Genomic DNA, 225,533 nt, shown 5'->3' on the forward strand with positions numbered 1-225,533 from the left:
CAGCCGCCCTTGCCGATGATCGTGTCGGCGGTTTGCTGCACCTGCTCGATCGGGATGGCGAAGCCGATACCGATCGATCCATTTCCGTCGATGGTGGCGATCGCGGTGTTCACCCCGACCACCTCCCCGCGGGCGTTCACCAACGGCCCGCCCGAGTTGCCGGGATTGATCGACGCGTCGGTCTGCACCGCGCTGTGCCGGTTGTTGCCCAACCGCACCTGACGGTCCAACGCGCTGACGATTCCCGCGGTCACCGTCCCGGACAGACCCAGTGGCGAGCCCACCGCGAGCACCGGCTCACCGACCCGCGTGGCACCCGGCTTGGCCAGCGGTAACGGGGCGAGCCCGGCCGACGCCGGCACCTTCAGCACCGCCAGGTCGCTACGCGGTTCCCGGCCGACCACCTCGGCGGCGTACCGGCGACCGTCGGGCAGCTCCACCGTCACCGGTCCGCCGCCCCCCTTGGCCAGGATGTGGTCGTTGGTGATGAGGTGCTGCTCGTCGTCGACGGCAAAGCCCGAACCGGTCGCCGACGAGCCGTTCGCGCCGCCGGCGAGCACCGACACCACGCCGGGTACGGTCCGCTCGGCGGCGGTGACCAACTCCGCCGGCACCGGGGCTGCGGACGCCGCCGCCTCGCCGGGAGCGCCGTCCCGCCCGGCCACCACGCCACCGGCCACCGCGCCCGAGACGGCGGAGAGCGCCACCACCGCCAGCGCGGCGAGCAGTCGGCCCGGTCGACGCCCGCCGGGATCCCGCCCGTTGCCGGACGGGTCCCAGAACCCGCGGCCGTCCGGGTCGAGTTCCGGCGAGATGAACCAGGGACCGCGCGGTTCGCCCAGTCCGGTCTGCACTGCCATGCGTACTCCTCACGGTCGAAGTCCGTTGCGCGCGGGGGTCAGGGAAGCCGGGAGAACCAGCGCATCGAGCCGGCGGCGGCACCCATCGCGAAGACCAGTCCGAGGCCGATGAACCGGGCCGAGACGTCCTGCCGTTCGGTGCGGTAGCCGACCGAACTGCCGATGTCGTCGTAGACGGCACGCAGTTCGTCGGTGGTGCTGGCCTCGTGGAACATCCCGCCGGTCTCGTCGGCGACCGCCTTGAGGGTCTGCCCGTCGACCGGCACCTGGATCGGCCGCCCGCCGCGGTCCACGAACCCGGACGGGGTGCCGAACGAGATGGCGTGCACCGGCACCTCCGCCGCCACCGCGTCCGCCGCCGCCTCCATCGGGTCCATCCCGGAGGTGTTCGCCCCGTCGGAGAGCAGGATGATCCGCGCCGGCGGGGTCTCCGTGGCAGCCTGGCTGTCCAGGCCCTTGACCGCACCGAGCGAGGTGTTGATGGCCTCGCCGATCGCGGTGCCCTGCACCCCGGTCACCCCCTCGGCGAGCCGACCGATCCCCTCCTCGAGGGCCTCCCGGTCGGTGCCGGGCGGCACCAGCACGGCCGCGCTGCCGGCGAACGCGACCAGACCGACGTTGAACTCCTCGGGCAGGCCGTCGACGAAGCGCCGCGCCGCCTGCTTCGCCGCGGTCAGCCGGTCCGGGTCGACGTCGGTGGCGAGCATGGAGGTGGACACGTCCACCGCCACCATCACCGTGGCGCGTTCCCGGGGCACCTGGACCTCGGCGGTCGGCCGGGCGAAGCCGACCACGAGCAGCGCCAACATGGCCAGGAACAGCCCGGCGGGGACGTGTCGGCGCCACGCCGGCCGCTCCGGAGCCACCCGATCCAGCAGTCGCAGGTTGGTGAAGCGGACCGCGTACCGGCTGCGTCGGCGCTGCATCAGCAGGTACGCGACGACCAGGGCGAGCACGCCGAGCAGCAGCCAGAGTCGCAGCGGCGACTGCCAGATCACGCGACACCTCCCCGGACGACTCCCGCCGGCGCGGCGGCCAACCGGCGCTGGGCGTGCACGTGCCGGACGATGTCCGCACTCCAGTCCCGATCGGTGCGCAGCGCCAGGTGGGTGGCTCCGCTGCGCCGCAGCGCCTGCTGGACCTGGTCACGCTGGGCGGCGGCGGCCGCGGCGTACCGCTCGCGCAGCCGACGGTCCGATGTGCACACCTCGCGCCGGCGGCCGGTCTCCGGGTCGACCAGCGTGATCAGGCCGACGTCCGGCAGCTCCAGCTCACGCGGGTCGGTCACCTCGATGCCCAGCACCTGGTGCCGGACGCTGAGCCGGCGCAGGGTCCGCTCCCAGGGCGGTGGCTCGTCGGGATCGTCGGGCAGGCCGTCGAGGAAGTCGGAGACCACCACGACCAGACCGCGCCGGTTGGCGACCCGGTGCAGGGCGTCGAGCCCGTCCGCCAGCTCCGGCGGCCCGACTGGCACCGACACCCCGACCGACGGACCGGGCCCCTCGGCGGAACCGGTGCCACGGGGCGCGGCCAGCAGCGCGCGGAGCAGGCCGAGCAGGTGGGTACGCCCACTGCGGGCCGGGAAGCGCCGGACCCCGTCGGCGCGCAGCACCTGAGCGCCGAGCCGGTTGCCGACGCCGGCGGTCAGGAAGCCGATCGCGGCGACCGCGGCCACGGCCAGCTCCCGCTTGTCCAGCTCAGCGGTGCCGAACTCCATGCTGGCGCTGGCGTCGACCAGCAGCCAGGTGGTCAGTTCCCGGTCGGCGTCGACCTGCCGGACGTGCGGCACGGCGGTCCGGGCGGTCACCGCCCAGTCCATCCGGCGGACCTCGTCCTCGCCCGGCCGGTACTCGCGACTGCCGGCCGGTTCGCTGCCCGGCCCGGGTAGCAGGCCGCGGTACTGGCCGTGCAGCAGGCCGTTCAGCCGGCGGGTGACGGTCAGCTCCAGGCGGCGCAGCCGCTGGTCCGGAGCCAGCTCGGCGAGGCCGGGATCGGCCGGCGCGGCGACGACGCGCCTCATGCCGCCGCCAGATCGGGGGCCTGCTGCGGGTGGCTGTCGGCCAGTCGGGGCGGTGGCACCGCCTCCACCAGCCGGCGGACCACGCCCTCAGCCGAGACACCGTCGGCCACCGCGTCGAAGGAGAGCACCAGCCGGTGCGCGAGGACGTCCACCGCCAGCTCGCGGACGTCCTCAGGCAGCACGTACTCCCGTCCGCGCAGCAGCGCCCGGGCCCGGGCGGCCGCGACCAGGCCGAGGGTGGCCCGCGGGCTGGCCCCGTACGCCAACAGTGGCGCGATCTCCGGTAGCCCGAACCGGCCCGGGTCGCGGGTGGCGAGGATGAGCCGGACCACGTACTCGGCCAACGCGTGGTGGACGAAGACCCGCTCGGCGTGGGCCTGGAGGTTCTGCAGCCGTTGCGCGTCGAGCACCTGGCGCGGGCTCGGCCGGTCGGTGCTCATCCGGTAGAGGATCGCCAGTTCGTCGGCGTCGCTCGGGTAGTCCACCACCACCTTCATCAGGAACCGGTCGCGCTGCGCCTCCGGGAGCTGGTAGACCCCCTCGGACTCGATCGGGTTCTGGGTGGCCAGCACCAGGAACGGCGCCGGCACCGGCCAGCTGCGCCCACCGATGGAGACCTGCCGCTCCGCCATCGCCTCCAGCAGCGCCGACTGGACCTTGGCGGGGGCCCGGTTGATCTCGTCAGCCAGCACGAGGTTGGCCATGATCGGGCCCAGTTCGATGTCGAAGGTCTCCTTGGAGGCCCGGTAGATCCGGGTGCCGACGATGTCGGAGGGAACCAGGTCCGGGGTGAACTGGATCCGCGAGAAGGTTCCGCCGACCACGGTGGCGAGGGTCTGCGCGGCCAGCGTCTTGGCCACGCCGGGGACCCCCTCAAGGAGGCAGTGTCCGTTGGCGACCAGGGCGGTGAGCAGCCGTTCGACGAGCCGATCCTGCCCGACGATCACGCGTTTGACCTCGAAGAGGGTCTGTTCCAGCTCGACGCCGGTCGGCTCGGGATCGACCGAGCTGGGCATGCTGGCCAGGGTGTCCGAGATGTCCGTCACGGTGCTTGCTTCCCGGGCGGCAGCCCGGCAAACGTCGGATTATCAGCGCCGAAGTGCCCGATGACACCCCGGCTGGGGATGAACTGTCCGGTCGGGTGACAACGACCCCGGTACGGCACGAGCCACGCGGACGGCGGCAGACCGGGTGCAGGGCGAAGCCGCCGGGCGGGCCGGCGGCTTCGTCGGGACAACCCGGGGTGCCGGCCCTTGTTCCACCGGGCCGGCACCCGGACCGTCAGGGAGTGTGGACGACCAGGTGGAAGCCCAGGTCCGCGGCGACCCCAGCCGAGTTGCGGGTCTGCACGAAGACCCCGTTCGGCGTGCTGAGCCGGCGCGCCACCGAGATCTCGCCGGCGGCAGGGATGCAGCAGGCGTCAGCGCGGCCGATGGTCGCCACGAAGATGCCCGCTGTGACGACGTGACCGAACTGGACCTCGTACTGGCCGACGCCGTACTTGATGACTGTGCCGACGCCGCGTGCCTTGGTGCCGTTGGCGTTGACGACCACGATGCTCGTGCTGGCGGCGAGTGTGGTTGCCGCACCGGACTTCAGGGCGGCCTTCGCCTTGCGTGCGGACTCCGCCGTCACCGGCGGCTGGGCGTTCGTGCCGCGCGCCGCAGGCTGGACGGTCTCCGCCGGCGCCTTCGCCGTCGGCTGGGCGACGGCGATCCCGCCGCCGGCCAGGCTCAACCCCAGGACAGCGAACGTGACCGCCGCCGCCTTACGTCGGAAAGATGTGCTCATGACAGGTCCCCCTTGTGTGACCGTGCGAATTCGGCCGACCCGCGGGGCGGGACGGATGACTGCCTGTAATAGTTGGACGACGCCCGATGAAACCGGAGGAAGCAATCTCACGCGCACCTGGTGAGGTCGATTTCTCAACGATCTACGTCCGGCTTGAGCTGGGATTACTACTCAGAGTGGCGTCGTTTAGGCCAGATGGAACGTAGCATCAGAAAAAGCCGAACGTCAATAGTTGATCTCGCATTATCGAGCTGTCGGCCAGCCGTCAGATAATTGTGAAATGTGAGAGCACCACCATTCATGAAAATGGCTCCGCGAGTTCCCGCTAGGCTCACCGTCATGATCGTCGACGCCCCGCCCGCACCGGCTCGACGCCGCGCTGACCGGATCGGCGCGGTGCTCTGCTGGCTGGCGGTCGCACCGACGGGCGCCTGGGCCGCCGCCCGGCTGGCCGGCCTGGACCGGGGACCGCTGGTGCAGGCGCTCGCCTTCACCCCGTACGTCGCGGGCTGGAGCGTGCTGGCGCTGACCCTCGCCCTCGCCCTACGGCGCTGGTGGCCGGCGGCGGTCGCGGCACTGGCCGCGGCGGCGCTCCTCGGCGTGGTCGCACCCCGGGCCCTGGCCTCGCCGCAACCCGCGACAGGCGGTCCCACAGTGCGGCTACTCACCGCCAATCTGCTCGCCGGCTCCGCCGACGCGCGGACGCTGGTCGAGCTGGTCCGGCGGCACCGGGTGGACGTGCTCACCGTGCAGGAGTTCACCCCGGACGCGCAGGCCGCCCTGGAGCGGCTCGGCCTCGACCGGCTGCTGCCCCACCGGCAACTCAACGCGCAGATCGGCACGCCCGGCTCCGGGCTCTACTCGCGCTGGCCGATCACCGACGCCGGCGTCCGGCACAACCGCGGCGGCTGGGGCTTCAGCCAGGCGTACGGCACGCTGGCCGTCCCCGGCGCGCCCCCGGTCCGCGTCGAGTCGGCCCACCCCTCGGCGCCGTACGCGCTGGACCAGGTCGGCGCCTGGCGCGCCGACCTGACCGCCCAGCCACCGGCCACTCCGGACGGTGGCCTGCGGATCCTCGCGGGGGACTTCAACGCCACCCTCGACCACGGACCGCTACGGGCCCTGCTGCGCACCGGCTACGTCGACGCCGCCGACGCCACCGGAGCGGGGCTGACCGGCACCTGGGGCCCGTACGACGGCGACCTGATCCCGCCGGTCACCATCGACCACGTGCTGGTCGACCGCCGGATAGCCGCCCAGACCGTGACCGTGCAGGACCTACCCGGCACCGACCATCGTCCCGTGCTGGCCACCCTCCGCCTCCCCGCCGCCTGACCCCGCCACCAGGCGCCCCACCGCGCCTCAGCGGCCGTTCGGCGTCCCGTGTGCGCCGGCTGGCGTGTTAGTAGGGGGCCCTTCCTCTACCGCAGGCGTTAACAAGGTGCCCTTCCTTACCCCGAGGCCGTAGGTGAGGGCGTCGACGAGGGCGTGCCAACTGGCCTCGACGACGTTGGGGTGCACGCCCACGGTGGTCCAGTCCCGGCCGCCGCCGTCGGCGGTCTCCAGCAGCACCCGGGTAACGGCGCCGGTGCCGTGGCTGCCCTCCAGGATGCGCACCTTGTAGTCGGCCAGCTCGAAGTCGCGCAGCTGCGGGTAGTGCCGGGCCAGCCCCACCCGCAGCGCCTCGTCCAACGCGTTGACCGGACCGTTGCCCTCGGCGGTGGCGATCACCCGCTCGCCGCGTACCCGGATCTTGACGGTCGCCTCGGAGACCACCGCGCCGTCCTCGCGGTGCTCGACCAGCACCCGGTACGACTCCAGAGTGAACGGCCGGGCCGGGCCGCCCTCCGGCAGCTCCGAACGGACCAGCAGTTCGAAGGAGGCGTCCGCGGCCTCGAAGGACCAGCCGCCGGCCTCCAGCTCCTTGACCCGGTTGGTGACCCGGGTCAGCGCCTCCGGCTGGCCGGCCAGGTCCAGGCCGAGCTCACGACTCTTGAGCTCGACGCTGGCCCGGCCGGCCATCTCGGTTACCAGGATCCGCATGTCGTTGCCCACCACCGACGGGTCCACGTGGTTGTAGAGCAACGGGTCGACCTTGATCGCACTCGCGTGCAGCCCCGCCTTGTGAGCGAAGGCGGCGGCCCCGACGTAGGCCTGGTGGGTGTCGGGGGCGATGTTGGCGATCTCGGCGATGGCGTGCGAGACCCGCACCATCTGCGCCAGGCAGCCCTCCGGTAGGACGGGCATGCCGAGCTTGAGTTGAAGGTTCGCGACGATCGCGAAAAGGTCCGCGTTGCCGGGGCGTTCGCCGTACCCGTTGGCGGTTCCCTGGACGTGGCGGACCCCCGCCTCGACTGCGGCGATGGTGTTGGCCACCGCGCAGGCGGTGTCGTTCTGGGCGTGCATGCCGAGCAGTCCCGCGTCGATCCCGAGCCGGTCGGTCAGGTCGGCGATCACGGCGGTCACCTGGGACGGCAGCATGCCGCCGTTGGTGTCGCAGAGCACCATCCGCTCCGCGCCGGCGGCCAGCGCGGCCTGCACCACGGCAGCGCCGTACGCCGGGTCGTGCCGGTACCCGTCGAAGAAGTGCTCGCCGTCGACGAAGACGCGCCGGCCCTCGGCGACGAGGTGGCTGACGGTGTCGTGGATCATCGCCAGGTTCTCCGCGCCGGTGGTGCGCAGCGCCCGCTCGACGTGCCGGGTGTCGGCCTTGGCGACCAGCGCCACCGCCGGGGTCTGCGCGTCCAGCAGGCCGCGTACCTGAGGGTCGTCGGCGACCGCCACACCGGCCTTGCGGGTGGCGCCGAACGCGACAAGCACAGCGTGCCGCAGATCCAGCTCCGTGCGTGCCCGGCGGAAGAACTCGGTGTCCTTGGGCACCGCGCCCGGCCAACCGCCCTCGATGAAGCCGACGCCGAACTCGTCGAGCAGCCGGGCCACCGCCAGCTTGTCGACCACCGAGTAGGTGAGCCCCTCGCGCTGGGCACCGTCGCGCAACGTCGTGTCGTAGACCTGGAACGTCATCAGGATCCTTTCTCGGAGCAACAAAAAGACCCCCCGCGGATGCGGGAGGTCTGCGCGCTCGGCGGAGGGAGGGCCGGCGCGCTAGGTCGCAATAATCAGGGCGGTGCTGGTCACGATCGCTACTCTGCCACCGCTCCCCTGGTTTTGGGAGGAACAATCCACATGGCGGGACGGTCACACACGGTTGCCACTATCCGGGCCCTCCTCCAGCCTCGGACACAACCCACCGCTCGTGATCGGCTTCACAAGTCACCTGCCCGCCCACCGGCGAAAACTCGCCTACGGAAGTATCTGGAACCAATCCAGTTACCGGCCCCTGTGCCGCTCCCGAGGAGGACCCTTGCTCACTGTCGGTGATCGCTTCCCCGAGTACGAACTCACCGCCTGCGTGTCCCTCGACGCCGACAAGGCGTTCGAGACGCTCAACCACAAGTCCCACGAGGGCAAGTGGCGCGTGGTCTTCTTCTGGCCGAAGGACTTCACCTTCATCTGCCCGACGGAGATCGCCGAGTTCGGCCGGCTCAACGGCGAGTTCGCCGACCGGGACGCGCAGGTCCTGGGGGCGTCGGTGGACAACGAGTACGTCCACTACGCGTGGCGCAAGGACCACCCGGACCTTCGGGAGCTGCCCTTCCCGATGCTCAGCGACATCAAGCGCGAACTGGCCGCCGCCTGCGGCGTGCTCGGCGAGGACGGCGTGGCCCAGCGCGCGACGTTCATCATCGACCCGAACAACGAGATCCAGTTCGCCATGGTCACCGCCGGCTCGGTCGGCCGCAACGTCTCGGAGGTGCTGCGGGTGCTCGACGCACTGCAGACCGACGAGCTGTGCCCGTGCAACTGGAACAAGGGCGGCGAGACCCTCGACGCCAGCGCGCTCCTCGCCGGCGCCGGAGCCTGACCATGGGTCTGGACGCGATCAAGGCGGCCCTGCCCGAGTACGCCAAGGACATCAAGCTGAACCTGGGCTCCACCGTCGGCACCTCCACGCTGACCCCGGTCCAGGCCTGGGGCACCGCGTTGGCCTGCGCGGTGGCCGCCCGCAACCCGATGGTGCTGCGCGAGATCGCCGCCGAGGCGCCCGGTCACCTCACGCCGGAGGGCGTCGAGGCGGCCAAGGGCGCGGCGGCCATCATGGCGATGAACAACATCTACTACCGGGCCAAGCACCTCATCGGCGACGAGCAGTACGCCTCGATGCCGGCCCGGCTGCGGATGCAGATCATCGCCCGGCCGGGCGTGGACAAGGGCGACTTCGAGCTCTGGTGCCTCGCCGTCTCGGCGATCACCGGCTGCGGGGTGTGCCTCGAGTCGCACGAGAAGACGCTGCGCGGCAGCGGCTTCACCCGCGAGCAGGTCCACGAGGCGCTGCGGATCTCCGCAGTCGTGCACGCCGCTGCGGTCACCCTGGACGCCGAGGCCGCGCTGGCCTGAGCAGGTACGCCCCGACGGGCCGACGCCGCACCGCGGTGTCGGCCCGTCGCTGTTTCCGGCCCCCGGCGACCGGGTAGCTCCTGCGGGGACGCACTCACCTACGCCGTGAGCATCGGCGACAGTCAGGAGTGAACGGCATGGAAAGGATCGACCCGCACGCGACCCACGCCGAGCCGGAGCCGCAGCGCGGAGGCGACCAGGGCACAGTGCCCGGCGGCGCCCCGGCTGGCGCCTTCGACCCCTGGCGCTACCGCGACCAGGCCGGGGTGGCCGACGCCGACCTGGTCGGCTACATGGTCGACGCCACCGACGGCGGAATCGGCAAGATCGACAGCGCCAGTCACGAGGTGGACGGCAGCTACCTGGTGGTGGACACCGGCCCCTGGATCTTCGGCAAGAAGGTGATGCTGCCGGCCGGCACGGTCAACCAGGTCGACCACGACAAGCGCGTCGTCTCGGTGGACCGGACCCGCGACCAGATCAAGGCCGCCCCCGAGTACGACGAGACCAGCCACAGCGACCCGAACTACCGCAACCAGCTGGGTGGCTACTACGACGAGACGTACGGCGCGCTCCCGCCCGGCACCGCGCGATAAACCGCTCGGACCCGACGGCCGGTGGGGCGTTGTCCCGCCGGCCGTTACCGTGTCAGCGTGGACGCCATCGAGGACAACCGACACATCTCGCTGCCCGCGACCTTCAACTTCCGCGACGTCGGTGGCTACCCCGGCCACGACAACCGCACCGTGCGCCGGGGACGGCTCTACCGCTCGGACTCACTGCACCGCCTCACCGAGAGCGACCGGGACACGTTCACCGCGATCGGCATCCGCACGGTCATCGACCTGCGCCGCCCGCAGGAGGTGGAACGGGACGGCCGGGTGCCGTCGTACCAGGGGCTGACCTACCGGAACATCCACCCGGAGCACGTGGAGTGGGGCGAGCAGCCGTACCGCGAGGGCGACAGCCTGGCGCGCTACCTCGCGGACCGGTACGCCGCCCTGGCCCAGACCGGCACCGCCGGGTTGGCCGAGGCGATCGGGCTGATCGCCGACTCGGCCAACGCCCCGGTGGTGGTGCACTGCGTGGCCGGTAAGGACCGCACCGGCATCGTGTGCGCGCTGACCCTCGCCGTGCTGGGTGTCGACGACACGGACATCGTCGCGGACTACGCCCTCACCAACGAGGCGTCCGCCCGGTTCGGCGCCTGGCTGGCCGAGACCACCCCGGGCGGGCTGGACCATGTGCCGGCGCCGTTCCTGGCCTCGCCCGCCGAGGCGATGGAGCTGTTCCTCGCCGAGCTGCGCGAGGGGTACGGCTCGGTGGAGAGCTACCTGCGTCACGCCGGAGTCACCGACGAGCAGCTGGACGCCCTCCGCCACCACCTACTCGACTAGCCCCCTGCCACCCCGCCCCGTCCCCCGCCCGCCCCGCCCGCCCGCCCCTGACCTCGTCGATCTAGGGCAGATCGCTGTCAGTGGATCTCCATCCACGACGATCTGCCCTAGATCGACGGCGGGGGGGCGCGCGGGGAGCGCGGGGGGGTTAGAGGACTCGGCGTACCCAGTTCTGGGGGTCGGTGGCCTTGCCTCGTTGGATGTCGACGAGCTGCTGGCGCAGGGCCATGGTGACGCGGCCCGGCTCGCCGCCGCCGATCAGGAACTCGCCGTCGGGGAAGCGGACTCCGCCGATCGGGGTGATCACCGCGGCGGTGCCGCAGGCGAAGACCTCGCGGAGCCGTCCGCTGGCCGCGTCGGCCTGCCAGTCGGCGAAGGTGACCGGCCGCTCCTCGACCCCGTGCCCGGCTGCGCCGGCCAGCGTGAGGACCGCGTCGCGGGTGATGCCCGGCAGGATCGTGCCGGTCAGTGGCGGGGTGACCACCGTGTCGTCGTCGTAGACGAAGAAGACGTTCATGCCGCCCAGCTCGTCGACGAAGCGGCGCTCCACCGCGTCCAGGAAGACCACCTGGTCGCAGCCGGCCTCGATGGCCTCGGCCTGGGCCGCCAGTGACGCGGCGTAGTTTCCGCCGCACTTGGCGGCGCCGGTGCCGCCGGGCGCGGCCCGGGTGTAGTCCGGCGAGACCCAGACGGTGACCGGCTTGACCCCGCCGCTGAAGTACGCCCCGACCGGCGAGGCGATGACCATGTAGAGGTACTCGTTGGCCGGACGGACACCGAGGAAGACCTCGCTGGCGAACATGAACGGCCGCAGGTAGAGGCTGCCGTCCTCGCCGGTGGGGATCCACTCCCGGTCGATCTCGATGAGCTTGTGCAGCGAGTCGACGAACACCTCCGGCGGCAGCACAGGCATCGCCATCCGCTGGGCGGAGGTGGCGAAGCGGGCCGCGTTGGCGTCCGGCCGGAACATCGTCACGCCACCGTCGGCGGTCCGGTACGCCTTCAGCCCCTCGAAGATCTCCTGCGCGTAGTGCAGCACCGCGCTGGCCGGGTCCATCGGGATCGGCCCGCGCGCCTCCACCCGGGCGTCGTACCAGCCCTTGCCGTCGGCGTAGCGGACGGTGACCATGTGGTCGGTGAAGACCCGTCCGAACCCGGGATTGGCCAGCAGGGCGGCCCGGTCGGTGGCGGATACCGGCGCGGGATTCGGACGGATCTCGAAGTCGAGCTTGTCACCACCGCTCATCGCGCTGACCTCCCTGCGGGACAACGGCATGCGGGATCGCACACCGACATGGTTGTGCCAGAAACTTACCCCGAACGGTCGTTCAGCGGGTAGCGCCGCTCGGGGCATGGACGACCCCGGATGTTTGCTCGCCGGCGCGCGGCCGTGGGTGGGTCAGGCTACGGCGTGGGCGGCGAGCCGGTCGCCGACCTCGGCGGTACGCAGCGCCACGCCCGGGATCCGGCCGGCCAGCTCGGCGGCGACCGCCGCGTTGACCCGGGCCGCGGCCTCGGCGTGCCCGAGCTGCTCCAGCAGCAGCGCGGCCGAGAGCACAGCGGCGACCGGGTCGGCGACGCCCTGCCCGGCGATGTCCGGTGCCGAGCCGTGCACCGGCTCGAACATCGAGGGGTACGCCCCCTCGGGGTTGATGCAGCCGCTGGCGGCCAGCCCGATCCCACCGGTGACCGCGGCGGCGATGTCGGTGAGGATGTCGCCGAACAGGTTGTCGGTGACCACCACGTCGTAGCGCTGCGGCTGGGTGACCAGGAACATCGCGGCCGCGTCGACGTGCTGGTACTCGGTCGCGACGTCCGGATGCTCGGCGGCGACCGCGTCGAAGGCGCGCGCCCAGAGCGACCCGGCGTGGGTGAGAACGTTGGTCTTGTGCACCAGGGTGACCTTGCGCCGCTCCCGGCGGCCGGCCCGGACGAACGCGTCGCGGATGACCCGCTCCACGCCGTGCCGGGTGTTCAGGCTCTCCTCGGTGGCGACCTCGGCGGGCGTGTCGCGATGCAGCGAGCCGCCGGCTCCCGCGTAGAGCCCCTCGGTGCCCTCACGCACCACCACGAGGTCGACTTCGCCCGGCTTCACGTTGCCCAGCGGGCCTGCGACCCCGGGCCAGAGCCGGGACGGGCGCAGGTTGACGTACTGGTCGAAGGCGAACCGGAGTTTGAGCAGCAGCCCCCGCTCCAGCACTCCGGGCGGGACCGTCGGGTCGCCGACCGCGCCGAGCAGGATCGCGTCGTGGCCGGCCAGCTCGGTCAGCACCGAGTCGGGCAGCACCTCTCCGGTACGGTGCCAGCGGGCCGCACCGAGGTCGTACTCGGTGGCCTGCACGCCGGGCAGCACGGCGTCGAGGACCTTGCGGGCCTGCGCGACCACCTCGGGCCCGATGCCGTCCCCGGCCACCACCGCGATCCGCGCCACGCCCGCACTCCTTCGTTCGACTGCACCGTCGCCGCAACGGTACGTCTCTGTCCCGCCTCCCGGTACGCGGCTTCCAAGATGTGGGAAACCGCGATACACAGCACCCTCTCAGGCGGGACTCATGTGGCGGTCATCTCCGCTGCCTACCGTGGGAGTCAGCGGGTCACGGGGGCCTGCGAACCGGGGTCGTCGACGACGCGATCCCAACTGCGAGGGGGCAGATGCCATGCGCATCGACGAGCAGCCGCGGACCCGCTGGCCGGACCTGTCGGCGTTCCGGAACCGCCGGCCGGACCTCCGGCTCGGCAGCCGGCGGCAGCGAATCGATCCGGCGGCCGCCAGCCAGGGCCGGATCGCCGTGCAGCACACCGTGCGCACTCCGACGGCCGAGTACACGCTGCTGCTCAACGCCCCGGAATGGCTCGGCCGCCGGGGCGTCGGCGAGGCACTGCGGGACAGCGTCGCGGAGCTACGCGCCATTGATCTCACCTACGGTCCGAACCGGCCGGAGAGCCTGGTCTCGAGGCTGCGCCGGGGCGAGATCAGCCCCGACTCGTACCCCCCGCTGGCCGACCTGGTGGACCGCTGCACGGCGATGCGCGCCGCCACCGACGGGTGGTTCGACGCCTGGTCGGTGCCGGGCGGCTTCGACCCGGGCGGCCTGCTCGGCGGCTGGGCGGTGGAGCGCGCGGCCGCACGCCTGCGCGCCGCGGGCATCCACGACTACGCCGTGCTCACCGGCGCCGACCTCGTGGTCCGCGGCCGCGCGCCGCACGGCGGGCCGTGGCGGGTGGCGGTGCACCACCCGACCGCGCCGGAACGCGCGCCGCTGGTGCTGGAGATGACCGCCGGCGCCGTCGGCACGTCCGGGGTGACCGGACGACAGGGGCACGTGGTGGACCCGCACACCGGCGAGCCGGCCAACCACCTCGTCGCCGCCACGGTCGTCGGCCCCGACCTGACGGTGGCCGACGCCTACGCCACAGCGCTCTACGCCGCCGGCCAAACCGGGTTGGCCTGGTTCCGCGGCGGCTCGGACTATCGCGCGCTCTTCGCCCACCGGCGCTGAGCGCGATCGGCCCCCACAGCCTCGGCAACGGCCGTGGGGGCCGGTCAGCGACGAGTGCGCGTGGCTCGCACAATCGAGGGGTGCGGACCGGTCGGGGCCGGACGTCGACCGCGCCACCCGAAGACGGGCCGACGCCGCGAACTCGGCCAGTGACCGCAGTCGGTACGCTAGCGAATCGACGCAACTCGACGCAAGAGTCTCCACAGCGGACCGTCGCGGCCGGGGCTTGGCAGATCAGTGATTGGCCTGCGGCGAGGCAGTTTCGACATGGTGAACGACTGATGGCACGCTGTCCGCCGTGAGTTTCGATCTGAGCGTGTGGGCCCTGGAGGACGGGGCGACGCCCGAGGACGTGCGGGCCGCGGTCGAGGGTTGCCGGCAGGGGCGGCACGTGGACCGTTACCCGGACCCTCGAGTGGTGGCCTTCTACCGGGCGATCACCGCCTCGTACCCGGACCGGCACCCCGGCCCGGACAGCCCGTGGGCGGTGGCGCCACTGCACGCCGCCCACGACCATGTCGAGCTGAACCTGCATCCGACCTGCGCGGACCAGGTGCTGCTGGACATCGAGCGGCTGGCCGGCGAGCACGGGCTGATGCTGTTCGACCCGCAGGACGGCTCGGTCTACCCGCCCCCGGCCCGGCTGCCCGGCTGATCCGGCCCGGGCGGCAGGCAACCCGACCCCCGGGTACGACAAGGGGCCCAGCGGATCGCCGGGCCCCCCGTGGTGCTGCCGTGACTACTCGTCGCGCAGGTCCGCCGCGCTGGCCGCCGTCGCGCCGATCGAGTCGGCCGCCGAGGTGAGCAGGTCCGCGCCGAGCGCCTGGTCGACGGTGAGCGTCATCAGCGTCTCGCCACCCGCCTCGCGCCGGGCCACCTGCATCGCGGCGATGTTGATGCCCGACTCGCCGAGCAGGGTGCCGACGGTGCCGACGACGCCGGGCCGGTCGGCGTAGCGCAGGAAGAGCAGGATGCCCTCCGCGCCGATCTCCACGTCGAAGCCGTCCACCTCGGTCAGCTTCAGGACGTCGCGAGCGCCGGAGTGGGTGACCGTGCCGGAGACGCTGACCGTCCGGCCGTCCGGTAGCGCGCCACGCACAGTTACCAGGGTGGGCTGCTCGGCGGTCTCGGCCAGGCTGGCCAGGGTGACCTCGACGCCGCGCTCGGCTGCCAGGTGCGGGGCGTTGACGTAGGTGACCTGCTCCTCGACGACGGAGCTGAACAGGCCCTTGGTGGCGGCGAGCTTGAGCACCGACACGTCGTGGCTGACGATCTCGCCGCGGACCTCGACCGTGACGCTGGCGGCGACACCGCCGGCGACCGCGGTGAAGGCACGGCCGAGCTTCTCGGCCAGCGGGAGCAGCGGCCGCACGTCCTCGGCGACCACGCCACCGGCCTGCACGTTGACCGCGTCCGGGACGAACTCGCCCTGCAACGCCAGCTTCACGCTCCGGGCCACCGCCAGGCCGGCCTTGTCCTGCGCCTCGTGCGTGGAGGCACCCAGGTGCGGGGTGGCCACCACGTTGTCGAAGGCGAACAGGGGCGAGGAGGTGCAGGGCTCCTTGCTGTAGACGTCGACGCCGGCACCGGCGACCCGGCCCTCGGCGATGGCGTTCGCGAGCGCCTGCTCGTCGACCAGACCGCCGCGGGCGGCGTTGACGATGCGCACGCCCGGCTTGACGATCGCCAGTTCCTTCTCGCCGATCAGGCCCACCGTCTCGGGGGTCTTCGGGAGGTGGATGGAGATGAAGTCGCTCTCCCGCAGCAGCTCCTCCAGGCCCACCAGGCGTACGCCGAGCTGCGCCGCCCGGGCCGGCTGGATGTACGGGTCGTACGCGATCAGCCGGGTGCCGAACGCGGCGATGCGCTGCGCGAAGAGCACCCCGATGCGGCCGAGCCCGACCACGCCGACGGTCTTGCCCTGCACCTCGACGCCTGTGTACTTCGACCGCTTCCACTCCCCCGCCTTGAGCGCTGCGCTCGCGCTCGCGGTGTTGCGGGCCACGGCGAGGAGCAGAGCGACGGCCTGCTCCGCGGCGGAGACGATGTTCGAGGTGGGCGCGTTGACGACCATGACGCCCCGCGCGGTCGCGGCCGGCACCTCGACGTTGTCCAGCCCGACGCCCGCCCGGGCGACCACCTTGAGTCGCGGTGCGGCGGCGATCGCCTCGGCGTCGATCTGGGTCGCGCTGCGCACGATGACGGCGTCGGCCTCGGAGAGCGCCGAGAGCAGGGCCGGACGGTCGGTGCCGTCGACGTGACGGACGTCGAAGTCGTGGGCGAGCACCTCGATGGCGGCGGGGGCGAGTTCTTCGGCGATCAGTACGACAGGATTCATCGGTCCTCGTAGAGGTCGTGTTTACGATCGGCGCGGGCGGCAAGGCGCCGCACTGCGCCCTGCGCTGATCCGTACCGTGGCCGTCAGGTGCGGGCTGCGCACCTACCCGCGATCGTAGGGGCCCCGCTGGTCGGCATGTTCCGGTCTTCGGGGTGAGGGCCCTCACACGCCGGGTCGGACGCCGGACATCGCCCGTTCACCCGACCGTCACTGTTGCTCCGGCCCGCCTCCACACGTCGTCCGACGCTGGCCGAGGCGTTGGTCACCCGGTCTCAGCAGGTGAGCGGCCGGGCTGCACGACCCGGCCGTGGACGTGGACGTGGGCGTCCAACATCGGGTGACGAAACGCGCGAGGACCGCCCGGCCGTGTCTGGACGGCCGGACGGTCCCCGCGGCGACGTCAGGCGGTCTCGGTGATCGGGCGGTCGACCCAGCTCATCATGCCGCGCAGCTTCCGGCCGGTCTCCTCGATCGGGTGCGCCGCACCCTCGGCCTGCCACTTGGTGAAGTTGGGCCGGCCCGCCTCGTCCTCGGCGACCCACTCGCGGGCGAACTCGCCGGACTGGATCTCCCCGAGGATCTTGCGCATCTCGTCCTTGACGCGGGAGTCGATGACCCGCGGGCCACGGGAGAGGTCGCCGTACTCGGCGGTGTCGGAGATGCTGTACCGCATCTTCGCGATGCCGCCCTCGTACATGAGGTCGACGATCAGCTTCAGCTCGTGCAGGCACTCGAAGTAGGCCACCTCGGGGGCGTAGCCCGCCTCGGTGAGCACCTCGAACCCGGTCTGCACCAGCGCCGCCGCGCCGCCGCAGAGCACCGCCTGCTCGCCGAAGAGGTCCGTCTCGGTCTCCTCGGTGAAGGTGGTCCGGATCGCGCCGGCGCGGGTGCCGCCGATCCCCTTGGCGTACGCGAGGGCGAGCGCGAGCGCGTTGCCGCTGGCGTCCTGCTCGACGGCGACCAGGCAGGGCACGCCCTTGCCGTCGGCGTACTGGCGGCGGACCAGGTGGCCGGGGCCCTTCGGGGCGACCATCGCCACGTCGACCTCGGCCGGCGGCTTGATCAGTCCGTACCGGATGTTGAAGCCGTGGCCGAAGAAGATCGCCTTGCCCGGGGCGAGGTTCGGGGCGATCGACTCGGTGTACAGGGCACGCTGGGCGGTGTCCGGCGCGAGCACCATGATCACGTCGGCCTCGGCAGCGGCCTGCGCCGGCGTGAGGACCCGCAGGCCCTGCTCCTCGGCCTTGGGACGGCTCTTCGAGCCCTCCGGCAGACCGATCACCACGTCGACGCCGGAGTCGCGCAGCGACAGCGCGTGGGCGTGGCCCTGGCTGCCGTAGCCGATCACCGCGACCTTCTTGGCCTGGATCAGGCCGAGGTCGGCATCGTCGTCGTAGTACACCTCAACGCTCATGAGAGTTCCCTTTCGTACGACGGCCGGGGCGGCCCGTCGTGGTCTGTGCGGATGGGTCAGGCGGCCCGCAGCGCGGGACCGGCGGTGATCGAACGCGAGCCGCGCCCGATCGCCACCAGCCCGGACTGGACCATTTCCTTTATGCCGAAAGGCTCGAGGTCGCGCAGCAGCGCGTCGAGCTTGTCCGGGGTGCCGGTGGCCTCGATGGTCAGCGTGTCCGGTGCGACGTCGACCACCCGGGCGCGGAACAGGTTGACCGTCTCCAGCACCTGGGTCCGCGCGGACCGGTCGGCGCGGACCTTCACCAGCAGCAACTCCCGGGCGACCGAGACCTGCGGGTCCAGCTCGACGATCTTGAGCACGTTCACCAGCTTGTTGAGCTGCTTGGTGACCTGTTCCAGCGGGGACGACTCCGCGTTGACCACGATGGTGATCCGGGAGACGTCCGGGTTCTCGGTCTCACCGACGGCGAGGCTGTCGATGTTGAATCCGCGCCGGGAGAACAGGCCGGAGACCCGGGCGAGCACGCCCGGCTTGTTCTCCACGAGCACGGACAGGGTGTGCATGGTCATGCCGCGACCTCGCTCCGCTCGGTCGTGCCCTGACCATGCGCAAGGCTGAGCTTGCTGATTCGTTCGCTGTGCTCACTCATGTCAGATGTCATCCTCGTCGAAGGCCGGGCGGACGCCCCGGGCGAACATGATCTCGTCGTTGCTGGTGCCGGCGGCGACCATCGGCCAGACCATGGCGTCCTTGCCGACCACGAAGTCGATCACCACGGGGGCGTCGTTGATCTCCATGGCGGCGGCGATGGTCTTGTCCACGTCATCGGCGTTCTCGCAGCGCAGCCCGACGCAGCCCAACGCCTCGGCGAGCTTCAGGAAGTCGGGGATGCGGTGCTTGTGGGTGCCGAGGTCGGTGTTGGAGTAGCGCTCGTTGTAGAACAGCGTCTGCCACTGCCGGACCATGCCGAGGTTGCCGTTGTTGATCACGGCGATCTTGACCGGGATGCCCTCCAGCGCGCAGGTGGCCAGCTCCTGGTTGGTCATCTGGAAGCAGCCGTCGCCGTCCACCGCCCAGACCACCGTGTCCGGCTTGCCGACCTTGGCGCCCATCGCCGCCGGCACGGCGTAGCCCATCGTCCCGAGCCCGCCGGAATTCAACCAGGTGTGCGGCTTCTCGTAGGAGATGAACTGCGAGGCCCACATCTGGTGCTGGCCCACCCCGGCCACGTAGATCGCGTCCGGGCCGACGATCTCGCCCAGCCGCTTGATCACGTACTGCGGGGAGAGCGTGCCGTCGGCCGGCTCGTCGTAGCCCAGCGGGTAACGGTTGCGCAGATCGTCGAGCTGGGTCCACCAGTCGCCCAGGTCGCTGTCGTGCCCGGCCGCCCGCTCGACGGTCACCGCCGCGATCAGCTCGTCGATGACGTGCCGGGCGTCGCCGACGATAGGCACGTCCGCGTGCCGGTTCTTGCCGATCTCCGCGGGGTCGATGTCGGCGTGCACAACCGTCGCGTCCGGGGCGAACGAGTCCAGCTTGCCGGTGACCCGGTCGTCGAACCGCGCACCCAGCGCGACGATCAGATCCGCCTTCTGCAGGCCGTAGACCGCGGCGACGGTGCCGTGCATGCCGGGCATCCCCAGGTGCTGCGGGTGCGAGTCGGGGAACGCGCCGAGCGCCATCAGCGTGGTGACCACCGGGATGCCGGTCAGCTCCGCCAGCCGGCGCAGCCCGTCGGTGGCACCGGCCTTGAGCACCCCACCACCCACGTAGAGCACCGGTCGGCGGGCGCCGGCCATCAACCGGGCCGCCTCCCGGATCTGCTTGCCGTGCGGGTGCAGGGTCGGCCGGTAGCCGGGCAGCCCGAGGGTGGGCGGCCAGGCGAAGGTCGTCGGCGCCTGGAGCACGTCCTTGGGGATGTCGACCAGCACCGGGCCGGGCCGGCCCGTGCTGGCCAGGTGGAACGCCTCGGCCAGCACCTGCGGGATCTCCTCGGGGTTCTGCACGAGGAAGTTGTGCTTGGTGATCGGCAGGGTGATGCCCTGGATGTCCGCCTCCTGGAAGGCGTCGGTGCCGATCGACGGGCGGGCCACCTGGCCGGTGATCGCCACCATCGCCACCGAGTCCATGTAGGCGTCGGCGATCGGGGTGACCAGGTTGGTCGCGCCCGGGCCGGAGGTGGCGATACAGACACCCACCTTGCCGGTGGCCTGCGCGTAGCCGGTCGCGGCATGACCGGCGCCCTGCTCGTGGCGGACCAGGATGTGCCGGACGGTGGAGTCGTAGAGCGGGTCGTACGCCGGCAGGATCGCACCGCCCGGGATGCCGAAGACGACGTCGACGCCGAGCGCCTCCAGGGACCGCACGAGCGAGCCGGCGCCGGAGACCTGCGCCGGAGCGGGTGTCCGTACCGCCGGGACGGCCGGGGTGGCCGCGGTGCGCGCGGCGGTGGAGTCGACGTCGCCGGCCGGCTCGGCGCCCGCGCGGGCGCGCCGGGCGGTGTGGGCGAGGGTCTCTGGCGTGGGTCTCGTCATGGCGGTTCTGGCCTTCGGCTGGAATGGCTGGGGCTTGTCAAGCGAAGCGACGCGGGCGGGGCCCGCCCCGACAGGTTCCGATGGCAATAAAAACGGCCCTCGTGCAGATGCACGGGGCCAGCGCACTCTCGATGAGGGAGAGTGCGCTCAGGTAAGTACTCGCGACCGGTACGACGACATGTGGCTAAGCCTGACGCATCTCACGCGATGAGTCAACTGATCCCACATGTTGGTTAACGGAGCGCGGCGAGTCGGGCGGCGACGCGCCCTCGGCAACCGGAATGACCTGCCCGGACCCCCCGGAGACCCGGCGTGGCGTGGGCACCGGGGTGGGCCGCGCACCCGGCGAGGTGGCCGCCTCCAGCATCGCCTCCAGGTGCTCGGCGGGCACGCCCCAGCCGAAGAGCGCGCCCTGACCGAACCGGCAGCCGGCGGCCACCACCGCGGCCAACTCGGTGGGGCTGGTCACCCCCTCGGCGATCACCTCCAGCCCCAGCTGGTGACCCAGTCGCATGACGATGTCGACCATCGGCGCGAACGCCGGACCGTCCGCGCCGACCGGGCGGACCGGCTCGTGCTCGGCGACCAGACTGTGGTCGATCTTCAGGATGTCGATCGGCAGCCGGCGCAGCTGCCCCAGCGAGGAGTAGCCGGCGCCGAAGTCGTCCAGCGCGATCCGGACACCGGTCAGCCGCAACGCGGTCAGCCGCCGGATCAGCTCGTCCAGGTCGGTGGCGACCGCGTGCTCGGTGACCTCCAGCACCAGCCGCTGCGGCGGCACGTGGTGGGCGCGCAGCGCCTCGGCGACCTGGACCACGTACTCCGGGGCGTGCAGCTCACGCCGAGAGACGTTCACCGAGACCCAGACGTCGTGCCCGTCGGCCAGCCAGCGGGAGAGCTGGTAGCAGGCCTGGTGCAGCACCCAGGCGCCGAGGGTGGCGATCATGCCGCACTCCTCGGCCAGCGGGATGAACTCGTCCGGGCGGACGTTACCCAGCTGGGGATGGTGCCAGCGGAGCAGCGCCTCGGCGCCGACCGGCCGCACCGACGGCAGCGAGGCCACCGGCTGGAAGGCCAGCCGCAGCTCGTCGCGCTCGATGGCGCCGCGCAACTCGTGCTCCAGCGTGGTGCGCCGACGCAGCAGCTGGTCGTACGTGGCGTCGTAGCGCTCGATCCGGTTCTTGCCGCGCTGCTTGGCGTAGCGCAGCGCCAGGTCGGCATGGCGCAGCAGCAACTCCACGTCCGGCTCGCCGGCCCACCCGGCCACCCCGATGCTCACCGAGAGGAAGACGGGCCCTTCGGGCTGGTCGTACGGCCTGTTGAGCACCCCGAGCAGCCGCTCGGCGACCCGATCGGCGTCGGCCGGCCGGCCCCCCATGAGCACTGCGAACTCGTCACCGCCGAGCCGGGCCGCCACGTCGCCGGGGCGCAGGTTGCCGCGCAGCCGCCGGCCCACCTCGGCCAGCACGGCGTCGCCCACGTCGTGGCCGCGCATGTCGTTGACGTTCTTGAAGCCGTCCAGGTCCAGACCGAGCAGCACGCACGGGGTGCCCGCCGCCGCGCTGTCGTGCAGCGCACGCAGCAGCCCGCGCCGGTTGGCCAGCGCGGTCAGCGGGTCGGTGTGCGCCAGCTCGCGGAAGTGCGCCTCCCGCTCGGCCAGCCGGCCGGCGTAGTTGCGGACGTCATTGAGGGTGAGGTACTGCCGGGCCACCAGGGCGAAGCCCTCCACGCTGCCGGCGACGATGCCCGCCGCGGTGAACCGGCCGTCCTGCAGGAGGTGGTACATCGCCGAGGCGGCCATCGCCAGCATCGGGGCGATCGCGTACTCGCCGTCGCGACCGATCAGGTCCAGGTCGACCTGACCCGGCCGGTCGGCGCGAAGCACCGCGAGCGCGACGGTCAGCAGACCGGCGGCGAGCACCGCCGCGCCGGTCAGGGCCATGCTCGGCCCGGCCTGGCAGAGCCCGGCGGCGAGACCCAACCCGCCGCAGGCCACCGCGCTGATGCCCGCGCCGAGTGCGGCGAGCCGGCGACGCGGGGCGGCAGCCCGGAAGACGACGATCACGCAGAGCCCGGCGCCGAGCGCGGCGCTCACCGTGGCCAGCAGGATCGCCGGGCAGGCCATCGGGGTGGCGGCGCCGAGCAGCCGGGTGGGCTCGGAGAAGAGCACCCAGCCGACGAACCACAGCGCCGCGGCCATGATCAACCCGTCCAGGGCGAGCCGGGCGGTCCCCGCCGCGGTGGCCGCCAGCCCGGGCAGCCGGAGCAGGCCGGCGGCGAAGGCCAGCGCGCTCACCGCCGTGCCGATCGCCACCACAGTGGCCCAGCCGGTGCGCTGTCCCTGCTCGTGCGCCCAGTGCTCGCCGGTGACGAGCACTGTCGCCACCCCGGCCAGGAGGCTGAGCAGGGCGGTGCCGGCGGCAACCGCGAGCAGCACGTGCGCCGGGCGGCGGGGCCCGGTGCGCCGCCGGGCGATCACGGTCAGCAGTGCGGCGGCGGCAATGGCGACGAGCCCGCTCAGCGCCGCCACCGCGACCATGCCCGGGGGGAAGTGCACGCACTCAAGAGTGCCGGATGCGCGCTCGTCGTGGGGACCGGGTGTGCATCTGTTGGGACACGGCGCCCGCTCCGGACGGCCGGAGCCCCGGCGGTGTCATGCTGGTACGCATGCCTGAGCTGCGGTCGAGGACCTCCACACACGGTCGGACGATGGCCGGCGCCCGGGCCCTCTGGCGGGCCACCGGGATGACCGACGACGATTTCGGCAAGCCGATCGTCGCCATCGCCAACAGTTTCACCCAGTTCGTGCCGGGGCACGTACACCTCAAGGACATGGGCGGCCTCGTCGCCGACGCGGTGGCCGAGGCCGGCGGAGTGGGGCGGGAGTTCAACACCATCGCGGTCGACGACGGCATCGCGATGGGCCACGGCGGCATGCTCTACTCGCTGCCCAGCCGCGAGTTGATCGCCGACGCGGTGGAGTACATGGTCAACGCGCACTGCGCGGACGCCCTGGTCTGCATCTCGAACTGCGACAAGATCACCCCCGGCATGCTGCTGGCCGCGCTGCGCCTCAACATCCCGACCGTCTTCGTCTCCGGTGGCCCGATGGAGGCCGGCAAGACGATGGCGATCGAGGGCGTCGTGCACAGCAAGATCGACCTGATCGACGCGATGATCGCCTCCTCGAACGAGGCCGTCACCGACGACCAGCTCGGCGAGATCGAGCGTTCCGCCTGCCCCACCTGCGGCTCCTGCTCCGGCATGTTCACCGCCAACTCGATGAACTGCCTCACCGAGGCGATCGGGCTTGCACTGCCCGGCAACGGCTCGACGCTCGCCACCCACGCCGCGCGCCGGTCGCTCTTCGTCGAGGCCGGCCGCACCGTCGTGGAGATCGCCAAGCGCTGGTACGACGGCGACGACGACTCGGTCCTGCCCCGCACCGTCGCCTCCAAGGCCGCTTTCGAGAACGCGGTCGCGCTGGACGTGGCGATGGGCGGATCCACCAACACTGTGCTGCACCTGCTCGCCGCCGCCCGCGAGGCCGAGATGGACTTCGGTGTCGCCGACATCGACGCGATCTCCCGGCGGGTGCCCTGCCTGGCCAAGGTCGCGCCGAACTCGCCGATGTACCACATGGAGGACGTGCACCGGGCCGGCGGCATCCCGGCGATCCTCGGCGAACTGGACCGGGCCGGGCAGCTCAACCGGGACGTGCACGCAGTGCACTCGCCCTCGCTCGCGCAGTGGCTGACCGACTGGGACGTACGCGGCGGCTCGCCGACGCCGACGGCGGTCGAGCTGTTCCACGCCGCGCCGGGCGGGGTACGCACCACCGAGCCGTTCTCCACCACCAACCGCTGGTCGTCGCTGGACACCGACGCGGCCGGCGGCTGCATCCGGGACCGCGAGCACGCGTACTCCGCCGACGGCGGGCTGGCCATCCTGCACGGCAACCTGGCACCCGAGGGCAGTGTGGTGAAGACCGCCGGCGTGCCGGACGACTGCCTGACCTTCCGCGGCCCGGCGAAGGTCTACGAGTCCCAGGACGACGCGGTGACCGCGATCCTGGCCAAGCAGGTGGTCGCCGGGGACGTGGTGGTGATCCGGTACGAGGGGCCCAAGGGCGGCCCCGGCATGCAGGAGATGCTCTACCCCACCTCGTTCCTCAAGGGCCGCGGGCTGGGCCGGTCCTGCGCGCTGCTCACCGACGGCCGCTTCTCCGGCGGCACCTCCGGGCTCTCCATCGGGCACGTCTCCCCCGAGGCTGCCTCCGGCGGGCTGATCGCGCTCGTCCGCGAGGGCGACGAGATCGTCATCGACATCCCGGGCCGGTCCATCGAGCTGAACGTGCCGTCCGACGAGCTGGAGGCGCGACGGGTGGCCGAGGAGAAGCGCGACAAGCCGTACACCCCGACCGACCGGCAGCGGCCGGTGTCGGCGGCGCTGCGGGCGTACGCCTCGATGGCCACCTCGGCCAGCGACGGCGCCTACCGCCGCGTCCCGGAGTAGGCACTCGTGTGATCAACACGGGATCGGCGATATCGGGGTATCCCGTCGACCCGGACACCGCGATATCAGCGATCCCGTGTTGATCACGTCATCCGGTCTGGCAGCGGCCAGCCTCAATAGGCCAACAGGGCGATGAGCAGCGAGGACACTGCGGCGATCAGGAGCACGCCGCCGGTGCCGAGCCCGACCACCGCGCTCACCGCCACGGCGCGGGCCCGGGCCACCGGGACGGCCGCGAGCGCCACCACTGTGACGAGCGCGGCGACCAGATGAATCAACGGGTAGTCGATCAGCGCCGCGACCGGGAAGAGGTGCACGCCCACGACGAGGGCGATCCAGGGGGCGGTCAGCTCACGACGCCGCAGCAGGGCGAGCAGCCCGGCACCGACCGCGGCGGCGGCGAACTCGATGCCGACGACGAGGCCGAAGGTGGGGCTGGTGTCGGCGTCGAACGCCGTACCGTCCGACCAGTGACGCCAGGCGAGCAGCGCGCCGGCCGCCGCCGTGAGCAGCGCGAGAACCGAACCGACGATGAGCACCGGCCGCCACCGCTTCGGGGGCGCCTCCTGCGCCCAGCCGAACCAGCTGGTGGCGAAGAAGCCGAAGACGAACGCCGTCGCCGCCGCGTCTCGGACATGTTCGGTGATCATTGTGCTCCCCGGGGTACCGCTTGGCTCGATGTCTTCGCCTGTTCCGTCAGCCGCTCTCCGACGCAGCGGACCCGTCGCGGTAGATCTTGTCGTAGCGGGGCAAGTCGCACTACCCGCACCGACCCCGGCCGCGCACTTCTCAACCCGTCACATCCGGCCAGTCCGGTCGGCTGCCGGAGAGAGTGCGGCCCCCCTGGCGTGGCGGATCGCGGCCGGGGTGTCGGGGAAGACCAGCCCCTCGCGGCGTAGGTCATCAGCCACTCCGAGGGTGGCGAGTACCTGGTCGTGGGCGGGGGTGATGCCGGAGAGCAGGACGGTGATCCCGCGTCCGCGGAGCCGTCGGATGGCGTCGCCGAGGACGTGCGCGCCGGTGGCGTCCATGGTGGTCACCCGGGACATCCGCAGGATGACGACACGGACGTCGGCGACCTCGGACAGTTCGAGCAGGAAGGTGTGGGCCGCGGCGAAGAAGAGCGGCCCGTCCAGCCGGTACGCGACGATGTGTTCGGTGAGCAGCGCGTACTCCTCGGCGCTGTGTTCCCCGGGGTCGAGGGGCACCTGTTCCAGCCGGGCGCTGCGGGCCACCGCGCGCAGGGCGAGCACCACGGCGACGGCGACGCCGACCGCGACGGCGGTGATGAGATCCCAGATCACGGTGACGGCGAAGGTGAGCACCAGCACGACCGCGTCGCCCCGGGTGGCCCGCGCCAACGCCCACAGCGAGCCGGCCTCCACCATGCGGACCGTGGTGGCCAGCAGCACCCCGGCCAGGGCGGCGAGCGGGATCCGGCCGACCAACGGCGCGGCGGCCAGCACGATCGCCGCGAGGGCGACGGCGTGGGTGAGGGCCGCCAGCTTCGAGGCCGCCCCGGCGCGGACGTTGACCGCCGTACGGGCGATGGCGGCGGTCGCCGGGATACCGCCGAAGAGCGGGGCCGCGAGGTTGGCCAGCCCCTGACCGAACAGCTCCCGGTCCGGGTCGTGCCGTTCGCCGACGGTCATGCCATCGGCGACCGTGGCGGACAGCAGGCTCTCCAGGGCGGCGAGCGCGGCGACGGCGAGGGCGCTGGGCAGCAGCACGCCCAGCGCGCCGAGGTCGAGGAAGCCGAGCGAGGGGGTGGGCAGGCCCTGCGGCAGCGCGCCGATGCGGATCAGGTCGACCGGGACGACCTCGGCGAGGACCGTGGCGGCCGCCACGCCGAGCAGCGAGAACGGCAGGCCGGGTCGCCACCGGGCGCCCAGCAGCATCAGCGCCGCGACGGCGAGGGCCACAGCGAGCGCGGCCGGCCGCGGGTGTACGACGAAACGGGCGACCGCGTCGGCGGCGACGGCCCAGACCTTCTCCCCGTGCGCGTCGGTGACGCCGAGCGCGGCGGGCACCTGTTGCAGGGCGATGACCACGGCGATGCCGGCGGTGAAGCCCTCCAGCACCGGGGTGGGCAGGTAGCGGACGTACCGGCCCAGGCGGGCCACGGCGAGCGCGATCAGCACCAGGCCGGCCATCGCCCCGACCATGAGCACGCCGGTGGCTCCGAACTGCTGCACCACCGGCACCAGCACCACTGTCATCGCCCCGGTCGGCCCGGAGACCTGGAGGTTGGAGCCGCCGAAGACGGCGGCCACCGCGCCGGCGATCACGGCGGTGATCAGCCCGGCCTGGGCGCCCAGGCCGGAGGTGACGCCGAATGCCAGGGCCAGTGGCAGCGCCACCACCGCCACGGTGAGCCCGGCCAGCAGGTCCCGGCGCGGTGAGCGGTGGACGGCCGCCCAGTCGGCCCGGCCGGGCAGCAGCCCGAGGAGCCGTTCGCGGGCGAGGGGAATGGCGCCGCTCACCTGTCCCCACCGGTGGCGCGCAGCTCGTCGAGGAGGCCGTCCCGGTCGGTGAGGACCGCGCCGAGGATCCGCCGCCCGGCGGCCAGCAGGTCGGCCACGTCCGGGGTGCTGAGCGCGTACATGACGAGGGGACCGTCGCGGTGTGAGGTGACCATCCCGGCGCGGCGCAGCACGGCGAGCTGCTGGGAGAGGTTGGAGGCCTCGACCTCGATCACGGCGAGAAGGTCACGGACCGGCTTGGGGCCGTCCTGGAGCAGTTCGAGGACCCGGATGCGCACCGGGTGCCCGAGGGTGCGGAAGAGTTCCGCCTTCGCCTGGTACAGCGGGACCGACATGAGCACCCTCCCGATCGATACAAAGACTTTAGCAGTTGAAGAAGTCTTCAATCGTTGAGGGCGCTCCACCCAGGTTGTTAAGAAGGGGCCCCTCCTCTACCGGAGGCGTTAAGAAGGGGCCCCTCCTTTCAGATGTCGTTGACGCAGCGCAGCACCGGGCGGGTGGTCAGCGCCCGGTCGTCCAGGGGAGCGTCGGCGCGCACCGTGAGGGTGACCGACTCGCCGGGCAGCAGTGTGACGAGTGCCCGGTCCACGGACGCCGACGGGTCCAGCCGGTCCGGGAAGAGGGTCAGGTCACGCAGCACCGTGCGGGCCGTGACCCGGACCCGCTGCCCGCCGTCGACCGGCTCCACCGTCGCGTCCCAGGCCGCGGCCGGCCAGTCGACGTCCCGGTCCTCGGCGAAGAACCACAGCGCCCGTTCGGCGCTCTCCCCCGCCTCGGCGACCAGCAGCTCCCGCCGGCTCTCCTCCGGATCGGCCAGCTCCGCCGGCAACGCCAGCGTCACCGCCGAGTACGCGGGCACGTCCAGCTCCATCGTGGTCTTCGCCCGGGGCTCTCCCGCGAGGGTCAGCCGGGTCACCGAGGCCGACGCCCGCCAGGGCGTGCCGCCGTCGTTCACCGCGACGAGCGCCAGCCCCCCGTCGCGGGGCTGGACGGTGAGCAGCCGGTCGGCGTACGCGTGGCGTAGCGCGTACCACAGGGGTTTGCGCCGGCCGTCGCCGTCGACGGCCGACCAGGAGGTGACCGGCCAGCAGTCGTTGAGCTGCCAGACGATGGTGCCGGCGCAGACGTCCCGGTGCGAGCGGAAGTGCTCCACCCCGAGCTGGATCGCCCGGGCCTGGTTGAGCTGCGTCAGGTAGTGCCAGTCGTCGAAGTCCGCCGGAACGGGCAGGTGCGCGTCCAGGCCCCGCTGGAGCTTCGCGTCCCCGTCGGCGGCCTTCTGGTGGTGCGCCATGCCCGGTGAGTCGTGGGCGAGGGGTTCGTCGCTCAGCGCCCGGCGCACTGTGGCGTACGCCGGCGGGCCCTGGTAGCCGAACTCGGCGACGAAGCGCGGCACGTACTCCCGGTACTTGCGGTAGTCGTCGGTGTTCCACACGTCCCAGATGTGTGTGGTGCCGTGCGCCGGGTCGTTGGGGTGGATCTCCTCGGTGCCCGACCAGGGGCTGCCCGGCCAGTACGGGCGGGTCGGGTCCAGCTCACCGACGATGCGGGGCAGCACGTCCAGGTAGTAGCCACGCCCCCAGGTACGCCCGCCCAGGGCCTCCTGCCAGTCCCAGTCGTGCCAGCCCCAGATGTTCTCGTTGTTGCCGGTCCAGAGCACCAGCGACGGGTGGGGTGCCAGCCGGGTGACCTGTTCGGCGGCCTCGGCGGCCACCTCGCTGCCGAACGGCTCCTCCTCCGGGTACGCGGCGCACGCGAACAGGAAGTCCTGCTGGACCAGCAGTCCCCGCTCGTCGGCGAGGTCGTAGAAGTCCGCCGACTCGTACCGGCCACCGCCCCAGACCCGCAGCAGGTTGATGTTGGCCGCGGCCGCCTGGTCGAAGCGGCCGGCCAGCCGTTCCCGGGTGACCCGGGTGGGGAACGCGTCGTCCGGGATCCAGTTGACCCCCCGCACGAAGACCGGGACGTCGTTGACCGACAGCGCGAACGAGGTGCCGTGCTCGTCGGGGGTGGTGTCCAGCCGGACCGACCGGAAGCCGATCCGCCGGGACCAGCTGTCCAGGGCGTCGCCGTCCGGCGCGTGCAGGGTGACCTCCAGCAGGTGGCGGGCCTGCTCGCCGTACCCCCGGGGCCACCACAGCGCGGGCTCGCGGACGGCGAGCGTCAGCACGGCCGTGCGCTGCCCGGCCGGGACGACCACCTCGGCGCGGGCACCGGCGACGGCGGCCCGGACGGTCAGCGGGACGTCCGCGACCCGTTCCACCTCCACGTGCAGCTCGACCCGCCCGTCCCGGCCGGCCAGGGTGACCAGCGGACGGACGGTGGCCAACCGGGCGGTGGACCAGGCGTGCAGCCCGATCTCCTGCCAGATGCCGGCGGTGACCAGCGTCGGCCCCCAGTCCCAGCCGAAGTTGCAGGCCATCTTGCGGATGAAGTGGAACGGCTCCGGGTAGGCGTTGGGCCGGTCGCCGAGCCGCTCCTGCTGCGCCTCGGCGTAGCGGTAGGCGGAACCGAACTCGACCACCAGGTCGTTGTCGCCGTCCCGCAGCAGCGAGCGGACGTCGAACCGGTAGCCACGGTGCATGTTCTCGGTACGGCCCACCTCGACGCCGTTGACGCTGAGGGTGGCGACGGTGTCCAGGCCGGCGCAGACCAGGTCGACCCGGTCGTGGTCGCCCGCTGGGCGGCGAAAACTCGTCCGGTAGCTCCAGTCGGTGCGTCCGATCCAGGCCAGTGCCACCTCGTTGTCGTCGAGGTAGGGGTCGGGGATCAGGCCGGCGTCGAGCAGGTCGGTGTGCACGCAGCCGGGCACGGTGGCCGGCACGGACCGGTCGGCGATCTCCGCCGGGACCTGCGCTCCGGGCGCCGCCCGCAGGGTCCAGCCGTCGTGGAGTGCCTGTCGGCTCAAGATTTCACCGCACCTTCCATGATTCCGCGGACGATCTGGCGTCCACCGATGAACAGCATGATCAGCAGGGGGATGGTAGCCACGAACGCGCCGGCGAGCACCCGTCGGTAGATGACGTAGTTGCCGCTGGCCAGGTCGGAGATGGCGACCATCGAGGTCGGGTAGTCGGTGCCGCCGAGGGTGATCAGCGGCCACTGGAAGTCGTTCCAGGTGGACACGAAGGTGAGCAGGCCGAGCACCGCGAGGGCCGGCCGGATCGCCGGGAGGACGATGTTCCAGTAGACCCGCATCGTCGTGGCGCCGTCCATCCGGGCCGACTCGACCAGTTCGTCGGGGACCGTGTTGAGGATGAACTGCCGCATGTAGAAGACGCCGAACGCGGTGACGAGGCCGGGCACGATGACCGCCAGCAGTGTGCCGTTCCAGCCCAGCTTGCCCATCACGATGTAGAGCGCGACGACGCCGAGCTGGTTCGGCACGGTCAGGGTGAGCACCACGAACAGCATCAGCCACCTGCTGCCGGCGAAGCGCAGCTTGGCGAAGGCGAACCCGGCCAGCGAGCAGAAGAACAGCATCGCGGCGGTCACCACTGTCGAGACGATGACGCTGTTGATCAGCGAGGCGGCGAAGTACACGTCCTGGAGGGAGAAGACCTCGTCCAGGTTGACCAGGAACCGGTCGCCGGGGATCACCGCGGGCGGGATCTGGGCCAGTGCCTCGTCGTTGCTGGTGGCGATGACGAACATCCAGTACAGCGGAAACGCCGCGAACAGCATGGTGGTGGCCAGCAAGAGGTACGTCCCGATGCCGGCCGGGGTGTCCTGTGGCGCGCGACCCATCAGGGCGGCCCGCCTGCGGCGGCTCGTGCTGACCGCCGGCGGTGGCGGTGCGGTGTCGATGGCGCTCACCTGGATCGCCCTCCGGAGAGTCGGTTGGTCAGCAGGGTGTTGATCCCGGCCACGACCAGGATGATCAGGAAGAGGGCCCAGCTCATCGCGGCCGCGTAGCCGAGGTTGAGGTCCTTCCAGCCGACCTTGTAGATCAGCTGGGCGATGGTCTGCCACTCGCCGTTGGGTCCACCGGTGGCGGCCTGGGAGTTGAGGTCGAACAGCATCGGCTCGATGAAGAGCTGGAACCCGCCGATGGTGGAGAGGATGACGGTGAAGACGATCACCGGCTGGATCATCGGCACGGTGATCCGCCAGAGCTGCCGCCACGGACCGGCCCCGTCGACCGCGGCGGCCTCGTAGACATCGCGCGGGATGGACTGCATGGCCGCCAGGTAGAGCAGTGCGTTGTAGCCGATCCACTTCCAGTTGACCATCGTGGCGATGGCGATCCAGGCGTGCAGCTTGTCGGCCCGCCAGTTGATCGGTTCGTCGCCGCCGATGCCGAAGAGGCCGAGCACCCAGTTGGCCATCCCGAAGTCGCGGGAGAAGAAGACGCTGAACACCATCGTCGAGGCGACGATGGGGGTGACGTACGGCAGCAGCACGCCCACGCGCCACCAGGTCTGTGCCCGCAGCCGGCGGTTCAGCAGCGAGGCGACGATCAGCGCGAGCAGCAGCTGCGGCACCGAGGAGAGCAGGAAGATGCCGAAGGTGTTGTAGAGGGCGTTCCAGAAATCCTCGTCGCCGAAGAGCTGACGGAAGTTGGCCAGGCCGGCCCAGCCGGTCAGCGTCGGGTCGTCCAGTCGATAGTTGCGCAGCGCGACGACGCCGTTGAAGACGAGCGGGAACAGCCCGAAGACCAGGAAGATCAGGAAGAAGGGCGCGATCAGCACGTACGGCATGTAGCGCATGTCGAAGCGGTACAGCCGGTCCCGCCAGCTGGGTCGACGGTGGTCCGGGTCGGTGCCGTGCCGCCCGGCGGCGGCACGGCGGCCCGACGACGCGGGCGCGGCGCGGGTGGTGGACATCGGGACACTCCAGGGCCGAAGAGACGGGGTACGCGCGCGGGCGGCGCGGGGGCGGTGTGGTGACCGGCGCGCCCCCGCGCCGACGGCTCAGGACTTGCTGGCCTTCTCGGCTTCCTTGATCGCCTCGGCCCAGGCGGCCTCCGGCTTGAGGGTCTTGTTCTGCACGCGGGTCAGCACGTTCTCCACCGCCACCCGGGTCGGCCCGTTCTTCTTGCCCAGGTACTGCGGCGTGAGGCCCTGCGCCATCTTCGGGAAGATCTGCCCGACCGGCGCGTTGCTGAAGAACGGGTTCGTGAAGTCGGCGATGGCCGGGTCGCTGTAGAGGGCCGGCTGCGAGGGCAGGTTGCCCACCTTCTTGAAGATCTCGATCTGCTGCTCCGGCTGCACCAGCCACTCCAGCAGCTTGTACGCCTCGTCGACGTGCTTGCTCTGCTTGGGGATGGTCAGGAACGAGCCGCCCCAGTTGCCACCGCCACCGGGAACCGCGGCGATGTCCCACTTGCCCTCGGTGCCGGGGGCGGTGTCCTTGATGTGCCCGAGCATCCACGCCGGGCAGGCGAGCACGGCGAAGGAGCCGCTGGTGAAGCCCTTGTCCCAGTCGGCCTGGAAGCTGGCCAGGTTGGCCGAGAGCCCGGCCTGGATCGCCTTGATGGTGTAGTCGAAGGCGATCTTCGGACCCTGCTCCATCTGGAGCTGGTCCTGCTCGTTGTAGAAGCCGACCGGCTGCTGGCCGAGGATCGGGTTGAACAGGTTGCTGCCGGCGTCGATGAACTTCTTGTTGGTCTTGCCGGTGTACTGCTGGCCGACCTCGATGAACTTGTCCCAGGTGGGCCAGAGGGCGGAGACCTGGTCGCGTTCGGTGGGCAGCCCGGCGGCCTTGAACAGGTCGGTGCGGTAGCACATGGCCAGGCCGCCGGTGTCGGTGCCGAGGCCGATCTGGGTCTTGCCGTCGGCGGAGAGCGACTGCTTCCACTTCCAGGGCAGGTACTTGCTCTCGTACGAGCCGGCGCCCTTGTCCAGCAGGTTGACGAACTTGTCCGACTGGCTGCGGAACTGGACCATGAAGCCCTCGTCGATCGCTGCGATGTCCGCCGCGCCGGAGCCGGCGACCAGCTTCTTCTGCAGGTCCTCGTGCTGGGCGTTGTACTCGCCGGAGTTCAGCTGGATCTTGACGTTCGGGTTGGCCGCCTCGTACTTCGTCTTCAGGTCCTGGAGGCCGAAGTCGCCCCAGAAGTTGATTTTCAGGGTGACCTGACCGTCCGCCGCGTCGGAATCCTGCCCGCTCTTGCCGCTGCACGCGGCGACCAGGGCGAGGCCGGCCGTGCCCGCGGCGACGGCGCGGGCCCATCGGGTCCAGGACCGTTTCATGGCATCCTCCGAGCAACTGGGAACGCTCCCGGCATCGAGAGACGTTGACTGAACCGGATAAGTGAGGCCACCGTACGGGCCGGTTCCAGGGGTGTCAACGGCTTGTTACGACATGCGCGCTCGGCGCTCGAAATGGCCCGTGGGAGCGCGAACACGCGTGGTAGAGCGCTTTCCGCCGCAGCTCCGCGCGTCGGCCCCGCCCCGACATCGAGTGAGCGTCGGTACGCTGAACCGTGCAAGCACCGCCGCATTCAGTGGCGGATTGAACGTGGACGGTGGTCATCGGCCGCCGGCACCGGCTGCGCTAGGTTGATGCCGCCGACACGCCCCGCGCCACGCTGGCCGGGCCGAGCGTGTGGCGGCAGGCCAGAAGACCCGGCCCCTGGGGGCGGAGAGCAAAGGAGCACGCCGGTGAAGCGGCCGACCATCGCCGACGTCGCCCGACGCGCCGGGGTGTCCAAGGGCGCCGTGTCGTACGCGCTCAACGGGCAGCCCGGCGTCTCCGAGGCCACCCGGCAGCGCATCCTGGCCATTGCCGCCGAGATCGGGTTCAGCCCGAGCAGCGCAGCTCGGGCGCTCTCCGGCGCCACCGCCGAGGCGGTCGGCCTGGCCCTGTGCCGGCCGGCCCGGATACTGGGCATCGAGCCCTTCTTCATGGAGCTGATCAGCGGCGTCGAGGCCGAGCTCTCCGCCCGCTCGTACGCGCTGACCCTGCAGGTGGTGGCCGACCAGGACGCCGAGATCGCGGTCTACCGGCGCTGGTGGGGCGAACGTCGGGTGGACGGAGTGCTCGTCTGCGACCTGCGCACCGACGACCGCCGGATCCCCGCGCTCGAACAGCTCCAGCTACCCGCTGTGGTGATCGGCGGGCCGGGCGGCACCGGCGACCTGGCCAGCGTCTGGTCCGACGACGCGGCCGCACTGACCGAGGCGGTGGAGTACCTGGTCGCGCTCGGGCACCGGCGCATCGCCCGGGTCGGCGGCCTGCCCGACCTGCGGCACACCGAGATCCGCACCGAGGCCTTCGCCGCGGTGTGCCAGCGGCTCGGCCTGGTCGACGCGGTCACCGTCTGGTCCGACTACACCGGCGAGGAGGGCGGCCGGGCCACCCGCCGCCTGCTCAGCTCCGCACATCGGCCCACCGCGGTCATCTACGACAACGACGTGATGGCCATCGCCGGGCTCTCCGTGGCCCAGGAGATGGGGCTCACCGTGCCGGGCGATCTGTCCATCGTGGCCTGGGACGACTCCCCACTCTGCCGGCTGGTGCACCCGTCACTGACCGCGTTGGGCCGCGACATCCCGGCGTACGGCGCGCACGCCGCCCGGCAGCTTCTCGCCGTCATCGCCGGAGACCCCGCCACCCGGGTCCAGGACGAGACCCCGCACCTCACCCCGCGCGGCAGCACCGCGCCGCCCCGCGACAGGTGAACCGGTTCACCCACGGGAGTCGTCAGCGGGAAGCCGAGGGAAACTCCTCGAAGTACGCCTCGACCCGCTCGGCGGTCGCCGGGCGAGCCAGCGCGAAGCCCTGCCCGTACCGACAGCCGGCCCGGTGCGCCCCCTCGACCTGGTTCGGTGACTCCAGCTCCTCGGCGACGATCTCGACCCCCAGCCGCTCGCCGACATTGACCACCACGTCGATCAGCGGCGGCTGCCCGTCCGGTCGGGCGCCCACCAGCTCCGGGCCCACCTTCAGCAGGTCGATCGGCAGCCGGCGCAGCTGGGCCAGCGAGGCGTGTTCGGCCCGGAAGTCGTCCAGCGCGGTGCGGACGCCCAGCGACCGCAGGCCGGCCAGCCGGGCCACCACGGTCGTCAGGTCGGCGGCGACCCTCGGCTCGGCCACCTCCACCACCAGCCGCTCCGGCGACACCCCGTACGCGGCCAGTACGGCCGCGGCACGCTGCACGAAGTCCGGTGTGGTCAACTCCCGGGTGGTGACGTTGACGGCCATCCACAGCTCGCGGGTGCCCGCCGACCAGTCGGCCAACTGGCGGCAGGCCCGGTCCAGCACCCACCACTCCAGCTCGCCGACCAGGTCCAGGTCCTCGGCGACCGGCAGCAGCTCGGCCGGGAGCACAGTGCCGAGCACCGGGCTGCGCCAGCGCAGCAGCGCCTCGGCGCCCACGGGCTGCCGGCTGGCCAGGTCGAGCACCGGCTGGTAGACCAGATCCAACTCGCCGCGCGCCACCGCGCCCGGCAGCTCACGTTCCAGGTCGAGCCGGCGGACGAGCTGCTCCTCGAGGAACGCGTCGTACCACTCGACCCGGTCCCGGCCCAGCTGCACGGCCCGCCGCCGGGCCAGCTCGGCCTGGCGGAGCACGTCCGCCGGCCCGGCACCGCTCACCTCGGCCAGCCCGATGCTCGCCTGCACCCGCAGCACCGCCCCGGCCAGCCGGTAGGGCGGGGCGAGCGCGGTCAGCAGCCGGGTGCCCAACGCGTACGCCAGCACCGGGCCGGCGGCGGTGACCACCGCGAAGCCGGCACCCGTGCACCCGGTGACCAGGTCCCCGGGGGCGACGACCGCGCGGGCCCGGCGGACCGCCTCGGCCAGCATGTTCTCCCTGGCCGCCGGGCCGATCCCGTCCGCGCCGTGCAGGTCGACCAACAGCAGCGCGCCGGCCGGCGCGGGCACGTCGCCGATCGAGGCGAGGGCGTCCAGCAGCGCCGCGCGGTCGCCCGGACCGTCGCCGGCCGACACGGACCGAGGGCCGAGCGCCGACCACGACACCTCGCCGTCGGGCGGCCAGGTCGAGCCGACGCCGTTCGAGCTGGTTGGCCCGTCGTCGGGCGTACCGGTGTGACCCTCCGGCGACCCGAGCCAGCCTGGCTGCATCGCGCGGCGGTGCCGGACGGCGCGGCCGGCACGCCGACGGTGTGCGGCACGGCGGTCGGGGGTGGCCGCGTCACCGGAGCGCAGCAGCTCGCGCAGCACCAGTGGTGGCACCGCGGCCACGGCCAGCAGCACGCTCATCCGATCCGGTGAACGGCCCGCGCCCAGCTGCAGACCCGAAGCCAGCAGCAGCAACGCCGCCGGGAGGACCGACCGGGGCCAGGCGGTGGTGTGCTCACCCTCCGCCGGTTCCACACCGCCCGCATCCATCGCGTCGCCCGCACCGAGCGCGGTGAGCAGCATTCCGAGCACCAGCGGCGGTACGGCCAACAGGGCCGCCCGACCGGCCGGCGCGGGGGGCGGCAGGGTCGCCACCAGTGCCAGGCCGGTCAGGGTGAGCAGAACTCCACCCCGGCAGATTGCGGCGCCTGAGCGCCGCTGCGGGCCGGTGAACGCATTGAGCGCTGCCATGCCCAGCCCGCCCAGCCCCAGGGCCGCGACGAGCCGGCCGGGCACCGGCAGGATGTCGTGGGGCAGCAGCAGCCAGGCGGCGAGGGCCAGCCCCACCGCCGGGCCGGTGGCCTCGATCAGGTGACGCAGCCGGACCCGGGCCGGTGGCCGCGCCCGGCCGGGAAGCCGGCGCAGTCCGGCCGTGGACAGGACCGCAGTGACCAGCAACCCGGTCAGCGTGGCGGTCCGGTGCCCGGTGTCGACCAGCGGCAGCACGGCGGCGGTGAGGCCGGCCGCCACCACCGCCGCATCGAGCAGTACGCCCGCCGAACGCCGGGCCGCGCGCCGCCACTGTTCGGCGGTCGACGGGTCGACGGGCGGCACGTCGGTGGGCGACAGCTCGGCGGGACGGCGGGTCGCCAGCCGGGAGAGCCGCACCCCGGCGAGCGTGGCGCCAGCGCCGCCGGCCAGCGCGCTCACCACCGAGGTCGGGACCAGGTCGGCGGCGCCGGCGAGGACGAGCAGCGCCACCGCCGCGGACACGGCGGCCTCCGGTGCCGCCCGGCGAGGGACGAGGAGGCGGAACGGGTACGCGAGGAGCACGGCGGTCGCCTTCGTGAGGGGGCACGGGGGCGGTGCGGCGGTGTAGGCATCGGACGTTGCGGGTCCGGTGCCCAACAATCGAGAACGAACGGCGGCCAGATCGGTTACGCGCCGGTCACCCGGAGGAGGCAGTGACCCGTGTCACTGTACGGCCTGCGGGTCGGCCGGGCCCCGCCCGCCGCGAGCCGGACCGGCCGGTGGTGGGATCATCAGAGGGTGAGTACGCCCGACACCGTCCGCTTCCGGTACAACCAAGCCATCCTGGTGGCCTCGGTCATCGCCTTCATCGGCGCCCTGCCGCTGGCCAACGCCCGGACGTACCTGCTGCCGGTGCTGCTCGTCCCGCTCGCCGTCGCGGTGTGGGCCTGGCGGGCCGGCACCGACGCCGACGCCCGGGAGCTGCGCCTGCGGGCGCTGGCCGGGCAGCGCCGGATCGGCTGGGACCGGGTCGTCGAGCTGGCCACCGACCCGCGCGGGCGGGCGGTCGCCCGGCTCGACGACGGCCAGCAGGTCGTCCTGCCGGCGGTACGCGGCACGGACCTGCCCCGGCTGGTCGCCGCCACCGGCCAGCCACTGCCCGACGCGGCCGGCTGAGACCTCCCCGTCAGTAGCCGTCGACCACCGTGTTGATCAGCGGCTGCCCGGCGGCGAACCTGCGCACCTGATCGCCGACCAGCCGGTAGGCCCGCGGCAGCAACCCCCGCACCGACCCGGCCACGTGCGGGGTGAGCAGCACGTTCGGCATCGTCCAGAGCGGAGAGTCGGCGGGCAGCGGCTCCGGGTCGGTGACGTCGAGCGCCGCCGAGATCCGGCCGGTGCCCAGCTCGGCGACGAGCGCCTCGGTGCGGGCCACCGGCCCCCGGGCAGCGTTGACCAGCAGCGCCCCGTCCGGCATCGCCGCGAGGAACTCCTTGTCGATCAGGCCGCGGGTCTGGTCGGTGAGCGGCACCAGCACCACCACCACGTCGGCCTCGGGCAGCAGCCCGGGCAGCTCGTCGACGCCGTGCACCCCCTGCCCCGGCCGGGCGGTCCGCGCGACCAGGGTGAAGCTGACCTGGAACGGGGCGAGCCGGTCCCGTACCGCGGTGCCGATCGACCCGGCCCCGACGATGAGCACCCGCTTGCCGGTCAGCTCGTCGGTCGGGGCGGCCTCGTGGAACGCCCACCGCCGGTCCGCCTGCGCCCGGACGAACGCCGGGAACGCCCGCAGCTGGGCCAGGATCGCGGTGACCACCCACTCGGCGGTGGACGGATCGTGCACGCCCCGGGCGTCGCACAGCGTGACGCCGGGCGGCATCCGGCCCGCCCAGGCGTCCGCCCCGGCGGAGAGCAACTGCACCGCCGCCAGGTCGGGCAGCTCGTGCAGCAGGGCTGTCGCGTCCGAACCGGCCAGGAACGGCGGCACCCAGAACCGCACGTCGGCCACCGCCGAAGGCAGCCGGTCAGCGTGCTCGACGACCTCCACCGTCACGTCCGGGGGCAGCTCGCCGATGAGGTTCAGGCCGGCCTGGTGCGGGATCCATACCTTCACGTCCGCCGACGATAGCCGCCCCCGCGGCGGCGGGTGCGGGCACGGCGGCAAACGGGGATCCGGGGGCCGGCGCCGGAGGCGAGCGAGCCTCGGCACAACGATGTTAGGCCCGGGCGCCCGCGAGGTATAACGAAGGCTCGGAGCCCAGTTCGGCCTCCACCCCCGGCAGAAAGTTCCACGATGACCGACGGCTCCTCCGCCCGCCCCCGGCGCGTGATCGCCCCACCCGTGGCGCTCCGCGACCCGGCACGGCTGCGGGCGCTCGCCGACACCGGGCTGAGCGCCGCCCCGGACGAGGCGTTCGAGCGGTTCGCCCGGCTGGTCAGTGACCTGCTGGACGTTCCGGTCGCGCTGGTCTCCCTGGTCTCCGCCGACCGGCAGTTCTTTCCGGGTGCGGTCGGGCTGCCGGAGCCCTGGGCGGAGCTTCGGCACACCCCACTGAGCCACTCGTTCTGCCAGCACGTGGTGGACATCGAGGTGCCCATGGTGCTGCCGGACGCCCGCCTCTACCCCCGGGTGCGGGACAACCCGGCCGTCGAGGACCTCGGCGTGGTCGCGTACGCGGGGATGCCGCTGACCGACCTCTCCGGCCGGGTGCTCGGCGCGCTCTGCGCCATCGACAGCAAACCGCGCGCCTGGACCGCCGGGCAGCTGCGGACGCTGGCCGACCTGGCCGCCGCCTGCTCGTCGGAGCTGCGGCTGCGGATCGCGCTGGACGGCGCGCAGGAGGACCGCCGGCGGGTCGTGCAGGCGCACGAGCGGCTGGAACTGCTCGCCGGGGTGAGCGAGACGCTGGCCGGCACGCTGGACGTGGGCACCGCGCTGCGCCGGCTCGCCGCGACCATGGTGCCGCTGCTCGCCGACTGGTGCCTGCTCACCCTGGTCGGGCCGGCCGGCCTGCCGCGCGAGGTGGTCGCGGTGCACCGCGATCCGGCCCGGACGACGGACGTCGACCGCTTCGCTACGCTGCTGCGCACCGGGCTGAGCCCGGAGTCGATCATCCGGGCGGTGCTGCGGACCGGCCAGCCCCGACTCGGTGGCGTGGCCTCGCTGGCCGACGTGACGCGGGGGACCACGAACCCGGAGATGGCGTCGATCGCCGACCGTCTGGGCATCGCCTCCTACCTGACAGTGCCGGTGCGGGCCGCCGGCGGCACCGTGCTGGGCGCGATCACCCTCGTCAACGACTCCCGACGCCAGCAGTTCGACGACCGCGACCTGCTCACCGCTGTGGACATCGGCCGCCGGGCCGGGCAGGCGATCGGCAACAGCTCGATGTACGGGGAGCAGCGGCACGTCGCCGAGGTCCTGCAGCACAGCATGCTGCCGCGGCTGCCGGTCGTATCCGAGCTGGAGCTGGCGGCGCGCTACCAGCCGGCGGCCGACCGGGTGGAGGTGGGCGGCGACTGGTACGACGCCTTCGTCCAGCCCGACGGGGATCTGATCGTCGCGATCGGGGACGTCGCCGGGCACGACATCGAGGCGGCGGCGACGATGGGTCAGCTGCGCAACCTGGTGCGCGGCAACGCGTTCGGCCGGCCGGACACGGTCGGTGAACTGATGACCCATCTGGACGGCACCATGCGCGGGCTGCGGCTGCCGATCCCGGCCACCGCGACGCTGGTCCGGATCTGCCCCGAGCGCTCCGGCGCCCGGGAGTTGACGTGGTGCAACGCCGGGCACCCGCCGGCCCTGCTCGTCCGCGCCGGCGGGGCGGTGGAGATCCTCGAAGCGCCGCCGGAGCCGTTGCTCGGCCTGGCGCGCCCGTCGCGGCGAACCAGCCGGTCGACCAGCCTGGCCGCCGGCGACACCCTGCTGCTCTACACCGACGGGCTGATCGAACGGCGGGACCGACCCATCGACGACGGGCTGGCCGAGCTGGTGGCCCGGCTGGCCGGCACCGACACGCTGCCCCTCGACGACCTGTGCGACCTGCTGCTCACCTCGATCCGACACCGTGAGGACGACACCGCGCTGCTGGCCGTACGGGCACGCTGAGCGGCCCAATGGGGCTGGCGGCACCGCCGATCGGATCCCGTCGGGCCCGGCCGGGCCGGCCGGCGGGCTACCCTGGGCCGGGTGAGCGCCCGTCCCCCGTACTTCCGCGCCCGCCGCCTCCGGGCGGCCCTCGCGGCGTCCTGCGCGGCACTGCTCCTCACCGCCGGTTGCAGTTTCGGCGAGCCGGAGCCGGACCCGGCCGGTGAGCCGCCCAACCTGCCGACCCCGTCGGCGTCGGCCAGCCCCGGCGGCGCCGGCCAGCAGGCGGTGGCGACCGTGCTCGCCAAGGGCCTGCGGGTGCCCTGGGCCATCGCCTTCCTGCCGGACGGCGGGGCGCTGGTCACCGAGCGGGACACCGGCCGGATCCTCCAGGTCGGCCCCGAGTCCGGGCCGGACGGGCTGCGGGTCCGCGTCGTGCAGACCATCACCGACGTCGCGGCGGCCGGCGAGGGCGGCCTCCTCGGCATCGCCGTCTCCCCCGGCTACGACCGGGACCGGACGGTCTTCGTCTACTACACCGCCGAGCAGGACAACCGGGTCGTCCGGTTGCAACTCGGCGGGCAGCCCACCCCGATCGTCACCGGCATTCCCAAAGCCAATGTGCACAACGGCGGCGGGCTCGGCTTCGGCCCCGACGGGCAGCTCTACGTCAGCACGGGCGACGCCGGGCAGCGCCCGAATTCGCAGGACGTGAAGAGCCTCGGCGGCAAGATCCTGCGGATCACCCCGAACGGCAAGCCGGCGGCGGGCAATCCGTACCCCGGCTCCCCGGTCTGGTCGCTCGGGCACCGCAACGTGCAGGGCTTCGCCTGGGACGCGGCCAAACGGATGTACGCCGTCGAGTTCGGCCAGAACACCTGGGACGAGATCAACCAGATCACCAAGGGTGGCAACTACGGCTGGCCGCAGGTCGAGGGGCGGGCCGGCGACAAGCGGTACACGGACCCGATCACCCAGTGGGCGACCTCGGACGCGTCCTGCTCCGGCCTGGCCGCCACCGATCGGCTGCTGGTCACCGGTTGCCTGCGCGGCAAGCGGCTCTGGGTGATGGAGCTGACCGACACCGGCGCACTGCTCGGGCAGCCCAGCGAGCTGCTCACCAACCGGTACGGCCGGCTGCGAGCGGTTGCCGCCGCGCCCGACGGTTCACTCTGGGTGAGCACCTCGAACCACGACGGGCGGGGCGACCCGGCGGCCGACGACGACCGTCTCCTGCGGGTGGTCTTCGCCGGCGGCGACGGCGGTCGCAGCTGATTCGCGTCACCATCCGGTCAGGTTTGCCAAGATCCTCCGACGGGCAGGTCAGACTCTCAGCATGGACGGGCAGCACGACGAGCAGCATGACGGCACCGGGGACCGGGACGAGCCGGTGACCGACGCTGCGCCGCGGCGGTCGGTGGGTCGGCCGGCCGGCCGGCCCGGTCCCGTACGCCGCACCGGGGTCATCCTCGCCGTGCTCGCCGTGGCCCTGGCCGGAGCGGTGCTCGGGGTGCTCGCCGGCGGCCGGGTGGACACCGACATCGGGCCGTTCCGGGCCAACCTCACCCTCACCCCCGCCAGCACCGGCGGCACCACCGTCGACGTGCCGCCGCTCGGCGCGCTGCTGCTCGACAGCCACGACGGGCCGACGCACCTCACAGTGCGACTGGGCGCACTGGACCAGGGGCGCACCGAGGCGCTCATCGACGACCCGGCGAGCATCAGCCGGGCCAGCCAGAGCGCCGTCGAGGACGTCCGGTCCGGGGTGATGCGGCTCGGCCTGCGGACCCTCGCCTCGGCGGTGCTGGTCACCCTGATCCTGGCCGGGCTGGCCTTCCGCGACGTACGACGCACCGCCTGGGCGGGCGGGTTGGCGCTGCTGGTCACCGCCGGCAGCCTCGGCACAGCGGCGGCCACCCTGCGCCCGCAGGCGATCGAGGAGCCGCGCTACGAGGGGCTGCTGGTCAACGCGCCGGCGATCGTCGGTGACGCCCGCCGGATCGCCAACGACTACACCAAGTACGCCGAGCAGCTGCAACGCATCGTCGGCAACGTCAGCCAGCTCTACACCACTGTGTCGGCGCTGCCGGTGTACGAGCCGGCCCCCGGCACCACCCGGGTGCTGCACATCTCGGACCTGCACCTCAACCCGACCGCCTGGCAGCTGATCCGGACGGTGGTGGAGCAGTTCGGCATCGACGTGGTGATCGACACCGGGGACATCACCGACTGGGGCAGCGAGCCGGAGGCGTCCTTCGTCGGCTCGATCGGCCTGCTGAAGAAGCCGTACGTCTTCATCCGCGGCAACCACGACTCCGGCCGCACAGGTGCCGCGGTGGCCCGCCAACCGAACGCGATAGTGCTGAACAACACGACGACCACTGTCGCCGGACTGACCATCGCCGGCATCGGCGACCCGCGCTTCACTCCGGACAAGAACACGTCCCCGGCCGGCAGCGGGCTCACCCAGAAGGTGGCCGACCAGGTGATCGGAGCCGGCGAGCAGTTGGCCACCACTGTGCGCCGCTCACCGCGGCCGGTGAACATCGCGCTGGTGCACGATCCGGCATCGGCCGGGCCGCTCGCCGGCACCTGCCCGCTGGTGCTGGCCGGGCACGCCCACGCCCGCCAGATCTCCAAGCTGCCCCAGGCCCCCGGCCAGCAGCCCACCACGCTGATGGTGGAGGGCTCCACCGGTGGCGCAGGGCTGCGCGGCCTGGAGGGTGAGAAGCCGACCCCGCTGTCGATGAGCGTGCTCTACTTCGACCAGCAGAAGATGCTCCAGGCGTACGACGACATCACCGTCGGCGGCACCGGGCAGGCCCAGGTCAACCTGGAACGGCACGTGGTGGAGGGCCCGACCGCAGGGCCGTCCCCCTCGGTCACCCCGACCCCGACCCGCTGAGCGCGGGCCGGGGCCGCAACGTCGGTAACTCGGGGTCAGCGCAGGGCGATGGCTGCCAGGGCGGCGTTGACGATGCTGCCGGGCAGCAGGTCGTGCAACTCGTACAGCTCGGTCACGCTGCCGGACTGGCCGAACTCGTCCACCCCGAGCGGCACCGCCGGCGCGGCGAGCGCCGAGCCGAGCCAGGCCATCGCGTGCGACGCGGCGTCGTGCACGGTCACCACCGGCACCCGGTCGGCGAACGCGGACCGCAGCGCACCCGGAACGCTCGGCACCGTCGCCGTCCGCACGCCCTGGCGCAGCGTGCGCTGCCAGGCGCGGTAGAGCCGATCCAGCGAGGTCACGTCCACCACGTGTGCGGCGACGCCCTCCTCGGCCAGCTCCGCGGCGGCGGCCAGCACCTCGGGCAGCACAGCGCCGGAGGCGGCCAGCTGCACCACCGGGGCGTCGGCCAGGTGCGGGTACGCCTGGTGGGCGTCGACCAGCCGGTACGCCCCGGCGACCACCTGCCGGCGCAGCACCGCGTCGCCGAGCCGGGCCCGGGCCGCCTCGAACGGTGCCTGCTCCAGCGGCCGGGTGCTCAGCCGGAAGTAGTACGCCCCGTCCTCGGCCGGCGCGGCGGTCGCGGCCGGGGCCGACCCGCCGGCGATCTGCCCGAGCGCGTCGCAGAGCAGCCAGTCCAGGCTTGTCGCGTACGCCGGCTCGACGAAGGTCACCCCGGGCAGCTCCAGCCCGACAGAGGCGGTGATGGTGGACTGGTGGGCGCCGCCCTCCGGGGCCAGGGTGATGCCCGACGGGGTACCGGCGACCACGAACCGGGAGCCGGAGTAGGTGCCGTACAGGAACGCGTCCAGGCCGCGCAGCACGAACGGGTCGTAGACCGTGCCCACCGGCAGCAGCGGCTGCCCGGACAGGTCCCACGAGAGGCCGAGCTGGCCGAGCAGCAGGAACAGGTTCATCTCCGAGATGCCCAGCTCGATGTGCTGCCCGGCGGGGCTCTCGGTCCAGCGCAGCATCCGGTCCTCGGTCCAGGAACGCTGCTCGGTGGGGGCGAACACCCCGGTCTTGTTGATGAACCCGGCGAGATTGGTGGAGGTCGCCACGTCCGGTGCCGTCGTCACCAGGTAGCGGCCGACCTCCCGGTTCCGGGCCAGGTCCACCAGCACCCGGCCGAAGACCTCCTGTGTGGAGATCGGCTTGGCCGCGCGTACTCCCGTGCTCTCCGGAACGGTGACCCCCAGGGCCCGCTCGCGGGGCGCGCGGGACAGCGCCTCCCGGCGGGCGCCGGCCCGGATGCCGGCGGGTGACGCCGGGTCGAGGCGGTCCCACTCGGTGTCCCGGGTCAACCCCTGCGCGGCGCGCAACGTGTCGACCTGCTCGGTGCTGAGCAGCGCCGAGTGGTTGCGCGGATTGCCGGCGATGGGCAACCCCCACCCCTTGACCGTGTACGCGAAGACGACGCTGGGCCGGTCGGTGACCGCGTCACACTGGGCGTACGCGTCGAGCATCGCCTCCAGGTCGTGCCCGCCGAGGTCGGTGACGAGCGGGCCCAGCTCCTCGTCCTCGATGCCCTGGACGAAAGCGCCCACCTCGGCCGGCGCGCCGTCCAGGAACTGCTTGCGCAGCTCCGGGCCGGCCAGCCCGAACAACGACTGGTACTGCTCGTTGGGCATCGCGTCGATCCAGTCGCGCAGCGACTCGCCGCCCGGCCGGGCGTACGCCTCGGCGAGCCGACGGCCGTACTTGACCTCCACGACGTGCCAGCCGGCCGCCTCGAACTGCCCGCGCCACTGGTTGATCCGGATGCCGGGCACCACCCGGTCCAGCGACTGGCGGTTGAAGTCCACCAGCCACATGACGTTGCCCAGGCCGGTGGTGGCCGGGTCGGCGACCGCCTCCCAGATGTTGCCCTCGTCCAGCTCCGCGTCGCCGATCAGCGCGACGAACCGGGAGTGCGGGCGGGCGCCGAAGTGCGCGTCGACGTAGCGCCGGGTGGCGGCGGCGAAGAGCGGCGCCGCCGCGCCGAGGCCGACCGAGCCGGTGGAGAAGTCCACCTCGTCGGGGTCCTTGGTGCGCGACGGGTACGACTGGAGGCCGCCACGGGCCCGCAGCCGCGGCAGGTACGAGCGGTCCAGGTTGCCGAGGAGGTACTGGATGGCGTGGAACACCGGGGAGGCGTGCGGCTTCACCGCCACCCGGTCCTCGGCGTCCAGGTGCGCGAACCAGAGCGCGGTCATCGCGGTGACCAGTGAGGCGCTGGACGCCTGGTGCCCGCCGACCTTCACCCCGTCGCCGGTGGCCCGGTCGTGGTTGGCCGCGTCCACGATCCGGGTGGCCAGCCAGAGCACCCGCCGCTGGATCTCGTCGAGGACATCGAGGTCGTGCTGGTTCACTGTGACTCCATCCGGGCGTCGCCGTTGACGCCCTCGCGAGGGGTGCGGGGTCGCGCCGCGCGAGGCGGCAGCATTGTTAGGAAGGGCCCCTTCTTATGCACCAGGCGATAAGAAGGGGCCCTTCCTTACGGCTCAGCCCTGGACGCCGAGGCGCTCCAGGACCAGCTCGCGGACGGTCTTCGCGTCGGCCTGGCCGCGGGTGGTCTTCATGACCGCGCCGACCAGCGCGCCGGCCGCGGCGACCTTGCCGCTGCGGATCTTGTCGGCGATGCCGGGGTTGGCGGCGATCGCCTCGTCCACGGCGGCGGTGAGCGCGCCGGTGTCCGACACGACCTCCAGGCCCCGGTTGGTCATGATCTCGGTGGGCGAACCCTCGCCGTCGACCACGCCCTCCAGCACCGCGCGGGCCATCTTGTCGTTGAGCTTCCCGGCGTCGACCAGGCCCTGCAACTCGGCGACCTGGGCCGGGGTGGCGCCGATGTCGGCCAGCTCCAGGCCGCTCTCGTTGGCCCGGCGGGACAGCTCACCGAGCCACCACTTACGGGCGGCGGCCGGCGTGGTGCCGGCGGCGACGGTCGCCTCGATCAGCTCGACCGCGCCGGCGTTCAGCACCGACTGCATGTCCAGGTCGGACAGCCCCCACTGCTCCTGGAGCCGACGCCGGTGCACCCGGGGCAGCTCCGGCAGGGCGGCCTTCAGCTCGGCGACCCAGGCCGGGTCCGGGGCGATCGGCACCAGGTCCGGCTCCGGGAAGTACCGGTAGTCGGTCGCGGTCTCCTTGGAACGCCCCGGGGTGGTGTCGCCGGTGTCCTCGTGGAAGTGCCGGGTCTCCTGGGTGATCCGGCCGCCGGCGTCCAGCACCGAGGCCTGCCGCAGCATCTCCGAGCGGACCGCCCGCTCCACCGAGCGCAGCGAGTTGACGTTCTTTGTCTCGGTGCGGGTGCCCCACTCCTGCCCGGGCAGGTTGAGCGAGGTGTTCACGTCACAGCGCAGCGAACCCTCCTCCATCCGCACGTCCGAGACGCCGAGGGTGCGGATCACGTCCCGCAGTTCGGTGACGTACGCCTTGGCCACCTCGGGGGCGAGCGCGCCGGTGCCCGGAATGGGCTTGGTGACGATCTCCACCAGCGGAATGCCGGCCCGGTTGTAGTCGACCAGCGACTCGGTCGCGCCGTGGATGCGGCCGGTGGCACCGCCGACGTGCAGCGTCTTGCCGGTGTCCTCCTCCAGGTGCACCCGCTCGATCTCGATGCGCACCGTCTCGCCGTTGACCTCGACGTCCAGGTAGCCGTCGACGCAGATCGGCTCGTCGTACTGGCTGATCTGGAAGTTCTTCGGCATGTCCGGGTAGAAGTAGTTCTTCCGGGCGAACCGGCACCACTCGGCGATGGAGCAGTTCAGCGCCAGGCCGATCCGGATGATCGCCTCGATGGCCGCCTTGTTGGCCACCGGCAGCGAGCCCGGCAGGCCCAGGCAGACCGGGCAGACCCGGGTGTTCGGCTCGCCACCGAAGTCGGTGGGGCAGCCGCAGAACATCTTGGTGTTCGTGCCCAGCTCGACGTGGGTCTCCAGGCCGATCACCGGTTCGTAGCGCGCGACGACCTCGTCGTACGCGGGCAGCGTCGTCGTCATCTGGGCTCCTGCCTCACAGTGCCGGTGGGGTGAACGTGCCGACCGCGGACTCCAGCGCGGCGGCGACCCGGTACATCCGGTCGTCGGCCATCGTCGGTGCCATCACCTGCAGGCCGACGGGCAGCCCCTCGGAGAGACCGCAGGGCACCGAGATGCCCGGCCCGCCGTACAGGTTGGTCGGAATGGTGAACAGGTCGGCCAGGTACATCTGGTACGGGTCGGCGGTGCGCGCGCCCATCGGGAACGCCACGGACGGGGTGGTCGGCGAGATCAGCGCGTCGACCTGCGCGAACGCGGCGGTGAAGTCCCGCGTGATCAGCGTCCGGACCTTCTGCGCCTGCCCGTAGTAGGCGTCGTAGTAACCCGACGACAGGGCGTACGTGCCGATCATGATGCGGCGCTTGACCTCGGGGCCGAAGCCGGCCTCCCGGGTCAGCGACATGACCTCCTCCAGCGACCGGTTGCCGTCGTCGCCGACCCGCAGGCCGAACCGGACACCGTCGAACCGGGCCAGGTTGGAGGAGCACTCGCTCGGCGCGATCAGGTAGTACGCCGGCAGCGCGTAGGCGAACGTCGGGCAGGACACCTCGACGATCTCCGCACCGAGCTTGGCCAGCGCGTCCACCGCCTCGCGGAACGCGGCCATCACGCCCGGCTCGGCGCCCTCGCCGACGAACTCGCTGACGATGCCGAGCCGCACGCCGGTCAGGTCACCTGTCGCGCCGAGCCTCGCCGCCGCCACCACGTCCGGCACCGGCTGCGGGATGGAGGTGGAGTCGCGCGGGTCGTGCCCGCCGATCACCTGGTGCAGCAGGGCCGCGTCGAGCACCGTACGGGCGCACGGGCCGGGCGTGTCCAGCGACGAGGAGAAGGCGACCAGCCCGTAGCGGGAGGTGCCGCCGTAGGTGGGCTTCACGCCCACTGTGCCGGTGACCGCGCCGGGCTGGCGGATCGAGCCGCCGGTGTCCGAGCCGATCGCCAGCGGCGCCTCGTACGCGGCCAGCGCGGCGGCGCTGCCGCCACCCGAGCCGCCCGGGATCCGGCCCAGGTCCCACGGGTTGTGCGTCGGGCCGTACGCCGAGTATTCGGTGGAGGAGCCCATGGCGAACTCGTCCATGTTCGTCTTGCCGAGCATCACAGTGCCGGCCGCACGCAGCCGCTGCACGATCGTCGCGTCGTACGGCGGGCGCCAGCCCTCCAGGATCTTCGACCCCACAGTGGTCGGCACGCCGCGGGTGGCGAGCACGTCCTTCACCGCGACCGGCACGCCGGCCAGCGGGCCCAGCTCCTCACCGGCGGCCCGGCGCTCGTCCACCGCGCGGGCGGCGGCCAGCGCGCCGTCGGTGTCCACGTGCAGGAAGGCGTGCACCCGGTCGTCGACGGCGGCGATCCGGTCCAGGTGCGCCTGCGTCACCTCGACGGCGGAGGTCTCGCCACCGGCGACCAGGGCGGCGATTTCCGTCGCGGTCATTCTGGTCAGATCGCTCATGAGGCCACATCCTCGGTCAGGATCCGCGGTACGCGGAACCGCTGGTCCTCGACGTCGGGTGCGCCCGACAGCACCTCCTGCGGCGTCAGACACGGCGTGACCACGTCCTCGCGGAAGATGTTGGTCAGCGGCACCGAGTGCGAGGTCGGCGGGATGTCCGCCGCGGCGACCTCGCCGACCTGGGCGACCGCCTGGAGGATCACGTCGAGCTGGCCGGCGAACATGTCCAGCTCCTCCTCGGTGACGGCGAGCCGCGACAGGCGCGCCAGGTGCGCGACCTCCTCGCGGGAGATGGCGGCCATCCGTGCCCCCTTCTGATGTCCTGCTGGTCGGGCGGTGTGCCGATCGCGCGACGGGTGGAGCGTGACGCGCGGTGACCGGAGCGAGTCTATTGTTCCGCTCCGGTGCCGCGTCCACGACTCCCCCTCCGCCGGCCTCTCGGGCCGGGCCGTCTGCGGGTCAGCGGGTGGGGCGACGGCCGGCGTCCGGCTCCGGGCCGCCGCTCGGGCGGACCGGCCGGTACCGGGCCAGCCAGGTGGCCAGCTCCTCGGCGGGCATCGGTCGGGCGTAGAACCAGCCCTGCGCGGCGTCGCAGCCGGCGGCGTGCAGCATCCGCCAGGTCCGCTCGTCCTCCACGCCCTCGGCGACCACCCGCAGCCCGAGCGCGCCGGCCAGCTCGATCATCGACCGGACGATCGCCGCGTCGTCGGCGTCGTCGGCCATCCCGAGCACGAACGAGCGGTCCACCTTCACCTCGGACAGCGGCAGCCGGCGCAGGTGCTGCAACGAGGAATACCCGGTGCCGAAGTCGTCCAGGGCGATGGCCACCCCGATCCCGTGCAGCCGGGAGATGGTGGCCAGCACCCGGCGCGGGTCGGCCATCAGGGCACCCTCGGTGATCTCCAGTTGCAGCCGCTCGGCCGGCACGCCGTAGCGGGTCAGCCGGTCGGCGATCTGGTCGGCGATCTCGCCGGTGTGCAGGTCCCGCACGCTCACGTTCAGCGCGGCCCGCAGCCCGATGCCGGCCGCCGACCACTTGGCGAGCTGCTCCACCACGTCGTCGACCACCCGCCGGGTGAGCAGCCGCATCACAGCGCTCTGCTCGGCGACCCGGATCAGTTCCTCCGGGTCGACCATGCCCCGCCGCGGGTGCCGCCAGCGCAGCAGCGCCTCGACGCCGACCACCTCGCCGGTCGCGATGGCGATCTGCGGCTGGTAGTACATGGTGATCTCGCCGGCGTCGTCGGCCGGCTCATCGCCGGAGTGCGCCCACCCGGTCGGCCCGAGCGGCTCATCCGGGGTGCCCGGCCCGACGTCGCGTCGCGGACCGGCACCGCCGGCCAGCGCGGACACCGCGCCTGAGTTGGGCGATCGCCGCCCGTGCCCGCCGGCGCGCCGGTCCCGGCCGGGACCCGGGCGGGCGCCGGTGACCGTCGCCCGGGTGTTCCGGCCACGGATCGGGTCGGCGCCGGTGGCGATCCGGTTGATCAGCTCGTCGGCGTGCACCAGCTCGGTGCCCGGCCGCCGGCGGCGACCCCACCACCGGCCGCCGGCCGGCGGTGCCCCGGCTACCACCGGCGACGCGCCCGCGTGCGGCGCCGACTCGGCGGGGTGCAGGTCACCGCTGGGCAGCGCCGCACCGTCCCCGCCGCGCACCTCCGCCACCGCACCGAGGGGTACGTCGGCAGCCCGCTCGGCGCCGTCCGGCTCGGTCAGCTGCGCGTCCCGGCCGGCCCCGTCGACCGTCCCCGTCGGGTGGGCGTGCCCCGCCGGCTCGGCGTCCAGCGCGTCGTCGACCGACGGGCCGGACTCCAGGACCCGGCGCAGGTCGGCGAGGAGGCCGAGCCGCTCGGCGGAGTTGTGATCGGATTCCGGGGCGTAGACGGCGACTGTGTCGTTGCGGTGCTTGGCGTCGTACATCGCCACGTCGGCGTGGCGCATCAGGGTGGCGAAGTCCTCCCCGTGCTCCGGGAACAGGGCGATCCCGATCGATCCGCCCACGTCCAGCGGCAGCCCGTCCAGCGGCACCGGCTCGGCCAGCGCCCGGACCACCCGGTCGGCCAGGTCGCGCGCCTGGCTCGCGTCGGTCAGCCCGGTCATCACGATGGCGAACTCGTCCCCGCCGAGCCGGGCGATCATCTGCGGACGGGGCTCCACGTCGGTGAGTCGGGCGCTGACCTCGACGAGCAGCCGGTCGCCCACGGCGTGCCCGAGAGCGTCGTTGACGTTCTTGAAGCGGTCCAGGTCGATCAGCAGCAGGGCCAGGTGCCCGTCGGGTTCGCCCCGGGCGGTCCGCTCGGCGTGCACGTGCACCTGCTCCGCCACCTCGGTCAGCAGCGCCTTGCGGTTGGGTAGCCCGGTGAGCGGGTCCGCGGCGGCGAGGTGCTGCTGCTCGACGGTCAGCCGGGCCATCCGGTACACGGCGAACAGCGGCACCAGCACCAGCGGGATCAGCGCCGCGCTGACCCGCGCGGCGGCCACCAGCACCGGGGCGAGCAGCAGCAGCGAGCCCGTGGAGAGCAGTTCGAAACCGAGGCCCTGCCGGACGGTGGGCCACCACCGGTCGCCGAAGCGCAGCCGTACCGCCCAGCTGACCAACCCGTAGTTGACCACGAACCAGGCCACCGTGGCACCGCCCACGGCGGCCACGTCCGGCCAGTGCAACCGACCGCCGGAGAAGACGATGCCCGGCCCGAGCCGGAGGATCCCGTACGCGGCGGCGAGAGCGCAGGCGTACTGGCCGACGTTGAACGCCGTCCGCCACGCGGCGTGCCGCATCCGCCAGCCCGACACGACCACGCCCGCCGCCTGCACGGCCACCGCCGGGCCGAGCCCCCAGCCGAGCAGGATCGCGAAGGTGAAGCAGGTGGAGGGGAAGACCGCGGAGGACTGCCGGCGCCCCGGCGGCACGAACGGGCGGGCGTCGCAGACCAGCGCGAGCGCGGCCATCGTCCAGAACGCCACAGGCAACCGGGACAGCTCGGCCGGGAGTGTCGCGAGTGGACCGGCGGCGGTCAACGCGGCGACCACCAGGATGCTGACGATGAAGGCGGTGAACGGCGCCACCCGTCCGGGCGGGACGGAGTTGCGCGGGTCGGCGACCTCCATCAGACCTCCCGACCGACGGCTGGCGTGCCGTGTGCACGCCGTGACCCAATGAAACGCCCTCAGCCCCGGGTTTCCCGGTATGACAGTCACGAATCGGTCGTAGTCGTAATTAAGTTGGTATGCGCGGCCAGTGGCCGCCGCAGCCGCTCAGCTCTCCGGCCGGGCCACGTCCCGCGCCGCGTCCGGACCCGCGTCCAGCAGCACCCGGAACCCGTCCTCATCGAGCACAGGCACCTTGAGGCTGGCCGCCTTGTCGGCCTTGGACCCCGGGTTGTCCCCCACCACCACGAAGCTGGTCTTCTTGGAAACCGAGCCGCTGACCTTGCCGCCCCGGCTCTGCACGGCCTCGGCGGCCTGGTCCCGGGAGAAGCCGGCGAGCGTGCCGGTCACCACCACGGTCAGCCCCTCCAACGGGCGCGGCCCCTCGTCGACCGCCTCCTCGGCCATCCGTACGCCCGCCTCGGCCCACTTGCGGACCACCTCGCGGTGCCAGTCCACGGCGAACCACTCCCGGATGCTGGCCGCGATCGTCGGACCGACCCCGTCGACCGAGGAGAGCTCGTCCTCGCTGGCCGCGTCGATGGCCTCCATGGAGCGGAAGTGCCGGGCGAGCGCCTGGGCCGCGGTCGGGCCGACGTGCCGGATGGAGAGCGCCACAAGCACCCGCCACAGGTCGCGCTCCCGGGCCACCGCCAGATTGTCCAGCAGTTTGACCGCGTTGCTGCCCAGGCTGCCGTCCTTGTTGACGAAGAACGGGGACCGGGACAGCTGCTCGGCGTCGAGCTGGAAGAGGTCCCCCTCGTCGGTGATGATCTCCGCGTCCAGCAGTGCCGCCGCGCCCTTGTAGCCGAGCGCCTCGATGTCGAACGCGCCGCGGCCGGCGAGGTGGAACACCCGTTCGCGGAGCTGGGCGGGGCAGCTGCGGGTGTTGGGGCAGCGAATGTCGATGTCGCCCTCCTTGGCCGGCGCGAGCGGAGTGCCGCAGGCCGGGCAGGTGGTCGGCATGACGAACGGCCGTGCGTCGGCGGGGCGCAGGTCGACGACCGGGCCGAGCACCTCGGGAATCACGTCGCCGGCCTTGCGCAGCACGACCGTGTCGCCGATCAACACGCCCTTGCGCTCCACCTCGCGGGCGTTGTGCAGGGTGGCGAGCGCGACTGTGGAGCCGGCCACCCGCACCGGTTCGAGAACGGCGAACGGGGTGACCCGCCCGGTGCGCCCGACGTTGACGTCGATGTCGAGCAGCTTGGTGGTGACCTCTTCCGGCGGGTACTTGAAGGCGATCGCCCAGCGCGGGGCGCGGCTGGTCGACCCGAGCCGACCCTGGATGGCCACCGGATCGACCTTGACCACCACTCCGTCGATCTCGTGCTCGACGTCGTGCCGGTGCTCGGCGTAGTGGGCGATGTACTCGGCCACGCCGGCCAGATCCGGCACCACCCGCCACCGGTCACTGGTCGGCAGGCCCCACGACTTCAGCGCCGCGTACGACGCGGACTGCGCGGTGGGTTGGAAACCACGGCGGGCGCCGATGCCGTGCACCACCAGGCGCAACGGCCGCGACGCGGTGACCCGCGGATCCTTCTGGCGCAGGCTGCCGGCGGCGGCGTTGCGGGGATTGGCGAAGGGCGCCTTGCCCTGCTCCACCAGACCCGCGTTTAGGTCGGCGAACGCGGCGATCGGGAAGTAGATCTCGCCCCGGACCTCCAGCAGCCCGGGAATCTCCGGGAACTCGGCGGACGGGGTGAGCTGGCCGGGCACGCCACGGATGCTGCGCACGTTGGCGGTGACGTCCTCGCCGGTGCGGCCGTCACCGCGGGTGGCCGCCCGAACCAGGCGGCCGGCCTCGTAGGTCAGGTTGATCGCCAGCCCGTCGACCTTCAGCTCACAGAGGTAGGGCACCGGGCCGCCGGCGTCCCGCTCGACACGCTCCGCCCAGGCGGCCAGCTCCTCGTCGGCGAAGGCGTTGTCCAGCGAGAGCATCCGCTCGGCGTGGGTGACCGGGGTGAAGTCGGTGGAGAACGTGCCACCGACCCGTTGGGTCGGTGAATCCGGTGTGCGCAGCGCCGGGAACTCAGCCTCCAGCGCCTCCAGCTCGCGCAGCTGCCGGTCGAACTCGGCGTCGGCGATGATCGGCGCGTCCAGCACGTAGTAGCGGTACTGATGCTCGGTCAGCTCGCGGCTGAGCGTGGCGTGCCGATCCCGCGCCTGCGGCGTCGGCTCGACGCCGGCCGCCGCCTCCTGCGCCGGGCTGACCTGCTGACCGATCTGCTCCTCGGACACACCGCCACCTTCGGACACGCCTGCGACCTCCCTGATCACGCTACCCCGGCACGTTATCGGCCCGGTGGGACAAACAGTCGCCCACCCACGCACCGCGTTCTCGCGATCGCGGTCGGCGGTGCGTGGGTGGCGGGCACGGTGGTGATCAGCGTGCGAGGATCGCCGGACGACGGGGGCCGGTGTGGGCCGCCGGACGACGGCGGAGGTAGCGATGCCCGAGGCCCTGCTCTGGGCGGTGGCGATCCTGCTGGCGGTGGCGGCCGGCTGGGCGTGGAACGGCTGGCGGCACCGGGTGGCGGACCGGCGCTCGGGCAGCCGGCCGGGCCGGGGCCCCGCGACCGGCGGACGTCGCCCCGCGCCGCCGCGACCCCGCTCCGCCGACCGGCCGGCCACCAGGCCCCGATCCCGCGGCGCCGACCGGAGGGCGGGCACGCCGGCGCCGGGCGAGATCTGGTGGGCAGACGTGCCGTACGCCGACGGCAGCGGGTCGAAGGTGCGGCCGTGTCTGGTGCTGCGCGCCGACTCCCGGGGCGCCGACGTACTGAAGATCACCAGCCAGGACAAGAGCGACCGGGACGACCACGTGCGCATCCCCACGCGGGACTGGGATCCCGGCGCCGAGCACGACAGCTACCTGAGCCTGACCGAGCCGTCCCGGATCACCTCGGCCGCCTTCGCCGACCGCGCCGGCACCTGCGACGCCGATCTGTGGCGGTCGGTCCGCAGCCTGCATCATCTGCCCACCCGCTGACCGGGTTCGGAGACGGGGACCAGGATCAGTCCCAGGCCGCGCCGAGCGTGGCGAGCTGGTCGGCGTACTCGATCCGGTCGGCCCACCCCGGTGGCCACGCGGTCATCCCCGCGGCCGCGCCCACGAAGGCGCCGGCCAGGGCGGCGATCGAGTCGGAGTCCCCGGCGGTGGTCGCACCCCGGGCCAGCGCCGCGACCGGGTCGTCGGCGTGCCGTACGGCGCAGAGCACAGCGGTGGCCAGCGCCTCCTCGGCGACCCAACCCTCCCCGGTGGCCCGGCACGGGTCGCCGCCGTCATCCGGCTGGCCCAGGGCATCCGTCAGCCGGGCCAGCACCGCCAGGCACTCGTCCCAGCCCCGGGCGATGAAGTCCTCCGCGGTGCCGACCCCGGCGCGTTGCCAGAGGTCACCCAGCCACTGCTCCCGGTACACGCGGCGCTGGCTCCGCGCCCGCTCGGTGAGAATCGCGGGAAGCTCCGCGAGCTTGGCGCCCCCGCGCAGGGCGAAGACCGCGTACGCGGTGAGCTCGCTGGCCGCCAGCCCGGTCGGATGGCCATGGGTCAGCCCCGCCTGCAACTGCGCCAACCCGGCCAACGTGTCCAGATCCACGTCGAGCAACCCGACCGGCGTGACCCGCATGTTGGCCCCGCACCCCTTGGACCCGGCCACCGTCGCCTCCTGCCAGCGGAGCCCGCGACCCAGCTCGGCGCAGGCGCGCAGGCAGGTCATGCCGGGGGCGCGATTGTTGTCCGGGCTGACCGCCCAGGCCAGGAAGCGCCGCCGGAGCAGCGGCTCCACCCCCTGTGCGGTGAGCGACGGGGCCTCGTGCAGCGCCCAGCCCACCGCCAGCGCCATCTGGGTGTCGTCGGTGACCAGCGCCGGCTCGCCGGTCAGCTCACGCGGACCGGCCGGCCCGTACCGGTGCTCGATCTCGGCGACGGTCAGGAATTCGGTCGGCTTGCCTATCGCGTCACCATAGGCAAGGCCGAAGAGCGAGCCAGAGGCGCGCAGAGGGTCGTGGGCCACGGCGGCCATGATGCCCGGCCGCCGCAACCCGCACCACTGTCAGTCCCAGCAGAGGCAGAACGGATGGCCGACCGGGTCGGCGTAGACCCGGAAGCCCTCGCCCTCGCCAGGAAGCCGGCGGGCGCCGAGTGCGAGCGCCCCCTTCTCGGCGGCCTCGATGTCGTCCACCGTCACGTCGAGGTGGAACTGCTGTGGGCGCTCCGGATCCGGCCAGGCCGGCGGACGCAGGTTGAGCGCCCGCTGGAACGCCAGGCGCGGCTGGTGCCCGGGCGGACCGCCCAGCACCACCCACTCGTCGTCATCGGAGTCACCCTCGGCCAGGGGAACACCGAGCAGCTCCGCGTAGAACGCCGCCAGCGCCCGCGGATCCGGGCAGTCGATCACCACTGAACGTAGCTGTCCAATCATGTCCGTCATCCTGCCCAGCGGGTACGACAGGAAACCTCAATCCTCGGCGAGCCGCCGGCCGGCGTCCCGACACGCGGCCAGCACCACCCGGGCGTACTCCGGGCTGGCTCCGGCCAGACCACAGGCGGGGGTGACCACCACCTGCTGGGCCAGCTGCCGGCGGGGGAACCCCAGCCGGTCCCAGAGCTGGCGCACCCGGTCGGCCACCTGCGCGGACGTCGGTGCCTGGCCGGTCGACGGCGCTCGGGTCGGCACGGCCCCGGCCAGCAACCCGAGGCCGGCGTCGATCGCCTCGCCCAGCGGGTCCAGTTCGGTGAGCAGGCCCAGGTCGAGGGCCACCCCGGCGGCGCCCGTCGAACGGATCAACTCCAGTGGCACGTCCGGGGCGCAGCAGTGCACCACGGTCGGCACACCGACCCCCTCGACGACGGTGCGCAGCAGCGCCGCCGCGTCCGCCGACTCCACCGCCCGGTACGCGCCCAGCCCGCTCTCGGTGGGCACCCGCCCGGCCAGCACGGTCGGCAGCGACGGCTCGTCCAGCTGGAGCAGCACCGAGGCGCGGGGCAGTCGCCGGGCGACCGCCGCGACATGCGCGCGCAACCCCTCGGTGAGGGAGCCGGTCAGGTCACGGACCGCGCCGGGGTCGCGCAGCAGCCGGCCGCCGATCGGCAGCTCCAGGGAGGCGGCCAGAGTGAGCGGGCCGCCGGCCTGCACCTTGATCGGCCCGGCGTACTCCTCGGCCTGCTCGGCGAGCTGGTCCAGGTCGCGTTCCATCAGGTCGCGGGCCCGGCGCAGGTCGCGACCCGGACGCGGGGCGACCCGCCAGCGCCCGGTGTACAGCTCGACAGGCAACTCGACCAGCAGCCCCGCGGTGCGACCGATCAGGTCGGCTCCGGGGCCGCGGGCCGGCAGCTCCGGAAGGTGGGGCAGCGCGGGAAGCTCACCGAGGACCACCCGCTGGGCCTCGGCGATGTCGGTGCCGGGCAGCGAACCGATGCCGGTCGCGGCGCCGGCCGGCCAGGGCCACACCTGATCTGTCACGGCGGAAGGGTATCCGGTACGCCGGCCTCCCGGGCCGCGACGGCCAGGGAGATGGTGTGCCGGGTCAGCCGGTGATGGTGGCGGAGCCGAGGACCACGTCGCCGGCCGGGTCCGGCCGGTACGCCACCACGGCCTGGCCGGCGGCGACGCCGCGTACCGGCCGGCGCAGCTCGGCGTGCAGCGTGGCGCCGTCGAGGGCGACGGTGGCCGGCACCACGTCGCCGTGCGCGCGCAGCTGCACCTCGCACTCGACCGGCGCGTCCGGGCGCGGGCCACCCGTCCAGACCGGTCGTTCGGCACGCACCTCGGACACCTCCAGCGCCTCGGCCGGGCCGACCGTCACCGTGTTGGTCTTGGGCGTGATGGAGAGCACGTAGCGCGGCCGGCCGTCCGGGGCGGGCCGGTCCAGGTGCAGCCCGCGACGCTGACCCACCGTGTACGCGTACGCGCCGGTGTGGCTGCCGACCACCGCGCCGGTGCTCGCGTCCACCACGTCGCCGGGCGCCTCGCCGAGCCGGCCGGCCAGGAAGCCACGGGTGTCGCCGTCGGCGATGAAGCAGATGTCGTGCGAGTCCGGCTTGTCGGCCACCGCCAGGCCACGCTCGGCGGCCTCGGCGCGGACCTGCGCCTTCGTCGAGTCGCCCAGCGGGAAGATCGACCGGTCCAACTGCTCGCGGGTGAGCACCGCCAGCACGTACGACTGGTCCTTGGCCACGTCGACACTGCGGCGCAGCAACCCGTCGGAGCCGAGTCGGGCGTGGTGGCCGGTGACCACCGCGTCGAAGCCAAGGGCCACCGCACGGTCCAGCACCGCGGCAAACTTGATCTTCTCGTTGCAGCGCAGGCAGGGATTCGGCGTACGGCCGGCCGCGTACTCGGCCACGAAGTCGTCCACCACGTCCTCGTGGAACCGGTCGGCCATGTCCCAGACGTAGAACGGGATGCCGATCACGTCGGCGGCCCGCCGGGCGTCCCGAGAGTCCTCCAGCGTGCAGCAGCCTCGCGCCCCGGTCCGGTAGGTCTGCGGATTGCGGGCCAACGCCAGGTGCACCCCGGTCACGTCGTGCCCGGCCGTCACCGCCCGCGCCGCCGCCACGGCCGAGTCAACCCCGCCCGACATCGCCGCCAACACCCTCACCAGCCGACTCCCTTCCCCCTCACCACCCTATCCACCCCGCCCCAGACCCCCCGAACGCCGCACCCCGACCGCCCGCCCCCCGCCCCGCCGCCCCCGCCGCCCCCGCGCGCCGACCCCACCCCGTCGATCTAGGGCGAATCGTCGTGATTAGAGATCACTCCACGACGACTTGCCCTAGATCGACGGGGCGAGGGCGCGGGGGGCGGGGGGCGGGGGGCGGGGGGCGGGGGGCGGCTAGCGGGGGGTGCGGAGGGCGGCGGCTCGGCGGGCTCGGTCGACGGCCCCTGGGAGGGCTGCGATGAGAGCGTCGATCTCGTCCTGGGTGCTGGTGTGGCCGAGAGTGAAGCGCAGCGAGGAGCGGGCCCGGTCGTCGTCGGCGCCCATCGCCAGCAGTACGTGTGAGGGCTGGGCCACCCCGGCCGAGCAGGCCGAACCCGTCGAGCAGGCGATGCCCTGGGCGTCGAGCAGGAGCAGCAGGGCGTCGCCCTCGCAGCCCGGGAAGGAGAAGTGCGCATTGCCGGGCAGCCGGTCGACCGGGTCGCCGTTGTAGACCACCTCGGGCACCGCCCGGCGGACCCGCTCGATCAGGTCGTCGCGGAGCGCGGCCACCCGGGCCGCGTACTCCTGTTGGCCCTTCACCGCCGCCTCGACAGCTACCGCGAAGGCGACGATGCCGGCGGTGTCCAGGGTGCCGGAACGAACGTCGCGTTCCTGCCCGCCGCCGTGCAGCAGCGGCGTGGCCGCCACGTCCCGGGCGAGCAGCAGCGCGCCCACCCCGGTCGGGCCACCCAGCTTGTGTCCGGTGACGGTCAGCGCGGCGACCCCGCTCGCGGCGAAGTCGACCGGCACCTGCCCGACCGCCTGGATGGCGTCGGTGTGGAACGGCACGCCGTGCTCGGCGGCGACGGCGGCCAGTTCGGCCACCGGCTGGACGGTGCCGACTTCGTTGTTCGCCCACATGGCGGTGACCACGGCCACCCGGTCGGCGTGCGCGGTCAACTCGGCGCGCAGGTCGTTCGGGTCGAGCCGGCCGGCGGCGTCCACCGGCAGCCAGCCGACCTCGGCCCCCTCGTGCTGGGCCAGCCAGTCCACCGCGTCCAGCACCGCGTGGTGCTCGACGGCGCTGGAGATCACCCGCCGGCGGTCGGAGCCGGCTCCGCGCCGGGCCCAGAAGATGCCCTTGACCGCGAGGTTGTCGCTCTCCGTGCCGCCACCGGTGAAGATCACTTCGGACGGCCGGGCACCCAGCACGGCGGCGACGCGCTCGCGCGACTCCTCGACCCGGCGGCGGGCACGGCGACCCGCCGCGTGCAGGGAGGACGCGTTGCCGACCTCGCGGGCGGTGGCGACGTACGCCTCCAGTGCCTCGTCGAGCATCGGAGTCGTCGCCGCGTGATCCAGGTAAGCCATCACCGTTCAGCCTACGGCCGACCGGGCGGGGACCGGATGCGGGAGGGGACCCCTCCCTGGGCGTGGCGCCGCCGGGGCGGGAAGGGGGCAACCTCCCCACCCCGACTGCCGGGGTCCGCACGTCGAACGGCCCGGGGGAGCCGTCCGGTCAGGCCGGCACCGCGGTGACGACGATGTTGTCGCGGTACCTGCGCGCCGCGGCGTCGAACGGCCCTCCGCAGGTGATCAGGGTCAGCCGTGGCTTGCCGTCCCGGGCGAAGTACCGGTCCAGCGGGATCCTGGTCTTGGCGTACTCCTCCCGGGCGACGACCCGGTACCGGCGGGCCTTGCCGTCGCTGCCGGTCGCGGTCATGGTGTCCCCCTGGCCCAGCTCGCGCAGCCGGAAGAACGCTCCCCTGCCCTGCCTGGCGCTGTCCACGTGGCCGGCGATGACCACCGAACCGGCGTTCGCCTCCAGGCCGGGGCCGTACCGGTACCAGCCGATCCGGTCGACGCTCGGCGGTACCTCGAACTCGTTGGTCCGCTCGTTGATGCCGACCGCGTCGACTGTGGCGGTGACGCCGATCTCCGGGATCACCAGTCGGACCGGCGGGACGGTCTCCGCGCCGGCCGGCAATCCCCCGGCGGTGACCGGGACCGACGGGGCGGCCGCCGGCGGCACCGGGGTGACGCTGGCCAGCGCGCTCGCCTCCTCGGCGCCCACGTCCCCGCCGGGCTGCGAGCGGCACGCCACGAGGGTCGCGACGGTGAGCGCGGCAACGCCGGCGGCCAGGGCCGCCAGTGCTCCGCGGTTGCGCACCGTCACCTGCGGCCGGTCCGCGCGGTGGCCATCCGCACCCCGCCACCGAGCAGCAGGAGTACGCCGGCGCCGGTGAGCGCGTACCACCAGGTGTCCACGCCCGTGCCGGCCTGACCGCCGTCGCCGCTCGGCACTGCGCCCGGGGCGGAGTGCAGTCCGGTGATGGTCTGGGCGACCACGTCGAGGTTCTTGGCCTCGGCCGAGCCGATCGCGTAGACGATCGTCGCGGTGCCCTCCTTGAGGTTGAGGTCCGCCGGGCCGATGGCCACGGTGTCGGTGCCGGCCAGCACCACGTCCGCCTGCACGCTGCCCGCGTCGACGTCGCCCTTGGCCTCGTTCGGGTTGGTCAGGCCCTCGAAGACCGGGGTGCCACCGGCACGCACGTCCACCTCCGGGGCGGCGGCGGTGTGCCGCACGATCAGCCGGGCCTTGCCGGCGCCGACCTTGGAGACGTCGTTCACGAACGGGGTGATCTTCGGCTGGCCGGCGGCGTCGAGGTGTGCCGCGATGCTGATGTTCGCTCCGCCCGGCACCGAGGCGTCGTCGACCTTGAGGATCGCCTTGTCGATCGCCTCACCGGGCTTGGTCAGCGCGATGTCGTACTCGCCCTCCTCCAGGTTCAGCGGGCCGGCCACGTCGCCGGGCTTGAAGTTGTCGAGGGTCTTCTTGCCGTTGACGTAGACGTCGACCGGGGTGTCCGGGATGCCGTGTACGACGGAGACCTTCGACGTGGCGGCGTACGCGGGGGTGGCGGTGAACGCGCCGACGCCGGCGAAGGGACCGGATGCGGGCCACGGCCCGCGAGACCCGGGTGGTCGAGACGGTCCGCCAGCTGCCCGAGCCGGCGCAGAGCGGTCCCGATCCGGACCGGGTGGTCGATCGGCTGGTGGTCGCCGACGAGCTGGCTCGCCTCCCGGACGACCAACGACGCATGCTGGAGCTGGCCTTCTACGACGACCTGACCCACCAGCAGATAGCCACGGTGACCGGCGTGCCGCTGGGCACCGTGAAGAGTCACATCCGGCGCGGCATGGCGAGCTTGAAACGCAGATGGGAGGTGGACGGTGCAGCACCTGGACCACGACCGGCTGGTCTTTCTGGCGCTCGGTGAGAGCGAGGCGGACAACGGGGAGAGCACCCACCTCGACACCTGCGTGCACTGCCGGGTCGAGATGGAGAGCCTCCAGCAGGTGGCCGGGCTCGGCGCGGAGACGCAGGGGTTGGCTGATCTCCCCGACCCGCCGGAGCACGTCTGGCAGGGCATCACTGCGGAGATCAGGGCCGCGGAGGGCCTGCCGTCGCTGGCCGAGACGCGTAGGCAGCAGGCGGCCGAGCCGGTCAGCGGTACGGCGGACGAGCCAGCAGGGCCCGGTGCCGCCGGTCAGAGGGCCCGCTCCCGGTCCCGCCGCCGCGCTCGCTGGTCGGGCTGGGCGGCCACCGCCGTCACCGCGGTCGCGGCCGCGGCGGTCGGCGTGGTGGGCACGGTCTCGGTGCTGCGCCAGGACGACCCGGAGCCCGCTCCGACGCAGGCGGTGGTGGCCAGCGCGCCGCTCGCGGCCTTCGGCTCGACACCGAAGTCGGCCCAGGGTGACGCGCGGGTGCTCCAGAGCGGCCAACTACATCTGCGCGTGGCGAATCTCCCGCGCGTGTCGGGGTACTACGAGGTCTGGCTCATCAACCCGACGAACATGGAGATGTTCTCGATCGGCACCCTCGGTGGGGACTCGGACGCTCTGCTGCCCCTGCCCCCGAATGTCGACCTGAAGAGCTACACGGTGGTCGACGTCTCCGCGGAGCAGTACGACAACAACACCCGCCACTCCGGTGACAGCCTGCTGAGGGGCACCCTGACGGGCTGATCGGCGGGCCGGCTCAGCTCCCCGGCCCGCCGATCAGCTCCCTTTGCACCCGTACGAAAAGAGTGGCCGCCCGACGGTGGGCGGCCACTCTTTCGTCGTTCCGAGGGTGCCGCGGACGGCACCGGCGGTCGGTTACCTGCGCTTGCGGATCTCCTCGGCGGCCTGCGGAACGACCTTGAACAGGTCCCCCACCACGCCGAAGTCGGCCAGCTCGAAGATCGGCGCCTCGCCGTCCTTGTTGACCGCGACGATGGTCTTCGAGGTCTGCATGCCGGCGCGGTGCTGGATGGCACCGGAGATGCCGAGCGCGACGTACAGCTGCGGGGAGACCGTCTTGCCGGTCTGGCCCACCTGGAACTGGTGCGGGTAGAAGCCGGAGTCGACAGCGGCGCGGGACGCGCCGACGGCGCCGCCGAGCAGGTCGGCCAGCTCCTCGACCAGCTTGAAGTTGTCGGCGTTGCCGACGCCGCGACCGCCGGAGACGACCACGCCGGCCTCGGTCAGCTCGGGGCGGGAGCCCTTCTGCTCGGCGACCCGGTCGACGACCTTCGCCAGCTTGTCGGTGTCGGTGACCGACACGGTGAGCTGCTCGATCGCCGGGGTGGCCGCCGCCGGGGTCGGGTTGACCGAGTTGGGGCGGACGGTGACCAGCGGCAGGCCCCTGGTGACCTTGGACTTGACGATGGTGGAGCCGGCGAAGGCGACCTGCGTGGCGGTGCCGTCGGCGTCCAGGCCGACGACGTCGGTCAGGATGCCGTTGTCCAGCTTGACGGCGAGCCGGGCGGCGATCTCCTTGCCCTCCTGCGCCGAGGCCAGCAGCACGGCGGCCGGCTGCACCCGCTTGACCAACTCGGCCAGCACGGTGGCCTTGGGGGCCACCAGGTAGCCGTCGATCTCGTCACCCTCGGCGGCGTAGATCTTCTCCGCGCCGTACTCGCCCAGCTTGGCGCTCAGCGCCTGCGCCGCGCCAGCACCGCCCAGCACCACCGCGCTCGGGGTGCCCAGCTCGCGGGCGAGGGTGAGCATCTCCAGGGTGACCTTCTTGACGCCGAATTCCTTGGTGGCTTCGACGACGACGAGAACCTCAGACATGTCCAGACCCCGCTCTCACACGAACTTCTCGGTAGCGAGGAACTCGACCAGCTTCACGCCGCCCTCGCCCTCGTCGGTGATCTTGGCGCCGCCGGAACGCGGCGGGCGCTTGGTGTGCTCGACCACGGCGCTGGTGGCGCCGTCGAAGCCCACCTCGGTCGGCGCGACACCGAGGTCGGCCAGGGAGAACGTCTGCACCGGCTTCTTCTTGGCGGCCATGATGCCCTTGAAGGAGGGGTAGCGCGGCTCGTTGATGGTGTCCCAGACGGAGACCACAGCCGGCGTGGCGGCGGTGATGACCTCGTAGCCCTCCTCGGTCTGCCGCTCGACGGTCAGCGTGGCGCCGTCGACGGTGAGCTTGCGCGCACCGGTGAGCGCCGCGACGCCGAGCCGCTCGGCGATCATGTGCGGCATGACCTGGACCCGGCCGTCGGTGGACTCGGCGCCGCAGATCACCAGGTCGGCGTTGAGCTGACCGAGCGCGGCGGCGAGCACCTTCGAGGTGGCCACCGCGCAGGAACCGTGCAGGGCGTCGTCCACCACGTGCACGGCCTTGTCCGGGCCCATGGAGAGCGCCTTGCGGATCGACTCGGTCGCCCGGTCCGGACCCATGGTCAGGATGGTGACCTCACCACCGTGCGCCTCCTTGATCTTCAGCGCCTCCTCGATGGCGTACTCGTCCATCTCATTGATCACGTTGTTCGCCGAACCGCGGTCGACGGTGTTGTCGTCATTGCGCAGGTTGCGGTCCGCGCCCGAATCAGGCACCTGCTTGACGAGTACGACGATATTCATCGCGCTTCGACGACCCTCCTGTGTGGTGTTGCGATTCGCTCGCCCGGTCTCGGGCGCAGCCTCGCGCGTCGGTCGACGCCCGGTCAACCGCGAGCTGCTGTGCGGTTGCCCACGGCGCAATGTTACCTGCCAGTAGGTTGCGGCTCCCGCGGCACTCAGAGTGACACAGCTCACCGGCGCCGGCAGCGGCGCAGCCGGTCAGGCCAGCGCACCCCGGATCCGGTCGATGACCGCCGCCTCCTCCTGCGCCACCCCGTCGTGCGCCCGCGCCACCCGGTGCGCCGCGGTCAACACCACCGCGCGGTACGCGTCCACGTCCGCCGGTGACTTCTCCCGCAGGATCCGCATCGCCCGGTCGAGAGCCGGCAGCACCACCGACTCGATCTCCAACTGGGAGTCCCGCGGCATCCGGGGCAGCGGACCGGTGGTCAACGCCTCCTTGACCACCCCGCTGGCGTCGGCCAGCGCGCCGGAGGCGGCGACGCTCTCCCGGATCACACCCAGCATGCCCGGCTCGGCGTTGGAGACCAGGAAGACGGCCCCGAAGGCGCCCGTCTTGAGGGTCAGTCGCTCCTCGTCCGTCAACCGTTGCTCCATGATCACGGAGTGTAGACGTACGGGGTGGTGGTGGTGACCGGGACGAGGCCGAGCCGCTGCAGGATCGGTCGGCTGTCCTCGGATGCGTCGACCTGCAGCAGCGTCCGGCCCCGCTGGTCGGCCAGCCGCGCCCGGTAGGTGACCAGCGCCCGGTAGATGCCCTTGCGACGCCACTGCGGCAGGGTGGACCCACCCCAGAGGGTGCCGAAGCCGGTGTTCGCCGGGAATCGCACCCAGCCGGCGCTCACCACCGTCTCGTCCGCCTCGGCCACCACCACCGTGATCGAGTGCGGGTCGGCGTCGATCTCCTTGGCCAGCCCCCAGACGAGGTGCGAGCGGTCCTCCTGCCAGACCTCCTCCTCCATGGCGGCGATCCGCTCCAGGTCGGACCGGGAGGTCACCTCCCGCAGGCGTACCCCCTCGGGGGCGACCGGCAGCGCGGCCGCCAGGGGCGCGACCGGCCCGATCACGACGGTCTCCCGCTCCTGCGCCACGAAGCCGGCGGCGCGCAGGCGGTCCGCCAGATCCGCCGGCTCGTCGTGCCCGTTGAGCTTCCACTCCACCGACTCGCCGCGCTGGCGGAACAGCTCCACCTGCCGGGCGATCAGCTCGTCCAGCGCGTCGCCGGTCAACCCGCCCAGGTCGCGGTAGGTGAGGAATCCACCGGCGTCGAGCCCGAAGATCCGGACCAGGGGCCCGTCGCGCTCCACCGTCACCCCGGCCGGAACCGGGTCCGGGATCTCCGGGCGGAGCTGGTTGTCGTAGGCGGCGCGCAGTGTCATCACATCAAGATCGGTCACCGGGTCAGGTTAAGCGGCGGGACAAGCGGATAATCCCCAGTGTGTGGGAAGCGATCAGGCGGTGGTTCGACCCGGCGGACCTACGCTCGGTCGGCGAGCCGCCCGACTACCGCTTCTCCCTGGCCAACGAGCGCACCTTCCTGGCCTGGCTGCGCACCGGCCTGGCGCTGGTCGGCGGCGGGCTGGCCGCCGCGCAGTTCCTGCCGCCGCTGCCGCTGACCCACCTGCGGGAGATCATCTCTGTCGCGCTGCTGCTGCTCGGCGGCACCGTCGCCGTTCGCGCGGTGGACCACTGGGCGCGAACCGAACGGGCCATCCGGCTCGGTCAGGAGCTGCCCGCCTCCCGTTTCCCCGCCGTCCTCGCCCTCGCCGTCGGTGCCGGCGCGGTGCTGCTGGTGGTCGCCGTGCTCGCCAGGACGATCGGCGACGGGTGAGCGCCGGACGCGACCCGGGGCTCCAACCGGAGCGGACCCGGCTGGCCTGGCGGCGCACCATGCTGACGCTGACGGTGGTGACCGCGCTCGCCGTCCGCCTGGGCTCGACCGGCGACCCGACCGATGCGTTGATCGCCGCCGTCGCCGCGCTGCTCTGGGGGGCCGTGCTCGTGCTCTGCTGGCCCTGGGGCGGCAGCGGGCCGGCTCGCACCGGCGGCCCGCGACTGCGCCTGGCCGCGCTGGCCACCGTCGGGCTCGCGCTGCTCGGCGCGCTGCTGGTGGTTCACGGACTGTGGTGACGGGTCCGGGTGCGCCATGATAGGCGTATGGCCCGGCTGTACGTACTCCTCTTCCTGGTGCAGATCGTCCTCGCGGTCTGCGCGCTGATCAGTTGTCTCTCCGCCGAGGAGGGCCAGATCCGTGCCCTGCCCCGGATCGCCTGGGTGCTGATCATCCTGTTCTTCCCGCTGGTCGGCTCCATCGCCTGGTTCGTCGCGGGCCGGGAGCCCGGCTCCGGCACCCGCAAGCCCTGGCCGGCCGGCACCGCCTCCACCGAGCAGCCACGCCGCCGCCCGGTCGCGCCCGACGACGATCCGGAGTTCCTCCGCTCCGTGCAGGATCGCGCCCAGCAGCAGGATCAGGAGCTGTTCCGCCGCTGGGAGGAAGACCTGCGCCGGCGCGAGGACGACCTGCGCCGCCGGGACGGCGAACCGCCGCGCGAGGGTGACCGGCCGGAGGTGTGAGCGGTTACGCGGCCGTGCCGGTGTCGGCGCCGCCGCGGGTCACACCCGACGCTTGAGCCCCCGCACCGCCAGCGGCGCGAAGATCACCGCGATGCCGGCGCCCCACAGCAGCGTCTGCAGCACCGGGCCGGCGACCGGGCCGCCGACCAGGAGCCCGCGCAGCGCGTCGGCCACCACGGTCACCGGGTTGACCTCCACCCAGTTCTGCAGCCAGCCCGGCATCCGGTCGGTGGGCACGAAGATGTTGCTGGTGAAGGTCAGCGGAAAGATCACCATGAAGCCGAAGATCTGCACCTTGTCCGGCTCGCTCACCAGCACCCCGACCAGCACCGAGATCCAGGACGCGGCCAGCGTGAACGCCAGCAGCAGCGCGAACGCCCCGACCACCCCGAGCAGCCCGTTGCCGACCCGGAACCCCAGGATCGCCCCGACGCCGAGCAGCAGCGCGATCGACCAGGCCTGCTTGACGGTGTCGGCGAGGATCCGCCCGGCCAGCGGCGCCCACCGGGCGATGGGCAGCGCCCGGAGCCGGTCGAAGACGCCCTTGGTGAGGTCGTTGTTGAGCCCGAACCCGGTCGTCATGGTGGCGAAGAGCGCGTTCTGCACCATGATGCCGGGCAGCATGAAGGTCAGGTACTCGCCGGAGGACCCGGCGATGGCGGTGCCGAAGACGTAGGTGAACAGCAGCACGAACATCACCGGCTGGATGCTCAGGTCGAGCAGCTCCATCGGGTTGTGCTTGATCTGCACCAGGCTGCGCCAGGCCAGCGTGAAGGTGTGCCGCAGCCCGGCGGCGGGACTGAGCCGGCGCGCCGGCGTCAGCGCAGGGGCGAGAGTTGTGGCGGTCACGCCGGGGTCCTTTCCAGATCGGTGCCGGCCGGGGCGTCCTCGGCCCGGTGGCCGGTGAGGGAGAGGAAGACCTCGTCCAGGCTGGCGCCGCGCAGCGCCAGCTCGGCGACCGCGATCTCGGCCGCGTCGAGGCGGCTCACCACCGCGGGCAGCACACCGGGATCGTTCACCGCGACGGTGACCGCGTTCTGGGCCACCTCCGGAGTCACGCCGGACACCTCGCCGGCGATGGCCGTCACGATCCCCAGGTCGGAGAGGTCGGCCGGTCGTACCGTGAGGGTCTGACCGCCGGTCTTGGCCTTCAGCTCCTCCGGCGTGCCCTGCGCGATCACGCGGCCGTGGTCGACGACCGCGATCTCCCCGGCGAGTTGGTCGGCCTCCTCCAGGTACTGGGTGGTGAGCAGCACCGTCACGCCGTCGGAGACCAGGGCACGGACGATGTCCCACAGGTCGTTGCGGCTGCGCGGGTCCAGGCCGGTGGTCGGTTCGTCGAGGAAGAGCACCTGCGGCCGGCCGACCAGGCTGGCGGCCAGATCCAGCCGGCGGCGCATACCGCCGGAGAAGGTCTTGGCGGCCCGGTCGGCGGCGTCGCTGAGCTGGAAGTCGGCGAGCAGTTGGCGGGCCCGCCGCTTCGCGTCGGCCCGGCTCAGCCCGAGCAGCCGGCCGATCAGCAGCAGGTTCTCCGCGCCGGTCAGGGTCTCGTCGACCGAGGCGTACTGGCCGGTCAGACCGATCAGTTGGCGCACCTGATGGGCGTCGCGGACGACGTCGAAGCCGCCGACCGTGGCGTGCCCCTCGTCGGCACGCAGCAGGGTGGCGAGCACCCGTACCGCGGTGGTCTTGCCGGCGCCGTTCGGCCCGAGCAGGCCGAAGACGGTGCCGGTCGGGACCGCCAGATCAACCCCGGCGAGGGCGGTGGTGGTGCCGAAACGCCGCACCAGGCCCTCGGCGCGGATCGCGTGGTCCATCGCAACTCCTGTCGTCTTCGGTGGTGACACCACCATGGGCGACAGGTCTGACATCCCGCCGATCCCCGGCTGACGTTACGACGACCGGCCCCGACATTCCGCTGATTTAGCTGCGGGAAGACGCCGCGCCGCCGCCCGCTCGGGGCGACGGCGCGGCGGCGGATGCGACTCAGGCCAGGTTCGACGACCGCGGGTACGCGTCGGTCGGGTCGGTGAGCACGTTGACCAGGTACGGCACTCCGGCGTCGAACGCCCGCTGCAGGGCCGGCCCCAGGTCGGCGGCCTTGGCGACCGTCTCCCCCGCGCCGCCGAGCGCGCTGACCACCGTGTCGTAGCGCAGCTCCGGCTGGAGGTCGGCGGCGACGTCGTAGCCGTACATGGCCCGCATCGGGTGCTTCTCCAGACCCCAGATGCCGTTGTTGCCGACGACGATCACCACCGGCAGCTTCTGGCGGACCAGCGACTCGACGTCCATCAGCGAGAAGCCGGCAGCACCGTCGCCCATCAGCACGCAGATCTGCCGGTCCGGGTGGCTGACCCGGGCACCCATCGCGTAGCCCATGCCGGTGCCCAGGCAGCCGTACGGGCCCGGGTCCAGCCAGGTGCCGGGCTGGGCCGGCTCCAGGTACCGCCCGGCGTACGAGACGAAGTCGCCGCCGTCGCCGATGGTGATCGCGTCGCGGGCCAGCACCCGGCGCAGCTCGCCGTAGACCCGCGCCGGCCGGATCGGGTCGGTCTCGGCGGCCATCTCGGCCGCGTCGCGGGCCCGGGCCGCGTCCTCGGCGGTGCGCAGGTCGGCGATCCAGCCGCTGTGGTCGGCCCGGTCACCCGCGTGGTCGGCCAGCGCGGAGAGGATCAGGCGCAGGTCGCCGGCGGGTGCGGCGGCCGGCTGCACGTGCCCGGCGCGCTGGCTGGGTGCGTCGACGATGTGCACCACCTTGGCGTCACCGAAGTCGCCGAAGCTGAGCCGGAAGTCCAGCGGGGTGCCGACCACCACGACCACGTCGGCGCCGGAGAGCGCCGCCCGGCGGGCCTTGGCGAAGGCGAGCGGGTGCTCCGGCGGGAGCGAGCCACGGCCCATCCCGTTTGTGAAGACCGGCACCTGCAACGCCTCGGCCGCCTCCCGCAGTGCGGCGACCGCGTCGCCGGCGTACACGTCCGAGCCGGCGATGATGACCGGCCGCTGCGCGCCGGCGATCAGCGTGGCGGCCCGGCTCACCTCAACCGGGTCCGGCTCGACCGGGTCGACGCCGGTCGGGGCGGGCAGGTCGGCCTCGGCGACCGAGAAGACCGTCTCCAGCGGGAAGTCGAGGAAGGCCGGGCCGCGGTGCGGCGTGAGCGCCGCGGTGAGCGCCGCACCCACCGCACGCGGGATGTCGTCGGTGCTGAACACCGTCTCGGCATGCTTGGTGACCGGGGCGACCAGCGGCAGGTGGTCCATCTCCTGCAGGCTGCCCGAGCCCCAGCGGAACGCGGGCGCCCGGCCCCCGAGCACCAGCACCGGGGAGGCGTTGAAGAAGGCGCTGGTCATGCCCGAGATGCCGTTGGTGACGCCGGGACCGGCGGTGAGCACGGCGAGGCCGGGACGACGCTGAAGCTTGGCCACCGCCTCGGCGGCGAAGACGGCGGACTGCTCGTGCCGGACGTCGTAGATCGGGAAGCCGGTCTTGTGCGCGGCGTCGTAGAGCGGGAAGACGTGCCCGCCCGAGAGGGTGAACATCTCGCGTACCCCGTGCGCCCGCAGCGCCGCGAGCGCCAACTCCCCGCCGTGGCCTTCGACCCGCTCCGTCATGCCGCTCCCCTTCGTCGCTTCCGACCGGAGGCCCACGCTACTGGCCGGTAGGCAGAATGTGAACCGTTCTCGGCTCACCGTCGGGCCGGCGGCGCGGACCGCCGGCCCCGGCCGGTCAGCGGCCCGTGAAGCCCGGCTTACGCTTCTCGACGAACGCCGCCATGCCCTCGCGCCGGTCGTCGGTGGCGAACAGCGCCGCGAAGAGCTGACTCTCCCAGGCCAGGCCCGAGTTCAGGTCCATGTCCAGGCCGCCGTCGACCGCCAGCTTCGCGGCGCGCAGCGCCTGCACCGGCCCGGTCAGGTACGGCTTCACCAGCGCGACCGCCGCCTCGTACACCTCGGCGGCCGGGACAACCCGATCGGCCAGGCCGATCCGCAACGCCTCCTGCGCGTCCACCATCCGCCCGGACATGATCAGATCCTTGGCGCGGGCCGGGCCGACCAGACGAGCCAGCCGCTGGGTGCCGCCGGCACCGGGGATGATGCCCAGCTTGATCTCCGGCTGGCCGAGCTTGGCGTCCTCGGCCACCACCCTCCAGTCGCAGGCCAACGCCAGTTCGCAGCCACCGCCGAGGGCGTAACCGGTGATCGCGGCGACCACCGGCTTGGGGATCCGGGCGATCGCGCCGAGCGCGCTGGACAGGTTCGCGGCCCGCTCGGCCATGTCCACGTAGGACATCTCCGCCATCTGCTTGATGTCCGCGCCCGCGGCGAAGACCTTCTCCCCGCCGTACACGATGACGGCGCGGACCTCCGGATCGGCGGTCGCCGCCGTCGCGGCGGCGCGCAACTCCTCCTGCACCTGGGTGTTGAGCGCGTTCATCGGCGGCCGCTCCAGCCGGATGGTGCCGATGCCGTCCTTGGTCTCCAGCCGAACGAACTCGCTCACGCTGCCCTCACTTCCTCGTCGAAGTCGCGTGCCAACCTTACGACCCGGCTCGTTTGGGTAAGTAGTCTGGTGTCAGCCCCGCGGGCGGGAGTCCAGCCATGATCACCTATTACGACGACAGGTCGGTGCAGGTCACCTCCACCGCCGTTCGAGTGGACGGCCGCAGCTACGCGCTGGCCGACATCACCATGATCTGGCACCGCCGGGGCAGCCGCTCCTGGCGGGTGCTCGTCGGGCGGGGTGCGCTCGGCGCCGCGCTGGCCGGTCCGCTGGTCGCGGCCGTGTTCGGCATCGCCGTGGCCGTCTGGCTGCACCGCTCGACCACCGTGACGATCGCGATCGTCGGCGCGTCGGTGCTGGTGGGGCTGGCCGTCGGCCCGATCGCCGACTTCCTCTTCGAACATCTGGACCGCTCGTACGCCCGGGGCAGCCGGCAACTGGAGATCTGGGCGCGTTGGCGCGGCCAGCCGGTACGGCTGCTGCGCACCGGCGACGCACTGCGCTTCGGTCAGATCTACCGGGCGGTGCAACGCGCGGTCGAACGCAGCCACCCGGCCCGCCCCGGCACCCGCCGATAACGGCCGACTCAGAACTGGATCGGCTCGTCCGGCAGCAGGTGAAGCCCGCGCAGCAGGCCGTACACGTCCTGCTCGCCCCAGAATTCGACGATCCGGCTCTGCGCAAGCCGGTACATCTTGCAGGCACTCTGCACGGCGGTGACCCCGGTCGCGTCCCGCCGGTAGGTCTGCGCCACCGAGACGACGACCCGGTCGTCGGCCGCGAAGAGCTCGACGATCTGCTGATCGAGCACGGTCAACCCGGGCGAGAGCACGGCCTGTTCCACGAAGTTCCGGCCCCGCACCGCCGTGCCTGATCCGTAGATCCGGACGTCCTGCGCGACCACGGCCCGCAGCTCGACGAGGTCCCTGGTGACAAACGTGCGCAGGTAGCGGCGGATCACCTCGGTGTTGCGTTCCTGTTCGGACATGTCTCGGCAAGCTACCCGGCCCACCGTGTACGCACCGACCGCCGACTGTCGCTCGCGCGCGGGCGGCACTCCGCCAGCTCGCAGATCTTGGACACTTACCGATCGGCGCGGACGGTAACTGTCCAAGATCCGCGCGAAACCGCACGACGGGTACGGGTTGCCCGCCGGTGGTTAGGCTTGGTGATGGTCCTCTATTACCGGGACGACGCGGTGCAGGTGACCTCCGAGTCGATCCGGGCGGGCGGTCACATGGTCGCCCTCGCCGACGTGACGTACGTCTGGCACGCCCGCGGCCCGAAGACGCTAGCGGTGCGCGGCCGGGTGTTCGGTCGTGGTGTCCTGGTCCTGCTGCTCTCCCTGCCCCCGCTGGTCGCGCTGGTCTGCGTGCTCTCGCTGGCCTACACGGCGCAGGACCGGGGCAACTGGAAGATGGCGCTGATCGTCCTCGCCGCCTGCGCGGTGGGGGCGCTGGCGTTGACCCCGTTCCTCGAGATCCCCCTCGGTTGGCTGGACCGTTCCTACGAGCGCGGCAACCACGTGCACGAGCTGTGGGTGCAGCACCACGGCCGCGAGCAGCTACTGCTGCGCACCCCGGACGCGCTGCGGTTCGGGCAGATCTACCGGGCCGTGCAGCGCGCCGTCGAACAGCAGGGGGACCATCGGTGACGAGCGCGGCGGCCGAGCGCCGTCGGGCGGTTGTGGTGCGGGCGGCGCACACTTGATCCCATGGCGCTTCCTCTCCCCACACCCGCCGCGGTGGTCGGCCTGACCCGCTCCGCTCTCGACCAGGCGCTCGGCTCGGCCGCCTCGTTCGCCGCCGTGCCCGTCCGCGCGTTCGCGGTGCTGGACGGGGTGGAGGCGCTGCTGGCCCGGATCAACCGCGTCGTCGATCGGATCGAGACGACGCTGGACCGGACCGACCGGGTGCTCACCGACGCCGAGACGGCGGTCCGTGAGGTGGCCGTGATCAGCGCCGCCGCGACCACCGCCATCGACACCGCCACCGAGGTGGCGGCGGCCGCGGCAGTGGTGGTCCGGGAGGCCGATCAGGTCTCCCGCCTGGCCGGCACGGTGGTCGCCGAGGCCGAGACGGTCGCCGGTCGGGCGGCGGCCACCGTGGGCACCGCGGCCGAGGCTGCGGCCACCGCGGCCGAGCTGCTGGCGGCGTACGAGCCGGCACTGCGGCGGGCCGCGCCGATGGCGGGGCGGTTCGTCGGGGAGCTGAGCCACGAGGAGGTCACCGCGGCGATCCGCCTGATCGACGAGCTGCCGAAGCTCAAGCAGCACCTGACGGCGGACATCCTGCCGATCCTGGCCACCCTGGACCGGGTCGGGCCGGACCTGCACGACCTGCTCGACGTCACCCGCGACCTCAAGCTCGCCGTCGCCGGCATCCCGGGCCTGGGCATGCTGCGCCGGCGGGGCGAGAAGCTCAGCGACGATCTGGTCGGCTGAGCCACCGGGCGGGCGTCAACAGTCGCAGGTGATCGTGCCGCGCGGCGCGGTCAGGTCGTCGACCGGACGCCGGGTCGGCCCGGCTTCGGTGACCACCGGCAGGCCCTCCCGCACCCAGTACTCGAACCCGCCGAGCATCTCCTTGACCGGGTACCCGAGCCGGGCGAACTCCAGCGCGGCACGGGTCGCGCCGTTGCAGCCCGGCCCCCAGCAGTAGGTGACCACCGCCGAGCCGGTCGGGATCAGCCCGGTCGCCCGGGTGGCGATCTCGGCGGTGGGCAGGTGCACCGCTGCGGGAAGGTGCCCCTGCGCCCAGGCGGCCGCTCCCCGGGAGTCGACCACCACAAGCCTGGGAGTACCGGCGGACAGGTCGGCGTGCACGTCGCTGACATCGGTCTCGACGCTGAGCCGGGCGAGGAAGTGGGCGGCGGCGGCAGCCGGATCGGGGGCCGGGACGGCGAAGGCGAAGGTCATGCACCGATCCTTCGCCGGCACCTCGGCCCGCGACGAGTGGCGGGAACGACGTCCTGCGCTAACATCCCGCCATGCCGAGCCTCGCCGTGTCGTCCAGGGTGGCGGTCGAGCCGATTCCGGTGCCCACACCCCGGCGACCGTCCGCCGGTCACCGGGTCGCCGTGCTCGCGTACCGCGGGATGTCGGTGTTCGAGACCGGCATCGTCACCGAGGTGTTCGGGCTGCCCCGGCCGGAGTTCGACGTCGACTGGTACGACCTGGTGGTCTGCGCGGAACGGCCCGGCCCGGTGCCGGTGGTCGGCGGGGCGAGCCTGCACACCCCGTACGGGCTGGCGGAGCTGGCGGCGGCGGCAACCGTGATCGTGCCCGGCGTGCCGGACGTGACCGCCGATCCGTCTCCCGAGCTGGTGACCGCGCTGCGCCGGGCGCACCGCCGTGGCGCCCGGATAATGTCGATCTGCTCGGGTGCGTTCGCGCTGGCCGGCGCCGGGCTGCTGGACGGCCGGCGGGCCACCACCCACTGGCGGTACGCCGAGCTGCTGGCGCAGCGGTACCCGCGGGTCGTGGTGGACCCGGACGTGCTCTACCTCGACGACGGCGACCTGCTCACCAGCGCCGGCAGCGCCGCCGGGCTCGACCTGTGCGTGCACGTGGTCCGGCGGGACCACGGCGCGGCGATCGCCAACGCGGTCGCCCGCCGGCTGGTGATCCCGCCGCACCGCGACGGTGGGCAGGCGCAGTTCGTCGAGACGCCGGTGCCGAGCGGCGCGGGCGACGACCGGATCGCCGGCAGCATCGACTGGGCGCTCGCGCATCTCGCCGATCCGCTGACCGTGGCGCGGCTCGCCGGGCAGGCGCACATGTCGCCCCGCACCTACCTGCGGCACTTCGCGCGAGCCACCGGGACCAGCCCGATCCGCTGGCTGATCGATCAGCGGGTCCGGGCCAGTCTGGCGCTGCTGGAGGAGACGGACGTCCCGGTCGAACAGATCGCCGGGGCGGTGGGCTTCGACACCCCGGTCACCTACCGCCACCACTTCGGCCGGGTCATGCGGACCTCGCCGTCGGCGTACCGCCGGGCCTTCCGTACCGGGGCGGCGCCCGGCCGGCCGGCGTAGGGCGGGTGGGCTCAGCCCGGGGCGTACAGCTCGTCGATCTCGGCGCGGCGGGGCAGCGCCACCGAGGCGCCGAGCCGGCGGACGCAGGCCGCGCCCGCCGCCGACGCCCAGCGCACCGCGTCGACCAGGTCGCGTCCCTCGCCCCAGCCGACGGCCAGCGCGGCGGTGAACGCGTCGCCGGCCGCGGTGGAGTCGACCACGTCGACCCGGACGGCGGGCACGTGCACCTCGGTGCCCTCGCGGTCGACGTACCAGGCGCCCTCACCACCGAGGGTGAGCACGGCCCGGGGCACCAGGTCGAGCAGCGCCCGTGGCTCGTCCCGACCCCGGCCGGTGAACGCCTGCGCCTCACCCTCGTTGACGACGAGCAGGTCCACCGCGGCGAGCAGCTCCGGTGGCAGGTCCCGGGCCGGGGCGGCGTTCAGGATGACCCGGGTGCCGGCGGCGCGGGCGGCCACCGCGGCGGACGCCACTGTCTGCACCGGGATCTCCAGCTGGGCGACCAGGACGTCGGCGCCGCGTACCGTGGCCAGCTCCTCCTCGGTGAGGCCGGTCAGCGCGTCGTTCGCGCCGGGGGTCACCACTATGGCGTTCTCCCCCTGCGCGTTGACCATCACCAGCGCCACCCCGGAGGCGCCGTAGACCACCCGCAGTTGGCCGGTGTCCACGCCTGCGGCGGTGATGCGGGCCCGGAGGGTGACGCCGAACGCGTCGGAACCGATCGCGCCGAGGAAGGCGCTGGAGGCGCCGGCCCTGGCCGCGGCGACGGCCTGGTTGGCGCCCTTGCCGCCGGGCACCATCACGAAGTCGGTGCCGAGCATCGTCTCGCCCGGCCGGGGCAGCGCGGGCGCCATCGCGACCAGGTCCATGTTGGCGCTGCCCACCACGACCACCCGGGTCTGCGGCACTGTCACCTCCCGCCCTGCCGGGCGCTCAGGCTGCGCGGGCGGTGTAGCGGTCGCCTGACCGCTCGACCACCAGCGGCAGGCCGAAGGTCTTGGAGAGGTTGTCGCCGGTCAGCGTCTCGGCGAGCAGGCCCTGCGCGACCACCCCGCCCTCCCGCAGCAGCAGCGCGTGGGTGAACCCCGGCGGGATCTCCTCCACGTGGTGGGTCACCAGCACCAGGGCCGGGGCGTCCGGGTCGTACGCCAGCTCGGCCAGGCGGGCCACGAGGTCCTCGCGCCCGCCGAGGTCGAGCCCGGCGGCGGGCTCGTCGAGCAGCAGCAGCTCCGGGTCGGTCATCAGCGCGCGGGCGATCTGCACCCGCTTGCGCTCACCCTCGGAGAGGGTGCCGTAGCGGCGCTCGGCGAGGCCGCCGATGCCGAGCTGGCTCAGCAGTGCCCGCGCCCGCGCCTCGTCGCCGCGGTCGTAGCTCTCCCGCCAGCGGCCGACCACCGACCAGGCGGCGGTCACCACCACGTCGCTGACCCGCTCGTCGGCGGGCAGGCGCTCGGCGAGCGCGGCGGTGGAGAGCCCGATCCGGGTACGCAGCTCGTTGACGTCGGTGCGGCCGATCCGTTCGCCCAGCACGTGGGCGACACCTGTGGTGGGGTGCAGTCGGCCGGCGGCGAGGTTGAGCAGTGTGGTCTTGCCGGCCCCGTTGGGACCGAGCACCACCCAGCGCTCGTCCAGCTCGACGCGCCACGTCAGATCCTGCAGCAGGGCGGTGCCGGACCGGCGTACGCCGACGCCGTCGAGGCTGACCACCAGATCCGGGTCCACGGGTGCGGCGGCGGGCGCGGCGCTGGCAGCGCCGGGGATCAGGTCACCAGTCACCGGACCATCCAACCACGCACCGCCGCGGTGCCCCCCATGGCCGACGCCCCGGTCATAGGGTGAGGGGCCGTGTCGTTGATCACCACACCCGGAGGACGGTCCATGCCCCGTCGAGGTACGGAGCCGCGCAGATGAGCGCGGTCATCGAGATCGAGGGTCTGCGCAAGACCTTCCACAGCCTGCGGAACGGCCGGAGGGTCGCGGTCGACGGGTTCGACCTGCTGGTCGAGGCGGGGCAGATCCACGGGTTCCTGGGCCCCAACGGTTCCGGCAAGACCACCACCCTGCGTGCCCTGCTCGGGTTGGTCCGGGCCGACAGCGGGCGGATGAGTGTGCTCGGTGAGCCGTCGCCGCAGCTGCTGACCCGGGTGGCCGGTCGGGTCGGCGCCATCGTGGAGAGCCCGCAGTTCTTCGGCAACTTCACCGGGTACCGGACGCTGCGTCTGCTGGCCCGGGCCGGCGGGGTGCCGATCGCGCGGGTGGATGAGGTACTGGAGACGGTGGGGCTGCGCGACCGGGGCGACGAGCGGGTGAAGGGCTACTCGCTGGGCATGAAGCAGCGACTCGCGGTGGCGTCCGCGCTGTTGAAGGATCCGCAGCTGCTCATCCTCGACGAGCCGGCGAACGGGCTGGACCCGGCCGGCATCCGGGAGATGCGGGACCTGACGCGGGCGCTGGCGGCGGCCGGGGTGACCGTGCTGGTGTCCAGTCACATCCTGGGTGAGATCCAGCTGATCTGCGACCACGTCACGATCATTTCCCGGGGCCGGCGGGTGGCGACCGGCCGGGTGGACGAGGTACTGGCCGGCTACGACCGGCACGAGTTCCTGGTCCGGGTGGCCGAGCCGGAGCGCGCCGTGGAGCTGCTGCACGAGGCCGAGCTGACGGCGAGCGTGGACGGTGCGGCGCTGGTGGTGGGCGGCGTGACCGACCCGACGGTGATCAGCCGGGTGCTCGGTGAACAGGGGCTGTGGGTGGGCGAGCTGACCCCGCTGCGGCCGGATCTGGAGAGCGTCTTCCTGGAGCTGACCGGCGCCGGTGGGCATCCGTCGGTGCCTCGGCAGGTCGACGACTCGGGGCTGCCGCCGGGTGGTGCGGGCGATGCTGTGATCGATCTCGACGTACGGGGAGTGGACGCGTGAACCTGGTCCGTGCCGAGTTGGAGCGGCTGTCCGCGCGCCGCTTCGTGCAGCTCATGGTCGTCCTGCTGGTGCTGGCGTTCGGCGTCACAGCGGCGACCACCCTGGCCGGCTCGCACAAGCCGAGCGCGGAGGAGCTCAGCTCCGCGCGGAACCAGGCGGCCGAGGCGCGGCGGAGCATGGAGAACGAGCACCAGCAGTGCCTGGCCCGACAGAACGGCGCGCTCCCGTCGAGCGACGACGGGCGGTACTACCCCTCCGACTGCTCGGAGATCGACCCGACGCTGCGGGATCGGCTGCCGATCGCCGCCGACTTCCTTCCCGGGGTGTTCAGCTTCGCCCAGCAGGCACGTCCGCTGCTCTACTTCCTCATCGCGTTCCTGGTGTTGTTCGGGTTCCTGGTCGGCGCCTCCTACATCGGCGCGGACCTGAACTCGGGTGGCGTGGTGAATCTGCTGCTCTGGCGACCGCGCCGGATGACGGTGCTCGGCGCGAAGCTGGGCAGCCTGCTGGGCGGGGTGCTGGTGGTGTCCCTGGTGGCCTCGGTGGTCTATCTGGCGACGTTCTGGGTGATCGGGCAGTCCGCCGGGCTGGCCGGTCGCCTCAGCGACGAATTCTGGCGCTCCCTCGGGGCGGTGCACGGCCGCGGCATGGTGCTGGTGTTGCTGGCCAGCGCGCTGGGCTTCGCCATCGCCACGCTGGGTCGGCACACGTCGGCGGCGCTCGGCGCGGTGGCCGCGTACGCGGTGGTCTGGGAGCTGGGAGCCCGGCTGGTGCTGGAGATCGTCGACGCCAGGCGCCCGGACCAGCTGATGCTCTCCAGCTACATCGGGGCGTGGCTCAGCGGTGAGGCGCAGTTCTACGACAGCCAGTCGTGCAACGGCAGCAGAACGGGCGGGTTCTGCGATGGGTTCTACTCGCTGACCTGGGGGCCGTCGCTGGTGGTGCTGCTGGTGCTCACCGGCGGGCTGACCGCGGCGGCGTTCGCCGTTTTCCGTCGCCGCGACCTGATCTGAGTCGCGCCCCGGGCCGTCCGCGCTGGTCGGGCGGCCCGGCGCGTCGGGGCGGCCACGGCAAGAGCTTGCAGCATGCCGGTCAGCGGTGAAATATTTCTTCACATGACCGCCCCTGCGGGCTCAGCCGACGGTGGAGCCGAACACCTCGTCGCGTACGGCGTCCAGCGCGGTGCGCAGCGCGCCGCGCAGGATCGGCTCCTCGGTCAGCCCCGTGGGCACCACCCGGGGCCGCACCAGGGTGATCGCCGCGACCTCGTGCTGCACCCGGTCGGCGAGCGCGGCGCCGCCGGCCTGGCCGACCTCCCCGGCGAGCACCACCAGCGGCGGGTCGAGCACCACGCAGGTGCTGGCCACGCCGAGCGCGAGCCGGCGGGCCAACTCGTCGAGCATCGGGCCGCCAGCGTCGCCGTCGGCGACCGCCGCGCGGACCGCCTCGGCGGCGTCGGCAGCCTGGTAGCCGTGTTCGCGGGCCACCGCGCGCACCGAGTCCCCGCCGATCAACTGCTGGAAGGCCGGCTTGGCGCGACGGGAGACGTCACGCGGGATGGGCGCCCCGGGCACCGGCAGGTAGCCGATCTCACCGGCCGCGCCGCTGCTGCCATGGTGCAGCCGCCCACCCAGCATGATCGCCAGGCCGACGCCGGCGCCCACCCAGACCAGCACGAAATCGGCAAGCCCCTGCGCGGCGCCGGACTGCGCCTCGGCCACCGCGGCCAGGTTGACGTCGTTCTCGAAGACCACCGGGGTGTGCAGGTCGTCGCGCAGCGCGGCGAGCAGGCCGCTGTGCCAGCGCGGCAGGTTGAAGGCGAAGGTGATGTCGCCGGTGTGCGGGTCGACCAGACCGGGGGTGCCGAGCACGATCCGCCGTACGCTGCTCAGCTGCGCCTGGGCGCTGCTCGCGGCCTGCACCACGGCGTTGTGCACCACACCCACCGGGTCGTCGGTGTCCCGGGTGGACTGTTCCACCCGCCCGATCACGGCGCCGGTGATGTCGGCGCAGGCCGCCACCACCCGGTCCGGCCCGACGTCGACACCCACCACGTGGGCGCTGCCCGGGCGTACCGCGTAGAGCTGGGCGTTCGGTCCGCGCCCGCCGGCCTGCTCGCCGACCCGGGCGACCAGGCCACGCTCCTCCAGCCGCTCGACCAACTGGGAGGCGGTGACCTTGGACAGCCCGGTCAGCTCGCCGATCCGGGCCCGGGTCAGCGGCCCCCGTTCGAGAAGCAGTTCCAGCGCGGCACGGTCGTTGAGCGCCCGCAACAGGCGGGGGGTGCCGGGCAGCCGGGTCGCACTCATGCCACGTCCTCTAGTTTTAGTAAACTTTGCTAACTGTAAACCTACCTGCGAACGGGTAGCCGTAGCGTATCGGCCACCCGGAGGCGGAGCGCTCGGCCGACCCGGCAGGGCGATGACCACCGCCGGTACGACGTTCGTACCCGTGGGCACCGAAGGGGGAGATCACGTGGGGCTCGATCCAGGACTGCGCCGGCTCGCGCTCGGCACGCTGCTCGCCGCGTACCCGGGACCGGTCCCCCCGGACTGGGCCGTCGACCTGGTGGCCGACGGACTGGCCGGGCACACCCTGTTCGGCACCAACGTGCACGACCCGTCCCAGGTCGCGGCGAGCACCGCCGCACTGCGCGCCGGCCGGGCGGACGTGCTGATCGCCATCGACGAGGAGGGTGGCGACGTGACCCGCCTGGCCCACGCCACCGGCAGCCCGTACCCCGGCAACGCCGCCCTCGGCGCGATCGGCGACGTGGCGCTCACCCGGCGGGTCTACCAGGCGATCGGCGCCGAGCTGGCCGACCTCGGCATCACCGTCAACCTCGCCCCGACGGTGGACGTGAACACCGCCGACGACAACCCGGTGATCGGCACGCGGTCGTTCGGCGCGGACCCGGTGCGGGTCGCCGCCCACTCGGCCGCCGCCGTGGCCGGCCTGCAGGCCGCCGGCGTCGCCGCCTGCGCCAAACATTTCCCCGGCCACGGCGCCACCGTCACCGACTCCCACCACGAGCTGCCCACCGTGGACGTTCCGTTGGCACTGCTGCGCCAGCGGGACCTGCCGCCGTTCGCCGCGGTCGTCGCCGCCGGGGCACGCGCGGTGATGACCGCGCACATCCGGGTGCCGGCGCTGACCGGCGCCGGTCCGGCCACCTTCAGCCGGGCCGTCCTCGTCGACCTGCTGCGCACCGAGTACGGCTTCACCGGCGCCGTCATCACCGACGCGCTGGAGATGAAGGGCGCGGCGGTGGCGGCCGGCGGCGTGGGCCCGGCCGCGGTGCGGGCCCTGGCGGCCGGCGCCGACCTGCTCTGCATCGGCGCGAAGGTCGACGCCGAACTGGTCGAGCGGGTGGCCGCCGAGATCATCGACGCGCTCACCGACGGCCGGCTGGCGACCGCCCGCGTCGAGGAGGCCGCCGGCCGCGCCGCGGCGCTCGCCGCGTGGACCCGGACCGCCGGCGAGACGCCGGCCACACCGGAAGCCGACCTGGGGTACGCGGCGGCGCGCCGGGCGGTCCAGGTGGAGGGGATCCTCACCGGCCTGGGCCGGCCACTGGTGGTGCAGCTGCACACCGAGTCCACAATCGCCGAGGGGCGGGTGCCGTGGGGCCTCGGCCCACACCTGGACGGTGTGCAGGAGATCCGGGTGATCGCCGCCGAGACCGACAAGGCGACGCTGCGCGAGCTGGCCGGCGACCGGCCGATCGTGCTGGTCGGGCGGCACCTGCACCGGCTGCCCGGCGGCCCGGAGCTGATCGCCGGCCTGGCCGCGGAGCATCCGGTGACCGTGGTGGAGATGGGCTGGCCCGCGCAGTGGCGCCCGGCGGGCGTACGCGCCTTCGTCACCACGTACGGCGCGAGCCACGCCAACGGTCGAGCGGCGGCGGAAGCACTCGGTCTGGCGAGCTGAGGCAGACGTACCTGCACTCTGCGTGACCACGCCTCACCGATCACTCGGTGAGCTCCGATCCAGGTCAAGTCCGCTATTCGACACTCCGAACCGACAGCTCGCACCTTGCACCGAGCTTGCTCGATACGTAGCGTGATCGGCACGTACCGGCCCGTTCACCGCGCGGCCGGTCACCCGTCACCGGGACCTGGGGGAAGGTTGCGGACCGTGGATCCGGCCCGGGGTCCACGGTCCGCGCCCTGCGCCGGCAGCCTCAGCGCGGATAGACCCCGAACGCACGCCAGCCGCGGTCCGGGAAGCCGGCTGCCTCCGCGACCCGGGCCGAGGCGTGGTTGTCCCGCTCGTGCAGGTAGGTGGGCACCGCACCCTCGTCGAGCACCCGCCGGGCCGCCTGCGCCACCAGCCGGCGGGCGAGACCGCGACCACGCGCGGCGGGCACGGTGCCGACGGCCAGCTCGTGCCCGTACGCGTCGTGCCGCTTTATCCCGGCCCCGGCCAGGTAGTTGCCGTCCGGGTCGCGGACCACCAGCACCGGCCGGTCGAACAGCCGCAGCCAGGGCGGCAGCCCGGGGGCCCTCGACTCGGTCCACTCCCCCACGTCCGGCAGCGGCGCGGGAGCCATGGTCCACCGGAAGGGGCCGTCGTGCACGCACCAGTCGGGCAGCCCGACGGTCTCCGGCAGTGCCGGAAGCAGCCGGTCCGGCCTATCGCGGACCAGAGCGCGGACCGCCGCCAGCCGGTCCGGCGGCACGGAGAGCACAGTGCTCTGCCCGGTGTCCACGGCGAGCGCCGGACGCAGCCGGCCGTCCCAGGCCGGTTCCGCCCGCCGGTGCGAGCCGATCACGTGCAGCCCCGGCGGGGCCGGCCACAGGCCGAGCCAGATGGCCAGGTGCAGCTGGAGCCGCCGCTCGAGCATGTGCACCTCCCCGTCAGCCGGCCCGTCGTGGATCACCGTACGCCGGGCGGCCCCGGCGGGCGGACGATCCCTACGACGCCGCCGGAGCGTTGGGGTGATGTCCGCCGTGGTGGTGCTGGTGCACCGCCGCGTGCCCTCTCCCGCGGACGATCAGGGCCCGGTTGACCGGCACCGTGACCACGAAGGCCACCGCCAACGCGCCGGCCAGGCTGCCCCAGAACAGCGGGTCGGTGAGGCCGGCCCGCATGGCGCCCGGCACGGCCAGCATGACGCCGTTGTCCACCAACTCCATCACGGCGATGCTGACGGTGTCGGCGACCAGGGCCACCCGGATCGCCCGCGCCAGCGGCAGGCCGGAACGGAGCACCGGGCGAACCGTCAACGCGTAGCCGAAGACGAACGCCAGCGCGACGGCGAGGGCGATGGTGGCCAGGTCGGACCAGCCGAGCGCGGTGCCGATGACCATGCCGAGCACCTCACCGATGGCGCAGCCGGTGAGGCAGTGCAGGGTCGCGGCGATGGCCAGTCGTGTGGGATTCGTGTTCTCCATGCCCGCAACATATACCCCTAGGGGGTATCAGGTCCAGCGACGCGGATCACTTCACCGCCACCCGGAACCAGGCCCACCGATCGACCGTCATAGGTATTTCCATACATGGACACCTTTGTTTGGGACGGTAAGGTCATGCCGATTCAGCCGAACGACCGCTACCAGCAGGACCCCGAGCGACTCTGGCGGGCAGCGGAGGCCGCCGGACGCTTCCCGGCCCAGCCGCGGTACCGCGGGACCCGCACGACGGGTGCCGCGCGCGCCCTGCCGTGGGCGGAGCTGAACAAGTTGCCGGCCGGCAGCTCCAGCCGGCGAGGCCTCAACACCCGCTGACCCGGCCCGCCCCGGTTGCGACACACCCGGGCCGTCCAGCGCTGGCATTCGCACACCTGTCGGGTAATTTCTTCTGGTCCGGCACCCCGGCCAACGACAGGAGAAGCTCCGCGCATGGGCAAGAAGACGATCCACGTCTCCGACTTCACCGGTACGGTCCTGCAGGACGACGACGAGGTGGTCCGCGTCGTCGTCCTGGAGCACCCGGACCTGGTCGCCGGGCCCGTGCAACTGGACGCCACCCCGGCCGAGGTGGAGAACATCGACGACGCCGCGTTGGACGTGGCGGTGGTCGAGATCCACGACCGGCACGGCGGCGGCGAGCCGCGTCGGGTGGTGCTGACCGCCAGCGAGTTCGACGCGATGGCGACCGACGTGCCGATGGCGCAGCTGCTGAGGACGGCCGAGCGGGTCCGCCCGCCGAAGGCCCGCAGGAGCGCCGAGAAGATCGACTACGGCACGCTGGAGCACGCCGGCAAGCCGCACCGGGGACGGGTCACCGAGGAGGAGGCCCGGCTGGTGCGCGAGCAGCTCGACGAGGTCAACAAGCGCCTCGCCGACGCGGGCGTGCGCCAGATCGACCCGGCCGATCCGGAGCACGCCCTGCGTTACGGCTTCCCGACGCCCTGATCGCGGGAGGTCACTTCTGCGCGACGGCCGCGGCGAGGGCGGTGGTCAGGTCGGCCTCGACGGTCGCCTTCTCCAGGCCGAGGTCGGTCAGCACGCCCGCGCCGTCCTCCTGCTCGAGCAGGGCGAGCAGGATGTGCTCGGTGCCGATGTAGTTGTGCCCGAGCCGCAGCGCCTCCCGGAAGGTCAGCTCCAGAGCCTTCTTGCCGCGCGCGTCGTACGGGATGAGGTCCGGGACCTGGTCGGCCGGCGGCGGAAGGGCGGCACCCACCGCCTCGCGCACCGCCTCCGGGGAGGCGCCGCGACCAGCCAGCACCTTGGCCGCCAGCCCGTCCGGCTCGGCCAGCAGGCCCAGCACCAGGTGCTCGGGGCCGATTTCGGCGTGGCCGCTGGCGCGGGCCTCCTCCTGCGAGGCCATCACCACGTTGCGGGCCCGGGGAGTGAACCGGCCGAAGCCGGCGTTCGGGTCGAGCGCCGCCGCGTCGGTCGAGGCCTTCGGCACGAAGCGCTTCTGCGCGGCCTGCTTGCTGACCCCCATGCTGCGGCCGATGTCCGTCCACGAGGCGCCCGAGCGCCGGGCCTGGTCGACGAAGTGACCGATCAGGTGGTCGGCCACGTCACCCAGGTGGTCGGCGGCGATCACCGCGTCGGTGAGCTGGTCGAGCGCGTCGGTGTGCGCCTTCTTGATCGCCTGGATCAGGTCGTCGAGGCGAACGGGATTGGTCATCTGAAGAGGATCCGTCATGCGTCAACCATAAGTTGACGCTCTCGTGCCGTCAACCGTAAGTTGACGATCAGTGGCCCTCGATCACCTGATGCTCAGCGGTCGTCGAGCGGCCGCTGAGCATCAGGCGATCAGGCTCGGGGCGTGTCAGCCCCAGTTCTGCGGGGCCAACTGCCGGGTGGTGACGTTGAGCCGGTTGAAGAAGTTGGTCGTCGCCACCCAGAGCACGATCGCGGCGAGCTCCTTCTCGCCGAAGTGCCGGGCAGCCTCCGCCCAGATGGCGTCGGGCACGGCGTCGGCCTGGTCGGCGAGCCGGGTGGCGGCCTCCGCGAGCGCCAGCGCCGCCCGCTCCGCCTCGGTGAAGTACGGGGTCTCCCGCCAGGCTGCCACAGCGAACAGCCGCTCCTCGGTCTCGCCCGCCTTCCGCGCGCCCCGGGCGCCGGCGTCGACGCACGGGCCGCACCCGTTGATCTGACTGGCCCGCAGATGCACCAGCTCCAGCGTGCTGCCCGGCACCCCGGCCGAGTGGGCGGCCTTGTAGAGCAGGTTGATCGCCTTCACGGCGTCCGGCAGCAGGCCGGCGGGGTTCTGGATGCGGGGTTCGATGATCATTTCGGTCGTCCCGTCTTGTTAGGCTGCCCGGCGTGCGTCGCGGTACGACGTCCCGGTTGTCACTGGGATGTCGGCGGGCAGGCCGACGGCGTGACAGATGTGGCGGCGGTCACAAGACGCTCAGGTACGCGCGGGGGTGGGAAGGTCATGATCGAGGCGGATCTGCTGGCCCGGCGCTTCGAGGAGAACCGCTCCCGGCTACGGGCGGTCGCCCACCGGATGCTGGGCTCCGGCGCGGAGGCCGAGGATGCCGTCCAGGACACCTGGCTGCGGCTCAGTCGCGCCGATGTCGCGCGCATCGACAACCTGCCCGGGTGGTTGACGACCACGGTCGGCCGGGTCTGCCTGGATCGACTGCGGACGCGCACCGCCCATCCGGAGCAGCCATGGGACACCGCCGCACCGGAGCCCGACCCGACCGACGGCGCCCCGGTCGACCCCGAGCGTGAGGCCATGCTGACCGAGTCGGTCGGCCGGGCTCTCCTGGTCGTCCTGGACACCCTCGCGCCGACCGAGCGGTTCGTGTTCGTCCTGCACGACATGTTCGCGGTCTCGTTCGAGGAGATCGCCGCCGTGGTCGACCGCAGTCCCGCCGCCGTCCGCCAGATCGCCAGCCGGGCCCGCCGCAGGGTGCACCAGGGCGGAACCGTCCGGGAGGCGGACCCGACCCGTCAGCGGCGCGTCGTCGAAGCCTTCCTCGCCGCCTCGCGCGAGGGCCGCTTCGACGACCTCGTCAGCCTGCTCGACCCGCACGTCGTCATGCGCGCCGATCCGGTCGCCGCGAGCATGGGTTCGGCCGCCGAGACGCGCGGCTCGGCCGTCATCGCCGGCTTCTTCAACGGCCGCGCCCAGGGAGCGTCGCCGGCGTACGTCGATGGGATGCCGGGCGCGGTCGTGGGGTTCGGCGGTGTCGTCAAGCTCGTGCTCAGCTTCATCGTCACCGACCGGATCATCGGCATCGAGGTGGTGGCCGACCCGGCACAGCTCGCGACGCTCGACCTGAGCGTCGGGTAGGCGGACGAGGCGGCGGCCGGCGCGTATACCGTGGGCTCCGGTCAGGCGGTTCACCCGGGGAGGGGCGGCTGTGCGTCTGCACGTGGGGTGCGCGATGTGGACGCACAGGTCGTGGCAGGGCCGGCTGCTGGCGCATCCCCTTGCGCCGCAGGAGCGCCTACGGCACTACGCCAGTTGGTGCGACGCGGTCGAGGGCAACACGACGTTCTACGCCACTCCGGCCCGGGACACCGTGGCGTCCTGGGCCGCGCAGACGGATCCCGATTTCCGGTTCGTCCTGAAGCTACCCAGGATCGTCACCCACGAACGCCGGCTCACCGATGCCGACGAGCCGCTGCGCGCGTTCCTGGACGCGATCGAGCCGCTCGGCCCGCGCGTCCACGCCCTGTGGCTCCAGTTGCCGGGGTCGTTCTCGCCCGCCGACGTCGCGACCCTGGGCCGCTTCCTGAGCCGGCTCCCCCGGTCCCACCGGTACGCCGTCGAGGTCCGCCATCCCGCGTTCTTCACCGACCCCCGCGCGACGCGGCTCCTCACGGAGACCCTCACCGGCGCCGCCGCGGAGTGGGTCCCCTTCGACACCACCGCGTTCTTCGCCAGCCCGCCCACCAGCGACGCCGAGCGGGACGCCTGGCTCAAGAAACCCCGGGTGCCGCTTCGCTCTCTCGCGCTGACCGACCGGCCGATCGTCCGCTACCTCGGCCGCGACGACGCCACGCGGACGGTTGAGGGGTGGCAGCGCTGGGTCGACGTCGTCGCCGGATGGCTGCGCGAGGGGCGCTCGCCGACGATGTTCGTCCACACCCCGGACAACGCCGACGCGCCCGTGCTCGCCCGCCGCTTCCACGATGAGGTACGAGCGCGCGTACCGGAGCTTGACGCGCTGCCCGAGCCGATACCTGTCGAGCCCCTGACCCTGTTCTGACCCGGCGGTCGTGGTCACTGCTGACTGTCGAGGAGACCGTCGAGGTGGACGGCCGTGCTGATCAGCGAGAGGTGGCTGAACGCCTGCGGGAAGTTGCCGATCTGCTCACCGTTGGGGGCGATCTCCTCCGAGTAGAGGCCCAGTGAGCTGCTGTAGGTGAACATCTTCTCGAAGGTCAGCCGTGCCTCGTCGAGCCGTCCGGAGTCCGCGAGGGCCTGGACGTACCAGAAGCTGCACATGCTGAAGGTGCCCTCGGTGCCCGCCAGGCCGTCCGGCGAGGCGGTCGGGTCGTAGCGGTAGACGAGGCTGTCGGAGACCAGTTCGGCGTCCATCGCCCGCAGTGTCGACTCCCACATCGGGTCGCTCGGCGAGATGAAGCCGACCGAGGGCATCGCGAGCAGCGACGCGTCCAGGATGTGCGTGCGGTAGTGCTGCACGAACGCGCGACGCTCCGTGTGGAAGCCGCGCGCCATGACCTGCTCGTAGATGGCGTTGCGTTCGGTCGTCCAGCGGGTGGTGTCGCCGGGCCGCCCGAGTCGCTGCGCGAGGCGGACGGCGCGGTCGAGCGCCACCCAGGACATCACCCGCCCGTAGGTGAAGTCCTGCCGGCCGGACCGGGTTTCCCAGATGCCGTCCTCGGGCTGGTCCCAGTGCTCGCAGAGCCAGTCCATCAGACCCGCGGCCTTCCGCCATCCCTCGTGCGGGGCGATCAGCCCGTGCCGGTCGGCGAACTCCAACGAGTTGAGCGCCTCGCCGTAGATGTCGAGTTGCAGCTGACCCGCCGCGCCGTTGCCCACCCGCACCGGCGCCGAGCCGCGGTACCCCTCCAGGTGGTCCAGCACCTCCTCGGCGAGGTCCGGTGAGCCGTCGATCCGGTACATGACCTGCAGGGGCACATCGCCGTTCGCTGCGTCGCGGATGCGCGCCTCGAGCCAGAACAGATACTTCCGGGCCTCGTCGGTGAAGCCCAGGCCGAGCAGCGCGTGCACCGAGATGGACGCGTCCCGGACCCACGTGTAGCGATAGTCCCAGTTCCGCGGCCCGCCGACCTGCTCCGGCAGCCCCGCGGTGGGCGCGGCGACCAGCGCGCCGGTCGGGGCGTACGTCATCAGCTTGAGGGTCATCGCCGACCGCTCGACCATCTCTCTCCAGCGGCCCGTGTAGCGGGATCGGCCCACCCACCGCCGCCAGAAGTCGCGGGTCTCGGCGAGCAGTTCGCACGCCTCGTCCGTGCTGATCGCTCGCGGCGCGTGCGGGCAGTTCGTCTCCAGGACCACGCCGCCGACGTCCCCCTCGTGCAGCGTGTACACCGCGCGCACACCCTCCGCGTCGCGCCGGATGTCCCTGGCGTCGATCAGCCGTTCCGTGTTCTTGAAGGGGGCGAGGGTGAGGGCCAGGGTCGCGCTGCGGAAGACGTCGCCCTCCGGGTGCACTTCGAGCTCGTACGGGTCGCGCCCGTAGTTGAAGCGTGGCCGACAGTCGAAGCGGAACGGCATGCTCCCCCGGACCATCCGGATCAGCCGGACCAACCGGTGCCGGTCGGTGACCTGTTCGCCGGTGACGGGCATGAAGTCCACCACCTCGCCCACACCGTCGGCGCTGTGGAAGCGGGTGATCAGGATCGCCGTACCCGGCAGGTAGAGCTGTTTGCTGGTGTACTCGATGCCGTCCGGTGAGAGCTGGAAGTGGCCGCCCTTGCTGCGATCCAGCAAGGCGCCGAACACGCTCGGCGAGTCGAAGCGCGGCGCGCAGAACCAGTCGATCGTGCCGTCCTTGCTGACCAGCGCTGCGGTCTGCAGATCACCGATCAGCCCATGCTCCCCTACCCCCGGATAGCCTTCCACGCTGGTCCCCCTCAGCAGGCCGACGGCGGCGCCTACCCGGGAAAACGGTGTGGCACACATTTCGCCTGTGTCGTCATTGAGGAACAGCAGCTTCCGCAATCGTCGATAGCGTGGCCACAGAACCCATCGACGAGGGGACAGCTGATGAGCCTGCGAGGATTCGCCACAATCAACATCTGGGCGGACGACGTGGCAGCGGCGACGGCCTGGTACGCGGAATTTCTGGGCATCGAGGCCTACTTCCTGCGCTCCGGCCCGGACGGACGCCCCGCCTACACCGAGTTCCGCATCGGCGACTACCAGGCGGAGCTGGGCATCATCGACCGCAGGTACGCGCCGCCCGGCACGAACGGGCCCGGCGGCGCCGTCATGCACTGGCACGTCGACGACCTGCACGCCACCGTCGATCGGCTGCTGGCGATGGGCGCGACGGAGTACCAGCCGATCACACCGCACGGGGACGAGGGGTTCGTCACGGCCGCGGTGGTCGATCCGTTCGGCAACGTGCTGGGCGTCATGAACAATCCGCACTACCTCGACGTCCTCTCGTCCCGGAAGCCGGCGTGACGTGGACGTGGACGTGCTCGACTTCGCCGATGCCACGGCATGGGAGTCCTGGCTGGCGGCTCAGGAGTAGGCCGCGTGTCTGTCGGTGGTCCCTGATACCACTGCGGTGACATCGGATACCGGTTGGCGGAGGAGACGTTCGTGGACACTCGGGAGTTGGCCCAGCGGTGGGCACGGACCTGGACCGAAGCCTGGCCGGCTCGGGACGTCGAGGCGATCGCCGCCCTGCAGAGCGAGGACGGCGACCACTGGGCCTCGATGTTCCGCCCGTACCGCGGGCGTTCCGGGCTTCGGACCTACCTCAAGGAGTGCTTCGCCGAGGAGACCCGCCCCGCCGAGGTGTGGTTCGCCGAGCCGCAGGTCGACGGTGACGCGGCGGCCGTGGAGTACTGGGCGGTGATCTACGTCAAGGGTCAACCGACGACCATCTCCGGCTGCACGTTGCTGCGCTTCGACGAGGCTGGGCTCGTGGCGGAGGCGCGCGACTACTCGCACGTCAAGGAGGGTCGCCACGCGCCGCCCGCCGGGCTGCTGTTCGACGCGATCCCTGGCGTTTAGTCCGGCTCGTCCCTGTCGACCGCTCGCCTTACCAGCGCTGCCGCTTCGTCGGTGTCCATCCCGCTGGCGATGAGCAGGTCGTGCGCGACTGCCCGAAACTCACCCACGGCGATCAGCCCGGAGTAGGCCAACCGGTGGGTGTGCGGGCTGGTGGGGTCCGGGACTCCCTGCGCCCGTCCGACCAACTCGACGGCCGCCAAAACCTGCTCGCGCGCTTCGTGGGGCTTCTCGCCGGCGCGAATCGTGCACCTCAGGCTCTGCACGCTGTCGGCCAGCAGGTCGATGGCCGCGGGCAGTTCCTCAGGTATGGGTTCATCGTCCTTGAGTGCTGTCGTGAGTCGCCGCGCGATGGATCGGCAACCGTTCAGGCTGCGCTCCAGGTGCCGCACGGCATTGGTATAGAAGGCCAGAGAAGTGCGGTCGCGCCAGCGTAACGGCGCTAATCGCACCACCTCCTGGGCAGCGGCGAGCCCGTCCTCCAGCGCGTTCAGCCGGGGGTCGAGGTCGCGCAACTGGCGTAGGCTCCGCTGGGCCTGCTCAAGATCACGGGCGCGTAGCGCGACAGCCAGGTCGTGCATGGCGGCGATCCCCGGACCAAGGACGGGTTCAGCCAGCCGCTGCACCGTCCGTTGCGGGTGGATGGGCACCACCAGCAGACCAACGGCCAGCCCGACCAGGCCCCCGACCGAGGCGTCCACGAAGCGGGGGATGGACAGTTCACGCACCGGCGGCTCCAGGGTGGCGATGAGCACCGCGGTACCGCCGGCCTGGGTGAGCAGTGAACCACCGCCCTTGAGCAGGATGGCGACGATGATCGCCAGCACGACGACCGCGCCGGTCTGCCAGGGCCCGATGCCGAAGAGCGGCATGAGCGTGTCACCGACCGCGAGTCCGAGGATCACCCCGACCAGCAGCTCGATCGTGCGCCGCAGCCGTGTTCCCATCGCGGCGGCCACGATGCCGACCGCGGTGGTCGGTGCCAGGACCGGGGAGGGATTGTCCAGGAACTGGTACCCCACGAACCAGGCGATCGCCGCGGCGAAGCCGGCCTGCACGGCGAGCAGGCCGAACAGGCGTAACCGCCAGGCGCGGGCGCGTACCAGATGCTGCCCCCGCTCCGGCAGGCGATCGACCGTCCGGCCGGCCCACGACCGCCCGTGCCGCGCCGGGTCGACGTCGGCTGTCGGCTCCTGGTTCGCGGGCACGGGCGCCGTCTACCCACCACGCGCGAACCTATCCGGTGCGCAGGCACGGTCCGGTGGTCCTGCGAGGCCTTCCTGGTACCTGGCGCCGGGTTTTAGGTTGCCCAGGTCAAGGGCCAGCCGGCAAAGACAGCATTTGACGTAGCCAACAGGGCAAGCGCACCTGCACTGGCACCTCGCGCCGCTACCACCGGGCGTGCCCTACCAGCAGCAGCAGTTCCACTCCCTCATGGCCGAGAACGGCGTCCTCCCGATCGACGAGGAGGCGCAGGCAGCCCTGGCTCGGGACATCCGCCGACACCTCAGTGCCTGAGGTTCACCTGGGACGGCCGGGCCGGGCAGGGGGCGTATGTATCGATATTCGCTGTTAAGATCACCAGGCACGCGCCCCGAGTTCATAAGATCCGGTGGATATCATGTTCCCTGACGGCCAGGATCCGTACGCGCTTCTCGGCGTGACACGGGATTCGACGGTCACGGAGATTCGGGAGCGCTACCTCGTACTCGCGCAGATCTGGCATCCGGACAGGCACCAGTCGAGCCCCGCGCAGGTCCGGGAGGAAGTCACCCGGCAGATGCAGCAGATCAACGCGGCGTACAAGCATCTGACAGCCGTCCACACCCGCGCCCATCAGGACCGCGAGCGTCAGACCCGGGAACGCCAGGACCGCGAGCGCGACACCCGCGAGCGCCAGAACCGCGAACGTGATGCCCGCGAACGTCAGGCCCGGGAACGCGAGACCCGCGAACGCGAGAATCCCAGAGCACAGTGGACGCACCCGAGATTCGAGGCGGGAAGCGGGTTCGACACCTCAACGAACCCGCGTCCAACTATTCACCCGATTGCCATCACACTTCGATCCGGCGAAAGGGGCTACACGCTTCGCGCGCACCTCGACGACCAACAGACCGATGCGGCATTCCTCGGCGCCCAGAGTCGCCTGCTCCTGTTCAGATCCGCGGAGTCCATGCGTACGTATCTGGCCCGGACCGAAGCCCACGAACTGGCCACCATCGCGGGGTGGGACAGTTTCCTGGACGGTATGGGCAGCACCCCGACGGAGCCTGACGACGAACACAGCTTCGACTTCGACCTCATCACGTACAGCCTGAGGTTTCCGCCGGCGCAGTGGGTCCCGACGTTGTTCATCGCCAACCGGGACCTCATCCGGGAGGTCTCGGAGGCGTTCGAGCTCGGCGATGTGCTCAAGCAGCTGGCCGTGGGTTCGCCCCTGGACTACCTCGATGACCTGTTTCGTGTCGTTGACAGGCCGGTCGCCGGCTGGGGCGCCCGTCGCCAACTCGCGTCCCTCCAGGCTGGGCGGTTCAGCGGCGGGTGGCGGGGAGCGATCGCCGGAGTTGAAGAGCGCGTCCGCTGGCTACGGTGAACTGACTCGGACGAGGATGACAGCGCACCGCACGTGAAGACCACAGCCCGTGCCGGTGTCGCCGCTCCCGCGCGTTGCCGCTCCTGCCCGAGCCGGGTTGCCGCGACGCAGACGTCGTCGTGAGCCCCTGCGGCGGGGCCTGGTCGTGACCGCCGGATCTCAGGCTGGTGCAGGGGTGCGCGGTGATTCGCGGAAGTGAAGGACGATCACGACGCCCAGGATGACGATGGCGAGCGGATCGAACACCAGCGAGATGAGGTTCATGTCAGCTCGCATCCTGACGTCGACGACGGTCAGGGCGAGAAACGCTGTCTTGGTGATGACGGCGGTTGCCGCCGCCGGCACTCTGACCGGCAGGAAGAAGGCTCCCCAGATGATGGCCGCGCCAAGAGCCAACTGCAGCACACCCCGGTGCTGGAGCAGCGCGGTTGTCATGGGGTCGGGATCGGACAATCCATAACTGCTCGCCAGTAGTCGCGGCCAGAACAAGGCAAGTGCGGGCGTTGCGGTGATCGCGCCGACGATGGTGAGGATGACGCGCGTCTTCATGCGGGCTCCAAAGCAGGGCCGGCCGGCCAATCGTCAGCATAGCTGATAATCAGCCATGCGGATGACTAAGCTACGAGAGTGCTCACGTCCGAAGCCATCTCCTCCACTACCGGATACCTCCTGCTGAAGTTGGCCAACCTCGCCAGCGTCAGGATGGAACAGGTGCTCCAGCCTTACCGCCTACGCGGCCGAGACCTGCGGGTACTGGCCTTCGTTCAGGACGGGGAGGTATCCCAGCGCGACCTGTGCCGGCAGACGGGCCTCGACCGCACCACGATGGTCGCGGTCATCGACGACCTCGAGCGCAACGGATACGTCCGGCGCGACCGCAGCCCCAGCGACCGCCGCAGACAGGTCATCAGCGTCACCGCAGACGGCCACACCGCACTGTCCGAAGCCCTCAAGGCAGTGCGCCGGACCGAGGACAACTTCCTCGCTTCCCTCAGCGAGGACGAACGGCGCCAGTTTCACCATCAGCTGTCCCTGCTCTACACAGCCCACGCTCCGCGGTGCCACACCGACGAGACGCTGGAACCCGGCCTCCACCACACCCGGTCCGCACAGTCGTAACCCGCTCCGGAGCAGCCGCCGTCGCGACGCCACGAAAAAGGCTCTGGCCAGGTGGGAGACCACCAGGCCAGAGCCTTGATTGCTGGTGCGCCGCCAGGGACTCGAACCCCGAACCCGCGGATTAAGAGGCACACACCGAGCGATGGCCGTCGCCATGTCGCCTCGCCTGCCGTGACGGCCGATCCCCGTCTGTGGCTGGTGCAACGCGCCTCGGTTGCTGTCGCCGTTGCTGTCGCCACGACCCATGGATTACGAGTCCGCCGCAGCCTGCTTGTCGGCGTGCCCCCGGTCCTTGTCGAAGTTCTTCTGACGTCCGCCAGTGTCCGCCACGACTTGCAGCCTTGGCTGCTCGGTTGGCTGCTTCCGGCCCACGCGGTCTGGCTGTCCGTCATATGTTGGGTGCATGAAGGGCGTCAATGCCGATGGACCAACCAGACCGGAGGTCGGTGCCATCACTAGCGGATCTCAATCTTGCGACAACGAGATGGACGTCATCGAGATCGGGCCTCGTAGGCCACCCCTGCCATGGTGGCGGGGACGGGGAATCGCCGGTCCCATCGCTGTCGCGCTCGTCATCGGGGCCATCACGGGATACCTCGCCGGCATCCGACGCGCCGAGACCCAAGCCCACAGCGCCAGACCCGGCCCGCACGCGCCGACAACCGCCTCGGTTGTGACGGCCGAGGCACAACCGGTGACCTGGACCGGCAACCGGTGTTCGGCTCAGCTCGGCGACAGGTTGCAACTGGGCGTTGAGATTGTCAATCGATCAGCCACCACCGCGACGCTTGACCGGATCGAACCGGTCCTTCCGTTGGGCGGGCTGCGAGCAACGACGAGCGCATGGGGAAGCTGCGGTCAGTTGTCGTACGTGGACGCCAAGACCCCGCACCCACTCCCACCCGGCGCCATCACGTGGTTGACGATCACGTTCGACGTGCTCATGCCCTGCCCAGCGCCAATGCCGGTCCTCTTCACCCTCACCTACACACAGGCAGGTGACACCGCCATCTCTGACCTGGGCGGTTTCCCCGATCTAGGCAACGTTCCCTACACCCGATGCACCCCCAGTCCTGGCTAACTCGGCCGCTGTTGACCGCCCGGACCGCTCCACCCGCCGCCGGATCGGCAAGACTGACACCATCGACGCCGAGTCGGCCGCTCGGGCGCTCCTGTCGGGCCGAGCTGGCCGCACCCGAAGACTCGTCACGCCCGGGTCGAGATGATCCGGGCTCTGCGCGTCGCCCGCCGCGGAGCGATGAAGGCGCGGATTCAGGCCGGAGGTCAAGTCGAATCGCTCGTCGTCTCGGCACCCGATCCGGTGAAACAGCTGGTGCGCGGGCTGGCCGGCAAGAAGCGCATCCGCGTCTGCGCCGCTCTGAGGCCTGGCACGGTGTCTGAACCAGCGACCGCCACCGAGCTCCCGCTGCGCAGCCTCGCCCGACGCTGGCTCGCCCTCCAGGCCGAGATCGACGACCTCGACAGCCACCTGACCGCCCTCGTCACCGCCGCCGCGCCGGACCTGGTCGCGCTGCCCGGCGTCGGAGTCGACACCGCTGGGCAACTCCTCGTCACGGCCGGCGACAACCCTCACCGATTGCACTCCGAAGCGGCTTTCGCCCGGCTCTGCGGCGTCGCCCCCATCCCGGCCAGCTCGGGACGCACCGACCGCCACCGCCTACACCGTGGCGGCGACCGCGAAGCCAACCGCGCCCTCTGGCGCATCACCGTCGTCGGCATGCGCTGCCACCAACCCACCAAGGACTACGTCACCCGCCGCACCGCCGAGGGCAAGACCAAAACCGAGATTACGCGAGGCCTCAAGCGCTACATCACCCGAGATGCCTACCGACTGCTCGCACCTGCTCCCCCGAATTGAGAATGCCTGAAGCCCCAGCAAGGGCCATCATGTCCGGATGCACGATGTGGCCTGGGACGATGTCGCCGATTGGTTCGAGCCCGACGGCTCGTTGCTGGACGCCTACGTCCTCGACGCCAACGAGACCGACTGGCAGCGGGTGATCGACCTCGTGAAATCCCAGGGATGGCGGTTCGACTACACGGTCGAAGGGCAGTCCCAGCCACTACCGCAGCAGGCCGCCGACATTTTCGCTCTCCGCCGCTCCGAGGCGACTGTCACCATGCACATCTGGCCAGCGCCCAACATGCTGGTCAACACGCACTTCTTCAGCGATGACGAGATCGAGTTCGACTTCGACCGCACGGAGCTACAGGGCCAGCACCAGCTGGACCTCCTCTGTCGCTTCATGCGCAGCCTCGGACACCAGCTCGGAAAACCGGTGCGCCTGACGCCAGAGAACGGTCCGGAGCACCCCCTGCTCATCTACTCACCCACGGAGGACCGGTTCACCCCAACCGCTTGACGGAAATAGGAGCGTCCACTCCGCCGGCAGCCGGCTGTCCGGTCTCGGGACCTGTGTGACAGATCGGTATCAGAACCTGCGTGACACCTTCTGCGCTGCGGAGCAGAGATGCCGGGGCAGTGCTAACGCGCGTGCCCGAAGAGACGTTCTGCCGGCACAATCACCCCGTGTTCGACTTCGGTATCTCGGGCTACCAGCCGCACTGGTTGCAGGACCGCAACGCCATCGCCGCCGCGCACGGCCACCGCCTGGCCGCCCTCAGCGGTCAGACTCTGCGTCACGTTTGGCTGGTCTGGGACCTCGGCGCTGACGAGTGGTTCCCCGACTGCCCCGTGCTGCTGGCCTTCGATGACGAGCAGGTCGAGATCAACCACCAGAAGACGGACGATCTGTCGGTCACCTTCAACAGCATCAACCCCGCGGAGCCTGTCGAGTGGCCAACCTCCGATGGCTTCCCGCTTGCCTGGCGTTCCGAGCCGCTGCCAGAGCTGGCTGCGCTCTGTGGCCAGCGGCTTGATCACGCGCAGCTGCTGGAGTGGATAGGCGGCAGCATGGCAGACGGCATTCTCGCCGTTGGCTTCACCTTGACCGAGGGGCAGCTCACGATCTACAACGCACTCGACGAAAACGGCCTGGAGTTCGACACCCCCGGCCAGGAGTGGCGTAGACAGCCGCTCGATGGCTAGTGCCAACCGATTGCCGTCTCTCGGTCCCGAATCCGAACCGCGCCAGGTGCGAGGTCGCGCCCAGCAAGGAGATCGTCTAGGCCTAAGTGTCACGCAGGTCCTGAGACCCGACATCGCCGGCAGCCGGCCGCTAGACCGTCTCCGTCACCTCATAGGGGTGCGTGTCGGCCGGGTCGTACGGTCGGTTGGCCAGCTCCACGGCTTGCGAGTGTTCCAGCGCGTAGTAGACGTGCGCGCACCGCGGCTGCACCGTGACCAGGTCTCCGGGCTCAAGCGTCATCCTCGCTCGCTCGCCGGAGTCCAGGTCGTGATAGACCGCCCGGACCCGCCCGCTGATCAGGTACAGCGTCTCTGTCTTGTGCGCGTGGTAGTGGTTGCCGCGAGGCTTCGTGGCGTCTGGCCGGAACTCCAGATAGGCAAGGAACTGGTAGCTGTCGCCGTTGACGAGCTGGGCCAGTTCTCCGGCCGGGGACTGGACTCGTCCACCGCCGGGAGGGATTGGAGGCGTCGTCACCGGAAGTCGCCGTAGCTGCACCTTGTCCACGGCCCTGATGGTAGGCGCTCTGTCCTCGGTCCCCGGTCAGGCGAGCCCCAGCGGCTGATGGAGTCAGGCGATGAGTTCCTTGCCCAACTCGTCCAGGTCGACGTCCTCGGAGCCTGTCCACAGTTGTTCAATTGCTGCGAGGTACTTGCGGATCAGGGGTGTCGGCTCTTCCGGGTCGAACTCGTACTCGTAGACAGGCGAGTCAGCTGCGTCGACCAGCGGCAGGTAGGGGATCAGGCGCAGCCACCCGTCAACCAGCAGGATGTTCATGCTGGGCGGTCCGTGAGCACGCCGTCGCCGATGGGCAGTGGCAGGAGACGGGTCCGGTATTCACGACCGCCACGGGTCGCCACGTCGAACCGCGCAACCTGAACACGGCCTTTGGCAGGTCGATCGTCCGGGCCGGTGTGCGGCCAATCCGCTTTCATGACCACACGTGCGCGATGCTGCTGCTGGCGGCAGGCGTGTCGCCACGAGTCGTCATGGACATCCTCGGCCATTCTCAGATTGCGGTGACCATGAACATCTACGGGCACGTCATGCCGGCGATGCAGCAGGAGGCCCCAGGACACATGGACGCGGCGCTCGCTGAACCTGAGACGGGTGATGGTGCTGACGGATGACACTGTTGCTGTCGGCGTTGCTGTCGCTCACCCCGAAACGACATCTGGGCACCCACCCGTGAGGGTGAATGCCCAGATTATTGCTGGTGCGCCGCCAGGGACTCGAACCCCGAACCCGCGGATTAAGAGTCCGCTGCTCTGCCAGTTGAGCTAGCGGCGCTCGTCGGCAACGGAGAGAACATTAGCACCCCGCCGAGCCGGGCTCCAATCCGGTTGCCCGGGTCCCCCCTTCGGTCGAGCTTACCGGGCAGAAGGGGTCAAATCGACCAGCACGCCCGCGACGGGGGCGTGCGCCGCCGCCGTGATACGGCACGATGTCCGCCAGGTACGCGAGAACAGAGGTGGGGATGGCACGGTTCACGCGAGCCGGGGCGGTGGTGGGCGCTCTGACCCTGGTGGCGTCGCTTGCACTGACCGGGTGCGGCGACGAGCAGAAGAACCCGGAATTCGTCGGCGGGACCGGGCCGAGCGCGAGCGCCGAGCCTGGCACGGCGGAGCCGACGGCGCCGGCCGCGCCGAGCGGGCCCGCGCTCACGCTGAGCCCTGGCGACGGCACGAAGAACAAACCGGTGAGTACGGAGATCAGCGCGAAGCTCCCGGACGGCGCGAAGGTCTCCACTGTCACCCTGACGGCCGCCAGCGGTGGCGCGGTCGCGGGCAAGCTACGCACCGATGGCTCCGCCTGGGTGCCGTCCGCCCCGCTGAAGTACGGCACCAAGTACACCGCCACGGTGACGGCGACCGGGGCCGACGGGACGAGCAGCCAGGGCACCAGCAGCTTCACCACGATGGCCAAGCCCAGGTCGACCATCGGATCCGGCCTGTACCTCTTCGACGACAAGAGCTACGGGGTGGCCATGCCGGTGGTCACCGAGTTCCACCCGGGCATCCCGAAGAAGGACCGGGCGGCCGTGCAGAAGCGGATGTTCGTCCGCACCGACCCGCCGCAGCCGGGCGCGTGGCACTGGGTCGACAACGGCACGCAGGCCTACTACCGGGCGAAGGAGTACTGGCAACCGGGCACCACCATCACCGTACGGATCGCGCTGGCCGGCGTGCCGTTGAGCAACGGCCGCTACGGCGACGTCGATCGCAAGGCCACCGCCAAGATCGGCCGGTCGTTCGTGATGAAGGTCGACAACGCCACCAAGAAGATGTCGGTGTACGAGAACGGCGCGCTGGTCCGCACCGTGCCGGTGAGCCTGGGCAAGAGGAGCACCCCGTCCTCCAGCGGCACGATGGTGGTGATGGAGAAGAAGGAGTCCACGACCTTCGACACCCGCGACGACCCGGACCCGGCCAACCGCTACGTCACCGAGATCGACTTCGCTCAGCGGCTCACCTGGGGTGGCGAGTACATCCACGCCGCTCCCTGGTCGGAGCACGTCCAGGGGCGGCAGAACGTCTCGCACGGCTGCGTCAACGTGTCGATGGCGAACGCCCGGTGGCTGTTCAGCAAGACCCGGATCGGTGACCCGATCACGGTGAAGGGCACCGAGCGCAGGCTCGCCGCCGGCAACGGCTGGACGGCATGGAGCCTGAGCTGGTCGGAGTTCGTCAAGGGCAGCGCTCTGCCGGTGCCCGCGGGCGGGTCCGGCCCGGCGCTCTGAGCCGTCCGGCGCCCCACGCCGGCCCGTGCGACCGTACGGGCCGGCGCGTACTCTTTGCACTGCCCGCGGCGCGACGGCGCCCGCGGCGACCCTTCAGTCCCGGCACGGAGACGAGCCAGACTCACGAATCGCCGGATTTTAACAAAATTCCGGCATCATCGTCGGCGTGTTCCGGTTCACCCTCGGCAACCAGGACCAGTCCTGGTGCGTCAGTAGGAGACGATGGGTCAGGGACCACGACTGTGAGGGAATCATGCGAGCTAGCCAGGACCAGCTGATCCGGCCCGGTGGGCGACGCCGCGTGTTCGCGGCGGGGCTTCTTGCCGTAGCGCTGGCCTTCACCTCCGCCTGCACGGACAGTGACGGCGGTAAGCCGTCCTCGTGGCAGGGCGGTAGCGAGAGTCCGGCGCCGAAGGCGGCGGCGACCATCAGCGAACCGGCGGCCGACGCCAAGGACGTGCCAGCATCCACCGGCATCACCTTCACCACGAAGGACGCCGTCGAGACCGCCGTCGAGCTCAAGGACGCGGCCGGCAAGGCGGTCGAGGGCACCCTCGCCGCCGACGGCAAGACGTGGCTGCCGGCAGGGGCACTGGAGTACGGCACGAGCTACACCGCCACGGTGACCGCCACCGGTGATGATGGCCGTCCGGCCACCGCGACCAGCACCTTCACGACCATGGCCAAGCCGGGCAAGCAGGTGCGGGTGAGCAGCTTCCTCGGCGACAACCAGGTGGTCGGGGTCGGGATGCCGCTGATCGTGAAGTTCAGCCGGGCCATCGACGAGGACTACCGTGACGACGTGCAGCGCCGGATGACGGTGACCTCGACGCCGGCCCAGGAGGGCATCTGGCACTGGGTCAGCCCCACCGAGATCCGGTACCGGCCGAAGGTGTTCTGGAAGGCCAACAGCAAGGTCTCCTACCGGGTGCAGGCCGGCGGCCTGCCGCTGGGTGACGGCTGGTACGGCCGGGCCGACCTGACCGTGGACGTGAAGATCGGGCCGTCGCTGATCATGACGGTGGACAACAAGACCAAGCGGATGACGGTGACGCGGAACGGCTCCGTGGTGAAGACCATCCCGGTCAGCCTGGGCAAGAAGAGCACCCCGTCGTCCAGCGGCACCATGGTGGTGATCGAGAAGCTGCGCAAGACGGTCTTCGACACCATGGAGGAGCTGGGCCCCGAGGAGGGCTACCGCACCAAGATTGACTTCGCGCAGCGGCTCACCTGGGGTGGGGAGTTCATCCACGCCGCTCCCTGGTCCGAGGGCCAGCAGGGCAGTGTGAACGTCTCACACGGCTGCGTGAACGTGTCCATGGCCAACGGTGACTGGCTGTTCAAGAACACCCGGATCGGCGACCCGATCACTGTGAAGGGCACCGAGCGCAAGCTCCAGAACGGCAACGGCTGGACCGACTGGAACATGAGCTGGGACGAGTACGTCAAGGGCAGCGCCCTGCCGTACGAGCCGCCCGCCGACCCGGACACCTCGCCGACCCCGGACGCCGGCACCCCGACGCCCACGCCCACCGCCTGAGGCGGCCGAAACGACGAAAGCCCCCTCCGTGACGGAGGGGGCTTTTCGTTCCGTCTGCACTCCCACAAACGGCTCAGGCCCCCTCGTCGGAGGGGGCCTGAGATCCACTGCTGGGTGACTGATGGGAATTGAACCCACGACAACCGGGACCACAACCCGGTGCTCTGCCAACTGAGCTACAGCCACCATGCCGCCGTCGCCCGGTCGATCGCTCCGGGCGGGGTGCGGACCAATAATAGCCACACCGCGGCCGACCCCGTCCAGCGGGTTCCTGGCTCGCCCTGGCGACACCTGCCAACCCCCATCAAGTGTTAGGAAGGGCCCCTTCCTATACACCAGGCGTTAAGAAGGTGCCCTTCCTTCAGGGCGGGTCAGAGTTCGGCGGCGATTCCCTTGGCGGTCTCCACGTCCGGGCCGGGCAGCGGCACGAAGACGGTGCGCCGGTAGTACTCCAACTCCCGGATGCTCTCCCGGATGTCGGCCAGCGCGCGGTGCGCCAGGCCCTTCTGCGGCTGGCCGAAGTACACCCGCGGGTACCAGCGGCGGCACAACTCCTTGATCGACGACACGTCGATCATCCGGTAGTGCAGGTGCGCGTCGAGGCGGGGCATGTCCCGGGCGATGAAGCCCCGGTCGGTGGCGATCGAGTTGCCACACAGCGGCGCGGTACGCGGATCCTTGACGAAGCTGCTGACGTACTCCAGCACCCGGTCCTCGGCCTCGGCCAGGGTCACCGGCGAGCGGCGCACCTCCTCGGTGAGGCCGGACTTGGCGTGCATCGTCCGGACGATCTCCGGCATCGCATCCAGCGCGGCCTCATCGGCGTGGATCACCACGTCGACGCCATCACCCAGCACGTTGAGGTCAGGATCGGTGACCAGTGCCGCAACCTCGATCAGCTTGTCCCTGCCGAGGTCCAAACCGGTCATCTCACAGTCGATCCAGACGAGGAGATCAGCCACCGGGACAGCCTACGCGCCGCCCACGACCCGCGGCTGCGCGCTCTCGACGGAGCAGCCCGCTAGGGTTTCGGAGTGCCAGCCGAACCCGTCGCACCGCCCGCCGTCACCGACGACGATCCCGGCGGCCGTACGGTCCGTCGGCTCGTCGCGGTGGTGGCGCTGATCGCCGTGCTGCCGGCGCTCTACCTGCCCGGTCTGGTGCACAACTTCTTCGACCTCAAGATTTACATGTCCGCGATGGACTGGTGGACGGCCGGGAACCCGCTCTACGACTATGTCCAGCCGGACCGGGTGCAGGGTGAGCTGTACTTCACCTACCCGCCGTTCAGCGCGCTGCTGCTCTGGCCGTTCGGGCTGCTCCGTCTCGGCGTCACCGTGGCGATCTTCACGGTGCTCACCGTGCTGGCCGTGGTGGTGACCACGCGGTGGCTGGTGCTGCCGGTGATCGCCCGGCACAACCTGCCCCGGACGTTCACCCTGACCGTCGCCGTGCTGCTGGTGCTGGCGGTGGAGAGCACCCGCGAGACGATCACCTTCGGGCAGATCAACATGCTGCTGGTCGTGCTGATCCTGGCCGACCTGCTGTTCGCGGTGCCGCAGGCGCGGCGCTGGGCCGGGGTCGGCATCGGGCTGGCGACGGCGCTCAAGCTCTTCCCGGGCATCTTCATCGTGTACCTGCTGGCCGCCCGCCGGTGGCGGGCCGCGGTGGTGGCGAGCGCGACCGCGGCGGCGGCGACCCTGCTGGCGGCGGCCATCGCCCCGAGTGACTCGTGGCGGTTCTGGACCCAGGAGCTGTGGGACAACGACCGGGTGGGGCGCACCGACTACGTCGGCAACCAGTCGCTGTTCGGCCTGCTCAGCCGGTTCACCGCACCGGAGAAGCCGGACCGACTGCTCTGGCTGCTGGTGGTCGCCGTGGTCGCCGCCTACGGGCTGTGGCGGGCAGCCCGCGCGGCGCGTGCCGGTGACGCGCTGACGGGGCTGACGTTGACCGGGTTGGTGGGGGCCCTGGTCAGCCCGATCACCTGGACCCATCACATCTACTGGTTCATGCCGGCGGTGGTGCTGCTCGCGGACGCGGCGTTGAGCGCCGACCGCGCGGACGAGGTACGTCGGCGTCTGTGGTTGGCCGCACTCGCGCTGGGCACCACCGCGGTGATCGTCTACGGGGTGGTGACGTTCCAGAAGTGGGGCACGGCAGCGGTCCGCACGCATGATCCGGTGGACTTCGTCCTGCAGAACAGCTACGTGCTGCTCAGCCTGCTGCTGCTGGTGACCCTGCCGGTGCGCTCACGCCACCTTGAGAAAAAGTCGCACCAAATGGACAGATCTCCCCAGTAGCGACCATCGGCGTTAATCTGGTCTCATCTACCTCAAGCGTCGCTCGGGTAGCACCGATCCCCCGGTGAGGGTGGCCCTCCGCGTCGGCAGCGCGGAGGGCCACTCGCCGTTTCGTCCACCGTCACCGGCGGGGCCGTCGGCCCCGGAGTGGCCGGCGGCCAGGCCAGACTCAACGCCACCTCGGGTGGACGGGGCAGCCGGGCCGGCGCCTCCAGATCGGCGAGGGTGCTCGCCCGGGCCGGTTCGGCGCCGATCGCTGACCTGGGCCGCTCACCCGGTGCGGAACCGACAGGGGTGAGTTGCCGCCCGGCCGGCAGCGACCGTGCCACCGGGGCGTCCCCGACGGACGGGGCGCCCAGTCCAGTCAACGAGCTGACCCCGAGCCGGCCGGCGAGCACGGGCACCTGGTCCGGCTCGACCACGAAGACCACCTCGCGCGGGCGCGGCGGGCGCAGCAGGAGCACAGCCGCTCCGACCACCAGCAGCACGCCCACCGCCAGCAGCCCCCAGGTGGCCGGGGTGGTCCAGCCGGCCCGCAACTCGGCGCGCAGGTCCAGGGCCAGGTCGCCGGCGCCGTCCGGCCGCATCACCACCAGGCTCATCGGCTCACCGGCCAGGTCGTCCGCACTCCACTCCAGCGAGCCGATCCCCTCGCGCACCCAGAACGGGCGACCGAGCGGGGTGACCGCCCCGGTGGCGGTCGGAGCGTCGGCGGCCGGGCCGGCCGGGTCGAGCCGGACGGGCAGCGGACCCCGCGCGAGCGCCACCCGCCGGACCGAGGCGTGCGGCACCGGCTCCAGCCAGCGGCGTACCTCGGCGGTGGGCGCCAGCCCCACGAAGGCCGGGCCGTCCGGCGTGCGGGCGTCCACCCGCAGCCGGGTCTGCGCGGTACGCGCGAACGGCGCCTCCTGGCGCAGCAGCCGGTCGAGGTCGGTGACGACGACCGCATGGCCGGGCGTGCGGACCGTCTCGAACCGGGCGGCGAAGGTCCCACCGGGGTCGGCGTGCCGGGTCACGAGCCAGAGCGCGCCACCGGCGAACAGCACCGGAATTCCGATCACCAACAGCAGCACTCCGGCGATCCCCCGCACGAAACGCATTCGCACCGTCCCCCTCCGTAGCCAGATACCCGGCCGACCTTACCGACGTGCCCCGCCTGATCAGGGGATATCCGCAGCACGGTCGTTCCCGGTCGCGGAAAGCACGCTGGCCCGCCGGATCTTCCGGCGGGCCAGCGGGTGCGCGGTGGGGTCAGGACCTGGCGGCCGGCTCCCGGCGGGTGCGGGCGAACGCCAGCCCGCCCAGCACCAGACCGGCGATGCCGGCGACCAGACCGGCGATGCCGAGGCCGACCGCGGTGCCCTCGCCCTCGTCGTCGTCATCGTCGGCCGGCGCGGCGGCGGCGTTGGCGGACGTGGCGGGCGCGGCCGACCCCGACGGCGCGGCGGCGGCCAGGGTGAGCACCGGCGCCGGGTGCTCCGGCTCCTCGCCGCCCGCCGCGGGCTCGTCGATCCAGCGCGACACATTGCCGTCCGAGTAGGTCTGCAGGGTCTTGAAGACCATCGAGTCGACCTGCGGGAGCGGACCCATCGAGACCGGGAACTCCTGGAACTGGCCCGGCTTCACACCCGCGTCACCGGTGGCCGTCCAGGTGAGCTTGGCGACCGCCTCGGTGATCGGGCTGCCGTGCACCTCGATCGGCGGGTCGACCTTGCGCTTCTCCATGGCCACCGTCCAGCCGGGCACCGGCATGGTCGACACCGAGCCGACCGGGGCGTTCTCCGGCAGCACGACCTCCACCTTGGTGGTCGACGCGGTGTCGCTCTCGTTGGGCACGCGGAACGCCACCCGGGCGTAGCCGCCCTGGGTCGCCTCCGTCGGGTTCACCGTGACGTGGGCGGAGGCCGGCCCGGCGAAGCCGAGCACGGCGGTCGCGACGGCGGTGAATGCCAGGGCGGTGGCGGCGGTTGCGGTACGCCGGAGACGGGTCATGGGTTTCGGGAGCCTCTCTAACGGATGGGCACGGTGGCGGTCACCGTCGCCTGGTCGATGTCGGACGTGCGAGCGGTGATCTTCAATTGCCAGTCGCCGGCCGCCGGCAGGCTGACGTCGCCGTAGGCGTGGTTGTCCGTCAGCGGCAGCAACGGGACCTCGATCGGTTCGATACCGGCCGAGGGCAGCGCGGCGGTCGCCCGCCACTCCACGACCGGCAGCGGCTGGTTGTCGTCCTTGCCGTACGCGTACAGGTGCATCGAGTTGTTGCCCCGCTCGGCCGGGTCCAGCTCGACCTGGAGCGAGAAGAGCGGGCTGGACAGGGTGGTGGAGAAGAGACCGGCCTGGGTGCCGGACGACTCGGCCACGGCGGTCCGCGCGGGCGTGGTCTGCACAAGCGTCGCGGACAGGCCCAGCACCACCACGGTGACGACCAGCTCCACCAGGACCGCCCGGCGCACCGGCACGGGCCGCTGCGCCGCGGTCCGCCGGCGCACCAGCTGCCGGGAGTACGCGGCCACGGCGATCACCAACGCGAACAGCCCGATCTTGGCCAGCAGCAGCCGCCCGTACGTGGTGTTGACCAGGGCGTCGAAGGTGGCCACCTCGATCAGCGCCTGGACGGTGCCGGCCAGCAGCAACGCCGAGACGGCCAGCGCCGCCCAGCGCGACCAGATCGGCAGGATCGCGCCCAACTCCCGCTCGTCGGCCTGGCGTAGCAGGAAGCCCGCGAGCATCAACAGGCCGCCCAGCCAGACGGCCATGCTGCCCAGGTGGACCGCGTCGACCACCACGGAGACCGCCGGGGCCGGGGACGCCGCCGGGTGCCCGGCCAGCGGCCAGGTCAGCAGGGCCGCCCCGCCGAGCACGGCCAGGATGATCGCGTCGGTGCGCCCGGACGGTCGGGTCAGCAGCGGCCGGAGCAGGAACGCCGCGGCCGCCAGCAGACCGAGCCGGACCAGGTGCGCGGCGCCGAAGGCGCTGCCGAACACGCTGCCGAACCCCTCGCCGGTCACCTCGAAGATGCCGCCGCCAGCGGTGTAGGGCACCTGCAGCCACAGGTCGGCGAGGGTGGCGACGGCCACGACACCGAGGCCGGTCCAGGCCAGCCGCGCCGGTCCCCTCCGTGGCAGCCGGCGTGGCCACAGCGCGGCGAGCACCAGCGCCGGCCCGACCAGCAGCACCAGGCCGGCGTACCCGAGGAAACGGGCGACCTTCACCGCGTTGCCCACCACCGGGTTGGCCCGGCTGTCGTCGCCGGAGTCGACCGGCGGTGTCGAGGGCGCGCCGACCGAGTAGGTGAACGCGCCGGAGACCGGGTGGCTGTCGGCGGAGATCACCCGGAAGCTGACCAGGTAGGTGCCGCGCTCGCCGGCCGGATCGACCGGGATGGTCACGGCGGCGTCGTCGAAGCTCGGCTCACCCCGGTCGGCCCGGGAGCCGTCCGGCGCGATGACGCGGATCTTGCCGGGAACCTTGCGTACCGACTCGCTGAACGTGAGGACCACCTCGGCCGGCCCGCTCGGCACCACCGACGAGGCGGCCGGGCTGCTGCTCTGCAGCACGGCGTGTGCGCTGGCCGGGGTGGCCGGTGCGATCAGCAGGGCGACGACGGTGACCAGGAGGCCGGCGGTGGCGGCCAGTCGGGCGAGCCAACGGCGGGGGGCGACAGTCATGCCCGCCATGCTCGCCGACCGGAGGGGATCCCGGCGACCCGAGTCGGTCGGGCGGCTCACCCGCGCCCTGTCGCCAGCGTCGGCGTGAGCGGCCGATCCTCTTCGCCGCTGCGGCCCAGCGCCCAGAGCAGCCCCGCCTGGACCACTGCGGCGAGGTGGCCGACCTCGTGCACCAGCGCGGTGGTCGAGTTGGCGATGTCCACCACACTGGTGCCGGCCAGGCAGACCGCCAGCACCAGGGCCACCGGCAGGAAGGCCCGGGCCCGCTCAGGTCGCCAGGCGGCCAGCGCGAAACCGACCGCCAGGGCCACGTCGAACGAGGCCATCTCCCGGCTGGTGTGCGGGTCCACCGAGACGCCCAGCCCAGCGAGGAGGATCGGCAGCGCGATGGCCAACTGCGCCACCGCGGCCACCGCCACCGCGATCCGCAGCACCTGTCGGCGGGCCCGCCGGATGGCGGCCGGGTTCCGATGGGCGGAATCGGCGGCGACCGCGGCCAGCACCGCCGCGGTGAGGTCGGGCACCTCCACCGGCTGCACCCGGACCAGCCGGGTCACCTGCTCGGCGCTGGCCAGCCAGGCCCGGCAGCCGGCGCAGGTCGCGGTGTGGGCGTCCAGCGCCGCCGGGGACGCCTGCGGGTCCTCCCCGTCCAGGCGCGCCGACAGCGCCGCGCGTACGTGGTCGCAAGTCATGACGGGGTAGTCGACCCGGGGCGGGGAAAAGTTCCCGGCGTGGCGCAGAACATCCAGGCGCCGAAGGGCTCTGCCGGTGCGCCGGGCGCCGCGTAACCTGGTTTGTCGTGATCCCCGTCCCGCGTGACACCGGTGCCGCCGGTCCGGCCGACTCGGTCGATGGCGGCGGCCGGGATCCGGCCACCGAGTGGGCGTTGACCGCGCGCGACGGAGACCCGACCGCTCAGGCCGCGTTCGTGCGGCTGACCCAGGTGGAGGTGTGGCGCTTCGTCGCCGCCCTGGTGGACCCGGACAGCGCCGACGATCTGACGCAGGAGACGTACCTGCGGGCGTTCCGGGCGCTGCCAGCGTTCGAGGGTCGCTCCAGCGCCCGTACCTGGCTGCTCGGCATCGCCCGGCGGACCTGCGCCGACCACCTGCGCACGGTGATCCGCCGACGTCGGCTCGACGAGCGGCTGGCCGCGAACGCGTACACCGACCGGCCGCACCCGGACCCGGCCGGGCAGCTCGGCGCCGCCGACCTGGTCCGCCGGTTGAGCGCCGAGCGGCGGGCCGCGTTCGTGCTCACGCAACTGCTCGGCCTGTCGTACGCCGAGGCCGCCGCCGTGGAGGGGGTGCCGGTGGGCACCATCCGGTCCCGGGTCGCCCGGGCCCGCGACGACCTGGTCGAGGCGGTCGGCGACGCCCTGACCGGCTGAGCCGGGAACTTCCGGCGGGGACGGGACGACCAATGACCGTGACAGCACCTTCCAGCCACGCCGGCCGCTGGGCCGGCGTCCGGCCCTGGCTCGGCATCGCGGCCCGACTCGGCCTCGCCGCCGTCTGGCTGGTCGCCGGCGCGTCGAAGGTCAGTGACCTGGCCGCGTCCGGTCGGGCCGTGAACGCCTACCAGGTGCTGCCGTACGACGTGGCGACAGTGGTCGGCGCCGCGCTGCCCTTCGTCGAGCTGGCGCTGGGCGTGCTGCTGCTGCTCGGGCTTGCCACCCGGCTCACCGCCGGGGTCTCGGCCGCGCTGCTGGTGGTCTTCATCGCCGGGATCGCCTCTGCCTGGGCCCGGGGCCTGGCCATCGACTGTGGCTGCTTCGGCAGCGGCGGACAGCTCGCCGAGGGGCAGGCACCCAGTTACCTCCCGGAGATCCTGCGGGACCTGGGATTCTTGGTGCTGGCCGGCTTTCTGCTGATCTGGCCGCGTACGCCCGTTTCGGTGGACGGGTGGCTGTCCGGTGAACCCGCCGTGGAGGACGAGGATGAGTAGTCGCAAGGGGCAGCGGGACGCGGCCCGGGTGGTCCGCCAGCAGCTGGCCCGCGAACGGCGCCGCCGCCGCACCGTCTGGGTCTCCGCCGCCGCGGTCGCCGTGCTGGTCATCGCCGGCCTGATCGGCTGGAGCGTCTGGTCCAGCCAGCGCTCGGACGCCTTCAACACCCCGCCCGGCGCCAACGCGGACGCCACCGGCATCGTCACCGGCGGCGGGCCGGTCACCGTCGACGTCTACGAGGACTTCCTCTGCCCGGCCTGCAAGCAGTTCGAGCAGGCCAGTGGCACCACTCTGGAGCAGTTGGCGGCCGAGAACAAGGCGAAGGTCGTCTACCACCCGGTGGCGTACCTCAACCGCTTCTCCACCACCGAGTACTCCACCCGCTCCTCGGCCGCCTCCGGCTGCGCCGCGGCCGGCGGTAAGTTCCGCGAGTACGCCAAGGCGCTCTTCGACAGGCAGCCGCCGGAAGGCAGCGCCGGGCTCACCGACGACGAGTTGATCGACATCGGCGTCGGCGTCGGCCTCGACCGGGGCTCGTTCGGCGGCTGCGTCAAGGACAACACGTACCGGACATGGACCGAGCACGTCACCGACGAGGCCAGCCGGGGCAACGTCACCGGCACGCCGACCATCCTGGTCAACGGTCAGCCGCTCGCCGACCGGAGCCCGCAGGGTCTCACCGCGGCCGTGGCGGCGGCCGGCAAATGATCCGTACCCTGCTGGCCCGCGCCGGCCTGGTCGCCACCGCCGCCTGCGCGGCGACCCTGCTCACCGCGGCACCCGCCGCCGCGCACGGCGCCGACGCCCCGGACGGCACCGACTACCGCACCCGGACCACCGGCGTCGCCCCGGCCCGTGCCGGCCTGGAGGTACGGGTGGTCGAGGCGGGCGCCCGACTGGAGCTGACCAACCGCACCGGCCGCCCGATCGAGGTGATCGGCTACTCCGGTGAGCCGTACCTGCGGGTCGGCCCGGACGGGGTCTTCGAGAACACCCGCTCCCCCGCCACGTACCTGAACCGCACCCTCGCCGGCGACACGACGCTGCCCGCCGAGGCGGACCCCGCGGCCACCCCCTCCTGGCGGCGGATCGCCGACGGGACCACTGTGCGCTGGCACGACCAGCGCGCGCTGTGGCGGGAGTCGCAACCGCCGGACGCGGTACGCGCCGCGCCGGACCGCGAGCACCGGGTCCGGGACTGGACGATCCCACTGCGCGACGGCGGGGACCCGGCGCAGATCCGCGGCACGCTGGACTGGCTGCCGCCGCCGGACGCGTACACCTGGTGGGCGGTGACCATCGTCGGGCTGCTCGCGGTCGGCGCGCTCGGCCTGCTCGCCGCCGCCGCGCCGGCCGGCGCCCGAGCCATGTCCGCCCTGGGCGTGCTGCTGGTCGCCGGCGGCGCCGTCGCCGTGCTCTACCCGGTGGGCCGGGAGCTGGACGCCGGCGCCCAGGGTGTGGGCGGCGTCCTGGTCGGGCTGCTGTCCGGGCAGGTCTGGTCGCTGCTCACCGGCCTCGGCGCGATCGCCGCCGGCAGCTACGCACTCGCCCGCCGGGCGGCCGCCGACTTCGCGGTGGCGCTGGCCGGGGCCTGCCTGGCGCTCTTCGCCGGGGTGGCCAACGCCGCGGTGTTCGCCCGGTCCATCGCGCCGGTCCCCTGGCCGGCCGAGGTCGCCCGGGTCATGGTGGCGCTGGTGCTGATCATCGGCGCCGGCGCGACCGCCGCCGGCGTCCTCCGCCTGCGCGCCACCTCCCGAACCGCCGCCACCGCCCGGACCTGACCCGCCGCCGGTCAGGGACGCGGGGCGAAGCCGTACGGGAGTTCCAGGCGGTGGCGGGCGAGCAGCGTCGAGTCGGCCAGCAGGTCCAGCGTGGGGGCGTCGGCGACGATCCGGCCGCCGTCCAGGATCACCGAGCGCCCGCACAGCTCCGCCGCGTACGGCAGGTCGTGCGTCACCATCAGCAGCGTCACCGGCAGCTCGCGCAGGATCTCGGCCAACTCGCGCCGGGCCGCCGGGTCCAGGTTCGACGACGGCTCGTCCAGCACCAGGATCTCCGGGTGCATGGCGAGCACGGTGGCCACCGCCACCCGGCGGCGCTGCCCGAAGGAGAGGTGCTGCGGCGCCCGGTCCCGGTGCTCACTCATCCCCACCGCGGCCAGCGCCTCGTCCACCCGGACGGCCAGCTCCGCCCCGCGCAGGCCCAGGTTGGCCGGCCCGAACGCCACGTCCTCCGCCACGGTCGGCAGGAAGAGCTGATCGTCCGGGTCCTGAAAGACGATGCCCACCCGGCGGCGCACCTCGGACAGGGTGGCCCGGTCCGGCGTCACGGTCAGCCCGCCGACGCTCACACTGCCCTCGGTCGGAGTGAGGATGCCGTTGAGATGCAGCACCAGCGTGGTCTTACCGGCACCATTGGGCCCGAGCAGCGCCACCCGGTCCCCACGCGGCACGGTCAGGTCCACCCCGTGCAGCGCGACATGCCCATCCGGGTACGCGTACCGAACGCCACGTACGTCCAGCGAGACAGCGGTCTGCACGACACCGATCATGTCAGCACCACGGCGGTGGCGGCGATGGAGGCCGCAACCACCGGCACGGTCGCCGCGACCAGCCATTGACCGGCGGTCGCCGCACCGTCGCCCTGCCACACCTCGGGCATCCGCCCCGAGTAGCCCCGCGACAGCATCGCCAGGTAGACGCGCTCGCCGCGTTCGAAGGCCCGCAGGAACAGCGCCCCGATCCCGGCGGCGAAGCCCCGCAGCTGCCACAGAAAGCGCGGGTCGTCGCCCCGGGAGATCCGGGCCACCCGCATCCGCCGCGCCTCGCCGACCAGCACGTCGAGGTAGCGCAGCATGAACGTGGCGATCTGGGTGAGCACCTGCGGGCAGTGCAGCCGGTCCAGCCCGACGATCAGGTCCCGGGTGGTGGTGGTCGCGGCGAGCAGCAGCGAGGCGAGAACGCCCAGGGTGCCCTTGGCCACGATGTTCCACGCGCCGTGCAACCCGTCCTCGGACAGCCGCAGGCCCAGCACGTCGACCCGCTCGCCGGCACCGAGGAACGGCAACGCGACGGCGAACAACACGAACGGCAGCTCGATCAGCGCCCGGCTGAGCAGCCACCGCGGCCCCACCCGGGCCAGCGCCGCCACCACCGCCACCAGCAGGGCGTACGCGCCGAAGGCCCAGAACGCCGCGCGCGGGGTGGCCACCACGGCGACCGTGAAGACCACCATCGCCACGATCTTGACCTCGGGCGGGAGCCGGTGCACCGGCGAGTCGGACTCCCGGTACAGCACGTGCCCGTGACCGGCACCCATCCGCGTACCCCTCGCTCAGCCGTTGGCGTCGGCGTGGCGCCGGTCGTCGGTGGACGTCGCGGCGTCGCCCTCGTCGATCGTCGGTGCGTCACCGTCGGTCGACGTGGTGCCACGGCGGCGCAGCAGCCAGAAGCCGCCCGCGCCGACCGCGAAGGTGACCAGCACACCGAGCACCCCGGAGAGGCCGGTGGAGAGGAAGCTGTTCTCCACGCCGCGCACCCCGTAGTCGGCGAGCGGGCTGTCCCCCAACTCGTGGTCCCGGGCCTGCTGGGCCGGGCAGCTGCCGCCGACGATGTTGTCATCGGCGTCGACGGTGCACCCCTTCAGCAGCGACGAGTCCAGCCCGTCCGGGTGCGACGAGGCGTAGTTGCTCACCACCCCCGCCAGCAGCAGGGCCACCAGGAGGCCACCGGCCAGGAACGCCCACGAGCGGTTCTTCATCGGACACCTCCGACGGCGGGAACGGTCGGTACGGTCGCGGGACGCAGCCCGCGCAGCGCGTAGACGAGATCGGGGCGCACCTTCGCCACGGTGACCACGGTGGTGGCGGTGATCAGCCCCTCGCCGATGCCGATCAGCAGGTGGACCCCGGCCATCGTGCCGGCCAGGCCGGCCAGGTTGCCGCCCAGGTCGGTGGTGCCGCCCAGCCAGTACTGCACGACGAAGCCCTGGGACGCGACCACCACGCTGAGCATCGCCGCGACGAACCCGGTGACCGCCAGGCCGGCGGGCGTACGGGGCAGCACCCGCAGCAGCACCGCGATCAGCACGTAGGCCGCGGCGGTGCCGAGCAGAGCCATGTTGGTGATGTTGAGGCCGAGCATGGCCACACCCCCGTCACCGAAGATCAGCGCCTGCACGACCAGCACCACCGACACACAGAGCGCGCCGACCCACGGGCCGACCAGCATCGCGGCGAGCGCACCACCGAGCAGGTGGCCACTCACCCCGGCCGTGAAGATCGGAAAGTTGAGCATCTGGACGGCGAAGATGAACGCGGCCACCAGGCCGGCCATCGGGGCCAGGCGGTCGTCCAGGTCACGCCGGCCGCGCAGGACGCAGCCGGTGAGCGCGGCCAGGGCGAGCGCCGCGAAGACCGCTGCGACGGGACCATCGATGATCCCGTTCGAGATGTGCATCGCCAGGGTTTCCACGCGACCTCCCACGCGTCAGCGGACCCGTTCGGGCCGGCGGGGTCAGCCTATTTCCCAAGCCTCGTTGTTGCCATACCTTGGCAACAAGGCATGTCCTTGATCACCATCCCGGACCGGGGCAACCGGCCGTCGGCCGCGCGACCGCTCGGCGCGTCGCCTGCGGCGGCACCGGCCGGCCCGGCGGTATCGTCGGGCCATGACCGCGCCCGACCGCCTCTCCCCCGGTGACCCCGCACCCGAGTTCACCCTCCCCACCGACACCGGTGACCAGCTCACCCTGGCCGACCTGCGAGGCCGCAAGGTGGTCCTCTACGCCTACCCGGCCGCGATGACCCCCGGATGCACCAAGCAGGCCTGCGACTTCCGCGACTCGCTCGCCTCGCTCCAGGCCGCCGGCTACGAGGTGGTCGGCATCTCCCCGGACAAGCCGGAGAAACTGGCGAAGTTCCGCGACCGCGACGCGATCACCTTCCCGCTGGTGTCGGACGTCGACAAGGCGGTGCTGACCGCGTACGGCGCCTACGGCGAAAAGCAGATGTACGGAAAGACCGTGACCGGCGTGATCCGCTCGACGTTCGTCATCGACGCCGACGGCAAGATCGAGCGGGCCCTCTACAACGTCAAGGCCACCGGGCACGTCGCCAAGCTCCGCCGCGACCTCGGCCTGGACTGAGGCTGTCGTACCGAGCCCTGACCGTCCGTTGGCGGTTCGCCACAAATACACGCCCGACGTCCAGGCCGTGTTGGCGATACTCCGGTTGGCCGGCCTGTGCACCCCAGCGGCCCGACACTCTAGAATCAGCAGGTTGGCGGGAGTGGCGTAACGGCAGCCGCGGTAGGTTTAGGTCCTATTGTCCTATTTGGACGTGGGGGTTCGAATCCCCTCTCCCGCACGGTTGAGTCGCACGTAAGTGCTCGGCGTGTGCGTTGTCGGTCGGGTCACACCGCAGGTCGGCCGGGTGCTCGAGCGGTCAGGATTGGCGCCGTGAGTCTGCGCTACGTCCTTGATCCCGACCTCACCCCGCGGCTGCGCGCCGAGATCGTCGCTCTCTGGGTGGACGTCACCAACGCTGGCGGCGCGGTCGGCTTCGTGCCTCCGATCACCGCGGCCGACGTCCGCGCCACCGCCGACCCGACCTTCGCCGGCATCGCCGACGGACCGGACCGGCTGCTGGTCGGGTACGCCGGCGACCGGCTGGTGGCCGTGCTGATCTTCTCCGACAACCGGTTCCCGCTCAAGGCGCACTGGTGCGTGCTGAAGCGCGTGATGATCCACCCGGACACCCAGGGCGCCGGCTACGGCTCGGCGCTGATGCGCGAGGCCGCCCGGCTGGGACGGGAGCTGGGCCACGAGGCGCTGCATGTGACGGTGCGGGACGGGCTGGGGTTGGACGGGTTCTACCGCCGGCTGGGGTACCGGGAGATCGGCCGCCTGCCGGGCGCGCTGCGGCTGGCGCCCGGTGACGACAGGGACGAGATCCTGATGTGGCTCGACCTGACGCCGACCGACTGAGCGGTCAGCTCGCGCACCAGCGGGCCACCGCCCCGGCGGGTCGGGTGGCCGGGGGGTTGGCCACCGCCGTGGCCGGTGCGCTCGCCTTCGCCACCTCGGCCGGGCGTCGGGCGGGCGTCGGCGTACCGGCTGGTCGGTTGCTGGACGGCCGGGCCGACGCCGACGGACGGCGGTTGGCGGGTGCCGCGCCGCGCCCGTACATGCGGACCGTGCTGGTCTGGACCTGGCCGGGCGCCATCCGGATGCCGGCGACGGTCGCCCGGTTCCCGTACACGTCGCTCACCCGGATCGTGAACGGGCCGGCGCCGGCGCCGGAGGCGATCAGCCAGTAGTTGTAGTCCTGCCGTGCGGCGGACTGCCACGGGCCGTCGTCCCGCTGCCGGACCTCCACGGTGCGCAGCGGGTTGCCGTGGTTGCCCACCCGGACGGCGAACCAGAACTGCGACGCGCCCTCCTTGATCCGGAAGGTGAGCGGGCCGGGTAGTGGTGGGTTGACCACCGCGCGGTAGGTGACCGGGACGAGGCCCTGGACCGGGTCGGCGATCCGGGCGAACGCCTCGCGAGACAGGTCGAGGTGCCCGGGTTCGCACTCGGGGCACTGATCCATGATCAGGACGCGGATGGTGCCCTTCGGGCCGGTCACGTCGAGGAACCCGCCGCAGGCGGCGCCGGCGGCGTACTCCGTGGGTCCGAGCGCGACGTAGAGACGGTTGGCTGGGGCGGCCGGGTTCGAGCAGTTGCCGCCGGCGCCGTTCGAGTCGTAGAACGTCGCCTTGCCGGTGTGCGTGGCGGTGCCGGTGGGCGGCGCGGCGAGTGCGCGGCCGGCGGCGCAGGCGGGTGCGGAGCCGGTGCGCAGCGCAAGGGTGAGCCCGAGCACCGCCGCGAGGACTGTGACGCCGGTGGCGACCAGCCAGGGGATGGGGCCGGACGAGGGCGTGGGCCGGTCGTCCGGAGCCCGGTCGAGGTCGATGTCGATCTCGATGTCGACGTCTCCGGGAGCGCTTCCGTCCGTCACGCCGCGATGCTGCCCGAACCTCCGTCGGCCGGACAAGCGGGCTAAGCGAAAGCTAAGACAGTGTCGACGGAGGGTGATCGCCGCGTTTCCGCGACGGACCCGGCGGTCGCCTCGCTCCGGGCGGCCGACAACCGGTCAGGCGTCGATGACGACCGGGGCGCCGACGGCCAATGGTCCACTGGCAACGGGGACCAGGTGCAGCCCGAAGAGGAGTTTCTGTTGGACGTTGCGGTACCGGCCGAGGGTGCGCAGCGGCTCCTTCGTGCGTACCCCGGTCTCCTGGTCGGTTGTGGTCACCACGCAGCGGTCGCACGGCCCGGCGGCACGGAACCGCAGGTCGCCGATGCGCAGCGACCGGCCGGCCCAGTCGTCCTCGGCCCACGCGGGGGGCCCGTCGACCACCAGGTTGGGCCGGAACCGGGCCATCGGCACCGGCTCCTCCCCGGCCTCGGCGAGCCAGTTGTTGAGCGCGTCGAGGGAGGCGGCGTTCGCGAGCAGCAGTGGGTAGGCGTCGGCGAAGCTGACCTGGTCACCGGTGTCGTGCTCGCGATCTTCGGCGGCAAGGTGTCGGGTCGGCCGGGCCAGCCAGACCAGTCGGACGGGCCGGCCGAGCAGCGCGCCGAGCCAGGCGTCGGCCGCCGGCCCGGCGGGCAGCGCGGGGACCGGAATCTTGCGGTTGCGGAAGGTGCGCACGGCGACCGGGTCTCCGCCGGTCGGCTCGGGCACGTCGAGGTCGGGCTGCCCGTCGGCGCGCAGCGAGAGGCCGCCGGGATGAACCGTGGCCCGCAGGTCGACCAGCCGGGTGGTTTCCCGCTGGGTGACGCCGACGCCGTCGGCGTCCACCACCATCCAGCGCCGGTCGCCCGCCAGGCCCCACGGATGCACGAGGGCTTCGTCGTGGTCGAGCCGGTGGCAACCCTTGACGGGGTACGTGTGGATCGAGGTCAGCCGCACCCGGCTACCATGCCACGCCGATGCCATCTCCGGGGTACCAGTGGTTGGCGGGGCTCTCCCGGTAGGCGAGGAACCGCCGGCCGGTGCGCTCGGCGTGTTCGGCGAGCACGTTGGTGCTGGTGACGTTGTCGGTGAGCAGGATCGCGCCGGGGGCGAGCTTCGGCTCCACCGCGTCGAACTCGCGCTTCTCGTGTGCCCGGCTGTGGTCGCTGTCGTGCAGGAACAGGTCGACCGGGCGCTCCAGAGCGCCGATCGAGGCGATCGAGTCGCCGATCACCAGGTCGACCACCTCGGACCAGGGGGCGGCGCGGGCCAGGTAGCCGGCCTCGGGGTTGATGTCCAGCGAGGCGAGCCGGCCCGGGTGGCCCTCCTGCGCGTTGCGCAGCAGTGCCGCGGCCAGTACGCAGCTGCCCAGGCCCTTGTCCACACCGGTCTCCACCACGTGCGCGGGGCGGGTGGCCCGGACCGTCGCGTACCAGCCGATCCGGCGGGCGTAGCGGACCTGCTTGTCGGCCAACCCCCGCCGGGCGGAGTCCGCGGTGGCCCGCTCGATGTGCTGCCGCAGCGGCTGGTCGGACTCGATCTCGTCGAACCAGCCCCGGACCTGCTTGACCGGACGGTCACAGACCACGCTGACGAACCAGGCCAGGTGGTGGCGGCTGAGCTTGGTCAGCTCATAGGTGTAGTTGTGGTGCTCGCGCGAGGTGACCAGCCAGCGGGCCGAGATGCGCAGCACCTTCGCGTCGTGCCGGGCGACCCGGGCCAGCCGCTTCGGGAAGGCGGCCACGGGCGCGAGCCGGGTGCGGGCGATGGCCCGTCGGAGCTTCGTTGCGTCCACCGGAGCTTCTTATCAGGCCGACGCGCCGTGCGGCAGGGGAAGTTGCCATCGAGTTCTGTCGACAGATTAACCCGACGGCGGGCAGGGCCGACCGGACGAGGGTACTCGGACCGAAAGGCGAGTCAGTAGCATCGCGCCATGCCACGTCACAATGAGACCGCGCAACCCGGCGCGTACTACTCGACCGGGACCGCCGGCCAGCCGCAGCGGGTGGACGACGGCGAGCCGGTTGGCCCGCAGCCACCCAAACGACGCCGTTGGCGGCGGATCCTCCTGATCAGCCTGCTGGTGGTCCTGCTGGTGGGTGGTGGAGCGGTGATCGCCGGTGGACTCTACCTGCGCTCCGTGGAGGGGGGCATCGAGCGCGTGGACGCGTTCGACGGCGTCCCGGAGGAGGGTCGCCCGCAGGCGGCGGTCGAGGGCGCGATGAACATCATGATCCTGGGCAGCGACTCGCGTGACCCGGAGAAGACCTCCGGCTCGCGGACCGACACGATCATCCTCGCCCACCTGCCGAAGGACCGGTCCAGCGCTCAGCTGATCTCGATTCCCCGGGACACCTGGGTGTCGGTGCCCCGATCCGCGGACGGCAACAACGGCGGTCGGGACGCCAAGATCAATGCCGCGTACGCCTGGGGCGGGATTCCGCTGATGGTGCAGACCGTGGAGAAGTTCACCGACGTACGGGTGGACCACGTAGCGGTGATCGACTTCGCCGGGTTCAAGGAGATCATCGACGCGCTGGGCGGCATCGACATCAACTCGGAGAAGGAGTTCACCTCGATCCACGAGCCGTTCCGCAAGTTCAGCAAGGGAATGCAGCGGATGGACGGCGAGGCGGCGCTGGACTACTCGCGTCAGCGCAAGCAGTTCGCGGACGGTGACTTCGCCCGGATCCGGCACCAGCAGCAGGTGATCAAGGCGATCATCGACAAGGCCTCCTCCGGTGGCCTCCTGACCAACCCCGGCAAGCTGAACTCGTTCCTCAAGGCCACCTCGAGCTCGGTCTCCGTGGACAAGGAGCTGTCCCTGCTGGAGACGGCCAACCAGATGCGCGGTGTCCGGGGCAGCAACCTGACCTTCGTCACCAGCCCCACCAAGGGCACCGGCCGGATCGGTTCGGAGAGCGTCGTCCTGGCCGACACGAACCGGGTCAAGTCGTTCTACGACGCGGTGCGCCGCGACTCGGTGCCGGACATCATCGCCGGCGCGAAGAAGCCGTAGGCTCCTCGCCCGCCACCGCGGCGGTCCCGCATCGGGGACCGCCGCGGTGGCGGCACCACGAACGCGTACGGGCGGTGGCCAGAAGGCCACCGCCCGTACGCGTTGCGGGTTTCGGGGTCAGTACGCGCCCCGCCGGGCCAGCACCACGCTGGCCGTCTTCCACAGGATGCCGAGGTCGTACGCGAGCGACCAGTTGTCCACGTAGTGCAGGTCGAGCCGGACCGCGTCGTCCCAGGTCAGGTCGGAGCGGCCGGAGATCTGCCAGAGGCCGGTGATGCCCGGCCGCACCAGCAACCGCCGCCGCACGTCGCCGCGGTAGTCGTCGTCCTCGGTGGGCAGCGGGCGCGGGCCCACCAACGACATCTGCCCACGCAGCACGTTGATCAGCTGGGGCAGCTCGTCCAGGGACAGCGCCCGCAGGTGCCGGCCGATGGGGGTGACCCGAGGGTCGTCCTTCATCTTGAAGAGCAGGCCGTCGCTCTCGTTGCGATGCTGCAGGGCGGCCAGCCTCTGCTCGGCGTCGGTGTACATGGTCCGGAACTTCCAGACCTTGAACGCGCGGCCCTCGTGGCCGATCCGGGTCTGCCGGAACATCACCGGCCCCGGATCGCTGAACTTGATGGCCAGGGCGATGGCGAGCAGCACCGGGCTCAGCAGCACAAGCCCGATCAGCGCGGTGACCCGATCCAGAACGCTCTTGGTCAGCAGCGACAGGCCGGAGATGGTCGGCTCGTCCACGTTGAGCAGCGGCAGCCCCTCGATGGGACGGACGTGGATGCGGGGCCCGGTGACGTCGGTGACCTGGGGGACAACCACCAGGTCCAGGCCGGTGCCCTCCAACTGCCAGGCCAGCTTGCGCAGCTCGTACGACTCCAGGCCGGCCGGGCCGCACACCGCGATGGTGTCCGCGCCCAACTGCTGGACCAGCGGTACCAGGTCCCAGCCGACGTAGACCGGGACCGGCGCTGTGACTCGCTCCCCCGGCCGCGGGTGGTGCGGCAGATGGATGGCGATCGGACGCAGGCCGGCGGCCGGATTGCGGGTCACCACCTCGTGCAGGGCGAGAGCGTCCGGCAGCCGGCCGACGAGCAGCACCTTCTGCGACGCCCGCTGGCCGACGCGCCGGAGTCGACGCAGGACCGCCCGGGCCACGAACCGAGCCAGCAGCGTGTAGACCAGCAGGCCGATGATGACGGCGGCGACCGTGGCCCGGGACAGGTCCTTCTTGAACCCGAGCGCCAGGAACGAGACCGTGGCGGCCATGACGAGGTCGGCCCGGGCCACCCGCTTGAGCTCGTCGGTGCCGTGCCCGAGCACGCGCCGGTCGTAGGCACCGGCGGCGACGAGCAGGAGCAGCCAGCCCAGCGGTACGCCGAGGTTCGCCACCAGGGCGAACGAGCTGACACCCAGTACCCGTTGGTCCCAGAAGCCGGCGTCGGCCTCGTCCAACAGGGCGACGACGGTACGGCTGGCCGCCAACGCGGCCAGGACGTCGAGCAGGATCAGCCAGGCGACGTACCGACGGCGCCACGCGGCCCGTGGCGCGACCGGACGCCCGAAGGCCGACCGAGGCATGCCGTTCGAGGGTGGTGTGATGACCCCGAGATCGGCGTCGAATCTTGGTGCCCTCTGCGACGTGACGGCAGTAAGGATCTGAGTGTTGGCGGACACGACCTTCCTTTCCGCATGGCCCCCGTCGGGAGATCGCGACGATGCACCCTATGCGCCGACGCCGTCTCCTGCCTAGTGGCGGTTCGGTCGCACCTGCGGGGCCTGATCAGACCGTCGACTGTTGACCGTTGGCTCGAAGTTCCTGCATCCGTGGACGGCCACCGCCCAGGGTGGCTGTCTCACTTTCCGACGGCCGTGACCAACCACTTGCCGAGCTCGCTGACCGCACGCACCCCGACGACGGTCAGGGCGAGACCCGGGATGCGTGGTCTGCTGTATTTCCTGATCATTTTGTGCCAGGCGGCGAGGCCGGCGAGGCGACGCCGGCTGATGCTGCCGCCGTGCCGGTGGAACACGACCACCGGGTGGTCGAGGCGCTGCAGGTGCACGCCGTTGCTGAGGGCGCGCAGCACCAGCTCGACATCCACCTTGATCGGCATCCGCTCGTCGTACCCGCCGAGCTGCAGCAGCAGTTGCCGGTCGATGGACATGCCCGAGTGCTTGAAGGGCAGCCGCGGTCGGGTCAGCACCGACCACAGCATCCGACGTGGGGTCGGGTAGGAGGGAAGCCTGATGATTTTCGCCGACCCGCCGACGCGCTCCTCGTAGTTGGTGTAGACCCAGCGCGCGCCGGTACGGGCGAGAAAGCCGTGGATCCGGGCCAGACCGTCCGGGCTCAGCTCGTCGTCCGAATCGAGGACGGTGACGAACCTGCCGCGCGCGACGCGGAGCGCCGCGTTACGTGCCGCGCTGATTCCGGTGGGCTGCTGCCGGACGACGCGGATCCGCCGATCGTCCAGGAGGCGCGCCTCGGCCAGACCCTCGCGGACGGGTACGGCGGAACCGTCGTCCACGACGACGATCTCGAAGTCGTCGAAGCTGCCGGCCAGCACGCTCTGGATGGATTTCGCCAGTAGCTCCGGCCGGTCACGGACGGCGATGCAGACGGAGAACGCGGGGGTCACCGGTTCCACCGCGCGCATCGACGGGAGGGTGGGCGCGTCGATGTTCGGCGTCGCCGAGAGGTTCGGTGACATGACAGCCGGCATCATCGGCTCGGTCGGCGCGTCGATGTTCGACAGTCGTGGGCCGTATCCGGACGGGGCGGGGCTGCCGGCAGGGTCGCGCAAGGAAGAAGTCGGGTAGGGAGGGTGGCTCGTCACGGACGGAAGCCGTTTCGCAGCCCACCTCGGCCACCAGGGCGACATGGCTCAACAGCCGCACCGATCGACGCAGCAGCTTGCTCCCGCACGTCCATACCTTCCGCCACCCCCATGAAAGTCACTATCTGCAGCGACATTTGTCGGCGACGCGTTCGTAGGACCGTTCCCCTGATCGACAACAATGAAGATCCATCGCGCAACAAGTCGGAGTATAGCGATCGCCGAACCGGCACACCACCATCTGCCAGACCACCGCGCCGATGGCCACAAAGCGCTGCTCCTGCCCAGATTCCGCTGCTCAGGCCGCCGATCCGGGTGGATTGGACACTTTGCCAAGCCAGCGGGCCTCCGGGCCGCCTTCCGGTGGAATCTACTTTGGCCGAACGTTTGATCTTTTCGGCGACATGGTTGTTATGTGGGTGCTGGAACAGCGAAATGACCATTAACGCGGCACGGCGTGGAGGTGTCCGGGAGGCGTGCCATCCAGCCGCCCGCCGAGCCGCCGGTCAACCGCGCCGACGACGGACGAGCACGAACGTCAGGACGACGAGGCCGACCAGCAGCGCACCGACTGACCCCGCGAGCAACGGGGTGACCTCCGCCGACCGCTTCTGCGGCGTGCCTTCCAGTCGCTGGCGTTCGGCGGCGTTCTGCCGGTACACCTCGGCGAGGAGGTTGGCCGGCACCGCGCCCGCCACCGCCTCGAGTCGGGTGACCGCCGTCGAGGGATCCCCCGCGAAGTACGCGTCGAGCCCGCTGCGGTACAGCCGGTCGGTGTCACTGAGCTCGTTGCGGACGCCAGCCTCGGCGAGCAGGGTCGACAGCGCGGTGGACGGCACGACCACCCGGTTCGCCCGGTCCGCTCGGGCCTGGTCCTGGTCGACCATGCCGACCACCCGGCCACCCGGATCGAGCACGACCCCCCCGTGCGAGACCCGGCCCACGTCACCATTGATCCGGTAGATGGTCGCCGGACCCCGTCGACCGGTGTCCGTGATGGCCACCGCCTTCGCGCGCGGCAGGTAGGTGGCGGTGCGGGTGTCGACGTCGTCGGTGCTGAACCCCACCACCAACAGCGACGAGCCGGTGGCCAGTTCGCCCGGACCGAGTTCCGCCGCGGGAAGCTTGTCCCGGGACAGTTTCACCAGCGCGACGTTGCTTCCGTCGGCGGCCGATGCCGTCACCACCTGACCCGGGATTGCCGGCCCCTCGGGGGCGTTGCTACGCGCCGTGTTCAGCTGCCCGAACAGCTGGACACCCGGTTCCGAACCGGCATCGACGCCGGTGAACCGGGTCTTGCCCAGGTTGGTTGTGACGTAGCCCTGCACCTGCGCGGCCGTCAGTTTCTTCTCCCGCACGAGCATCCGGGCGACGGCGTCCAGGGCGACCTGGCGGGCGCTCTCCTCGGTCGGCTTGACACAGGAGGCGCTGGTGAGCACGTGCCCCGTCGAGGCGACCAGGAATCCGCTGCACCGGCGGTTGAAGCTGATCGGCCTCGCCCGTAGGGGCTTGTTGGTGGCGCTGTCGCGTAGGTAGCCGGTGAAGACCGCCTCCAGGAAGACCAGCGACGGAGAGGCCACCGCCAGGGCGCGCTCCTGCGGACTGTACGGCGCGAACTGCGTCCACGGCCTGAACACGGGGTTCGAGGGCGACGCCGTCGGGAACCCGGCACTGTCCCCGATGGTGGGCGACGGGGCCTGCGAGGGGTCGTCGCCTCCCGACATCGTCCAGGCCGCGACGCCCCCGCCCGCACCGACGAGCACCAGGACGAGCGCGACCACGACGGCCCACGAACCGGTACGGCGCTTCGACGGCGGCGAGGGCTGAATCCGGCGTACCGGGGCGGCGAACGGATCGGGCGTCAACGTCGGCGCCGGCACGGGGGCCGGCTGCGGGACCGGGGCCGGCTGCGGCACGGGAGCGGGATCCGGCTCGCGGGCGGCCCCGTCGGCCGGCTCGGCATCCTGGTCGAGGCCGGAGTCCGCGGCGACCGGAGGTGGCACGACCGGATCGCCGTACATGGCCCACGGCGCGTGTGGGACGCCGGACGTCGGCTGAGGCGCCCCGGAAACCGGCACCCCCGAGGTCGGCGCGGGCGGGCCGGAGACCGCGTCCGGCACGCCGGAGACCGGGTGCGGGACGGCAGAGACCGGCGGCGCCGACGACGGGACCGCCGAGACGGGCCGCGGCGGGACTGGCCCGGAACTCGTGGGCACCGGTTGGTATTCCTGACCGAGCGCGCGGAACAGCCGCTCCGCGCCCGGACCAGCCTCCGCCGGATAGGCCACCCACGGTTCCGCGGCGGAGAAATCGGCGTACGCGAAGGCGAGGCCGTCCGGCGCCTGGGACAAGCCGGTGGCGGTGCCCGCGAAGGCTTCCCGCCAGCCCGGAGTGTGCACGGCGGCGGCATCCAGCACAGCGATCGTGACGAATCGGCCCTGCCCGTCGACGGCGGCCCACGCCTTTCCGGCGGGGCAGGTGCCCAGCATGTGGGTGAACCTGTAGGGGCCGACCGACTGCATGCGCACTCCTCTACTCAACCGCCGTGCGGATAGTACAGAGAGGCTGCGACCACAGCCGCCCGACGGTCGTACGGTCGACAGCCGCTGGCACTCCCTTCTGGGCGGTTCGGCGGGCCGGCGGAGCGGCTTCCCGTCCTGAGGCACCGATCAGGCGCTTGCTCTCTGAAAGTTTTCATGCATAGAGTCACCGCATGAATGGCGGAGGTATCGGGGCGCCGGTGGAACGGGTGCTGGACCTGTTCGACGGGGTCCGGCTCACCCCCACCCAGCGTCGGATCGCGCACTGCCTGGTGCAGCACGCCCCCGCGGTGGCGTACCTGTCCGCGGCCGAGGTGGCCGAACTGGCCGGGGTCAGCCAGCCGTCAGTCACCCGGTTCGCCGTCGCGCTCGGCCACGACGGCTACCCGGCGCTGCGCCGCCGGTTGCGCGACCTCACCACCACCGCGCCCGGCGGTCCGACCGACGCCGGCAACGAACTCCAGCAGGCGGTACGCGCCGAGATGGGCAACCTCGACCGCCTCGCCGGTCAGCTCGCCGACCGGGACCGGATCGCCGAGACCGGCCGGTTGCTCGCCGCCAGTCGTCCGCTGCCGGTGCTCGGCCTGCGCGCCGCCGCGCCGCTGGCCGCGTACTTCGCCTACTTCGCCGCCAAGGTGCACCCGGACGTCCGGGTGCTCGACGACGGCGGCAGCCTGCTCGCCGACCGCCTGGAGCAGGCCGCCGAGGCCGGCGCCTCGGCGGTCCTGGCCTTCGTGCTGCCCCGCTACCCCCGGGAGACCCTGGACGCGTTGCGCGACGCGCGGGCCGCCGGATTGACCGTGGTGGCGATCACCGACTCGCCGGTCAGCCCGGCCACCGAGCACGCCGACGTGGTGCTGCCCGCCGCGGTCGGCGCCCAGCTCGTCTTCGACCTGCACACCGCCCCGATGACCCTGGCCATGGTGCTGTTGCAGGCGATCTGCGACGCCGCGCCGGCCGACACCCAGCGCCGCCTGGAGGCGTTCGAAGCCTCCGCGGCCCGCCGTCAGTTGTTCCTGGGATGACCGGAGGAGACCCGAGATGACCCAGCACGTCCGTGCCGCACGGGGCAGCGAGCTCACCGCCCGCGGTTGGCCGCAGGAGGCCGCCCTGCGGATGCTCATGAACAACCTCGACCCCGAGGTGGCCGAACGCCCCGACGACCTGGTCGTCTACGGCGGCACCGGCAAGGCGGCGCGGGACTGGCCGTCGTACCACGCGTTGGTCCGCACCCTGACCGACCTGCGCGAGGACGAGACGATGCTGGTGCAGTCCGGCCGACCGGTCGGCGTGCTGCGCACCCACGAATGGGCGCCCCGGGTGCTGCTGGCCAATTCCAACCTGGTCGGCGACTGGGCGACCTGGCCGGAGTTCCGCCGGCTGGAGCACCTCGGCCTGACGATGTACGGGCAGATGACCGCCGGTTCGTGGATCTACATCGGCACCCAGGGCATCCTCCAGGGCACCTACGAGACGTTCTCGGCGGTCGCCGCGAAGCGGTTCGGCGGCACCCTCGCCGGCACGCTGACGCTGACCGCCGGCTGCGGCGGGATGGGCGGCGCGCAGCCGCTCGCGGTCACCATGAACGGCGGCGTCTGCCTGATCGTGGACGTGGACCGGACCCGCCTCGACCGCCGCGTGCACGACCGCTACCTGGACGAGGTGGCCGACTCGCTGGACGACGCGGTGCAGCGGGTGCTGGCCGCCAAGCGGGACCGGCGGGCGCTCTCCGTCGGTGTGGTCGGCAACGCGGCGGTGGTCTTCCCCGAGCTGCTGGTGCGGGGCGTGGAGATCGACATCGTGACCGACCAGACCAGTGCGCACGACCCGCTGTCGTACCTGCCGGTGGGGGTGGAGCTGGCCGACGCCCGGGAGTACGCGGCGGCGAAGCCGGCCGAGTTCACCGATCGGGCCCGGGCGTCCATGGCGCGGCACGTGGCGGCGATGGTCGGTTTCCTCGACGCGGGCGCCGAGGTCTTCGACTACGGCAACTCGATCCGTGGCGAGGCGCAGCTCGCCGGCTACCAGCGCGCGTTCGACTTTCCCGGCTTCGTGCCGGCGTACATCCGGCCGCTGTTCTCCGAGGGCAAGGGCCCGTTCCGGTGGGCGGCGCTCTCCGGCGACCCGAAGGACATCGCCGCCACCGACCGGGCCATCCTGGAGTTGTTCCCGGAGAACGAGTCGCTGGCCCGGTGGATCCGGCTGGCCGGCGAGCGGGTCGCCTTCCAGGGGCTGCCGGCCCGGATCTGCTGGCTCGGCTACGGCGAACGGGACAAGGCGGGCGTGCGGTTCAACGAGATGGTCGCCTCCGGAGAACTTTCCGCCCCGGTCGTCATCGGCCGGGACCACCTGGACGCCGGCAGCGTCGCCAGCCCGTACCGGGAGACCGAGGCGATGGCCGACGGCTCCGACGCGATCGCCGACTGGCCGCTGCTCAACGCGCTGGTCAACACGGCCAGCGGCGCGTCCTGGGTGTCCATCCACCACGGTGGCGGCGTGGGCATCGGCCGGTCGATCCACGCCGGGCAGGTCTGCGTGGCCGACGGCACCCCGCTGGCCGGGCAGAAGATCGAGCGGGTGCTCACCAACGACCCGGCGATGGGCGTCATCCGGCACGTCGACGCCGGCTACGACATCGCCCGCGAGGTCGCCGACCGCACCGGCGTCCGCGTCCCCATGACCGAGCAGTAAGGAAGGGCCCCTTGTTATCGGATTCTGTTGTAGAAGGGTCCCTTCCTAACAGGTTTCGGGCGCTGTGGGACGAGATCGCCCCGGTCGGGCGGGACGCCGGCAGCGGCGGCTACCTGCGCTACGCGTTGACCGAGCCCGAGCTGGAGCTGCGCGGCTGGTTCCGGTCCCAGGCCGACCGGCGCGGCCTGCCGGTCACCGAGGACGGCAACGGCAACCTGTTCGCCCACTGGGGTGACCCGGAGGCCGGGGACGCGGTGCTGACCGGCAGCCACTTCGACTCGGTGCCGCACGGCGGGGCGTACGACGGGCCGCTCGGCATCGTCAGCGCGTTCCTCGCCGTGGACGAGCTGCGGGCCGCCGGCGTCACCCCGGGCCGCCCCCTGGTGCTGGCCGCGTTCGTCGAGGAGGAGGGCGCCCGCTTCGGCGTACCGTGCCTGGGGTCGCGGCTGCTCACCGGGGCGCTGCCGGCCGAACGCGCGGCCGGCCTGCGCGACGCGGCCGGGGTGAGCTTCGCCGAGGCGCTCGGCGACCAGCCGGCGGGCGCCCGCCCGGACCTGCTGGGCCGGTTCGGCGCCTTCGTGGAGCTGCACGTCGAGCAGGGCCGCGCGCTGGTCGAGGCGGACGAGCCGGTCGCCGTGGCCAGCGCGATCTGGCCGCACGGCCGGTGGCGCTTCGACGTCCTCGGCGAGGGCAACCACGCCGGTACGACCCGGATGGCCGACCGTCGCGACCCGATGCTCACCTACGCGTTCACGGTGCTGGCGGCCAACAAGGAGGCCCGGCTGCGCGGCGCGCACGCCACAGTGGGTCGGGTCGCCGTCGAACCGAACGCCACAAACGCCATCCCGTCGAAGGTGACCGGCTGGCTGGACGCCCGGGCCGCCGACCCGGAGACGCTGACCGGGCTGGTCGACGCGGTACGGGGCAAGCTCGCCGAGCGGGCCCGCCGCGACGGTACGGAGGTGACGGTGACCGAGGAGTCGACGACTCCACTGGTCGCCTTCGACGGTGGGCTGGCCGGCCGGCTGGCCACGCTGCTCGCGGCGCCGGTGCTGCCCACCGGCGCCGGGCACGACGCCGGGGTGCTGGCCGGGCACCTGCCCACCGCGATGCTCTTCGTGCGCAACCCGACCGGGGTGTCGCACTCCCCCGCCGAGGCGGCCACCGACGCCGACTGCGCCGCCGGCGTACGGGCGCTGGCCCGGGTCCTGGAGGAGCTGACATGCCGGTGACCCGTTGGCTCGCCGAGTACGCCTGGCTGCCCGAGTACGCCGAGCCCACGCCGGACGTGCTGATCGAGACCGACGGTGAGCGGATCACCGCCGTGACGCCGCTGACCGCGGGCAGTCGGCCGCCCGCCGGGGTCGAGGTGTTCGCCGACGCCGTGCCGCTGCCCGGGCTGACCCTGCCCGGCCTGGCCAACGTGCACTCGCACGCGTTCCACCGGGCGCTGCGCGGGCGTACCCACGGTGGCCGGGGGGACTTCTGGAGCTGGCGGGACCGGATGTACGCCGTCGCGGACCGCCTGGACCCGGACACCTACCTCGCCCTGGCCCGGGCGGTCTACGCCGAGATGGCCCTCGCGGGAGTCACCTGCGTCGGTGAGTTCCACTACCTGCACCACCGGCCCGACGGCGGCGCGTACGACGACCCGAACGCGATGGGCGAGGCGCTGGTCGAGGCCGCCGCGCACGCCGGTATCCGGCTCACCCTGCTGGACACCTGCTACCTGACCGCCGGCGTGGACGGTCGACCCCTGGCCGGGCCGCAGCGACGCTTCGGCGACGGCGACGCGGCCCGGTGGGCCGAGCGGGCGTCCGCGTTCCAGCCGACGGACGGGCACGCCCGGGTCGGCGCGGCCGTGCACTCGGTGCGGGCGGTCCCCGCCGACCAGCTCGGCACTGTGGCCGACTGGGCGCGGTACCGGCGGGTGCCGCTGCACGTGCACCTCTCCGAGCAGCCCGCCGAGAACGACGAGTGCCGGGCCGTGCACGGGCGGACGCCGACCGCGCTGCTCGCCGAGCACGGCGTGCTCGGGCCGGACACCACTGCCGTGCACGCCACCCACCCGACCACCGGTGACCTGGCGCTGCTCGGGGAGAGCCGGACCGGGGTGTGCCTGTGCCCGACCACCGAACGGGACCTCGCCGACGGGATCGGCCCGGCCCGGCGGATGGCCGAGGCGGGGATCCGGTTGAGCCTGGGCAGCGACAGCCACGCGGTGATCGACCTCTTCGAGGAGGCCCGGGCGGTGGAGTTGGACGAGCGGCTGCGCACCCGACGCCGCGGCCACTTCACCCCGGCCGAGCTGCTGATCGCCGCCACCTCCGCCGGGCACACCGCGCTGGGCTGGGCCGACGCCGGACGGATCGCTCGCGGCGCGCGCGCCGACCTGGTCACGGTACGGCTGGACAGCGCCCGCACCGCCGGGGTGCCGCCGGTGGGCGCGTTCTTCGCGGCCGGGGCGACGGACGTCGTACAGGTCGTGGTGGACGGCCGGGTGGTGGTGGCCGAGGGCCGGCACCTGACCGTGGACGTGCCGGCCGAACTGTCGGCCTCGATCGAGGCGGTGACACCCACATGAGCAGCCTGCTGGTGGACAACATCGGGGAGCTGATCACCAACGGCGCCGGTGAGGGCCCGCTGGGCATCCGCCGCAACGCGGCCGTGCTCATCGAGGAGGGCCGGGTGGCCTGGGTCGGGCCGGCGGCGTACGCGCCGGCCGCCGACCGGCGGGTCGACGCCGGTGGGGCCGCTGTGCTGCCCGGATTCGTGGACAGCCACGCACACCTCGTCTTCGCCGGGGACCGGGCCGCCGAGTTCGCCGCCCGGATGGCCGGCGAGCCGTACACCGGGGGCGGCATCCGGACCACGGTGGGAGCGACCCGGGCAGCCTCCGACGACGAGCTGCGCGCCACAGTGCGCCGGCTGCGCGGGGAGGCGCTGCGGCAGGGCACCACCACCATGGAAATCAAGAGTGGGTACGGCCTGACCGTCGCCGACGAGGCCCGCTCGCTGCGGATCGCCGCCGAGACCAGCGCCGAGACCACCTTCCTCGGCGCGCACGTGGTGCCCGCCGAGTACGCCGACCGCCCCGACGACTACGTCGGACTGGTCTGCGGGCCGATGCTGGCCGCCGCCGCACCGCACGCGAAGTGGATCGACGTGTTCTGCGAGCGGGGCGCCTTCGACGTCGACCACGCCCGGGCCATCCTGGCCTGCGGGCAGGCCGCCGGGCTGGGCGTGCGGTTGCACGCCAACCAGCTCGGCTCCGGCCCGGGGGTGCTGCTCGGCGTGGAGCTGGACGCGGCCAGCGTCGACCACTGCACCCACCTCAGCGATGCCGACGTGGCCGCGCTGGCCGGCACGGCCCACACCGACGGGTCGGGGACCCGCACGGTGGCGACACTGCTGCCCGGCGCCGAGTTCTCCACCCGCTCGCCGTACCCGGACGCCCGCCGCCTGCTCGACGCGGGCGTCACAGTCGCCCTCGCCACCGACTGCAATCCCGGCTCGTCGTACACCTCGTCGATGCCGTTCTGCGTGGCCCTCGCGGTCCGCGAGATGCGGATGACCCCGGCGGAGGCGGTCCGGGCCGCGACGCTGGGCGGCGCGCGGGCGCTGCGCCGCGACGACATCGGCGTGCTCACCCCCGGCGCCCGAGCCGACCTGGTCGTGCTCGAAGCGCCGTCGTACCTGCACCTGGCCTACCGGCCCGGTGTTCCACTGATCCGCCAGGTCCTGCTCAACGGAGTTCTGCAATGACGACCGTGACCATCCAGCCCACCGGGGTCTCCCCCGCCGACGTGCTCGCGGTGGCCCGCGGCACCGCCAAGGTCGTCCTCGACCCGGCCACCATCGACGCGATGGCGACCAGCCGGGCCATCGTGGACGGCATCGAGTCGTCCGGCCGCCCCGTCTACGGGGTCTCGACCGGGTTCGGGGCGCTCGCCAACACGTTCGTCGCCCCGGAGCGCCGGGCGGAACTCCAGCACGCGCTGATCCGCTCGCACGCCGCCGGGGTGGGCGCGCCGATGCCGCGCGAGGTGGTGCGGGCGATGATGCTGCTCCGGGTCCGCTCGCTCGCGCTCGGCCACTCCGGGGTCCGCCCGCTGGTCGCCGAGGCGCTGCTCGACCTGCTCAACCACGACATCACCCCCTGGGTACCGGAGCACGGCTCGCTGGGAGCCTCCGGCGACCTGGCGCCGCTGGCGCACTGCGCGCTCGTGCTGCTCGGCGAGGGTTGGGTGCTCGGTCCGACCGGCGAGCGGCAGGACGCGGCCGACGTGCTGACCGCCGCCGGGCTCAAGCCGATCGAGCTGGCCGCCAAGGAGGGGCTGGCACTGATCAACGGCACCGACGGCATGCTCGGCATGCTGCTGATGGCCATCCACGACGCCGCGCACCTGTTCACCATGGCCGACGTCACGGCAGCGCTGGGCATCGAGGCGATGCTCGGCTCCGAGCGGCCCTTCCTGCCCGAGCTGCACGCCATCCGTCCGCACCCCGGGCAGGCGGCCTCGGCGGCGAACATCCACCGGCTGCTCCAGGACTCCCGGGTGATGGACTCGCACCGGGACGACCTGGCCCACGCCGTGCAGGACGCGTACTCGATGCGCTGCGCGCCGCAGGTGGCCGGTGCGGCCCGGGACACGCTGGAGTTCGCGCGGACGGTGGCGGACCGCGAGCTGGTCTCGGTGGTGGACAACCCGGTGGTGCTGCCGGACGGTCGGGTCGAGTCGACCGGGAACTTCCACGGGGCTCCACTCGGCTTCGCCGCCGACTTCCTGGCCATCGCCGCCGCCGAGGTGGGGGCGATCGCCGAGCGGCGGGTGGACCGGCTGCTGGACGTGGCTCGCAACCGGGAGCTGCCGGCGTTCCTCTCCCCCGACGCCGGGGTCAACTCCGGTCTGATGATCGCCCAGTACACGGCGGCCGGGATCGTCGCGGAGAACCGCCGGCTGGCCGCGCCCGCCTCGGTGGACTCCCTGCCCACCAGCGGGATGCAGGAGGACCACGTCTCGATGGGCTGGGCGGCGGCCAAGAAGCTGCGCACCGTGCTGGACAACCTGTCCAGCGTGCTCGCGGTCGAGCTGCTGGCGGCGGTACGCGGCCTTCAGCTGCGCGCACCGCTGGTGCCGTCGCCGGCCGGCCGGGCCGCGGTGGAGGCGGTACGGGCGTTCGCCGGCGAGCCCGGCCCGGACATCTTCCTCGCCCCGGCGATGGAGGCGGCCCGCCGCACGGTGTCCGACCGCGACCTGCGTACCGCCATCGAGCGCGAGATCGGGCCGCTGGCCTGAGCTCCCGGGGTAGCTGCCATCCGCCGCGGGTCAGGCGGCGGACGGCAGCACCTCGGTCGGCCCTGCCGGCCACAGCGTTCAGCCGGAGATGGCCCAGGGGGCTCGGGTGAAGTTCAGCCGGGCCCGGTGGGCGAACTCCGTCAGGTCCAGCCGGGGCCGTTCGCCGCTGGCGAGAAGGTTGGCGAGGACCTTGTGGACCTCCGCCGGCTCCTCCGGCTGCGCCGGCAGCCGCCGGGTGGCCGGCTGGCCGATCTCGTCCAGGAAGTCCGCGCACTTGCGGTGGTACGGCACGAGGGCGAACGGAACATACGCGACGTAGGAGAAGATGCCGCCGTGCATCCGCATGTGCAGGCCGATGTCGCACGTCCGCATCTCGCTCCAGACCGCCCGAACGCCGTCGTCGGCGGTGACGGTACGCACGTCGCAGCGCCCTCCCAGGGCGGCCCGGAGCCGCTCGCTGGGCCCGACGTCGCCGCGGACCGGGTGGGTGTTGAAGACGAAGATCGTCACGTCGACGGGCTCGGCATCGACGAACGAGCGGATGCCCGAGATCAGTGCCTGCTCCCGCCGCCGCTGCTCCGGCTCGGGAAGGTCGGTGTCGGACCCGAGCAGCGTCACGCCGAGCCGAGCCCGGCCCGGCACCCTCGGCACCGGTGCGGGCGCGACGTCGCCGAGCGCCTCGGGCAGGAGGCCGGCGAGGTCGCCGGCGGGAACGACCAGGCCCGGATAGCCGATGTCGCGGAGCCGGTCGACGGACGCGGTGTCGCGCACCCCGACATAGTCGACATGCCGGAACACCTCGGCGAGCCGCTGCTGAGCAGCCGACGAGACGAACGGCCCGACGGACACCCCGACCGCCGCGATGGGACGCTTGGAGACCCTCGACCAGGCGGCGAAGACCTTCTTCTCACTGAACGGCCCCATGTCGCGGAACACCGAGCCGCCGCCGAAGAGCAGCATGGTCGCGCCGCCGAGCAGGCTGGCCTTGTTGAGCAGCTTCCCGGCCCGGCGTACCGGGTCGAGCGACTCGAAGAGGGCCTGGCTCATCCCGGCACGGTCCGCCGGCAGGTCCACCAGCGGTGGCGCGGCGAACGTCGGCGCCTCCGTTCCCCAGTAGCGGGCCAGGGCCCAGTCGACGATGACGCAGAAGGCGTTGTCTCCCACGTTCTGCATGCCGTAGTACCCCACCACCAGGGGCCGGCGGGCTGCGCCCGACCGTCGGTCCACACTCACCGTGTCATCCCTTCGTCAGACGCCGACGAATCTCGGCCCAGGACGGGAGCGGAGCTCCCGCCACCACGTTGCGCTTCACGGACGACCAGAACAGGACGAGGAGGATCGCCTCCGACAGCACCGTGGCCAGGGCCGCGCCGACCACGCCGAACGGCGGGATCGCAAGAGCCAGCGTGCCGAGGAAGACGACCGAGCCCAGGCCCTGGTAGAGAACCTTCTTGCGGAGCAGCCCACCGCTGGTCAGCAGGGACGCGACACTCGCCGAGCCGAAGCGGAGCGGGATCGCGAGCGCGAGCAGCGCCATCACCGGGACGGAATCGCGGTACGCGGCGCCGAAGAGCAGCGGGATGGCGTACCGGCCGCCGACGGCGACGATGACACCGATCAGCAGACCGAGCGCGATCATCCCCACCGTGCCGGCGCGGTAGGCGACGAGGACGGCCTCCCGGTCGGAGCGTGACCACCGGTGCAGCTTCGCCAGGAAGTACTGCTGGTAGACCACACGGGGCAGCAGGTAGATCGCCGTCAGCAGCGTCATCGGCACGGCGAAGACCGCGGCGGCCCGGGCACTGAGGAACTCGGCGCTGACCACGACGCCCAGGTTCATGCCGAGCAGGTAGAAGAGACTGCCGAGCATGAAGGGCGCGGCACCGCCGAGCAGGTGGCGCAGCCGGGGCGGACGCCCCGGTCGCATGTCGCCCGGCGGGTAGCCCTCCAACGGCCCACGTCCGCGAGCGAACGGCGCGATCACCACTGCGCTGAGCACGACCGTCACCGCGGCGACGAGGCCGTACCCGGTCGCCGCGGCCAGCGCCGAGAGACCGGCGAGCACGGTGAGCACCGCGACGAGGAGCCGTCCGGCGTGCGGGACGAGTTGCAACACGGACAGCGGGCCGTAGGCGCCGCGCAACTGGAGCACCGAGACCGACAACGCCATGCCGGCCTGCGCGAGGATGATCGGCGCCAGGAGGATCCGCAGGCCGCTGAGGGTCTGGTCGCCGCCGTCCAGCAGGGCCCAGGTCACCATCACCGCGATCTGGAGAGCGGAACAGGCGAGCACCAGCGCGATCGACGGCCGCACCCAACGCACCGCCCGCGGTCCCTCACGTCCGAACCGCTGCAACCAGAACTCGGCGATGCCGAAGAGCGCGACCGGGCCGGCGAGGGTCATCAGTGACAGGACGGACATGAAGGCGCCGAACTGGGCCTGCGGCATGCTGCGGGCAAGCAGCACCTGCGTCACGAACGCGATCAGGGTGAGCCCGACCTGGCTGATCCCGAGCAGACCAAGTTGCCGCAGCCGACGGGCGAGGCCGCGTGATCGGCCATGAGGCGCGGACCTGGTCTCGAGCAGGGTCATTGGTCGGCGGCCCGGCGACGTACGAGGTGGGAGGCTCTCATCGGGCCACCTCGGCCGCGACGGCCGACCGCACCTGCTCCAGCTCGAGCGCGGTGCGCCGGACCCACGCCTCCCGCACCGCGGCGATCCGTCCAGCGACGGTCGGGTCCGGCCGGACCGCCGCCCGTACCCCGGCGGCCAGCGCGGCGGACTCGTTGGCGACCAGCGTGGCGAAACCGCCGAAGAGGTTCGTGGTGGTGTTGGTACGGGACAGCACCAGTGGCCTGCCGGCGCTCAACGCCTCGCACGCGCCACTTGGCTGACAGGCGTCCCGGTCGGTCAGCACGACCACGGCGCGGGCGCCGGCGAGCGCCGCCTCGTAGTCGGGGAGGTCCAGGAAGCCCAGGCCGATCAGGTTGGGCAGGGCCGCCGCGCGCTGACGCAGCGGCTCGGGCAGGCGGTGCAGGGGCGCGGTCGTGGCGAAGGTGATCTCGGCGGCCTCCTCGATCGCGTCGAAGAGCACATCCATCGGTTCGTCGGCGGCCCCGGATGCCACCACGAAGACCCAGTCGCGCGGCGCGGCGGGCGCGATGGGCCGCAGCGGGTCGTGCACGACCAGGGTCCGCAGACCTGGGAACGCCTCACGGGCGAGGACATCGGCTTCGCGGTTGTGGGTCAGCACGAGCCGCGCGCCGCGCAGGATCCGCTCGGTGCCGGGCACCTTGCGCCACCACGACTGGAACTGCCCGTTATGCGCGTCCACGACGTACGGAACCTTGGCCCGGTGCGGAGCCAGCGCGGACAGGTGCGGCTGGGCCTGCGCGACGACGAAGGACGGCCGCCGGGACCGGATCAGGGCCAGATCCTCGCGGCTGTGCGCGAGGTAGTCGGAGGGGCGCAGCACCTTCGACGTCGCCCGGTGCGGACGCCACACCAACTCGGCGCCGAGCGCCTCGGCGAGGACGTCGGAACGCCGTTGATAACGCTTCCAGGAAATGAACAAGGGGGGATTCATGGATTGTCACCATTTCTGACTGCGCCGGATGTCAGAGCTTCGCGTGGATACACCGCGACAACCAGGATGTGCGAGAACAGGAACAGCCACATGAAGTACGAATAGGAGGTCGGCTTCTGGGTCACCGCGAAGACGGCCGCGGTGAAATAGAGCACGACCAGCGCCCACTGCCCCTCGAAGGTGAGCAACTCGCTCGTCGTACGCCACAGGACTGTGCAGATCACCGCCATGCATGCCAGGCCGAGCAGGCCCCACACCACGAACACCCGGATCGGATCGCTGTGGCTGTTCCACGGCTCGTAGCCCAGCCCGAAGAGCCAGACGTCCAGCGGCGCGTCCCGCCACGCCTGGGAGAGCTCGACCCAGATCTCGCCCCGGCCGCGCATGAAGTCCTTGGAGTCGGGGTTGAGCGAGCCGATCTGGGTGACCAGGAACCGGGCCCGGGCCCACAGGAACGGACCCCACCGAATCAGCAGGACAACCAGGCCCGCGACCAGCAGCAGACCGGCCGGGGCGGTGACCCGCAGGGGCAGCCGGCGGATCCACCGCAACAGCGCGGGAAGGCGTCGCAACTCCATGGCCGCGACGATGATCCCCACGCAGAGGATGGTCAGCCGGTGCGTGGTGACCACCGTGGTGCCGACCATGAGCGCGAGGAGACCGAAGCGGAACGCCGGCTTGAGTCGCATCCTGTCGCCGGCGACGTACAGGATGAAGACCGCGAAGATCAGCAGTCGGCCGAGTGACGCCGGGTGGAAGTAGCCACCCGAGGCGCGACCGATGTTGCCGCCGGGCAGCTTGAAGAAGAAGGTGTAGTCAACGACGCCGGCGACCTGGAGCCAGGCGATCGCGGAGTGCGCCACGGCACCGAGCAGCACCAGTTGCAGCACCCAGCGGATCCGGTCCATCGTGAACCACTGCGGCTTGGCGTACATGACCGCGATCAGGGTGATCGGCGCGAAGCCGACGGCCAGCTGCGCCGCCTGGGTCAGAGTTCCCCTGGTCGGAGGGACGTAGGGACCGAAGATGTCCCGAAGGCCGGTCACCGCGAACTGGTCGATGAACGCATCCCGGGCGGGAACGGCGAGCAGACTGACCACCGAGAGCAGGCCCAGGGTCAGCAACGCGACCAGCGCGGGGGTCACCTTCCCCGGGAGCCTGCGGGTCATCGCGACGACGAGGACAAAGGCGGCGACCATGAGCACGGCACCCGCCGTGCTGGCCACGAAGCCCAGGTCGACGGTGTCCTGCGCGGTCTTCTTGCCGGGAATGTCGAACAGGGGCTTCAGGCCGATGAGAGCCAGCGCGGTGGCGACCAGGAACCACGTCGGCAACTCCAGGCGGCGTCGCCGTTCGGGGATGCGGGTCGGGTCCGGCTCGGCGCGCAGCGACGCCGGGCCGCTCATCCGGACGCGGCCAGCGGTCGCGGCGCGGACCGCGCATGCCCGAGGTAGCTGTCCACGTCCCGATCCTCCCCGCAGCTTCTGTCCGGGGGCACTATACGCGACCTCGGATCACACACAGGACAGGCTGATGCGGGGCGGATCACGACCGCGATCGCCCCGGTCAGCGGGTTTCCGGCACGTCGGACGCCGGGGCGACCGCGGTTCAGGTCACCGCCTCGGGGGCACCCCGCGCCGACCTCGTCAGCGGCTTCTTCGGCGGCGCTCCGGTCCCTGGTCAGGCGGCCGGGGCAGAGCGCCACAACGACAGCGTGACACCGGTGAGCTTGACCACACGGACCGGTTCGAGTGCGCCGAGGGGCTTCTCCAGCGACGGGTGCACGCCGGAACGCTGATCATCAGCGGTCGACGTGCTGATCAGCCACAACCGCTCCGCGGAGCGCAGGCATTCCGCCCCGCCCTTGCAGTGCCGTGGGAAGGCTGGGGCGCCGCCGGGCCACGCCGTGAAGACGGTCGGCAGACTCCGCCTACCGGCCCGGCCCAGGTAGTAGTCCACGCCATCCCGCAACCGGGTTGGATACTTGGCGTGGAAGGCGATCGCATCGTTGGCGGCAGCCTCCGCCGTGATCACCGCGACCGCTCCCCGCAGATCGGGCTCGCCCGAGGCGACGATCTCCCGGTTCGACGCGTGTGCCGGAAGTCCAAGGGCGGCACAGAGCAGGACCAGCATCGCCGGCAGCATCTGCTGCCTCCACCTCGGTGCCGCGATGTTCCGCTGTGTCTCCGCTTGGCGGGCCACCGTCGCGACCGCCAACAGGCACCACGCCGGCACGGTGAACAACACGTAGCGGTGGATGAGCAGCGCCGCCACCGGCGAGATGAGAAGCAGTACGAAGAACGGCGCGATCGCCCAGGTGCCGAGCAGACTCCCACGGCGTCCCAGCGTGCAGGCACCAAGGACGGCCAGCCCGAGGATCATGGCGCCTACGGGGATGCTGCCCGTCACCCGTGCCATCTCGTTGATGGTGCTGTCCCAGGTGGCCTCCGGGATCCACCCCACCTGCCCGGCCTGGTCGAGCCCGACCCAGGCGACGGGAAGGACGGGGAGGACGCCCGTGGCCGCCGCGGCGAACCAGCGCGCGGTCACCTTGGTGTCACGAAGGCTCACCACGTACACGAGATGTGCGAGCAACAGCAGCAGGGCGACCAGGTGCATCAATCCGGCCACGGTGACGACGCTGGCATAGGCGAGCCACCGCAGCCACGACGGCCGCTCCGCCGCGCGCAGGAGCAGCAGGGTCCCGAGCACAGTGGCGGCGGCGGCGAGCGCGTAGGGTCGCGCCTCCTGGGCGTACCGCGAGATGGTCGGCACGACGGCGACGAGCAGGCCGGCGAACATGCCGGTCGCCGGGCCGAACAGCTTCCTGCCGATGGCTGCGGTCAGCGCGGCGGCGAGAGCGACCGCGAGCAGGGACGGCATCCGGAGGGACACCTCGGAGTCGCCAAACACCGCGATCCAGCCGTGCATGAGGAGGTAGTAGGGCGCGATGACGGCGTCCGTGCCCTCCACCAGATCCTGCAGACCCCGTAGCGACTTCGTCGACGCCACCCAGGTCGCGATCTCGTCGCGCCAGAGCTGCCGGCGGTCGAGACCGTAGAGCGCGACGAGGATCGCGGCGAGGGCGGGTACGGCCGGTATGGACCAGCGCGCCAGCCGGCCGGCGGAGCTCGCGGGCACGGGGTCTTCCGAGGGCTCCCGGACCGTGCCGGGAGCGGGCCCGCCGAGCGGCTTGTCCGCTGCGGCCAGTTCGACCATTTTTTCTGTTCCTTCGAATCGCACGGCACGCGAGGCCGAAAGGGCGGCCGCGGTCCGAAAGTTGCCCGTGTTTCGGTAGCGTAGACGCCCGTGGCGGGGCCCGTGGCCCGGTGTCCGGCGTCGGGCCGGCCGCGATCTCCCGGAGGATCCGCGGCCAGCGGATCGGGGGCGACCAGCCGAAGGTCCCAAGGCACCGACGATGAGCGCAGGCATCGAAGCGCGCCTGCGCGATGGACGAGTGGTGTCAGGCTGTCAGCGAGGATTCCCGGCGTGTGTCAAGGTTTCCGCCGCGTAGAAGAAGTTGGCGCCGGCAGGACGGTCGGCCTCGAGGAGCTCCCTGGTCCTGGGCAGGGTGAACCCCATTCGTGTCGAATAGTGGTTGTAGGCGACCTCGGGTAACGGATCCAACCCGGTCTGGAGGCGGCCACCGCACAGCCACGGCGGCACCGGCTCGCCGAGCTCGTACTTCGCGTGCAGCTCGACCGCCCGGGTGAGCCGCTGCCGCGCCTCGGCATAGAGATCCAGGCCCTGGATCCAAGCGGTCTCCGCGACGTGCGCAGCCGCGGCGAGGCCCCACCCGGTGTGCAGGAAATCGCGACAGGTCTCCTGTGCGAGCCCGTCCACGAACCTGGTCTGCCCGCCCCAGTACTCGATGATCTGCGATCTGGTGAACGATTCGCCGGCAGGGGCTTTGGGGACGGGGCCGTCGGTCGTCAGATAGACGTACGCCCGCAGCCGCTTCCGCCACATCTCGACCGCCCTCGTGAAGACGGCACGATCGTCGAGGAATACCGCGATGCTGACCGCCGCGTCCAGCATGATCAGCTCCCAGTTGCCCGCCCGGTAGCGGTTGATTCCACCCATCACCAGCGGCAGGTAGATGTCCCGGAACATGCGCTCGGCACGGGCGAGCCGGTCAGGTCGCCACCCCGGGTACGTGTGCTTGATCAGCTCCGCCGCCCGCACGAACGAGGCACCCGACCAGCCTGCCTGCAAGGGGGCGTTGGTGTTGGTGTGCCGCTTCAGCACACCCGACCAGGCGTCAATAATTTCGATGGACTTCTCCGCGTAGCGACGATCGCGGGTGAAGAACCACAGCAACGCGTGCGCGTACGCGGCAACGGCGTCCTCGGTCTGCTGGGTGCATCCCGTGTCGGGCCTCGAGTAGAAGCCGCAGTCCACACTGGCGAGCGGCCTCGCCTGCCAGGACAACTGCCCGTAGCGGGTACGTTGCAGGGTGAGCCACGCCGAATACCAGGGCTCCTCGCCTGCCCTGACCTTGCCGATCGCGAAGTCGAGCTGATCGCTCTGCACCAGCACGCCAGGGTGGACGAAGCCGCTCTCGCTGTCGCGGGAAGGGCTCAGATACGGCACGGGGGCGAGGGCCTGCGCTGACCACAGGCCCGCCGACTCACCCTCCGAGCGTGTCGTCTCGGACGAGACGACCAGGAAGCCGGCGGTGACCACAAGCACCACCGCACCGGCCAACGCCGCGATACCGGCGCGGGTACCCGCCCATGCCATCCGGTCTCCCCAAACAGTCCAGCGAACAGGGCGTGCGGAAAACTCTTCCAAGAGTCGCACGCCCTGGTTCTCTTATCGCCCTGCCGCTTCGGCTATTGCCCCGTCGGCGGACGGCGTACGCGTCAGACGGTGGTGGGCGGCAGCACCTTGGCGATCAGCTTGGCCAGCTCGCGCAGCGCCTTGCCGCGATGGCTGACGGCGTCCTTCTCGGTCGGGGTCAGCTCGGCGTTGGTGCGGTCCTGCCCGTCGCCCAGGAAGATCGGGTCGTAGCCGAACCCGCCCTCGCCGCGCGGGGCACGCAGCACCCGCCCGGACTGCCGGCCGTCGACCAGGTGCTCCTTGCCACCGGGCAGCACCAGCGCCACCGTGCAGACGAACGAGGCTGCCCGGTGCTCGTCGGGCACGTCGGCGATCTGGTCCAGGACCAGCTGAAGGTTGGCCTGGTCGTCGCCGTGCTGCCCGGACCAGCGGGCGCTGAACACCCCCGGCATTCCGTTGAGCGCGTCCACCGCGATCCCGGAATCGTCGGCGATGGTCGGCAGCCCGGTACGCCGGCATCCCTCCCGCGCCTTGATCAACGCGTTCTCGCCGAAGGTCAGGCCGGTCTCCGGCAGTTCCGGGTACTGCTCGACGTCGTCCAGCCCGAGCAGGGCGATCCGGTGCGCGCCGAGCGCGCCGTCCAGGATCCGCTGAAGTTCGACCAGCTTCTTACGGTTGCGGGTGGCGAGCAGGACCTTGTTCATGACAGTGCCTTCCGCTGGGCCTCGGCCAGCTCGGCGCAGCCGGCGACGGCCAGGTCGAGCAGGGTGTCGAGCTGCTCCCGGGCGAACACGCCCGCCTCACCGGTGCCCTGCACCTCGACGAAGTCGCCGGCGCCCGTGCAGACCACGTTCATGTCCACCTCGGCGGCCACGTCCTCCTCGTAGCAGAGGTCGAGCCGCGCCTCGCCGGCGATGATCCCCACGCTGACGGCGGCCACCGAACGGTGCATCACGTTCTCCGGCTTCCCGGCCAACGACTTGCGGGCGGCCAGCCAGCCCACCGCGTCGTGCAGTGCCACGTACGCGCCGGTGATCGCGGCGGTCCGGGTGCCGCCGTCGGCCTGGAGCACGTCGCAGTCGAGCACCACTGAGTTCTCGCCGAGCGCCTTCAGGTCGATGCAGGCGCGCAGGCTGCGGCCGATCAGCCGGGAGATCTCGTGGGTCCGGCCACCGACCCGACCCTTGACGCTCTCCCGGTCGGAGCGGGTGTTTGTGGCCCGGGGCAGCATCGCGTACTCGGCGGTCACCCAGCCGAGCCCGGAGCCCTTGCGCCAGCGGGGCACGCCCTCGGTGACGCTCGCCGTGCAGAGCACCCGGGTGCCGCCGAACTCGACGAGCACCGAGCCCTCCGGATGAGTGCTCCAGCCTCGGGTCAGGGTCACCGGTCGAAGTTCATCGGGCCCTCGCCCGTCAGGTCGCGCCATGCCTGCACCCTATGCGGTGCGGTGCCGCACCTGCCCTGCGGTGCCCCCGCCCGGATACCGCCGGCCGCGGGGCGAGGTGGGATCAGACGTCGTAGCTGGCGCCGGCCCGGACCACCTCGAGCGGCCCGGTGTACGCGGCGGCGGCCGACTCCAGCGTGTGCGCCTCGCTGCCCCAGGCGGCCACCAGGTGGGTGAGCAGCAACCGGCCGACCACGGCCTTGGTCGCCGCCTCGCCGGCTTCCCGGCCGGTGAGGTGCAGGTCCGGTGGATTGTCCGCGCCGTCGAGGTAGCTGGCCTCACAGAGCAGGACGTCGGCGTTCTGGGCCAGCCGCAGCAGCGCGTCGCAGGGCGCGGTGTCCGAGGAGTAGCAGAGCGACCGGCCGCCGTGCTCCAGCCGCACGCCGTACGTCTCGACGGGGTGGTTGACCCGGTCGACGGTGACAGTGAACGGGCCGATCGGGAAGGTGCCCGGTTGGAGGGCGTAGAACTGGTAGACGTCCTCCACTGTGCCGTCGTCGCCGTAGGCGGCGCTGAGCCGGTCCGGTGCGCCGGAGGGCGCGTACACCGGCAGCGCCGGGTAGGGGCCGTCCGGCGCGTACCGGCGGACCACCACGTACGACACGGCGTCGAGGATGTGGTCGCAGTGCAGGTGGGTCAGGAGGATCGCGTCCGGGGCGTGCAGCCCCGCGTACCGCTGGAGGCTGGACAGCGAACCAGGGCCGAAGTCCACCAGCAGCCGGAAACCGTCGGCTTCGACCAGGTAGGCCGAACACGGCGATTCGGGGCCGGGAAAACTGCCGGCGCAACCCAGGACAGTCAGTCGCATCGAGTCGTCTCGCTGTCACTGTCAGTAGCAACCGTGCCGGCCGTCGTCCCAGCCATGATCTCTACCGACGCGTACGCCACGCTGCGCAGCCTACGCTGGGGTACCCGGCGGCAAGAATCATCCGATGGAACTTGTCACGAACGTGACACCCGCTCACGGCGCGGCGGGCAGCGTACGGGCCGTCGACATGCCCATCGACGGCCCGTACGCGAAGACCAGACCGATCACGCCCAGAGCTGCCCCTCCAGGGCGTCCTCCGCGTCGGCCAGCGTGCCGCCGTACGCGCCGGTCGACAGGTACTTCCAGCCGCCGTCGCACACCACGAACGCCACGTCGGCGCGGCGGCCGTCACGGACCGCCTCGTGCGCCACCGCGAGGGCGGCGTGCAGGATCGCGCCGGTGGAGAAGCCGGCGAAGATGCCCTCCACGTCGACGAGCTGCCGGGTACGCAGCACCGCGTCCCGCGTGCCGACCGAGAAGCGCCGGGAGAGCACCGAGGCGTCGTACAGCTCCGGCACGTACCCCTCGTCGATGTTGCGCAGGCCGTAGACCACCTCGCCGTAGCGCGGCTCGGCGGCCACGACCTGGATGCCGTCGACCTTCTCCCGCAGGTAGCGCCCTGTGCCCATCAGCGTGCCGGTAGTGCCCAGGCCGGCCACGAAGTGCGTGATGGTGGGCAGGTCGTGCAGCAGCTCCGGCCCGGTCGTCTCGTAGTGCGCCCGGGCGTTCGCCTCGTTGCCGTACTGGTAGAGCATCACCCAGTCCGGGTGCTCGGCGGCGATCTGCTTGGCGGTGGCGACGGCCTGGTTGGAGCCGCCCGCCGCCGGCGAAAAGATGATCTCGGCGCCGTACATCCGGAGCAGCTGGACCCGCTCGGTGGAGACGTTCTCGGGCATCACGCAGACCAGCCGGTAGCCGCGCAGCTTGGCCACCATGGCCAGCGAGATGCCGGTGTTGCCGCTGGTCGGTTCCAGGATGGTGTCACCCGTGCGGAGCCGGCCCGCCTCCTCGGCTGCGCGGACCATGAACAGCGCCGCCCGGTCCTTGATGCTGCCGGTCGGGTTCCGGTCCTCCAGCTTGGCCCAGAGCCGCACCGGCGGGGCGCCCTCGGGCACCGTCGGGGAGAGCCGGGGCAGGCCGACCAGCGGTGTGCCCCCGCAGGCGTCGAGCAGGCTGTCGTACCGCGCCATGGCGGCCGCCCTCAGCGGGCGGCGACGGCACCGCGACGGCTGTCGCGGGTTACCGCCGTCGCGCTCTGCTGGCGGGCCGCCGCGGCACTGTGCTGGCTGATCGCCGCCGCCGCCGCGAAGCCGAACGCGCCGCCGGCAACGGCCGGCAGGATGGTGATGCTGTCGCCGTCGGAGAGCTTGGCGTCCAGCGCGCCGAGGAAGCGGACGTCCTCGTCGTTGACGTAGACGTTGACGAAACGGTGCAGCGTGCCGGCCTCGGTGACCAGCCGGCCCCGCAGCCCGGCGTGCCGGGAGTCCAGGTCGGCGAGCAGGTCGGTCAGGGTGTCGCCGGAACCTTCGACGACCTTGGCGCCGCCGGTGTAGCTGCGCAGGATGGTGGGGATGCGAACCTCGATGGCCATGATGTCGTGCTCCTCATTCGGGTGTGCCAAGGGTGACGGGACGGAACGGGTGCGGACGCTGACGGATCAGCGGCCGGAACACTCGTAGTCGACCGTCGCCGGGCTCTGCCCGAACATGTAGGACTGGACGGCGTGCGGGTCGACCCCGGCCTCCACGATCCGAACCGGCTCCTCGGTCACCACGCCGTCGACGATCCGGAACGACCGGATCTCCTCCGAGTCGGGCTCGCGAGTCGATACGAGCAGGTAGTGCGCGCCCGGCTCGCCGGCGAAGGAGACGTCGGTCCGCGAGGGGTACGCCTCGGTGGCGGTGTGCGAGTGGTAGATGACCACGGGCTCCTCGTCCCGGTCGTCCATCTCCCGCCACACCCGCAGCTGTTCCATCGAGTCGAACTCGTAGAACGTCATCGACCGCGCGGCGTTGTCCATCGGAATGTGCCGGGTCGGGGTGTCGCTGCCGACGGGACCGGCGACCACGCCGCACGCCTCGTCTGGGTGGTCCCGGCGCGCGTGGGCGACGATCGCGTCGATGATCGACCGGTCGATGCTCAGCACGTGCACCAGCCTAACGCCTGCCGGGTACCGGCCTGAAGTGGTGCCGGTCACGCCTAATCGATCAAGGCGTTGAGCAGCGACTCCTGTAGATATCCGAGGTACGCGTAGACCGACAGCTGGAACACCCGGCTGGAGGCCGGGTCCTCGGCGACCGCGTCGTCCAGCTCCTCACCCAGGTCCGTGCCGTCCTTGATCTCCAGCCGGACACCCATCGCAAGCCGGGCGTCGTTCAGCGCCCGCAGCCACGCCTCGGCCGCCTCGGCGTCCAGCCGCACCTCGCCGCCCGCCTCGTCGGGCAGAGCGGCCAGGATGGCCCCCGCCTGATCGATCTTCGCGGTCTTCAGGTCGCCCTCGGTGTAGCGCCGGAACTCGGCGGAGCCGGCCGCGTCCTCGGGGTAGACCGCCGGGAAGAGCCGGCCGACGACCGGGTCGGTGTGGTCGAAGCCGTCGGTGAGCAGACCGACCACCTCGGAGGCGACCTTGCGCAGCACGCGCACCTCGTCGACGGCGAAGGTGGCGACGTAACGGCCGGCCTGGCGACGGAACATGCTCACGATGCCCACCCTGTTCGCGGCCGCGGGGCTCGCAGAAGCGGCTCACTCCTCGCGCTCACGAGCGGTCCACCGTCGCCCACAGGCCATACGCGTGCAGCTGCGACGCGTCGTGCTCCATCCGCTCCCGGGCGCCGGTGGAGACCACGGCACGGCCCTTGTGGTGCACGTCCAGCATGAGCTGCTCGGCCCTCTCCCGGCTGTAGCCGAAAAGCTTCTGGAAGACCCAGGTCACGTACGTCATCAGGTTGACCGGGTCATCCCACACGATCGTCACCCACTGCCGCTCGGACGCCGGCACCTCGTGAGTGTCCGGCGTCTCGACCGGTGCAACCTGCGGAGCCGCCATGCCCCCCATCGTGCCACCGGTTTCCCGGAACCGAGGAACCGGAACGCCGGCCCGGCGAGGATCACCCAAACCGGCCTCCCCGCCCTCGCCCCGGGCGCCAGCGGACGCGAGGTGCCGCACGGGACCGGAACAGGGGGCGGCCACGCCGTCAGGCGAGCAGGATGCCGTGATCGACTGCATCGGAGAGCACCGCGCCCAGCGAGAGACGGATCACCTCGAACCGTCGGGAGATCTCCCGGGACAGCCCCAGCTCGACCTCCCGCAACGCCCGCTGGGACCACGCCCGGGCGGCGTTGTGGTCGTCGTTGCCCGGTGTACGCCACTGTTGCCAGCACCCGCCGGAGAGCGCCACGGCGACCGGCGGGAGCACCTCGTCGCGCGACGCCCTCGGATAGCCGTCGAGCGCGTCGATCGCCTCCGGGCCGGTCAGCGAGGCCACCCCGGCCGTGCTGGTGATCAGCAGCACCCGGTCCAGGTCGCGGCCGGGCCGGTGATCGGTCAGGCCGTACTGCACGGCGGTGGCGATCCGGCGGCGTACGCCCTCGGTCGGCGGCGCGCCGAGCACCCGGGCCGCGGCGTCCGCCACGATGCCCCGCACCGCGTGGTCGCACTGCGCGGTGGCCAACAGTGACAACGCCGCCATCTCCCGGTCCAGCAACTCCGGCAGGCCGGCGGAGCCGACCCCGAAGACGATTTCCTGCACCACCCGCAGGTGGGCGTTCGCCAACTCCAGCGCGAGGTGCTGGCGGATCCGCTGGGCGCAGGAGCGGGTCTGCCGTTCGAGTTGCTCCGACCAGTCCCCCGGGTCGGACACCACGGACACCCGGTCGTGCTGGCCCGGCAGCACCGGCGGGTCGGCGCTGGCCCGCTGCAGCCCCTCCTGCGCCGCCCAGCCCACCAGCGCCCGGCGCAGGTCGGCGGCGGACTCGGCGTCGTCGATCGGGAACCACCGCGAGCTGGCCAGCGAGGGCACGGCGGCCAGCAGCGCCGCGCGGTGCGCCGCCACGGTCACCGCGACCGGATCCACCTTTCCCGGCACGCCGTGTGCCGGCGGGACGGACGCCCCCGCGTCCTCCGTCGTCGCCGTGCCGTCGGCCAGCGGGGCCCAGCCCGCCGCGCCGGGGGTGACCGCGAAGACGACCTTCACCGGGGTCGGGGCCACCTCGGCGAGCAGGTTCAGCTCCGCGGCGGTGAACGCCTGATCAGCGGCGATCACGAAGAGCAGCGCGCCGGCCCGGCCGACCGCGTCGAGCAGCACTCGGCCGCCGGCGACGCCGAGCGTGCCGGTGTCCGGCGTGTCGATCAGGGTGAAGTGCCGCAGCAGCGGCTCGGGCACACTCAGCTCGACCCGCCGGGGCGGGCGGGCCAGCGCCGGGCCGGCGGCGTCCCGGTCCGCGCCGTAGGAGTGCGGTTGGCGGTAGCCCGGCACGTACGCCGCCCGGGTGGGTGCCTTGGCGTGTCGCACCACCAGCCAACTGCCGGCCGGCACGGTCAGCATGACCGGGTCGAGCCCGAGCAGGGTGGCGAGCACGCCCCGACGCTCGGCGCCGGCGGGGCCGACGGCGACCACGCCGAGCGGCTCGTCCGGAGCGGGGCCGGTCACCCCGACCCGGGTGGGTAACGGGCCGCAACGCGGCAGGTCAGCCGGGCCGGCCATGTCGCCGGACGAGTCGACCGAGGGGAGAGGGCCCTGCTTCATCGGGTGGCCTCCCATTGCAGGCGACCGGGCGTCCGGTCGCGTGGAAATTCCGGTGACGGTACCCGGTTGCCGGAAGACTACGGGCGGCCCGGTGACCGGGCGGAACACTTCGAATACTCACGGGTAATCGCGGGATTACTCAACTTCGGTGCGTGACGGTGCGGGCGCGGACAGGTTTCGATGGATATGCTGCCGGGATGAGTCCATGGCAGTTCGTCGGCCGAACCGATGAGCTCAACCGCCTGCTGACGGCAGTGACCGGGGAAGCCGGTCGAGGGCTCTTCTTCAGTGGCAGCGCGGGCATCGGCAAGAGCCGGCTGCTGCGCGAGGGCCTGAGCACGCTGCCCACCGACCGGTACGCGATCTGGTCCATCGCGGCCAGTGCCACCACGGCCGCGCTGCCGTTCGGCGGGCTGGTGCAGGTCCTGCCCGCCGAGCAGCCCCAGGGCCTCTCTCCCGCCGGCATCCTGCGCTGGGCGCTGAGTGTGCTGCAACAGCAGGCCGCCGGCCGGCGGATCGTGCTCGCCATCGACGACGCGCACCTGCTCGACCCGCCCTCCGCGGCACTGGTGCACCTGGTGGCCCGCGCGGAGAACGCCACAGTGATCGGCACCCTGCGCGACGGCGAGCAGATCCCGCTGCCGATCCGCGCACTCTGGACCGACGACCTGGTCGAGCACGTCGAGCTGACCCCCATGCCACCGGCGGAGACCGCCGGGCTGCTGGCGGCGATCCTGGGCGGCCCGGTCGACGCCGGCTCCGCCGACCGGCTCGGCCGGCTGTCGGCCGGCAACCCGCTGCTGCTGCGCGAGCTGGTGCACGCCGCCAACGGCAGCGCGGAGCTCAAGCGCACCTACGGCATCTGGAAGTGGACCGGCCGGCTGGAGCTGGCGCCCAATCTGACCGACCTGATCGACACCCGGGTCGGGCAGCTCACCGACGGCGTCCGCGCGGTCGTCGAGTTGGTCGCCTTCGGCGAGCCCCTGGGCCTGCACCTGCTCAACCAGGCCGCCGACCCGGCCGACGTCGAGATCGCCGAGGAACGTGGGCTGATCAGCGTGGTGCAGCACGACCGGCGGACCAACGTTCGGCTGGCCCACCCGCTCTACGGCGAGGTGATGCGCCGCCGCTGCCCGGTCAGTCGCACCCGACGGCTCCAGGCAAGCCTCGCGGAGCTGCTCGAGCGGGTCGGCAAGCGCCGCCGCGACGACCTGTTGCGGGTGGCGGTGTGGCGGCTCGACTCGGGCACCGCGCAGGACCCGGCCCTGCTGGTGGACGCCGCGGTGCAGGCGTTCACCCGCTACGACGTGCCGCTGGCGACCCGGCTGGCCCGCGCCGCACTGGACGCCGACGGCGGCTCGGACGCCGCGGAACTGCTGGCCACCATCCTGATGTTCGCGGACCGGCCGGAGGAGGCGATCGAGGTCCTGGACGCGGTGACCCCCGACCCCGGCGACGAGCGGCGACTCTGCCGGTGGCTGACCGTGCGAGGGATGGTCAGCTACTGGGGGCTGAGCCAGGAGTCCACGGTGGAGGAGATCGCGTCCCGTGTCGAACAGCTCAGCGATTCCGCCGACCGGGCCCGGGTGCACGCCTTCGAGGCGATCATGCGACTGCACCGGCTGGACACGACCACCGCCGTACGGCTCAGCCGGCGGGTGTTGGACCGGCCGGCGGCCAGCGTCGCCGCCCGCGAGCTGGCCCGCAGCACAATCGCGTACGTCCAGGCCGCGCAGGGCCAGCTGAGCCGCAGCGGTACGGCGATCGCCCAGGTGCACTCCGCGGCGGCCAACTGGCGTACCGACATGCCGTACCTGCAACTGGCCCTGGAGTTGGCCCGCGGCACCCGGCTCATGCTCACCGGCGACCTGGTCGGCATCGACGCGATCGTCGCCGACGAGTTCGCCGACCTCGCCGGTGCGGGGGACTTCCGGCTCGGCACCGGATACCTGGCCATCCTCCAGGCGTACGCGGCCCGCCTGCGCGGGCAGAGCGACGGGGCGATGCGGACGTCGCTGGGCGCCTGCGCGGTGCTGGCCACCAGTCGGGTCTACGCCGGTCTGGCCCAGGCCGAACGGGCGCAGGCGGCGGCGCTGCGCGGCGACGCGGCGCAGGCCACCGAGGCGATGGCCGAGGCGGACCGCACCCACGCGCCGGGCATGGCGGTGCTCTACCCGTGGCTGGAGCAGGCCCGGGGTGCGGTGCTCGCCGCGTCGGGCGACCTGCCGGGCGCGATCAAACAGCTCAGCGACCTGGTGGACCGGCTGCGCGCGGACGGCTTCGCCGGGCACGAGGTGCACGTCCTGCATGACCTGGTCCGGCTGGATCAGGCCGGCGCGCCGGTGGGGCCCACCTGCTCCGACGGCGGCCGGCGCACTGTCGCGCAGCGCCTCGCCGAGCTCTCTGAGCAGGTCGACGGCGTGCTCCCGCCGCTGCTGGCCCGGCACGCCCGGGCCGCGGTGACCGACTCCGCCATGGATCTGCTCGCGGTCGCCGACGACTACGTCGCGCTGGAGCTGCACGTGTACGCCGCCGAGGCCACCGCCCAGGCCCTGCACCGGCTGCGCCAGCAGCACTCGGCGGCGGCCGGCGACGCCCGGGAGCGCCTCGCCGGGCTGCTCGGCCGCTGCGACCTGATCCGCACGCCGGCGCTGCACGCCGGGGCGCCGGTGCTGACCGAGCGGGAGTGGCAGGTGGCCCGGCTCGCCGCCCACGGCGCGACCAGCCGGGCCATCGCCGAGCGGCTCTACCTCTCCGCACGAACGGTGGAGAACCATCTCCAGCGGATCTACGCCAAGCTCGGCGTGACCGGCCGGGCCGAGCTGTGGGCGGCGCTCCGATCGATCCCGGGCCACGAGGGCGGCGACGCGAGCTGAACCTTAGGCTGGGGCGGTGAGCACCCTCCACCCCGCGCTGCTGACCGACCACTACGAGCTGACCATGGTCAGCGCAGCCCTCAAGGACGGCACCGCCGACCGCCGCTGCGTCTTCGAGGTGTTCAGCCGCCGGCTGCCGAGCGGGCGCCGGTACGGCGTGGTCGCCGGCACGGCCCGGCTGATCGAGCTGATCCGCGACTTCCGGTTCGACCCGGCGGAGATCGACTTCCTGCGCCGGACCGGCGTGGTCGACGACACGGCCGCGGCCTGGCTCGCCGACTACCGCTTCACCGGCGACATCGACGGGTACGCCGAGGGTGAGCTCTTCTTCCCCGGCTCGCCGATCCTCACCGTCTCCGGCGGCTTCGCCGAGTGCGTGGTGCTGGAGACGCTGGCGCTCTCGGTGCTCAACCACGACAGCGCGGTGGCGGCCGCCGCGGCCCGGATGGTGACCGCGGCACGCGGCCGGGCGCTGATCGAGATGGGATCGCGCCGGGCGCACGAGGGGGCGGCGGTGGCCGCGGCACGGGCCGCGTACCTGGCCGGGTTCCGGTTCACCTCCAACCTTGCCGCCGGTGCGCGCTACGGCATCCCCACGGCGGGCACGGCGGCACACGCGTTCACGCTGCTGCACGACGACGAGCGGGCCGCGTTCGCCTCGCAGGTGGCCACGCTGGGCAAGGACACGACGCTGCTGGTCGACACGTACGACATCAGCCAGGGCATTCGCAACGCGATAGCGGTGGCCGGGCCGGAGCTGCGGGCGGTGCGAATCGACTCGGGTGACCTCGCGGTGATCGCCCAGCAGTCCCGGGAGCTGCTGGACTCGCTGGGCGCCACCGAGACCAAGATCATCGTTTCCGGTGATCTGGACGAGTACTCGATCGCTGCGTTGGCCGCCGAGCCGGTGGACATGTACGGCGCCGGCACGGCTGTGGTCACCGGCTCCGGAGCGCCCACCGCCGGGCTGGTCTACAAGCTCGTCGAGGTCGAGGGACGGCCGGTGGTGAAGCGCTCCGAGCACAAGGCGACAATCGGCGGCCGGAAGGTCGCGGTCCGCCGGCACAAGCCGACCGGCACCGCCACCGAGGAGGTCATCTGCCCACAGGGCGTGCCGGACCGGCAGGCCAACGACCGGATGCTCCAGCGCTCGTACGTGGTCGACGGCGAAGCGGTGGCGCTGCCCACCCTCGACGAGTCGCGCGAGCACCTACGGGAGTGCCTGATCTCGATCCCGTGGGAGGGGCTGAAGCTCTCCGCCGGCGACCCGGCCGTGCCGGTCACCGTCGTACCCGCCGACTGAGCTCATCCAGGACCGTCACCGCCCCACCATGAAAAGAGGGAGATCACGATGGCGAACGCGCTGATCATCGTGGACGTGCAGAACGACTTCTGCGAAGGCGGCTCGCTGGCCGTCGGGGGCGGCGCGGGCGTGGCCGCCGGCATCTCCCGGCTGCTCGCCGCCGAGCCGGACCGGTGGGCGCACGTGGTCGCAACGAAGGATTACCACATCGACCCGGGCGCGCACTTCGGCGATCCGCCGGACTTCGTGGAGTCCTGGCCCCGGCACTGCGTGGTCGGCACCAGCGGCTCGGAGTTCCACACCGATCTGGACACCGAGCGGGTCGAGGCGATCTTCCACAAGGGCGAGCACGCGGCGGCGTACTCCGGGTTCGAGGGGCACGCCGACGACGGCGAGTGCCTGGCCGACTGGCTGCGCCGGCACGACGTGGACCGGGTCGACCTGGTCGGCATCGCCACCGACCACTGCGTCCGGGCGACCGCGCTGGACGCCGCCCGGGAGGGTTTCGACACCACAGTGCTGCTGGAGCTGACGGCGGCGGTCGCTGCGGACACCACCGACGTGGCGCTGCGGGCGATGGACAGCGCGGGGGTGACCCTGCACGGCCAGCCTGTGATCAGGGCCGCATGACGCGGTAATTGGTTGGTCATCGGCCCGCCGCCGGTCGAGGATGTTGCCGGAGGTACGGACCCACGTGAACATGAAGCCTTACCGGGAAGCGCTCGCTCTGCCCGGCCTACGGTCGCTGCTGCTGGTAGCCGTCCTCGCCCGGATTCCGCTCACCGCCACCGGGGTGACGCTGACCTTCCACGTCGTGCTCGACCTCGATGGGACCTACGCGGCTGCCGGGCTGGTCGGCGCGGCCATCACGGTGGGCGCGGCAATCGGTGGCCCTTTGCTCGGCCGGCTGGTGGACCGGCGTGGCCTGCGTCCGGTCCTGGTGCTCACCGGGATCGCCGAGGCGGTGTTCTGGGCCACCGCGCCGTCGCTGCCGTACGCGCTGCTGCTGCCGGCCGCCTTCGTCGCCGGCTCGCTGGCCCTGCCGATCTTCTCGGTGGTCCGGCAGTCCATTGCCGCGCTGGTCCCGGAGGACCGGCGCCGCCCGGCGTACGCGCTGGACTCGATGTCGGTGGAGCTGTCGTTCATGGTCGGCCCGGCGCTGGCGGTGGCCCTGGTCACAGCGATCTCCGCGCGGACCACCATGTACCTGGTCGGCGGTGGCATCGTCGCTGCCGGGATCGCGCTGTGGCTGATCGATCCGCCGATCCGCGGCGCCGCCGAGCCCACCGGCCCACGGCGCAAGGTGCCCCGCCGGGAGTGGCTGACCCCCCGGCTGCTCGCCGTCCTGGCCGTCAGCGCCGCCGCGACCCTCGTGCTCGGCGGCACCGACGTGGCGGTGGTCGCCGTGCTCCGGGCCAGCGGCGAGATCGGTTGGACCGGCGCGGTGTTGGCCATCTGGGCGGTCGCCTCGCTGGTTGGCGGGTTCGTCTACGGGGCGTTGCACCGCTCGGTCTCCCCGCTGGTGCTGACCGGCGCCCTCGCCCTGTGCACCATCCCGGTCGGGCTGGGCGGTGCCCACTGGTGGCTGCTCTGCCTGGCGTTGATCCCGGCCGGCGCGCTCTGCGCGCCGACAATCGCGGCCTCCTCCGACGCGGTCAGCCGCCTCGTCCCGGCCGAGGTTCGCGGGGAGGCGATGGGGCTGCACGGCTCCGCGGTCACCGTCGGCATCGCGGTCGGCGCTCCGCTCGCCGGTGCGGTGATCGACGCCAGGACGCCGCTCTGGGGCTTCGTGGTGACGGGCGCGCTGGGCGTGCTGGTGACCCTGGTGGTGCTCCCGATCGAGCTTCGCCGCCGCCGCAACGCCGACGGGGCCACGCCGCGCCCGCCCGTCGGGGCCGACCTCACCTCCGCCGCGGCCCGCTGAAGCCGACGCGTCGCGGCCCGGCCACCTCCCCAACCGGGCGGGAGAAGCCCCTCCGGGCTGGGCGCTGCGGGCCGCACCTGGCCAGCATTCGGACCAGCCTGTTCCTGGTGGCCCACGCCGAGACGACGGCGCTCGTCGTGCCGCTGCCCGACTGGCCCGGGCCGGAGAAGGGACATACCTCTGAGGCGTATCTATGACTCAGCGGTATGAGGCCGATCAGGTACAGGTTGCCCGGGAATTCGCGTCAGGCGCCGAGCCGGGTCTGGCGGTGACGAGCCGGCCGGGCGGTGACGAGGGCAGGCGGGCCGAGGCGGCCCGGGCATGGCGACGGGCGCCGCTCCCGGTGATCCGGTGGCGGCGCCCGTCGTAGAGCTGCGGAGCTGAGGGTCAGTTCCGGTCGATGTCGCTGGCGGTGTCCTCGCGGTAGCTGGCACCGCCGTCCGACTCGCTGGTCAGCGGCTTGGCGCCACCCTCCGGCGGGCCGGCCAGGCTCTGGCCGGCGGCCAGTTCCGGGAACTTCGCGTCGAACGCCGGCCGCTCGGAGCGGATCCGGGGCATCCTGTCGAAGTTGCGCAGCGGCGGCGGGCTGCTCGTCGCCCACTCCAGCGAGTTGCCGTGACCCCAGGGGTCGTTCACCTCGACCACCGGGCCGGTCTTGTACGACTTCCAGCAGTTGTAGATGAACGGCAGCGTGGAGATACCGGTGATGAACGCGCCGATGGTGGAGATCACGTTCAGCGTGGTGAAGCCATCGCCGGGCAGGTAGTCGGCGTACCGGCGGGGCATGCCCTCGGCGCCGAGCCAGTGCTGCACCAGGAAGGTGGTGTGGAAGCCGATCATGGTGAGCCAGAAGTGCACCTTGCCCAGGCGCTCGTCGAGCATCCGGCCGAACATCTTCGGGAACCAGAAGTAGATGCCACCGAAGACGGCGAACACGATGGTGCCGAAGAGCACGTAGTGGAAGTGCGCCACCACGAAGTACGAGTCGTGCAGTTGGAAGTCCAGCGGCGGGCTGGCCAGCAGCACGCCGGTGAGACCGCCGAAGAGGAAGGTCACCAGGAAGCCGACCGACCAGAGCATCGGCGTCTCGAAGCTGATCTGGCCCCGCCACATGGTGCCGATCCAGTTGAAGAACTTCATACCGGTCGGCACGGCGATCAGGTAGCTCAGGAAGCTGAAGAACGGCAGCAGCACCTGGCCGGTCGCGAACATGTGGTGCGCCCAGACGCTCATCGACAGCGCCGCGATGGAGATGGTGGCGGCCACCAGGCCCTTGTAGCCGAAGATCGGCTTGCGGGAGAAGACCGGGATGATCTCGCTGATGATGCCGAAGAACGGCAGCGCGACGATATACACCTCGGGGTGCCCGAAGAACCAGAACAGGTGCTGCCAGAGCATCGGCCCACCGGTCGCCGGGTCGTACACGTGGGCCCCGATGATGCGGTCGGCGGCGAGCGCGAAGAGCGCGGCGGCCAGCAGCGGGAAGACCAGGATCACCAGCAGGCTGGTGACCAGCATGTTCCACGTGAAGATCGGCATCCGGAACATGGTCATGCCCGGCGCGCGGAGAGTCAGGATCGTGGTGATCAGGTTGACCGCGCCGAGGATGGTGCCGAGGCCGGAGACGGCCAGGCCCACCACCCACATGTTTCCGCCGATGCCCGGCGAGTGCTCGGCGGTGCTCAGCGGGGTGTAGGCGGTCCAGCCGAAGTCGGCGGCGCCGCCGGGGGTCATGAAGCCGGCGATCGCGATCGACCCGCCGAACAGGTACAGCCAGTAGGCGAAGCTGTTCAGTCGGGGGAAGGAGACGTCGGGCGCGCCGATCTGCAGCGGCACGATGTAGTTCGCGAAGGCGAACACGATCGGCGTCGCGAAGAACAGCAGCATGATCGTGCCGTGCATGGTGAAGAGCTGGTTGTACTGCTCGGGCGACAGGAACTGCAGCCCGGGCTGGGCCAGCTCGGCCCGCATGATCAGGGCCATCAGGCCGCCGATCATGAAGAACGCGAACGCGGTGACCATGTACATGATCCCGATCTGCTTCGCGTCCGTGGTACGCAGCAGCCGCGCGATGGCCGACCCCTTGACCGGCTCCCGGACCGGCCAGGGCCGGGTCACGACCGGCTTGGGTGCGACGGTGGTCACGAGTGGCCTCCGGTTCTCGTTTGTCCCGCTCGGCACACGCTGGTTATCTGCGGGCCGTCATCCGCAAGGAGGATAGTCCCCGGCAGGTCGCAGCGCCGCGTGGGGTGGCGGGACACGATCTAGAGCGGGCCGACCAGCAGCCGGTAGTGCTCCCCGAAGATCCGGTCGCCGCGTCCGCGCAGCAGCGGGTCGCGCAGCGCGGGCGGCACGTCGCGGGTCCGGTTGCGGTCCCGGGTCCGGTCCCGCACCCATCGGGTACGCGGGCGGCGGCGGCTCTCGTACGCCACGAGCGCCGCCTCCACGCTGCCGGCGGCGCGCAGCGACTCGGCCAGCACCACGGCGTCCTCCAGCGCCATCGCCGCGCCCTGGGACAGGGTCGGCGCGGTGGCGTGCGCGGCGTCGCCGACCAGCAGCACCCGCCCCCGGTGCCAGCGGCCCAGCTCCACCTCGTCGGTGATCCCGACGTGCACCCGGTCGAGCGCCGCCAGCACCTCGGGCACCGGGCCGCGGTAGTCGGCGAAGAGTTCGCGCAGCCGACCCAGCGGGTCGGAGGGCGGCTCGGTGCCGGCCTCGTCGGCGTAGCAGTGCAGCCGGCCGGCGCCGATCGGCACCATCAGCAACCCGCAGCGCTGGCCGAGCAGGGCGGTCCACTCGGTGACCGGGGGGCCGTCGCGGAGCACGGCCCGGTAGACCACCTGCCCGACCGGGCGGGGCGGACCGCCGAGGGAGGCCAGGGCGCGGACCGAGGATCGCGGCCCGTCGGCACCGATGACCAGGTCGTACTCGGTGCTGGTGCCGTCGGTGAAGGTGACCCCGACCCCGCCCGGGAGCAGGTCCAGGGTGCGGACCTCGGCGCCGTGGCGGACGGCGCCGCCGGCTCCGCTGAGCAGCACCCGGTGCAGATCCGCCCGGGGCAGCGCCCGGCACTCGCCGACGCCGGCCCAGAGGGTGTCGAGGTCGACCTCGCAGAGGGGTACGCCGGCGGCGTCGAAGAAGCGCTGGCGGTGGATCACCTGCCCGAGCGGGCGGACCGGGTCGTGCAGGCCCAGCCGGTGCAGCGCGCGGGCGGCGTTGCCCGGCAGGTAGAGGCCCGTGTCGGTGGACTCCCCCGGTGGCAGCTTGTCCGTGACGTCCGGCCGGAAGCCCGCCAGGCGCAGCGCCCGGGCCACGGCCAGGCCGGCAATGCCCGCGCCGACGACGAGGATGCGCAGGGGGGAGCCACCCATGGTGGTGTACGCCTCCGGAGGGGATGCGGCACGCGTTGGAGGCAACACGCTACTCGGCGCTATCGGCGCACACCAGGGCCCGATCGGACCGCCCGGAGCCGATCGTCGGGCGGCCCGCGCCGGTTAGCTGGACGTCCGCCCGACGGCCGTCCGGCGCGGGCGTGGCAATCCTCACATTTCACCAGTTTGACGCGCGCGGTTGCGCCATGGTTTCAGACATGTAAATGTGTCTTTGAGCGTGGGAGCGCTCCCGTCTTCGCCCCGACCCGTCCGGCGCCCGGCACGCGCCGCAGTCAAGGAGCGTCATGAAACGTCCACTTCGGGCATTGGTCGCCGCCGGCCTGCTGCTCGGCGGCTCGATCGTCGCCGTGGCACTCGGCGGCAACGCCTCCGCCGACACCCAGATCTGCGAGCAGTACGGCTCAACCGTCATCCAGGGCCGGTACGTGGTGCAGAACAACCGCTGGGGCACCACCGCCCAGCAGTGCATCAACGTCACCAGCACCGGCTTCGAGATCACCACCCAGAACGGCAGCAGCCCCACAAACGGCGCGCCGACGGCGTACCCCTCGGTGTTCTTCGGTTGCCACTACACCAACTGCTCCCCCGGCACGAACCTGCCGATCCAGGTGAGCCAGATCAGCAGCGCCACCAGCAGCATCAACTACCGGTACGTCAGCGGCGCCACCTACAACGCCTCGTACGACATCTGGCTGGACCCGACGCCCAGGCGGGACGGCGTGAACCAGATGGAGATCATGATCTGGCTCAACCGGCAGGGCTCCATCCAGCCCATCGGTTCACCGGTCGGCACGGCCAGCCTGGCCGGCCGGACCTGGGAGGTCTGGCGGGGCAGCAACGGCTCCAACAACGTCATCTCGTACGTCGCGCCGTCGCCGATCACCAGCCTGAACTTCAGCGTGCTGGACTTCATCGCCGACGTCCGCAACCGGGGCGCGATCACCAACTCCTGGTACCTGACCAGCATCCAGGCGGGCTTCGAGCCCTGGCAGGGCGGCGCCGGCCTGGCGGTGACCTCGTTCTCGGCCGCGGTCAACGGCGGCGGCAACCCGACCACTCCACCCCCGACCACACCGCCGCCGACCACTCCTCCGCCGGGCGGCGCCGGGTGCGCGGTGAAGTACACGCCGAACTCGTGGAACAACGGCTTCACGGCCGACGTGCAGATCACCAACACGGGGTCCAGCGCGCTGAACGGCTGGACGCTGACCTACAACCTGCCCAGCGGGCAGCAGGTCACCAACACCTGGAACGCCACGGTGACGCAGAGCGGCTCCGCGGTGACCGCCCGGAACGTGGGCCACAACGGTTCCGTCGCACCTGGCGGCACGGCCAGCTTCGGATATCAGGGGACCCTGAGTGGGGCGTACTCATCACCGACGAGCTTCACGCTCAACGGGGTCACCTGCTCCCGCACCTGAGCACGACGTCCGGTGGGGCGCTCGCGGTGCGCGCACCCCACCGGACGGGCCGGCAGCCCGGCCCGGACAGCCCTCGTCAGACCCGGGTGAGCCGGACGGCGTCGGCGATGACCAGGCCTGTGGCGTTGCTCCACCGGCTCACGCCGACCCGGTTGGCGTCCCCGGCCGGAAGCGTGAACGTGCCGAGGACCCGCCACTGCCCGCCGGTGACCCGCTGGTCGACGCGGACCGTCTGGTTGCCGGTGGTGGTGGCGACGATGTACGGCGCGGCGCTGTTGTAGCCGGAGTTCGCCGGCCACCAGGCCTCGACGCGGTAACTGGCGGTGGCGGGGACGGCGAACCGGTACCACGCGACGTCGCTGGCCGCGACCGGGTCCGCGTACCGGTAGTCGGCGCCGTGCCGCTGCCCGGAGTACGACGACACACCCCAGTTGGCGCTGGCGGTGAAGCGTCCGGCGGTGGTGTTGTCCACGGTGGAGGACCACGCGGTGCCGCCGCCGGCCATCTTGGCGGCCACGTCGGCCCGCATCACGTTCAGGTCGATGAAGGACGGGTCGATCTTGCCGGTGGTGCTGGTCTCCCGGTGCCCCCGGGCGTAGCTGCTGTTCCTGCCCAGCCTGGTGAGCACGGCGGCGGTGGCGGCGATCGACGCGTTGTACTGCGCGGCGGTCATCTCCTGGTTGACGCCGTTGTAGTCGATCTCCCACCCGATCATGAGGGTGTTGCCGTCCCCGGCCGGGATCGGCCCGCTGCCGCCGCTGACTCCGGCGTGGTTGCACCGGCCGGCGGAGATGACGTGGAAGACGCCGTTGTAGTCGACGAGGGCCTGGCAGAGCGGGCCGGCCAGGTCCGGTCGGCCGTTGATGCAGATGCCGAGGGCCGGGTGGGGGTTGCTGGCGCTGGAGGTCGAGGCGGTGTGGTGCCAGAGCACCCCGATCGGGTCGAAGGAGCCGGGCCGCATCCGGTTGAGCCAGTCCCCCTCGACGACGACCTGGACCCCGGCGGCGCGCAGCACGTCCACCAGCCAGGGAATGGTGGCCATCAGGACCCACCGAGCAGGTCGGCCAGGCACTCGGGCTTGGGCGCGGCGCTCGCCGGTGCGGGCCGGACGACGGTGGTCAGCGCGGCGGCCACCAGGGCGGGGATGGCGAGCATCCCTCGGCGGCGCAGACGGATGGATGGTGACCGGGCCATGGCGATCCTCCAGCGACGGCGGGTTCGAACGCATCGACGAGCGTGATGACGGGCACGCTATACCGTCATGAGCGTCGATGTCGATACCCTTCACCGCGATGCCGGGCGCTGAAGAAATTCGCCGTATCAGGCGTTGCCGAGCGCGTCGATCTCGCGCATCTCCTCCGCCGTCAGCGAGAAGTGGAAGACGTCGAAGTTGGCGGTGATCCGCTCCGGGGTCACCGACTTCGGGATCACCACGATCTCGTGGTCGATGTGCCAGCGGAGCACCACCTGCGCCGGCGAGACGCCGTGCGCGCTGGCGATCCCGGTGAGTACCGGGTTGCTCAGGTCGGTGGTCTTGAACGGGCTGTACCCCTCCAGCACCACGCCCCGGTCCCGGTGCTCGGCGTGCCGCTGCCGGTCGTACAACATCGGGCCCCACCGGATCTGGTTGACCGCCGGATTCTCCTCGGTCGACTGGATCAGCTCGTCCATCTGGGCCGTGCTGTAGTTGCTGACCCCCACCGCCCGGGTCAGGTTGTCGTCCCGGGCGGCCAGCAGCTCCCGCCACATCGGGATGCTGTCGGTGGCCGACGGTGGCCAGTGGATCAACCAGAGATCGACCTGGTCGATGCCGAGCGCCTCCAGACTGGCCTCCAGCGTCTCCCGCTCCCGGCCCACCCGGTCCGGCGGGACCTTGGTGGTGATGAAGACGTCCTCGCGGCGCAGCCCGCTCTCCTGGACCGCCCGGCCGACCTCCCGCTCGTTGCCGTACAGGGTGGCGGTGTCGAGGTGCCGGTAGCCGGTGTCCAGCGCGGCCAGCACCGCGTCGTAACCGGCCTGGCCGGTGGCCTTCCAGGTGCCGAATCCGAGCAGGGGCATCCGCACGTCACCGGGGAGCAGGACGGTGGGCTGGTCCGTGTTGTCCATATGGACCGTTCTACCCGTCCGGAGCCCGGCCGGCGAGCGAACCGGACACTCAGGTGTCCAGCGGGACGGTCCGGTTTACCGGAGAATGCGGGTGTGACGGACCGGCTGGAGGAGTACCGGCGTCGGCGGGACGCGGCCCGTACACCCGAGCCGGTGCCGGCGCGGAGCCCGACGCCGGCCGGCCCCGGCGGCGGCACGGCCCGGTTCGTCATCCAGCAGCACCACGCCCGCAGCCTGCACTGGGACCTGCGTCTGGAGCACGAGGGGGTGCTGGCGTCCTGGGCGGTGCCGCGCGGTCTGCCCCGCGACCCCGGCCGCAACCACCTCGCCGTGCACACCGAAGACCACCCGATGGAGTACCTCGACTTCCACGGCGAGATTCCCGCCGGGGAGTACGGCGGGGGCCGGATGGTCATCCACGACCGGGGCACCTACCGCGCGGAGAAGTGGCGCGACGACGAGGTGATCGTGACCCTCGCCGGCGAGCGGACCGCCGGGCGGTACGTGCTGTTCGCCACCGGCGGCCGGGACTGGATGGTCCGGCGGACCGACCCGGCCCCGCCCGGCTGGACGCCGATGCCCGAACTGGTCCGACCGATGCACGCCACGCCCGCCGCCGGGCTCCCCCGGGACCGCGCCGGGTGGGGCTACGAGCTGCGCTGGGACGGGGTCCGGGCGATGGCGTACGTCTCCGGCGGGCGGCTGCGGCTGCTCTCCGAGACCGACGAGGAGATCACCGGCGGATACCCGTGGCTACGCGCACTGGCCGAGGCGCTGGCCCCGACCGAGGCGGTGCTGGACGGTGTGCTGGTGCGCATCGACGGTGCCGGCCGGGTTCGCCCGGCCCGCCCGTCCAGCGGCGGCAGGGTCCCGGCCGGCGCCCAGTACCTGCTCGTCGACCTGCTCTGGCTCGAGGGCGTGAGCAGCGTGGACGTGCCGTACGCGCAACGCCGGGAGCTGCTCGACGGGCTGGCGCTGACCGGTACGCACTGGCAGACTCCGCCGTGGTTCCCCGGCGCTGGCGACGATGCCCTGCGCACCGGTCGTGAGCAGGGCCTGCCCGGCGTGATCGCCAAGCGGCTGGACTCGGTCTACGAACCGGGGAAGCGCAGCCGGCGCTGGCTCAGCATCGATGCGGTCTGACGGCGAGGAGCGACGTGTACCTGACCCACCTGGACTGCCCGCGCTGCGGCCGGGAGTACGCCGCCGACGAGTTGCACAACCTCTGTGAGTGCGGCTCTCCGCTGCTGGCCCGCTACGACCTGCCGGCGGTGGCCAAGGCGGTCACCCCGGAGCGATTCCCGCTGCGCCCGGCCGACCTGTGGCGCTACCGCGAGCTGCTGCCGGTCGCCGACCCCCGACACGTCACCACGCTCGGCGAGGGCTGGACGCCACTGCTGCGCGTCCCCGCGTACGGCGCCGAGATCGGCATCGAGGACCTGATGGTCAAGGACGAGGGGCTGATCCCGACCGGCTCGTTCAAGGCGCGCGGCGCCGCGGTCGGCGTGAGCCGGGCACGCGAGCTGGGCGTCAAGCGGATCGCGATGCCCACCAACGGCAACGCCGGTTCGGCCTGGGCGACGTACGCGGCGCGGGCCGGCATGGGGGCCACCATCGTCATGCCGTTGGCGGCTCCGAGCATCTGCCGGCGTGAGTGCGTGGCGGCCGGCGCCGACCTGCGTCTGATCGACGGGCTGATCAGCGACGCGGGCCGGCGGGTGGCCGAGCTGGTCGCGGAGTCCGCCGGGGCGATCTTCGACGCCGGCACGCTGCGCGAGCCCTACCGGCTGGAGGGCAAGAAGACGATGGGGTACGAGATCGTCGAGCAGCTCGGCTGGCAGGCGCCCGATGTGATCATCTACCCGACGGGCGGCGGTGTCGGGCTGATCGGCATCCACAAGGCGCTGCACGAGCTGCGCGACCTGGGCTGGATCGGCGACAAGCTGCCCCGGCTGGTGGCGGTGCAGTCGACCGGCTGCGCGCCGATCGTGCGGGCCTTCGCCGCCGGCGAGGACCGGGCCCAGCCGTGGGCCGACGCCCACACCGTCGCGTTCGGCATCACCGTGCCGGCGCCGCTGGGCGACGAGCTGATCCTGGCCGCGCTGCGGGCCTCCGCCGGCACCGCCGTGGCCGTCGACGACGCGGACCTCCTGGCCGACCTGCGGGCCTTCGCCACCCGGGAGGGGCTGCTGCTCTGCCCGGAGGGAGCCGCGTGCCTGACCGCGGCACGACAGCTGCGCGCCGGCGGTTGGATCCGGGCCGGTGAACGGGTGGTGGTGCTCAACACCGGCGCCGGGCTGAAGTATCCGGAGACCGTCGACGTTTCCGGCGTACCCGTGCTGGCCTGAGCCGGCTGGCACCCCGCGGGCCGTGCCGTCCGCGGGGTGCCGCCGTGCCGCCCTACTGGTAGGTGATGTCGGACGGCGCGTAGAGGCAGTTGACGCCGTCGGCGCCCTCCCCGATCTTGACCGGCTCGCTGCCCTTCGGCACGCCCCGGTACTTGACGCAGATCGAGGTGTCCCGGTCCGGGTCGCCGACAATGGTGATCCGGCTGAACCGGGCGGTGTCGCCCCAGTTGGTGTTGATGCCGGCGATCGCGTCGGTGTCCCGGACGACCACGTTGTCGATCACCACGTGCCGCTCGTACGAGGTGGAGCAGTTGCCGCAGGCTCGGTAGAGTTTCCCGGCGTTCTCCACCCGGAAGTTCCTGATGGTGACGGTGCCGGAGCCGTTGTGCTGGAAGACCTTGTCGCTGGCCGAGCGGGCGCCGCCGCCGTCGACCGTGTACGTGGTGCCGCCGCGGAAGGTGGCGGCGTCCTCGCCCACGTCCTCCCACCAGACGTTGATCAGCGTGCAGTTGCCCTCGCAGTGCACTCCGTCACCGGCGGGCGCGCCGATGATGACGTTGCGCAGGGTGGCCCCGGCGCCCAGCTCGAACATCGGGTCCTGGCTCTCGCTCTGGCCGCCGTCGCCGATGCCGTAGTAGCGCCTGAGCCCGCCATCGAAGGTGCCCGAGACCGGGATCGTCGCGTCCACCTTCTGGCTGCCCGTCGGCGTCGGCCAGCCCGCGGGCGGCGGGTTGGTCGGGCCCGGCGTGGTGGGCGGCGGGGTCGTCGGGGGCGGGGTGCCGCCGCCGGACGAGTCCACTGTCACGTCGTCGAAGCCGCCGCTGGCGTACGCGGTGACCAGGCCGATCCGGCCGGCGCCGACCAGGCTGTTGCTGCCGGCGGCGATCTGGGTGCCGTTGACGAAGCCACGGATGGTGCTGCCGCTGGCCTCGATGCGCAGGGTGTACCAGCTGCCGGTGCCGATGCCCAGCGACGCGGAGCCGATCGAGGTGGTGGCACTGCCGTTGACGGCCTGGAGTTCGGCCCGTCCGGAGCCGAGCAGGGCCAGCCGGTACATCTTGGTGCTGCTGCTGGACCGGGCCGCCAGCCCGACCAGGGCGCTGGACGAGCCGAAGCTGACCGGCCTGACCCGGGCCTGCACCGAGTAGTCGGTCCAGCTGGTCTGGCCGGCGAACTGCCGGGCCAGCGAGCTGCCGGCGTTGGACTGGTTGAGCACGCCCGAGCCGTCGACGGTCCAGGTACCGCCGGACTTGGACCAGCCGGAGGTGTTGCCGTCGTTGAAGTCGTCGGTGAAGACGGTGGCCGCGAAGGCCGAGGTCATGCCGACCGCGAGGGCGGCCACTGTCGCGCCGGCGCCCACCGCGAGCAGCAGTGGTCGTCGGCCGGGGAGTCGTCTCTTCTGCACAGTTGTCCTCCTTGACGCGTGTGGTGGCGATCCCGCGGCCGTCCGTACGGGGACGTGCCGGCACGGCGTGACGCCATGACCTGGGATCGGTGCGCCCCGTCGGATGCCCGGTGTCCGGAGCGGGGGTGAAGCGGGATCAAAGCCGTGGGAAAGGGCTTTCCCGCATCTTCGAGGCTAGGACCACGTACACATGAACGTCAATGCCTGGCGCTTGCAGGTCTGTTGCAGGATTCACCAGCCGACCCGGCCCGCCCGGCCGGTGACCGGTCAGAAGCTGTACGGCTCGGTCAGCCGCCAGGCCGCGTTGATCAGGCCGATGTGCGACAGCGCCTGCGGGGTGTTGCCGAGCTGCGCACCGGTGATCAGGTCGATCTGCTCGCTGAACAGGCCCACGTCGTTGGCCTTCCCGACCACCTGCCGGAACAGCTCCTCGGCCCGGCGCCGCTCGCCCGCCAACGCCAGGCACTCCACCAGCCAGAACGAGCAGAGCACGAAACCGGCCGGGTCGGTCGACCAGCGGCGTACCAGCCCGTCGTCGGTGCCCAACTCCCGCTCCACCACCTCGATGGTGGAGCGCATCCGCGGGTCAGTGGCCGGCAGGAAGTGCACCACCGGCAGGAAGAGCGCCGAGGCGTCCAGCTCGGCCGAGCCGAACGCGCCGGTGAACGCGCCCATCCGCTCGTTCCAGCCCCGCCGGAGCACCTCGTCACGGATCTCGTCGCGGATCCTGGCCCAGCGGTCCGGGTCGGCCCGCTCGCCGAGCCGGTCGGCGAGCCGCACCGCCCGGTCCATGGTCAGCCAGCACAGCACCTTGGAGGACAGGTAGTGCATGTCCCCGTCGCGGGCCTCCCACATGCCCCGGTCCGGCAGATGCCAGGTGCTCGCCACCTGCTCGGTCAGCCCGAGCACCATCTCACGCAACTCCCCGTCGAACGTCCCGCCCAGGTAGTCGCGCAGCCGCCAGACCGCCGACATCACCTCCCCCGGCACGTCCAGCTGCCGTTGCCGCCAGGCGTCGTTGCCGATCCGGACCGGCCGGCTGCCGGCGTAACCGCCCAGCTGCAGGCAGTCGTGCTCGGTGAGGTCACGCTCCCCCTCCAGCCCGAACAGCACCGGCACCGGCTCGTCGCCGATCCGGCCGATCGAGCGGGACACCCAGGCGAACAGCCGGGACGCCTCGTGGGGGCAGGCCGCCACCCAGAGCGCGCGCATGGTCATCGAGAAGTCGCGCAGCCAGGCGAAGCGGTAGTCGTAGTTGCGGTCGCCGCCGATCTGCTCCGGCAGCGACGTGGTCAGCGCGGCGGTGATCGCGCCACTGCGGGAGTACGTGAGACCGGTCAGCACCGTCGCGCTGGGCCGGACCAGCTCGGGGTACCTGCCCGGATACTGGTGCGGCTCCCGGTACGCCTCCCACGCCCGCACCGTCTCGGCGAGCGCGGCCACCGGGTCCAGCCGGACCGGCGGGGCGCCGTACGTCGCGCCGTACGCCACGTCCACCCCGATCACCTGGCCGGCGGAGACCTCGAACTCGTGGGTCACCCGGTCCCGGCCGGCCCGCAGCGGGAGCTGCGCGGAGCGCAGCAACAGTGTCACCGGGCCCGCCGCGGCCACGACCGTGCCGTCCGGCTGCTCGTGTAGGTACGGGGTGAGCAGGCCGTACTCCGGACGGGGTGCGAAGTCCAACGACATCCGAACCCGCCCCGACAACCCCTCGACCACCCGGATCAGCACGGCGGGCGAGTTCTGGCCGAGTTCGTGCGCGCGGGCGCCGAACTCGGCGGCGAGCGCGTCGGTGACCGCCACGCTGCCGTGCGGGGTGTGGTGCACCGTGCGCAGCACCAGCGTGTCCGGCCGGTACGACCGCTCCACCCGGTGCCCCTGCCCGCCCACGCCCACCGGCGCCAACCGGAAGTGCCCGGCGCGCGGGTCGAGCAACCGCCCGAACACGGAGGCACCGTCGAACCGGTGCGGACACCACCAGTCGATCGAACCGTGCTTGCTCACCAGAGCGCCGGAGCGGGAGTCGGACAGGAATCCGTAGTCGGAGATCGCCGGCTGCTGCTCCACCCGCCGCGGGTACCCCGATCGGCCCGGATCAGACCGCCGTCGGCCGCGTCACGAAGTGGGCGGCTCGTCCTCGCCAGCCTCCTCGGCAGCGTCGGCCTCCTCCTTGGTCCGGTGCACGGCCTGGTCGGCGTGCTCCGGAGGGCCGTACACGGTGTAGAGCACCAACGGGTTGGGCCCGGTGTTGACGAAGTTGTGCCTGGTGCCCGCCGGTACCACGACCAGGTCGCCGGAGACGACCTCCCGCTTCTCGCCGGCGACCCGCGCCTCGCCGGTGCCGCTGACGAACGTCAGGATCTGGTCGATGTCCTCGTGCACCTCCTCGCCGATCTCCCCGCCCGGCGGAATGGTCATGATGACCAACTGGGTGTGCTCCCCGGTCCACAGCACCCGTCGGAAGTCCGGGCTCTTCTCGGCGACGGTCGCGATAGTGAAATGCTCCATGCCGGGCTCATACCCCGTTCCGCGCCGCGTCACGCCGGGACTCGCAGATGGTGGAATTCCCCACGGTTGGCAGGTTTGGATCCACGCCGGCCGGGGATCGCATGCCTGACCGGCGCGAGCGGCCGGTCGAGCCAGGTCCCTGCCGGCGTACCGCCGAACGGCTGCGGTGGTGGGAGACGGCCAGAGCGCGGCGACGTTCCGACCACTGTCGAAGCGGCGCCGTGCGCTCGTCTGCGCATCCCTCTGCCGTGCCGCGCCCTACCGGTCAGCCGTCGCGGTGCAGCCAGGTGAGCAGGTCGGGTGGCGCGAGCGCCGCCGTTCGCGCCCGGTAGCGGGCCAGCGCCGCCGCGTCCAACAGGTCCCGTCCCTGCCCCGAGCCGCCATGGCGGAAGAAGGCCCGGCGGTCGCGCAGCACACCGAGCGTGTCCGGTGCGAGCCGGTCGGCGCGCTCCCGCATCCGGTCGAAGGTCGCCGCCTCGACCAGGTCGGGCCAGCGCTCGGGTGGCACCGCGAGGCCCCACCGGTCGGCGAGGCGGCGCATCTGACCGCAGAGGTCGGCCCGCAGGTCGTCGTAGTGCACCAGCTCGACGTTCGGCTCGTGCCGGCGCGCCCAGGCGTCGCTCAGGTGCAGGAGCACTCCGGGCAGCGAGTCCAGTTCGGCGCGCGGGTCCACCTCCCGGTCGACCCAGCTCGACAGCCACTGCCCCACCGGCGTGCGTGCTCGCGGCGGTCCCGCCGGGGCGGGCTGGCCGGTCAGTTGGCTGAGCCGCATCCGGTCCAGGTTGCCGGCCTGGTGGTACAGGGAGACCGCCATGTCCAGCGGGTGCCGGGCCACCACCACGTAGTGCACCCGCGGGTCGAGCGGCAGGCCGTCCAGCGGCGTGTGTGTCTTGACGAACCGACGATGCGGCTGGGCGGCCAGCCGGCGGTACACCGCGTCCTGCGGCTCGACCAGCCAGTCCAGCCACGGCGACAGCTCGGTCAGCGGCGCCGGTAGCTCCGGGGCGCCCAGCACCAGCAGCGCGCAGATCATCTGCATCCAGGTCGTGCCGCTCTTGGATCGGGTGCTGATCACGATGTCGCCGTCCCGGAACGCGAAACCGGCCCAGCGGGCGCTGTCCTCGTCGTCGGACCGGTAGCGGTGAGCTGGCACGAGCATCGGGCGAGCGTAGTCGCCGAGCCGACAGTCAGGCAGCCGAATTCCGGCTCGACAGCCTGTGACATATGCGCATACCTGGCTAGATTGAAGTATGGTGCCCGCCCACGGGGGCCGGGCGGCGGAACCGGTCTACCGCCCCATCCTCGCCAGCCGTCGCGGTGAGCTGGACGCCTTGAGTCACCTCGACCCTGCGGCCGCCCCGATGCTCGCCCCGATCCTGGAGGTCGGCGCGGTCGACCGCACCACGATGGACATTCTGCGCCGGTTGCCGGTCGGGCTGCTGCCAGCCGTCGACGTCAGCACCCTGCCCGATGCGCCGGAGGCGGAGCTGGCCCGCTGGGGCGTACCGCTGGTGCCGGTGATCGGGCTCGCGGAGAGCGACCGGCGGCTGGCCGCGCACGCCACGGCGGCCCGGGCGTACGCCCGGCGGGCGCTGGTCCGGTTGCGGGCCGGCCAGGACCGGGCCGGGCCGGACGAGAGCACCGCCGCCGTCGAGCGGATCTGGCGGTTCACCGGCCTGGCGCCGGAGGAGTGCGACCTGCTGGTGGACGCGGGCGACGTGTGCTGCCCGGCGGACGTGCGGCTGGCCGAGCCACGGGTACGCCGGCTGCTGGACTGGGCCCGTCGGCACGCCTGGCGGTCGGTGACGGTGGCCGCCGGCGGGATGCCGCCGACGCTGTCCCGGTTGCCCACCGACGAGCCGGTCCGGCTGGACCGCTGGGACTGGCTGCTCTGGCAGCGGCTCGCCGACGCCGGGGTCGACTACGGCGACTACGGCGTCGGCCCGGCCGTACCCGGCACCGGTGAGCCGGGTGACCGGTTGCCCACCGTGCGGTACACGGCCGACGGCAGTTGGTGGGTCTACCGCTGGTCGCGCCGGGGTGGGCGCGGCGACGACCGGTTCGCCGACCTGTGCCGCACGTTGGTCTCGGCACCGCACTGGCCGCGCACCGGCGCGGCCTTCTCCTGGGGCGACCATGAGCTGCTGCGCCGGGCCCGAAGGGGCGCCGGCGCCGGCTCGGCCGCCAACTGGGCGGCCTGGAGCACGTCGCACCACCTGGCGCACGTGTTGACCGCGCTGCTGCACCCGCGCGACGACGCCGACCCGGGGTGGCGTCCCGGGCCGGATCCGCCGCAGCGAGGGCGGTCGCTGCGGCAGTCGCGCGGCGGTGAGACCCGCCGGGCCGGCTGAGCTGCTACGCCTTCTCGGTGAACCCGAACTGGATGATGCCCTCGTCGTCGACGGTGGCGTCCACCGAGGCGTCGCCGAGCAGTTCGACGGCGTCCTCGTCAAGGAAGATCCGGGCACCCTGGTTGTCGACCACATGGTCGCCCTGCACCGGCTCGGGCACCAGTTCCACTGTGAGTGACCCGGCCTCGGCGTCGGCGGCGATACGCACTCCACCGTCCTCGCCGACGTCCTGCTGGTTGGCGAGGTCACGGATGACGAGCACGGCATTGTCGGTCATGGTGAGCATTTGCGGAACTCCTCGTGGATTCTCGGCTCGCGGTCGGTTACCGCACAGACCGGACAATCGGTCCGCGTACGAGCACACGTGGGAGGCGACAGGAGGGGCGAGCGGTCGTCGCCGTCGCATCGCGTCGGGGCAGCTGACGGGCCCCGTCACCGCCTACGGTGCCCGCTGCCAGACGATCCGTCAAATAGAGGCGGATCAGTCGAGAGCGTGGGCCGGGGCGAGCAACGCACGGATCTCGTTGACCGCCGCGCGGCCGGCCCGGTTGGCTCCGATCGTGCTCGCCGACGGGCCGTACCCGACCAGGTGGATCCGCGCGTCGGCGACCACGCGGGTGCCGTCCATCGTGATACCGCCGCCCGGTGCGCGCAGCCCCAGCGGGGCCAGGTGGTCGAGCGCGGCGCGGAAGCCGGTGCACCAGAGGATCATGTCCGCCGGCACGAACCGTCCGTCCGCCCAGGCCACCCCGTCGGGCGTGATCCGGTCGAAGACGGGTAGCCGGTCGAGGACGCCCCGCTCGCGCAGTCGTCGTGTCTCCGGGGTGATCGGCAGCCCGGTCACGCCCACCACGCTGCCTGGCGGGCGGCCGGCCCGTACCGCCACGTCCACCCGGGCCACCGCGGCCCGGCCCAGCTCGGTGTCGAACTCCTCGTCGCGGAACTCAGGTGGCCGGCGGGTCACCCAGGTGGTGGCGGCCGCGACGGTGGAGACCTCGGCGAGCAGCTGCACTGCGGAGGTGCCGCCGCCGACCACGACCACCCGGCGGCCGGTGAACTCGTCCGGGCCCCGGTAGTCGGCGGTGTGCAGCTGCCGGCCGCGGAACGAGGACCGACCCGGGTAGTACGGCCAGAACGGCCGGGTCCAGGTGCCGGTCGCGTTGACCAGTGCGCGGGTGATCCACCGGTCGCCGTCGGTGTGCACGTCCAGCCGGCCCTCCGGACGGGAGTGCACCGCGCGGACCCGCACGGGTCGCCGCACCGGCAGCTCGAAGGCTCGCTCGTACCCCGCGAAGTAGGCACTGACCTGCTCGGCCGCCGGCCGCTGCGGGTCGCCGGGTGGGAAGGGCAGCCCGGGCAGGTCGTGAATGCCGTGCACCCGGTTCAGCAGCAGGGTCGGCCAGCGGTGCTGCCAGGCTCCACCTGGGCCGTCGTCACCGTCGAGGATGACGAAGCCGCCGCCCGGGGCGAAGCCGGTGCGGCGCAGGTGGTAGCCGGCGCTCAGGCCGGCCTGGCCGGCCCCGATCACCACGACGTCGACGGAGTGGGTGTCCACGCGGGGTACAACGCCGAACGTGGCGCCGCTCTGCCCGCCCTGGCCGTCGCACCGGTCACAGACCATGATTCGAGCACCGGGTCGCCCGAATTGTCCTTACGCTGACGAGATGGAAGACGCCCGTCGTGCGGCCGCCGAATTCCTCGGCACGTTCCTGCTGGTCTTCTTCGGGGTGGGCAGCGCTGTCGCAGCGCGCGTCCAGGGTGGGGTGGTGGTCGTCGCCCTGGCCTTCGGGTTCGTCATGCTGGCTCTGGTCTACACGATCGGCCCGCTCTCGGGCAGCCACGTCAATCCGGCGGTGACGCTCGGCGTGCTGCTCTCCGGGAAGATCTCGGTGATTGGTGCGGTGGCCTACTGGATCGCGCAGTTCGCCGGCGCGACCGTGGCCGGCTTCCTGCTCTGGGCGCTGACCCGCTGGGGCGACGTGGCGGACCAGACCGCGGCGCTGGGCTCGAACGGGTACGGCGCGAACATCAACCGGGGCGGCGCGGCCGTGCTGGAGATCGTGCTGACCTTCCTGTTCGTGCTGGTCGTCCTGGTGGTGACCAGCCGCAGCGAGAATCCGGGCACCGCCGGCGTGGCGATCGGGCTGGCCCTGGCCGTGACCCAACTGGTCGGCGTGACGCTGGACGGCGCCGCCGTCAACCCGGCCCGCGCCTTCGGCCCGGCCGTCTTCGAGGGCGGCGTGGCACTGCGGCAGCTCTGGCTGTTCATCGTCTTCCCGCTGCTCGGCGGGGCGCTCGCCGCGCTGGTGGCACCGCTGGTGATGGGGGCGCAGCGGCACTACTGGGGCGGGCATGACAGGTCGGTCGGCCGACCGACGTAACGCCCTTTGGCAATATCCTTCGCCCGAGACTCTTCTCCGGCGAATATCTTCGTGGCAGCATCAGCGCATGCATCGCCGTCTCTTTCCCCGGGTCCTCGCGCTGGTCGCGTTGGTCGCCACCGCGGCCACCGCCGGCGCGCCGGTCGCCACCGCCGAGTCGCCCACTCCCGCGACGACCCGACTGCGCGCGGCCATCGACACGATCCTCGCCGACCAGCGGCTGACCGGCGCGCAGGCGTCGGTGGTCGTTGTCGACACCAGCACGGGGCAGACCCTCTACGACCGCAACGGGGACCGGCGGCTGATCCCGGCCTCCAACACCAAGCTGCTGACCTCCACGGCCGCCCTGGAACTGCTCGGCGCGGGGCACCGCTTCGGCACCGACGTACGAACCACCGGCAAGCGCCGCGGCGGGTTGCTCTCGGGCAATCTCTACCTGCGCGGCGGCGGCGACCCGACGATGCTCGCGGCCGACTACGACGCGCTCGCCGCGCAGGTCGCGGCCGACGGTGTCCGGGTGGTGACCGGCAACCTGATCGCCGACGACACCCGCTACGACAGCACCCGGCTCGGCCCCGACTGGACCTGGGACGACGAGCCCTACTACTACGCCGCCCAGGTCTCCGCGCTGACCGTCGCGCCGGACACCGACTACGACGCGGGCACCGTGATCGTGCACGCCGCCCCGGCGGACCGGGCCGGCGCCCCGCCGGTGGTCAACACCACCCCACCCACCGGGTACGTCCGGATCGACAACCGCGCCGAGACGGTCGCCGGGGGCGAGACCTCGATCTCGATCGAACGCGAGCACGGCGGCAACACCATCGTGGTGAGCGGGCAGATCGCGGTCGGCGACGAGCCGGCCAGCGACTGGGTGACGGTCTGGGAGCCCACCGGCTACGCGGCCGACGTGTTCCGGGCGGCACTGCACCGGCACGGCGTGCGGGTGCTCGGTCGAACCGTGCTCGGTCAGCCCACCCCGGAGGCCGCCCACCCGGTGGCCCGGCACGACTCGATGAGCCTGGGCGAGCTGATGACGCCGTTCCTCAAGCTCTCCAACAACGGGCACGCCGAGGTCCTGACCAAGGAGATCGGCCGGGTGCTCTCCGGCTCCGGCACCTGGACGGCCGGGCTGACCGCGATCAGCGAGTACGTCGCCGACACCGAGATGGACACCGGCACGCTGCGCCAGCGCGACGGCTCCGGACTGTCCCGGCGCAATCTGGTTCCGGCGACGGAGTTCGTCGACCTGCTGGCCGCCGTGCGGGCCGAACCCTGGTTCGGCACCTGGTACGCGGCCCTGCCGATCGCCGGGCAACCCGAGCGGTTCGTGGGTGGCACGCTGCGCAGCCGGATGGCCGGCACTCCGGCGGCGGGCAACGTGCACGCCAAGACCGGCAGCCTGACCGGGGTCTCCGGGTTGTCCGGCTATGTCACCAGCGCCGACGGACGGCTGCTGGCGTTCTCCATCCTGCTGAACAACTACCTCACCGCGTCGGTGAAGCCGCTGGAGGACCAGATCGCCGTGGCGTTGGCCGGCTACCGCGAGGACGGCGCGGCGACGGCACGGATCGCACCGCCGGCAGTGCCGGAGACGCCACGGACGCCGGAGGGCGTGGAGTGCTCCTGGGTCAAGCCGATCACCTGCTGATCGATGGCCGGGGGCGTTGCGCGCCCCCGGCCGGATCAGGCCGGGCGGTCCGGTGGGGGAACCACAGCGGTCGGGTCACCCCGCTCGATGAGCGCGGCGATCTCGGCGGCCCGCAGCCCGCGCAGCGCCAGCACCCGTGTGCCCCAGCGATGCAGCCGGCACGGGTGCGGGCTGGCGTCGTTACGGCAGACCATGCCGCCGGACCACCGGCGGGGAGCGTGCACCACCACCGCCCGCACCGCGAACTGGGCGTCCTCGCCCGTCACGTACGGCGGCAGAGGGATGTCGCGGAGCACCTCCCCCGGGGCTTCACCGGCACCGGGCGAAGCGGCCGGACGGACGCGGTGGGCGGTACTGCTGCTCATCTGCGGTGCCTCCACACTGGATGGTGGGACGGGAACAGCAGAAAGTTACGTCGCCATCGACCGCATGCGACGGACAAACTGTCCCGCCGTCCAGCGCGGCACCACGGACGCCAGGTCAGCTCCGTTCCAGCACCACCACCGGGATCTCCCGGTCGGTCCGGGCCTGGTAGTCGTCGTACGCCGGCCAGATGGCGGTCATCGTCGACCACATCCGGGGTTTCTCGTCGGGTGTCGCGGTGCGCGCCCGCGCGGAGAACGTCTGCGCGCCGACCTGCACCTCGACCTGCGGCTCGGCCAGCAGGTTGAGAACCCACGCCGGGTGTTTCGCAGCGCCGCCCTGCGAGCCGACCACCAGGTAGTCGTCGCCGTCCCGGCCGTAGATCAGGGCGGTGCGGCGTCGCTTGCCGCTGTGCCGGCCCCGGGTCGTCAGCAGGAGCGTGTAGACCCCGCCGGTCAGCGCACCGCCACGGCCTGGAGGCCGACGTTCCCGCAGTGCTCGGTGAAGACCTTCTCGACGGTCCAGGTCAGCACCAGCCGGGCGCCCTTCGGCAGCTTGAACCGGATGGTGAACTGTGCGCTCTGGCTGGTGTACGGGTCCTCCAGCCGGGCGGTGCGGACCGGTCCGCCGGTGGACAGCCGGGCCTCCAGCCGGCCGCGGGCCATCCAGGTCCCGGCGTAGAGCTGGACGACGCGCGGCTCGCCGCTGCCGGCGACGGCGAGGCTGAACCCACTGCCGGTGCCGCAGGTGTAGACACCGTTGGGGCTGCCGCGCACCGAGCGCTCCGACGTGCCGTCCCGCCAGCTGACGACCTCCTGGTTGCCGTCCCAGCCGACCCGGGTGCCGGTGCCACCCGCGTCGATGATCTCTCCGGAGCCGGCGCGCTTACGGACCGTCGACTTGCCGCTGTGCAGTCCCCAGTGCATCCAGTCCCGGGTGCCCACGGCGGTGAGGTCGATCTCAGCGGGCACCTCCGCGCGGCTCACCGACAGCACCGGCGCTGACGGGGACGGCGGCGGCGGGGCCGGTGAGCTGACCGACGGCGTCGGGTCGGGCGAGGGCGGACGCTGCCGAGGACGCAGGTTGGGTTCCGCCGGCCCGGCCTCGCTGGTGCGTCCTCCCGCGCCCGGGAAGCCGGTGGGGCGGGTGGCCCCGGCGGGCACGCCGCCAGGACGGCCCGCCTGATCGTCGCCGGACTCCGGGCCGGACCGGGTGCCGAGGTACGAGACGAGCCCCACCAGGCAGACGAGCACGGCGAGCCCCTCCACCACCCAGCGCCGCCGCTTCCGGGCGCGGGTGAGTCGGCGCAGTGTGCTGCGGGTATGCCCGGTGATGCCGGCGCGCGGCCGGTGCCTCGCCGGTCCGTCGGACGGCTCGTCCCCGCCCCCCGGATCCGCCCGCGTGCGGTCTTCGTCCGCCACCGACCCCTCCACCTCCACCGCGCGGCCGCCATCGAGCGTCGCGGATCGCACCGTCCACTGTGGGCCGTTTTGCGCTCGCATCCGGCGTGGACGACACGCTAGATCCGGACGGGCCGGCGTGTCCAGTCCGGAACCGGACGGTATCGGACAGCCCGGCCGTGACCCCGGTCGATCCGGACCGCGCTCGCGTCAGCCGATCCGGAAGCCCAGCGCCTGCGCGATGACCACGGCCTGCTCGGCGTCGACGAGAGCACCGGCTCGCTCGACGACCGTCGGGTCGAGCGCGGTCAGGTCGCTGCCGCGCAGGTCGGCGTCGCCGAGCCGGGAACTGTGCAGCTGCGCGCCGGAGAGGTCGACACCGGTCACGGTGGCGCCGGTGAGGTTGGCACCGGACAGATCCACCTCGCGCATCCGCACGTCGGTCAGCCGGACGCCGCGCAGGTCGGCGCCGGGCAACGCGACGAACGACCAGTCGCCGCCGGCCACCGTCAACGGGCGCAGGTCACACTGGGTGAAGGTGCTGCCGACCAGCTTGCAGCCGGTGAACTCGGCCTCGAAGAAGTTGCACCGCTTGAACACGCAGCGGGTGAAGGCGGAGTCGACGTGCCGGGAGGCGTTGAACAGCACGTTGCCGAACGTGCAGCCGGTGAAGACCGCGCCGCGACTCACCGCCTCGGTCAGGTCCACGTGGAAGAACTCGCAGCCCACGAAGTGCCGGTCGGTCAACTCCTCGCCGTACCAGTCCTCGTGGCGGAAGGTCACGTCCTCGGTCAGCTCCGGCATCCGGCAAGGCTAGTGCGAGCCGCCGACAGCCCGCCGGCGGCAGCCCCTTCCGGTATCGGCGTACCGGCTAGTAGGTTCGGCGGCGTGAGCGTGGCGCGGAGCAAGGACCCGGATCAGATCGGCTTCGACCCGGCGCGGCTGACCCGGATCGACGAGCACTTCGGCAGGTACGTCGACGACGGCCGGCTGGCAGGCTGGCAGGTGGTGGTCACCCGCCGCGGCGAGGTGGCGCACTCCTCCACGTACGGGCTGCGGGACCGGGAGTCGGGCGCTCCGGTCGAGGCCGACACGCTCTGGCGGATCTACTCGATGACCAAGCCGGTCACCTCGGTCGCGGCGATGATGCTGTGGGAGGAGGGCCGCTTCGAGCTGACCGACGAGATCAGCCGCTGGTTGCCGGAGTTCGCCGACCTGCGGGTCTACTCGAAGGGGTCGACGCTCAAGCCGTACACCGTGCCGGCGGTCGAGCCGATCCGGGTCTGGCACCTGCTCACCCACACCGCCGGCCTGACGTACGGCTTCATGCAGACCTCAGTGGTCGACGGGCTCTACCGGGCGGCCGGCTACGACCTGTACCCGCCGGCGGACGTCGATCTGGCCGGCGCCTGCGCGGCCTTCGGCGAGCTGCCGCTGCTGTTCCAACCGGGCACCGCGTGGGGCTACTCGGTCGCCACCGACGTGCTCGGCCGGCTGGTCGAGGTGGTCTCCGGGCAGAGCCTCGACGCGTTCTTCGCCGACCGGATCTTCGGCCCGCTGGGCATGACCGACAGCCGATGGTGGGTCGAGGGCGACGAGGCCGAGCGTCTGGCCGCGCTCTACGTCCCCGAGCCGCGCAGCGGCCGGGCGGTCCGCTACGACAGCCTCGGCTCGCTGGCCTACCGCAAACCCGCACTGTTCTCCGGTGGCGGCGGCCTGATCTCCAGCGCCGCCGACTACCACCGATTCACCCAGCTGCTGCTGCGCGGCGGCGAGTTGGACGGGGTACGCCTGCTCGGGCCGCGCACGGTGCGCTTCATGACCCGCAACCACCTGCCGGGGGGTCAGGACCTGGGCACCCTGTCCACCGGCGGCTTCGCCGAGACGACCCTGGACGGGATCGGCTTCGGCCTCGGCTTCGCGGTGGTCGACGACCCGATTCCCAGCCGGGTGCCGAGCAACGTCGGCGAGTACTACTGGGGTGGGGTGGCCAGCACCGCGTTCTGGGTGGACCCGGCCGAGGAGATCACCGCGCTTCTCTTCACCCAGCTGATGCCGTCGAGCACGTACCCGCTGCGCTCCCAGCTGCGCCAGCTCGTCTACGCCGCCCTGGTCGACTGACGGGATCGTCGTTCCACCGACGGGCGGCGGGCCCAGTCCCTAGCCTGGGCTGGTGAGCACCATCGTCGTGTTTGGCGCGGGCGGCACCGCCGGGTCGCGGATCACCGCCGAGGCGATCGACCGGGGGCACCGGGTGATCGCCGCCGTGCGCCGCCCGGAGGCCACCTCGTACCTGCCCGCCGGGGTGCGGACGGTCACCGGCGACGCGACCAGCGAGCAGAGCGTGCGGGAGCTGGCGCCGGACGCGGACGCGCTGGTCGTGGCCATCGGCGGCGGCGAACGCGAGCTGTGGCGGGACGCGGCGGAGAATTTGGTGACCACGCTGCGCGGGATGCCGGCGGCGCCGCGGATCATCCACGTGGGCGGCGGATCGACCCTGCTCACCCCACGTGGCACCCGCATCCTGGACGAGCCGGACTTCCCGGCGCAGTATCGGGACTCGGCGCTGGGTCAGGCTGACGCCCTCGACTACTACCGCACCGCCGCCGACGGGGTGAGCTGGACGTACGTCTCGCCGCCCCCGCTGGAGTTCCACCCCGGCGAGCGCACCGGGCACTACCGCACCGGCACCGACCAGCCGGTCACCGACGACCAGGGCCGTTCGGTCTTGACGTACGAGGACCTGGCGGTGGCGATCGTCGACGAGATCGAGCAGCCGCGACACCAGAACGCCCGCTTCACCGCCGCGTACTGACCCGGGGCGGGCCGGTCGCGGTCAGTCGGCGAGCCGGGCGGGGAAACCGCCGGTGGCGATCGGGCCCCAGGAGTCGATGGTGACCCGGATCAGCGACTTGCCCTGGCGCACCATCGCCGCCCGGTAGTCGTCCCAGTCCGGGTGCTCGCCGGAGATGCTGCGGAAGTACTCGACCAGCGGCTCCAAGGCCTCGGGCAGGTCCAGCACCTCGGCGGTGCCGTCGAGCTGCACCCAGGGCCCGTTCCAGTCGTCGGACAGCACGCAGGCCGAGACCCGCGGGTCGCGGCGGATGTTTGTCACCTTGGCCCGCTCGGGGTAGGTGGAGACGACCAGCCGGCCCTGGCCGTCCACGCCCGCGGAGACCGGGGAGGACTGGGGGCGACCGTCCGCCCGGGTGGTCATCAGCACAACGCGGTGTCGCGGCCGGAGAAAGTCGAGCAGGGTGTCCCGGTCGACCCGGGTGTTCTTCGCGATGCTGCGCGCCATCACTCCTTCCTACCAGGGCGACCGCGCGTCAGCTGGGTCGGGCCGCGCGGTGCACCGCCTGGGCCGGCACCCGGGGCCGACCGGCGGGGCGCCAGGCCCGGCCGTTGGCGTAGATCACCCGGAAACCGAGGTACGAGGCGAGCGGCGCCCAGTGCGCCGAGCCCATCCGCAGTTCGGCGGCATTGTGCCGCTGACCGTTGGCCAGCACGTCGAGCAGCACGGTTTCGAAAGCGGCCGATTCGACCCAGTCGACTTCGCGGGTGAAACCGCAGATCAGGGCGGCTCCGGTGACTTCCAGGAACTCGCGCAGCACCGTGTCGGAGGCGCGCAGCACGGAGCAACTGCCGAAATAGAGCCGCCGCCCCTCGCAGCGGCCCGCCATCAACTCGGCCACCTCGTTCAACTCCACGGACTGCCAGTCGGTGAGGCAGAGCCGGCTCGGCTCGCCGTGCATGGCAAAGAAGCCGACCCGGTGGTCGGCGTACTGCTTGAGCAGCCAGCGGTCCAGGAAGTAGAAGAGCTCGTCGCGGGTGGCGGCGTCCTTGTGGATGAACCGGATCTTTCCGAGCCGTTCCAGCAATTCCAGGGTGGGCAGCACGGAACCCCGCTCGTTGAGGTCCCGGTGCCACTGACCCTCGACACAGAAGACGCCACCGCGTGCCACATGCACCTCCGCCAGTCCGCCGCCCGAGGCTGACGGTACCGGCCGCCAAGGGCCGAGGAACATCACCCTCGGTGTGACTGATTGCGACGTTCGGTGTGGTTGCCCATGGCCGGGGTGATCGGGGGTGAATGGCTGTTTCGCAAATCAGTCGAATTCCCAGGCGATACCCAGGCAAGGCCAATCGTGAGGACAATTCTCGTTAATTGCCGCCAACCGCACTGATCAGTGCGAGGGTGGAAATCACGGGACGTCCCGGTCGATGTCCCGGAGCCCACCCCATTCGCTCTCCTATCGGGAGGACTTCTGTGCGCGTAAACACCTTGAAGCGAGCTGCCGTCGCATTCGCCCTGGCGTTGCCCGGGGCCGCGATCGCCTCGGTGATCGCCGCGCCCGCGGCGCACGCGGACGGCTGCTACACGTGGGACCGCACCCTGTCCCAGGGCCGCTCGGGCAGCGACGTCCGCCAGTTGCAGATCCGGGTGGCCGGTTGGGCCGGGTACCGGGACATCGTCGAGAACGACGGCATCTACGGACCGAAGACCGCCGCCGCGGTCAAGCGGTTCCAGCAGGCGTACGGGCTGCGCGCCGACGGGATCGCCGGCCCGCAGACCTTCGCCAAGCTGTACCAGCTCCAGGACAACGACTGCACGCCCGCGCACTTCAGCTACAAGGAACTCGACAACGGGTGCGGCGGGAGCGGGTGGAGCGGCGGTCCGCTGTCGGCGAGCCAGACCAAGCAGAACGCGCTGCGCACCATGTGGAAGCTGGAGGCGCTGCGCAAGGGCCTCGGCGACAAGCCGCTCTACGTCTCCAGCGGGTTCCGCAGCCGTGGCTGCAACAAGCAGGTCGGCGGCGCGTCGGACAGCCAGCACCTGTACGGCACCGCGGCCGACGTCACCTCGCGGACGTCGTCGCTGTGCCAGGTCGCCCGCAACGCGCGCAACAACGGCTTCAGCGGACTCTACGGGCCGGGCTACCCCGACCACGACGACCACGTGCACGTCGACTCGCGGCGGGAGAACAACAGCGACAACAGCTCGAACACGACGAGCTGGTCCGCGCCGGACTGCGGGATCGGGGGCGGCAACGACTGAGGCTCGGACAGCGTGACGCCGGCCCGGCGCGGGTGGGGAACCTCGCGTCGGGCCGGCATCGTGTCGCCCCGGGTCGGGCGGGCGTGGGGTAGCGCCGCTTCAGCTCGCCCGGGGCCAGCGCGGCGCGGTGATGGGGGGAGTCACCGGCCGGCCGGGAGTGGTGGGTCGTACTCCGGGTGGGACGACCCGCGCGGCCGGGTGCCGCGCGGTCAGCCCGTTGGTACGCGCGGCCTGGGCCGAGTAACCGGCGGGACGGGCGGCGGACGGCCCGGTCGCGGTGAACGGGAAGGGCACGTGCACGAAGGGGTTGCCGTGCCGGATCAACGCCTCGATCTGTCGCTCGTTGAGCCCGTGTGTCTCGAGCACCCGCCGCCCCCAACGGTGCAGCCGGCAGGGGTAGGAGGCGCCGTCGTTGCGGCACAGTGGCCCGGTGGGCCACTCCTCGGCGGTGTGCACGACCACCGCCCGGACCGCGAGCCGGACATCCTCGGGCGTCAGCGGTGCCGGCAGCGGCACCTCACCCAGTACCTGATCGATGGGATCCGTCGACTGCTCACCAACTCGCACGGCAGGCCTCCCGCAGTTCGGCAGCGATACGGCGGACCAGCCGCATCGACATCCTCGGCCAGTGGTACGGCCCACACCGGACGAAAGTTCAATTGCGGTACGCGGTAAGCAGATCCTCCGGAGTCAGCACGGTCATCCCCTCGACGGCGGTGCCGCTACGCGACACGGCCAGGGCCGGCACCGTCTCGTCGGCGCCGGGCAACCGGGACCGGTGCAGGAGCAGTCGGCCCAGGTCATGCGAGTCGAAGGGCCGCTTCTCCTGCCACTTGATGGAGCCGACGAAGCGGATACGACCGGCGACGGGTTCACGATCGGCGCCGACTATGTCGATTTCCGGGTCGTTGGTCCTGGTCCAGTAGCCACCGATCACCGCCGCCTCCGCGGGCAGATGGTCGCCGGGCAGCCGGCGCAGCGCCTCCCGGACAACCGGCTCGATCACCCGCCCCCGCCAGGATGCCCACGACGTGACGATCCGGTTCAGGGTCAGGTCGCCCCGACCTCGCTCGATCTCGGAGAGATGAGGTCCCAGGAACGACAACCAGAAGCGCAGGTACGGATCGGCCACTGCGTACCGGGTCTCCCGGGACGGCTTCGTCGACAACGGAACACTGACCTCCACCGTGCGCTTCTCGACCAGCAGGCGCAGCGCCCGGGTGAGCGATGCCTGTGGAAGATCTCCGGCCGCCCGGGAGATCAGCGAGAAGGTTCGCTCGCCGGAGCCGATGGCCCGCAGCACCAGACCCGCCTGCGACTGGGGCGGGAACTCGGCCGCCAGCGCGCGCTCGCCGCTGACCAGCAGGGCGGAGGTCGGATCCCGTACCGCATCGGTCAGATACTCCCGTACCGGTGCGTCACGCGGCCACTCATCGAGGATCAGCGGGAGACCGCCAGACACGAGGTAGGCGTCGAACGCGTCGGCGGCCGGAAGGTCGAGCATGTCGCGGACGTCGGCCGGACTCAGCGGCGGGATGACCATCTCCGTGGCGCGTTGGTGAAACGGCCGGCCGTAGTCGTTCAACGCCTCCATCATCGCCAGATCGGACCCGACGCAGACCAGCAGGACCGGCCTTCGGGACAGCTCGCGATCGAACACCTTCTGCAGCGTTCCCTCGAAGCCCGGGTCGCTCGCGATGAGGTACGGCATCTCGTCCAGGACGACGACACTGGGCCGGTCGGTCGGCAGCGCGGCGGCCAGCAGGGTGAGCGCGGCGTCCCAGGTCCGTGGTTGCTGCTCGCGCAGGATCTGGGCGCCCGGCAGCGTCGAGGTGGCCGCCGCCTCCACGAAGAGCGCGAGATCAGCGGCGACGCTCGGCTGTGCCGAGGCGGTGAAGAAGAGGTGCGGCACGTCCGCCCGCTCGACGAACTCCTCCACCAGCCGGGACTTGCCCACGCGTCGGCGACCGCGCATGAGGAGGGCTCGACCCGGCCGACCAGCCCGACCACCGCGTTCCACCCGGGAGAGCATGCCGTTCAGCAGGGAAAGCTCACGATCCCGTCCCACAAAGCCGTCCATGCCATCACTCCTGATACTTCCAACGCTGGAACACTCAAAATTGAGTGTAACTTCATCCGCGTTGGAACGACACGGTCGTACGACCTGCGGCGATTCCACTCAGACCAGGCCGGCGTCGTGCACCAGCAGGGCCACCTGGACCCGGTTGTTGAGGTCGAGCCGGGTAAGCAGCCGGGAGACGTACGCCTTCACCGTCGCCACGCTCATGAACAACTCCCCCGCGATCTCCGCGTTGGTGCAGCCCCGGCCCAGCGCGACCGCCACCTGACGCTCCCGCTCGCTGAGCCCGGTGAGCAGCCGCAGCGCCCGCTCCCGGCGCGGGTCGGGGCCGACCCGGCCCGGCGCGGCGGCGGTCACGTGGGCGATCAGCGTCCGGGTCACCGTCGGGGAGAGCGTCGCCTCGCCGGCCGCCACCCGGCGCACCGCGTGCACGATGTCCGCCGGCGGGGTGTCCTTGAGCAGGAAACCGGCCGCCCCGGCGCGCAGCGCCCGCAGCACCTGCTCGTCGGCGTCGAAGGTCGTCAGCACCAGCACCTCCGGCGGGTGCGGCTGGGCGCGCAACGCCTCGGTGGCGGTCAGCCCGTCCACCCGGGGCATCCGGATGTCCATCAGCACCACGTCCGGGGCGTACGCGGCGACCGCCGCGGGCACCTCGCCGCCGTCGGCCGCCTCGCCGACGACGGTCAGGTCCGGCAGGCCGCCGAGGATCATCGACAGCCCGGCCCGGACCAGGGCGTCGTCGTCCACGATCAGCACCCGCACCGGGCTGACACCCGCGCCGGCCCCGGTCTCGCCGGGCAGCCCGGTCACGCCGGCCACGGCAGCCAGGCGGCCAACCGGAAGTCGCCCGCGTCGTCCCGGCCGTACGCCAACCGGCCGCCGGCCAGGGTGACCCGCTCGGTGATGCCGACCAGGCCGGTGCCGGCGCCCGGTAGCTGAGCTCCGGTCGGGTTGCCCACCGGCCACCGGTTGCTGATCGCCACGGTCAGCCCGGTGCCCGGCCCGCCCGCGAGATCCACGGTGACGGCCGCGCCGGCCGCGTGCTTGCGGGCGTTGGTCAGCCCCTCCTGCACGATCCGGTACGCGGCCCGCCCCAGCGCCACCGGCACGTCCCCCGCCGCGCCGACGCTGTCGGTGACGTTCACCCGTACCCCGGCCGCCCGCGACTCGGCGATCAGGGCGGGAAGGTCGGCGAGGGTGGGCTGCGGAGGCTCCGGCGCGTCGCCGTCGCCCTCGGCCCGGAGCACCCCGATCACCTCCCGCAGGTCCTGCAGGGCGGCGTGCGCGCTGCCCCGGATCACCCCGGCGGCCCGGGCCACCTCGTCGGCCGGCGCGTCCGGGCGGAACTCCAGCGCGCCCGCGTGCAGGCTGAGCAGGGAGATCCGGTGGGCCAGCACGTCGTGCATCTCCCGGGCGATCCGGGTGCGCTCCAGGTGGCGGGCCTGGGTGACCCGCAGTTGCTGCTCCGCCTCGGCCCGCTCGGCCCGCTCCCGCAGCGACACGATCAACTGCCGCCGGGCCCGGACGAACATCCCCCAGGCCAGCACGGCGAAGCTGAGCACCACGCCCCAGGACACGGTGGCCCAGTACGGCATGCTCGGGTCCGGGCGCAGCCAACTGAAAACCAGGTTGGTGACGAGGCCGACACCGGTGACCGCGATCGCGACGGCGGTGCGCCGGTGCACCACCACTGTGAAGTACAGGATCAGCAGCGGGATGGCGGCAGCCATCGAGAACATGGTGAGCGGCACGGTCGCCACCGCCAGCCCGAGCGGCCACCGCCGACGCACCCAGAGCAGCCCGCAGCAGACCAACCCGAGCACCGTGTCCACGCCGGTCATCCAGCCGTGCGGCAGCGCGGTAGCCATCGCCGGCTCGGGCGACAGCGCGTCGGCGGCGGCGAACAGCACCCACAGCAGCCCGATCAGGAAGGCGAGGCTGTCCACCACCCAGTCGCGGGTGGTGCGGCGCGGACGCGTACGCCCTCGGTCAGCCGGCACGACCAGCTCCCCAGGCAGCAGCCAGGGGTGTTCCGGGACGGCGAGGCTGGTCACGACGCCAATGCTAGGCAGCCGACGGGCAACACGACCAGCTACCAAAGTCGAGACCCTCGAGTCGACCAAGGTCGGTGCGGCGCCGACCGGTGGCCGCAGCGGATGGCCGGGCGGCGCGGGCAGGCTCGACGACATGATCACCGTTGAGAACCTCACCAAGCGATACGGGCCGCACCCGGCGGTGGACGACGTGTCGTTCCAGTGCGAGCCGGGCACCGTGACCGGCTTCCTCGGGCCGAACGGCGCCGGCAAGTCCACCACGATGCGGATGATCTGCGGGCTCACCGCACCGACCGCCGGCCGCGCCGCCGTCTCCGGGCGCCCCTACCGGGAGCTGCCCAACCCGGGGCGGGAGGTCGGGGTGCTGCTGGACGCCTCCGCCCAGCACGCCGGGCGGACCGGCCGCGAGGCGCTGACGCTGTCCGCGTACACCATGGGGTTGGACCGGCGGGAGGTCGCCGCGAAGCTCGACCTGGTCGGGTTGAACGCGGTGGCCGCCAAGCGGCGGGTACGGGCGTACTCGTTGGGCATGCGCCAGCGGCTCGGCCTGGCACAGGCGCTGCTCGGCGACCCCCGGGTGCTGATCCTCGACGAGCCGGCGAACGGCCTGGACCCGGAGGGGATCTTCTGGATGCGCGGCCTGCTGCGCGACTTCGCCGACCGGGGCGGCACAGTGCTGCTCTCCTCCCACCTGTTGCGCGAGGTGGAGGCGGTCGCGGACCGGCTGGTGGTGATCGGGGGCGGCCGGATCGTGGCCCAGGGCACCAAGGACGACCTGCTCGCCGGCGGCGGCACGCTGGTCCGGGCCCGCGACGGCGCGGCGCTGCGCCGGGCGCTGGACGCGGCCGGCCTGACCGCCGCCGACGGCGCCGACGGACTGCTGGTGCAGTCCGACGCCGAGGCGGTCGGCCAGGCCGCCGCGGACGCCGGCGTCGCGCTGGCCGAGCTGCGCCCAGCCGGCGGCGGTGGCCTGGAACAGCTCTTCCTCACCCTGACCGCCGGCGAATCCACCAAGGAGGCCGTCCGATGAGCACCACCACCGCGCCCGCCGCCAACACCGTCACGCCCCGGCAGCACGCGCCGGCGCACCGCCCGTCGCTGCTCCGGCTCACCGCCGTGGAGCTGCGCAAGCTCGTCGACACCAGGGCCGGCCGCTGGCTGCTGATCACCATCGGCCTGATCGCCGCCGCGATCGCCACCATTCAGCTGATCTACGCCAGGGACGCCGAGCAGACCTTCGTCAACTTCTTCACGCCCTCGCTGCTGCCGATCGGGGTGCTCCTACCGGTGCTCGGCATCCTGTCGATCACCAGCGAATGGTCGCAGCGGACCGCCCTCACCACGTACGCCCTGGTGCCCCGCCGGGAGCGGGTCGTGGCCGCGAAGCTGATCGCGGTGGCGCTGGCGGCGCTCGCCTCGGTGCTGGCCAGTCTGGCCGTCGCCGCCGCCGGAACGCTGCTGGCGTCCGTCACCGGCGGCGCGGGCACCTGGCAGATCGACGCGTCGCTGATCCTGAACGCGGCGATCTTCCAGGTCACCGGCGTGCTGATGGGTGCCGCCTTCGGCCTGCTGCTGCTCAACCCGCCGCTGGCCATCGTCGGTTACCTGCTGCTGCCCACCCTCTGGGGGGTGCTGGGCGAGCTGGTGCGACCCCTGCGCGGCCCGGCCGGCTGGCTGGACACCAGCCGGACCATGGAACCGCTGTTCAGCGGCGACGCCATCACCGGCGAACAGTGGGGCCGGATGGCGGTGTCCCTGCTGGTCTGGATGGTCGTCCCGCTGGCCGCCGGCCTCATCCGGACGCTGCGCCGCGAGGTGTCCTGAGCATGGCCGACGAGGGTTACGGCCCACGCACCGTCGTCACCGGCGGGCCGGTCGAGCTGATCGTGCTGTGGGGCGGCTTCCCGCTGCTCGGCGCGGGCACCGGCAGCCTGCTCGCGCTGGCGGCGGGCTGGGTCGCCAGCCTGCCCTGGGCACCCGTGCAGTGGCTGTTCAACCTGCTGGACCGGCTGCCCGAGCAGCAGGCGATCGTCGGCACGGCAGCGGTGGGCGCGCTGGCCGGTCTCGTCATCGCCGGGGTGGGCACCGCCGAACGGCTGGTCGTCACCGTCGACGCGGCGCAGGTCCGGCTGCGCCGCGCCGGCGAGGACCGGCACCACACGCGGGCCGAAACCCGGGTGGTCTTCGTCGACAGCGGCGATCTGGTGCTGCTCGACGCGGACGGCGCTGAGCTGGTCCGGGAGTCGACGGACCTGCCGGGTGGCAGCCTGGCTGCGGCGTTCCGCACGCACGGCTGGGGCTGGGCGGACGGCGATCCGCACCGCTCGGCGTATCGGCTCTGGGTGCCCGACCTGCCCGGGCTGCCCGTAGGGGCGGACGCCCTGCTGCGGGCCCGGGAACGGGCGATCCAGCGGGGTCGACGCGACGACGCCCGGGAGCTGCGCCGGGAGCTGGGCCGGATCGGGGTGGTGCTGCGCGACGAGGGCAAGCGGCAGTACTGGCGGCTGAACGGGCGGGCGGTCACCCCCGGGGCGCAGGAGCCGACTTCGGCCGAGCCGGGGCCGGACGGGCGGTAGCGTCTGTCCCAGGAGATCCTGGGAGCGCGCGATGACCGAGCAGCAGCCGTACCGGGTGGTGTCCCGACACCCCGGCTTCGAACTGCGCCGGTACCCGGCCCACCTGGTGGCCGAGATGCAGATCCAGGCGTCGTTCACCCGCGCCCCGATGGAGGCGTTCCGGCCGCTGGCCGCCTACATCGGGGGCGCCAACCGGGCCCGGCACCCGATCGGGATGACCGCACCGGTGATGCAGGAGGCCACCGGCACGGAGAAGATCGCGATGACCGCGCCGGTGGTCCAGGAGGAGGGCGAGCGGCCGGACGCGTACCTGGTCCAGTTCGTCATGCCGGCCAGCTTCACCGCCGCCACCCTGCCCGAGCCGGTGGACCCCCGGGTGCGGATCCGGGAGGTCCCGGCACAGCTCGCGGCGGCGATGCGCTTCTCCGGGCGGTGGACGGAGAAGGCGTTCGGCCAGCGGGCCACAATGCTCGGCCGGTCGGTCACCGCGGCCGGGCTGCAACCGACCGGCGCCATCCGGTACGCCCGGTTCGACCCGCCGTGGAAGCCGTGGTTCCTGCGCCGCAACGAGGTCGTGCTGCCGGTCGTGGAGTGAGTCAGCGGCGGTAGCCGAGCGCGGGCGGCCAGGCCAGCAGCAGGGCCATCCCGAGCCCGGCGAGCAGCCCGACCAGCGAGAGCAGCAGGTCGGAGTCGGCGGCGTTGATCGGGCTGTTACCGGCCAGCGCCGTGAACTGCGCCCCGATCGGCAGCAGCACCATCATCGGGATGGCGGCCACCAGCAGGAACGCCATCGGACCCACCAGCGCGGCGAGGGCGGCCAGTGCGTGGTGCCGCCAGACCGGCCGGCCGCCCGGCCAGTCCCACGCCAGCAGGGTGACCCCGGCGAGCAGCACCGCCCCGAGGGCCAGCTGCGGCAGGGCTCGTGGGCCGGGCGGGATCGTCCGGATCAGTCCGACGCCGGACACGGCCGCCACGCCGAGCCCGGCCGCCAGCACGCAACGGGCCCGGGTCCGGGCCGGGGCCGCCGCCAGGGCGGCGCCGATGGTCAGGGCGACCAGCAGCACGCCGGTGGCAAAGGCCGACGGGTTCAGCTCCGGCTCCCGGTCGGTCGGTGACTCGATGCCGGCGGCCACCAGCGTCAGCACCCCCGCCACGCAGGCCGCCCCGGTCAACGCCCGCCGGTCCGTACCCGCGCCGGGTACGCCACGCTCCCGCCACAACAGGACCGCCGCCACCGCGCCGAGCACCACACATCCGCCGGCGGCGAGCAGCACCGTCGGCCCCGCACCGGTCAGGTCGGCCCGGTCGATCGCCACGTCGGCGGCGATCCAGAGGCCGCCGAGCAGCACCGCCGGCCCGGCCCACCGCCGACGCCCTCGGCCGGCCAGCACCAACCCGAGGACGACCGCGACGACCGCCGTGAACCGCAGGTCCCGCGCCCAGTAGGCGTTGTTGCCCGGCAGATGCTCAGACCACGGGCCGATCGGCTCGGTAAGCGGTTGCAGCACCGTCATGCCGATCGCCCAGAGCAGCACGGCGGCCGCGGAGAGGAGCAGCCCGACCGGGCGCGCGGATCGCATCCGTGGACGGTACCGGCCCGGCGCCCGCCGCGGCGGCCCTCGGTATGGGGCTGGTCATCCGGCGAAGGCGCGGACCGGCGACCGGGCGGGACGGTGGTGCAGCAGCCGCCACGCCGGCAGCGCGCTCGCCACCACCGCGAGCAGCAGACAGAGGCCCACTACGCCGCCGACCACCGGCCACGGCACGACGAGGTCCACCGGCGCGCCGACCTGCTCGGCGAGGCCGGCGCGGATGCTCAGCAGACCGGCGAACGCGACAGCCCCGCCGAGCAGTGCGCCGATCAACACCACCAGGGCGGACTCGGCCGTGACCAGCCAGATGACCTGCCGCCGGGTCGCCCCGGCCAACCGGATCAGCCGCAGGTCGGCGGCCCGGCCGGCGGCAGCCAACAACAGCGTGTTGGCCACCGCGATGGCCCCGTAGCCGGCGGACACCCCAATCAGCAGCAGCGTGAACAGCCAGACGAGGCGGTCCTCGGCGGCGTCCGCTTCGGCCGCCCAGGTGGCGACGTCGACGATCCGCGCGCCGACCGGCGGATCGATCCGGTCCCGGACGTACACCGTGGAGGTCAGCGCGGACGGGTCGTGCCTTCGCACCACGGCCCGGGGCACGAGCAGGTCGCCGGGGAGCGAGTCGTCGGTGACCACTGCGACGACGCGCAGCGGCACCAACGTCCCGTCGGCGAAGACCACCGGGTACGGCTGCGACGGCAACCCGGCCGCCGGCACCTCCGACGCGGTGAGCACCACTGTGTCGTCGCCGCGCAGGTCGTTCAGCGAGCCGGCGACGACGGTGAGCGCCCGGTTCGCGGCGGTGAAGCCCGCCGGGTCCACACCGAGCGCGGTCAGTGGCCGGTTTTCCGGCAGCGTTCCGGGGTCGGTGCGGAAGACAGTGGTCGGCAGGAGGGCTGTGCCACCGGCCGTGGCAACGGCCTGGTCCGACAGACCGGGTCCGCCGTCGGGCACGACGATCCAGCCGGCGTTCACGTTGTCCGCCCGACCTGCCGCGTACGCGGCGGTGGTGGTGCGCACCATCCCGGACACCAGCACCGCGAACGCGACCGTGAGCAGCACCGGCGCGGCGAGGGACGCGGTCCGCCGGGTGGCGGTCAACGCTCCACCCCGGACCAGCATCCCGATCGCGCCACCGGGCCGCCGCACCGGAGACCGCAGCAGCCGCACGACCGGCCCGACCACCGCCGGGGCGAGCACGGTGGCACCCGCGACCAGGGCCATCACCGCGTAGAGGGCGTACTGCGCGGCGACCCGGGCTTCGTCGGCGGTCGCCGTTCCGACGCTGAGCGCGGCCCCCACCGCTACGAGAAACGCCCCGGTGGCGACCCGCAGCCGCCCGATCGGTCGCTGCTCCACCGCGGCCTCACGCAGCGCCTCCAACGGGCGGACCCGGGCCGCTCGGCGGGACGCCGACCAGACGGCCAGCAGCGCGATCACCGGCCCGGCGACGAGCGAGACCGCGACCGGCCAGAAGGCGTAGCGGACCGCGAAGGTCGCCGGCTCGAAGCCGACGTCGACCAGCAGTCGACCCAACGCCGGGGCGAGTGCCGCGCCGACCAACAGGCCGACGAGCCCGGCCGAGGCGCCGACGGCGAGCGCCTCGGCGTACACCATGCGGCGGACCTGGTGTGGAGTGGCGCCCACGGCGCGCAGCAGGCCCAGCTCGCGACGGCGCTGCGCGATGGTGAACGCGAAGGTGGAGGCGACCACGAACACCGTGACGAAGCCGGCGAGGGCCGCCGTCGCGGTGAGCACCTGCGTGCCGATCCAGCGGGTACGGGCGTCACCGCGCGGCTCCAGCGCGCCGCGTGCGTCGCCGGTCAGCACCTGTCCATCGCCGCCGACGACACCGCGAGCCGCCACTGCGACCCGTTCCGGGTCGGCGCCGGGCGCGAGCAGCAGACCGATGGCCCGGACGCCGGGTGCGAGCTCGGCGGCGACCTCGTCCGCGACGTAGACGCCGGGCGCGTCGACCAGACCGCTGACGGTGTACGGCTGCGGACCCGCCGCCGTGAGAAGGGTGACCGGCGCGCCGGTCCGCAGCCCGAGCGCACTGTCGACGACCACCTCGCCAGCCTTCCGGGGCGGCTCGCCGGCCGTGCGGCGCAGTCCACCAAGCTGGGCGTCGGACCAGCCGTGGCCCTGGTGGGCGTCCTCCCGCCGGGCATCAGCGGCCGAAGGGCGGCCGCCGACGAGCGGCTGGGCGTAGAAGGTCCGGTCCGGAACCGCAGCCGCGACGCCCGGCAGACCGGCCAGCCTGCTGGTGAGTTCCGCCGCCGCGGTGGCGGACCAGGGTCGGCTCGGCACGAAGGAGTCGGCCGCCGTACCCGCCTCCGGACTCTGCACCACCACCGCCGCCTGCGCCAGCCGTTCCGGGACCTGCGGACGCCCGGAGGCGAGCAGCAGGGTGGCCGCCGCGACCAGCGCGACCCCGATGGCGACGGCCACGAACGCGCTGGCCGACCGCCGGACGCTCAGCACGACAGCTCCCCGGCGGTCTCCGCGGCGTGCCGGGACGCGCCCACCGGATCCGCCTCACGCTCGGCGATCCGGGCGGCGACGGCAGCGGCGGTGATCCCGCCGGTCAACTCGTCGACGACGCGGCCGTCGGCGAGCAGGAGGACCCGATCGGCGTACGCGGCGGCGCTGGGATCGTGGGTCACCATCACGACGGTCTGTCCGTGGTCGTCAACGAGCGCGCGCAGCAGCTGGAGCACCTGCCGGGACGCGGCGCTGTCGAGTGCCCCGGTCGGCTCGTCGGCGAAGAGCACCACCGGACGGGTGATCAACGCTCGGGCCACGGCGACGCGCTGCTGCTCACCACCGGACAGCTCACTCGGCCGGTGCCCGGCCCGGTCGGCCAGTCCGACGGCGTCGAGCGCGGCGGCGACGTCCCGGGCCGGTGGACGGCGGCCGGCCAGGCGCAAGGGCAACTCGACGTTCTGCGCGGCGGTCAGCGTGGACACCAGGTTGAACGCCTGGAACACGAAGCCGATGCGGTCACGCCGCAGGCGGGTCAGCTCGTCCTCGCCGAGGTCGTTCAAGCGGGTGCCGTCGATCGTGACGATCCCCTCGGTCGGGCTGTCCAGCCCGGCCGCGCAGTGCAGCAGGGTGGACTTTCCCGAGCCGGAGGGGCCCATCACCGCCGTGAACGTGCCGCTCGCGAAGCTGGTCGTCACACCGTCGAGCGCCGTCACCGGCCGACTCGGGGTGCCGTACACCGCGCGTAACCCCGTCAGGGTCACCGTGTCTGTGGTCATGGCCGTCACGGTGCCCGCTAAGGCAGGTGCCGCGCGTCATGCCAGCGCTGACACTTGCCGGCCCTCCCGTGGGCGGAGTCCGGGCGCGACCGGTGACAGGCGTCGTACCCGAGGATGACGGCCCACGGGTGGACGCCCCCACCGCGGCTGGCCGATACCGTTTGTCGGGTGATCGCTCTCCTGCTGTCCCGGCGACTACGGCCGATGGATCTGTACATCCTGGACGCCGTCCTGGCCGTGGCGGTCGGCGGACTGCTCTGCCCGTACGCGGCGCTCGAGTCGCCGCTGCACGGTGGCGTCCGCGAACCGCTCTGGGTGTCAGTGCTCGTCGGATTGACTCTCGGGCTGCCGCTGGCCGTCCGGCGACGGTGGCCGGTTCCGGTCGCCATCGTGATCAGCTCGATCAGCACAGTTGCCCTGGTCACCGGCGTGATTCCGAACTTCGCGGCTGCCGCGCCGGCGTTCGCCATCGGCCTGTCCTTCTACACGGTGGCCGTGTCGACGACCACGCGCCGATCGATGCTCTGCGCCGCCGGTTGTCTCGCTCTGGTGAGCGTCGCGCTGGTGCTGACCGCGGGCGACCTCTGGTCGCGGACCGGGGCGGTCGCCTACGCCGCCGTCATGATCGCGCCGGCCTGGCTGATCGGCTGGCTGATCCGGGAGCGACGCGCCCTGGCCGCCCGTCAGAGTGAGAACCTGGTCCGTCAGGCCGCCACCGAGGAGCGACTGCGGGTGGCGCGCGAGCTGCACGACGTGGTGGCGCACACGCTGAGCCTCATCGTGGTGAAGGCGGCCGTCGCAAACCACGTCGCCGAGGCCGACCCCCGCGAGGCGGGCGCCGCCCTGCGGGTGATCGAGGAGACCGGCCGCAGCGCGTTGACCGACGTCCGTCGGGTGCTCGGCGTACTGCGGGAGGGCACCCCGTACGCCCCGACGCCCGGGTTGGACGAGTTGCCGGTGCTCGCCGAGCAGGCGGCGATCGGCGGTGTCGACGTACGGCTCGACGTAAGGCGGGAGGAGGCCGGCGCGGTGCCGGAATCGGTGGGCCTGGCCGTGTACCGGATCGTGCAGGAGGCGGTGACCAACGTGGTGAAGCACGCGGCGCCCGCGGCCTGCCGGGCGACGGTGACCGTCCTGCCCACCGAGGTGCGGGTGGAGGTGACCGACGACGGCCGGCGACCGGTGTCGACCGTAGGGGAGGGACACGGGTTGATTGGCATGCGTGAACGGGTGGCGTTGCACGGTGGGGAGTTCCACGCCGGACCACGCTCCGACGGCGGCTTCGCGGTGACGGCCAACCTGCCGTACCGGGTGGCCGCGTGATCCGGGTGCTGATCGCCGACGACCAGGCGCTGCTGCGCGGCAGCTTCCGGCTACTGGTCGACCTGGCCCCTGACTGCACCACCGTCGGGGAGGCCGGCACCGGCGCGGAAGCCGTCGCGCTGACCGCCGAACATCGGCCGGACGTCGTGCTGATGGACGTACGCATGCCGGAGATGGACGGCATCGAGGCGACCCGGCGGATCTGCGCCGATCCGGCGACGGCGGCCACCCGGGTGCTCATGCTGACCACCTTCGACCTCGACGAGTACGTCTACGGCGCAATCCGGGCCGGGGCCAGCGGCTTCCTGCTCAAGGACACCCCACCGGCAGAGCTGCTGACCGGCATCCGGGTGGTGGCCGCCGGTGAGGGACTGCTCGCGCCGACGGTGACCCGTCGGTTGATCGACGAGTTCGCCCGGCGGCCGGAGCCGGCCCGGCCACTGCCGCGTGGGCTGAACGGGGTGACCGAACGGGAACGGGAGGTCCTCGCGCTGATCGCCCGGGGCCTGTCCAACGCCGAACTCGCCGCGCACCTGCACCTCAGCCCCGCCACCGTGAAGACGCACGTCGGGCGGCTGCTGACCAAGCTGGCGGTACGCGACCGGGCGCAACTCGTCATCGTCGCCTACGAAACGGGCCTGGTGGGTCCCGGCGGGTTGGGGCCGGCCGACCTACGCTGACCGGGTCGGCTTGGCAAACGAGGAGGACGCCATGACCCGCTACGTCGCCCTGCTGCGCGGGGTCAACGTCGGCTCCACCCGGCTCGCGATGGCCGACCTGCGCCGGCTCGTGACCGACCTCGGGCACGACGACGTCAGGACGTACCTGCAGAGCGGCAACGTGGTGTTCGGCAGCGGTGTACGCGACGCCGAGAAGCTGGCCGCCGGGATCGAGCGGGCGCTCGCCGACGAGCTGGGGCTGAGCGTGTCGGTGCTGGTACGCAGCGCCCGGGAGCTGGCGGCGGTGGCCGGCGGCAACCCGTACGCCGAGCGGGAGGACGACCCGACGAGGCTGCTGGTGGCCTTCCTCGCGACCGCGCCGAAGAAGTCCACAGTGGATGCGCTGACCGTGCCCGGCAGCGAGAACGTGGCGTTCACTGTGACCGGCCGGGAGGTCTTCCTGCACTACGTCGACGGCGGTTACGGGCGGTCGAAGTTCACCAACGCGTACCTGGAGAAGAAGCTGGGCGTTGTGGCCACCTCCCGGAACTGGAAGTCGGTGCGCGCCCTCGCCGAACTGGCGGCCGGCTGACCCGGCGGGGGTCGCGCCGGTCCGGCCGCGACCCCCACCCGGGCCGGTCAGAAGTGGTACGCCGTCTCGTACTCGGGCACCAGCACCCGGCTGCGCGGCGAGATCCGCCGCACCGCGGCGATCATGTCGTCCAGCCGGATGCGATCGGCCGGGGCGACGGGCGGTGGGTTCTGCAGTTTGGTCTCGAAGTTGTCCCAGTGCACCGCCACCACGACCTTCGGGTAGTCCAGGCCGGCCAGCAGCCGGGGCAGGTAGTCGCCGGTGGTGGTGGCGTTCTGCATGGCCACCATGGCCACGTCCGGCGCCAGGCCGGTGAGGTTGCGCTCGGCGACGTCACTGGCCCCGGTGAAGTAGACCGACGGCCCGCCGTCGACCCGCAGCAGGTAGCCCAGCGTGTCCCCCTCCGGCAGGTCACCGATGGTCGCCGGCTGCGCCGGCTGGCTCACCCGCACGCCGGGAAAGGCCACCGAGTACGAGGGGTTGCGGCTGTGCAGGGAGCCGACCACCTCGACGCTGTGATCACCGAAGTCCAGCACCTCGCCGCCCTTCACTGCGCTGAGCTGCGTCGACGGCACCCCGTAGGCCAACCCCAGGTGGTACGCGGTCAGCGTGCCGAACACCCGCGCGCCGGTGCGCCCGGCGATGTGGGGCACGTCCATGAAGTGGTCCCAGTGGGTGTGCGTGACCAGCACCGTCATGGCCCTGTCGACGCGAGCGTCGATCACGTCGGTGCGCACGGTCAATGCCGTGGTCGGATTGAACGGCCCGGTGAACAACCCGGTGTCGATCCGGCTGAGGTACGGGTCGACCAGCACGGTCCGGTCGCCGATGTCGACGCGCCATCCGGCCGTACCCCACCAGCGAAAGCTGACCGCGCCGCGGCGGCGGGTGGTCGGCGCGGGGGCGGCGGCCGGCGGCGCGGCCTGGGCCGGGGTGGCGGAGGTGGCGGCGAGGCCGCCGGCGGAGACCAGGGCGGTGGTGGCGGCGTCGCGAAGAAAGCGACGGCGGTCGAGACTGGGCATGCGGATCTACTCCCCGTGGTCCGGTGACTGGTCGGCACGAGCCAACCAGCGCCACCGGGCTCCGGTCCAAGATCGAAGGCCGCCAGCTCCGATACGTCGCCGCATATCGGGCCTGTTCAGGGACGGTGCGCCGATGCCCGAACGGCTGAAAAGTTCAGTCGCCGCGCAGCGCCTCGACGGCCGTCCGCGCGGCGTGTCCCATCGCCAGGTCGACGTCGATCCGGCGCGGGGTCAGCCGATCGGAACGGGCGAAGACGGCGATGGCGTACCGGCCGCCGTCGAGGTATTCGGCGACGCCGGCTTCCAGGTGCAGGCCGGGCAGGGTGCCGGTCTTGCCGGACACCCGGACGCCGGGCGGGAACCCCGCGGCCAGCCGGGTCCAGAAGATCTGCCGGGCCATCCAGGTGCGGACCATCGCGCAGGCCTGCGGCGGCCCGGCCTCGTCCCGCCAGATCAGGGTGAGCAGCCGGGTGATCTCCCGAGCCGTGCTCGACGTGGTGCGCGCCGGGTCGAACACCCGCATGGTCCAGACCTGGTCGTCCGGCAGGGTCGGGAAGATCCGGGCGAAATCCGCCTCGTTCCGCGCGCCCACATCGGCGAGCATCCCCTCGACCAGATCCCGGGGGCCGCCGAGCACGCGGGTACGGGTCAACCCCAGCTCGGCGGCGAGCATCGGCAGCAGGTCCGGGCCGACCCGGCGCAGCAGCAGGTCAGCGGCCGTGTTGTCGCTGACCGACATGGCGAAGTACGCGAGGTCGCGCAGCGACACCTCGGCGTCGTCGGTGCAGCCGGCCAGCCCCCACCCGCCGAGCCGGTCGGCGGCGGTGACCTGGATCCGTTCGGTCGGGTCCAGCTGACCGGCGACGACCTGCCGGGCGAACTCCAACACCAGCAGGATCTTGAAGATCGAGGCGATCACCACCTGCTCGTCGGCCCGCACCCCGACCTCCCGACCACCGGCGACCTCGCCGCCGTGCTGCTCGGCGGTCAGGTCCACGCCGTCCAGGTCGACGGCGTGCAGGCTGGCTGTCACCCCGACCTCGGCGAAGATGGCCCCGATGCGCTCCCCCACGTCCACCCCGGCACGGTATCCAGCGGCACGATGCCGGCGCTGGCGTAGGGTCCGGGCCGTGGACCTGCTCCGACACCTGCGGCACTTCGTGGTGGTCGCCCACGAGCTGCACTTCGGGCGGGCCGCGGAGCTGCTCGGGATGGCCCAGCCGCCGCTCAGCCAGTCCATCCAACGGTTGGAGCGGGAGCTGACGGTCGAGCTGTTCGACCGGTCCCGCCGCCAGGTGCGCCTCACCACCGCCGGTGAGCTGCTGCTCGGCGAGGCGGAGGAGTTGCTCGCCGGCGAGGGTCGGCTACGCAACCTGATGGGGCAGGTCCGCGCGGGTGAGCTGGGCGTCCTGCGGGCCGGGGTGCCACCGGAGACGCCGGCGGTGACGCTGCGCGCGCTGCTGGACGGGCTCACCACCCGGGCGCCCGGCCTGGACGTGGAGCTGCAGGAGCTGACCAGCGGCGAACAGGTGCGGATGCTCACCGAACGGACCCTGGACGTGGGGCTGGTGCACCACCCGGTGGCGGCGGACGGGCTGCGCTTCGGCGCCCCGGTCGACGTACCGCTGGGGGTGCTGCTGCCGCGCACCTCGCCGCTGGCCCGCGGCCGGGAGGTGCCGCTCGCCGCGCTGGCCGGCCTCGACCTGGTGGCCGCGCCCCGGGCCACCGCGCCGGGCTGGCACGACCACCTGCTGGACGTGTGCCGCCGGCACGGCTACCGACCCGCGCGGGTCCGGCCGGCGCGCAACCCGGAGTTCCTCTTCGCCCTGGTGCTGGCCGGTGGCGCGGTGGCCGTCGAGCCGGCGACGGTGGCCCGCCGGGAGCCGCGGATCGCCTGGCGGCCGATCGCCGGCGCGCCGCTGGCGAAGCGCACCTCGGCGGCCTGGCCGGACCGGTCGGCGCACCCGGCGGCGCCGATGTTCGGGCAGCTCGCCGCCGAGGTGCTCACCGGCGCCGAACCCCCGCCGCCCGCGCCCGGCACCCCGTCGGTGCCCGCGGCGCGCCCCTGGCCGGTGCTCTTCGACACGACCGGGTGAGCGGGTCCACGTTGCGCTCGTCACCCTGAGAACGGCGGTGAATCCACCTCCCGCTCGGGTAGGGATAACAGGTGGCACGCGTGGACGTGATTGCGCGCCCGGGTGCCTCGGACGAAGACGCGAAGGAGCCGCAGTGGCCAACACGATTCCCGACATCAGCCTGAACGACGGCACGACCATCCCGCAGCTCGGCTTCGGGGTGTTCCAGATCGAGCCGAAGGACACCGTCGCGGCGGTGGCCAAGGCGCTGGAGGTGGGCTACCGGCACATCGACACCGCCGAGATGTACGGCAACGAGGCCGAGGTGGGCGAGGCCGTACGCGAGTCCGGCCTCGACCGGGACGCGGTCTACATCACCAGCAAGCTGAACAACGCCTTCCACCGCCCCGACGACGCCCGCAAGGCGTTCGACTCGACGCTGGCGGCGCTGAAGATGGACTACATCGACCTGTTCCTGATCCACTGGCCGCTGCCGACCCTGTACGACGGCGACTACGTCTCCACCTGGAAGGTGCTGGAGGAGTTCCAGCGCGACGGCCGGGCCCGCTCGATCGGCGTGTCGAACTTCCAGGTGTCGCACCTGCGGCGGCTGGCCGCCGAGGCGGACGTGATGCCGGCGGTCAACCAGATCGAGGCGCACCCGTACTTCGGCAACGAGGAGGTCCGCGCCTACGGCCGCGAGCACAACATCCTCACCGAGGCGTGGTCGCCGATCGCGCAGGGCAAGGTGCTGGGCGACCCGACGGTGGTCGACATCGCCGAGCAGGTCGACCGGAGCCCGGCGCAGGTGGTGCTCCGCTGGCACGTGCAGCGCGGCGACATCATCTTCCCGAAGTCGACCACCCCGAAGCGGATCGAGGAGAACACCCGGATCTTCGACTTCGAGCTGGACGACACGGCGATGGAGCGGATCACCGGGCTGGACAAGGGCGAGGCCGGTCGGCAGGGCCCGAACCCGGACACCTTCGCCTACCTGCCCGCGTAACGCGACGGCTGGCGACGGCGCACAGAGAAGGGGGGCCCGGTCGGGTCCCCCTTTTCGTGTGAAAGGACCGCCCCCTGCGATGTCGCTCCGCCGCTCCACCCTTGCTCTGCTGTCGTTGCTCCTGCTCGCGCCGGCGGCCTGCGCGCCGAGCCAGGCCGCCGAGGCCCCCCGCTGGTCCGCGCCGGCGGCGTCGGCCTCGCCGACCCCGCCGAAGCCGCGCCCGGCGCCGACCTCCACCGCCGAGGTCCGCAGCCGGGTCACCAAGGCGATGCTGAACCTGGACGCGAAGTTCAACCCGGAGACCGCCCAGTACACCGACGAGAACACCGACGCGTGGAAGCTGATCTCGTTGTGCAGGGCGAGCCTGCCGTCGGACATCAAACGCACCGCCTACCGGGAGCGGCTCTGGGACGGCGAGACCGTGTGGATCCGGCAGTACGTGGTCGGCTACCTGAAGGTGCCCGGCCGCAAGCTCGCCGACGAGCTGCGGTCCGTCCTCTCGACGTGCAAGCAGTACGAGGTGCCCGACGACGGACGCACGTCGACGATCGTGCGGCCCTCACCCCCGCCGGTGCCGAACGGCCCGGACGTGATCACCTTCTGCGAGCGGTTGAAGGGGAAGGCGACCCGGCACCAGTGCACCCTCTTCCTGGTGCGCGGCAACTTCGTCATGGAGGTGGACGCCTCGGCGAGCAACGGCGACCTGGCGGCCGGCACCGCGCTGATCGCGAAGATCGCGCCGCTGGCAGTGGCCGCCCTCGAGAAGATCGCCTGAACGTCGCCGCGGGACGGGCGCCACCGCTGTGGCACCCGCCCCTCCCCCCTGCTGACGACCCCTCGGTCAGCCCCCGGTCAGCTCCGGCCCACGGAGTCCTGGTTCTGCAGCACCAGCCACCGGCCTTGGTGGTAGGTGTAGCTCACCCCGATCAGCAGCGGCACCCGGACGCCGGACGCCGGCACCGCGTAGACGGAGTCGAACAGCACGAAGCCGGTGTGGCAGCCCACCACGGTCTGCTTGGCCACGCTGAACGACTGCGTCCAGGAGTCGTCGGCGAAGAACCCGCGCAGCCAGTCCACGGTGGCCCGCTTGCCGTCGAGCACCTCCCCGTCGGAGGCGAAGACGGAGGTCACCTCGGGGTGCAGCAGGGCGGCGAAGCCGTCCAGGTCACGCCGGGCGGTGGTCTCCACGTACGCCCGGACGGCACGGTCGAAGGCGCGCTGGCAGCCGCGGGCCGTCGCGTCGCCGGTCGTGGTGTCGCCCGGGCCGGGGGTGGCGGCCGACACCGCGGCGGGAGCCGAGGCCAGCAGGCCGGCGGTGAGCCCGAGCAGGGCGATCGTTCGGCCGAGCCGGCCGGCGGGGCGGGCGGAGGCAGGTGGGCGCATCGGGTTCTCCTCGCAACGAGTGGCTGTGCCGTCGCAGCCAACCCGGCCCGGCGATCCGCCGGCCAGTGATTCGAACCAGCTCGAATGCGGGCCGCACATAGATGCCGCCGCTTGTACGATCCGCGCTGTGATGGTCGCGCATCTGGACGGCCCGAGCCTCGCCCGGCTGCGGTTGGCGATCTCGCCGGCCTCGGAGGTGACGTCCTGGCTGCGGGCGGCGCTCTCGCGGTTCGGGCATCCGGTGCACGGCGATCCCGGCCCGGCCGCCCGCGCCGCACTGCGGCACCCCGACGTGGCCCTGGTCGCGGCGCTGGTGACGCCGCCCGGCCGGCTCGGTTACACGCCGGACCTGCTCACGCCGAAGCCGCCGCTGGGCCCGCTCGACGCGGTCTTCGACCAGCAGTTGACGGCCATGGCGGCGACGCCCGCCGACGAGGTGGCGACGCAGGTGCACGAGCGGTTCCCGGCGGGCGCGATGCCGGCGCGGGTCCGCGCGGCGGTCGAGGACGGCACGCTCGCCCGGCGGGTCACCGACGGGCTGCGCCACTTCTGGCGGGCCGCGCTCGCCGAGCAGTGGCCGGCGGTGCGGGCCGCGCTGGAGGCCGAACTGGCCGCGCGGGCCACCACCATGGCCACCGCCGGGGTGGGCGGCATGCTGAACAGCCTGCACCCGAAGGTCGGCTGGACCGGCAGGTCGCTGACCATCGACAGCTCGTACCGGATCACCACGGCGCTGACCGGCGCGGAACTGGTGCTCGCGCCGTCGGCGCTGGCCTGGCCGCAGCTGTCCACCCAGCTCTGCGACGAGGGCAACGCTGTGCTGGTCTACCCGATCGGCGCCGGGCGGGCGCAGCCGCGCCGGGCGGGCCGGCTCGGTGACCTGGTCGGTGCGAGCCGCGCGGCGATCCTCGCGGACCTGGACGTGCCCCGGTCCACCGGGCAGCTCAGCGAGCGGCACCGGCTGGCGCCGGCCACCGTCTCCTACCACCTGGGGGTGCTGCTGCGCTCCGGCCTCGTGGTCCGCGCGCGGGAACGGCACAGCGTGCTCTACCGGCGGTCCGAGCACGGGGACGAGCTGGTCGGCTGCCGTCAGGGCGCGACGCGCTCGGCGAGCCGACGGAACACCGCCTGAGTGGGTGAGCCGGGCTCGGGGACGTAGACGATCATCCGCTGGTCGGTCTCCGGCACGTGCAGCACCCGGCACTCGAACTCCAACGCCCCCAGCTCGGGGTGCGGCACCCGCTTGACGATCGGGCGGCGCTCCTCGACGTCGTGCTCGGCCCAGAGCCGCGCGAACCGGGGCGAGGTGCCGAGCAGCTCGGTGACCAGCTCGCGGATCGCCGGGTCGGCCGGGTAGCGGCCGTAGGCGGCCCGCAGGTCCGCCACTGTGCTGCGGACGAAGCAGATACTTTCCGCGTCGGACCAGCGGCTGTCGGTCACCGGGCGCCGGAAGGTCCAGCGGATCATGTTGCGGTCCGCGTCCGGCACGGCCGCGAGGTCACCCACGAAGTACGTGGCCAGACGATTCCAGGCCAGCACCTGGTACGCGGCGTCGACGAGGTACGCCGGGGTCTCGGTCATCGCGTCGATCAGGTGCCGCAGCCCCGGGGTCACCTCCCGGCTCGGTCCGCCGACCGGCAGCGGATTCTCCCCGGCGATCCGGAACAGATACTCGCGCTCGTCCCGGCTGAGCAGCAGTGCCCGGGCCATCGCGGCGAGCACCTGCCGGGACGGGTGCGGCCCCCTGCCCTGTTCCAGCCGAATGTAGTAGTCGATCGACATACCGGCGAGTTGGGCCACCTCCTGGCGGCGAAGCCCGGGGGTGCGTCGGCGTTCGCCCTCGGGGAGCCCGACCTCGGCGGGGCGCAGCCGGGCGCGGCGGGCGCGCAGGAACGCCGCCAGTTCGTCACGACGTAGGTCGGTCATGCGTCAAGCGTGCCTCAGCCGGCGCCGGCGAGGGTGGTACCGCCGGTCCCAGCCTCGGCCGGTCTCTCCCTCCGGGCGGGCCGGACGGGCAACGTCGAGGACATGACGACGAACACGATCGCCCTGATCACCGGGGCCAACAGGGGAATCGGCCTGGCCACGGCCGAGCAGCTCGGCGCGCGGGGCATGACGGTGCTGGTGGGTGCCCGGGACGCCGAGCGGGGCCGGGCCGCGCAGGAGAAGCTTCGCGCCGGCGGCGCGGACGCCCGGTTCGTGCCGCTGGACGTCACCGACGCCGAGTCGGTGGCGGCCGCCGCGAAGCTGGTCGAGTCGGAGTACGGCCGGTTGGACGTGCTGGTCAACAACGCCGGCATCATCCTCGCCGACGGTACGTTGGGGCTGCCCAGCGAGACGACCGTGGCGACACTGCGCCGCGTGTTCGAGACGAACGTTTTCGGGGTGGCGGCGGTGACCAACGCGCTGCTGCCGCTGCTGCTCCGGGCACCCGCGGCCCGGATCGTCAACGTCTCCAGCGAGGTCGGCTCGATCGCGGTGATGACCGACCCGGACGGCGCGCTGTTCGCGCTGACCTCCGTGCCGTACCCGTCGTCGAAGTCGGCGCTGAACATGCTCACCGCCATGTACGCCAAGGAGCTGCGGGACACCCCGATCAAGGTGAACGCGGCGAACCCGGGCTACTGCGCCACCGACCTCAACGGCAACAGCGGCTTCCGCACCGCCGAGCAGGGCGCCGAGGTGAGCGTGCACCTGGCGACGCTGCCGGCGGACGGGCCGAGCGGGCTGCTCTGGGGCTTCCAGATGGACGCCGGCGGCGGGTACGGGGTGCTGCCCTGGTGAACGCTTGACCTGGAGTGCGCTCCAGCCGGCAGGGTGGCGTGCGGGCGCCCACCGGTAGGGCGCACGGAAGGAGAACCACCATGCTGTACCGCACGATCGGCACCGACCCGGCGACCCGGCGCGAGGTCAGCGTGCTCAGCCTCGGCGCGATGCTGTTCGGCAGCGTCACCGACGAGACCACCTCGTACGCGATCCTCGACCGGTACGTCGAGGCCGGCGGCACCTTCATCGACACGTCGGACAACTACGCGTTCTGGGTGGACGACGGGCAGGGCGGGCAGAGCGAGGAGCTGCTCGGCCGGTGGCGGCGCAGCCGGGGCGTCGGCTCCGAGATCGTCATCGCCACCAAGCTGGGGGCCCGCCCGCTGGCCCCGGGGACCAGCTACCTGGACAACGCCGAGGGCCTGTCCGCGAAGGTGATCCGCGAGTCCGCCGAGCGCAGCCGGGACCGGCTCGGCGTGGAACGGCTGGACCTGCTCTACGCGCACATCGAGGATCGGACGGTGCCGCTGGCGGAGACCGTGGAGGGCTTCGCCGAGCTGGTCGGCGAGGGAACGGTGGGCCTGCTGGGGGCGAGCAACCACCGGGCGTGGCGGGTCGAGCGGGCCCGCGCGCTGGCCGCCGCGGCCGGCCTGCCCGGGTACGAGGTGCTCCAGTACCACCGCAGCTACCTGCCGAACCGCACCGACCTGGCCAGCGCGCTGGACCCGGACGGCGAGCCGGGTGGCGTCAGCGGCGACCTGCTCAGCTACCTGCGCGCCGAGCCGGAGCTGACCCTGGTGGCGTACTCGCCGCTGCTCAAGGGAGCGTTCACCCGGGCGGACAAGCCGCTCAGCGAGGCGTACGACCTGCCGAGCGCGCCGCGCCGGCTGGCCGCGCTGCGCGAGGTGGCCGGTGAGACCGGCGCGACGGTCAACCAGGTGGTGCTGGCCTGGTTGCTGGGCGGCGACCTGCCGTCGATCCCGCTGGTGGGCGCGTCCTCGGTGGCTCAGCTGGAGGAGAGCCTGGCCGCGGTGGACCTGGAGCTGACCGCCGAGCAGCGGCACCGCCTCGACACCACCTGGTGACCCGTCAGGCACCGTCCCGCCGGCGTCAGCCCGTCGCCGGCGGGGCGGTCAGGTCGAGCTGCCAGTCGTTGGCGCGCATCATGTGCCCCGGCGGGTATTCGAAGCCGGTCTCGCCGAGCAGTGTGAAGCCTGCCTTGCGACAGACCGCGTTCGAGGCCGGGTTGTCGACCGAGGGGTAGGCGTGCGCGTAGCGGCGGGTCCGCCGGGCGCGGGCCACGTCGGCGACCGCGAGCACCGCGGCGGTGGCCAGCCCCTGTCCCCGGTACGCGGGCAGCACCGCCCAGCCCATCTCGTACACCGGCTGCTCGCGCCACTCCCGGGCCCAGTAGCCGACGCTGCCCGCTCGCGCGCCGTCCGGCAGCACCAGGGTGAACATGCAGCCCTGCCCGCCCTCGGCGAAGTGCACGTAGCGGTCGTGCCGGGCGAGCACCTGCTCGTCGGTCTCCGGCCCGCCGGTGTGCTTGCGCGTGTCCGGTGAGTTGAGCTGCCGCAGCAGGTCGAGGTCGTCCTCGTGCCACGGTTCGATGCGTACCTGCGCCATCGCGCCCCCTGTTCCTCGGCCCCAGTCAAGCCGATGGCTCTGACATCGGTCCCCGAAACGCCGCCCGCTAGATCCGATCTGGCGGGGCGCCGGCCGTCTCCTCGCGCCTGCTGGGTGAGACCGAGAGGCCCGGGGGGGGGAAACGATGACGCCGCTCAGGATCGCCGTGATCATCGGCAGCACCCGGGAGGGGCGGGCCGGGGACCGGGTCACCCGCTGGTTCGTCGACCAGGCCGAGCGGCACGACGACCTCGCGGTGACGGTCGTTGACCTGACCGAGTACGACTTTCCGGCCAGCTACCCCGCCGAGCCGACCGCTTCCATCCGGGCGTTCGTCCGCGAGGTGAGCCGGGCGGACGCGTTCGTAGTGGTCACCCCGGAGTACAACCACAGCTTCCCGGCACCCTTGAAACAGGCGATCGACTACGCGTATGACGAGTGGCAGGCCAAGCCGGTCGGCTTCGTGTCGTACGGCTGCCGGTCCACCGGCCTGCACGCGGTCGACCAGCTGCGCACGGTCTTCACGGCGCTGCACGCGATGACGGTGCGCGACGTCGTCGGCATCGACCTGCTCGCCGGCGAGCAGACGCCGCACTGCACCGACGAGCTGCGCCGCGACGCCCGCGTCCTGCTCGACCAGCTCCGCTGGTGGGGTCTGGCGTTGCGCGACGGCCGCGCCGCCCGGCCCTACGTCTCCTGAACGCCGCCTCCTGAACACGACGACCGATGAAAGGTAAGGATCATGAGTAGACGCACCACCGGCCTGGCCATCGAGGCCGAAGGGCTCACCCGCTCGTTCGGGGACACCCGGGCGCTGGCCGGCATCGACCTGCAGGTGCCCGCCGGCACCGTCTACGGCCTGCTCGGCCCGAACGGGGCGGGCAAGACCACCGCAGTGCGGGTGCTCGCGACGCTGCTGCGACCCGACGGCGGCACGGCCCGGGTCTTCGGGCACGACGTCGTCACCGAGGCCGACGCGGTCCGCAGCCGGGTCAGCCTCACCGGCCAGTACGCCTCGGTCGACGAGGACCTGACCGGCACCGAGAACCTGGTGCTCCTGGCCCGCCTGCTCGGCCTGCGCAAGCCGGCCGCCCGCGAGCGCGCGGCGGCCCTGCTCGCCGCGTTCGGCCTGACCGAGGCGAGCGACCGCCAGGTGAAGAAGTACTCCGGCGGGATGCGGCGGCGCATCGACATCGCCGCCAGCATCCTCAACACCCCCGACCTGCTCTTCCTCGACGAGCCGACCACCGGCCTGGATCCGCGCAGCCGAAACCAGGTGTGGGAAATCGTCCGGGCCGTGGTGGCACACGGCACGACGGTGCTGCTGACCACCCAGTACCTGGATGAGGCCGACCAGCTCGCCGGGCGGATCGCGGTCGTCGACCACGGCCGGGTGATCGCGGAGGGCACCCCGGGCGAGCTGAAGTCGTCGGTCGGCTCCGGCACCGTCCACCTGCGACTGCGTGACCCCGGGCAGCGGCCCGAGGCGGAGAAGGTGCTCCATGCGGCATTGGGCGTACCGGTGCAGCTCGAAGCCGACCCGGTCGCGCTGCTCGCCCGTGTCGGCGAGGCCGGCAGCGACCTCGACGCCAGCGCGCAGGCCGCCCGCGCGCTCGGCGACCTTGCCCGCGCCGGCATCGTCGTCGACGACTTCTCCCTCGGCCAGCCGAGCCTCGACGAGGTCTTCCTGGCCCTGACCGACCACCCTGCCGTGCCCGCCGACGAGCGGGACGACCAGCTGGAGGCAGCCCGATGAGCAACGCCACCACCACCACGACCGAACGGGCGCCGTCGGTCTACGTGCCGTCCGCCGAGGCGCTGGCGACCGTGCTCGCGCCCGGTGCCCGACCGCCCCGACCGAGCGCGCTGGGCGCGTCGCTCACCTTCGGCTGGCGGGCCATGTTGAAGATCAAGCACGTGCCGGAGCAGCTCTTCGACGTGACCGCGTTCCCGATCATCATGGTGCTGATGTTCACGTACCTGTTCGGTGGCGCCCTGGCCGACAGCCCGCGCGACTACCTGCAGTTCTTCCTGCCCGGCATCATGGTGACCAGCGTCGTGATGATCACCATGTACACCGGCGTCGGCCTCAACACCGACATCGAGAAGGGCATCTTCGACCGCTTCCGGACGCTGCCGGTCTGGCGGCCGGCCGCCCTGGTCGGCATGATCTTCGGCGACGTGCTGCGCTACATCCTCGCCGCCCTGGTGATCCTCGGCGTCGGGCTGGCGCTCGGGTTCCGGCCCGACGGCGGGGTGGCCGGCGTGGCCGCCGGGATCGGGCTGCTGGTGGTCTTCTCGTTCGCGTTCTCCTGGGTGTGGACGTTCTTCGGGCTGGTCCTGCGCAGCGAGAAGTCGGTGATGGGCGTCAGCATGATGGTGCTGTTCCCGTTGACGTTCCTGAGCAACGTCTTCGTCGAGCCGAGCACCATGCCCGGCTGGCTCCAGGCGTTCGTGAACGTCAACCCGGTGACGCAGCTGGTCGCCGCCGTCCGCGCGGCGATGGCCGGCACGTCGGATGCGTCCAGCACGATGTGGTTGCTGGCGTGGAGCGCCGGGTTCGTGGTCGTCTTTGGCACGCTGACCATGTACCGCTACAACCGCCGCTGACCCTGCTCTGACGCCCGGCCGACCCCAAGGCGGCGTGCGGCGTGGCCCATGGCCTGAGCCATACGAGAGGGTAGCGATTCCGGGGCCGGGATTCGCACCGGGCGCACCCTTCCGTTGTGTAGAGCCGTGAACAGCCAGCCATGTTCGGTGCGCACGGCGACCAGCGTCTGCCGGGACAGGCGTCGCTTCGGCAGCTTCGCACGCCAGGGCATCAGCACCGAGGCCGTGCCGTGGAGGATCGCCACCCCCGGAGCAATGTGCCGGATCGACTCGAGGTCGCCGACGAGTGCCGATCCGGCAAGCACCCCCCGGAAGAGCCGGTCGTGAGCGTTCTGCATGTCGAGTCGTCCGATGGCGCGGGTGCCGTCGTAGGAGACGTAATCGGAGTCCTCGGTGAAGCAGGCGCCGTAGGCGACGGCGTCGTTGTCGGTCCAGGCCTGCATGAGCCGGTCGAACAGATCCCTGAGGTCACGGTCGTCGGCTGTCATTGTGCGCTCCCCGTCTGATATCGTTTCGATGACCGAAGACTACGATATCAGAAGGTTTCGAATGTCGAAAGATGCACTGATCCGTGACGTCGCGATGCACGTGCGGCTGCTCCAACAGAGCTTCGACGCCTTCGAGGAAGCTGCCGCCGCTCGGCTCGGGCTCAACCGCACGGACCTTCGCGCGCTGGATCTCCTCCTGGCCAACGGTGGTCCGATGTCGGCGGGGGAACTCACCAGCGCCCTCAAGCTCAGCCCAGCTGCGACCACCACGGTCATCGACCGCCTGGAGCGGGCCGGCCTGGTCAGCCGTATCCGGGACTCCGAAAACCGACGGCGGGTCCTGGTCAGCGCCACGGACGCCGCACGCACCATCGAACAGGACATCTACCTACCCGTCGGCGCCGCCGGCGCACAGGCCCTCGGCAGGTACGACGAGGACCAACTCGCGACGATCCTCGACTTCCTCCACACCGCCAGCCAAGTGCAGGAAGAGCAGGCGAGACGGGTCAGTGAACCACCGGCTCAGAGCCGCCAGGGAAGCGGCTCGGGCGGCAGATAACGGCAGGTGCTCCCGGTCGAGACGGACTCGCGCAGGTGTCCGGCGAGCGCCGGATGACGCTCGTCGAGCTTGCGCAGCGTGTCCCGGATCCGCGCGGTCACCGTCTTGCGGGCCCGCTCGGCCTCGTCACCCAGCCGGCGGCTCCGACCGGCCAGCCCGGCGGCCGCCCGCAACTCGTCGAGCAGTGCGCCGCGTTCCACGTCCAGCGCGGCCACCTTCCGGTCGTCGCCGCGCGCGGCGGCCCGGTCGATCTCCTCGTCGAGGCGCTCCAGGTGCCGCCGGTAGCGCGCCTTCGCCTCGTCGTCGAGGACCGGGTCGCCGCCCATCCGTCGGGCGGCGGCCAACTCCGGACCGGCGGTCGGATCGAGCAGCTCCACTGCCGGGACGTCGCTGCCCGGCCGGCTCAGCAGCAGGTGCAGATCGTGCAGCCCCTTGGCGTCGGGCAGGTGTACGACAGCTCCGGCGTAGGCGAGCTGCCAGACCAGCCCGTCGCGGCGGAACTCGTACTCCTCGACCGGCGCTGCGGCCGGCGCGACCTGGCGCAGCCCGACGGCCTGGCCTGCCCCGGCGCGGCCCGGTTCGACGATTTCGCCTGGCGCAGCGCGTTGGCCCTGCGCGGTGGCCTGACCCGACGCGGTGGCCTGGCCCTGCGCGGTGGCCCGGCTTGGCGCGAGGCTCTGGCTCGGCGCGACGGCTGGGGTGGCGGCGGCGGTGGGTGTCGGGCCGGCGAGCCGGTCGAGCACCTGGGCCATGCCGAGGGCGGTGGCCTCCCGGGCGGTGGCGGTACGCAGCGCGGCCAGTGTCTCGACATCGCCCGGGTCGCCTCGGCCGGCCAGGGCGTTCGCCAGTCCGGCGCGGGCGATGAGTGACCAGGGCCGCGAGCCCATCCGGTCGGCGGCGTCGCGGGCCGCCGCGAAGCCGGCGATGGCGTCGTCCCAGCGCTCCTGCGCGGCGTCGACCACCGCCAGCCAGTGGTCGACGGGCCCGCTGATGTCGCAGCCGAACAGCCCGACCGTCCACTCTCCACGGTGCGGGGCGAGGGCAGCTCGTGCGTCGTCGCAGTGCTGCGGGTCGCGGGACGCCGCGGCGGCCTGCGCGCGTAGCCGCAGCCAGAGCGGCGACACCGGGCGCGGGTACCTGATGTCGGCGGCCTCGATGCCGGCGGTCAGCCGGACGGCCGTCTCGTCGTCGCCGCGTTCCGCCGCGGTGATCGCCCGCAGCAGCTCCCGGTAGGGGTAGTCGGCCGGGGCCAATCCGTCCAGCAGTACGTCGACCTCGTCGAACCGGCCCTGCAGCAGCAGCCGGGACCAGAACAGATGATGGCCCATGAACGCGAACTCGGCGTGGCCCGGGTCGGCGATATCGGTGAGGACGGCGAACCGCTCGTCGGCCTCGGCGAAGTCACCCCGGAACGCCGCGATGATTCCACTGTCGACGGTCGCTGCCATCCTGTGCCGGGCGAGGTCGTCTTGACCGCCGCCGGTGACAAAGGAGCTGAACTCCTCGACGAAGCGGGGGTCGCCCAGTTCCAGCAGCGCCACCCAGCGCAGCGAGGTGGCCCACAGCTCGGTCTCCCGGTCGCCGGCGCGGCGGGCCACGTCCCGGATCTCCGAGGTGAGCGCTGCCCGGGCCGCTGCGGTGCCCAACCCCCAGGTGGTGTCGTGGCGGGCCCACAGGCTGAAGGTGAGGGTCTCGTCGTCGCTGCCCCGACGGGCGATCGTCTCGGTGGCGGTGATCAGGTCGGCGATCAGCGTGCCAACCGGCGCGGTGCCGTCCGGCTCGCCGATCAACCGCCGGTACGCCTCCCGCACCAGCTCCGCCGCCTCCACCGAGCGCCTGGTCTCCACCTGGCGGGAGCGGTGGACGGTGAGCGCGACGCGGGCCAGCAGCACCGGATCGTCGAGCGTACGGGCCAGCGTCGCGGCCTCGGCGAAAATTTGACCTGCCTCTTCCCGGCCGGCGTGGTGGTAGAACACCTCACCGAACTCGACGAGGATCCGCACCCGCTGCGCCGGGTCTTCGACGACCTCCAGCGCCCGGTGAAAGTGCACCCCCGCCTCGTCGGTGGCCAGCCGGGCGTGCGCGTCCCGCCCAGCGGCGACCAGCAGGTCGGTGACCCGGGCCCGGTCGAGCGCGGGGCCGGCCAGGTAGGCGTGACGGGCCAGGTCGGCCGGGATCAGCAGGCCGCTGAGCTCCGCCGGCGGGTCGACCGCCCGGACGACCGCGGCGTGCCGGGCCCGCCGGTCGTCATCGCTGAGCCCGTCGTAGAGCGTCTCCCGGACCAGGTCGTGGGCGAAGGCGAACCGGCCGCCACCCCGGCTGACGACCAGCCGGGCGGTCACCGCCCGGTCGAGCAGCCGATCGACCTGCGCCGCCGGGGCGGCCGCGCTGGCCGCCAGGACCTGACGGTGGAACTCCCGGCCCAGCACGGCGGCGACGGTGAGCGCCTCGACCACCGGCGCGGGCAACTGGGCCAGGCGGCGCCGCACCGCCTCCCGTACGCCGGGTGCGATCGTGCCGCCCGCACCGCCGGCGCGCCACAGCCGGGCGGTCTGCTCGATGAAGAACGGATTGCCACCGGTACGCCGGTGCACCTCGTCGACCAGGCCGGCGTCGGGCTCCCGCCCGGCGGTACGCGCCATCAGCGCGGCCACCTCGTCCCGGGACAGGCCGGTGAGGGTGACAGTGGTCGCCTTCGTGACCAGCGGCATCAGCAGTGGGCGCAACGGGTGCTCGCCCGACTCGACCTCCGCGTCGCGGTAGGTGCCGATCAGCAGCAGCCGTTCGAACCAGGTGTGCTGGGCGGCGAACGCCAGCAGCCGCAGCGACGCCGGGTCGGCCCAGTGCAGGTCGTCGAGGACGACCACGACCGGCCGGTGCTGGGAGACCGCGACCAGGGCGGCGGTCACCGCGTCGTACAGGGCGAACGCCTCGCGGTCGGCGATGTCCCCGCCCGTGTCAACGCCGGCCCAGCTGGCGGTGCGACCGGCCTGCTCGCCGCTGGTGTCGGTCTCGCCCAGCAGGGCCGCGAGAGCCGGCTCCGCGGTCGAACGCGCCACCGACCAGTCGTCGGCGGATCGCTGCAGGCCGCGCAGCACCTGAACCCACGGCCAGTAGCCGGGGGCGCTGTCGGAATCCCAGCAGGCGGCACCGAGCACCAGTGCTCCGCGCTGCCGAGCCTCCCGCGCCGCGGCCGTGACCAGCGTCGTCTTACCGATGCCCGGCTCGCCGGTGACCAGGACGAGGCCGCCGTGGCTGGTGGCGGCCCGGTTAAGCTCAGCGCGCAGCAGACCCGCGGGATGATCCCGCCCGATGATGGCGTCGCCGAGCCGCGCGTCCATGGTTTCCAGACGGTACTGGACCCGTCCGACACCCGGGGATCCTCAGCGCGGTTCTCCGCCCGCAGCTCAAGACGCATGACGTCGTGGGGAGTGTTCGCAGGCCCTTTGGAGCTGATGTCGTCAACGACTCATGCTGAGCGTGCTCCTCATCACTCCTTAACCTTCCCTATCTGAGTTAGGGTAGGGAGCGATGAAGGAAGACATGTACTCCGTTGAGCAGGTTGCCGAGCGGCTCGGGCTGCACGTGCGTACCGTGCGCGGCTACATCCGCTCCGGCCGGCTGAAGGCGGTGCGGATCGGCAAGCAGTACCGGATCGCCGCCAGTGACCTCGACGCGCTCACCGGGCGGACCCGAGCCACCACCGGCACCGCCACCGGGCCGGCGGAGGTGTCGAGCATCGTGCAGATCGACGGCGTCGACCGGGCCGCCGCCGACCGGCTCGGCACGCTCGTGCTCGCCAGCGCCAACACCGGCCACGACCCCGCCAACCCTCTGCGGGTGCAGACCGTGCACGACGAGGAGCGGCGCCGCATGAAGATCATCATCCTGGGCGACCCTGCCGCCACCGCCGAGTTGCTGCACCTGCTCGACGCCGTACTCAACGCCGACAACGGCCTGTTCGACCGGGAGGTCAACGATGCCTGACGAGGTCCAGGAACGCGCCGGGGTCCAGGTGCTGGTCTGCGACCCGGCCGGCCCGCCGGTCGCCACCGAGCAGGACGCGCTGGACCTCATCGGCGCGGCCTTCCTCGGCGCCCAGGTGGTGGCCGTGCCAGCCAACCGGCTCGACGAGCGCTTCTTCTCGCTGGGCACCCGCTTCGCGGGCGACGTGATGCAGAAGTTCGTCAACTACCGGATGCGACTGGCGGTGGTCGGCGACATCTCGGCCCACCTGGCGGAGAGCTCGGCGCTGCGCGCCCTGGTGCACGAGTCGAACCGGGCCGAGCACATCTGGTTCGTCCCCGACCTCGACGCGCTCGACGCCCGCCTCCGCGCTATGTCGTAGCCGCCCCAGCCCCGTTGCGGACAGTCATCTCCACCTCGTCCGGCTCAACGCCTCGGGCCTGCGCCTGCTCGGCCGCCCAACGGAGGTACGCGAGCCACTCCTCGGACAACCAGTCGGCTTGACGGCCGACGCCGGCCTCGACGGGGAGACCGCTGGCCACGACGCGGTCGAGGATCAGCGGCTGCAGACCGCCGGCCCCGCGCCGGTAGCCGGCGAAGTAGAGAACCTTCGTGAACAGTCCCGGCCCCAACCACGGCAGGCGAGCGTGGTTGGGGTCGCGGAAGCGGCGGTACGCCGTACGCAGCGCGTCCTCGTCGGGTGCTGACGCGGACACCTCCTCTAGCGCGTACGCCAGACGTTTGCCCTCCGGGTCGGCGCCGAGCGACCTGGCGGCGCGCCACGGGCCGTAGCCGATGGATCCGTAGCCCCAGATCAGCACGGCGGTCAGCAACTGGCGGGGGCTCGCGGAGCCGGTCCGGTACGCATCGGCCACCGCGAAGACGTCGCGCCGCCAGATTTCGCCGCTCGACGGGAAGTTGTCCGGCCACGCGTCCGGCGGCAGCGCCACCCGCCACCGGTCCGGATCGACAGTGATCGGGGCCGGCTCCCCCGGCAAGGTCAACTCGTCGGTCATCGTCATGACTGCCTCCCTCGAATCGCGGAGCAGCCGCCCAAAGCAGGCATGGGATCTCCGTCGCCCGAACGCTATGGCCGGGCACTCCCGCACGCTGACCGCTGACGCCATATCGGGGTATCGAGGGGCATGAACCACCCGGTCTGGTGTCGAGCTGCCCTGCGCGTCACCATGGCTCGGACCGGGCTCAGGACCAGGGCCTGTCCGGCGGATCATGCCGAACAGGCCCGTGGTCCCGAGGAGGGATCAGGGTTTGAGCGTGAAGGTGAAGTCGCCGGAGAGCTTGCCGCTCAGCCGGACTGCCGAAACGAGTTTCTCCTCCGTGATCAGTCTCTCGACCTCTGCCCTCGAAAGACCGCAACCTTCAGCGATCAGTCGCACCGGCCGGACAGGGATCCGCGCCGCAAATCGGACCGAGACGTCGATCGCCTCGCGGTGCAGGTGATCCGATCCGCCAGTGTCGAGACGCCAGGCGTTGTCCCAGTCGAGGGCGATGCGACCACGGCGCTGCACGACCGGATCCTGGAGCAGCTCAGCTGTCAGGCCAGGGTCGTTGTCATGCAGCCGGTCCAGCAGCTCAGGTCGTATGGAACGCACAGTCTTCCGTTCCAGGACCGGGAGCTTTGCCGTGTCCCCGCAAACGACACAGAGCGCGAGGAGCCAGGCGTCGATGAGCTTGTGGTTTGCGTTGACGCGAAAGTTGCCGCTTGCCTGGAAGCGGTCGGACGCGCACACGTGGCAACGGCGACGAACGAGAGGCAGGCAGGTGGGTACAACAATCCAGTTGTAGAGCACAGAAGTACACCGGTTTCAGTGAGAAGTCCGCAGCAAAAAGGAGCGCGGCGCACATGCGCGACGCGCGACAAATCAGCGCTTGGGAGGTCTCACAGGGTGTACAACGGCACGTCCTCGACTAGACGACCTGGTTCGGCAGCACGGTAACGACGCACGGCGGCGCTGCGCCACTGGGTTTCGAGCGCCTCACCACCAGCCTTCGTCCGGAGGATCCTGGACGAAGCCAGAGCCTGTTGGTCGTCCGCTCGAGGCAACGACCCCGGCCCGAACCAGTCACACGTCCGCCGGACCAGGCCTAGCCGCCGAGCGACCGGGTACGCGCGATGCATGGGTAGCCACAAGCAGAACAAACACGACAGCGGCGGCGAGTCGGCGCGAGGCCGGCGGCATCCGGGCAGCGGCGCTCCGGGCCGGCAAGGTTCGCCCATGGAGCACTCGCCCGACCAACGGCACCGCCGTACCGCGACCGGCCCGGCCGGCACCGAGGGCGACCTGGGCCGGGCCAAGGTCTCGGGCGACGAGCGGATCCAGCGCCAGGGCGGCTCCTGAGCTGGCCAGGTAACGGTGCAGCCGCCCCGCGTGTTCGCGGGGCGGCCACACCGGTGAGTGTTGTTACGCCGTCGCGCAGATGGCGTACGCCGTGTCTGACCAGTTGCCGGCGAACGCGTCCTCCTCGTACGCACCCGAGGCGGCCGACGTCGGGGCGGTCGCGGGACCACCGTTGGGACGGAAGTCGTCCACGATGCCCTCACCGGTGACGCCGTTCAGCTCGTAGCCAGCGCCGGTCAGCACCTTCCCGACCGGGCAGGTCGCGACGACACTGCGGAAGTCCAGGGAGTTGCTGGCACCCACCGAGGACGCCCGCACCAGGCCGGGCAGCGGGTTGGCGCAGATGGCGTACGCGGTCGCAGACCAGTTCAGGGCGGTGGCGTCCGACTCGTAGGCGCCAACGTTCACCGAGGTGGGTGCCGCCGCGACCCCACCGTTGGGGCGGAAGTCGTCGATGACACCCTCACCGGTCACACCGTTCAGCTCATAACCCGTACCTGTCAGCACCTTGCCGACCGGGCAGGTCGCCGTGGCGCTGTGGAAGTCGGCGGAGTTGCTGACGCTGGTCGCGGAGACCCGCACCAGGCCGGGCAGCGGGTTGGCGCAGATCGCGTACGCCGTCACCGACCAGTTGCCGGCGAACGCCTCCGTCTCGTAGGCGCCCACGGTGACCGCCGTCGGCGCGGTGGCCGGGCCGCCGTTGGGTCGCAGGTCGTCCACGATGCCCTCGCCGGTGACGCCGTTCAGCTCGTAGCCCGTGCCGGTCAGGACCTTTCCGACCGGGCAGGTCGCCGTGGCGCTGTGGAAGTCGGTCGAGTTGCTGACGCTGGTCGCGGAAATCCGGACGAGGCCGGGGACCGCGGCGGAAGCCGGGCTCGCCGGGGCGACCACCGCACCAGCCACGACAAGACCGAGCACGAGTACGGAGGCTCGGGCACCGAACCGCCGGGATTCATTCTGAGCACGCATGTGTTTCTCCCGTCTGAGGCCCCGGTGGCGGCTGCTCGGTTCAGGGGAACCGGCGCCGACACCAGGGCCGATCGTGATGACGGGTTCACGGTAGGTAGCGGCCTGACCAGGCAATATCTCCAAACCGACTACGTCGTGTAACGGACGGCGTAGATCCCACCAAGGAAATTCGCTACAGGTTGCAGCAACGTGTATCGAGCTTCCTTGTGAGGTCGGAGGAAAGATCAGAAACCGGGGACACCCCCCTTAGCGCCCTCCCTGGCACCTTCAGTTACTCCGAGGCCCTCGACGCCGGCTTTGAGTGGCAGCTGTACCGGTCGAGGGATCAAGGGCTCATCGCATCCTGACGACCTTCGAGATCGGGCGTACGGAGCTGCCGCTTGCGGCTCGGTGACGGCGGCTAGATTGCGGGCAGCCCTTGCTGCGGTACGCAGGTCACCAGGCTTCTGAGATGAGCGAACTCGTGCGGCGCGAGGTTCGCGACGGCCGCGAACTCCTCCACGCTGCCGAACCCGCGGCGCACCTGCCGTTCAGCCACCACCCGCTGCGCACGCTCCGGGTCAAAGTGGGCAAGAGCGGCAAGCTGTTCGAACGTTGCAGCGTTGACATCCACGGCCCCCGGGGGCGCGGCCATTGGCGCCGACGGCGGTTGCGGCGCTGGTAGCGGCGACGGTTGAGAGGGTACGGGCGCCGCCGTGATCCCGTTACCCGAGTAGGCGCCGGGCTGCGGCATCATCTCGGCGATGGCCGGCGGTACGGATGTGGGCAGGGACGGTGATCCTGCCTGCACTGGTGGGTGCTGGCTGCCAGGCCAGGTGGGCGGCGCCGCCTGGGGCCGGGCGTACCAGGGAACATGGCCGGCCCGCCAGCGCAGCCAGGACGGGTTGATGACGAAACCGTGCACGATGCTCGCCACCCACAGCGCCATGAGCACGACGACTGCCACAGTGCTCAGGGTGCTTGTCTTGTCCGCCTCACCGACAGTGGCGAAGGACGTCCACCCGATCACCAGGTAGACGATGCCCGCGATCCACCAGGCCGGACGCCGGGCGCGCAGGCCGACGTAGAGGAATCCGGCACCGGCCAGGAAGCCGCACCCGGCGACGGGCAGCAGCAGCCAGAGGCTGTGCCGGATCCGCCAGCCGAGGCTCGCCGCCGGACTCGGTGGCGCTGGTGGAGGCTGCCAACCCCCGTTAGACACGCTCGACATACCGCTCCTCTTGCAGCCACTGCACGTTCACGTTGGTCCTCGTGTCCTGACGCTCCAAGCGATCCCTGAGCCGCCGTCACGGCGGCTTGGGCCAGCGGCAGGAGGATCAGCAGAACGTTGAACGTGCCCTCTCGATCATGCCGCCGTCCCAGGGCTTGATGATCTTCCACCAGTGCAGACGGCGGCGCATCATCGGGGCGGATACGACCAGGTGAACCGAACGGTGGCTCGCGACAGCCAGCCGGCCCGATCTTGACGTTGCCGATGCTCCCATCGAGAGATCGGATCTTGCGGCCGGCCATCCGTCTCTGCAGCCTCGCCCGCCGCGACGTCAACTGAAGGAAACAACCCGAGCACTTCCGGCAGGTTGGGGCGCAGCTAAAGACCCCACGCCAGTGACCGTGCTGATCGCGCTGGTCTATCGGCCCTGCCGGTCGCCTCCGACGCCAAAAGGTTGAGCGGGCAAACATGCACTCGACCGAGCGACAGAACGGTTCACCGACCGTACGGTCAAGGGATCTTGAGCGGACTCGCTGAGCGACCTTAGCCTCCTCAGCTCCGCCCGAGAAGGGCCGATTTGTCGTAGCGAGACGCTACGGTCTGCGCCATGTCAGCGGGAGGTCCAAAATGTATGCGGTCTCGGAAGAGCTGAGTCGCGAGCAGAAGTACTTCGACGCGGCTTGGGACCACCGGGAGCGCATGCGCACGACTCTGGGTCTCGCCGCAGGCGCTGCCGCCAACAGCGGCGCCGCCGCGAGGATCAGGCAGGACACCCAAGCGCGACTGGACCGCATAGGCGGATCAGACGAGCCTGTCGCCTTCGGCCGGATGGATTACGAGGACGGCGAGGTCTTCTACATCGGCCATCACGCGATCTTTGACGACCATGCTGAGCTGCTCGTCATGAACTGGCAGGCACCCGCCGCCGCCCGCTACTACGAGGCAAGTCATGCCGAACCTCTTGGCCTCCGGCTCAGGCGCAATTTCGAGTGCTCGAGCAACACGATCACGTCGTTCAACGACACGGTGTTCGCCCAATTGGCCGCCGACGTCGCGGAGCTGGAGGCGCACGAGGATGTCGTCGACGACGCGCTGCTCGCAGACCTCAACAGCAACCGCACCGGCACGATGCAGGACATCGTCCGGACGATCCAGGCGGCGCAGTTCGATCTCATCCGTGCCCCGATGGACCAGCTGTTGGTCGTTCAGGGCGGGCCGGGCACCGGCAAGACAGCAGTTGCGCTGCACAGGGTCTCGTGGCTGCTGTTCAACAGTCAGGGCCGACTCTCGGCCCAGGATGTCCTCATCATCGGCCCGAACCCCACGTTCACGCGCTACACCCGCACCGTGCTGCCCAGCCTGGGTGACACGAACATCGAACAACGTGACATCAACCAGCTGCATCCACCGGTGAAACGTGGTCGCCAAGAGGATGCCGAAGTCGTGAGGCTGAAGGGCGACGGCAGGATGGCTGGGCTTCTGCAGCGGGCGCTCTATGCTCGGGTCGGCCCGCCCGAGGGACAGCACTGGGTTGAGGCGCAGATCGAGGGCCGCCCCGTGCCGATGGCCGCCGAGGAGCTCAAGCCCCTGATAGCGCGGTGCCGTGCCAGTGCCGGCACATACTCCGAGCGCCGGCACCTGTTCCGGGATCTGCTGACCGATCTCGTCTCCCCCCGGGTCCGCGTGAGTCAGCAACGACTACGGACGGCACTCGACCCCGTGATGGACAGGCTCTGGCCGTCGTTCACCGCCGCGTCGTTCCTGCGTGAGCTCTACGGCTCGCGGGACCGGCTGATGGGAGCGGCGGGCGACGAGTTCACGGCCCGGGAAGTTTCACTGTTGCACCGGCGGCCCGCCGATCGGCTCACCGAGGAGACGTGGAGCGACGCCGACCTTGCGGTGCTCGACGAGGCCGAGCACCTCATCAACAGCGTGGAGACCCGCTTTACGCACGTCGTCGTCGACGAGGCGCAGGACCTCTCCCCCATGCAACTGCGAACCATCGCCCGCCGCTCCGCCAACGGATCCATGACCATCGTCGGGGACATCGCCCAGTCGACCGGCCACTGGGCGCGCGACGACTGGGACGAGGTTCTCGATCACCTGCCTGCCAATCTGCCCCAGGTCCGGGAAGAACTGCGTTACGGCTACCGGGTACCCCGACAGGTCTTCGAGCTTGCCGCCCAACTCCTGCCTCTCGCCGCTCCCACGGTGCAGGCGCCGCAAATCGTCCGGGACGGTCCGGCCGAGCCTCTCGTCCACCGGGTCGACGGGGACGAGCGTGCGGCTGAGTCCGTCCGCGTCGCGATGGGGCACGCGGCCCACGGCCGCTCCGTGGCCATCATCTGCCCCGCTTCCTGCCGCCCGGACACCGAACGAGAGCTGAAGGCCAAAGACGTGGCCTGGCGTGCCGCGTCCGCCGGTGAGCTCGGCCCAGGAATCAACCTGGTCGGTCCTCAGGAAGCCAAAGGCCTCGAGTTCGACGCGGTCGTCGTCATGGAACCGGAAGACATCGTCGCCGAGGACGACCGCGGCCACCGCTTGCTGTACGTCGCACTGACGAGAACCACGCGGTACCTCGACATCGTCTGCGTCGGAGACCCGCTCGCCATGGGCGACGACGACTGCGGGTCGGACGACACCGATGAGCCCTCTGCGGCGACCGGCGACGCCACCCACGCAGAGGAAGACTCGGATTTCAGACCGGACCCGTGGGGACCAGTCCTCCGTGAGGTGCTCGCTCCGAACCTCGCTGCAGCCAATGGGTCAGATACGGCCGACGGCAAGGACGGCCTGCGTGTCCGTCCTGCCACGGTGGTGGAGCCTTCCGACGCCCCGCCACGACGAGGACACGTCTCCCAGCGGTTCGTCGACCTGGCGGCGGAGGAGGTGGTCGCGCTACTCCGCGGAACTGTCGCGCCGAATCTGTGGGAGTCCGTACTAGCCAGAGCGGGCGAGATCCTCGACGCCGAGGGCTGATCCACGGGCTTGCGAAGACTCGACCGGTGCGGTCGTATCAGGCGATGGTGATCGACCGGCCGATTCAGGATCAGCCTGGGCTGGGGGCAGCGTCCGCTGACCCGGGTCCGATACGGTCTGCCGCATGACGACAGTGGACACGACAAACGGTCTACCCGCGCTGGGCAGGCTCGACAGCGTCGAGGTCCGTGACGTCTGGAAGCACGAGGCGCACACCTTCACGCCGTGGCTGCTCGCCAACGCCGAGGTTCTCGGTGATGTGCTGGGGATGGAGCTGGCACTTTCGGCCGCCGAGCACCCGGTGGGCGGCTTTTCGCTGGACCTCATCGGCATCGACGAGGCGACCAACGAGACGGTGATCATCGAGAACCAGCTGGAGAGAACGGACCACAACCATCTGGGCCAACTGCTCACCTACGCGGGCGGGACCGACCCCGTGAACGTGGTGTGGATCGCGACCAGCTTCCGGGAGGAGCATCGCGCGGCCCTGGACTGGTTGAACACCAGGACCGACGAGAACACCCGGTTTTTCGGCATCGAGATCAGTGCCGTACGGATCGGCCAGTCTGTTCCCGCACCGCTCATGCGCCTGGTCGTGCAGCCGAACGACTGGGGCAAGAGGGTAAGGGCGAGCACCCACGACGCCGCGACGAGCGGCCGCAACCAGGCCTACCAGTCGTTCTGGACGATGTTTCTGGCGGCTATCCAGCAGCGTCAGCTCCAGTGGACGACCTCTAGCAAGGGGTACCCGCAGAATTGGTACTCGTTGCCGAGCGGTATGAGCGGGGTGTCCTACGCCTGCACGTTCGGTCGCGCCGGGTTGTCGAGCGAGATCTTCTTCCAGCACCCCGATCCGGCAGTCAATGACGCTCGCTTCGCGGCGGCACAGTCGAAGCTCGAACCGGTCTACCCGGCGACCCTGTCCTTCGAGCCACTGACCGGCAGGAAGGGGTGCCGCATCGCCGAATACCGAGAAGGCGACATCGGGAACACCGACGGGTGGGGTGACTACGTCGAGTGGTTCATCGCTGCTCAGCTCCGTCTCCGCCAGGCGGTGGCCGCCGCTGGCGGCCTGCCCTCCCTCATCTCCTAGCTACATCAAGGAGGACGCATGCCGTTGTACGAGATCCATGGGGACCGGCTACGCCGGCATGACGTCGCGCGGTTCGCGGCTCTCGGCATCTACGAGCGCAACGATCTGCAGCGGCTTCTCCGTGACGACATCGCTGTGCTAAGTCCGGATCTGCTCGTCATCGCCGAGGAGTTCGGGAACTGGGAGGACTCCCGGCGTCGCATCGACCTGCTCGCTGTGGACAAAGCCGGGCACCTGGTGGTCATCGAGCTGAAGCGCACCGATGATGGCGGCCACATGGAGCTGCAAGCTCTGCGGTACGCCGCGATGGTGTCCGCGATGAGCTTCGACGAGGTTGTCGCCGCCTTTGAGGTGCACCTGTCGAAGGTGCGACCGGATCCGGATGTCGACGCGCGGACCGCGCTCATCAGCTGGCTGGACCTGAGCGACAGCGACGACGCGCCGATCATCTCCTCCGACGTGCGGATCCTGCTCGTCTCGGCGGACTTCGGCCGGGAACTCACTACCGCGGTGCTGTGGCTGAATCGCTTCGAGGGCATGGACGTGCGTTGTGTCCGGCTGATTCCGTACGAGATCGACGGGCGGGTCCTGCTGGACATCCAGCAGGTCATCCCGCTCCCCGAGGCTGCCGACTATCAGATCCGGGTGGGCCGGAAGGTCACAGAACAGGAACGGCGCAGCACCGACGGCCGGGACTGGACGCGGTACCACATCATTGTCGACGGTCAGGTACTGCCGGACGAGAACAAGCGCCGTACGGTGCGGCTGATGATCGAGAAGCTGGTAGATCGCGGAGTGACTGCCGCGGCCATCGGGAAGGTCCTCACTCCAGGGCGCTTCCGGCCCCTCGAGGGAGAGCACCACAGTGACGAGGAGGTCCAGGCCGCGCTAGCTGAGCAGTACCCTGGGGTGGAGGTCAGCCGCTGGTTCACCGGTCAGGCGATGGTCGAGGACGGCGTTACCTGGGTGGTGCGCAAGATGTGGGGCCGCAACACCGAGCCAACCCTCTCTGTCCTGCGGGACGCATTCCCCGCGGCCGGAGTCAGATTCCAGCGAGCGAGCCCTTGATCCGGCTCCGGACAAGGGTGCGGGTATGAGCAACGGACCCGCGCACCAGAGCTGAGGTACGTATCAAGATCGCCACACTGATCACCGAGTTCTACAACTGGCGCCTACGCCACTCGGTCTGCCACGGACTCTCACCGGAACAACGCCGAACTAGTTGCGGCGCGGGTGCCACCGGCGTAAGCACAAAGAGCATTGCATGAAGGTGCTCATGGAACACTCCCTGACCGTCCTGATAGTCGCGGCACGCCAACTGAGCGACTAGGCTACCCGTCATGGCCAGCCTGCCCAAGATCAGCCCGTTGAAGTGGACGAGCATCCGGGACGTGCTACCGCACGAGGCGCTCGACTTCACGCCGTGGCTCGCCTCTAATCTGGATCTTTTAGCCAACGTGCTGGGTCTTGAAGAGCTTGAACTGGTCGGGACCGAGTCCTCGGTTGACGCGTTTCGCTTAGACATCAGGGCTACGGGGACGGACGGCTCGGGGGAAGCCATCGGCGTCGTGATTGAGAACCAGTACGACAAAACTGACCACGATCATCTCGGCAAGCTCGTGACCTATGCCGCCCGAGCGGACACGGAGGCCGAACGTGTGCTCGCTGTCTGGATCGTCGAGCATCCGGTGCCGGCGCACCTCGCAGCAATTGAATTCCTAAACCGGATCAGCGCCGCCCACGTCGGCTGGGTACTAATCTCGCCCCGATTCGTTCCGTCTCCAGACGGATATTTCGTCCACTTCGAGAAGCACGCTGAGCCCAACGCGTTCCTCCAGTCGGCGAAGGAGAGCGCAGCGCTGGCTTCCCCGGAGCGGGCGGCCTTCATGGCCGAACTCTTCGCCCTCGTTGACCAACCCCTTCGCAAGCAAGGGTTCCACCACGTCTGGTCGCACCCCGCCGGCCACATGATTAGGGCGTACCTGCCCAAGACATGGCCGGCAGCCAGTTGGGCGGAGATTCGAGTGCTGGCGGCACGTAACCGACTCCGGGTGGTGTTGTTCATTCGGGCGGGCCAGCTGCCGGTCGACTACAACATTAAGGTATTGGAGGGCATCCGCCAGCGACACGCTGCCGCGATTCAACAAGCAGTCGGTTCGAACCCACCGATCGAGTGGCATGCCCGCAGCGACAGTGATCGCTGCGACTACAGCCGGATAACTTCAGAGGGTCACGGCTATTTGAGTGGCAAGCCGGAGGAAGCCGCGGAGCTCGTGACGCGCTTTGCGATGGCGGTGCTTGATGCACTCGGACAGGACGACGAGACGGACTTCCCCGACCCCGACCAGATCGAAAGCGCCACCGGCCGAGCGGACACCGCGACCATCAGCGCCATCGCCGCATGCATCAAGCCGGGTGAGTGGGCGACTTACGGGGACCTGTCCAAAGTTGCCACAGGAACGAGCAGCGCCGCGATCGCAGTAGGCACGATCGCGGCTAGGACGCCGGCATTCCCCAATCCCCACCGAATCCTCGCAGGCAAGGGCAAGATACCCAATAGCTGGGCCTCTTCGGACGGTGGTGGCCCAGATGCGTGTCGAGAGCGGCTAGGTGCGGAAGGGATTTCATTTCTCCCAGATGGCCGGGCCGCTCCTCAGCAGCGAGCGAGCGTTGATGCGCTGCGGACCCGATGGCGCGAACAGGCCACAGCCAGCGATCTAGGTTGATGCCCAGCTCAGCGCTCCGCGTGCAGGTCACCCTGTGATCGGCATCCTCGTGACCTATGCTCGATGACCCCCCGCACCGACGTCCCCCGCCAGCAGCCTCGTTCTACGCCCATAATCTATTGCAACGGCTCGCCACCATCAGATCTTTGCTCCGTGGGCCAACAAATGAGCCAGGACGGACTGGTTGGCCTCCCAGCCGTCGGGGAACTTGACAGGGGCGTTGAGGTGCACCGGCTCTGTCGAGGGATGGGCGTCGAGCAGCTCAGCGATCCCCGCCCGCGCCACCACGATGCATGCCTGCCGGTGCCGGGAAGTCAGAACGCAGAGCCGCCCCGACTCCAGGTGGAACGCGGTCGCGTCCCGCCGCCCCGACAGCGGGTGCAGCACGATCGTTACGTCGTACTCGCGGCCCTGGAGCCGGTTGGCCGTGTCGACGGTGATGCCCGCTCCCGCCTCACCGAGTTGCGCGCGGATGGCCGCGACCTGGTCGCGGTGCGCGGCACCGACGGCGATCCGGTCTGCGGTGACCGGCGCGCCGCCCGGCGCGCGTTCCGAGACGGCGACTGCTCCCCGCTCCAACACCCGCCGCGCCAACGCAGCACAGGCAGTTGCCGCCTCCGGGTCCGTCCGGAGGGTGTGCCGTGCCGGCAGCTCATACA

The 225,533-nt window shown here is 72.0% G+C and carries 212 protein-coding genes, 3 tRNA genes and 2 pseudogenes (2 of these 217 only partly in view); 92 read left to right on the forward strand and 125 right to left on the reverse strand.

Annotated elements, in window-relative coordinates; genetic code table 11:
• The 5 genes from GA0070607_RS06340 to GA0070607_RS06360 form a co-directional block, all read right to left on the reverse strand.
• Nucleotides 1-860 carry the 5' portion of a S1C family serine protease gene (locus GA0070607_RS06340; RefSeq protein WP_089017332.1) on the reverse strand. The gene continues 1 nt to the left of window position 1, outside the view, so only the first 860 of its 861 coding nucleotides appear in the window; the start codon lies at nt 858-860; only part of the stop codon is in view: it crosses the left edge, with 2 bases visible at nt 1-2.
• A 38-nt stretch (nt 861-898) separates the two neighbouring features.
• Nucleotides 899-1,858 carry a VWA domain-containing protein gene (locus GA0070607_RS06345; protein WP_089017333.1) on the reverse strand — a complete coding sequence of 320 codons (960 nt, stop codon included), beginning with the start codon at nt 1,856-1,858 and terminating at the stop codon, nt 899-901.
• A complete protein-coding gene (locus GA0070607_RS06350; RefSeq protein ID WP_089017334.1) occupies nt 1,855-2,880 on the reverse strand; it encodes a DUF58 domain-containing protein in 1,026 nt (341 codons plus the stop codon). Before GA0070607_RS06350 ends, GA0070607_RS06345 begins: the two co-directional genes overlap by 4 nt.
• Nucleotides 2,877-3,926 (reverse strand): AAA family ATPase, encoded by a 1,050-nt coding sequence (locus GA0070607_RS06355; RefSeq protein ID WP_089017335.1) that lies wholly within the window; start codon nt 3,924-3,926, stop codon nt 2,877-2,879. The genes GA0070607_RS06350 and GA0070607_RS06355 overlap by 4 nt, the downstream gene beginning before the upstream one ends.
• 235 nt (nt 3,927-4,161) lie before the next feature.
• Nucleotides 4,162-4,671, reverse strand: a complete 510-nt coding sequence (locus tag GA0070607_RS06360) for a hypothetical protein (RefSeq protein ID WP_089017336.1) — start codon at nt 4,669-4,671, stop codon at nt 4,162-4,164.
• 396 nt (nt 4,672-5,067) lie between these two features.
• Between GA0070607_RS06360 and GA0070607_RS06365 the strand changes: the two genes are divergently transcribed.
• The gene (locus GA0070607_RS06365) at nt 5,068-6,006 is read left to right on the forward strand and encodes an endonuclease/exonuclease/phosphatase family protein (protein WP_231931111.1); all 939 of its coding nucleotides are present in this window, start codon (nt 5,068-5,070) and stop codon (nt 6,004-6,006) included.
• Between the two features lie 27 nt (nt 6,007-6,033).
• Here GA0070607_RS06365 and cimA read toward each other — a convergent pair whose 3' ends face one another.
• Entirely contained in the window at nt 6,034-7,695 is a 1,662-nt protein-coding gene (gene cimA / locus GA0070607_RS06370; protein ID WP_231930879.1) for a citramalate synthase, read from the reverse strand.
• A 340-nt stretch (nt 7,696-8,035) separates the two neighbouring features.
• On the opposite strand from cimA, the gene GA0070607_RS06375 reads away from it, so the two are divergent.
• The 4 genes from GA0070607_RS06375 to GA0070607_RS06390 all read left to right on the forward strand — a co-directional run bounded on the left by GA0070607_RS06375 (nt 8,036) and on the right by GA0070607_RS06390 (nt 10,526).
• Nucleotides 8,036-8,596, forward strand: coding sequence for a peroxiredoxin (locus GA0070607_RS06375; RefSeq protein WP_089017338.1), 561 nt, complete (start codon nt 8,036-8,038; stop codon nt 8,594-8,596).
• A 2-nt stretch (nt 8,597-8,598) separates the two neighbouring features.
• Entirely contained in the window at nt 8,599-9,129 is a 531-nt protein-coding gene (locus tag GA0070607_RS06380; protein WP_089017339.1) for a carboxymuconolactone decarboxylase family protein, read from the forward strand.
• A gap of 137 nt (nt 9,130-9,266) precedes the next feature.
• On the forward strand, nt 9,267-9,725 hold the full coding sequence (locus tag GA0070607_RS06385; protein WP_089017340.1) for a PRC-barrel domain-containing protein: 459 nt from the start codon (nt 9,267-9,269) through the stop codon (nt 9,723-9,725).
• Nucleotides 9,726-9,782: 57 nt separating this feature from the next.
• The gene (locus GA0070607_RS06390) at nt 9,783-10,526 is read left to right on the forward strand and encodes a tyrosine-protein phosphatase (protein ID WP_231930881.1); all 744 of its coding nucleotides are present in this window, start codon (nt 9,783-9,785) and stop codon (nt 10,524-10,526) included.
• Between the two features lie 148 nt (nt 10,527-10,674).
• On the opposite strand, the gene GA0070607_RS06395 is transcribed toward GA0070607_RS06390, so the two are convergent.
• Both GA0070607_RS06395 and GA0070607_RS06400 read right to left on the reverse strand, forming a co-directional pair.
• Nucleotides 10,675-11,772, reverse strand: a complete 1,098-nt coding sequence (locus GA0070607_RS06395; RefSeq protein WP_089017342.1) for a branched-chain amino acid aminotransferase — start codon at nt 11,770-11,772, stop codon at nt 10,675-10,677.
• Nucleotides 11,773-11,925: 153 nt separating this feature from the next.
• Nucleotides 11,926-12,957 (reverse strand): 3-isopropylmalate dehydrogenase, encoded by a 1,032-nt coding sequence (locus GA0070607_RS06400; protein WP_089017343.1) that lies wholly within the window; start codon nt 12,955-12,957, stop codon nt 11,926-11,928.
• Between the two features lie 226 nt (nt 12,958-13,183).
• Here GA0070607_RS06400 and GA0070607_RS06405 point away from each other — a divergent pair, with 226 nt between their 5' ends.
• Nucleotides 13,184-14,026 carry an FAD:protein FMN transferase gene (locus tag GA0070607_RS06405; protein WP_089017344.1) on the forward strand — a complete coding sequence of 281 codons (843 nt, stop codon included), beginning with the start codon at nt 13,184-13,186 and terminating at the stop codon, nt 14,024-14,026.
• Nucleotides 14,027-14,324: 298 nt separating this feature from the next.
• The gene (locus GA0070607_RS06410) at nt 14,325-14,681 is read left to right on the forward strand and encodes a hypothetical protein (protein WP_089017345.1); all 357 of its coding nucleotides are present in this window, start codon (nt 14,325-14,327) and stop codon (nt 14,679-14,681) included.
• Between the two features lie 84 nt (nt 14,682-14,765).
• On the opposite strand, the gene serA is transcribed toward GA0070607_RS06410, so the two are convergent.
• The 5 genes from serA to GA0070607_RS06435 all read right to left on the reverse strand — a co-directional run bounded on the left by serA (nt 14,766) and on the right by GA0070607_RS06435 (nt 22,854).
• On the reverse strand, nt 14,766-16,364 hold the full coding sequence (serA, locus tag GA0070607_RS06415; RefSeq protein WP_089017346.1) for a phosphoglycerate dehydrogenase: 1,599 nt from the start codon (nt 16,362-16,364) through the stop codon (nt 14,766-14,768).
• 400 nt (nt 16,365-16,764) lie between these two features.
• Nucleotides 16,765-17,778: a ketol-acid reductoisomerase gene (gene ilvC / locus GA0070607_RS06420; RefSeq protein ID WP_089017347.1), complete on the reverse strand. Its 1,014-nt coding sequence runs from the start codon at nt 17,776-17,778 to the stop codon at nt 16,765-16,767.
• A gap of 56 nt (nt 17,779-17,834) precedes the next feature.
• Entirely contained in the window at nt 17,835-18,350 is a 516-nt protein-coding gene (gene ilvN, locus GA0070607_RS06425) for an acetolactate synthase small subunit (protein ID WP_089017348.1), read from the reverse strand.
• Nucleotides 18,351-18,431: 81 nt separating this feature from the next.
• Nucleotides 18,432-20,315, reverse strand: coding sequence for an acetolactate synthase large subunit (locus tag GA0070607_RS06430; RefSeq protein WP_089017349.1), 1,884 nt, complete (start codon nt 20,313-20,315; stop codon nt 18,432-18,434).
• A 184-nt stretch (nt 20,316-20,499) separates the two neighbouring features.
• On the reverse strand, nt 20,500-22,854 hold the full coding sequence (locus tag GA0070607_RS06435) for a putative bifunctional diguanylate cyclase/phosphodiesterase (RefSeq protein WP_408630895.1): 2,355 nt from the start codon (nt 22,852-22,854) through the stop codon (nt 20,500-20,502).
• A 128-nt stretch (nt 22,855-22,982) separates the two neighbouring features.
• Between GA0070607_RS06435 and ilvD the strand changes: the two genes are divergently transcribed.
• A complete protein-coding gene (ilvD, locus tag GA0070607_RS06440) occupies nt 22,983-24,830 on the forward strand; it encodes a dihydroxy-acid dehydratase (RefSeq protein WP_089021694.1) in 1,848 nt (615 codons plus the stop codon).
• Between the two features lie 113 nt (nt 24,831-24,943).
• Here ilvD and GA0070607_RS06445 read toward each other — a convergent pair whose 3' ends face one another.
• The 7 genes from GA0070607_RS06445 to GA0070607_RS06475 form a co-directional block, all read right to left on the reverse strand.
• Nucleotides 24,944-25,480: a hypothetical protein gene (locus GA0070607_RS06445; RefSeq protein WP_089017351.1), complete on the reverse strand. Its 537-nt coding sequence runs from the start codon at nt 25,478-25,480 to the stop codon at nt 24,944-24,946.
• 147 nt (nt 25,481-25,627) lie between these two features.
• The gene (locus GA0070607_RS06450; protein WP_089017352.1) at nt 25,628-27,313 is read right to left on the reverse strand and encodes a SulP family inorganic anion transporter; all 1,686 of its coding nucleotides are present in this window, start codon (nt 27,311-27,313) and stop codon (nt 25,628-25,630) included.
• Nucleotides 27,310-27,648, reverse strand: a complete 339-nt coding sequence (locus GA0070607_RS06455) for an ArsR/SmtB family transcription factor (protein WP_074317640.1) — start codon at nt 27,646-27,648, stop codon at nt 27,310-27,312. The genes GA0070607_RS06450 and GA0070607_RS06455 overlap by 4 nt, the downstream gene beginning before the upstream one ends.
• A gap of 128 nt (nt 27,649-27,776) precedes the next feature.
• Complete coding sequence (locus GA0070607_RS06460) at nt 27,777-30,218, reverse strand: glycoside hydrolase family 2 protein (protein WP_089017353.1); 2,442 nt, start codon at nt 30,216-30,218, stop codon at nt 27,777-27,779.
• A complete protein-coding gene (locus GA0070607_RS06465) occupies nt 30,215-31,057 on the reverse strand; it encodes a carbohydrate ABC transporter permease (RefSeq protein WP_089021695.1) in 843 nt (280 codons plus the stop codon). The genes GA0070607_RS06460 and GA0070607_RS06465 overlap by 4 nt, the downstream gene beginning before the upstream one ends.
• Nucleotides 31,058-31,122: 65 nt before the next feature.
• Complete coding sequence (locus GA0070607_RS06470; protein WP_089017354.1) at nt 31,123-32,136, reverse strand: carbohydrate ABC transporter permease; 1,014 nt, start codon at nt 32,134-32,136, stop codon at nt 31,123-31,125.
• An 87-nt stretch (nt 32,137-32,223) separates the two neighbouring features.
• Entirely contained in the window at nt 32,224-33,504 is a 1,281-nt protein-coding gene (locus GA0070607_RS06475) for an ABC transporter substrate-binding protein (protein WP_089017355.1), read from the reverse strand.
• Between the two features lie 411 nt (nt 33,505-33,915).
• Here GA0070607_RS06475 and GA0070607_RS06480 point away from each other — a divergent pair, with 411 nt between their 5' ends.
• The gene (locus GA0070607_RS06480; protein WP_089017356.1) at nt 33,916-34,935 is read left to right on the forward strand and encodes a LacI family DNA-binding transcriptional regulator; all 1,020 of its coding nucleotides are present in this window, start codon (nt 33,916-33,918) and stop codon (nt 34,933-34,935) included.
• Nucleotides 34,936-34,957: 22 nt separating this feature from the next.
• Here GA0070607_RS06480 and GA0070607_RS06485 read toward each other — a convergent pair whose 3' ends face one another.
• Nucleotides 34,958-37,390 carry a GGDEF domain-containing phosphodiesterase gene (locus tag GA0070607_RS06485; protein WP_089017357.1) on the reverse strand — a complete coding sequence of 811 codons (2,433 nt, stop codon included), beginning with the start codon at nt 37,388-37,390 and terminating at the stop codon, nt 34,958-34,960.
• A 216-nt stretch (nt 37,391-37,606) separates the two neighbouring features.
• Here GA0070607_RS06485 and GA0070607_RS06490 point away from each other — a divergent pair, with 216 nt between their 5' ends.
• Complete coding sequence (locus GA0070607_RS06490; protein WP_089021696.1) at nt 37,607-37,984, forward strand: PH domain-containing protein; 378 nt, start codon at nt 37,607-37,609, stop codon at nt 37,982-37,984.
• A 10-nt stretch (nt 37,985-37,994) separates the two neighbouring features.
• Here GA0070607_RS06490 and GA0070607_RS06495 read toward each other — a convergent pair whose 3' ends face one another.
• The gene (locus tag GA0070607_RS06495; RefSeq protein ID WP_089017358.1) at nt 37,995-38,921 is read right to left on the reverse strand and encodes a 2-hydroxyacid dehydrogenase; all 927 of its coding nucleotides are present in this window, start codon (nt 38,919-38,921) and stop codon (nt 37,995-37,997) included.
• A gap of 180 nt (nt 38,922-39,101) precedes the next feature.
• On the opposite strand from GA0070607_RS06495, the gene GA0070607_RS06500 reads away from it, so the two are divergent.
• The 3 genes from GA0070607_RS06500 (at nt 39,102) to GA0070607_RS06510 (ending at nt 43,803) form a co-directional block, all read left to right on the forward strand.
• Nucleotides 39,102-40,919, forward strand: coding sequence for a SpoIIE family protein phosphatase (locus tag GA0070607_RS06500; RefSeq protein WP_089017359.1), 1,818 nt, complete (start codon nt 39,102-39,104; stop codon nt 40,917-40,919).
• Between the two features lie 81 nt (nt 40,920-41,000).
• Nucleotides 41,001-42,173, forward strand: a complete 1,173-nt coding sequence (locus tag GA0070607_RS06505) for a PQQ-dependent sugar dehydrogenase (protein ID WP_089017360.1) — start codon at nt 41,001-41,003, stop codon at nt 42,171-42,173.
• A 61-nt stretch (nt 42,174-42,234) separates the two neighbouring features.
• Complete coding sequence (locus GA0070607_RS06510) at nt 42,235-43,803, forward strand: metallophosphoesterase (protein WP_089017361.1); 1,569 nt, start codon at nt 42,235-42,237, stop codon at nt 43,801-43,803.
• A 35-nt stretch (nt 43,804-43,838) separates the two neighbouring features.
• Here GA0070607_RS06510 and GA0070607_RS06515 read toward each other — a convergent pair whose 3' ends face one another.
• The 6 genes from GA0070607_RS06515 to ligA all read right to left on the reverse strand — a co-directional run bounded on the left by GA0070607_RS06515 (nt 43,839) and on the right by ligA (nt 54,708).
• Nucleotides 43,839-46,196 carry a transketolase-like TK C-terminal-containing protein gene (locus tag GA0070607_RS06515; RefSeq protein WP_089017362.1) on the reverse strand — a complete coding sequence of 786 codons (2,358 nt, stop codon included), beginning with the start codon at nt 46,194-46,196 and terminating at the stop codon, nt 43,839-43,841.
• Nucleotides 46,197-46,328: 132 nt separating this feature from the next.
• On the reverse strand, nt 46,329-47,828 hold the full coding sequence (gene gatB, locus GA0070607_RS06520) for an Asp-tRNA(Asn)/Glu-tRNA(Gln) amidotransferase subunit GatB (RefSeq protein ID WP_089017363.1): 1,500 nt from the start codon (nt 47,826-47,828) through the stop codon (nt 46,329-46,331).
• Between the two features lie 13 nt (nt 47,829-47,841).
• Nucleotides 47,842-49,317: an Asp-tRNA(Asn)/Glu-tRNA(Gln) amidotransferase subunit GatA gene (gene gatA, locus GA0070607_RS06525; protein ID WP_089017364.1), complete on the reverse strand. Its 1,476-nt coding sequence runs from the start codon at nt 49,315-49,317 to the stop codon at nt 47,842-47,844.
• Nucleotides 49,314-49,619: an Asp-tRNA(Asn)/Glu-tRNA(Gln) amidotransferase subunit GatC gene (gene gatC / locus GA0070607_RS06530; protein ID WP_089017365.1), complete on the reverse strand. Its 306-nt coding sequence runs from the start codon at nt 49,617-49,619 to the stop codon at nt 49,314-49,316. Before gatC ends, gatA begins: the two co-directional genes overlap by 4 nt.
• A gap of 157 nt (nt 49,620-49,776) precedes the next feature.
• Nucleotides 49,777-52,425 carry a putative bifunctional diguanylate cyclase/phosphodiesterase gene (locus GA0070607_RS06535; RefSeq protein ID WP_089017366.1) on the reverse strand — a complete coding sequence of 883 codons (2,649 nt, stop codon included), beginning with the start codon at nt 52,423-52,425 and terminating at the stop codon, nt 49,777-49,779.
• Between the two features lie 147 nt (nt 52,426-52,572).
• A complete protein-coding gene (gene ligA / locus GA0070607_RS06540; protein WP_089017367.1) occupies nt 52,573-54,708 on the reverse strand; it encodes an NAD-dependent DNA ligase LigA in 2,136 nt (711 codons plus the stop codon).
• A gap of 211 nt (nt 54,709-54,919) precedes the next feature.
• Between ligA and GA0070607_RS06545 the strand changes: the two genes are divergently transcribed.
• On the forward strand, nt 54,920-55,459 hold the full coding sequence (locus tag GA0070607_RS06545) for a type II toxin-antitoxin system PemK/MazF family toxin (protein WP_089017368.1): 540 nt from the start codon (nt 54,920-54,922) through the stop codon (nt 55,457-55,459).
• Nucleotides 55,460-55,484: 25 nt separating this feature from the next.
• Here the strand turns inward: GA0070607_RS06545 and GA0070607_RS06550 are convergent, their stop codons facing one another.
• The 7 genes and pseudogenes from GA0070607_RS06550 to GA0070607_RS06580 form a co-directional block, all read right to left on the reverse strand.
• Nucleotides 55,485-56,492, reverse strand: a complete 1,008-nt coding sequence (locus GA0070607_RS06550; protein WP_089017369.1) for an ADP-ribosylglycohydrolase family protein — start codon at nt 56,490-56,492, stop codon at nt 55,485-55,487.
• Between the two features lie 30 nt (nt 56,493-56,522).
• Complete coding sequence (locus tag GA0070607_RS06555) at nt 56,523-56,891, reverse strand: VOC family protein (RefSeq protein WP_172898996.1); 369 nt, start codon at nt 56,889-56,891, stop codon at nt 56,523-56,525.
• A 36-nt stretch (nt 56,892-56,927) separates the two neighbouring features.
• Nucleotides 56,928-57,932: a methionine synthase gene (locus GA0070607_RS06560; protein ID WP_089017371.1), complete on the reverse strand. Its 1,005-nt coding sequence runs from the start codon at nt 57,930-57,932 to the stop codon at nt 56,928-56,930.
• Between the two features lie 64 nt (nt 57,933-57,996).
• Entirely contained in the window at nt 57,997-59,070 is a 1,074-nt protein-coding gene (gene mnmA / locus GA0070607_RS06565) for a tRNA 2-thiouridine(34) synthase MnmA (RefSeq protein WP_197701238.1), read from the reverse strand.
• Between the two features lie 234 nt (nt 59,071-59,304).
• Nucleotides 59,305-60,480 (reverse strand): cysteine desulfurase family protein, encoded by a 1,176-nt coding sequence (locus GA0070607_RS06570; protein WP_089017373.1) that lies wholly within the window; start codon nt 60,478-60,480, stop codon nt 59,305-59,307.
• A gap of 148 nt (nt 60,481-60,628) precedes the next feature.
• Complete coding sequence (locus GA0070607_RS06575; RefSeq protein WP_089017374.1) at nt 60,629-61,285, reverse strand: class F sortase; 657 nt, start codon at nt 61,283-61,285, stop codon at nt 60,629-60,631.
• Nucleotides 61,282-62,052 (reverse strand): annotated as a pseudogene (locus GA0070607_RS06580) (DUF4397 domain-containing protein); the annotation flags it as partial. The pseudogene GA0070607_RS06580 and the gene GA0070607_RS06575, both read right to left, overlap by 4 nt.
• Between GA0070607_RS06580 and GA0070607_RS06585 the strand changes: the two are divergent.
• Nucleotides 62,043-62,390: pseudogene (locus GA0070607_RS06585) on the forward strand (RNA polymerase sigma factor); the annotation flags it as partial. The pseudogenes GA0070607_RS06580 and GA0070607_RS06585 overlap by 10 nt on opposite strands.
• Nucleotides 62,344-63,138: an anti-sigma factor gene (locus GA0070607_RS06590; RefSeq protein ID WP_089017375.1), complete on the forward strand. Its 795-nt coding sequence runs from the start codon at nt 62,344-62,346 to the stop codon at nt 63,136-63,138. The pseudogene GA0070607_RS06585 and the gene GA0070607_RS06590, both read left to right, overlap by 47 nt.
• Before the next feature lie 132 nt (nt 63,139-63,270).
• Here the strand turns inward: GA0070607_RS06590 and GA0070607_RS06595 are convergent, their stop codons facing one another.
• The 4 genes from GA0070607_RS06595 to GA0070607_RS06610 all read right to left on the reverse strand — a co-directional run bounded on the left by GA0070607_RS06595 (nt 63,271) and on the right by GA0070607_RS06610 (nt 66,422).
• A complete protein-coding gene (locus GA0070607_RS06595) occupies nt 63,271-64,230 on the reverse strand; it encodes an electron transfer flavoprotein subunit alpha/FixB family protein (RefSeq protein ID WP_089017376.1) in 960 nt (319 codons plus the stop codon).
• A 15-nt stretch (nt 64,231-64,245) separates the two neighbouring features.
• Complete coding sequence (locus GA0070607_RS06600) at nt 64,246-65,025, reverse strand: electron transfer flavoprotein subunit beta/FixA family protein (protein ID WP_089017377.1); 780 nt, start codon at nt 65,023-65,025, stop codon at nt 64,246-64,248.
• A gap of 198 nt (nt 65,026-65,223) precedes the next feature.
• Nucleotides 65,224-65,622 carry a hypothetical protein gene (locus GA0070607_RS06605; RefSeq protein ID WP_089017378.1) on the reverse strand — a complete coding sequence of 133 codons (399 nt, stop codon included), beginning with the start codon at nt 65,620-65,622 and terminating at the stop codon, nt 65,224-65,226.
• A 2-nt stretch (nt 65,623-65,624) separates the two neighbouring features.
• Entirely contained in the window at nt 65,625-66,422 is a 798-nt protein-coding gene (locus GA0070607_RS06610; RefSeq protein ID WP_089017379.1) for a GNAT family N-acetyltransferase, read from the reverse strand.
• Between the two features lie 41 nt (nt 66,423-66,463).
• Between GA0070607_RS06610 and GA0070607_RS06615 the strand changes: the two genes are divergently transcribed.
• The 3 genes from GA0070607_RS06615 to GA0070607_RS06625 are packed head-to-tail and all read left to right on the forward strand — an operon-like array spanning nt 66,464 to nt 67,599.
• Nucleotides 66,464-66,856 (forward strand): YidH family protein, encoded by a 393-nt coding sequence (locus tag GA0070607_RS06615; RefSeq protein WP_089017380.1) that lies wholly within the window; start codon nt 66,464-66,466, stop codon nt 66,854-66,856.
• Entirely contained in the window at nt 66,853-67,155 is a 303-nt protein-coding gene (locus GA0070607_RS06620) for a DUF202 domain-containing protein (RefSeq protein ID WP_089017381.1), read from the forward strand. The genes GA0070607_RS06615 and GA0070607_RS06620 overlap by 4 nt, the downstream gene beginning before the upstream one ends.
• A gap of 27 nt (nt 67,156-67,182) precedes the next feature.
• On the forward strand, nt 67,183-67,599 hold the full coding sequence (locus GA0070607_RS06625) for a PLD nuclease N-terminal domain-containing protein (protein WP_089017382.1): 417 nt from the start codon (nt 67,183-67,185) through the stop codon (nt 67,597-67,599).
• 39 nt (nt 67,600-67,638) lie between these two features.
• Here the strand turns inward: GA0070607_RS06625 and GA0070607_RS06630 are convergent, their stop codons facing one another.
• From GA0070607_RS06630 to GA0070607_RS06645, 4 genes are all read right to left on the reverse strand, one after another.
• A complete protein-coding gene (locus GA0070607_RS06630) occupies nt 67,639-68,448 on the reverse strand; it encodes an ABC transporter permease (RefSeq protein WP_089017383.1) in 810 nt (269 codons plus the stop codon).
• The gene (locus GA0070607_RS06635) at nt 68,445-69,416 is read right to left on the reverse strand and encodes an ATP-binding cassette domain-containing protein (protein WP_089017384.1); all 972 of its coding nucleotides are present in this window, start codon (nt 69,414-69,416) and stop codon (nt 68,445-68,447) included. The genes GA0070607_RS06630 and GA0070607_RS06635 overlap by 4 nt, the downstream gene beginning before the upstream one ends.
• 169 nt (nt 69,417-69,585) lie before the next feature.
• On the reverse strand, nt 69,586-71,208 hold the full coding sequence (locus GA0070607_RS06640; protein ID WP_089017385.1) for an acetolactate synthase: 1,623 nt from the start codon (nt 71,206-71,208) through the stop codon (nt 69,586-69,588).
• A gap of 115 nt (nt 71,209-71,323) precedes the next feature.
• Nucleotides 71,324-72,097, reverse strand: a complete 774-nt coding sequence (locus GA0070607_RS06645; protein ID WP_089017386.1) for an enoyl-CoA hydratase/isomerase family protein — start codon at nt 72,095-72,097, stop codon at nt 71,324-71,326.
• A gap of 98 nt (nt 72,098-72,195) precedes the next feature.
• On the opposite strand from GA0070607_RS06645, the gene GA0070607_RS06650 reads away from it, so the two are divergent.
• Entirely contained in the window at nt 72,196-72,675 is a 480-nt protein-coding gene (locus tag GA0070607_RS06650; protein ID WP_089017387.1) for a DUF6232 family protein, read from the forward strand.
• Between the two features lie 8 nt (nt 72,676-72,683).
• Here GA0070607_RS06650 and GA0070607_RS06655 read toward each other — a convergent pair whose 3' ends face one another.
• A complete protein-coding gene (locus GA0070607_RS06655) occupies nt 72,684-73,085 on the reverse strand; it encodes a nuclear transport factor 2 family protein (protein WP_089017388.1) in 402 nt (133 codons plus the stop codon).
• Nucleotides 73,086-73,268: 183 nt separating this feature from the next.
• Between GA0070607_RS06655 and GA0070607_RS06660 the strand changes: the two genes are divergently transcribed.
• Together GA0070607_RS06660 and GA0070607_RS06665 are read left to right on the forward strand one after the other, a co-directional pair.
• On the forward strand, nt 73,269-73,751 hold the full coding sequence (locus tag GA0070607_RS06660) for a DUF6232 family protein (protein WP_089017389.1): 483 nt from the start codon (nt 73,269-73,271) through the stop codon (nt 73,749-73,751).
• A 60-nt stretch (nt 73,752-73,811) separates the two neighbouring features.
• Nucleotides 73,812-74,540: a hypothetical protein gene (locus GA0070607_RS06665; RefSeq protein ID WP_089017390.1), complete on the forward strand. Its 729-nt coding sequence runs from the start codon at nt 73,812-73,814 to the stop codon at nt 74,538-74,540.
• Between the two features lie 15 nt (nt 74,541-74,555).
• Here the strand turns inward: GA0070607_RS06665 and GA0070607_RS06670 are convergent, their stop codons facing one another.
• A complete protein-coding gene (locus GA0070607_RS06670) occupies nt 74,556-75,014 on the reverse strand; it encodes a rhodanese-like domain-containing protein (RefSeq protein WP_089017391.1) in 459 nt (152 codons plus the stop codon).
• A 71-nt stretch (nt 75,015-75,085) separates the two neighbouring features.
• On the opposite strand from GA0070607_RS06670, the gene ftrA reads away from it, so the two are divergent.
• Nucleotides 75,086-76,132 (forward strand): transcriptional regulator FtrA, encoded by a 1,047-nt coding sequence (gene ftrA / locus GA0070607_RS06675; RefSeq protein WP_089017392.1) that lies wholly within the window; start codon nt 75,086-75,088, stop codon nt 76,130-76,132.
• A gap of 11 nt (nt 76,133-76,143) precedes the next feature.
• Here ftrA and GA0070607_RS06680 read toward each other — a convergent pair whose 3' ends face one another.
• Complete coding sequence (locus GA0070607_RS06680) at nt 76,144-77,040, reverse strand: ribokinase (protein ID WP_089017393.1); 897 nt, start codon at nt 77,038-77,040, stop codon at nt 76,144-76,146.
• A gap of 25 nt (nt 77,041-77,065) precedes the next feature.
• Nucleotides 77,066-77,908: an ABC transporter ATP-binding protein gene (locus GA0070607_RS06685; RefSeq protein ID WP_089017394.1), complete on the reverse strand. Its 843-nt coding sequence runs from the start codon at nt 77,906-77,908 to the stop codon at nt 77,066-77,068.
• Between the two features lie 131 nt (nt 77,909-78,039).
• Here GA0070607_RS06685 and GA0070607_RS06690 point away from each other — a divergent pair, with 131 nt between their 5' ends.
• Both GA0070607_RS06690 and GA0070607_RS06695 read left to right on the forward strand, forming a co-directional pair.
• Nucleotides 78,040-79,050, forward strand: coding sequence for an ABC transporter ATP-binding protein (locus GA0070607_RS06690; protein WP_089017395.1), 1,011 nt, complete (start codon nt 78,040-78,042; stop codon nt 79,048-79,050).
• Nucleotides 79,047-80,063, forward strand: coding sequence for an ABC transporter permease subunit (locus GA0070607_RS06695; RefSeq protein ID WP_089017396.1), 1,017 nt, complete (start codon nt 79,047-79,049; stop codon nt 80,061-80,063). Before GA0070607_RS06690 ends, GA0070607_RS06695 begins: the two co-directional genes overlap by 4 nt.
• A gap of 120 nt (nt 80,064-80,183) precedes the next feature.
• Here the strand turns inward: GA0070607_RS06695 and GA0070607_RS06700 are convergent, their stop codons facing one another.
• Entirely contained in the window at nt 80,184-81,359 is a 1,176-nt protein-coding gene (locus GA0070607_RS06700; RefSeq protein ID WP_089017397.1) for an ROK family transcriptional regulator, read from the reverse strand.
• 166 nt (nt 81,360-81,525) lie between these two features.
• Here GA0070607_RS06700 and GA0070607_RS06705 point away from each other — a divergent pair, with 166 nt between their 5' ends.
• Nucleotides 81,526-82,980 (forward strand): glycoside hydrolase family 3 N-terminal domain-containing protein, encoded by a 1,455-nt coding sequence (locus GA0070607_RS06705; protein WP_089021697.1) that lies wholly within the window; start codon nt 81,526-81,528, stop codon nt 82,978-82,980.
• A 253-nt stretch (nt 82,981-83,233) separates the two neighbouring features.
• Here the strand turns inward: GA0070607_RS06705 and GA0070607_RS06710 are convergent, their stop codons facing one another.
• Together GA0070607_RS06710 and GA0070607_RS06715 are read right to left on the reverse strand one after the other, a co-directional pair.
• Nucleotides 83,234-83,896 (reverse strand): GNAT family N-acetyltransferase, encoded by a 663-nt coding sequence (locus GA0070607_RS06710; protein ID WP_089021698.1) that lies wholly within the window; start codon nt 83,894-83,896, stop codon nt 83,234-83,236.
• A gap of 70 nt (nt 83,897-83,966) precedes the next feature.
• Nucleotides 83,967-84,446 carry a DUF4396 domain-containing protein gene (locus tag GA0070607_RS06715; protein WP_089017398.1) on the reverse strand — a complete coding sequence of 160 codons (480 nt, stop codon included), beginning with the start codon at nt 84,444-84,446 and terminating at the stop codon, nt 83,967-83,969.
• A 135-nt stretch (nt 84,447-84,581) separates the two neighbouring features.
• Between GA0070607_RS06715 and GA0070607_RS06720 the strand changes: the two genes are divergently transcribed.
• Both GA0070607_RS06720 and GA0070607_RS06725 read left to right on the forward strand, forming a co-directional pair.
• The gene (locus GA0070607_RS06720) at nt 84,582-84,779 is read left to right on the forward strand and encodes a DNA repair protein (RefSeq protein WP_089017399.1); all 198 of its coding nucleotides are present in this window, start codon (nt 84,582-84,584) and stop codon (nt 84,777-84,779) included.
• A 114-nt stretch (nt 84,780-84,893) separates the two neighbouring features.
• Nucleotides 84,894-85,409: a hypothetical protein gene (locus GA0070607_RS06725; protein ID WP_089017400.1), complete on the forward strand. Its 516-nt coding sequence runs from the start codon at nt 84,894-84,896 to the stop codon at nt 85,407-85,409.
• A gap of 10 nt (nt 85,410-85,419) precedes the next feature.
• Here GA0070607_RS06725 and GA0070607_RS06730 read toward each other — a convergent pair whose 3' ends face one another.
• Complete coding sequence (locus GA0070607_RS06730) at nt 85,420-86,151, reverse strand: Clp protease N-terminal domain-containing protein (protein WP_089017401.1); 732 nt, start codon at nt 86,149-86,151, stop codon at nt 85,420-85,422.
• 126 nt (nt 86,152-86,277) lie between these two features.
• On the reverse strand, nt 86,278-86,742 hold the full coding sequence (locus GA0070607_RS06735) for a carboxymuconolactone decarboxylase family protein (protein ID WP_197701239.1): 465 nt from the start codon (nt 86,740-86,742) through the stop codon (nt 86,278-86,280).
• A 147-nt stretch (nt 86,743-86,889) separates the two neighbouring features.
• Between GA0070607_RS06735 and GA0070607_RS06740 the strand changes: the two genes are divergently transcribed.
• Nucleotides 86,890-87,756 (forward strand): sigma-70 family RNA polymerase sigma factor, encoded by an 867-nt coding sequence (locus tag GA0070607_RS06740; protein WP_089017402.1) that lies wholly within the window; start codon nt 86,890-86,892, stop codon nt 87,754-87,756.
• A 94-nt stretch (nt 87,757-87,850) separates the two neighbouring features.
• Complete coding sequence (locus GA0070607_RS06745) at nt 87,851-88,678, forward strand: DUF72 domain-containing protein (protein ID WP_197701284.1); 828 nt, start codon at nt 87,851-87,853, stop codon at nt 88,676-88,678.
• A gap of 14 nt (nt 88,679-88,692) precedes the next feature.
• Here the strand turns inward: GA0070607_RS06745 and GA0070607_RS06750 are convergent, their stop codons facing one another.
• Nucleotides 88,693-90,522, reverse strand: a complete 1,830-nt coding sequence (locus GA0070607_RS06750) for a glycoside hydrolase family 15 protein (protein ID WP_089017404.1) — start codon at nt 90,520-90,522, stop codon at nt 88,693-88,695.
• A gap of 144 nt (nt 90,523-90,666) precedes the next feature.
• Between GA0070607_RS06750 and GA0070607_RS06755 the strand changes: the two genes are divergently transcribed.
• Nucleotides 90,667-91,089 carry a VOC family protein gene (locus GA0070607_RS06755; protein WP_089017405.1) on the forward strand — a complete coding sequence of 141 codons (423 nt, stop codon included), beginning with the start codon at nt 90,667-90,669 and terminating at the stop codon, nt 91,087-91,089.
• 141 nt (nt 91,090-91,230) lie between these two features.
• Nucleotides 91,231-91,647, forward strand: coding sequence for a nuclear transport factor 2 family protein (locus GA0070607_RS06760; RefSeq protein ID WP_157743092.1), 417 nt, complete (start codon nt 91,231-91,233; stop codon nt 91,645-91,647).
• Here GA0070607_RS06760 and GA0070607_RS06765 read toward each other — a convergent pair.
• Nucleotides 91,644-92,852 carry an FUSC family protein gene (locus tag GA0070607_RS06765; protein ID WP_089017407.1) on the reverse strand — a complete coding sequence of 403 codons (1,209 nt, stop codon included), beginning with the start codon at nt 92,850-92,852 and terminating at the stop codon, nt 91,644-91,646. The genes GA0070607_RS06760 and GA0070607_RS06765 overlap by 4 nt on opposite strands.
• A gap of 413 nt (nt 92,853-93,265) precedes the next feature.
• Here GA0070607_RS06765 and GA0070607_RS06770 point away from each other — a divergent pair, with 413 nt between their 5' ends.
• Nucleotides 93,266-94,237 carry a J domain-containing protein gene (locus GA0070607_RS06770; RefSeq protein ID WP_231931114.1) on the forward strand — a complete coding sequence of 324 codons (972 nt, stop codon included), beginning with the start codon at nt 93,266-93,268 and terminating at the stop codon, nt 94,235-94,237.
• A gap of 159 nt (nt 94,238-94,396) precedes the next feature.
• Here GA0070607_RS06770 and GA0070607_RS06775 read toward each other — a convergent pair whose 3' ends face one another.
• Nucleotides 94,397-94,786, reverse strand: coding sequence for a hypothetical protein (locus GA0070607_RS06775; protein ID WP_089017409.1), 390 nt, complete (start codon nt 94,784-94,786; stop codon nt 94,397-94,399).
• A 78-nt stretch (nt 94,787-94,864) separates the two neighbouring features.
• Here GA0070607_RS06775 and GA0070607_RS06780 point away from each other — a divergent pair, with 78 nt between their 5' ends.
• From GA0070607_RS06780 to GA0070607_RS06795, 4 genes are all read left to right on the forward strand, one after another.
• Nucleotides 94,865-95,356, forward strand: coding sequence for a MarR family winged helix-turn-helix transcriptional regulator (locus GA0070607_RS06780; protein WP_089017410.1), 492 nt, complete (start codon nt 94,865-94,867; stop codon nt 95,354-95,356).
• A gap of 1,258 nt (nt 95,357-96,614) precedes the next feature.
• Nucleotides 96,615-97,235, forward strand: coding sequence for a transposase (locus tag GA0070607_RS06785; RefSeq protein WP_157743093.1), 621 nt, complete (start codon nt 96,615-96,617; stop codon nt 97,233-97,235).
• Between the two features lie 37 nt (nt 97,236-97,272).
• On the forward strand, nt 97,273-97,740 hold the full coding sequence (locus tag GA0070607_RS06790) for a hypothetical protein (RefSeq protein WP_157743094.1): 468 nt from the start codon (nt 97,273-97,275) through the stop codon (nt 97,738-97,740).
• 167 nt (nt 97,741-97,907) lie between these two features.
• Nucleotides 97,908-98,426, forward strand: a complete 519-nt coding sequence (locus GA0070607_RS06795; RefSeq protein ID WP_089017413.1) for a hypothetical protein — start codon at nt 97,908-97,910, stop codon at nt 98,424-98,426.
• 130 nt (nt 98,427-98,556) lie between these two features.
• On the opposite strand, the gene GA0070607_RS06800 is transcribed toward GA0070607_RS06795, so the two are convergent.
• Both GA0070607_RS06800 and GA0070607_RS33210 read right to left on the reverse strand, forming a co-directional pair.
• Nucleotides 98,557-98,970, reverse strand: a complete 414-nt coding sequence (locus GA0070607_RS06800; RefSeq protein WP_089017414.1) for a cupin domain-containing protein — start codon at nt 98,968-98,970, stop codon at nt 98,557-98,559.
• Nucleotides 98,971-99,033: 63 nt separating this feature from the next.
• On the reverse strand, nt 99,034-99,240 hold the full coding sequence (locus tag GA0070607_RS33210; protein ID WP_231931241.1) for a hypothetical protein: 207 nt from the start codon (nt 99,238-99,240) through the stop codon (nt 99,034-99,036).
• On the opposite strand from GA0070607_RS33210, the gene GA0070607_RS33755 reads away from it, so the two are divergent.
• On the forward strand, nt 99,177-99,593 hold the full coding sequence (locus tag GA0070607_RS33755) for a tyrosine-type recombinase/integrase (protein WP_269458431.1): 417 nt from the start codon (nt 99,177-99,179) through the stop codon (nt 99,591-99,593). The genes GA0070607_RS33210 and GA0070607_RS33755 overlap by 64 nt on opposite strands.
• An 84-nt stretch (nt 99,594-99,677) precedes the next feature.
• On the opposite strand, the gene GA0070607_RS06810 is transcribed toward GA0070607_RS33755, so the two are convergent.
• A tRNA-Lys gene (locus GA0070607_RS06810) sits at nt 99,678-99,753 on the reverse strand.
• Between the two features lie 187 nt (nt 99,754-99,940).
• Here GA0070607_RS06810 and GA0070607_RS06815 point away from each other — a divergent pair.
• Together GA0070607_RS06815 and GA0070607_RS06820 are read left to right on the forward strand one after the other, a co-directional pair.
• Nucleotides 99,941-101,203: a L,D-transpeptidase gene (locus GA0070607_RS06815; RefSeq protein ID WP_089017416.1), complete on the forward strand. Its 1,263-nt coding sequence runs from the start codon at nt 99,941-99,943 to the stop codon at nt 101,201-101,203.
• 253 nt (nt 101,204-101,456) lie between these two features.
• Complete coding sequence (locus GA0070607_RS06820) at nt 101,457-102,743, forward strand: L,D-transpeptidase (RefSeq protein WP_089017417.1); 1,287 nt, start codon at nt 101,457-101,459, stop codon at nt 102,741-102,743.
• Between the two features lie 113 nt (nt 102,744-102,856).
• Here the strand turns inward: GA0070607_RS06820 and GA0070607_RS06825 are convergent.
• Nucleotides 102,857-102,929, reverse strand: a tRNA-His gene (locus GA0070607_RS06825).
• A gap of 185 nt (nt 102,930-103,114) precedes the next feature.
• Nucleotides 103,115-103,705 (reverse strand): oligoribonuclease, encoded by a 591-nt coding sequence (gene orn, locus GA0070607_RS06830; RefSeq protein ID WP_089017418.1) that lies wholly within the window; start codon nt 103,703-103,705, stop codon nt 103,115-103,117.
• Between the two features lie 72 nt (nt 103,706-103,777).
• Here orn and GA0070607_RS06835 point away from each other — a divergent pair, with 72 nt between their 5' ends.
• Complete coding sequence (locus tag GA0070607_RS06835) at nt 103,778-105,046, forward strand: glycosyltransferase 87 family protein (RefSeq protein ID WP_089017419.1); 1,269 nt, start codon at nt 103,778-103,780, stop codon at nt 105,044-105,046.
• 32 nt (nt 105,047-105,078) lie between these two features.
• Here GA0070607_RS06835 and GA0070607_RS34075 read toward each other — a convergent pair whose 3' ends face one another.
• The 4 genes from GA0070607_RS34075 to GA0070607_RS06855 all read right to left on the reverse strand — a co-directional run bounded on the left by GA0070607_RS34075 (nt 105,079) and on the right by GA0070607_RS06855 (nt 109,406).
• Nucleotides 105,079-106,146, reverse strand: coding sequence for a hypothetical protein (locus tag GA0070607_RS34075; RefSeq protein ID WP_408630896.1), 1,068 nt, complete (start codon nt 106,144-106,146; stop codon nt 105,079-105,081).
• A gap of 151 nt (nt 106,147-106,297) precedes the next feature.
• Complete coding sequence (locus GA0070607_RS06845; RefSeq protein WP_089017420.1) at nt 106,298-107,038, reverse strand: YcnI family copper-binding membrane protein; 741 nt, start codon at nt 107,036-107,038, stop codon at nt 106,298-106,300.
• A 17-nt stretch (nt 107,039-107,055) separates the two neighbouring features.
• Complete coding sequence (locus GA0070607_RS06850; RefSeq protein WP_089017421.1) at nt 107,056-108,723, reverse strand: copper resistance CopC/CopD family protein; 1,668 nt, start codon at nt 108,721-108,723, stop codon at nt 107,056-107,058.
• Nucleotides 108,724-108,770: 47 nt separating this feature from the next.
• Entirely contained in the window at nt 108,771-109,406 is a 636-nt protein-coding gene (locus tag GA0070607_RS06855; protein WP_089017422.1) for a zf-HC2 domain-containing protein, read from the reverse strand.
• A gap of 107 nt (nt 109,407-109,513) precedes the next feature.
• On the opposite strand from GA0070607_RS06855, the gene GA0070607_RS06860 reads away from it, so the two are divergent.
• From GA0070607_RS06860 to GA0070607_RS06875, 4 genes are read left to right on the forward strand one after another with little or no spacing between them, the layout of a single operon-like run.
• Complete coding sequence (locus tag GA0070607_RS06860) at nt 109,514-110,104, forward strand: sigma-70 family RNA polymerase sigma factor (RefSeq protein WP_089017423.1); 591 nt, start codon at nt 109,514-109,516, stop codon at nt 110,102-110,104.
• Nucleotides 110,105-110,136: 32 nt separating this feature from the next.
• Complete coding sequence (locus GA0070607_RS06865; protein ID WP_089017424.1) at nt 110,137-110,661, forward strand: MauE/DoxX family redox-associated membrane protein; 525 nt, start codon at nt 110,137-110,139, stop codon at nt 110,659-110,661.
• The gene (locus GA0070607_RS06870; protein ID WP_089017425.1) at nt 110,654-111,370 is read left to right on the forward strand and encodes a DsbA family protein; all 717 of its coding nucleotides are present in this window, start codon (nt 110,654-110,656) and stop codon (nt 111,368-111,370) included. Before GA0070607_RS06865 ends, GA0070607_RS06870 begins: the two co-directional genes overlap by 8 nt.
• On the forward strand, nt 111,367-112,443 hold the full coding sequence (locus tag GA0070607_RS06875) for a hypothetical protein (RefSeq protein ID WP_089017426.1): 1,077 nt from the start codon (nt 111,367-111,369) through the stop codon (nt 112,441-112,443). Before GA0070607_RS06870 ends, GA0070607_RS06875 begins: the two co-directional genes overlap by 4 nt.
• An 11-nt stretch (nt 112,444-112,454) precedes the next feature.
• Here GA0070607_RS06875 and GA0070607_RS06880 read toward each other — a convergent pair whose 3' ends face one another.
• From GA0070607_RS06880 to GA0070607_RS06895, 4 genes are read right to left on the reverse strand one after another with little or no spacing between them, the layout of a single operon-like run.
• Nucleotides 112,455-113,213 carry an energy-coupling factor ABC transporter ATP-binding protein gene (locus GA0070607_RS06880; RefSeq protein WP_089017427.1) on the reverse strand — a complete coding sequence of 253 codons (759 nt, stop codon included), beginning with the start codon at nt 113,211-113,213 and terminating at the stop codon, nt 112,455-112,457.
• The gene (cbiQ, locus tag GA0070607_RS06885; RefSeq protein WP_089017428.1) at nt 113,210-113,980 is read right to left on the reverse strand and encodes a cobalt ECF transporter T component CbiQ; all 771 of its coding nucleotides are present in this window, start codon (nt 113,978-113,980) and stop codon (nt 113,210-113,212) included. Before cbiQ ends, GA0070607_RS06880 begins: the two co-directional genes overlap by 4 nt.
• Before the next feature lie 15 nt (nt 113,981-113,995).
• Nucleotides 113,996-114,421: a PDGLE domain-containing protein gene (locus tag GA0070607_RS06890; RefSeq protein WP_089017429.1), complete on the reverse strand. Its 426-nt coding sequence runs from the start codon at nt 114,419-114,421 to the stop codon at nt 113,996-113,998.
• A complete protein-coding gene (locus GA0070607_RS06895; RefSeq protein ID WP_089017430.1) occupies nt 114,418-115,134 on the reverse strand; it encodes an energy-coupling factor ABC transporter permease in 717 nt (238 codons plus the stop codon). Before GA0070607_RS06895 ends, GA0070607_RS06890 begins: the two co-directional genes overlap by 4 nt.
• Before the next feature lie 196 nt (nt 115,135-115,330).
• On the opposite strand from GA0070607_RS06895, the gene bcp reads away from it, so the two are divergent.
• The 3 genes from bcp to GA0070607_RS06910 all read left to right on the forward strand — a co-directional run bounded on the left by bcp (nt 115,331) and on the right by GA0070607_RS06910 (nt 116,647).
• On the forward strand, nt 115,331-115,807 hold the full coding sequence (gene bcp / locus GA0070607_RS06900) for a thioredoxin-dependent thiol peroxidase (RefSeq protein ID WP_089017431.1): 477 nt from the start codon (nt 115,331-115,333) through the stop codon (nt 115,805-115,807).
• Nucleotides 115,808-115,943: 136 nt separating this feature from the next.
• Nucleotides 115,944-116,027, forward strand: a tRNA-Leu gene (locus GA0070607_RS06905).
• Between the two features lie 83 nt (nt 116,028-116,110).
• Nucleotides 116,111-116,647 carry a GNAT family N-acetyltransferase gene (locus tag GA0070607_RS06910; protein WP_157743344.1) on the forward strand — a complete coding sequence of 179 codons (537 nt, stop codon included), beginning with the start codon at nt 116,111-116,113 and terminating at the stop codon, nt 116,645-116,647.
• Nucleotides 116,648-116,651: 4 nt separating this feature from the next.
• On the opposite strand, the gene GA0070607_RS06915 is transcribed toward GA0070607_RS06910, so the two are convergent.
• The 3 genes from GA0070607_RS06915 to GA0070607_RS06925 form a co-directional block, all read right to left on the reverse strand.
• The gene (locus GA0070607_RS06915; RefSeq protein WP_231930882.1) at nt 116,652-117,662 is read right to left on the reverse strand and encodes an expansin EXLX1 family cellulose-binding protein; all 1,011 of its coding nucleotides are present in this window, start codon (nt 117,660-117,662) and stop codon (nt 116,652-116,654) included.
• A gap of 135 nt (nt 117,663-117,797) precedes the next feature.
• Nucleotides 117,798-118,616 carry an MOSC domain-containing protein gene (locus GA0070607_RS06920; protein WP_089017433.1) on the reverse strand — a complete coding sequence of 273 codons (819 nt, stop codon included), beginning with the start codon at nt 118,614-118,616 and terminating at the stop codon, nt 117,798-117,800.
• Between the two features lie 4 nt (nt 118,617-118,620).
• The gene (locus GA0070607_RS06925; protein ID WP_089017434.1) at nt 118,621-119,454 is read right to left on the reverse strand and encodes a class I SAM-dependent methyltransferase; all 834 of its coding nucleotides are present in this window, start codon (nt 119,452-119,454) and stop codon (nt 118,621-118,623) included.
• Between the two features lie 138 nt (nt 119,455-119,592).
• On the opposite strand from GA0070607_RS06925, the gene GA0070607_RS06930 reads away from it, so the two are divergent.
• A complete protein-coding gene (locus tag GA0070607_RS06930; protein ID WP_089017435.1) occupies nt 119,593-120,678 on the forward strand; it encodes an LCP family protein in 1,086 nt (361 codons plus the stop codon).
• Nucleotides 120,679-120,795: 117 nt separating this feature from the next.
• Here the strand turns inward: GA0070607_RS06930 and GA0070607_RS06935 are convergent, their stop codons facing one another.
• The 3 genes from GA0070607_RS06935 to GA0070607_RS06945 form a co-directional block, all read right to left on the reverse strand.
• Nucleotides 120,796-122,253 carry a sugar transferase gene (locus tag GA0070607_RS06935; RefSeq protein WP_089017436.1) on the reverse strand — a complete coding sequence of 486 codons (1,458 nt, stop codon included), beginning with the start codon at nt 122,251-122,253 and terminating at the stop codon, nt 120,796-120,798.
• 275 nt (nt 122,254-122,528) lie between these two features.
• Nucleotides 122,529-123,386 (reverse strand): glycosyltransferase family 2 protein, encoded by an 858-nt coding sequence (locus GA0070607_RS06940; protein ID WP_157743095.1) that lies wholly within the window; start codon nt 123,384-123,386, stop codon nt 122,529-122,531.
• Nucleotides 123,387-124,018: 632 nt separating this feature from the next.
• Nucleotides 124,019-126,034 carry a trypsin-like peptidase domain-containing protein gene (locus GA0070607_RS06945; RefSeq protein ID WP_089017438.1) on the reverse strand — a complete coding sequence of 672 codons (2,016 nt, stop codon included), beginning with the start codon at nt 126,032-126,034 and terminating at the stop codon, nt 124,019-124,021.
• Between the two features lie 191 nt (nt 126,035-126,225).
• On the opposite strand from GA0070607_RS06945, the gene GA0070607_RS06950 reads away from it, so the two are divergent.
• From GA0070607_RS06950 to hutH, 6 genes are read left to right on the forward strand one after another with little or no spacing between them, the layout of a single operon-like run.
• Nucleotides 126,226-127,077 (forward strand): MurR/RpiR family transcriptional regulator, encoded by an 852-nt coding sequence (locus tag GA0070607_RS06950; protein WP_089017439.1) that lies wholly within the window; start codon nt 126,226-126,228, stop codon nt 127,075-127,077.
• A gap of 16 nt (nt 127,078-127,093) precedes the next feature.
• Nucleotides 127,094-128,743: a urocanate hydratase gene (gene hutU / locus GA0070607_RS06955; RefSeq protein ID WP_089017440.1), complete on the forward strand. Its 1,650-nt coding sequence runs from the start codon at nt 127,094-127,096 to the stop codon at nt 128,741-128,743.
• 11 nt (nt 128,744-128,754) lie between these two features.
• Complete coding sequence (locus GA0070607_RS06960) at nt 128,755-129,975, forward strand: allantoate amidohydrolase (RefSeq protein WP_089017441.1); 1,221 nt, start codon at nt 128,755-128,757, stop codon at nt 129,973-129,975.
• Nucleotides 129,972-131,327 (forward strand): formimidoylglutamate deiminase, encoded by a 1,356-nt coding sequence (locus GA0070607_RS06965; protein WP_172899169.1) that lies wholly within the window; start codon nt 129,972-129,974, stop codon nt 131,325-131,327. The genes GA0070607_RS06960 and GA0070607_RS06965 overlap by 4 nt, the downstream gene beginning before the upstream one ends.
• Nucleotides 131,324-132,508 carry an imidazolonepropionase gene (gene hutI, locus GA0070607_RS06970; RefSeq protein WP_089017443.1) on the forward strand — a complete coding sequence of 395 codons (1,185 nt, stop codon included), beginning with the start codon at nt 131,324-131,326 and terminating at the stop codon, nt 132,506-132,508. Before GA0070607_RS06965 ends, hutI begins: the two co-directional genes overlap by 4 nt.
• On the forward strand, nt 132,505-134,043 hold the full coding sequence (gene hutH / locus GA0070607_RS06975; protein ID WP_089017444.1) for a histidine ammonia-lyase: 1,539 nt from the start codon (nt 132,505-132,507) through the stop codon (nt 134,041-134,043). The genes hutI and hutH overlap by 4 nt, the downstream gene beginning before the upstream one ends.
• Before the next feature lie 78 nt (nt 134,044-134,121).
• Here hutH and GA0070607_RS06980 read toward each other — a convergent pair whose 3' ends face one another.
• The 15 genes from GA0070607_RS06980 to GA0070607_RS07050 all read right to left on the reverse strand — a co-directional run bounded on the left by GA0070607_RS06980 (nt 134,122) and on the right by GA0070607_RS07050 (nt 149,409).
• Nucleotides 134,122-135,276 (reverse strand): polysaccharide pyruvyl transferase family protein, encoded by a 1,155-nt coding sequence (locus GA0070607_RS06980; RefSeq protein ID WP_157743096.1) that lies wholly within the window; start codon nt 135,274-135,276, stop codon nt 134,122-134,124.
• A gap of 4 nt (nt 135,277-135,280) precedes the next feature.
• The gene (locus tag GA0070607_RS06985; RefSeq protein WP_089017446.1) at nt 135,281-136,636 is read right to left on the reverse strand and encodes an oligosaccharide flippase family protein; all 1,356 of its coding nucleotides are present in this window, start codon (nt 136,634-136,636) and stop codon (nt 135,281-135,283) included.
• A 37-nt stretch (nt 136,637-136,673) separates the two neighbouring features.
• A complete protein-coding gene (locus GA0070607_RS06990) occupies nt 136,674-137,630 on the reverse strand; it encodes a glycosyltransferase family protein (protein WP_157743097.1) in 957 nt (318 codons plus the stop codon).
• A complete protein-coding gene (locus tag GA0070607_RS06995) occupies nt 137,627-139,036 on the reverse strand; it encodes a hypothetical protein (RefSeq protein WP_089017448.1) in 1,410 nt (469 codons plus the stop codon). Before GA0070607_RS06995 ends, GA0070607_RS06990 begins: the two co-directional genes overlap by 4 nt.
• A gap of 274 nt (nt 139,037-139,310) precedes the next feature.
• Nucleotides 139,311-140,849: a glycosyltransferase family 39 protein gene (locus tag GA0070607_RS07000; protein WP_172898998.1), complete on the reverse strand. Its 1,539-nt coding sequence runs from the start codon at nt 140,847-140,849 to the stop codon at nt 139,311-139,313.
• A 252-nt stretch (nt 140,850-141,101) separates the two neighbouring features.
• Nucleotides 141,102-142,316 (reverse strand): alginate lyase family protein, encoded by a 1,215-nt coding sequence (locus tag GA0070607_RS07005; protein WP_197701241.1) that lies wholly within the window; start codon nt 142,314-142,316, stop codon nt 141,102-141,104.
• Between the two features lie 179 nt (nt 142,317-142,495).
• Nucleotides 142,496-143,116: an RdgB/HAM1 family non-canonical purine NTP pyrophosphatase gene (gene rdgB / locus GA0070607_RS07010; RefSeq protein WP_089017451.1), complete on the reverse strand. Its 621-nt coding sequence runs from the start codon at nt 143,114-143,116 to the stop codon at nt 142,496-142,498.
• Nucleotides 143,113-143,838, reverse strand: a complete 726-nt coding sequence (gene rph / locus GA0070607_RS07015) for a ribonuclease PH (RefSeq protein ID WP_089017452.1) — start codon at nt 143,836-143,838, stop codon at nt 143,113-143,115. Before rph ends, rdgB begins: the two co-directional genes overlap by 4 nt.
• A gap of 82 nt (nt 143,839-143,920) precedes the next feature.
• Nucleotides 143,921-144,664 (reverse strand): MBL fold metallo-hydrolase, encoded by a 744-nt coding sequence (locus GA0070607_RS07020; protein ID WP_089017453.1) that lies wholly within the window; start codon nt 144,662-144,664, stop codon nt 143,921-143,923.
• 224 nt (nt 144,665-144,888) lie between these two features.
• Nucleotides 144,889-145,854, reverse strand: a complete 966-nt coding sequence (locus tag GA0070607_RS07025) for a PLP-dependent cysteine synthase family protein (protein WP_089017454.1) — start codon at nt 145,852-145,854, stop codon at nt 144,889-144,891.
• Nucleotides 145,855-145,865: 11 nt separating this feature from the next.
• Nucleotides 145,866-146,255, reverse strand: a complete 390-nt coding sequence (locus tag GA0070607_RS07030) for a MoaD/ThiS family protein (RefSeq protein WP_089017455.1) — start codon at nt 146,253-146,255, stop codon at nt 145,866-145,868.
• A 66-nt stretch (nt 146,256-146,321) separates the two neighbouring features.
• A complete protein-coding gene (locus GA0070607_RS07035; protein ID WP_089021701.1) occupies nt 146,322-146,810 on the reverse strand; it encodes a Mov34/MPN/PAD-1 family protein in 489 nt (162 codons plus the stop codon).
• Nucleotides 146,811-146,863: 53 nt separating this feature from the next.
• Nucleotides 146,864-147,358 carry a DUF2017 domain-containing protein gene (locus GA0070607_RS07040; protein WP_172899170.1) on the reverse strand — a complete coding sequence of 165 codons (495 nt, stop codon included), beginning with the start codon at nt 147,356-147,358 and terminating at the stop codon, nt 146,864-146,866.
• A gap of 61 nt (nt 147,359-147,419) precedes the next feature.
• On the reverse strand, nt 147,420-147,710 hold the full coding sequence (clpS, locus tag GA0070607_RS07045) for an ATP-dependent Clp protease adapter ClpS (protein WP_074319200.1): 291 nt from the start codon (nt 147,708-147,710) through the stop codon (nt 147,420-147,422).
• 148 nt (nt 147,711-147,858) lie between these two features.
• Nucleotides 147,859-149,409, reverse strand: coding sequence for a P-loop NTPase family protein (locus tag GA0070607_RS07050; protein ID WP_089017456.1), 1,551 nt, complete (start codon nt 149,407-149,409; stop codon nt 147,859-147,861).
• Between the two features lie 197 nt (nt 149,410-149,606).
• Between GA0070607_RS07050 and GA0070607_RS07055 the strand changes: the two genes are divergently transcribed.
• Genes GA0070607_RS07055 through GA0070607_RS07070 form a run of 4 tightly spaced genes read left to right on the forward strand, consistent with a single transcriptional unit; the run spans nt 149,607 to nt 155,512 of the window.
• Nucleotides 149,607-152,285, forward strand: coding sequence for a LuxR C-terminal-related transcriptional regulator (locus tag GA0070607_RS07055; protein WP_089017457.1), 2,679 nt, complete (start codon nt 149,607-149,609; stop codon nt 152,283-152,285).
• Nucleotides 152,286-152,301: 16 nt separating this feature from the next.
• Nucleotides 152,302-153,588 (forward strand): nicotinate phosphoribosyltransferase, encoded by a 1,287-nt coding sequence (locus tag GA0070607_RS07060; protein WP_089017458.1) that lies wholly within the window; start codon nt 152,302-152,304, stop codon nt 153,586-153,588.
• 48 nt (nt 153,589-153,636) lie between these two features.
• Entirely contained in the window at nt 153,637-154,218 is a 582-nt protein-coding gene (locus GA0070607_RS07065) for an isochorismatase family protein (protein ID WP_089017459.1), read from the forward strand.
• 40 nt (nt 154,219-154,258) lie between these two features.
• The gene (locus GA0070607_RS07070; RefSeq protein WP_089017460.1) at nt 154,259-155,512 is read left to right on the forward strand and encodes an MFS transporter; all 1,254 of its coding nucleotides are present in this window, start codon (nt 154,259-154,261) and stop codon (nt 155,510-155,512) included.
• A 387-nt stretch (nt 155,513-155,899) separates the two neighbouring features.
• Here the strand turns inward: GA0070607_RS07070 and ctaD are convergent, their stop codons facing one another.
• Nucleotides 155,900-157,657: an aa3-type cytochrome oxidase subunit I gene (gene ctaD / locus GA0070607_RS07075; RefSeq protein WP_089017461.1), complete on the reverse strand. Its 1,758-nt coding sequence runs from the start codon at nt 157,655-157,657 to the stop codon at nt 155,900-155,902.
• 119 nt (nt 157,658-157,776) lie between these two features.
• Nucleotides 157,777-158,883: an FAD-dependent monooxygenase gene (locus tag GA0070607_RS07080; RefSeq protein ID WP_089017462.1), complete on the reverse strand. Its 1,107-nt coding sequence runs from the start codon at nt 158,881-158,883 to the stop codon at nt 157,777-157,779.
• Nucleotides 158,884-159,188: 305 nt separating this feature from the next.
• On the opposite strand from GA0070607_RS07080, the gene GA0070607_RS07085 reads away from it, so the two are divergent.
• Nucleotides 159,189-160,325 carry a GH12 family glycosyl hydrolase domain-containing protein gene (locus GA0070607_RS07085; protein WP_089017463.1) on the forward strand — a complete coding sequence of 379 codons (1,137 nt, stop codon included), beginning with the start codon at nt 159,189-159,191 and terminating at the stop codon, nt 160,323-160,325.
• A 76-nt stretch (nt 160,326-160,401) separates the two neighbouring features.
• Here GA0070607_RS07085 and GA0070607_RS07090 read toward each other — a convergent pair whose 3' ends face one another.
• The 3 genes from GA0070607_RS07090 to GA0070607_RS07095 all read right to left on the reverse strand — a co-directional run bounded on the left by GA0070607_RS07090 (nt 160,402) and on the right by GA0070607_RS07095 (nt 162,431).
• On the reverse strand, nt 160,402-161,367 hold the full coding sequence (locus tag GA0070607_RS07090; protein WP_089017464.1) for a golvesin C-terminal-like domain-containing protein: 966 nt from the start codon (nt 161,365-161,367) through the stop codon (nt 160,402-160,404).
• The gene (locus GA0070607_RS32730; protein ID WP_172898999.1) at nt 161,367-161,519 is read right to left on the reverse strand and encodes a hypothetical protein; all 153 of its coding nucleotides are present in this window, start codon (nt 161,517-161,519) and stop codon (nt 161,367-161,369) included. Before GA0070607_RS32730 ends, GA0070607_RS07090 begins: the two co-directional genes overlap by 1 nt.
• Nucleotides 161,520-161,645: 126 nt before the next feature.
• Nucleotides 161,646-162,431 (reverse strand): aldo/keto reductase, encoded by a 786-nt coding sequence (locus GA0070607_RS07095; RefSeq protein WP_089017465.1) that lies wholly within the window; start codon nt 162,429-162,431, stop codon nt 161,646-161,648.
• A gap of 93 nt (nt 162,432-162,524) precedes the next feature.
• Between GA0070607_RS07095 and GA0070607_RS07100 the strand changes: the two genes are divergently transcribed.
• Nucleotides 162,525-163,574 carry a DNA polymerase ligase N-terminal domain-containing protein gene (locus GA0070607_RS07100; RefSeq protein WP_089017466.1) on the forward strand — a complete coding sequence of 350 codons (1,050 nt, stop codon included), beginning with the start codon at nt 162,525-162,527 and terminating at the stop codon, nt 163,572-163,574.
• A 14-nt stretch (nt 163,575-163,588) separates the two neighbouring features.
• Nucleotides 163,589-164,779 (forward strand): threonine synthase, encoded by a 1,191-nt coding sequence (locus tag GA0070607_RS07105; RefSeq protein ID WP_089017467.1) that lies wholly within the window; start codon nt 163,589-163,591, stop codon nt 164,777-164,779.
• Nucleotides 164,780-164,831: 52 nt separating this feature from the next.
• Here GA0070607_RS07105 and GA0070607_RS07110 read toward each other — a convergent pair whose 3' ends face one another.
• The 4 genes from GA0070607_RS07110 to GA0070607_RS07125 form a co-directional block, all read right to left on the reverse strand.
• On the reverse strand, nt 164,832-166,184 hold the full coding sequence (locus tag GA0070607_RS07110; RefSeq protein ID WP_089017468.1) for a pectate lyase: 1,353 nt from the start codon (nt 166,182-166,184) through the stop codon (nt 164,832-164,834).
• A gap of 267 nt (nt 166,185-166,451) precedes the next feature.
• A complete protein-coding gene (locus tag GA0070607_RS07115) occupies nt 166,452-168,251 on the reverse strand; it encodes a glycoside hydrolase family 15 protein (protein ID WP_089017469.1) in 1,800 nt (599 codons plus the stop codon).
• Nucleotides 168,252-168,299: 48 nt separating this feature from the next.
• A complete protein-coding gene (locus GA0070607_RS07120; RefSeq protein WP_089017470.1) occupies nt 168,300-168,692 on the reverse strand; it encodes a cupin domain-containing protein in 393 nt (130 codons plus the stop codon).
• 265 nt (nt 168,693-168,957) lie between these two features.
• Entirely contained in the window at nt 168,958-169,851 is an 894-nt protein-coding gene (locus GA0070607_RS07125; RefSeq protein WP_089017471.1) for a sulfotransferase domain-containing protein, read from the reverse strand.
• A 91-nt stretch (nt 169,852-169,942) separates the two neighbouring features.
• Between GA0070607_RS07125 and GA0070607_RS07130 the strand changes: the two genes are divergently transcribed.
• Nucleotides 169,943-171,043: a beta family protein gene (locus GA0070607_RS07130; protein WP_172899000.1), complete on the forward strand. Its 1,101-nt coding sequence runs from the start codon at nt 169,943-169,945 to the stop codon at nt 171,041-171,043.
• Nucleotides 171,044-171,047: 4 nt separating this feature from the next.
• Here GA0070607_RS07130 and GA0070607_RS07135 read toward each other — a convergent pair whose 3' ends face one another.
• Nucleotides 171,048-171,329, reverse strand: a complete 282-nt coding sequence (locus tag GA0070607_RS07135) for an adhesin (protein WP_089017472.1) — start codon at nt 171,327-171,329, stop codon at nt 171,048-171,050.
• 195 nt (nt 171,330-171,524) lie between these two features.
• Nucleotides 171,525-172,664 carry an NAD(P)-binding domain-containing protein gene (locus tag GA0070607_RS07140; RefSeq protein WP_089017473.1) on the reverse strand — a complete coding sequence of 380 codons (1,140 nt, stop codon included), beginning with the start codon at nt 172,662-172,664 and terminating at the stop codon, nt 171,525-171,527.
• A gap of 43 nt (nt 172,665-172,707) precedes the next feature.
• Between GA0070607_RS07140 and GA0070607_RS07145 the strand changes: the two genes are divergently transcribed.
• Nucleotides 172,708-173,424, forward strand: a complete 717-nt coding sequence (locus GA0070607_RS07145; protein ID WP_089017474.1) for an MIP/aquaporin family protein — start codon at nt 172,708-172,710, stop codon at nt 173,422-173,424.
• A 67-nt stretch (nt 173,425-173,491) separates the two neighbouring features.
• Nucleotides 173,492-175,075, forward strand: a complete 1,584-nt coding sequence (dacB, locus tag GA0070607_RS07150; RefSeq protein ID WP_089017475.1) for a D-alanyl-D-alanine carboxypeptidase/D-alanyl-D-alanine endopeptidase — start codon at nt 173,492-173,494, stop codon at nt 175,073-175,075.
• 35 nt (nt 175,076-175,110) lie between these two features.
• On the opposite strand, the gene GA0070607_RS07155 is transcribed toward dacB, so the two are convergent.
• From GA0070607_RS07155 to GA0070607_RS07170, 4 genes are all read right to left on the reverse strand, one after another.
• Nucleotides 175,111-175,440 (reverse strand): hypothetical protein, encoded by a 330-nt coding sequence (locus tag GA0070607_RS07155; protein ID WP_231930884.1) that lies wholly within the window; start codon nt 175,438-175,440, stop codon nt 175,111-175,113.
• A gap of 115 nt (nt 175,441-175,555) precedes the next feature.
• On the reverse strand, nt 175,556-175,933 hold the full coding sequence (locus GA0070607_RS07160; RefSeq protein WP_408630897.1) for a nitroreductase family deazaflavin-dependent oxidoreductase: 378 nt from the start codon (nt 175,931-175,933) through the stop codon (nt 175,556-175,558).
• Nucleotides 175,894-176,859: a hypothetical protein gene (locus GA0070607_RS07165; RefSeq protein WP_172899001.1), complete on the reverse strand. Its 966-nt coding sequence runs from the start codon at nt 176,857-176,859 to the stop codon at nt 175,894-175,896. The genes GA0070607_RS07160 and GA0070607_RS07165 overlap by 40 nt, the downstream gene beginning before the upstream one ends.
• A 189-nt stretch (nt 176,860-177,048) precedes the next feature.
• A complete protein-coding gene (locus GA0070607_RS07170) occupies nt 177,049-177,642 on the reverse strand; it encodes a pentapeptide repeat-containing protein (RefSeq protein WP_089017477.1) in 594 nt (197 codons plus the stop codon).
• Nucleotides 177,643-177,726: 84 nt separating this feature from the next.
• Here GA0070607_RS07170 and GA0070607_RS07175 point away from each other — a divergent pair, with 84 nt between their 5' ends.
• On the forward strand, nt 177,727-178,959 hold the full coding sequence (locus tag GA0070607_RS07175; RefSeq protein WP_089017478.1) for a serine hydrolase domain-containing protein: 1,233 nt from the start codon (nt 177,727-177,729) through the stop codon (nt 178,957-178,959).
• 52 nt (nt 178,960-179,011) lie between these two features.
• Nucleotides 179,012-179,653, forward strand: a complete 642-nt coding sequence (locus GA0070607_RS07180) for an NAD(P)-dependent oxidoreductase (protein ID WP_089017479.1) — start codon at nt 179,012-179,014, stop codon at nt 179,651-179,653.
• A gap of 21 nt (nt 179,654-179,674) precedes the next feature.
• On the opposite strand, the gene GA0070607_RS07185 is transcribed toward GA0070607_RS07180, so the two are convergent.
• Complete coding sequence (locus GA0070607_RS07185) at nt 179,675-180,139, reverse strand: PPOX class F420-dependent oxidoreductase (RefSeq protein WP_089017480.1); 465 nt, start codon at nt 180,137-180,139, stop codon at nt 179,675-179,677.
• Nucleotides 180,140-180,167: 28 nt separating this feature from the next.
• Nucleotides 180,168-180,803 (reverse strand): DUF6642 family protein, encoded by a 636-nt coding sequence (locus GA0070607_RS07190; RefSeq protein WP_089017481.1) that lies wholly within the window; start codon nt 180,801-180,803, stop codon nt 180,168-180,170.
• A gap of 305 nt (nt 180,804-181,108) precedes the next feature.
• On the opposite strand from GA0070607_RS07190, the gene GA0070607_RS07195 reads away from it, so the two are divergent.
• On the forward strand, nt 181,109-181,897 hold the full coding sequence (locus GA0070607_RS07195) for a D-Ala-D-Ala carboxypeptidase family metallohydrolase (RefSeq protein ID WP_089017482.1): 789 nt from the start codon (nt 181,109-181,111) through the stop codon (nt 181,895-181,897).
• Between the two features lie 99 nt (nt 181,898-181,996).
• On the opposite strand, the gene GA0070607_RS07200 is transcribed toward GA0070607_RS07195, so the two are convergent.
• The 4 genes from GA0070607_RS07200 to GA0070607_RS07215 form a co-directional block, all read right to left on the reverse strand.
• Entirely contained in the window at nt 181,997-182,464 is a 468-nt protein-coding gene (locus tag GA0070607_RS07200; protein WP_089017483.1) for a hypothetical protein, read from the reverse strand.
• Nucleotides 182,465-182,552: 88 nt separating this feature from the next.
• Nucleotides 182,553-183,977 (reverse strand): ATP-binding protein, encoded by a 1,425-nt coding sequence (locus tag GA0070607_RS07205; RefSeq protein WP_089017484.1) that lies wholly within the window; start codon nt 183,975-183,977, stop codon nt 182,553-182,555.
• A 99-nt stretch (nt 183,978-184,076) separates the two neighbouring features.
• Complete coding sequence (locus GA0070607_RS07210; protein WP_408630898.1) at nt 184,077-184,805, reverse strand: response regulator; 729 nt, start codon at nt 184,803-184,805, stop codon at nt 184,077-184,079.
• Nucleotides 184,784-186,031, reverse strand: coding sequence for a sensor histidine kinase (locus GA0070607_RS07215; RefSeq protein WP_089017485.1), 1,248 nt, complete (start codon nt 186,029-186,031; stop codon nt 184,784-184,786). The genes GA0070607_RS07210 and GA0070607_RS07215 overlap by 22 nt, the downstream gene beginning before the upstream one ends.
• 133 nt (nt 186,032-186,164) lie before the next feature.
• Between GA0070607_RS07215 and GA0070607_RS07220 the strand changes: the two genes are divergently transcribed.
• The 4 genes from GA0070607_RS07220 to GA0070607_RS07235 are packed head-to-tail and all read left to right on the forward strand — an operon-like array spanning nt 186,165 to nt 189,202.
• On the forward strand, nt 186,165-187,061 hold the full coding sequence (locus tag GA0070607_RS07220) for an ABC transporter ATP-binding protein (protein WP_089017486.1): 897 nt from the start codon (nt 186,165-186,167) through the stop codon (nt 187,059-187,061).
• Nucleotides 187,058-187,855, forward strand: a complete 798-nt coding sequence (locus tag GA0070607_RS07225) for an ABC transporter permease (RefSeq protein ID WP_089017487.1) — start codon at nt 187,058-187,060, stop codon at nt 187,853-187,855. Before GA0070607_RS07220 ends, GA0070607_RS07225 begins: the two co-directional genes overlap by 4 nt.
• Nucleotides 187,856-187,857: 2 nt before the next feature.
• On the forward strand, nt 187,858-188,607 hold the full coding sequence (locus GA0070607_RS07230) for a YqeB family protein (protein WP_089017488.1): 750 nt from the start codon (nt 187,858-187,860) through the stop codon (nt 188,605-188,607).
• Between the two features lie 31 nt (nt 188,608-188,638).
• Nucleotides 188,639-189,202: an SOUL family heme-binding protein gene (locus GA0070607_RS07235; protein ID WP_089017489.1), complete on the forward strand. Its 564-nt coding sequence runs from the start codon at nt 188,639-188,641 to the stop codon at nt 189,200-189,202.
• 1 nt (nt 189,203) lies between these two features.
• On the opposite strand, the gene GA0070607_RS07240 is transcribed toward GA0070607_RS07235, so the two are convergent.
• The 3 genes from GA0070607_RS07240 to GA0070607_RS07250 are packed head-to-tail and all read right to left on the reverse strand — an operon-like array spanning nt 189,204 to nt 193,462.
• On the reverse strand, nt 189,204-190,187 hold the full coding sequence (locus GA0070607_RS07240) for a hypothetical protein (protein WP_089017490.1): 984 nt from the start codon (nt 190,185-190,187) through the stop codon (nt 189,204-189,206).
• Between the two features lie 54 nt (nt 190,188-190,241).
• Nucleotides 190,242-192,683 carry an ABC transporter permease gene (locus GA0070607_RS07245; protein ID WP_231930886.1) on the reverse strand — a complete coding sequence of 814 codons (2,442 nt, stop codon included), beginning with the start codon at nt 192,681-192,683 and terminating at the stop codon, nt 190,242-190,244.
• The gene (locus tag GA0070607_RS07250) at nt 192,677-193,462 is read right to left on the reverse strand and encodes an ABC transporter ATP-binding protein (RefSeq protein ID WP_089021707.1); all 786 of its coding nucleotides are present in this window, start codon (nt 193,460-193,462) and stop codon (nt 192,677-192,679) included. Before GA0070607_RS07250 ends, GA0070607_RS07245 begins: the two co-directional genes overlap by 7 nt.
• A 168-nt stretch (nt 193,463-193,630) precedes the next feature.
• Here GA0070607_RS07250 and GA0070607_RS07255 point away from each other — a divergent pair, with 168 nt between their 5' ends.
• The 3 genes from GA0070607_RS07255 to GA0070607_RS07265 are packed head-to-tail and all read left to right on the forward strand — an operon-like array spanning nt 193,631 to nt 196,036.
• Nucleotides 193,631-194,785, forward strand: coding sequence for a sensor histidine kinase (locus GA0070607_RS07255; RefSeq protein ID WP_231930887.1), 1,155 nt, complete (start codon nt 193,631-193,633; stop codon nt 194,783-194,785).
• Nucleotides 194,782-195,465, forward strand: coding sequence for a response regulator (locus GA0070607_RS07260; protein ID WP_089017492.1), 684 nt, complete (start codon nt 194,782-194,784; stop codon nt 195,463-195,465). Before GA0070607_RS07255 ends, GA0070607_RS07260 begins: the two co-directional genes overlap by 4 nt.
• A 31-nt stretch (nt 195,466-195,496) precedes the next feature.
• Nucleotides 195,497-196,036: a DUF1697 domain-containing protein gene (locus tag GA0070607_RS07265; protein WP_089017493.1), complete on the forward strand. Its 540-nt coding sequence runs from the start codon at nt 195,497-195,499 to the stop codon at nt 196,034-196,036.
• A 47-nt stretch (nt 196,037-196,083) separates the two neighbouring features.
• Here GA0070607_RS07265 and GA0070607_RS07270 read toward each other — a convergent pair whose 3' ends face one another.
• Nucleotides 196,084-197,058: an MBL fold metallo-hydrolase gene (locus GA0070607_RS07270; RefSeq protein ID WP_089017494.1), complete on the reverse strand. Its 975-nt coding sequence runs from the start codon at nt 197,056-197,058 to the stop codon at nt 196,084-196,086.
• 154 nt (nt 197,059-197,212) lie between these two features.
• Entirely contained in the window at nt 197,213-198,136 is a 924-nt protein-coding gene (locus GA0070607_RS07275) for a serine hydrolase (RefSeq protein WP_089017495.1), read from the reverse strand.
• A 52-nt stretch (nt 198,137-198,188) separates the two neighbouring features.
• On the opposite strand from GA0070607_RS07275, the gene GA0070607_RS07280 reads away from it, so the two are divergent.
• The 3 genes from GA0070607_RS07280 to GA0070607_RS07290 all read left to right on the forward strand — a co-directional run bounded on the left by GA0070607_RS07280 (nt 198,189) and on the right by GA0070607_RS07290 (nt 200,914).
• Nucleotides 198,189-199,154, forward strand: coding sequence for a LysR family transcriptional regulator (locus tag GA0070607_RS07280; RefSeq protein WP_089017496.1), 966 nt, complete (start codon nt 198,189-198,191; stop codon nt 199,152-199,154).
• 133 nt (nt 199,155-199,287) lie between these two features.
• Complete coding sequence (locus tag GA0070607_RS07285) at nt 199,288-200,139, forward strand: aldo/keto reductase (protein ID WP_089017497.1); 852 nt, start codon at nt 199,288-199,290, stop codon at nt 200,137-200,139.
• Nucleotides 200,140-200,218: 79 nt separating this feature from the next.
• Entirely contained in the window at nt 200,219-200,914 is a 696-nt protein-coding gene (locus tag GA0070607_RS07290) for a hypothetical protein (protein ID WP_089017498.1), read from the forward strand.
• A gap of 77 nt (nt 200,915-200,991) precedes the next feature.
• On the opposite strand, the gene GA0070607_RS07295 is transcribed toward GA0070607_RS07290, so the two are convergent.
• Nucleotides 200,992-201,522 carry a nuclear transport factor 2 family protein gene (locus tag GA0070607_RS07295; protein WP_089017499.1) on the reverse strand — a complete coding sequence of 177 codons (531 nt, stop codon included), beginning with the start codon at nt 201,520-201,522 and terminating at the stop codon, nt 200,992-200,994.
• 130 nt (nt 201,523-201,652) lie between these two features.
• Between GA0070607_RS07295 and GA0070607_RS07300 the strand changes: the two genes are divergently transcribed.
• Complete coding sequence (locus tag GA0070607_RS07300) at nt 201,653-202,654, forward strand: winged helix-turn-helix domain-containing protein (RefSeq protein ID WP_231931123.1); 1,002 nt, start codon at nt 201,653-201,655, stop codon at nt 202,652-202,654.
• Here the strand turns inward: GA0070607_RS07300 and GA0070607_RS07305 are convergent.
• Nucleotides 202,612-203,448: a helix-turn-helix transcriptional regulator gene (locus GA0070607_RS07305; protein WP_089017501.1), complete on the reverse strand. Its 837-nt coding sequence runs from the start codon at nt 203,446-203,448 to the stop codon at nt 202,612-202,614. The genes GA0070607_RS07300 and GA0070607_RS07305 overlap by 43 nt on opposite strands.
• 102 nt (nt 203,449-203,550) lie before the next feature.
• Here GA0070607_RS07305 and GA0070607_RS07310 point away from each other — a divergent pair, with 102 nt between their 5' ends.
• Nucleotides 203,551-204,306, forward strand: coding sequence for an SDR family oxidoreductase (locus tag GA0070607_RS07310; RefSeq protein WP_089017502.1), 756 nt, complete (start codon nt 203,551-203,553; stop codon nt 204,304-204,306).
• Nucleotides 204,307-204,386: 80 nt separating this feature from the next.
• Nucleotides 204,387-205,373 carry an aldo/keto reductase gene (locus GA0070607_RS07315; RefSeq protein WP_089017503.1) on the forward strand — a complete coding sequence of 329 codons (987 nt, stop codon included), beginning with the start codon at nt 204,387-204,389 and terminating at the stop codon, nt 205,371-205,373.
• 25 nt (nt 205,374-205,398) lie between these two features.
• Here GA0070607_RS07315 and GA0070607_RS07320 read toward each other — a convergent pair whose 3' ends face one another.
• A complete protein-coding gene (locus tag GA0070607_RS07320) occupies nt 205,399-205,914 on the reverse strand; it encodes a GNAT family N-acetyltransferase (protein ID WP_089017504.1) in 516 nt (171 codons plus the stop codon).
• 145 nt (nt 205,915-206,059) lie between these two features.
• On the opposite strand from GA0070607_RS07320, the gene GA0070607_RS07325 reads away from it, so the two are divergent.
• The 3 genes from GA0070607_RS07325 to GA0070607_RS07335 are packed head-to-tail and all read left to right on the forward strand — an operon-like array spanning nt 206,060 to nt 208,524.
• Entirely contained in the window at nt 206,060-206,614 is a 555-nt protein-coding gene (locus GA0070607_RS07325; protein WP_089017505.1) for an NADPH-dependent FMN reductase, read from the forward strand.
• A gap of 42 nt (nt 206,615-206,656) precedes the next feature.
• Complete coding sequence (locus GA0070607_RS07330; protein ID WP_089017506.1) at nt 206,657-207,670, forward strand: ATP-binding cassette domain-containing protein; 1,014 nt, start codon at nt 206,657-206,659, stop codon at nt 207,668-207,670.
• Nucleotides 207,667-208,524 carry an ABC transporter permease gene (locus tag GA0070607_RS07335; protein ID WP_089017507.1) on the forward strand — a complete coding sequence of 286 codons (858 nt, stop codon included), beginning with the start codon at nt 207,667-207,669 and terminating at the stop codon, nt 208,522-208,524. Before GA0070607_RS07330 ends, GA0070607_RS07335 begins: the two co-directional genes overlap by 4 nt.
• Here the strand turns inward: GA0070607_RS07335 and GA0070607_RS07340 are convergent.
• Entirely contained in the window at nt 208,509-209,012 is a 504-nt protein-coding gene (locus tag GA0070607_RS07340; protein ID WP_089017508.1) for an SgcJ/EcaC family oxidoreductase, read from the reverse strand. The genes GA0070607_RS07335 and GA0070607_RS07340 overlap by 16 nt on opposite strands.
• A gap of 28 nt (nt 209,013-209,040) precedes the next feature.
• On the opposite strand from GA0070607_RS07340, the gene GA0070607_RS07345 reads away from it, so the two are divergent.
• A complete protein-coding gene (locus GA0070607_RS07345; RefSeq protein ID WP_231930888.1) occupies nt 209,041-209,571 on the forward strand; it encodes a MarR family transcriptional regulator in 531 nt (176 codons plus the stop codon).
• Here the strand turns inward: GA0070607_RS07345 and GA0070607_RS07350 are convergent.
• Nucleotides 209,535-212,912, reverse strand: coding sequence for an ATP-binding protein (locus GA0070607_RS07350; protein WP_089017510.1), 3,378 nt, complete (start codon nt 212,910-212,912; stop codon nt 209,535-209,537). The genes GA0070607_RS07345 and GA0070607_RS07350 overlap by 37 nt on opposite strands.
• Nucleotides 212,913-213,102: 190 nt before the next feature.
• On the opposite strand from GA0070607_RS07350, the gene GA0070607_RS07355 reads away from it, so the two are divergent.
• Nucleotides 213,103-213,558 (forward strand): helix-turn-helix domain-containing protein, encoded by a 456-nt coding sequence (locus GA0070607_RS07355; protein ID WP_197701242.1) that lies wholly within the window; start codon nt 213,103-213,105, stop codon nt 213,556-213,558.
• Nucleotides 213,551-213,919, forward strand: coding sequence for a DUF4180 domain-containing protein (locus GA0070607_RS07360; RefSeq protein ID WP_089017512.1), 369 nt, complete (start codon nt 213,551-213,553; stop codon nt 213,917-213,919). Before GA0070607_RS07355 ends, GA0070607_RS07360 begins: the two co-directional genes overlap by 8 nt.
• Here GA0070607_RS07360 and GA0070607_RS07365 read toward each other — a convergent pair.
• Together GA0070607_RS07365 and GA0070607_RS07370 are read right to left on the reverse strand one after the other, a co-directional pair.
• Entirely contained in the window at nt 213,909-214,559 is a 651-nt protein-coding gene (locus GA0070607_RS07365; protein WP_089017513.1) for an 8-oxoguanine DNA glycosylase OGG fold protein, read from the reverse strand. The two genes, GA0070607_RS07360 and GA0070607_RS07365, sit on opposite strands and share 11 nt — an antisense overlap.
• Before the next feature lie 240 nt (nt 214,560-214,799).
• A complete protein-coding gene (locus GA0070607_RS07370) occupies nt 214,800-215,348 on the reverse strand; it encodes a DUF1062 domain-containing protein (RefSeq protein WP_089017514.1) in 549 nt (182 codons plus the stop codon).
• A gap of 426 nt (nt 215,349-215,774) precedes the next feature.
• Between GA0070607_RS07370 and GA0070607_RS33760 the strand changes: the two genes are divergently transcribed.
• Nucleotides 215,775-215,897: a hypothetical protein gene (locus tag GA0070607_RS33760; RefSeq protein WP_269458419.1), complete on the forward strand. Its 123-nt coding sequence runs from the start codon at nt 215,775-215,777 to the stop codon at nt 215,895-215,897.
• Between the two features lie 63 nt (nt 215,898-215,960).
• Here GA0070607_RS33760 and GA0070607_RS07375 read toward each other — a convergent pair whose 3' ends face one another.
• Both GA0070607_RS07375 and GA0070607_RS07380 read right to left on the reverse strand, forming a co-directional pair.
• Nucleotides 215,961-216,866, reverse strand: a complete 906-nt coding sequence (locus GA0070607_RS07375) for a hypothetical protein (RefSeq protein ID WP_157743099.1) — start codon at nt 216,864-216,866, stop codon at nt 215,961-215,963.
• A 400-nt stretch (nt 216,867-217,266) separates the two neighbouring features.
• Nucleotides 217,267-218,076 (reverse strand): ComEA family DNA-binding protein, encoded by an 810-nt coding sequence (locus GA0070607_RS07380; RefSeq protein WP_089017516.1) that lies wholly within the window; start codon nt 218,074-218,076, stop codon nt 217,267-217,269.
• A gap of 627 nt (nt 218,077-218,703) precedes the next feature.
• On the opposite strand from GA0070607_RS07380, the gene GA0070607_RS07385 reads away from it, so the two are divergent.
• The 4 genes from GA0070607_RS07385 (at nt 218,704) to GA0070607_RS07400 (ending at nt 224,874) form a co-directional block, all read left to right on the forward strand.
• Nucleotides 218,704-221,055, forward strand: a complete 2,352-nt coding sequence (locus GA0070607_RS07385; protein ID WP_089017517.1) for a HelD family protein — start codon at nt 218,704-218,706, stop codon at nt 221,053-221,055.
• A 124-nt stretch (nt 221,056-221,179) separates the two neighbouring features.
• Entirely contained in the window at nt 221,180-222,148 is a 969-nt protein-coding gene (locus GA0070607_RS07390; protein WP_089017518.1) for a DUF4268 domain-containing protein, read from the forward strand.
• A gap of 18 nt (nt 222,149-222,166) precedes the next feature.
• The gene (locus GA0070607_RS07395) at nt 222,167-223,216 is read left to right on the forward strand and encodes a PDDEXK family nuclease (protein WP_089017519.1); all 1,050 of its coding nucleotides are present in this window, start codon (nt 222,167-222,169) and stop codon (nt 223,214-223,216) included.
• 272 nt (nt 223,217-223,488) lie between these two features.
• The gene (locus GA0070607_RS07400; protein ID WP_089017520.1) at nt 223,489-224,874 is read left to right on the forward strand and encodes an MGMT family protein; all 1,386 of its coding nucleotides are present in this window, start codon (nt 223,489-223,491) and stop codon (nt 224,872-224,874) included.
• A gap of 138 nt (nt 224,875-225,012) precedes the next feature.
• On the opposite strand, the gene GA0070607_RS07405 is transcribed toward GA0070607_RS07400, so the two are convergent.
• Nucleotides 225,013-225,533 carry the end of an AAA domain-containing protein gene (locus tag GA0070607_RS07405; RefSeq protein ID WP_089017521.1) on the reverse strand. 802 nt of this gene lie beyond the right edge of the window, so only the last 521 of its 1,323 coding nucleotides appear in the window; its start codon lies beyond the right edge, outside the window; the stop codon is at nt 225,013-225,015.

Source organism: Micromonospora coriariae, from assembly GCF_900091455.1.
Taxonomy (GTDB): domain Bacteria; phylum Actinomycetota; class Actinomycetes; order Mycobacteriales; family Micromonosporaceae; genus Micromonospora; species Micromonospora coriariae.

Coding starts and splice junctions, on each gene's coding strand:
- GA0070607_RS06350 (WP_089017334.1), bottom strand. CDS start 2,880: ATGAGGCGCGTCGTCGCCGCGCCGGCCGATCCCGGCCTCGCCGAGCTG.
- GA0070607_RS06360 (WP_089017336.1), bottom strand. CDS start 4,671: ATGAGCACATCTTTCCGACGTAAGGCGGCGGCGGTCACGTTCGCTGTC.
- cimA (WP_231930879.1), bottom strand. CDS start 7,695: ATGACGTTCCAGGTCTACGACACGACGTTGCGCGACGGTGCCCAGCGC.
- GA0070607_RS06380 (WP_089017339.1), top strand. CDS start 8,599: ATGGGTCTGGACGCGATCAAGGCGGCCCTGCCCGAGTACGCCAAGGAC.
- GA0070607_RS06385 (WP_089017340.1), top strand. CDS start 9,267: ATGGAAAGGATCGACCCGCACGCGACCCACGCCGAGCCGGAGCCGCAG.
- GA0070607_RS06395 (WP_089017342.1), bottom strand. CDS start 11,772: ATGAGCGGTGGTGACAAGCTCGACTTCGAGATCCGTCCGAATCCCGCG.
- GA0070607_RS06405 (WP_089017344.1), top strand. CDS start 13,184: ATGCGCATCGACGAGCAGCCGCGGACCCGCTGGCCGGACCTGTCGGCG.
- serA (WP_089017346.1), bottom strand. CDS start 16,364: ATGAATCCTGTCGTACTGATCGCCGAAGAACTCGCCCCCGCCGCCATC.
- ilvC (WP_089017347.1), bottom strand. CDS start 17,778: ATGAGCGTTGAGGTGTACTACGACGACGATGCCGACCTCGGCCTGATC.
- ilvN (WP_089017348.1), bottom strand. CDS start 18,350: ATGACCATGCACACCCTGTCCGTGCTCGTGGAGAACAAGCCGGGCGTG.
- GA0070607_RS06430 (WP_089017349.1), bottom strand. CDS start 20,315: ATGACGAGACCCACGCCAGAGACCCTCGCCCACACCGCCCGGCGCGCC.
- GA0070607_RS06435 (WP_408630895.1), bottom strand. CDS start 22,854: ATGGTCGCGGTGGCGGCGCTGAGCGGGCTCGTCGCCATTGCCGCCGCC.
- ilvD (WP_089021694.1), top strand. CDS start 22,983: ATGCCTGAGCTGCGGTCGAGGACCTCCACACACGGTCGGACGATGGCC.
- GA0070607_RS06445 (WP_089017351.1), bottom strand. CDS start 25,480: ATGATCACCGAACATGTCCGAGACGCGGCGGCGACGGCGTTCGTCTTC.
- GA0070607_RS06455 (WP_074317640.1), bottom strand. CDS start 27,648: ATGTCGGTCCCGCTGTACCAGGCGAAGGCGGAACTCTTCCGCACCCTC.
- GA0070607_RS06465 (WP_089021695.1), bottom strand. CDS start 31,057: ATGGGTCGCGCGCCACAGGACACCCCGGCCGGCATCGGGACGTACCTC.
- GA0070607_RS06470 (WP_089017354.1), bottom strand. CDS start 32,136: ATGTCCACCACCCGCGCCGCGCCCGCGTCGTCGGGCCGCCGTGCCGCC.
- GA0070607_RS06475 (WP_089017355.1), bottom strand. CDS start 33,504: ATGAAACGGTCCTGGACCCGATGGGCCCGCGCCGTCGCCGCGGGCACG.
- GA0070607_RS06500 (WP_089017359.1), top strand. CDS start 39,102: ATGACCGACGGCTCCTCCGCCCGCCCCCGGCGCGTGATCGCCCCACCC.
- GA0070607_RS06510 (WP_089017361.1), top strand. CDS start 42,235: ATGGACGGGCAGCACGACGAGCAGCATGACGGCACCGGGGACCGGGAC.
- gatB (WP_089017363.1), bottom strand. CDS start 47,828: ATGACGACGACGCTGCCCGCGTACGACGAGGTCGTCGCGCGCTACGAA.
- gatA (WP_089017364.1), bottom strand. CDS start 49,317: ATGAGCGATCTGACCAGAATGACCGCGACGGAAATCGCCGCCCTGGTC.
- gatC (WP_089017365.1), bottom strand. CDS start 49,619: ATGGCCGCCATCTCCCGCGAGGAGGTCGCGCACCTGGCGCGCCTGTCG.
- GA0070607_RS06535 (WP_089017366.1), bottom strand. CDS start 52,425: ATGGAGGTCGCCGACCCGCGCAACTCCGTCCCGCCCGGACGGGTGGCG.
- GA0070607_RS06545 (WP_089017368.1), top strand. CDS start 54,920: ATGCCCGAGGCCCTGCTCTGGGCGGTGGCGATCCTGCTGGCGGTGGCG.
- GA0070607_RS06550 (WP_089017369.1), bottom strand. CDS start 56,492: ATGGCCGCCGTGGCCCACGACCCTCTGCGCGCCTCTGGCTCGCTCTTC.
- GA0070607_RS06555 (WP_172898996.1), bottom strand. CDS start 56,891: ATGATTGGACAGCTACGTTCAGTGGTGATCGACTGCCCGGATCCGCGG.
- GA0070607_RS06570 (WP_089017373.1), bottom strand. CDS start 60,480: ATGGCTTACCTGGATCACGCGGCGACGACTCCGATGCTCGACGAGGCA.
- GA0070607_RS06595 (WP_089017376.1), bottom strand. CDS start 64,230: ATGTCTGAGGTTCTCGTCGTCGTCGAAGCCACCAAGGAATTCGGCGTC.
- GA0070607_RS06600 (WP_089017377.1), bottom strand. CDS start 65,025: ATGAATATCGTCGTACTCGTCAAGCAGGTGCCTGATTCGGGCGCGGAC.
- GA0070607_RS06605 (WP_089017378.1), bottom strand. CDS start 65,622: ATGGAGCAACGGTTGACGGACGAGGAGCGACTGACCCTCAAGACGGGC.
- GA0070607_RS06625 (WP_089017382.1), top strand. CDS start 67,183: ATGGCCCGGCTGTACGTACTCCTCTTCCTGGTGCAGATCGTCCTCGCG.
- GA0070607_RS06635 (WP_089017384.1), bottom strand. CDS start 69,416: ATGGACCACGCGATCCGCGCCGAGGGCCTGGTGCGGCGTTTCGGCACC.
- GA0070607_RS06640 (WP_089017385.1), bottom strand. CDS start 71,208: ATGACGGAGCGGGTCGAAGGCCACGGCGGGGAGTTGGCGCTCGCGGCG.
- GA0070607_RS06650 (WP_089017387.1), top strand. CDS start 72,196: ATGATCACCTATTACGACGACAGGTCGGTGCAGGTCACCTCCACCGCC.
- GA0070607_RS06655 (WP_089017388.1), bottom strand. CDS start 73,085: ATGTCCGAACAGGAACGCAACACCGAGGTGATCCGCCGCTACCTGCGC.
- GA0070607_RS06660 (WP_089017389.1), top strand. CDS start 73,269: ATGGTCCTCTATTACCGGGACGACGCGGTGCAGGTGACCTCCGAGTCG.
- GA0070607_RS06665 (WP_089017390.1), top strand. CDS start 73,812: ATGGCGCTTCCTCTCCCCACACCCGCCGCGGTGGTCGGCCTGACCCGC.
- GA0070607_RS06670 (WP_089017391.1), bottom strand. CDS start 75,014: ATGACCTTCGCCTTCGCCGTCCCGGCCCCCGATCCGGCTGCCGCCGCC.
- ftrA (WP_089017392.1), top strand. CDS start 75,086: ATGCCGAGCCTCGCCGTGTCGTCCAGGGTGGCGGTCGAGCCGATTCCG.
- GA0070607_RS06690 (WP_089017395.1), top strand. CDS start 78,040: ATGAGCGCGGTCATCGAGATCGAGGGTCTGCGCAAGACCTTCCACAGC.
- GA0070607_RS06700 (WP_089017397.1), bottom strand. CDS start 81,359: ATGAGTGCGACCCGGCTGCCCGGCACCCCCCGCCTGTTGCGGGCGCTC.
- GA0070607_RS06710 (WP_089021698.1), bottom strand. CDS start 83,896: ATGCTCGAGCGGCGGCTCCAGCTGCACCTGGCCATCTGGCTCGGCCTG.
- GA0070607_RS06715 (WP_089017398.1), bottom strand. CDS start 84,446: ATGGAGAACACGAATCCCACACGACTGGCCATCGCCGCGACCCTGCAC.
- GA0070607_RS06720 (WP_089017399.1), top strand. CDS start 84,582: ATGCCGATTCAGCCGAACGACCGCTACCAGCAGGACCCCGAGCGACTC.
- GA0070607_RS06725 (WP_089017400.1), top strand. CDS start 84,894: ATGGGCAAGAAGACGATCCACGTCTCCGACTTCACCGGTACGGTCCTG.
- GA0070607_RS06730 (WP_089017401.1), bottom strand. CDS start 86,151: ATGACGGATCCTCTTCAGATGACCAATCCCGTTCGCCTCGACGACCTG.
- GA0070607_RS06735 (WP_197701239.1), bottom strand. CDS start 86,742: ATGATCATCGAACCCCGCATCCAGAACCCCGCCGGCCTGCTGCCGGAC.
- GA0070607_RS06740 (WP_089017402.1), top strand. CDS start 86,890: ATGATCGAGGCGGATCTGCTGGCCCGGCGCTTCGAGGAGAACCGCTCC.
- GA0070607_RS06745 (WP_197701284.1), top strand. CDS start 87,851: ATGTGGACGCACAGGTCGTGGCAGGGCCGGCTGCTGGCGCATCCCCTT.
- GA0070607_RS06755 (WP_089017405.1), top strand. CDS start 90,667: ATGAGCCTGCGAGGATTCGCCACAATCAACATCTGGGCGGACGACGTG.
- GA0070607_RS06770 (WP_231931114.1), top strand. CDS start 93,266: ATGTTCCCTGACGGCCAGGATCCGTACGCGCTTCTCGGCGTGACACGG.
- GA0070607_RS06775 (WP_089017409.1), bottom strand. CDS start 94,786: ATGAAGACGCGCGTCATCCTCACCATCGTCGGCGCGATCACCGCAACG.
- GA0070607_RS06785 (WP_157743093.1), top strand. CDS start 96,615: ATGAAGGCGCGGATTCAGGCCGGAGGTCAAGTCGAATCGCTCGTCGTC.
- GA0070607_RS06790 (WP_157743094.1), top strand. CDS start 97,273: ATGCACGATGTGGCCTGGGACGATGTCGCCGATTGGTTCGAGCCCGAC.
- GA0070607_RS33210 (WP_231931241.1), bottom strand. CDS start 99,240: ATGAACATCCTGCTGGTTGACGGGTGGCTGCGCCTGATCCCCTACCTG.
- GA0070607_RS06815 (WP_089017416.1), top strand. CDS start 99,941: ATGGCACGGTTCACGCGAGCCGGGGCGGTGGTGGGCGCTCTGACCCTG.
- GA0070607_RS06820 (WP_089017417.1), top strand. CDS start 101,457: ATGCGAGCTAGCCAGGACCAGCTGATCCGGCCCGGTGGGCGACGCCGC.
- GA0070607_RS34075 (WP_408630896.1), bottom strand. CDS start 106,146: ATGCGTTTCGTGCGGGGGATCGCCGGAGTGCTGCTGTTGGTGATCGGA.
- GA0070607_RS06845 (WP_089017420.1), bottom strand. CDS start 107,038: ATGACCCGTCTCCGGCGTACCGCAACCGCCGCCACCGCCCTGGCATTC.
- GA0070607_RS06850 (WP_089017421.1), bottom strand. CDS start 108,723: ATGGCGGGCATGACTGTCGCCCCCCGCCGTTGGCTCGCCCGACTGGCC.
- GA0070607_RS06855 (WP_089017422.1), bottom strand. CDS start 109,406: ATGACTTGCGACCACGTACGCGCGGCGCTGTCGGCGCGCCTGGACGGG.
- GA0070607_RS06865 (WP_089017424.1), top strand. CDS start 110,137: ATGACCGTGACAGCACCTTCCAGCCACGCCGGCCGCTGGGCCGGCGTC.
- GA0070607_RS06870 (WP_089017425.1), top strand. CDS start 110,654: ATGAGTAGTCGCAAGGGGCAGCGGGACGCGGCCCGGGTGGTCCGCCAG.
- GA0070607_RS06875 (WP_089017426.1), top strand. CDS start 111,367: ATGATCCGTACCCTGCTGGCCCGCGCCGGCCTGGTCGCCACCGCCGCC.
- GA0070607_RS06880 (WP_089017427.1), bottom strand. CDS start 113,213: ATGATCGGTGTCGTGCAGACCGCTGTCTCGCTGGACGTACGTGGCGTT.
- cbiQ (WP_089017428.1), bottom strand. CDS start 113,980: ATGGGTGCCGGTCACGGGCACGTGCTGTACCGGGAGTCCGACTCGCCG.
- GA0070607_RS06890 (WP_089017429.1), bottom strand. CDS start 114,421: ATGAAGAACCGCTCGTGGGCGTTCCTGGCCGGTGGCCTCCTGGTGGCC.
- bcp (WP_089017431.1), top strand. CDS start 115,331: ATGACCGCGCCCGACCGCCTCTCCCCCGGTGACCCCGCACCCGAGTTC.
- GA0070607_RS06930 (WP_089017435.1), top strand. CDS start 119,593: ATGCCACGTCACAATGAGACCGCGCAACCCGGCGCGTACTACTCGACC.
- GA0070607_RS06935 (WP_089017436.1), bottom strand. CDS start 122,253: ATGCCTCGGTCGGCCTTCGGGCGTCCGGTCGCGCCACGGGCCGCGTGG.
- GA0070607_RS06940 (WP_157743095.1), bottom strand. CDS start 123,386: ATGTCACCGAACCTCTCGGCGACGCCGAACATCGACGCGCCCACCCTC.
- GA0070607_RS06945 (WP_089017438.1), bottom strand. CDS start 126,034: ATGCAGTCGGTCGGCCCCTACAGGTTCACCCACATGCTGGGCACCTGC.
- GA0070607_RS06950 (WP_089017439.1), top strand. CDS start 126,226: ATGAATGGCGGAGGTATCGGGGCGCCGGTGGAACGGGTGCTGGACCTG.
- hutU (WP_089017440.1), top strand. CDS start 127,094: ATGACCCAGCACGTCCGTGCCGCACGGGGCAGCGAGCTCACCGCCCGC.
- hutI (WP_089017443.1), top strand. CDS start 131,324: ATGAGCAGCCTGCTGGTGGACAACATCGGGGAGCTGATCACCAACGGC.
- hutH (WP_089017444.1), top strand. CDS start 132,505: ATGACGACCGTGACCATCCAGCCCACCGGGGTCTCCCCCGCCGACGTG.
- GA0070607_RS06985 (WP_089017446.1), bottom strand. CDS start 136,636: ATGACCCTGCTCGAGACCAGGTCCGCGCCTCATGGCCGATCACGCGGC.
- GA0070607_RS06990 (WP_157743097.1), bottom strand. CDS start 137,630: ATGAATCCCCCCTTGTTCATTTCCTGGAAGCGTTATCAACGGCGTTCC.
- GA0070607_RS06995 (WP_089017448.1), bottom strand. CDS start 139,036: ATGAGCGGCCCGGCGTCGCTGCGCGCCGAGCCGGACCCGACCCGCATC.
- GA0070607_RS07000 (WP_172898998.1), bottom strand. CDS start 140,849: ATGGTCGAACTGGCCGCAGCGGACAAGCCGCTCGGCGGGCCCGCTCCC.
- rdgB (WP_089017451.1), bottom strand. CDS start 143,116: ATGAACAAGGTCCTGCTCGCCACCCGCAACCGTAAGAAGCTGGTCGAA.
- rph (WP_089017452.1), bottom strand. CDS start 143,838: ATGGCGCGACCTGACGGGCGAGGGCCCGATGAACTTCGACCGGTGACC.
- GA0070607_RS07020 (WP_089017453.1), bottom strand. CDS start 144,664: ATGCGACTGACTGTCCTGGGTTGCGCCGGCAGTTTTCCCGGCCCCGAA.
- GA0070607_RS07025 (WP_089017454.1), bottom strand. CDS start 145,854: ATGGCGCGGTACGACAGCCTGCTCGACGCCTGCGGGGGCACACCGCTG.
- GA0070607_RS07030 (WP_089017455.1), bottom strand. CDS start 146,255: ATGGCCATCGAGGTTCGCATCCCCACCATCCTGCGCAGCTACACCGGC.
- GA0070607_RS07040 (WP_172899170.1), bottom strand. CDS start 147,358: ATGTTCCGTCGCCAGGCCGGCCGTTACGTCGCCACCTTCGCCGTCGAC.
- clpS (WP_074319200.1), bottom strand. CDS start 147,710: ATGGCGGCTCCGCAGGTTGCACCGGTCGAGACGCCGGACACTCACGAG.
- GA0070607_RS07050 (WP_089017456.1), bottom strand. CDS start 149,409: ATGAAGCAGGGCCCTCTCCCCTCGGTCGACTCGTCCGGCGACATGGCC.
- GA0070607_RS07055 (WP_089017457.1), top strand. CDS start 149,607: ATGAGTCCATGGCAGTTCGTCGGCCGAACCGATGAGCTCAACCGCCTG.
- GA0070607_RS07065 (WP_089017459.1), top strand. CDS start 153,637: ATGGCGAACGCGCTGATCATCGTGGACGTGCAGAACGACTTCTGCGAA.
- GA0070607_RS07070 (WP_089017460.1), top strand. CDS start 154,259: ATGTTGCCGGAGGTACGGACCCACGTGAACATGAAGCCTTACCGGGAA.
- GA0070607_RS07080 (WP_089017462.1), bottom strand. CDS start 158,883: ATGGGTGGCTCCCCCCTGCGCATCCTCGTCGTCGGCGCGGGCATTGCC.
- GA0070607_RS07085 (WP_089017463.1), top strand. CDS start 159,189: ATGAAACGTCCACTTCGGGCATTGGTCGCCGCCGGCCTGCTGCTCGGC.
- GA0070607_RS07090 (WP_089017464.1), bottom strand. CDS start 161,367: ATGGCCACCATTCCCTGGCTGGTGGACGTGCTGCGCGCCGCCGGGGTC.
- GA0070607_RS32730 (WP_172898999.1), bottom strand. CDS start 161,519: ATGGCCCGGTCACCATCCATCCGTCTGCGCCGCCGAGGGATGCTCGCC.
- GA0070607_RS07095 (WP_089017465.1), bottom strand. CDS start 162,431: ATGGACAACACGGACCAGCCCACCGTCCTGCTCCCCGGTGACGTGCGG.
- GA0070607_RS07120 (WP_089017470.1), bottom strand. CDS start 168,692: ATGGAGCATTTCACTATCGCGACCGTCGCCGAGAAGAGCCCGGACTTC.
- GA0070607_RS07125 (WP_089017471.1), bottom strand. CDS start 169,851: ATGCTCGTGCCAGCTCACCGCTACCGGTCCGACGACGAGGACAGCGCC.
- GA0070607_RS07130 (WP_172899000.1), top strand. CDS start 169,943: ATGGTGCCCGCCCACGGGGGCCGGGCGGCGGAACCGGTCTACCGCCCC.
- GA0070607_RS07135 (WP_089017472.1), bottom strand. CDS start 171,329: ATGCTCACCATGACCGACAATGCCGTGCTCGTCATCCGTGACCTCGCC.
- GA0070607_RS07140 (WP_089017473.1), bottom strand. CDS start 172,664: ATGGTCTGTGACCGGTGCGACGGCCAGGGCGGGCAGAGCGGCGCCACG.
- GA0070607_RS07145 (WP_089017474.1), top strand. CDS start 172,708: ATGGAAGACGCCCGTCGTGCGGCCGCCGAATTCCTCGGCACGTTCCTG.
- dacB (WP_089017475.1), top strand. CDS start 173,492: ATGCATCGCCGTCTCTTTCCCCGGGTCCTCGCGCTGGTCGCGTTGGTC.
- GA0070607_RS07155 (WP_231930884.1), bottom strand. CDS start 175,440: ATGAGCAGCAGTACCGCCCACCGCGTCCGTCCGGCCGCTTCGCCCGGT.
- GA0070607_RS07170 (WP_089017477.1), bottom strand. CDS start 177,642: ATGCCGGAGCTGACCGAGGACGTGACCTTCCGCCACGAGGACTGGTAC.
- GA0070607_RS07185 (WP_089017480.1), bottom strand. CDS start 180,139: ATGGCGCGCAGCATCGCGAAGAACACCCGGGTCGACCGGGACACCCTG.
- GA0070607_RS07205 (WP_089017484.1), bottom strand. CDS start 183,977: ATGGACGGCTTTGTGGGACGGGATCGTGAGCTTTCCCTGCTGAACGGC.
- GA0070607_RS07220 (WP_089017486.1), top strand. CDS start 186,165: ATGATCACCGTTGAGAACCTCACCAAGCGATACGGGCCGCACCCGGCG.
- GA0070607_RS07225 (WP_089017487.1), top strand. CDS start 187,058: ATGAGCACCACCACCGCGCCCGCCGCCAACACCGTCACGCCCCGGCAG.
- GA0070607_RS07230 (WP_089017488.1), top strand. CDS start 187,858: ATGGCCGACGAGGGTTACGGCCCACGCACCGTCGTCACCGGCGGGCCG.
- GA0070607_RS07235 (WP_089017489.1), top strand. CDS start 188,639: ATGACCGAGCAGCAGCCGTACCGGGTGGTGTCCCGACACCCCGGCTTC.
- GA0070607_RS07240 (WP_089017490.1), bottom strand. CDS start 190,187: ATGCGATCCGCGCGCCCGGTCGGGCTGCTCCTCTCCGCGGCCGCCGTG.
- GA0070607_RS07250 (WP_089021707.1), bottom strand. CDS start 193,462: ATGACCACAGACACGGTGACCCTGACGGGGTTACGCGCGGTGTACGGC.
- GA0070607_RS07265 (WP_089017493.1), top strand. CDS start 195,497: ATGACCCGCTACGTCGCCCTGCTGCGCGGGGTCAACGTCGGCTCCACC.
- GA0070607_RS07270 (WP_089017494.1), bottom strand. CDS start 197,058: ATGCCCAGTCTCGACCGCCGTCGCTTTCTTCGCGACGCCGCCACCACC.
- GA0070607_RS07290 (WP_089017498.1), top strand. CDS start 200,219: ATGTCGCTCCGCCGCTCCACCCTTGCTCTGCTGTCGTTGCTCCTGCTC.
- GA0070607_RS07295 (WP_089017499.1), bottom strand. CDS start 201,522: ATGCGCCCACCTGCCTCCGCCCGCCCCGCCGGCCGGCTCGGCCGAACG.
- GA0070607_RS07300 (WP_231931123.1), top strand. CDS start 201,653: ATGGTCGCGCATCTGGACGGCCCGAGCCTCGCCCGGCTGCGGTTGGCG.
- GA0070607_RS07305 (WP_089017501.1), bottom strand. CDS start 203,448: ATGACCGACCTACGTCGTGACGAACTGGCGGCGTTCCTGCGCGCCCGC.
- GA0070607_RS07310 (WP_089017502.1), top strand. CDS start 203,551: ATGACGACGAACACGATCGCCCTGATCACCGGGGCCAACAGGGGAATC.
- GA0070607_RS07315 (WP_089017503.1), top strand. CDS start 204,387: ATGCTGTACCGCACGATCGGCACCGACCCGGCGACCCGGCGCGAGGTC.
- GA0070607_RS07320 (WP_089017504.1), bottom strand. CDS start 205,914: ATGGCGCAGGTACGCATCGAACCGTGGCACGAGGACGACCTCGACCTG.
- GA0070607_RS07325 (WP_089017505.1), top strand. CDS start 206,060: ATGACGCCGCTCAGGATCGCCGTGATCATCGGCAGCACCCGGGAGGGG.
- GA0070607_RS07330 (WP_089017506.1), top strand. CDS start 206,657: ATGAGTAGACGCACCACCGGCCTGGCCATCGAGGCCGAAGGGCTCACC.
- GA0070607_RS07335 (WP_089017507.1), top strand. CDS start 207,667: ATGAGCAACGCCACCACCACCACGACCGAACGGGCGCCGTCGGTCTAC.
- GA0070607_RS07340 (WP_089017508.1), bottom strand. CDS start 209,012: ATGACAGCCGACGACCGTGACCTCAGGGATCTGTTCGACCGGCTCATG.
- GA0070607_RS07345 (WP_231930888.1), top strand. CDS start 209,041: ATGACCGAAGACTACGATATCAGAAGGTTTCGAATGTCGAAAGATGCA.
- GA0070607_RS07350 (WP_089017510.1), bottom strand. CDS start 212,912: ATGGACGCGCGGCTCGGCGACGCCATCATCGGGCGGGATCATCCCGCG.
- GA0070607_RS07355 (WP_197701242.1), top strand. CDS start 213,103: ATGAAGGAAGACATGTACTCCGTTGAGCAGGTTGCCGAGCGGCTCGGG.
- GA0070607_RS07360 (WP_089017512.1), top strand. CDS start 213,551: ATGCCTGACGAGGTCCAGGAACGCGCCGGGGTCCAGGTGCTGGTCTGC.
- GA0070607_RS07365 (WP_089017513.1), bottom strand. CDS start 214,559: ATGACGATGACCGACGAGTTGACCTTGCCGGGGGAGCCGGCCCCGATC.
- GA0070607_RS33760 (WP_269458419.1), top strand. CDS start 215,775: ATGGAGCACTCGCCCGACCAACGGCACCGCCGTACCGCGACCGGCCCG.
- GA0070607_RS07375 (WP_157743099.1), bottom strand. CDS start 216,866: ATGCGTGCTCAGAATGAATCCCGGCGGTTCGGTGCCCGAGCCTCCGTA.
- GA0070607_RS07380 (WP_089017516.1), bottom strand. CDS start 218,076: ATGTCGAGCGTGTCTAACGGGGGTTGGCAGCCTCCACCAGCGCCACCG.
- GA0070607_RS07385 (WP_089017517.1), top strand. CDS start 218,704: ATGTATGCGGTCTCGGAAGAGCTGAGTCGCGAGCAGAAGTACTTCGAC.
- GA0070607_RS07390 (WP_089017518.1), top strand. CDS start 221,180: ATGACGACAGTGGACACGACAAACGGTCTACCCGCGCTGGGCAGGCTC.
- GA0070607_RS07395 (WP_089017519.1), top strand. CDS start 222,167: ATGCCGTTGTACGAGATCCATGGGGACCGGCTACGCCGGCATGACGTC.
- GA0070607_RS07400 (WP_089017520.1), top strand. CDS start 223,489: ATGGCCAGCCTGCCCAAGATCAGCCCGTTGAAGTGGACGAGCATCCGG.